Genomic DNA, 230,686 nt, shown 5'->3' with positions numbered 1-230,686 from the left:
AACCGGGGAGCAGTGAAGTGCCGATGAATTCCATCAATGAAGACCGCGGTTCACGCCGGGCTGCGGAATTGAAGCGGCGATTTCGAAGGGTTTCCGTCGGCGTATTCAATTCGTCTAAACTGTCCCGTAAAATGCCAGGCCCGTCGGGTCGAGTAGGGCAGTCTGCCACTATGCGCCATGCAGCGACATGGATCACCTTTGGCGTAGTTGCGTTCCTGCTCAGCCAACTATTCCTGTAGCGGGAGGCTTACAGGAGAAACGGGTAGCCTCCCTCAAGCCTGAGAAGCGCAATTTTTGTCTCGGGACCACCCCTGCCCGAATATCCTCCCAAGCCATTGGCTGAGAGCACCCTGTGACACGGAATAATAATGGGTACTGGATTTGCCCCGCAAGCTTGTCCAACAGGCTGACCAAATGTGTTCAAGCGCTCGGCCAATTGTCCATAGGTTCTGGTTTCTCCATATGGAATCTTAATCATCTGTGAAAATACTGACTGAAGGAAGTTGGAGCCTGAAGGGTTTAGCGGCAAATCAAAATTCGTCAGCGTTCCGTCAAAATAGCACTTCAGTTGGCGGCCCGCTTCGTTGAGCAACGGAGTAGGCTGGGAGGCAACTCCCGCACCACCCCATACGAGCTGGGTGATCGCATCATTTGTCTCAACAACAGTAATATCTCCAACCGGCGTTTGAATTGTCACCTGCGCCAATTTTTGCTTCTCCAGTTAATAACCAGCAGGGTCAGCTAGACGTACCAAAAGCTAAAGCGTTGGGCTATTGCGAACTCCTCTGCTGCACTAGTGTGCAGGCAACTTACTAGAGGTAGTCTTCCACGTGCCCGAACCAACCATCCAAGCAAACAGTGTTTCGTCGACCGCTGCCAACACCGCGCCAATGGCCGGTATTGGGCTGATCATCCTCGCTTGCTTGTGTTTTGCGATCCTTGATGCAACCGCGAAATATTTGGGAAGCGAAATCCCGCCTTTGCAGATTGTTTGGGTTCGGTTTGTGACTCACGTCTTGATCGCCGCGGTTCTATTCCAGGTATGGCGACGACCTGGTATTTTAAGAACGCGGAGGCCCATCCTCCAACTGGTGCGGGCTCTCTGCCTTCTCGGGACCACCATATTCAATTTTCTTGCGGTCCAGTATCTGCAGCTGGCAGAGACTGTTGCGATCATGTTTGCCGCACCATTTGTTGTTACAGCCCTTGCTGGTCCAATGCTGGGCGAGTGGGCCGGACCACGGCGCTGGGCAGCCATTATTGTTGGCTTTGCCGGGGTGTTGGTGGTCACGCAACCGGGTCTGGGAAATATCCATTGGGCTGCGATCTATTCTGTGTTGGCCATGTTGTTCTATGCCGTCTACGCACTGATGACACGGCAGCTCACAGCAACAGAGTCGCCAACAGGTATGCTCATCTTGTCTGGGTGTGTGGGTGCACTCGCAATGGCGCCAGCCGGCATAGCTGTTTGGCAGGCGCCGCCCACTGCGTTCTTTTGGGTGTTGTTGCTTTCGACGGGCTTTTGGGGCGCGCTTGGGCACTACCTCTTCATTCGAGCGCATGGGATTGCATCTGCGCCGGTACTCGCACCCTTTATTTACGTTCAAATCATCTGGATGGTGACGCTTGGATACTTGGTGTTCGCAGACATTCCGACACTCGCAACACTACTTGGAGCCGGTATTGTTGTCTCGTCTGGGCTTTACTTGCTCTACCGGGAACAGCGCCGCAAAGCCTGATAAGTCTGAGCATCAAGTTGACGTTACGCAATTTCTAAAGCCTTATATTCCCGAAGACATCGTCGCATGATGTGCGGTGTTTGAGGGAGGGCTGGATATGTTTTTGTCACGGCGGAGGTTTCTGATCGGTATGGGTAGTGCCGGCACGGCGCTCGCCATGCCTTCTATCTCACGCGCAAACGCGGCTGCAAACGCCTACTTCGACGGCTTTACGGAAGACAATGGTTTCCGCTACCGGCGAACCAATTTCGATAAAATCGACTCCGCCTGGCAGCGTCAAATGGTCAAATATTTCAGCGACGAACCGCCCGGCTCCGTTGTGGTCGACACCCGCAATCACTTTTTGTATGTCACATGGGAAAATAATACCGCACTTCGGTATGGCGTCGGGGTCGGACGCGAAGGCTTTAAATGGTATGGTCGTGCACGAATTGACCGGAAAGCGCTCTGGCCACGTTGGGTCCCGCCGCCCGAGATGCTTAAAAGGCAGCCAGACCTTCCACGGCGTGTAGAAGGCGGAGCCGCTAATAACCCGCTCGGCCCACGGGCGCTCTACTTGTATCGTGATGGTGCTGACACCGGCTACAGGCTTCACGGCACACTTGAGCCTTGGAGTATTGGTCGGGATGTATCCAGTGGTTGCATCCGCATGTTCCCTGAGGACATCATTGATCTTTACCAAAGGTGCCCGAAAGGAACGCGAGTACTGGTGCTTGAACATTTGGGGTCGAGTGCCGGCTAGTCGGCTGCAGGCACAAATACAACATGGCGAACTCATGGAAATCGGGGGATGGTGTGAGCGATTTTGACGCATTTTGGGGAGCCGTGCGTTGGGCTGCACTTGCAGGGCTTTTAATCTTGCAGGGGTGTAATTCTGCAGGAAATCTAGCCACCCCAAATGTGACCAATGCGGCAGCTGCAGGCTTTGTCGATATGAAACCTGGGTCCGAAGAAGAGTTCATGTTGAACGTTGGGCGGCGAATCTATTTTGACAAAGGCTCAGCAGAAGTCAGCGAAGAAGCTAAAATGACGATCGCGCGCCAAGCCACTTGGCTAAAGGACAACACCCGCTGGCTGGTCAAGGTGCAGGGTCATGCGGATGAGCCGGGTGGCGAAAACGCGAACAAAACTCTGTCGACGCAGCGGGCTAACGCAGTCCTGAATGCGCTGGTTGCGCAGGGCGTTGACCGCAAACGCATGTGGGCAAAGGGATATGGTATCGAGCGGCCGGTTACGGATTGCGATGACATTACGTGCCAATCTCAAAACCGGCGGGTTGTCGTAAATCTTCGTGAAGAGTTCGACGAATCGGCGCCGCAACGCTAAGACGAAAAGTCCATCTTGTATGTGAGTGTTAATAGGCGCATGTCCCCACAAGACAGTGCTGCTAGGCGGCCGAGTTCAAATGCATGAGTGATGAAGAAAGCGGTTCCAAAACAGAACCCCATAGACAATCAAACCAAGAAAGCCACGGATTAATTGATAGATCGGCTCCAGAACCGTATCTTTTAAAACCAGGCAAGCGGCTGACGCTTGGGCACATCGCCGACCAACTTGGTATATCGACCGCGACCGTTTCTCTGGCCTTGCGCGAAAGCCCTTTGGTGGCAGAAGAAACGCGGCTCAAGGTCAAGCAAACAGCCGAGGAGATCGGCTATATTTACAACAGATCCGCGGCTTCTTTGCGCACAGCGCGGAGTCAGATTGTCGGTGTTGCTGTTCACGATATTCAAAACCCTTTTTTTGCCGAGGTTTTTTCAGCGCTCGAAGATGTTCTGGAAGCACAGGGGCAAATGATTTTCATTTGTAATCACAGAGATGACGTCAAACGACAACGCGCCTTTGTAAACACGCTTTTGCAACACCGTGCCGATGGTCTCATTCTTTGCCCGTCAATTGGAACCACTGCGGAAGAAATTAATCGCTTGGTTGGGCAAGGAATACCGGTGACACTTATGGCTCGTGAAGTATCTGGTGTTTGGGCGCCGTGTGTACACGGTGACGATATTAAAGGCGGCTATTTGGTCACCAAACATCTTATCGAAAAAGGGCACACGAGAATTGGCATGGTTGGCGGCCGCCGGGAGAGTTCGACAGGTCGAGACCGCCATGTCGGATGGAAACGGGCATTGACCGAGGCTGGCCTCAATCCCTCACACCAGTTGGACTTGCCAGAGCTGATGACACAGGCCGACGGCCGATTGGCGGTAACGACAATATTGGAAGCGGATGAGCGTCCGACGGCGATCATGGGCTTCAATGATCTTGTCGCGTTTGGGATGATGACCAGCTTGAGGCGCGCGGGAATTGAGCCTGGGCCGGAAATGGCAATCACCGGATATGATGATATTGATGGGGCGGATAGCCGAACACCTGCCTTAACGTCTGTTTGCAATCACGCAGACAAGATCGGTCGGCTGGCGGCACTAACTCTTTTGCGCCAGGTTACAGGTGAGCGCGTTCCGAACAATCCTATACTCATTGAACCCGAGCTGCGGGTTCGGGAGAGTGCGCCACCTCCTGGGGTGCGCCTCGCGCCGATAGTGCTATAAAAAAGGCGGCCACCAGGCCGCCTTTTTGTTTGGTGTTGATAGCTCAGCGCGGTTCGCTGGCAAGGCCTTTCAAGATCGCATAGCACGCGAGAAGCAATACAATCGTGAATGGCAAGCCTGTTGAAACTGCCATGGCTTGCAAGGCACCGAGCCCACCGCCGAGAAGCAACGCAATCGCAACCAATCCCTCAAAGGTGCACCAAAAGACACGCTGTGAAACTGGTGCGTCAACCTTGCCACCTGCAGTGATCGCATCAATCACAAGCGAGCCAGAGTCGGAGGATGTCACGAAGAATACGATCACCAGAACAATGGCCACAATTGAAGTCAGCGAAGCGAACGGAAGATCCGCGAGCATGCCGAACAACGACAGTTCCGGGCTGTAGCTTGCAATGACGTATTCGCGTACCTGGCTGCCGCTGTCAGTAAGAACTTGCTCAATCGCGGTACCGCCGAAAGCTGTCATCCAAAGAACCGAAACGATCGTTGGGATGATCAGAACACAAGTCACGAATTCGCGGACTGTCCGACCACGGCTAACGCGCGCTATAAACATACCGACAAATGGGGACCAGGAAATCCACCAGGCCCAGTAGAAAGATGTCCACCCCTGACGGAACCCGTCGTCTTCACGTCCAAACGGATTTGATAGCGGGATAACCTCCTGTGCGTAGGAAGCGATATTTCCGAAGAATCCAGAAATGATCTGCCCGGTTGGCCCTGCAACAATCACAAACATAAGCAACAGTGCAGCAATCAGCATGTTGATTTCTGACAAAACCTTCACGCCGCCGTCCAAGCCGCGCATGACGGACACCAGCGCGACGACGGTTATGCCAAGGATCAGAATGACTTGTGTCGTATTGCTGACCGGAATGCCGAATACAAAGTCCAGACCAGCATTTGCCTGCTGAGCTCCGAACCCCAACGAGGTTGCGAGGCCAAACAACGTCGCAAAAACTGCCAATATATCGATGATGTGGCCCGGCCATCCCCAAGTCCGTTCGCCGAAAACCGGATAGAAAACGGAACGCATCGTGAGCGGCAGGCCTTTGTTAAACGAAAAAAGGGCCAGTGCCAGCGCAACTACGGCATAGATGGCCCAAGGATGCAGACCCCAGTGATAGATGGTCGCGGCCATACCCATTGCGCGCGCGGCGTCTACGTTTTCAGGAATGAGATTGCCATCAGCATCGAAAGGCGACGGGACGCCCAATGGCGAGGAGAAGGCCATGTGATAGACCGGTTCAAGCACCCCGAAGAACATGAGGCCAATACCCATTCCGGCAGCGAACAACATCGCAAACCAACCGAAATAGGAGTAATCAGGCGTCGCCTCCTTACCCCCGATGCGGACACTGCCATAGGGGGAGACGATCAAAAACAGGCATAGAAGAACGAAAATGTTCCCCGAAAGGATAAAGAACCAGTCGAGATTGCCGGTGAGCGCCTTACGCATCGCATCGAACACCGGACCAACATCGGCCTGGAAAGCCAATGTGAGAAACACAAAGGCAACGATGGTCAGTCCGGAGACAAGAAAGACGGGATTGTGGACGTCGAGGCCGAACGGCCCCAGCTGTGCTTCAAAGTTATCCTGGCCAATTTCGTAGTCAGTTTCGATCAAATTCGCGGCGCCTTCCGGTTCTGGAATGCCCGCGTTCGACGTTTCTTCGGTCATGAGACCTATCCCCTTTTTTCGAATTCAGCTGTTGGTTGGGCCCGCCTTTAGTGTCCTCTGATTAGAAACACGGAGGCATCCGTATGGGTGGCAACCGTTCCGCCGTTTGATGGCCAAAAGTGATCGGCAACGTTTGGAATGTGCGTGGCCATCACCACCACATCGGCGCCTGTCTCTTTCACCGCTCTTATTAGCGTCGCATCGAGATCTATCGTTGGGTCGTGAGACACATAACTGCGCGCATCGGTCTTTATGCCGAACTTGCTGCCTTGTTGCTGCGCGAAGCCGTCAAGCTTTGCGGCAAACTCCTCTGGATTGTGAGCAAGTTTGCCCGGAAGAGAGGTGGTCACAGCGACATAAGTGACCGGTGTGTCATTGGCCTTGGCCAGGCCGGCTGCGGCCGTCAGCGCCTTTTCGAGTTTATCTGCGTGGGCCAAATCAACTGGCACCATGATTTTTTCAAACACCGAAGGTCCCCCGTAATTGCTTAGGTTCAATTTTTCCATCCAGGCTTTCGCGGATGGCGTGTGATTGGGTCGGGGCAAGCACAGGAATTTTTCACCAAGGTGCACCCTTTTAAGGCGTGTCGAGCGTCCTATCTGCGCTGCCCGGTGGCTTGTTTGCGACCAATTGTCTCAAACACGATGCCTGGATCACAACGAGTAACAACTGAACATCTGGCAGGCGTGCTGTCAAATTAGACCACTTCCATGCAGGAGCGTGCCGTGAATACACTGAAACTATTGGGAATTTCCGGTTCACTCCGGAAAGCGTCTTATAACACCCTGCTGGTGAAAGAGGGGGCGCGCCTATTTGGCAGTTGCATCTTTGAGTTGGCTGATATTCGATTGCCGCTGTACGACGGCGATCTTGAGGCGGAGCACGGATTGCCTCCGGAAGTCATCTGCCTTCACGATCAGATTGTGCGGTCCGATGCCGTCGTCATCTCGACGCCCGAATATAACAAGAACCTTCCAGGGGTTTTGAAAAACGCGCTGGACTGGGTTAGCCGCAAGGGTCCGATGCCCTTCAAAGATAAACCTGTGGCCATTGTGTCGGCTGCGGGCTGGACCGGGGGTGCTCGGGCACAGTATTCTCTGAGGCATTGTCTCACGCCTTTTCACCCGCATGTGATTCAAGGGCCTGAGGTCCTGATCGCGGGACCGAGCGCCGCCTTCACCGAGAGCGGACAGTTGGCGAATGAACAAAGCCTCGATTTCTTGGCCGAGCTTATGCTAGCGCTGCGCAAGGCAGCAGAAGACCAAGTTGGAGCATGAAGTTCAGGGTCCGTCGCGGCGCCTTGCGAAGGTTGATTTACTCAATAGGGGCAAGTTCGTCCGCGACAGAAGAATAGGCAACACACCGATTGCGACCCTGTTCTTTTGCTTTGTAGAGGGCGCCATCCGCTCGCTGTAGAATTGTCGAGAATTCGACATCTCCATCGCGTACCGCGGACAGGCCGACGCTGCAGGTAATCGGTCTAGATAGCGGTTCCACAATACACTCGTCGGCGATACGCTTGCGGATCCGTTCGGTCACTTGGAAAGCTGCCTCTCGTCCGGAACTGTCTAGCAGTATGCAGAACTCTTCTCCGCCAACTCGTCCGAAGACATCAACCGAGCGCAGGCTGTCTTTGACGATGTCGGCAAATTTTTGCAGAACTGCATCGCCGATCGCATGCCCGTAAGTATCATTGATCGATTTGAAGTGATCGATGTCCATCATCACGGTTGTAAAGGCGCGTTTCGTCCGCCGAAAACGCGCAAGCTCGGTGCCCGCGCGGTCGAGGAAAGCCCGCCGGTTCAAGACACCGGTAAGATCGTCGGTGCTTGAAATTCGTTCGAGGCGAATATAGGCCTCCATCAGGGCTTCCTGGTCCTGTTGGCGGGCGATTTCGTGCCCAACCCAGTCGGCGAACTGCCGGATAATCTCGCGGTCAGTTTGTGAAAAACCAGTTATTCTTGCATCCGGACTGGTAAAGTTGATAGTGCCGTAGGGCTCACCATCAACAACGATTGGTGTCCCGATGTACGTTTCAAGTTTGAACATCGCATAGCACGGATGTCCCGCGTAGGGGGAAGATTTCATCGCATCGATTGCGACGGGGCCGTCCGCTGCTACAGTAAGTGCGCAATAAGTGTCACCTATATCGAAGGCGTCTCCGACATTGATTTCGTTGTTCGGGCTTTCCGCCCGAACGACTGTATATCGATTGTCGATGATATGGCTGATAATGCCAAAAGGAAGGTTGAAATGCTCACATCCAAGCTTGAGGATGAGGTTGATTTTTTCCTCATGGCTCAGCTCGCGAGTAGAGGTGATAGAGTAGAGTTCGGCTAAGGTTTCCTCCGTCCGCTTTCGGCGGGTGATGTCCGTCGACAACGTGATTAGTCCCGTGATGTCTCCATGGTCGTCGTATTTCGGAGTGTACTCTATTTCCACAATGCGGGTTTCGCCGTCGGGGAAAGTTGTTTCCATTTCCGTTTGAACGGTGTTGCCGGCCAGACACTCATCAACCAGTTTCCGGTTTTTTTCTTGGGCTTCTTCAGGCAGACTCTCCCGGAATTTGGTCCCGACCAGCTCGTCTGGAGTGCCGCCATACCAGCTGGCGCCAATTTCGTTGATGAAGATGCAGGTGCCGTCCCGGTCGATCTCGCTGATCGCGCAGGACAGGCTGTTGGCTAGGATCGTCATGTTCCTGTATGCCTCCTTCAAGTCGGCCTCTGCCTTTTTGATGTCAGAAATGTCCGTCGCGCAGGCAACCAAGCTCTGGACCCGTTGGCGTTCATCAATTTTCGGCAAGTATTCCAAGCGGACATGCCGCTTGTTGCCATCAGGGTAGTTGATCGGCAATTCGAACTGGGCCGGAGTGCCAGCAAAAGCGAGATCCAAATAGTTTTTGCTCGAGTTCTGCACCGCTTCCGGAAGCAATTCGCGGACTTTTGTCCCAAGCAACTCTTCGCGTGTTTTCGCAAACCATGAACAGGCGATATCATTTGCGAGAATGCATATTCCGTCACGATCGATCTCAATGATGGTACTCGGTAAGGTGTTGGCCAACCGCACAAGGTTTTCGTTGGATGCTGCCAGCTTGGCGTGGGCATCTTTCAACGGGGTAATGTCTGTGCGAATACCCGCGATCCCGCCCGAGCGGGTTCTGCGTTCGGCGATATTTAACCACCGGCCGTCTGCGAGTTTTTGTTCAATCGCTTTACCATCTGCAGTTTTGTGTTTTCTAAGCCGCTCGGACAGCCATTCGTCTTCGGTTTTTCCGCCGAGGTCATATTGGCCTTTTTGGAGGCCTGACCTCAGAATATCCTCGAAATGGGTGCCGGGCGTCATGCTGGCAGCAGATTCGGGATAGATTTGCCGGTACATCTCGTTGCAAACAACCAGGCGGTCTTCTTTGTCGTAGAGGGCGAATCCCTCAGAAATAGCATTGATCGCATCTTCGAGGGTTTTTGCAGCCTCTGTAACCAAAGCTTCAAGGACCAGCTGATCGGAGATGTCCCGTGCAATAAAAAGATAGCCGACGTGGCTTGATGTGGCGTCAAAAATCGCGGAATTCACCACCTCAGCAGTAAACACCTTACCGTTGCGGCGCTTCAGCTTGAGAGTGAAGCGGTTGTTTTTCGAGGTGTTGGATTTCTCTTGGTTCAGGTCTCCGGTTGCCTCGAAGTCGGCTTTGTCGAAAAATAGAATCTCGCAGGTCTGACCGACAAGTTCGTGCCGGTCGTAGCCAAATGTCTTTTCAGCCGCGTCATTCGTATAAAGAATGCGGCGGTCTGGGCGGGTCAGCACAACGCATTCCGTCAACGCCCCAAAAGAGCGATGCAGATCGAGATGTATGCCTTTCGGTAAACTCTCTTGAGACATTCAGTCGACTTCCTCCAATTTGAAGCCTAGCCTGAATATTTAAACAAATTGATACCTGATTTTTCCGTTTTCTTGACGGTGCCGGAAGTCTGTGTGCGGGTTTACTGGTAAAAATTACAGTATTTCTGCACGTCTTTTTTTTGAGGAAAATGCGTTGTACGCAATGCGTAGCGTAAAAGATGGGCCCGATGACTGGGTGACTGTGATGCCTTTGGCCGGAGATGGATGATTGACCATACCCGTGTTCCGACGAGTAGGGGCTCAAGTCGATAAGAAATCAGCAAACCTGCCAAGCGCCCGCTCGATGTTTTCGGCCGAATTGGCATAACTAAGCCGAATGTAGCCTTCTCCAAGGATACCAAAATCCGGTCCCCCAATTACTGCGATACCTGCGTCTTCCAAGAGCGCAGAGGCGAGCGACTTTGCTTTCCATCCAGTCTCGGTGATGTTTGGAAACGCGTAAAAAGCGCCGTGGGGAGTACGGCAGCTGATGCCCGGCAGTTTGTTTAATCCGTCGACTACGATCTTTCGGCGAAGGTCAAATTCCGTGAGCATTTCCTGAACTGCGTTTTGCGGTCCGGTTAGGGCTGCCAATCCCGCATACTGCGCTGGTGCATTCACACAAGACCAAGCGTTGACAGCAAGTTTGCGCGCCTTGTTCACCAGCGATGCTGGCCAAACAGAATAGCCCATACGCCATCCAGTCATAGCGTAAGTCTTCGACCATCCGTTCAGCAAGATCAGGCGGTCTCTCAGACTTTCGAATTCCATGAGCGACACGTGTTCGATGCCGTCATATGTCATGTGAGCATAGATTTCGTCAGACATAACTGCGGTATGAGGGTGTTGACTAAGGCCGTCGACAAGTTTTTCGATTTCCGTCCGCGGGGTTACGCCACCGGTCGGATTGGCGGGCGAATTCAGTATAAGAAGCCGTGTTTTCTCAGCAATAAGCGACAAGGTTTCATCGGCCGAAAACGCGAAATCATTTTCTTCTCTGATCGGGACGGGCACAGGGCGTGCACCTGTAAACTCAATCATTGACCGGTAAATAGGGAAACCCGGGTCGGGATAGAGGATATCAGTTCCAGGTTCGCCGAACATAAGGATGGCCATGAACATAGTCACTTTGCCACCGGGAACAATTAAGACAGTGTCCGGATCAGGGGCATATCCTGACCCCTTTTCAATGTCTGCAGAAACAGCTTCGCGAAGTGGCAGAATGCCCGTAGCTGGTGTGTACCCATGATGACCATCACGCAGTGCCTTGATAGCTGCCTCAACAATGTGATCTGGTGTCTTAAAGTCTGGCTGTCCAATTCCAAGATTAATGATATCTCGGCCTTGTTCGGACAACTCGGTGGCACGGGCCAGAACTGCAAAAGCGTTTTCCTCACCGATGCGATCAAATCCGGCAATTGTTGTTGGCATGCCTACCTCCTTCGTGCCTGCCTCTTGACTGGTAGCTCATGTGAGCGTCATCGGAAAAGCCGACCTTTGGTGAAGGGGGCGCGCTCAGCACTGTTGGTGATGAGCAAAAGAAACCGACAGAAAACAGCGATTGGGCCTCGTGTCATGCAAAGCCTCCCATTATATTCACTTCAAAAATTACAGGCTGGATAGTTTGAACACCGCAGCCGTACCAAACAATGCACAGGCGTTTTATGAGTGAAGCAAACCAAAAAGTCGAACGGTCCCAGATCCCGGTAACCGTTCTGACTGGATACCTAGGTGCCGGGAAAACAACTCTCCTCAATCGGATACTGACTGAAAATCACGGCAAGCGTTATGCGGTGATCGTGAACGAGTTCGGCGAGATTGGAATCGATAACGATCTCCTCGTCGAATCCGACGAAGAGATTTTTGAAATGAACAATGGCTGCATTTGTTGCACCGTTCGCGGAGACCTTATCAGGACCGTTCAAAACCTCATGAAACGGCGAAATGCATTTGATGCGATTATCGTGGAGACGACAGGTGTTGCCGATCCCGCGCCGGTTGCACAAACGTTTTTCATGGACGATGACGTTCGGGCGGCCGCGAAACTTGATGCTGTTGTGGCTGTTGTTGACGCGCGGCATGTATTGCAACGCTTGGCTGACACGACCGAAGCGGAAGATCAGATTGCATTTGCCGACGTCATCTTGCTCAACAAAACCGATCTCGTGTCAGCTGAGGAATTGGCCAGGGTCGCGGCGCGGATCGCGGGCGTTAATCCGTACGCAGCGATCGAAAAGACTGAGCGTTGTGCTGTTGAACTGCAAACTGTTCTTGATCGAGGCGCCTTTGATCTGGACCGGATTTTGTCTATTGATCCGCATTTTTTGAGGCATGGACATCACGAACACGAGTGTAGCGCTGCGTGTGACCATAACCATGACCATGACCATCAGAATCACCATCACCAGGATGATCTTGGCCACGACCATGATCATCCGCATTCGGTCAAAAGCATATCGCTCACTGCAGGTGATCTGGATCCCGACATGTTTTTTCCCTGGATCAATCAGGTCACACAAATTCAAGGTCCGAACATTTTGCGGATGAAAGGCATTCTTGCATTCAATAACGACCCTCAGCGCTACGTTATTCAGGGTGTTCATATGATTGTCGAAGGAGATCACCAGCGAGATTGGGAGGCAACAGAAGATCGCCAAAGCAGGCTGGTTTTCATTGGCCGAGATCTCAATTGGGACACTTTAAAGCAGAGTTTTACAGCCTGTGTGGCTGAATAGGGAATTTTCGCGTGCCGATACTAGCACCAGTTGAAGCCGGCAGCTTTGTCGTGAGTTGCGGTTTTTTGAATGAGGATGGTTTTTTTGCGCTCGGCGATGGGACAGTCAAACGCGTTGGCCAGCGGTTGCTTGACCTTAAGGTGCACACAGGCGGGCTTTTGGCAGCGGAGCTTAGCCGCGATACGACGAGCCTGGTGACTTCAGGCGATGATGGGTGCATCAAAAAACTCGAGGCAGATGGTACGGTCATCATTTTGGCCGAACGGCCGCGCAAATGGATTGATATTCTTGCTTGCGGGCCCGGCGGTTCTGTTGCGTTCGCCTCAGGGCGCACTGCGTGGGTGCGTCTTCAAACCGGTACAGAGAGAGAATTTACCCATGAGCGGGCCGTAGGTGGCTTGGCATTTGCGCCCAAAGGACAACGCCTGGCTGTCGCTCGTTATGGCGGCGCCACGCTTTGGTGGGCGAGTGCTGGCGGCAATCCTGTTGAATTTTCATGGAAGGGTGCTCATCTGGGTGCTTCGTATTCGCCGGACGGAAAATACCTCGTAACAACCATGCAGGAGAATGCGCTGCACGGCTGGAGGCTGTCCGACCAGCAAGATATGCGCATGACCGGGTATCCTGCGAAAGTCAAAAGCTGGAGCTGGTCGGTTAAAGGGCGCTACCTTGCCACTTCTGGTGCCAACGCTGCGATCCTTTGGCCGTTTTTCGGTAAAACGGGTCCGATGGGTCAGTCGCCCTTGCAACTCGGCACGCGTAGTGATGCGCTGGTGTCATGTGTATCCTGCCACCCTAAAAAAGCTGTCGTGGCGATCGGGTACAGTGATGGCATGATTGTCATGTGCCGGTTTGAAGACAACGCCGAAGTTCTTCTCCGCCAGTCGGCAAAAGGTCCGGTATCTGCGCTCGGTTGGGACCCTGCCGGACTGCGGCTCGCCTTTGGGTCTGAAGAAGGAGAAGCAGGGATCATTTCTCTGCAGTCTTAGGAAATCGGGGGCAGCTTTTATGCGAGTATTCGTTTTGCTGGTGATGCTCGCTTGTGGTTCGGTTACCTCCCGGCTGCCGGAATTCGCGCAACAATATCGTCAGCGGCTGGGAGGCGCGATCGATGCTCTTGAACAGGTCATGGGTGACTTTCAGCGGGATGCGGCTGGCTTTGGCCTTTCTGTCCAAGCGGCGATCTTGCGCCTGAAAGATAATGAAGACCCTTTCCTGCAAGCACGTGGAAACAGCATGTCTACAACGGCAGCCCGGCTGGTAAGGTTACTAAAAAGTCAGCAACAGGTTCTTCAAAGTTCTGGTTCCTTTGAGCGCTTGGTCATTATCATAACCGGATTGGACCAAGAGTTGGCGCAGGCAACGGTTTCCGACTTTGAACCGGCTGTTCCGGTGAAAATCGAAGGCGCAGTTAGCGCTGCCGCTGGAGCAGGCATTGGGTATTTTGTGCTCAGGGTGTTTTTTGGTTTAGTGCGGATCCGCCGGCGTTCAGCACCCAATTGAAATGGAAAACGGAATGGATACGGTAACGTCTTCTGGCGGAATGGTGGTGGCGCCGCATAAAGCGGCTGCTGATGCTGGCGCCGAAATTCTGCGCGATGGCGGATCTGCAATTGAAGCGATGATTGCTGCGGCAAGTACTATCGCTGTGGTCTATCCGCACATGAACGCCATCGGAGGAGATGGTTTTTGGCTCATCGCTGAGCATGGCAAAGATCCAAAAGCTCTTATGGCCTGTGGCGGGGCCGGCAGTGGTGCAAGCATTAAAGCCTATAATGATGCGGGTTATGAATACGTTCCGACACGCGGTCCTTTGGCAGCTCTCACTGTCGCTGGAACCGTCGCTGGTTGGGATCTTGCTTTGGAGGCGGCAAAGCGTCTTGGGAAGGGCAAAACCCCACGGCGCGACCTCTTGGCCGCCGCAGTGCGATACGCGAAAGAAGGCATCGTTGTCTCGAAAAGCCAGGCTGAGCTAACAACTCAAAAGCTGCCCGAGCTTGCGCCCCAGCCCGGATTTGCCAATGTTTTTCTTTTAGACGGCAAGCCGCCGCAAGAGGGCGACCTTCTCAAACAAGAACGTCTCGCCGACACACTTGAGCATCTTGGGTTGGAGGGGTTTGTTGAATTTTACAAAGGCGATGTCGGAGCGTCCATAGCTGCCGACTTGGAGCAAATCGGTTCGCCCGTAACACGCGCGGATTTGGGACGGTTTGAAGCCCGGTTCAAGGAAGCTTTAAAGGTGCAATTGAAAATGGGCACCATATTCAATGCGCCCCTTCCAACTCAAGGACTGGCGTCCCTCATTATTTTGGCGCTTTTTGATCGGTTGAGTATTCGTGACGCCAGCTGCCCCGAATATGTCCACGCGCTTGTCGAAGCGACAAAAAGAGCTTTTCTGGTCCGGGATCGATTGGTCACAGACCCAGCTTACGCACCTGAGTCGCCGAGACACTATCTGAAGGAGAAATGGCTTGATTCCGAGGCGGCCAAAATTTCTCTCCACAGAGCACTCGAGTGGCCGACCGCTCCATCTGCCGGCGACACTATCTGGATGGGAGCAGTCGACAAATCAGGGCTTAGTGTCTCGTTTATTCAGTCCATATACTGGGAGTTCGGGTCCGGCTGCGTTTTGCCGCAAACCGGGATCACCTGGCAAAATCGGGGTTCAAGTTTTTCACTGCGCCCAGATGCCCTAAACGCACTTGCGCCTGGACGGCTGCCCTTTCACACCCTCAATCCGGCAATGGCACGAATGGTAGATGGCCGAACTGTGACTTATGGAACGATGGGCGGGGAGGGGCAGCCACAAACACAAGCCGCCATCTACAGCCGTCATATCATGTTCTCTCAAAGTGTTGGTGCTGCAATCGACGCGCCACGCTGGCTGCTCGGCCGGACCTGGGGGGATGAAACAGCCGCTTTGCGGCTTGAGAACCGGTTTGACCCTGATACGCTCCGTTACTTGGAAAAAGCCGGGCACAACGTTGTCGTACTGGATGAAGACTATTCTGACACAATGGGGCATGCGGGCATGATTGTCCGCAACAGCCGTGGTGGTCTCGAAGGGGCGCATGATCCACGCGCTGATGGCGGCGCCGCTATCGCCTGACAATAGGGCCAAGGAGGGGCTATGGACGCGATAACCCGCATGCGGTGTTTCATCAAAGTTGCTGACCACAAAGGTTTTTCGGCAGCGGCACGCGAGATGGGGCGTTCGAAGGCCCTGGTCTCCAAATATATCGGGGAACTGGAAGATGAGCTTGGCGTGCGCTTGCTGAACCGGACAACTCGACAGGTATCTCTTACGGAGACCGGTGAGGCATACTACAAGGAAGCGATAGATATCCTGCAACGGATTGATGATCTCCAAGCATCCGTCCAATCAGCGCATGGCGAAGTCCGGGGACGATTGCGGGTATCGGCGCCCCGGTCCATGGGTGACCAGATGATGAACCGGGCCATGATGGAGTTTTTGAAAGAAAATCCTGAAATCGTTATGGACCTGCGTCTTGAGGACCGGTTTGTTGATCTGGTTGAAGAGGGCTTTGATCTTGCAATCCGTGTAACAGACTTGGCCGACTCTAGTCTGATTGCGCGGCGCATTGCCCCGTTCCGGACTGTTATCGTTGCAACAGACGAGGTAATCGAACAATTTGGTCTTCCAAGAACGCCGCAGGATCTTTCGCAAAAACCGTGCATTATCGATACAAACTATCGTTTCAAACAAAACTGGGCCTTCGAACAGGGTGGACAACGTGTTTCGGTCAGTGTGAGTGGGCCGATTGAGGTCAACAGCGCATCCGCTGCTCGCGAAGCTGCTCTTTTGAACCTCGGCTATTTGAGAACGCCGCTGTTCTTTGTGTCCGGGGACGTGCGTAATGGCCGGTTACAGGTCCTCTTGGATGACTACGAGCCTGCAGAGCGGGGCATCTACGCAGTTTATCCACATCGCCGACATTTGAGCGGTAAAGTCAGGGCGCTGGTCGACTTCCTTGTTGCCTGGTTCGGCAAACGGAGCGCAAACAATTTGGTGGCTACCGATTGAAGTTCCCGGGGATGGGTTTGCCTCTTTATTTGACATGGTAGAATGAGAATTCTACCATTGTCTCATGGACGCGAAGAAAAATGTCATAGCTGCCGGGTTGGAAACCGTCTTTCGCACACGCGGCTTTGCCGAGCCGAGTGTTCCGGATCTCAAAGATGGTGCCGGGGTAAGTCTGCGAACGCTCTACAAGTATTTTCCTTCGCGTGAAGAGATGATAGTGGGCGCGTTGGATTACAGGCAGCAGCGTTATTTGACACATCTCGCTGAAAGAATGCCGCCACCAGGCATTCAGGCCGCGTTTCATGTGATCAAGCGGCTCGGAATTTGGATGGACACAAACAGCTCCAACGGCTGCCTTTTCTTCCACGCCCTGTCTGCCCATCCGGACAGCAAATCGATTTCCAACACAGTTCTGCGGCACAAGGCCGAAATTGTTGATTTTCTGTCCCAAGCTTGCGGTTGTCCACGCTGCGGCCAGCAACTTTACGTGATTCATGAAGGCATTACTGCCGCTTGGTCCGCGCAAGGCGACAAAGCACTAACTTCGGCCTCTCCCTTGGTGCTCGGAATATTTAAAGAAACCGCGAACGATTAAGGTGTAACCGCGGTGCCGGTCTGGCTTTTTGTGTGCCCCTAAAATATATTTATCAATGACGCTGGACGGCTTTTCTGCACATGGTTACATTGCCGCTAAAATTCAATCTGGGGTTTTGCAAGATGTCTTTCCGCACAGGTGTTTTGGCTGCTTGTATTGCTATTGCCTTTGTTCCACCGGTACATGCCCAGATCCAAGAGGATCAAAAAACGGAACTGTCAACTCGGGAAGTCCGTGAGCAGGTTCGCGAAGCCATTGACGCAATCGGAACCTATTCCGCACAAGAGCGCGATAAGGCTGTAGAGGCTGCGAAACAGGCTCTTGCGGAGTTAGACGCGGATATTGCCGCACGGCAAAAAGAGCTGCGCGAAAATTGGTCTGAAATGAGTAATGACGCCAAAGCGAGCGCGGAGGAAAACATGAAAGCGCTACAAGATGCTCGAAACCGTCTGAGCGAACGATATGGCGCTATTCAGGTTGGAGCTCAAAATGCTTGGGAAGATTTAAAGGCTGGTTTCGCCGATGCGTATGATGAGCTAAGTCGCGCATGGGAAAAGACTGACCTGGACGAATCAGACTTTTAAGCCAATTAAGAAAGCGCAGGGGCTATGAGTTGCCCCTGCACAACCAGGCCAAATTCATAAATGCCGTTTTGCCGCTGCCGCCAAGCGTTCTTCCGCCATCTCATCGGCGACGGCTTCAGGCGTTTTGTTTTCTAGGACCGATCTTTGGAATATCTCCGTGAGTGTGTCCCCGATCAGCATGGTTTTGGCACGTACGCCTTCTTCGTGATCTTTGTGCGTTGCCAGTGCAACTGAAATAACGCCACCAGCATTGATCGCGTAGTCAGGAGCATACAAAATACCACGGTCCTTCAAGGCCCGACCGTCTTCGGGGGTTTCGAGCTGGTTGTTTGCGGCCCCCGCGACAATTTTCGCCTTGATGCTTTGTATTGTATTGCGATTAAGGCCAGCACCGAGGGCACATGGCACGAAGATCTCAGCATCCACAGCATGAGCATCCGGCGCCTCCACGGTTTTGGCTCCGAATGCGGTAACCGCTTTTTCAACAGCGGGCGCATGGATGTCTGAGACAATAAGGTTTGCACCTGCGTCGTGGAGTCGGCTTGCTACATCAAAGCCGACATGCCCGAGACCCTGTACAGACACTCTTACGCCTTTTAGGTCATCATTGCCAAAAACATGGCGGGCGGCCGCCTTAATACCTTCAAAAACACCAAGTGCGGTAAAAGGAGACGGGTCTCCCAAGCCCATTGCGCTGGTTCCGCGCACATGCTTGGTTTTGCGAGATACCGCATCCATGTCCGCAGGCGACACCCCAACATCTTCCGCTGTGATGTAGGTGCCGTGCAAACGGTCCACATGGGCGCCGAAAGCCTCCATCATAGCGGCGGTCTTTGTCTCGCGTGCATCTGCAATAATAACCGCTTTGCCGCCGCCTAGATTGAGGCCTGCAAGCGCGTTTTTGTAGGTCATTCCCTTCGACAATCGTAATGCATCATTCAGAGCATCATGAGGATTGGGATAGGGCCAAACACGGCAGCCACCCAATGCAGGGCCGAGAGTGGTATCGTGTACAGCAATAATTGCAGACAGGCCGGTTCGCTTGTTGCGAACAAACACAACATTCTCGTGGTCACAGAACTCGCCGTGGTCAAAGACGGCACCGGGTTCGATCGATTTGTTCAATGCGTTCATGGATTGGCTCGGAAGGTTGTTGTTATTGATATAAAAATAGCTGGATTTCACGAAAATTTACCGCTTTTGTTCCCCACGTATCGCTATGAGAAGCAATTTTTTTTCGAAAAACATTCTTCGAGCGTTGAAATAATCTATTCGCGGTTTTGCGTTGCAGTCGTCAGACTGCCTTGATCCTGCCGTGATCCGTATGCAAGAGGTTGTAATACTATAACGTGATGGCAGGGCATTGGGGCTTCGTGTGAAATTTAAAGCAATTTGTACATGTGCGGCATTAGCGATCGCAATGATCGCAGCCATCTGCTCGCCTGCTGCAGCGCACCCCCATGTGTTCGTTGAAGCTCGCTCAGAGCTCGTATTCGATGACGCTGGTATCGCAACTGCCGTCCGCCACAGTTTCCGATTTGATGATGCATACACTGCTTTTGCCATTCAGGGGTTCGACACGAATGGGGACGGTATCTATTCACGCGAAGAACTGTCCGAACTCGCAGATATTAATGTCGAAAGCATGGGTGAATTTGGATATTTCACTTTTGGGGACAATGGCCGCATAGAACTCGACTTCAACCCTCCTGAAGACTACTGGCTCCAAGTGGTCGACGTCCCGATGAAGGACTATTGGGTAATCAAACCCGAAGACGTCATTGCCATGCGGGAAGATGTAGAGATGAACGGCGGTGAGATGCCTGAGAGCGTTAAGCTCCTTGAGCTGCACTTCACTTTGCCGCTTAAAGAGGCTACTGACGCAAGCAAGCCGATCACCCTCGACATTTATGATCCAACTTATTATGTCGATTTTCGATTTGGTCAGGAAAAGGGCGCTGTTGGAATCGAAAATGCGCCGCGCGGATGCAATGTGGTTCGAAAAGAACCGCCCCCCCTCGATCAGGCGACTGCTTATGCGCTCGCACAGATCGGACCCGACCAAAGAGATCTGCCACCGGAACTCCAGGCCGCCGCCCAGACTCAGGTCAACCAGATGATTGTGACATGTTCTGGGGCTGCTGGTGCTTCGGTGGACGATTCGGGCACAACAGAAACGGATGGTTTTAGCGCAATCGACGCCTTAGCTCCGTTATCGCCCCTACCGAGGGCAACAAACCCGTCCGGTGCTGATTCGCAGACTGGCATGTTCAGCTCACTTTTCGGCAAAATTGCGCAGCTACAAAGTGAATTCTATCAAAAACTGGTTGGTGCACTTCGAGCATTTCGCTCCAATCCGAATGCTGGCTGGCTGCTGGTGGGGTTGTCTTTTGCATATGGCATTTTTCATGCAGCAGGTCCCGGACACGGAAAGGCGATCATCTCGTCTTACGTAGTTGCAAACAATGAGACCCTGAAGAAAGGCATCTTTTTGTCATTCGTTTCTGCCTTTGCGCAAGCGGTAACCGCGATTGCGCTTGTTGGTGGGGCAGCTGTTCTGTTGAACCTGACGTCGATAGCTATTCAGGATACAGCGCGTTGGTTTGAGATTGGCTCCTATGTTTTGGTGACGGGTCTGGGCGTCTGGCTACTGTGGAGCAAAGCAGTCCGGCCATCTCTCCTGTCGTTTCAAGCTCGTCCGGGCCTCGCTCTCGCGCATGGCCATCACCACCATCACCAAGACCACGAGGGGCATGACCATCATGGACACGAGGGTCATCATCATTTTGGTGCTGATGGGGTTTGTACTTCATGCGGTCACGCTCACGCGCCAACACCTGACATGCTGCAAGGCACCCTTACTCTGACCAAAGCAGTCTCTATTGTCCTTGCGATTGGTTTGCGCCCGTGTTCCGGGGCACTGGTTGTGTTGGTTTTTGCGTTGTCGCAAGGCATGATCGCGGCGGGGATTGCTTCCACGCTCGCGATGGCTGTGGGAACAGGGATCACAGTTGCGATTTTGGCAGGACTTGCCGTGGGTGTGAAGGATCTGGCCGTGCGTTTGTTCGGAGAAGGAAGCGCTATGGCAACGCGAGTACACCGAACGATTGAAATCGTCGGTGCGCTCATCGTCTTTTTGCTTGGTCTAACGTTGTTGATCGCGGCGCTCGGGTGGCGATAGTTCAGCGCTTCGCTGTAAGCTTGTTCTTTTTGTATGCGGTTGCTGCCTCGCCGAACGCTTCGAAGAGGCGTTTTGATGGGGTGTCGCTATGCACCCAGTACTCGGGATGCCACTGCGTTGCGATGATGTACCCAGGGGCATCTTTAACCGACACAGCTTCAATCGTTCCATCTTCTGCCGTCGCCTCAACGATTACAGAGGGGCCAAGCTGCCCAAGTGCCTGACGGTGCAGAGAGTTCACCTCGACCGTTGTTTCACCCAAAATCTCAGCGAGATGGCTGCCTTTTGTAATATCGATAGGGTGAGCGATGCGAAAACGCTCATCCTGACTGTCTGATGTCGGTGCCCGGTGATCTTTGCGCCCTTCGAGGGTCTGGATTTCCGTCAAAAGCGTGCCACCCATCGCCACATTGAGTTCCTGCATTCCCCGGCAAATCGCGAAAACCGGAATGCCCCGCTCAACCGCTCGGCGCAATAGAGGGAGGGTGGTTGCATCGCGATCCGGATCGTACGGGCCATTCTCCTCTGTGGGCATTTTGCCATAAAGCTCTGGATTGACGTTCGAGCGCGATCCGGTGGCCACCACACCATCGACTTCGTTCAGAACATCATCAAGTACGATTTCTGCGCCGAGGGACGGAAGAAGCACAGGTATACCGTTCGATCCCGAGACAACTGCCCGAAGGTAGGTCGATGGCGCAGCGTGCCATCGATAGCCATCTATTTGTTTCACGTCCGCGGTCACAAGAATCAATGGTCGGGTCATATTCTATTCAATCCAGATCAGCGTGATTAGGCTAATAGCCCTAGCTCCTGGGCAACTTTATAAAGTTGGGCCGCGTTTTTGTTGCCGACTTTTTCACGCAGGTTCAAGCGGTGTGTCTCCACAGTCCTTACGCTGATACCGAGGGTTTTGGCAATTTCCTTGTTCGGATGGCCCTGGGCAACGGCCTTGAGGACCTGTCTTTCTCGATCGGTAAGGCCATAAGGGTCGTCAACCGCGGTCGCTTGGTTGCCACCGACCAGGGTCGGGCCTACAGCAGCGGAAAAGTAGTACCCGCCGCTGGCGACGCTGGTGATCGCAGTGATCATTTCGCTGGCCGAGATATCCTTGAGTATATAGCCGCGGGCGCCAGACTGAACGACACCTCTGACGTATTCCGGGTTGTCATATATCGATAATACCAAAACGGCGGTGTTTGGATGGTGTTCGCGGATTTCTGCTGCTGCTTCAAGCCCGTTTTTAATTGGCATTGAAATGTCCATCAGAATTACATCGGGGCGAAGGCTGGAAACAAGCGCGAGCGCTTCGGCCCCGTTTGTGGCCTCGCCAATCACTTCCAGGTTGTCGAAGCGCTGTAATCTCGCACGGATCCCATCACGTACAAGCTCATGATCGTCTGCAAGCAGGATTCGGATAGTGCTATTTGGTTGCAGGGCGGCAGTGTTTTCATCGTTCATCGGTTCAAGCCGCTTTCAGCCCGCGTGTCGATAGCGGAATCGTAACGTTTATGCGCGTCCCGCCTTTGGTGCGTTTCATAATTCGCAAAGTCCCGCCAAGTGTTTCGATGCGTTCGCGCATGTTTCGGATGCCAAGGCCGCCGGCTTTTGGAAGCGGGGATTGTATACCAACGCCATCATCCTTGATTGTGAGAGACAAAGTTGAGGAGTTGTAGCTTAAATTGATATCGACCTCGGTGGCATTGGAATGCCGTGCCACATTTGTCATGCATTCTTGAACAACCCGGTAAAGTGCCGTTTTGGCATTTTCGGGCAATCGGTCGTTGCCACGCTCTGCGGATACAGTGACTTTGATGCCCGAATGCGTTTCAAACTCGTTTCCGAGGCTTACCAAGGCGGTGGCAAGTCCCATGTCGTCGAGAACGCTAGGGCGTAGGTCACGCGATATCCGGCGAACTTCAGAAATGGCGCGGTCTAATATGCCGAGGCATTTTGTTGCTTGTGTTTGAAGGTCAGGCACCTTGCCCGCCTCGCTGTGAATCAGCTCTATCCCATAACGAACAGAAACCAAAAGCTGAGATATACTATCGTGCAATTCGGTTGAGACGCGTTTTCGCTCTTGCTCTTGGATCTCGAAAATCCTGTTGGTGAGTTCTTTCAGTTTGCTATCTGCGAAGCGTTGTTCGGAGAACCGTACCCCAGCAATCAGTGTTCCTGTCACAACGATTGCGGCAAGCGCAATTATGAAAATTACAAACACTGTCTGCCGGATGCTTGCAGCAAAATCAGCCCGGATAATTTCCACTTCTCTGTCGATGTCGTCGGTGTAAAGGCCGGTGCCAAGCATCCAGCCCCACTTTTCGAGCATGATCGCAAAGCCGAGCTTATTTTCAACTAACCCAGTGGATGGTTTGTGCCAGACATATTCGTGGAAGTCTCCGCCTGCTTCAGCAGCCTCAATCAAGCTCTGGATCACGAAGTCGCCTTCGGGATCTTGGAGGTCCCACCATTTTTCGCCGACCAGATGACCGAGTTTCGGATGAACGAGATTGACACCTTCGCGGGTGTAGACAAAAAAATATCCGTCTTCCCCAAAAGTCATGTTGTGAAGGATCTCCTTCACCTGCTCCTGTGCCGCTTCTCGGCCGTTTGGCTCATTTTCGTAGATTCGGGAAATAGATGTCAGGGCCAGACTGATATAATTCTGGATTTCCTGTTTTTTGGTTGCTAAGATTCTATCCTCAACCGCACGTGTTTCCACTTCGATCAGATGCCGGGCCTGAAAGTAGGTAGCGGCGCCGATCAGAACAGAAACAGCTATGAGCGGCAGGATGGTGATAAGCACCAATTTGGTTTTAAACGTCACAAAACCCATCCTGAAATTGCGCCGGCTGGACGAAATTTTCGTGAGTCTTACATATCGCTGCGTAGTAGTACGTAACTACTGCGCAGAACCACGAATAGCCTGACCTTCGCGGGATCACCTAGACATAGTTTCCAATCGGTGCAAGTGTAAGCGCCGGTTGGATGTATATCCGATTTGGGAGGATAACTTAATGGATCGTCGTTCGTTTATCAAAAAGGCGGGTCTTGGTGCTGGTGGCGTTGTCGCTGCTTCTACACTTGCCGCGCCTGCAATCGCACAGTCGACCACAGACATGGTAATCGTTTCTACCTGGCCGCGGGACTTCCCGGGTTTGGGTGTGTCCGCGCAGCGCCTCGCCGCGCGGATTGGCGAATTGACCGATGGTCGGATTAACGTTCAGTACTTTGCCGCTGGAGAGCGTGTCGGCGCCTTCGATTCGTTTGACGAGGTCGCGTCTGGCAATGCTCAAGCCTACATTGGCGCCGACTACTATTGGAAAGGCAAACACCCGGCCTGGGCATACTTCACCGCAGTTCCATTCGGTCTGACTTACGCCGAGATAGATGCTTGGATTAAGTACGGCGGCGGACAGGCGCTTTGGGATGAAGTTGCCGACGGCTTTGGCCTCAAAAACTTTGCCTGCGGCAACACCGGCGTTCAGATGGGCGGTTGGTTTAACAAGGAAATCGAAACTGCTGATGACCTCAAGGGTCTGAAGATGCGTATTCCGGGCCTTGGCGGCGACGTCATGGCGAAACTCGGAGCGTCTCCGGTATCGCTTCCTGGTGGCCAGATCTACGAAAACCTTGTATCAGGCGCGGTTGACGCAACGGAGTGGGTGGGTCCGTACAACGACTACTTCATGAAGTTCTACGAAGCTGCCAAGTACTACTACTATCCGGGCATGCACGAGCCGGGCTCTCAGCTCGCTCTCGGCATGAACAAGTCTTGGTGGAGCTCGCTGTCGCCGACTGACCAGGCGATCATCGAAGCTGCGTGTAACGAAGAAAACGCGCGTCAGATGGCGGAAACCAACGCCGAGAACGGTGTTTACCTGAACCGCTTAATCAACGATCACGGCGTTGAACTGAAACAGTTTAACGACGAGGTTTATGATGCATTCGGTGAAGCCGCCGAAGAAGTGTTCGACGAAACAATCCAGCACTCCGACCTGGCTGCGCGCACGCATGAAAGCTTCGCCAACGCTCGGTCCGAGATCGGCCGCTGGATGCTGCTTGCCGATACAGGCTACACGCAACAGCGTAACCGAGTGTTGGGCATTACGGTTTAACGGCAAGGCCTAACCCTCGAACAACTAAGGGGACGGGATCATACCCGTCCCCACTTTCTCATAAAACTATAAGATAGGGACACCTTCGCCATGACGGCCATGGGCGGCGTTCAAGACGACGTGTCTGCGGGTGGGAACTCTTCCCAGGGAACACACAAGAGTGCGGTGCCATTCCGGATCTTCGGATGGTTGATCCTGACAATCATGGCGGCATTCATCCTCAATAATTACTTGACATACTGGCAGGACCTTCCGGGTATCTCGCCGATTTTTGGCGGCCGGGCGAATGGCTCCATGTCAATGGTTTGGTCTTGGCTGCAGCTCGCCCTGTATGGAGTAGCTATTGGCTGGACAGTCTATCACGTGCGGTCGACCAAGTCGGTCTCGCTGCGTGGCGACAGCAAGCGGATCAGCGATATCAACGCCTATCTCATACGAGCGATGTTCTGGGCGGTGTTGCTTGTCGGACTGGTGGATTCTGTCATTTCATTCCTGCGCGTAGAGGGTTTGCTCGCTGGCATTGTCGGTGAGGATCTGGCCTCAAGCCTCGGCCGGTCACAGTTTCGCGGAGGATATGTTCACATGCCGTTGATCGGCCTGTCCTTTGTCATTGCCGCATTCACCAGAACGCTCGGTTTCATCTGGCTTGCGCTGCTCGTAGTGGTCGCAGAGCTGTTGATCGTGATTGGTCGTTTCATATTGTCCTATGAACAGGCTTTCATGGCTGATCTGGTCCGCTTTTGGTATGCGGCCCTCTTCCTCTTTGCCAGTGCCTATACCTTGCTGGAAGAAGGGCACGTCCGCGTTGACGTCTTTTACGCTGGCATGAGTTCCAAGACCAAGGGATATGTGAATGCTGTTGGGTCTGTCGTACTTGGCATGTCGCTTTGCGCGGTGATTCTCTATATCGGCATGGGTGGGGCGCAGAACGCCATCAACGCCCCGATTTTGTCCTATGAGGTCACGCAGGCGGGGTTCGGGCTTTACGTAAAGTATTTGATGGCGGGTTTCCTGGGTGTCTTTGCGGTCACCATGATGATCCAGTTTGTCAGCTACTTCCTCGAAGCTATTGCCGATATTCGCGGTGAACCGGGCGGCCGGGATCACTCATCCACCGCTGCCCATTAGTCATTCCGAGATCGCCCACATGGAACTTCTTTTTCTCGCCATTCTCGTTGTCCTGATGGCCTGTGCGCTTGGCGCGGGCTTTCCGGTCGCCTTCGCTCTTCCCGGCTCCGCTATCCTGGCCATCGGCCTCGCAGCTGGAACCGGTTATCTCTTTTCCTCCGGCCCTGATGCATTTTTCGACAGCGGCTCGGCCATGCAGTGGCTTAGCGCTGGCGTAACGAACTTCCGCGGGATCTACTGGGAAGCAGAGCGAGATACGCTGATCGCGATTCCCCTTTTCGTGTTCATGGGGATCATGCTTCAGCGGTCCAAGATCGCTGAAGATCTTCTGGTCACAATGGCCCGTCTGTTCGGGCCCGTTCCCGGCGGCCTTGGCATCTCTGTTGTTTTTGTGGGCGCGCTGCTTGCGGCCACAACAGGTATCGTTGGCGCTACTGTTGTCGCCATGGGCCTGATTTCGCTGCCGGCCATGCTGCGCAACAACTACTCGGTCCCGCTTGCAACCGGCACGATCGCAGCCTCCGGGACGCTGGGGCAGATCATTCCGCCGTCCATCGTCTTGATTATTCTGGCGGACCAGCTCGCCAGCGCCGTCGACCAAGCCGGCACATTGCGGCAAACACTCTACCGGGATTCGACCGGCGAGATTTCAATGCCATCGGATTTCGCGGTCACCTCGACAAGTGCCGGTGAGATGTTCCTTGGCGCCTTCCTGCCAGGTCTTGTTCTTGTTGGCCTGTATATGCTGTTCATTCTGGGGTTCGCATTGCTGAACCCGAAGTCGGCCCCGGCTGTGCACGAAGAGGGCACGTTCACCCGGCAGTTCGCCGTCAAGGTTCTCGTGACCCTGGTTCCACCTTTGGCGCTAATCTTCCTTGTTCTCGGCTCGATCCTGGGCGGTATCGCGACCGTGAACCAGGCGGGAGCCATCGGCGCGGTTGGCGCCATGGTCATGGCCGGCTATCGTTTGAAGGAAGGCGAAAAGGGAGCCTACTCCCCGGCAATTATCGCCGTTCTCGCCCTGCTTGGTCTTGCGGTCGTGATCAGCTTCTTCGGCGAGGTCAACATCAAGCGGATCGAGACCAGCGATGACTTGCTCGGGTTGATCTTGGCTCTGATCGCCGTATCGCTGGTGGTTATTGCCATTGCTTGGAGCGGGTGGCGAACCTTCAAACTCGAAGACACGCTGCGCGGCGTCATGGTCGAGACGGCGAAAACGACATCGCTGGTCTTTGTCATCCTACTCGGCGCAGCAATGCTGACTTCGGCGTTCCGAGCTTTTGGCGGCGAGCACCTTGTGAAGGAATTCCTTCAAGGATTGCCGGGTGGTTTCTGGGCACAGTTCCTGATCGTCATGCTCGTGGTGTTCATTCTCGGCTTCTTCCTCGATTTCATCGAGATTGCTGTGGTGGTTGTGCCGATTGTCGCGCCAATTCTGCTTGCGGACCCGTCAGCTAACGTGACTGCTGTCTGGCTGGGCGTGATGATCGGACTGAACATTCAGACGTCATTCCTCACACCGCCGTTTGGCTTTGCCTTGTTTTACTTACGAGGGGTCGCGCCAGCGGTGGTCAAAACCATCGATATGTATAAGGGCGTGATTGCGTTTATCGGATTGCAGCTTTTCGCTCTGGGGATTGTCGGCTTCTATCCGCAGCTGGTGAACTATCTGCCGAACCGGCAGTCGCTGCTGTCTGAAACGGCGCCGCCTCCGGCCAACCCGCGTCTGCAATATTGCATGGAAAACCTCATCTACGAAGACTTCCAGCAAAATGGCGATACTGTGTTGGCAGCCATCAACACAGCAGAAAGCCTCGACTACAGCTATCTTCCTGAAGACTATCAGGAAGCCATGGCGGAAAGCTTCGAAACTGCGCGCCAAGCGATCCCGCAAATGGATGCGATCCGTGAGGCAGAGGAAGCGGTTGAGGACGCAGCCGTCGAATATCGTCCGCTGCATGTTCAGGTGCGCGCGCTTGAGCGCGATGCGCGCCGATATGAGGAGCGCATAAAGGAATTGCAGGTGATCGTGCAAAGGTCCGGCCCGAACGGGATCTACACGGAAGAGCAAGGTCAACGGGCACAGGCGCAAATTGACCGCTATACTGCCGAGAGAGACGCTCTGATTGCCCAAATTCCGGAAGACTGGGATCCGCGTCATGATGCGTTTGCGGAAATCCAGCGGGCCGAAACAAATGCCCGGCGCAACTACCGGCGGACGGTTGATAATGCCTATGAGCCTTTGATGGAACTCAAGCTTGTGCTTCAGCAAGTCGATCAACTTGCTGCCTTGGAGCCCCTGATTGCTGGCCTTAAGGACGATATTCGGCAGTTGGACAATGAGGCTGCCGTTGACCGGCTGGCGGAGGTCCGGTCGATGATTGGGGATATTGAAGGGGCGCGCGACGTTCGCGACGGCGTGAATGATGCACGGTCGATCATGCGCGGAGACAATCCGGATCTGGCCGCGGCCGATGCGGAAATCGACCGGTCTTTGACCGCCCTTTCCGCTAACCTCGAGTGGCGCCGTCGCGGAGAGGCTGAGCTATTGCCAGGGCTCATTGCCTATGACGAAGTGATTAAGCATAACATCGGCATGCGCCAACAAGACCGCTTGCCTGATGACATGGCTCTTGAGGTCGCCGGTTGTCTTTCGGATCACCGGGATGTCTCGCTCAACTTTTAACCGAGCCAAGGCTAATCGCTTTTTGCGGGGGGAGAGGGAACTCTACCCCCGTTAGTCTTTTGAGGAGTGGCTCTTCATGTTTGGCCTTATCCGTTGGACAAGCGGCATTTTGCAAATCACCGCGCGCGTTTGCTCCTTTGCCTTACTGTTGATGGTTTTTGTGCAGCTTTCAGTGGTGTTACTTAGGTATGTTTTTGATTCCGGCTTCTTGTGGCTTCAAGAAAGCGTTGTTTATCTTCATGTATGCTCAGCGCTATTCGGGATCGGCTACACGCTTTACAAAGACGCTCATGTCCGTGTCGACATATTTTATCGGCGCGCCTCTCGGCCTCTAAAGGTGATCGTGAATCTTGTTGGCCTAGCGGTATTCGTGCTGCCGTTCTGCATCGCACTTTGGATTACCAGCTGGCCATTTGTTGCTGCCTCTTGGAGTGCGCTCGAGGGGTCCAACCAGCCCTCTGGGATTCAGGCAGTATTTTTGCTGAAGTCCGGCCTGCTGGCAGCATCTTTTTTGACCATGGTCGGCGCGGTTGCTTTGGCACTCAAACAAAGGGCACGCATTGTTGAACCTACATGCGTGTCAAAATAGAAAGGCCATTCCTTGGCCCACTACCTCGATCTTATGCTGCTTTTGGCGGTGTGCGTTGGGCTGCTTGCCGGTTTCCCGGTTGCCTTTTCGTTGGCTGGAATTGCGCTGATTTTTGCGGCCGTTGCTACGCTTGGCGGCATACCCGTGTCTTGGGGTGCTATACCAATTCGGGTTTACGGGATTGTCACCAATCAGACCCTTCTCGCAGTTCCATTTTTTATCGTCATGGGACTGGTTTTAGAAAAGTCGAAGGTCGCCGAGGACCTACTGGCTTGTCTTGGAAGTTTGTTGAGTCGGTTTCCCGGTGGTCTAGGGGTTTCGGTCACACTCGTCGGGGCGCTGCTCGCGGCATCAACGGGTATCGTGGGCGCGACCGTGATGACTATGGGATTAATCGCTTTGCCGGCTTTGCTTAGTGCAGGCTATACCGCGCGCCAAGCCTCTGGCTCAATTGCAGCTGCAGGAACTCTTGGCCAGATCATCCCGCCGTCTATTGTGCTGGTCATCCTGTCAGATCAGATCTCAGCCGCCTATCAATCGGCCCAAACCGATATGGGCATCTTTGCCCCTGAGCCATTTTCCGTGGCAGACCTGTTTTCCGCGGCGATTATTCCCAGTCTTGTTCTGGTTGGGTTTTATCTGGTGTACCAGGTTCTGGTCTCTTACGCTCAGAACCGGCGAGGTGTTCGGGATGTCCGGCTGGACATGACCACGTCCAATAAAGTGGTACCGTTCCTCCGCAGCCTGTTGCCCCCAATATTGCTCATCGTCGGTGTCCTTGGATCGCTACTTGGTGGACTTGCAACCCCGACTGAAGCGGCTGCAATCGGCGCCGGCGGGAGCCTCGTTCTGGCCGGGTCAAAACACTCTCAACGGTATTGCTGGCCAGCCCTTGCCGTGCCGGTTTGCAGTTTTGCAGCACTTGCATTGCTTGTGTCATTCGAGGCCTTTTTTTCGAGGATGGCCGTCTACAATTTTCTTGCGATAGTGCTGAGCATTTGCTTGGCACTCGGGCTTTTTGTGAATCTGTGGCTGATGCTACGCGCGCGCATATTGTTTGAAACCCTTGAAGCCAGCGTCCAAATGACAGCAATGGTTTTCGCCATCGTTATTGGGGCTTCCATTTTTTCACTGGTTTTTCGAGATTTTGGCGGCGATGAAACCATCCGGGAGCTGTTGAATGCTATTCCCGGGGGAACGGTCGGCGCCATCGCGGCAGTTATGGTGGTCCTATTCGTCTTGGGCTTCTTTCTGGATTTTTTAGAAATCACCTACGTCGCGGTGCCATTGGTGGCGCCGGTCTTATTGCAGATGGAAATGCCGGGCGGAAGCTTGATGGCCCCTGCCTGGCTTGGCATCATGATTGCGCTTAACCTGCAAACATCATTCCTGACACCGCCATTCGGTTTTGCATTGTTTTATCTTAGGGGTGTTGCTCCAGATACAGTTAGAACAAGTGACATCTACCTTGGTGCTCTGCCTTTCGTTGGACTTCAGATTGCTGTCCTGGTGCTTCTCTGGTTCGCCCCTTCGTTAGCCACTTGGCTCCCCGAATTACTCAAATAGCGCTACCGCCATTCGACGTTGGTAGTGAGCATGTAACCCGAGCCGTAAATCGTCCGAATTACCTGGGCATTCGTCCCATCAGCCAGTTTCTTCCGAATACGTGAAATGCGCACGTCTATGGACCTGTCGAGACTTTCATCCCGTCCGCCATGTTCGAGAAGGTAATCACGTGTCAGCACGCGTTTGGGTGCTCTTAATAGGGCTTCGAGGAGATTCGCTTCACCAGTAGATAAAAAAGTCTCTTCGCCGTCGGCCGACTTGAGGCTGTGAGATCCGGGGTTAAACACCCATCCGCTGAAGTGAGCTTTGGAGGCCGAGGGTTGCCTCGGTGTTGATTTAACGTGACCTGATCGCCGTAACAATGACCGGATACGGGCGACTACCTCCCGAGGGTCGAACGGTTTGACCACGTAGTCGTCCGCCCCGAGCTCCAACCCCATCACTCTATCCGAAGCATGGCTCCGCGCGGACAACACAATAATTGGAACGGAGGACCGTTTTCGAATTTTGTTTATGAGGTCCAAACCTTCCATGTCGGGCAGGCCGAGATCGATCAGGCAAATGTCGGGGTTTTCGAGATCAAGTGCCGCTAAAGCTGCGTTTGCAGTTGGAAAGCCAGTGCCGGTAATGTTGAACTGGATCATAGTCTCTATGAGAAGATCACAAAGATCCCGCTCGTCATCTACTATAAAGGCACGAATGCAACTGCTCTGTTCCGTCGAGTGGGTCATTTATGACACGCTGCCGTTCAGAGTTTGATGGATGAGAATCGCAAGTTGCGAATTTTCGAAAGGCTTCATGAGAAGGGGAAAGCCGCAATCAGAACTCTGCGGGTCCAAAACGCCCCAATCGGCGTAGCCAGTCATTAGTATTATGCCAAGTTCCGGCCTCCGCTGGCGAATCGCACGGGCTAGCGATAAACCGTTCGTTTGTCCTGGCATGACTATATCGCTCAGCACCATTCGAAGCTCTGGAATGTCCTGTGCCAAGGCTCGTGCGTCTTCGACGTCGGAAGCTAGCAAAGTGGTATATCCAAGATCTTTCAATTGTTCGGCCAAGGTTAAAGCGACATCCTGATCGTCCTCAACCAGCATTATTAACTCGCCATTCCCGGTGGGTACTGGTGAAATGTCGGATTGTTTATTGCCCATTACGCAGATTTGTTGGGAGCTAGTCTCTTCAAACGGTAAGTACAGCGTAATTTCCGTACCCCTGCTCTTGAAAGTCGAGATTGCTACGGCGCCACCGGATTGCTTAGCAAATCCGTAGACCATTGAGAGGCCTAATCCGCTGCCAGTGCCGAAAGACTTGGTCGTAAAAAACGGCTCAAAGATTCGCAAGCGGGTTTGTTCATCCATACCGACACCATCATCGCTCACCTTGATAGCCGCATAGGTGCCCGCTCTGAGTCCGATGGCTTCGGCTTCTGACTTCGAGAGTGTATCCCGTTGAAGCAGAACGTCGATGTGCCCAGTCTCACCAATTGCATCTCGGGCGTTGAAAACCAAATTGACCAGGGCCGTTTCGAGCTGAGCCGGATCGATCCGCGCGCTTACTGAAGCTGCTTCTCTGATTTGAAAGTCGATTGATGAAGGGAGCGAGCCGGCGAGCAGGGTTTCGACATCTGATAGCAGTTTGTCCAGCCTGCAAAGTTGCGGGGCAACAGGGGCACCCCGGCTGAACGCTAGCAGCCGTTGTGTGAGATCCGCACCTCGCCTGGTCGCTTTCAACATTGGTGTCATGTGTTTGCTTAAAATGTCCGGATTGATCTCTTGTCCGTGCCGTTTAAGCGACAGGATATTGCCCATCAAAATTGAGAGAAGATTGTTGAAGTCATGGGCCAAACCACCGCTGAGTTTGCCGACAGCGTCCATCCTCTGAGATTGGAGAAGCCTTGCTTCTGTTCTTTTTTGATCGGTGGCGTCCAAAGACAGCACGAATACGCCTAACGTCCTACCATCATTTGTTATATCGGGAATCAGAGTTGAGCGCATGTAAACCGTGGATCCATCAGCCGTCCGGCGGTCGTATTCATACGAAACAGCCTGCCCCTTGAACGCTTGAGAGATGTGCGGTGCAAGCTCCAGATAGAGATCCTTTCCGGCGACTTCTTCAGCGCTTCGTCCTACGATCGACATGACCGATTGACCAAACCACTCTGCATATCGTCGGTTTGCAAATCGAAATACAGGTCCTGGGCCAAGATACGCGATTAGGGCTGGAATGTTGTCGGTCACAAGACGCAGCCAGTCTTCGCTCTGACGCAGCGCTCTCGTACGCTCTTCAACAGTTCTTTCCAGTTTTTCTTGCCGCCTGCGTTGCTCTGTGATGTCTGAGTAGGTCGTCACAAAACCGCCCATCGGTAGTGGACTGCCATTCACCGCAATGACCTGACCGTTTGGTCTTACCCTTTCGAAATAGTGAGGTTCGAATTCCTGGGCGCGCCGCAACCGTCGTTGTATTTTCCCCTCAATGTCGCCCGGACCATACTCACCGCGTTCTGCGTTAACGCGAAGAAATGCTTCTAGGTGAGTGCCACGCCTGGCCAACTCTTGAGGGAAGTCAAGCATTTCCCAAAGTCCCCGGTTCCAAGCGACAAGCCGAAGATTGGCGTCAAAAACCGAAAACCCTTGGTTTAGGTGATCAAGTGCAGCTTGCATCAAATCAAGCTGGTTTTTGTTATGATTCAACTCCTCCATGCGCGCGAGAGTAGGCATGGTTCGCGACTATGGCCAGTCGAATTTGAGCAATCTGACCGACTTTGAAACAATTCGTCACATTTGAAACATACTCACGTAATGTCGCGGCCCTAGCGTTTTGGAAAAGGACCTTGAAACCTGCCGGACAAAAAATAAAGGCTTGAAGCCTTGGCCGAGCAGTAGTTTCATAAATCCGATAATTCGACCCTGGAAAACGGGGCGAAACCTGAGGGAAGAAACACGCTATGGCAGGGTTGGCCGGTGCCGCGAGCAGCGGGGGCGACACCTTTCCGAAAATTCTGCTTCACAATGCAGATGTATTCGGAACTCGAACTGCGTTTCGGGAAAAGGATTTCGGGATCTGGCAAAGCTGGACCTGGTCCGAGGTGCTCAACGAGATACGCACTTTTTCACTTGGACTAGCCGACCTCGGTCTTCAAAAAGGCGATAAGGTTGCAATTGTCGGATCCAACCGGCCAAGACTGTATTGGTCGATGGTTGCCGTTCAGGCCTTGGGTGGGGTGCCGGTGCCGGTTTACGCCGACTCAGTCGCCGAAGAAATGGCCTATGTGCTCGGTCACGCAGAAGTCCGCTTTGCGGTCGTTGAAGATCAGGAGCAGGTCGACAAGCTACTTTCCATGAAAGAGCAGGTCACGAGTCTCGAGCAGGTAGTTTATGATGAAGCGCGCGGGCTCCGCAGTTATGATCATACGTGTCTGCATTCCTTTGAAACGGTGCAGCAGCTTGGCCGCAAAAATCTAGAAGCTAAACCAGATCTTGCCGAAGCATGGTCCGAAGGGTTTTCCGGTCAAACCGGAGCCGACGTCGCGGTTATGCTGTATACCTCTGGCACAACCGGACGGCCCAAAGGTGTGATGTTGTCATTCGACAATCTCGTCATCTCCGCACGCAACGGCAATGCTTTCGACAATTTGGATCAAACCGAAGAGGTCTTGGCCTATCTGCCGATGGCCTGGATCGGGGACCATGTCTTTTCCCTCGCGCAAGCTTTTACGGCCGGATATTGCGTCAACTGCCCGGAAAGCATGGACACAATTGACGTCGACCGGCTCGAAATCGCCCCGACCTACTTTTTTGCCCCGCCCCGTGTTTTCGAAAACATGCTCACCGCAATCATGGTGAAGATGGAAGACGCCGGCAAACTGAAACGCAAGATGTTTGACTTCTTTATGGGGGTCGCGCGGCGCGCCGGTGAGAAGATCTTAAACGGAGAGCAAGTGCCGTTGTCAGACAGGCTGCTGTATGGCCTGGGCGAATTTTTTGTCTACGGTCCTTTGAAAAACCGCATGGGTCTAACGCGCCTAAAGGTGGGATACACGGCTGGCGAAGCAATCGGACCCGAGATATTCCGGTTTTACAGGTCGCTTGGTCTGAACCTCAAGCAACTCTATGGTCAGACCGAAGCCAGCGTTTACATAACGTTGCAGCCCGACGGCGAGATATTTGGAGATACCGTTGGAAAACCGGCGCCAGATGTTGAATTGAAAATCGCAGATTCCGGCGAAGTCATGTATCGGTCTCCGGGTGTGTTTGTTGGATATTTCAAAAACGATGAGGCAACCCGGTCAACGAAGACAGAAGATGGTTGGGTTCACACCGGAGATGCCGGCATCATCGCGGAAAACGGACACCTGAAGATTATCGACCGGGCAAAAGACGTCGGCAAGCTTGCTGACGGGTCGCTGTTCGCGCCGAAATACATTGAAAACAAGTTGAAATTCTTCCCGAACATCAAAGAGGTCGTGGCCTTTGGGGATGGAAGAGACATGGTCGGCGTGTTCATCAATATCGATCTGACTTCAGTGGGGTCCTGGGCTGAACGGAACAACGTCAACTACGCAAGTTATCAGGAGTTAGCTGCGCACCCTGACGTCTATAAAATGATTGAGGGGCACGTGGATCAGGTTAATCGCGACCTGTCCGGCGAACCAATGATGGCCGGAGCACAGGTTCGTCGTTTTCTTGTACTTCACAAAGAACTGGACGCGGATGATGGCGAGCTGACGCGAACCCAAAAAGTTAGAAGATCCTTCATCGCAGAGCGATATGCCCCACTCATAGAGGCGCTCTATGATGGGTCGAAAGGCAAGCACATAAAAACAGAAGTCACGTTTGAAGACGGGCGTATCGGTTCAATCGAAGCGACCGTCGAAATTCGGGATATGCCTCTTTATGAGGCTGCTTCCGGGATGGAGGAGGCGGCAGAATGAATGCGTATGTGGGTGCAGAAAAGCTCCCGGTAGCCGGCGATCCCGAACGGGAAGAGCTTCTACGGGTCGATAATGTTTCTCTGTCATTCGGCGGCGTAAAAGCAATCACCGACATCTCTTTCGATATTTTAAAAGGCGAAATTCGTGCGATCATTGGCCCAAACGGGGCCGGCAAAACATCGATGCTCAACGTGATCAACGGCTTCTATCATCCTCAAGAGGGCACCATTACCTGGCAGGGTAAAGTCCGGCGGAAAATGAAGCCGTATGAGGCTGCGAGCCAGGGCATTGCCCGGACGTTCCAGAACGTTGCCTTGTTTAAGGGAATGACGACCCTCGACAACATCATGTCGGGCCGGTCATTGAAGATGCACAAGAACTTCTTTTGGCAGCTTTTGTGGCGTGGCCCCGCCGAACGTGAGGAAATCGAGCACCGGCGCAAGGTTGAGGACATTATCGATTTCTTGGAGATCCAGGCCATTCGCAAGACGCCAGTCGGTCGACTGCCGTATGGTCTTCAAAAACGGGTGGAACTTGGCCGGGCTCTCGCCATGGAGCCGGATTTGCTTTTGCTCGATGAGCCTATGGCAGGAATGAACCTCGAGGAAAAAGAGGATATGAGCCGGTTCATTATCGATGTGAACCAGGAGTTTGGGACGACCATCGCCCTCATTGAACACGATATGGGCGTTGTCATGGACCTATCGGATCGCGTGGTGGTCCTCGACTACGGCAAAAAGATTGCGGATGGACCTCCAGAAGAAGTCCAAGCCAGCCAAGCCGTTATTGACGCCTATCTCGGCGTCAGCCACTGAAGGGATGAAACATGCTATATGATATTTTTGTTGATCCCTTCGTGCAGATGTACCAGATGCCTGACTTCTTCTTGCAAGTCTTGTGGGAAGGCTTTGTCGCAGGGATCCTCTACGCACTGATTGCTTTGGGCTTTGTCCTGATTTTCAAAGCGTCCGGCGTTTTCAATTTCGCGCAAGGCATAATGGTTGTGTTCGCCGGTCTGACACTGGTCGGCCTCCACGAGAATGGTGTGCCTGCTTTTCTGGCGCTCATCCTAACAATTGGTGTGATGGGGGTGCTTGCCTATGGGATAGAGCGGGTCGTTATGCGGCCGCTGGTTAATCAGCCGGACATCATTTTGCTAATGGCAACGATTGGGCTTACTTATTTTCTGATCGGTTTCGGCGAGCTTATATTTGGCGGCGAGCCAAAGCGCATGATCACGGAGGAACTGGGTCTTCCAACGGGTTCGACTGCCTTCGAGTTCGGCGAACGTGGACTGGTCATTCTTCAACACATCGACATCGCTGCGGCAGTAATCGCGATCCTGATGGTCACTGCACTGGGTATCTTCTTTAACAAGACCCGTATCGGCCGTGCGCTTCGGGCGGTTGCGGATGACCACCAAGCTGCCTTGTCGGTTGGCATTTCGCTTAACCAGATCTGGGCAATCGTCTGGTTTGCAGCGGGGCTTGTGGCCCTGGCGACAGGCATCATGTGGGGCGCGCGCTCGGACGTGTCTTTTGCGCTCGAAATCATTGCCTTCAAGGCGCTCCCGGTCCTCATTTTGGGCGGGTTCACCTCGATCCCCGGAGCGATTATTGGCGGCTTGATTATTGGTTTCGGCGAGAAAATCGCTGAGCTTTATTGGGGCGGTCTGGTCGGTGGCGGGATCGAATCCTGGTTTGCCTACATCATCGCGCTTATTTTCCTGCTGTTCCGGCCGCAAGGTCTCTTCGGCGAAAAAATCATCGAACGGGTGTAAGTCGACATGTTTTACCGCGAAGCCGGACAATTCAAAACAAGCTACGAGAAGGATCAGGCGCTGTTCCCGATCCGTCAGGACAAGATTGGCCTGGGTGTCATTTTGCTGATCGCCTTTGTGGTGATCCCGCTGACAGCCAACGATTTTTTCCTTGCCTCGATCATGATCCCCTTCCTTGTTTTTTCGCTTGCGGCCATCGGTCTGAACGTTTTGACAGGGTTTTGCGGGCAGCTGTCGCTTGGGACCGGGGCGTTTATGGGGGTTGGTGCGTATGCCGCCTATAAACTGACCACAATTTTCCCGGATGTGAATGTCATCTTATTGGTACTTACATCCGGGATTTTCTCGGCCATCGTTGGTGCGATTTTTGGCCTGCCGAGCTTGCGCATCAAGGGGCTTTATCTGGCCGTAACAACTCTGGCTGCACAGTTCTTTCTTGAATGGTGCTTCATCCGTATAGGCTGGCTCTATAACTACAACGCGTCTGGTGCGATTGAGATTCCTACGCGCGAGATGCTCGGAGTTGTAATCTCCGGTGCCGAAGCCACGCCCTTGGCGCGATACTTCGTGGTTCTCTCGATCACTGTGGTGATCGCATTCCTGATCTCAAATGTGTTGCGTGGGCGGATTGGCCGGTCATGGATGATGATTAGGGACATGGACATCGCCGCAGAGCTTATGGGTATCCGTCCGCTTCAAACCAAACTCATGGCCTTCGCCGTATCGTCCTATATCTGCGGCGTAGCTGGTGCGATGATGGTGTTCTTTTGGCTTAATGCCGCGGAACCGTCGTCCTATTCTATCACGCTATCGTTCCAGATCCTGTTTATGGTCATCCTGGGAGGCTTAGGCAGTGTCGGAGGCGCCTTTATGGGTGCAGCCTTCATCTGGATCTTGCCAATTGTGCTGCGCGCGATCCCAAGCATGCTAGGCGTTGATATCGGGGCGGAAACGGTTGAGCACTTGGCCTTTATGGTCATCGGTGCGCTGATCATTTTCTTCTTGATTGTCGAACCGCACGGCTTTGCCAGACTCTGGCAAATCGCCAAGCAGAAATTGCGGGTGTGGCCGTTCCCGTACTGACGGCCTACCCAATCGCCATCCGGACGACGGACCGGTCCGGGGAGGATGGCGCAACTGGTCCGGTGGTTTCTGAAAACCTTCAGATCCGCAAGGGAGGAAGTAAATGAAACACTTGAAAACATGGTCGTTCGCCGCAGCTTTGGCTGTCGGAGTGACGGCAGTGGGCATCGCGCCGCAGCCGGTCCAAGCACAAGACTCCAACTACGTCCCGCTTCTGACATATCGTACCGGGCCATTCGCCGGCTCTGGTATTTTCATTGCCAATGGCATGAACGACTATCTCCAGATGCTCAACGAGCGTGACGGCGGCATTGGCGGCGTCCCGATCGAGATTGAAGAATGCGAGACCAGCTACAACGCCCAAAAGGGCGTCGAATGCTACGAGTCTACGAAAGGCAAGGGCGCACTTGTCTACAATCCGTATTCCACCGGTATTACGCTCCAGCTGATTCCAAAAGCTTCAGTTGATAAAATTCCGGTTCTGTCAGTAGGTTATGGTCTATCTGCTGCTGCAATCGGCAACGTCTTTCCGTGGGTCTTCAATGCACCAACCACCTATTGGGACGGTGCCTCTGTTGTCGTGAAATATATTGGTGAGCAAGAAGGGGGAATGGAAAACCTGCAAGGCAAGAAGATCGGCTACATCTTTCTGGATGCCGGTTTTGGGCGCGAGCCAATCCCACTGCTGGAGCAGCTAGCTGAAACCTATGGCTTTGAGCTTCTGCAATATCCGGTCCCTGTTGCGCAAATGCAAAGCCAGTCCTCGCAGTGGCTGAATGTCCGCCGTGACCGCCCGGACTACATGGTCATGTGGGGCTGGGGTGCGATGAACCCAACAGCGATCAAGGAAGCAGCCAAAATCCGTTTTCCGATGGAAAAGTTTATCGGTGTTTGGTGGTCCGCCGGTGAAGACGATGCGGGTGCTGCAGGGCAAGATGCTGCCGGATATAAGGCTATGAATTTCTCGGGTGTCGGAACCGATTTTCCAGCAATTCAGGACATCAAGACCTACCTTGTGGATACTGGTAAAACACAAACTGATGAGGAAATGCTCGGCACCACGCTTTATAACCGCGGCGTTTTGAACTCTGTGATCATCGCAGAAGGAATCCGCACAGCGCAGGAACTGACCGGCAAAAAGGTCATCAATGGCGAAGACATGCGGATGGGCTTGGAAGCCCTGAATCTGACCGAAGAGCGCCTTGCAGAGCTTGGACTATCCGGTTTCTCCTACCCGATCCAAATCACTTGTGAGGATCATGCCGGAAGCCACCCGGTGTTCATTCAGGAGTGGGACGGCGAGCGTTTCGTGAAGATTAGCGACTGGATCGAGCCGATGAGCGACGTAGTTCGTCCGCTGCTCGAGGCGGCCGCTGCTGATTATTCAGAAAAGAACGCGCCGTGGCCGGAGCGGTCTGAGGCCTGCGCTCAGTAGTTCAACGATTGCGCGCTTCGCGGTTCAGGCCGCGAAGCGCCCCAGAAGATGGTTTGGGAGCTACGGAAATCCATGTCGACACTGGAACTTGACCGGACCGACAACAAGAAAAGCGCCTCTGCAGCTCAGGATAGCATTCTGAGAGTGAACAATATTGAGGTAATTTACGATCATGTGATCCTTGTTCTTAAGGGCGTATCCTTGACTGTACCACGCGGCGGCATCGTCGCGTTGCTTGGAGCGAACGGGGCGGGCAAGACAACCACCTTGAAGGCTGTTTCCAATCTTTTAGGCGCAGAGCGCGGTGAGGTCACTAAGGGCAAGATCCTGTTTGAGGGCGAGGAAGTGCAAGCACTTTCGCCCAATGATCTCGTGCGCCGTGGCTGCATTCAGGTGATGGAAGGGCGCCACTGTTTCGGGCACTTGAGCATCGAAGAAAATCTTCTGACCGGCGCCTACACACGCAAGGACGGTGCAGCCGCCGTCAAAGCCGATCTGGAGATGGTGTACAACTATTTTCCGCGGCTCCGCGAAAGGCGTAATAGCCAGGCGGGCTATACCTCCGGCGGCGAACAGCAGATGTGTGCCATCGGGCGCGCGCTGATGAGCCGTCCCAAGATGATTTTGCTGGACGAGCCGTCCATGGGGCTGGCTCCGCAGCTTGTTGAAGAAATCTTCGAAATCGTGAAGCAGCTGAACGACAACGAGGGTGTCTCGTTCCTGTTGGCGGAGCAAAACACAAATGTTGCGCTGCGATACGCCACCTATGGCTACATTCTTGAAGCCGGCCGCATCGTACTGGACGGAGACGCAAAGGCGCTTCGCGAAAACGAGGACGTGAAAGAATTTTATCTTGGTGTGGGCGGAGAAGGGCGTAGGTCGTTCAAGAACGTCAAACACTACAAGCGAAGGAAACGCTGGCTGGCTTAGATATTTTTCTGAGCCTCCTGATTGGGCGGAGAGGATCATGAAAGTTGAGATGTATGACGCGCTTGAACGGCAACCGCCGGATCAGCGCGAAACGGCTCTTTTTGCCAAATTGCCGGAATTCGTAGCGCGTGCGATGGATCAGGCGCCCGGGTGGGCCCAACATCTTTCAGGTGTTGAACCATATACACTCGATTCGCGCCGATCTTTGGCGCAGATCCCTGTGCTCCGAAAATCAGAACTCATAGCTCGCCAAAAAGAAGCTCCTCCATTCGGAGGGTTTTTAGCGGGCAGCCTATCTGGAGTAGAGCGAGTATTCATGTCTCCCGGTCCAATTTGGGAGCCTCAGGCCCCCGGTTCTGACCCTTGGAATGGAGCTCGCGCTTTGTTTGCCGCAGGTTTCCGTAAGGAAGATTTGGTTCTCAATGCGTTTTCCTATCACTTGACTCCAGGTGGGTTCATCTTGGACCATGGAGCACGCGCTCTTGGCTGTACGGTGTTTCCGGCAGGCGTTGGCAACACCGACATGCAGGTGGATGCAATTCGAACCCTGCGGCTGAGCGGATTTATTGGAACACCCGATTATTTGAAAGTGTTGTTGGAGAAGGCCAAGGAACAAGGTCTTGATGCATCCTCCATCAAAAAAGCCCTTGTCTCAGGCGGTGCTTTGTTCCCGTCCTTGCGCGCAGAGTATGAAGGCCAAGGTATTTCAGTGGCTCAGTGCTATGCTACGGCAGACCTTGGCGTCATCGCTTACGAGAGCGAAACGAAAGACGGAATGATTGTCAATGAGGATTACATTGTCGAGATTGTCCGGCCGGGGACTAATGACCCGGTTCCCCCGGGCGAAGTTGGTGAGCTGGTCGTTACCAGTTTTAACCCCGTTTATCCTTTGATCCGTTTCGGGACCGGTGATTTGTCCAAACTCTTGGACACGCCGTCGCCATGTGGACGGACCAATGCACGGATTGCAGGTTGGTTGGGCCGTGCGGACCAACGCACGAAAGTCAAAGGAATGTTCGTCGATCCGGCGCAAATAGCTGAAATTGTAGCGAAGTATACAGACGTGGTTAAAGCTCGCCTTGTCGTGGAGCGGTCCGGCGAAAGTGATGTGATGACCCTATCGATGGAAGTGCATGACCTAGACAACTCCGATACTAGACAGGTTGAGGAAACCCTCAAAGAGGTCACACGGCTCCGCGGCCAGGTTAAGTTGGTTCCGGTCGGAGCATTGCCTAATGATGGAAAGGTCATTTCTGACGAGAGGGTGTACGGCTAATTTAGCGCTTACGTGCTGGTTGAGGACTGTTCTAAATCCCATTTCCATATCGTTTCGGCTTGCGTGATCTGTCTGCGCAGATCTGCGTATTAGTATTAGAGCTTGGCGCCTATGACTAAAAACGCTATTCAGGCTCCTGATAAAATCGCTAATATGTGGGATGATCATGAACGTCCAGCCGTCTGCGCCAATTTCCGCCGATCCAGAGCTTGAGATGCGCCAAATGCGTTTGCCCGGGGACCATCCGAAGGTAAAGACGGGTAAGATCGGGGTTTTGCTAGTGAATCTCGGTACCCCAGACGCGACCACCTATTGGCCCATGCGTCGCTATCTGAGGCAGTTCTTGTCCGACAAACGTGTCATCGAGTGGCCAAAGGCAATTTGGTACCCAATTCTTTACGGGATCGTTTTGATGACAAGACCCGGTAAGTCCGGCAAGGCTTATGAAGAAATCTGGAACAATGAACTAGATGAGTCGCCTTTGCGGACAATTACCAGAAGTCAAGCAGACAAACTTACCGAATTGATGGGTGACAGCGACAGCAAACTCCATGTCGATTGGGCTATGCGGTATGGTCAACCCTCTATTCGGTCTCGCTTGGAAGCGCTGAAGGAAAAGGGGTGTGATCGCATCCTGGTTTTCCCGCTTTATCCGCAGTATTCGGCTACAACAACCGCAACTGTGAACGATGAAGTGTGTCGGGCACTCCTTGAAATGCGTTGGCAACCGGCAATTCGGACCGTGCCACCATATCATGATGATCCGGTCTATGTGACGGCTCTTGCAGATTCAGTAAAACGGCATCTTGATACGCTCGATTTCGAGCCAGACGTCGTGCTCACGTCCTATCATGGTATTCCGCAATCGTATTTCCGCCGAGGCGATCCCTATCACTGCCATTGTCAGAAAACCACCCGGCTGATGCGCGAAGTTCTCGGGTGGAATAAGGAAAAGTTACAGACAACATTCCAGTCCCGGTTTGGTCCCGAAGAATGGCTACAGCCTTATACCGATAAGACGGTTGAAAAGCTGGCGCAGGATGGCGTTAAAAATGTTGCGGTTATGAACCCTGGGTTCGTATCCGACTGCTTAGAAACGCTTGAGGAAATCGCAGGCGAAGCGGGTGAGATTTTTGAAGAGGCTGGTGGCGAGCGATTCAGCCACATACCGTGCCTGAATGATAGCGATTTGGGCATGAAGGTTATCGATCATATAGTCCGCCGCGAACTTTCGGGCTGGGTAGAATAATCGACGGTGCCGGTTGCACATAACAACCCCGGCAGAGGCCGGGGTTGTTAATCGATTGAATTGTCAAATTCCACCGAGACCGTCGCTTCCGACGAACGCAATACGGAGCATATTCGTAGAGCCGGGAGTGCCAAATGGAACACCGGCGGTGACAATTACACGCTGTCCCGGACGCGCAAAACCTTCACTATGAGAAATCCGGCAGGCCCGGTCGACCATATCGTCCTCGTTCGCGGCATCTTCACTGACTACGCAGTGGAGGCCCCAAGCAAGACCCAAACGCCTCGCAGTTGACATGACTGGGGACAACACGATTACCGGCGAAGATGGGCGCTCCCGCGCGGCGCGAAGCCCTGTTGCACCGGACGTCGTGTAGCACACCACGGCAGCAAGATTGAGCGTATCCGCGATCTGCCTTGCTGCAGCCGAAATGGCGTCAGCGCCAGTTGCCTCCGGCTCTGTGCGTTGAGCGTGGATAATGTTCTGATAGTTAGGGTCCCGCTCTACCTGTTGCGCGATCTTATCCATTGTTTCGACCGCTTCAACCGGATACTCCCCCGCAGCTGACTCCGCTGACAGCATGACCGCATCAGCGCCTTCAAAGACCGCAGTTGCGACGTCGGACACTTCAGCCCGCGTTGGAACCGGTGCCGAAATCATAGATTCCAGCATCTGCGTTGCGATAACCACAGGTTTGCCGGCTCTTCTGGCCGCGCGGGTAATTTGTTTTTGAAGGCCAGGTACTTGTTCAAGCGGCATCTCGACACCGAGATCGCCCCGTGCAACCATTATTGCGTCCGACAATTCAATGATTTCATCAAGTCGGCCGATCGCTTGCGGTTTTTCGATTTTTGCCAGGACACCGGCCCGGCCTCGTGTGATCTTACGGACTTCCGCTAGGTCGTCTGGGCGCTGCACGAACGAGAGTGCTATCCAGTCAACATTCTCATCGAGTGCCGCTAAGAGGTCTTTATGGTCTTTATCGGTCATGGCGCCGGTAGCGATCTCGGAGTCTGGAACGCTAACTCCCTTCCGATCCGATAGTTTTCCGCCTACAACAACCTCGGTCACTGCTTTCGTTTGGTCAGCTTCCAGTACTTTAAGTTGTATCTTGCCGTCATCGAGAAGAAGCCGGTGACCGGGTTCGAGCGCACGCAGAATCTCAGGATGTGGCAGATGGACCCGGTTAATGTCACCATCCGCTTTGTCCGCGTCTAGCTTGAATTTCGCCCCGTTTTCGAGCAATACAGGACCAGTACCAAAAGCGCCCACACGAAGCTTGGGGCCTTGTAGATCTGCAAGAATGCTTATTGGCCGTCCAACCGTTTCCTCGACAGAACGAATGCGTTTTACCAGCATCTTTAAGCGATCATGATCGGTATGGCTCATGTTGATGCGGAAAACGTCCGCACCAGCTTTGTAAAGCTTTTCGATGATCTCTTGTTCTGAGGAGGACGGTCCGAGAGTTGCTAAGATCTTAACTCGCCGGTTTCGTCTCATCGCCCACCTGTCCCCTGTTGCACGGGTTCGGTCAGCTGAACTGTCCAGCTGCTTTGCTCGCCCGTGTCAATTTCAAAAAAACCTGTTCGCTCGTAACCTCGGGCGACACAGTCTTCAATTCCGCGAATTGTAAACTCACGTTCGCGGGTGCACATGAATGCGCGCCCGCCCCACTCGCCAAATTGGTCGTAATCAACTGCGTATATGTAATAATAACGTGACACGAGTGACCCTGGCACCAGCGTTTCACAGCTGTTTGCCGATAAGTTCCACCAGCCTTCGGTTACCCAGTCGCTCTTGTCTTTATAACCAATTGCAATTCCAACCTGACTTTCGGTTTTATTGCAAAGGCGTAGATCTGCCTTGGCGAGGCTGCCGCTTCCCGCGAGTATCACAGTTGCTGCAAACCCAACAGCGAACGCGTAACTTGCAGCACGTAGCGCCGAACGGGCATAGCCTTGGTGTCGTTCCCCATCCTCAAACATCAGCTGTCGTTCGTCTCGCGGCTTTTTTACAAATGCTTTTTTGCTGCCATGATTAATCAATGTCAACGATTACGGCACGAAAGTCGTTGACAGACTGTACCTTATTGAACGGACGCAATGAGCGTTTCGCTGCATATTAAAGGCTGCGATCATTGCAATCAAAAATGCGGCGGCAAAATGACGATTGTTAGCACCTCGTCGACAAACCAAATTATCCAGAGCGGATAAAGGTTTAAAGCGGTGTTATGGTTTCAAAAGTGTTTGCACACATTCGCAACGACGTCAAAATCGGATTGCATGTCGTTCGATTAGCGCTAACACGTGATTTCAGGTGAATGCGCTGCTCAGGCAGGTGTTTTTGAGGTGCATATTTAGGATTCGGTTTGGACGGTGGCCTGCGTTGTTGTAGAGGTGTCGCCGACCAAACTTGCCAAACAGCATTAACGAGATGAACCAGAATATTGTGAGCGAAGAGTTGGATTTTGTTCCGACGGAAATGTTCCATGGCCAAATGGACGGTGGTGTCCTTCTGCTGTGCGATCACGCTCGTAACGACATGCCGTTCTGGCTCAAAAATCTTGGACTCCCGAAATCTCAGCTTGACCGACATATTGGGTATGACATCGGGGCTCGGGAACTAACGCTGGAGCTTTCGAAGCGTCTACAAGCGCCCGCTGTTCTGACCACCTATTCAAGGTTGCTCATTGATCCAAATCGGGGGGAAGACGATCCCACTCTTGTCATGCGGTTGTCTGACGGCGCAGTAATTCCCGGAAACGCTGCAATCGACGCGGAAGAACGGCGTCAGCGTATTGAAACTTACCACCGACCCTACCACGACCTTGTCGACGGTACTCTGGATGAGATGATGGCACTTGCCCCGCCGCCTGTCATAATCTCAATCCACAGTTTTACGCCAGTTTGGCGAGGCGAAAAACGTCCCTGGCACGCGACAGTGTTATGGGATTTGGACGAGCGGGCCGTCCGGCCGGTTCTCGACGGACTAGGAAATCATCCGGACTTGTGTGTTGCTGACAATGAGCCATATGACGGGGCTCTAAAAAATGACACGATATATCGGCATGCGACCCGGCGTGGCCTCGCCAATGCGCTTTTGGAAGTCCGTCAGGATCTAATCTCTGATGACGCTGGGGTGAATAATTGGGCGAATATCCTAACGCCGATCCTTAATCAGGTTCGCGAGGAACCTCGATGCCGGACACAGGCACGCTACGCATCGCGTTGCGACATGTGACGTCAGGAACATTTACTCTTTTAGGAGCAGAGCATGGACGACAGCACGAAGACCGAATTAGAAGCCGCGGCATTCCGGCGCCTCATGTCTCATTTGCGTGACCGAACGGATGTGCAGAACATCGACATGATGAATCTTGCCGGCTTTTGTCGGAATTGTCTTTCCAATTGGTACAAAGACGCCGCTGAGGAGCGTGGCATTGAGCTAAGTAAGGACGACGCAAGAGAGATTGTTTATGGCATGCCTTACGCTGAATGGAAAACGAAGTACCAGACCGAGGCCTCTGAAAGCCAAAAAGTGGCCTTTGAGGCCAATAAACCTCAGCACTGATTGGCTTCGAACTTGACCAGGAGGGGTGGTTCTGGCACCCCATGCAGCCTGACGAGCAGATGACGGCACTTTGCAGTTTTCTCTATCATCTTGACCATATAACAACCAATTAGGAGCAGTAATCCTATGTCAGATCCTGGTGGCGTGGCCGCTGATCAGCTGCGGGCTTTTGTTGAACGGATTGAGCGGCTTGAAGAGGAAAAAAAAGTAATCTCCGACGACATCAAGGATGTTTATGCCGAAGCCAAAGGAAACGGCTATGATGTGAAGATTCTTCGGAAAGTCGTGTCGCTGCGGAAAAAACAGCCGCATGAGCGTGAAGAAGAAGAAGCCGTCCTAGACCTCTACTTGCATGCGCTAGGTATGGCAGGTGCGCCAACGATCGACGGCTGACTACATTTTAATTCAGGCTGAAATGCAAAAGAGCGGCTCCTGCCGCTCTTTTTTTTGAATTCATCGTGCAAAAGTCACTGGCAAAACTACAATGGCGGGGCCTTCGAATCTGTCAGTCCTGAGGCTTCCGTATGGCTGCCTTTCAAATCCGCCCGTCAGAAACCGATTAGATGGTTGCATGAAACCATCTAGAGATCTTTGGTCTGGATGCTGAAGAGAGGCAAACAACCGATTGCGTGTGGTTTCGGACGCAGAGAGCAATCGCGGTTCCGACTTGTCGGGAAAGCCGACAAACCCGGCCAACGGATCCTGGATCTGAGAGGCTGGAATGCGTCCGGACACTGATGGCTTGGCAACCGCCTGTGTATCACTCTGAGTTTTTTTAGCCGATCTGGACTGTACTTGAGGCTTTGGTGCGGCACGCAAGTCAGCGGGCAATGCAGTCGGCGAAGCATAGGCGAGTGTGGTACTTGTTGGCAGTTCTTTTTGCCGCGGCTGGGCGTTCGTGGCAGCTGCAATAGCAGCAACCGCATCTGTTGCCGGCGCGGGTCGTGGGACAGGCGCTTTTCCTTCAAGCGTCTCAGCCGCTGCGGCTTTCAGAGAGGCCGTCAGCAACTGCCGCGATGGTTTTTGGCCCGGAACGGAAACCGCTTGTTCCAAACGCCCGTCTGGCGCCGGAGCGGTCCCGCTTGATGTGGTTTCTCCACGCGCAATGGCAACCAGTTGTGCATCCAGTGTATTGGGTGCGGGAGCAGGTGCTGTCGGCTGCTGGGCCGGCTTGTCACCCGGCGCTGCCGCGGCCACCACGGTAGGCTGCTCTGCAAGTGCAGGTTCCGGAGAAGCTTCAGGTTCTTTTGGCAAAACACTCGATTTAAATGTCGGCACCGGTGGGTTCTCGATCGCTGCAGCAACGCGCGATGATCCAATTGCGCCTGGTGGAACAGGTGCGCCGTTCGGACGAACTGCTGCAACTCGGCTACGCTCTTCGGAGGAGTTGTTCGACCGAAACAAGCTTGCCAATATGTTGCCGCCGCCTCCCGAAGAGTCGTTATTCTGTTGTGCCGTTGGACGGATTGGATCGCCTGCATCCCTGAGCGACTGACCGGTTGTTCGATTTCCACTGCCCGACGACGCAACAATTGTCGGGCTCGAAGACCGGCTTTTACCCGACTTCGCTTCTGCCAAAGCCTGTTTATAGCCTTTAAGCGGTTTGCCATCGGAAGGGATGTGCAGTGTTTTCCCATCCGGGAAGACACGCGCCAACTGAGACCTGGACATTTTCGGCCAGTGACGCACGCGGCCGGTGTCCATGTGAACAAACGGGGAGCCAGAACGGGGATAATATCCCACTCCGCCGACCTGTTTGCGCAAGCCCGCAGCCCGAAGTTTGGAAAGGTTTACACCTGGGATATAAAAATCCATTGCCCGGCCAAAAGTATGCTGGCTCTTTCGCGCTACACCGCTTGAGCGCTTGCGAAGCATGTTGTTTGTGGCCGGGGAGCGATAGCTTGAAACGACATATATATAATCACGAGCACCGACCTCCTGATAGACCTCCCAGACGAGATCAAGCAATTCAGGATCGATTTTCGTAATCTCGTTTCGGCGCCAGTCACGGAGAAATCGGTTGGCCTCTCGCAGTCCCGAAGGGATATAGCGGCCGTTCTTTTTGAAGGTGACCGAAACACGCTCTTTAGTGTGCGTGTTGTAAAGTTTGAGCGTTCGCGTCTGCGCATGCGCGGCAAGGCTTATCGCCACCGACAAAATGCCGCAAAGCAGTGTCAGGACCACAAGCCGATGTAGTCCATTGACGGCGCTGTATCCAACTGACCGTTTACGCAATTATCTTTCTCGCCGTTTCCTGATGGCCCTACGCCAACCCATGCTCCCCAGCAGGACCTTCACAATAGCCGGTCGCAGGTTAAGAACCCTTTACCTTGTTTCTGTTTGCTTCCAAAACGTGGCAGAAATGCAACGAGGCTGCCGCTGAGTCAAATTCTCTGACGGAAAATGCCTAACAAATGCCATCAAAGCAAACATTGACCGAAATCAGGCGGCGGCATCGCTATCCCCAGTATCGTCCAGGCCGTATTCCTTAAGCTTGCGATATAGTGTTGACCGGCCAATTCCCAGGCGTTTTGCGACTTCGGTCATTCTTCCCGAGTAGTGGTTGATCGCCGTCCGGATGAGCTCTTCCTCCATATCCGTGAGTTTTCGGACGTGGCCTTCATTGTCGAGACTGCGCATAAAGCCGAATGGAGCTGCGTGTTCGAACGCTTTTGGTATCGCAACATCTTCCCGCGAATTGTTTTCGCCTGCATCTGCCCCGGACGGCCTGTCAGTTTTAGGAGAGGGCGAATCAAAGCTATCTGAGCCCACGTTGGTCTCGCGCGCTCCGGGCATGCTCACCGGTGCCACATGGTCCATGGCCGCAGCGATCTGTGGAAAGTCGTCGACCACCAATTCAGCGCCGTCACATAGCACAACCGCTCGGAATACGGTGTTTTCCAGCTGACGGATGTTTCCGGGCCAGTGATACGTCTGCAGCATGGCCATGGCCTCCTGCGAGATCCCGGCAACGTGCGATTTACCCTCTTCTGCCGCAAAGCGTGCCAAAAAATGCCTTGCGAGGGTCGGGACATCTTCTCGTCTGTCCCTGAGAGGTGGTATCCAGATGGGGAAAACGTTCAAGCGGTAGTAGAGGTCCTCACGGAACTTCCCCTCCTTGACCTGATCAAGCAGCCGCCTGTTTGTTGCTGAGATCAGACGGAAGTCCACTTTTATTGGTCGTTTTGAGCCGATCGGGTCAATTTCATTTTCCTGGATGGCTCGCAGTAGTTTAACCTGCACCTCTTGTGGAAGTTCGCCGACCTCATCGAGGAACAGCGTGCCTCCATGGGCTTCTTGAAACTTCCCAACGTGCTTTTCGGACGCCCCGGTGAACGCCCCTTTCTCGTGACCAAAGAGAATAGACTCAACTAGATTCTCAGGAATTGCGCCACAGTTCACGGTGACAAGCGGTTTCGACTTGCGTTCACCGGATCCTTGGATCGCGCTTGCGATCATTTCTTTACCTACCCCGCTTTCCCCTTCAATGAGGATTGGAATATTAGAGGATGCTGCGCGCCTCCCGAGATTGATCACGCGTTCCATAGCAGGTGAATGCGTAATAATGTCGGAGAACGTGAGTGTTCCCGATGCCTGTTTGCGGAACCGGGTAATTTCCTCCTCTAGCGCGGATGTTTTCAAAAGATTGCGGATCGATACATTTAGCCGTTCCGGAGCGACCGGTTTAACCACAAAATCCTGGGCGCCGGCATTCATAGCGCTTACGACCGTGTCGATTCCGCCATGCGCGGTCTGAATGATCGCTGGCGTTGAAATCTTTTCCTTCCGAAGCTGCGTTAACACGCCGATCCCGTCGAGTTCCGGCATCACCATATCAAGGATGATAAGGTCGATTTCGGATGCCTCCGGTCCCTTCATAATTCTCACTGCTTCGGCGCCGTTTTCTGCCGTACGAGACTTGTGCCCAAATTTGTGAACGGCTTCTTGCAGCAAGCGTCTTTGAATGGGGTCATCGTCGACGATCAAAATCTTGCTATTCGCAAATTGCATTGGGCACTCACCTAGAACTCTCATTGTACCAATTCGGGCCATTGTGGTCGCAAACTGGTAAACAAATCGACTAGGGACGAGCCGTGTTTCGAAAACTTATTGGTTGCGGTTAGCTGCAGGCGAAGCCTAGACATAATTTATGCGTGAGCTAACTCTGGCCGAAGCCAGATCTCAGAACACGGCCGACACGGAGTGACACATGCCAAAAACCGATCCCGCTTCACACGCGAAAGAGGACGCCTCCGTCTCTCTCGGTCAATTGCCGGAATGGGATCTGACTGATTTGTATCCCTCTGTCGAAGCAGAGGAAGTATCCAGTGACTTGGCATCAGCGCTCGAACGTTCAAAGACATTTGAGAGTTCCTACAAGGAGCGCCTTGCCGATCTTGCAAAAACAAATCCGTCTGGTTTGCTGACAGCAATTCTTGCGTATGAAGACCTCGAGGATCTGCTTGGACGGCTGGTTTCCTATGCCGGCCTTGTATATGCGGGTAACACGACAGACCCTGTCTCTCAAAAATTCTATGGCGATGTGCAAGAGCGCATAACGTCTGCGAGTTCGCATCTTCTATTTTTTCCTCTGGAAATGAACCGGATCGAAGACGACGTTATCGAACGAGCGCTCAAGCATGAAGGGCTTGCGCACTATCGGCCTTGGATTGAGGACTTGCGCAAAGACAAGCCCTATCAGTTGGAGGACCGTGTCGAGCAGCTATTTCACGAAAAATCGGTCACCGGGCGGGGTGCCTGGAACCGTCTGTTCGACGAGACGATTGCCACCTTGAAGTTCGAGGTAGGTAGACAAAAGCTCGGCATGGAGCCGACGCTAAACCTTTTGCAGGACCCGTCCGGTCAGAAACGTCAGGCTGCATTCGAGGCGCTGGGCAAAACGTTCTCCGACAATCTCCGAGTGTTCACGCTGGTTACAAATACTCTGGCAAAAGACAAAGAGATATCAGACCGTTGGCGTAAGTTCGACGATATTGCAGACAGCCGTCATCTGGCAAATCGGGTCGAGCGTGATGTTGTCGATGCCATGGTGGATGCTGTCCGATCTTCCTACCCGAAGCTGTCTCATCGCTACTATCAGCTGAAAGCACGATGGCTGGGCGCCAAACAACTCAACACCTGGGACAGGAACGCTCCTCTTCCGAATGCGGACACTCGTGTGATCCCCTGGGCAGAGGCGAAACAGACTGTTCTGTCAGCTTACTCGCGGTTTTCTCCTGATATGGCCGAGATCGCGGGACGGTTTTTCGATCGCAACTGGATTGATGCACCAGCCCGGCCTGGAAAGGCACCAGGCGCTTTCGCGCATCCAACTGTTCCGAGTGCGCATCCATACGTTTTGGTCAACTATCAGGGCAAAACGCGTGATGTAATGACACTTGCACACGAGCTTGGTCATGGCGTCCATCAGGTGCTTGCAGCGCCCAACGGCCCTTTGATGGCGCCAACGCCTTTAACACTCGCCGAAACAGCAAGCGTTTTCGGCGAAATGCTCACCTTCCGCTCGCTATTGGATCAAGTTCAAACCCCAGAACTTCGCAAGACGATGCTGGCTTCAAAAGCTGAGGACATGATCAACACCGTCGTCCGACAGGTGGCTTTCTATACATTCGAACGGAAAATTCATGAAGAGCGGCGCAGTGGAGAGCTGACATCAGAACAGATTGGGGAATTGTGGCTTTCGGTGCAGGCTGAAAGCTTAGGTCCAGCTATTAAGCTGAATGATGGATACCAGACGTTCTGGACATACATCCCCCACTTCATTCATTCGCCATTCTATGTCTATGCGTATGCGTTCGGCGATTGCCTCGTGAATTCGCTTTATGCTGTCTACGAAGAAGCAGAGACCGGGTTTCAGGAAAAATACTTCGACCTCCTAAAGGCAGGGGGAACCAAGCACCATTCCGAGCTTCTGGCTCCGTTTGGGCTTGACGCGAGTGACCCTGCGTTTTGGGGCAAGGGATTGTCTGTGATCGAGCGGATCATTGATGAACTCGAAGATCTGGAGTAACGCAGGCCTTGCAATCTCCTGGACCGCCTCCACCGTTCGCTCATACACCCTATGACGGCTCCAGTTATCCGTTTACCGTCGGATTGCGACCGATCGAAGAGCTGACCTGGCTTGAACCAGATCCGCTAATAGCTGACCATCTCGCGCGCAAGCGTGAGCTCATATCCGGCGCCCTCGAAAGTGTGTTTCGGGCTGAGGCAGACATGATCCAAGCCCAACACGAGGTATTGGATCTTATTTGCGAAAACCTTGAACGGTTTCATTCCGCATCGCACAGGTTTGAGAAACGGAAAGTTTTTGTCGCCGGGGTCTCTGAACCTGTATGTATCGACCACGGCCCCCCGCTCCTTGCGGCCTCGCTCATTGTTCAGGAGGATCTTGTGATCATGCGGGCGAGTCCGGAAGGGTACCGGCTAGCCGCAGCCAGCCTGTGTTTTCCCTCCTCCTGGTCATTGGAGGAGAAATTCTCCAAACCCATGTCAAAGATCCATGAAAATGTGCCTGGCTTCAATGGAGCCCGTATGGGTCGGACCGTCGAGAGACTGTTTGAGAACCTGAAGCCAGGGCAGCTGGTTTGCCGCTACAACTGGGCGATATATGATGACGCGAACCTTTATCACCCTAAGCCGAAGCAAATTGAGCCTGCTGTAAGAGATGCTGATGGGAATTTCTTGGCGAATCTCTTCCTGAGGGTTGAGCGGCAAACATTGAAGCGGTTGCCAAAGAGTCGCGATATTCTTTTTACGATTAAAGTCCACCACGACCCGCTCAGCTTTTTAAGAGCTCAGGAAAACCGGCACGATATCGCAAGAGGGCTTCGCAACCAATTGCTCGCCCTAAAGGATGACCAATTGACTTACAAAGGGCTTGCCCGACACCGGGAGGCTCTCGCGGACGAACTTTCGAGACTGGTCAATTCTGAAGGCAGGTCTACATAACGGGTGCTGGTTCAACGACAACTTGATTGGGGTATTTGATCGCCGATGGCTCAGGAACGCGACCGCGAGGGTAATAGATTTTCAGCTCGTGTTGGCCGCTATGCACGCGTCGGCACAAATGTCGGTGGAATTGCAGCGAAACTCGCCGGTGCACGCGTTTTTGGTTTTGACATAGATAACGAAAAAAACGCCGCTGAGCTGGCTGCAGCGCTGGGTGGTCTTAAAGGGCCCCTCATGAAAGTTGCCCAGTTGCTTTCGACGATCCCGGATGCACTTCCGCCAGAGTATACGACCGAACTCGCAAAACTTCAGGCTGACGCTCCACCGATGGGATGGGCTTTTGTGAAACGGCGGATGCGCGCAGAACTTGGCGTAGATTGGCAAAAACAGTTCGGGGAATTTGGCAAAGAGCCGGCTGCAGCTGCATCTCTGGGACAAGTACACAAGGCGACGACGCTTCAGGGCATGCGGGTTGCTTGCAAACTCCAATACCCAGATATGGCATCTGCTGTAGAGGCGGATCTCAAACAGTTGCAATGGCTTTTTTCTATGCATCGCCGCATGCAGCCGGCCATAGACACGCGAGAGATCGCTAAGGAAATAAGCGCGCGCGTTCGTGAGGAACTCGACTACGGACGCGAGGCTAAAAACATCGCAGCCTATAGAAAGATGCTTCGAGCCGATGATCGGATCCGGGTGCCTGACGTGGTGGATAATTTGTCAACCAACAGGCTTCTTACGATGGGTTGGCTGGATGGTCGGCCTATGCTGGAATTCAAGGATCATGCCCTGGAGGACCGCAATCACCTTGCCGAAACAATGTTTCACGCATGGTGGCACCCATTCAGCCACTTTGGCATGATTCATGGGGATCCACATCTCGGGAATTACACGGTTCGCACCAGAGACGGCGACCCCGAAGGGATCAATCTTCTGGATTATGGATGTATTCGCGTTTTCCCGGCGAGTTTCGTTCAAGGCGTGGTCGACTTGTACATGGGCCTTTTGCACGAAGACATGAACAGGGTCGTGCATGCCTATGAACAATGGGGCTTTAAGGGCTTGTCAAGAGAAGTGATCGACATCCTCAACATATGGGCGCGTTTTATCTATGGCCCCCTGCTCACCGATCGTGTCCGCTCCGTTGCAGATGGTGTGAGCCCAGCTGAATACGGTCGAGGCGAGGCTTTCAAGGTACATAAAGCTCTCAAAGAGCGCGGTCCAGTCACGGTGCCTCAGGAATTTGTATTTATGGATCGCGCCGCGATTGGGCTCGGCGGCGTGTTTTTGCACTTGAGGGCGGAGCTGAATTTCTATCAGCTCTTCAACGAGCAAATTGAAGGCTTCTCAGCCGATACGGTTTCGGCTCGGCAAAGAGAGGTGCTGCAAGCGGCTGGGTTCCAGCCGTCGGAAAATGCTGCTTAATGCTGCGCATGTCGCAAGAGAATGCGGGTGACGTAACGAATTAGCCTTTGGAAACATTGCCGAGGGTGGCGGCTTTATTGTAAGGAAGTCAGCCGAACTTCAGATATTTAATCGGGGGACTCTATGTCTAACGAAAACACTGCGCCGTCGATGGACTACAATGAGCACGAGCGCACCTACGAAGGCTTCATCAACTTTTCAAAAGTTGGCACTGTTGCCGTCATTAATGTGGTCCTGTGCCTCATTCTTTTCGCGTTTGGTGGCGGGGCAGCGACTTTCTTCGGATGGATTTTGCTGATCGCAACTGTTGTTGCCGCTGGTATTGGGATGGCGCTGGGCGCATCCGGATGGATCCCATCCGCTGCTGTAATGGGGTTGACCATTCTGGCAGCAATTCTGACTGTCTAATTTACGAAACAGGTAAAGCGGCCTTTGTGTCATAAAGGCCGCGCCATGTTCCTCGGGGAGGCTGTTCATGAAAATTGCAGTGCCGCGCGAAAGCGACGCGGGTGAAACACGCGTATCTGCAACGCCCGATACGGTTAAAAAACTGGTGGGCCTGGGCGCCACCGTCATTGTCGAAAAAGGCGCTGGTACAAAGTCCCGTATCCTCGATGAGGATTTCGAAGCTGCAGGTGCCACCATTGCTGCTGATCCTGCCGCAGCTATGGCTGACGCCGACGTTGTCCTGAAGGTGCGCCGCCCCGTTGTGGATGAACTCAAGTCCATGAAGAAGGGTGCTCTGGTAATTGCATCCATGGATCCGTTCGGTCACGAAGAAGATGTTAAAGCAATGGCCGATGCGGGCGTCACTGCATTCGCTATGGAATTCATGCCGCGCATTACCCGTGCTCAGGTGATGGATGTCTTGTCGTCCCAAGCCAATTTGGCGGGTTACCAAGCTGTTATTGATGCATCTGCTGAATTCGACCGTGCTATGCCGATGATGATGACTGCAGCTGGTACCGTTCCTGCCGCGCGTGTTTTCGTCATGGGCGCGGGAGTTGCTGGTCTGCAAGCCATCGCGACTGCACGTCGATTGGGGGCAGTGGTGACCGCGACCGACGTTCGGCCAGCCGCTAAAGAGCAGGTGGAATCGCTCGGGGCGAAGTTCGTTGCTGTCGAGGATGATGAATTCAAGCAGGCAGAGACCGCAGGCGGCTATGCCAAGGAAATGTCTGACGACTACAAAAAGAAACAGGCTGAGCTAGTCGCCACGCACATTGCAAAACAGGACATTGTGATCACAACTGCGTTGATCCCGGGACGTCCGGCACCGCGTCTCATAAAAAAAGACATGCTGTCCAGCATGAAACCCGGTTCTGTTGTGGTTGATTTGGCAGTTGAACGCGGCGGCAATGTCGAAGGTTCAAAAGCCGGAAAAGTCGCAACGGTCTCCGGAGTAAAAGTTGTTGGCCACTTGAATGTGCCGGGTCGTATAGGGGCATCCGCGTCGGCTCTATATGCAAAGAACCTGTCGGCGTTTCTGGAAACCATGATCGACAAAGAAAATAAATCGCTCGCACCGAATTGGGACGACGAGTTGATCACGGCGACGGTTTTGACGCGTGACGGCAAGGTGGTTCATCCCGCCTTCGCTTCGGCAGAAAGCTAAAGGGGGGAGTGATGAGCGAACTGTCTCAAACAGAAGCGCTAGAGCGGGCCAATGCTGCGGCAGAAGCCGCGCGTGAGGCGGCTTCAACGGCGCAGGAAGCCGCGCAGGCGGCTCAAGGGTATGCTGACCAACTTGCGGCGGGCGCTGGCGATATCGCGCTCCAGGCAGCGTCAGGCAGCGGCATGATCGAACCTTTCGTATTCCTGTTTTCAATCTTCGTGATGGCGATTTTTGTTGGCTACTACGTGGTTTGGTCTGTGACCCCGGCCCTACATACACCGCTGATGGCTGTAACCAACGCGATTTCCTCGGTGATCGTGGTGGGTGCTCTGCTTGCCGTTGGTGTTGATTTGACCGCCGGGGATGGCGCGATGATGGCCCGGATTTTTGGCTTTCTTGCTTTGATACTGGCGAGCGTAAACATATTCGGCGGGTTTATGGTAACCAGCCGGATGCTTGCCATGTACAAGAAAAAGCAACGGTAAGGGGGCGATCTCATGTCAGCTAACCTAACAGCAGTCCTCTACCTTGTGTCCGCAGTGCTCTTCATTATGGCGCTGCGCGGACTATCAAGCCCCGAAACCTCGCGGCAGGGCAACATCTTTGGAATGGTCGGTATGGCCATTGCCGTCGTGACGACCTTGTTTGCATCAGGTGTCACCTTCGGTTCTTTTGTCCTGATTGTGATTGGCGTCGCGATTGGTGGCGGGGTCGGGGCGGTCATTGCGCGCCGGATCCCCATGACGGCAATGCCCCAGCTGGTCGCGGCTTTTCACTCACTGGTCGGACTTGCCGCTGTGTTTGTGGCAGCTAGTGCCCTTTATGCACCTGCTGCATTCGGCATCGGGGCCCCAGGGCACATCCACACCTCTGCTCTTATCGAAGGCGCGATTGGAGCGGCAATCGGTGCAGTTACGTTCACCGGCTCAGTTATTGCGTTCTTGAAGCTTGACGGCCGTATGTCTGGTAAACCCATCATGCTGCCGGCGCGCCATGCAATTAATATTGGTCTTGCGGCTGCCATGGTCGTCCTGACCATTGTATTGGTCAGCACGGAGAGCATGACCATTTTCTGGCTGCTGGTCATCATCGCATTCGTCTTTGGTATCTTGATCATCATCCCGATCGGTGGCGCAGACATGCCGGTGGTGGTGTCTATGCTGAACTCCTATTCGGGCTGGGCGGCCGCCGGCATTGGTTTCACGCTCTCCAATATGGCGCTGATCATAACTGGTGCGCTGGTTGGGTCGTCGGGTGCAATTCTGTCCTACATCATGTGCAAAGGCATGAACCGGTCGTTCATCTCCGTGATCCTCGGTGGCTTCGGCGGCGAAACCGCGGCAGTCGGCGGTGATGGCGGTGAAGAACGCCCGGTTAAGCAGGGGGCTGCGGACGATGCTGCCTTTATCATGAAGAACGCGTCCAAAGTTATCATTGTCCCAGGATACGGTATGGCGGTCGCACAAGCGCAACACGCCCTTCGTGAGTTGGCCGATACCCTCAAAGAAGAGGGCGTTGAGGTCAAATATGCCATTCACCCGGTTGCAGGGCGCATGCCTGGTCATATGAACGTGCTGCTCGCTGAAGCAAACGTGCCTTACGATGAAGTGTTTGAGCTGGAGGACATCAACTCCGAATTCGCGCAGGCTGACGTCGTTTATGTGATCGGTGCGAACGATGTCACCAACCCAGCTGCAAGAGACGATCCTCAGTCGCCAATCTATGGCATGCCGATCTTGGATGTAGACAAAGCAGGTACGGTTCTGTTTGTGAAGCGAGGCATGAGCTCCGGCTACGCTGGCATTCAGAACGAATTGTTCTTCAATGATCGAACGATGATGTTGTTCGGTGATGCAAAAAAGATGACCGAAGAGATCGTCAAGGCGATCTAGTGATTGCCGTATATTATGGTTGTCAAAAGGCGTGGGTATTCCGCGCCTTTTGTTTTCTGGGTAATCCGCTATAAGCGCTGCCATGGTTGGAGGAGCTTCGAAATCATTTATATATGACCCGCCCGTTGAGCCTTGGCTCGAGGTCATGCATGCAGACGCCGATCTTCTTGTCGTCAACAAACCGAGCGGCCTTCTAAGTGTTCCTGGTAAAGCTCCAGAACATGCCGACAGCGTCGATACGCGGGCAAAGGCCAAGTTTCCTGGCGCCCGTATTGTACATCGGTTGGACATGGACACGTCCGGGGTCATGGTTCTTGCGCGCAACGCCGCAGCCCATAGGCATTTGGGGCTTCAGTTTGAACGGCGCAAACTTGCAAAAACCTATGTGGCAGACGTCTGGGGACATCCTGTGGAGGATTGCGGGGAAATTGACTTGCCGCTCATATGCGATTGGCCCAACCGGCCAAAGCAAATGGTCAGTTTTGAACTAGGCAAAGCAGCATTTACACGATGGGAAACCATTGAGCGCCTGGAGCGCACAACGCGTCTGCGATTGTATCCAAGGACAGGTCGGTCCCATCAGTTGAGGGTGCACTTATTATCCATAGGACATCCCATCATTGGTGACCGTTTTTATGCGGAAGCAGACGCGCTGGCTGAGTCGAACCGGCTTGCGCTCCATGCAGAAAGTCTTGAAGTGCACCATCCGGCGAACGGGGAACGGGTAATGTTTGAAGCACAAGTGCCGTTTTGACCGTGGTCTAGATCCGCTGGCCGCGGTTCATTCGGCTGAGGCCTTCACGTGCCAGCTTGTTGGAATTGTCCAAATTGACCGCCTTGTTGTAGTTGCGTAGTGCATCGGTCGGCTGCCCGAGCAGCTCGAGCGCCAGGCCCCGGTTTGCCCAAGCAACCGCTGAACGTCTGTCCAGATTCACTGCGAGCGACAGATCAGAAAATGCTGCATTTGGATCGTTTATTTCGAGATAAGAGATTCCGCGGGCTATGTATGGCTCGCTGGCATTTGGATTAAGTCCGATCGCGGTAGCAAAATCCTCAATGGCTTGAGTGTGATTGTTCTGGGATTGATAAATAAGGCCGCGATTGTAGAAGGCTCTGGCGTTCGAGCTGTTAAGCGCGATGACTGCATTGAAGTCTTGAAGTGCGGGGCCAACCTGACCGAGTGTCCGGTAGGCATTCCCGCGCCCAACGAAGGCTGCATCATAGTCCGGCCGCAATTTGATCGCGCGGGTATAGTCAGCGATAGCTGCCTGCTCATCGCCCATCCTGCGGTATACAAGGGCGCGGTTTGCGTAGGCTTCCGGCGACCGCGGGTCTAGCTGAATTGCAGTGTTGAAATCATCTTGCGCTTGTCGCAATCGTCCCGCCTGCCCGTAGGCTATCCCGCGTGTGTTGTAGGCATCAGCATCGTTTGGATTTGCCTTAATAACGCTGGTGAGCGAATCTATATTCGCGGATGAACCCGCCGCCTTATCAACTGGCGATGACTGGAAAGACCCGTCGCTGGTCTGGCAGCCGGATACCATGGCAGCGGCCACAAAAATTTGAGCGATCCGGCGAAAATTGGGAAAAGAAAAAATGGTTTCAGTCCCGGCTAAACCGTTGAACATATTGATATGTTGTCCGTGGCAAACCATGTGCTCAAGCACAACGACCTGATCTTTTTCTAACAGACGTGCCGCGAAACTATATTCGGACAATGCGCTATTTCGTCTGAATTCTCAATGGCTTTAGCCGTGTTTCAAACATCTTCACCCAGAAATTGCCGACATCACGCACTCACTTTTCCGGTCTGTTGCGCAACATGACAAGCGTGCCAGAGGGCCAAATCTCGCGCACAACACTGGGCTACCCATGTTTGCCCATGCTGTTTGCAGAGTATTTTGAGATCTCCCTGAGACCCGGTTGCCCACCAACGCCCCATTTTAGCGAATGCTCTTATTCAGTATTTAGCATTTTATTCGGGTCACCTCCGACGTCCGTGATGGACAGTGTGTGAAATGACGACTAGACCGGCCTTAACGGTTTATCGCTGACTGCGCGCTGACCGTCTCAACGACATGGAGAATATGATGGCAGGCGTGGTGACGACCCCGCATGGCAACAAGCATCGCGGGCTTTGGAATAGTGACGTAAAACCGACACTGGCGCTCGGTCTACCTTTGGCAGGCGCACAGATTGCCCAAATCGCCATCAATACGACTGATGTGATTATGATTGGAAGGCTTGGAGCAGAGCCGCTCGCTGCCGCTGTTCTCGCCTTCAATCTCTACATTCTGACCTGGTTCTTCGGCATGGGGATCCTGCAGGCAGTTATACCTTTGGCTGCGCACGCCAGGGGGCAAAAAAATGTGCGTGAGGTTCGCCGCTGTGTGCGAATGGGTTTCTGGATTGTGGTTGTGTACTGCCTGCCGTTCTGGATCTTGTTGTCTTTCACAACTGAAATCCTGATCGCCTTAAAACAGGACCCGGAGATCTCGCGGTTGGCAGGACAATACATGGACGTTCTGATGTGGACGTTGATGCCTGCTCTTGGCATAATGGCAGTTCGCGGCTTTCTGACCGTAATGGAGCGTGCCCAGATCGTCCTCTACGCCACAATTGCCGGTGCTATAGCGAACGCCATTCTGGACTACCTGCTGATATTCGGAAACCTTGGTTTTCCGCGGCTCGAACTGATCGGTGCGGGTATTGCCTCAGTGGTCAGCTCAACAGTAACAATGCTTCTACTCTTCGCCTACGCAAGCATGCATCCGAAACTGCGCCGCTATTACATTTTTGGCCGGATTTGGCGCATGGACTGGCCGGTCTTTTTTCAAATAATACGGCTTGGCTGGCCCATCGGCGTCACGATCGTGGCTGAAGCAGGATTGTTTGCAGCCTCTTCTATTTTAATGGGTTGGTTAGGCACGATACCTCTGGCCGCGCATGGGATCGCGGTGCAAATCGCATCCGTCACCTTTATGGTGCCTGTTGGTATGAGTCAGGCGGCCATGACGCGCGTTGGGCTGGCTGCCGGGCGTAGAGATCGGTCAGCAATTGGGCGTGCAGGATGGACCGCTCTTGCAATCACTCTTGGATTCATGGGGTGCTTTGCCATCTTGTTTTGGACGGTCCCTGAATTTCTTGTTGCGCTTTATCTGGATTTCGGCAACCCGCAGTCTCAAGCCGTTCTAACTCTGGCATCCACTTATTTGTTCGTCGCGGCCATATTCCAGTTGGCGGACGGTGCGCAAATCATCGGTGTCAACAATTTGAGAGGGCTGGGAGACACCACAGTGCCGCTCTACTACGCGCTGTTCGGCTACTGGGTGGTTGGTATCAGTTTGTCACTGGGCCTCGGGTTTGCTGCAGGCCTTGAGGGAATTGGGATTTGGTGTGGTCTGGCCGGTGGGCTTGCGACCGTTGCCGTACTGGCCAATCGCCGCTTTTACCAGCGCGAGAAGCTCAAGCTGATACGGTTTTAGGGAGCATAAAGGGAGTCGGGTCAGGCCCGCGGCGACAGTCGATTGACGTGGCCCATCTTCCGGCCCGGGCGCGCCTCCGCTTTCCCGTAAAGATGTAGCCGCGCGTTCGGCTCTTGAAGAACGTTGCCGTAACCAGTGACGTCATCACCGATCAGGTTATGCATGATCACATTGGAATGTCGTTTGGTGGAGCCCAGTGGCCAGCCTGCGACCGCACGGATGTGTTGCTCAAATTGAGATGTCAAACATGCGTCCTGGGTCCAATGCCCCGAGTTGTGAACGCGCGGCGCTATTTCATTGACCAGCAGGCGGTCACCACCGACTGTTTTGACCAAGAACATTTCGACACCCATTACCCCGATGTAGTCGAGGGCATCCGCGATTTTTACCGCGATGGCCTGAGCAGCCACATCCACTTTTTGGTCTACATTTGCCGGAACCGTCGACGTTTTAAGAACGTGGTTTTCGTGAACGTTTTCGGTAAGTTCGTAAGTGGCAGAGCTTCCAGTCACATCGCGTGCAACAATTACCGAAACTTCCCGGTCGAACGACACCAGCTCTTCGAGAACTGCAGGCGCATGCCCCAGTTGCTCAAGAGCTGTCTTTGCATCTGTCATTGAGCGGATCATGACCTGGCCTTTACCATCATACCCAAAGCGCCTGGTCTTTAATACGCCGCGGCCACCGTTTTTGATGAGTGCGTTCTCCAGATCATTTTGATTGTCGATCCTTTGATAGGACGCAAGTGCGATACCCGATCCTGATAGGAAATCCTTTTCCGACAAGCGGTCCTGAGCAATCTCCAGCGCCTTTGCGGACGGACGCACAACTGAAGTGGCAGCAAGGCGTTCGGCGGTCTCTCCGGGTACGTTCTCAAACTCGTAGGTTATAGCGAAGCAATCGGCCGCAAATGAATCGAGCGCGTGCAGATCAGTATAATCTGCGATCGTCGCCTTGTCCGCAACTTCAAAGGCTGGACTGTTTTCGTCCGGGCAAAAAATATGGCATTTCAGACCGAGCTCAGCTGCCGATATCGCCAGCATTCGCCCGAGTTGGCCACCGCCCAATATGCCGATTGTGTCACCGGGGCGAAGTTGTTTCGCTGAGGTCATGGGCTGTTGTGCTCCGAATGCAACGCGGCATGCGCTTAGGCGTCTAAAGGGCGCTCTCCGACGGATGCTGTCTTAGCGCTGCGGAAGTCCTCAAGCTTTTGCTCAATGAGTTTGTCCGACAAGGCCAATACAGCAGCCGCCAAAAGAGCGGCATTTGTCGCTCCTGCTTTTCCAATGGCAAGGGTTCCAACAGGAATTCCACCTGGCATTTGCACGATTGACAAAAGGCTGTCCTCGCCTGACAAGCACTTGCTTTCGACCGGGACACCGAACACCGGAAGGGGGGTCAGGGAAGCTGTCATACCAGGCAGATGTGCGGCGCCGCCGGCGCCGGCTATAATGATTTTGAAACCCGCAGCTTTCGCGCCTTTCGCGAATTCGTACATGCGATCTGGCGTACGGTGCGCGGACACAATGCGTGCGTCGTAGGAGATGCCGAGTGCGTCCAAAACTTCGGCCGCATGTTTCATTGTTGGCCAATCGGATTGACTGCCCATGATAATTGCGACATCCGCCTTGGCCATATGCGCGTGATCCCTGTCATTGCCCGGAAAGGCGCGGAGTATATGCAGGTCTAAGCTACATGCAAGGCTTAGCAGTGCCCAAGCCTACGTTTACGCAATTATGTCAGGAAACAGCTTGTCTTCGAGCTGAGCAATCCGATCCTTAATCATGAGTTTTCGTTTTTTAAGCCTCTGTAGTTGAAGCGCGTCGGAGTTGGCTGTCGCGCCCAGTGCCTCCACCGCAACGTCGAGGTCCCGATGCTCTTGGCGAAGCTGTGCGAGCTCCCTGCGCAGAGCATTTTCATCCTCGTCCGACATCTTGTTCCCCTGACTTTCGCATACCGGTCCTTTCCTATGACAAGCTCAAACGTGAAGAGCAAGTCTTGCCGGTTCATTCAAGTTGTGCGCGTACGCAATTTCCTTTCCAAAAAACGCAATTAATTCACGGCGTATGGGCTTCGAACTTAAGAGCTTCCTAAGCTTGTCCTCCGGTTTGCACATTTTGACGGCGAAACTAGCTGGCTATGCATAATCTGCAATCGACAAGCCTTATTTTCCTATGGCACGATAGACCGGTTGAGCCAACAGACAGGAGGTTATTCCATGTCCATGCAGTCGCATCTCGAAGAACTTCAGCGCCGTCACGCCGAAATGGAACGGAAGATTGAGGACGCTCTTCTTCACCCGAGTACCGACTCTTTGGAACTGACAGACCTCAAACGAAAGAAATTAAAACTCAAAGAGCAGATTGAGCGAATACGAAAAACCGACACTCTGCATTGAGCGCATTGTCACATTACAAACAAAGCGCCGCGGATTGTCCGCGGCGTTTTTACATTTAGAAAATTCACAGGTTCTTGGCCTGCTCCCGCAAGGCAAATTTCTGAATCTTGCCGGTCGATGTCTTTGGAAGCTCGGTGAATATGACTGTTTTCGGAGCCTTAAAATTTGCCATATGGTTCCGGCAGAAGTTAGTGATGTCTTGCTCTGACGGCTCGGCCCCCTGGCGCAATTCGATGAACGCGCACGGCGTTTCACCCCATTTCTCGTCCGGCCGCGCGACCACGGCGGCTGACATAACATCCGGGTGTTTGTACAAGACGTCTTCAATTTCAATCGATGAAATGTTTTCACCGCCGGAGATAATGATGTCTTTGGAACGGTCTTTCAGCTGAACGTATCCGTCTGGATGCAGTACCCCCAGATCTCCTGAGTGGAACCAGCCGCCGGCGAACGCCTCCGAAGTTGCTTCGGGGTTCCTAAGATATCCCTTCATTACGACGTTGCCCCGGAACATAACTTCTCCCAGTGTCTGACCGTCAGAAGGCACTTCTTCGAGTGTTTGGGGATCAAGAACACTCAGGGCTTCAAGTGCAATATATCGCACGCCTTGGCGCGCTTTTTTTGCCGCTTGTTCGGCGGCCGGCAACTCATCCCATTCGGTTTTCCAATCATTGACGACCGCGGGCCCATAGACCTCTGTCAGTCCGTACAAATGGGTCACATTGAAACCAGCCGCACTCATGGCGGCAAGCACGCTTTCTGGAGGCGGGGCAGCCGCTGTGAAAAATTCAACTTTGTTCAACAGCTCGCGCTTGTCGTCCGGTGCAGCATTCAGGAGTGTTGACATGATGATTGGAGCCCCGCACAGATGGCTGACGCCTTCATCGGCAAGCGCGTCCCACAGGGCTTTTGGCCTCACCCAGCGCAGGCAGACATGGGTGCCGGCCACTACGGACATTGACCATGGGAAGCACCAACCATTGCAATGAAACATTGGCAGTGTCCAAAGATAGACCGGATGCTTTGCCATGGACGCAGTGATGATGTTCGCTTGGGCCAGCAAATACGCTCCGCGATGGTGATAGACCACGCCTTTCGGATTGCCTGTTGTACCGGAAGTGTAGTTGAGCGTGATTGCGTCCCATTCATCGTCCGGAAGGGACCACTCAAATTCCGGGTCTCCACTACTCACAAACTCATCATAGTCCAAGGTGCCCAAGCGCTCGCCAGCTTGGGGGAACTCCGTGTCAGAGTAGTCGATGACGACAGGTTTGACTTTTGCCAGCTTGAGGGCCTCTTTCATGACGGGCGCGTATTCCCGGTCTGTGATTAACACCTTCGTGTTGGCGTGATCGAGCTGGAAAGCTATAACTTGCGCGTCCAAACGGGTGTTCAGCGAGTGAAGGACGGCTTTCGTCATTGGTACGCCATAATGCGCTTCAAGCATTGGCGGCACATTCGGCAGCATGACGGTGACAGTGTCCGCTTTGCGTACACCGATTTTTCGTAGTGATGAAGCCAGCTGTTTCGAACGATTGTAGAAGGTCCTGTAGGTGGACTTTTGACTGCCGTGAACTACTGCAGGATGGTCAGGAAACACATCTGCCGCTCTTGCCAAGAAGCTCAAAGGACTCAATTGCGCAAAGTTCGCCTGGTTCTTTTCAAGTCCAACTTCATAGGGGCTAGAGGCCGCGTCCATCGTTATTTCCTCCCATGTGGTTGGAGAGCATGAAAGCGGGAATTATCTGATTCCGCAATGCGCCGATGGGCGGGTGCTTCGTCGAGCTACAGCGAGTTACTGAGTGGACGTGGAAATAAATGGATCCGGGCGGTCATAGGCAGGGCGGAAAAGCTCTTGGATCTCTTTTTCGACACGTGCGGACCGGAAGCGCCCATACTCCTTCCTGAGAATTTTGACACACAACTCTGAAATGCCGATGTCTTGTAAGCAGTTGTATGCAATAGTGTTTTTACGCACTACATCGCCTGTTAGCAGAATAACTTGAAGACGGTCCGTTACGTATTGAATGTAATTTGCAAGAAGATGTCTTATCTTCGGGTCTTTTAAAATTTTGTCTGGAATATGCTTGATCAGTATAAGGTCCCCTTCTGTAACACTAACAAGTGCCATTTGTTGTTTGAGGATGTGGAACTGTTCCTGCGTGCCTTTTTTTGCGATTACATCCAATAAAATAGCATAGCAGGATGTGTACAGGTACTCGATTTCCCGGCGATCGATTTCTTTAAATGTTCTGATCGCGTTCTTTGTTTCGCTCCAGTTCCAGTCAGGTCCGTTCACTCTACTCACGAACGATATGAAATGGCCGCAATCGAAGTAGCTGTCTAGCGCCCGCTGGCGGCCTTGAGCTTCCGATCCAACTACTAACAAGAGCAGTGAGTAGACGGCGACTGCCATCCACCTATGCATATTGTAGAGTTTTCGCCCCCTATTTTGAACGCCGGAAGGCCATGCTGTTTTCGTTGCGGTTTCTTGGTTCATGGCCATGTTTCTGGTTGCAGCATTGAAATGGCATCAATGCAGCCGGATTGGCGATATGCGGCGGCAATCAAACAGCCATTTCTTAAATTTGCCACAATCGTAAAGGGGCAAATTCTAATGAAATTTCAGTGGATTTTTATGGGCATGGAACTCTGACGTTAAAAACACAACGTCTCTCATCAGGTTAGGGATGCGATGCCGTCAAATATAAGTTTGCAACCGATCAAAAGCATCAGTGCATAAATCAGCCGATAGAAGGTTTCAGTGTCAATCTTCTTGACCAGCCATACGCCACAAAGTGTTGCGATTGGAGCAATGGGAAGCAGCACCAACGATGTTGCTATGTTTGTCGCGTCAAACTGGTCGAGGTAGTAGTACGGCACAAGCTTCATTGCATTGACGGCGGCGAAAAAAATAACCGCTGTTCCGGCGAAAAGGGCGGGCTCCAGCCGCAAAGGAACCACATAAAGCTGAAATGGTGGACCGCCCGTATGGCTTACGAAACTCGTAAATCCTGCAATTGTGCCCCATAGGCCGCCTTTGAGCGGGTTATGTTTGGACGCTGTTTGGCGGCTATTTCTCTCGAAAACGTAATCAGCAACGAACAACAGAGACAATATCCCTACCAGAAGAACAACCATGCCATCGTTCACGTACGTGGCAGTGAGCCAGCCGATGCAAATGCCCGCAATAGCTGCGGGCAACAGAATTCGCAGGGATAACCAGTCTGCCCGCCCGCGATAGGCTAGCAACGCGATCCCATCCATCACGACAAGAATAGGAAGCATGATGCCTGCAGCCTGAATTGGTGAAATCACCAGCGCCATAGCCGGGACACCAAGCATGGCCAGAGTGCCGCCGAAACCACCCTTCGACAGTCCAACGACAAAAACGGCAGGTATCGCAGCAGCGTAAAACCAAGGATCAAGGATTGGTGTCATTTTTTGCTGAAACGGCTTCGTTGAAGGGAAACGGACCCAAGCACACCGCGCAGCTCTACGTAAAGTCCCGATCCCTGCGAATGTCTTATCCGTTCTGCCTTGCAAGTTGTCCTATAGATACCGCACTGTGAATTTAAACGGGCGCGAGTTGCGACGCAGCCTTGCATCATGGGAGGATCATGAAAATGGCAAGCCGGTACCAAGAAACCTACCAGTCTTGGAAGAGTGACCCGATGGGTTTCTGGCAAAGAGCAGCTCATGAAATCGACTGGACTTCAACTACCAATCAAGTCTTCGATCCCGATGCTGGCCAATATGGACGCTGGTTTCCTGACTGGGAGTGCAATACTTGCTACAACTGCCTTGATCGGCATGTCGAACGAGGGCGTCCTGGCCAGCCCGCTTTGATATACGACAGCCCCATTACCGGGTCCCAGAAAACCTACACCTATTCAGAACTCCTTAGCCACGTTCAGGCGATGGCTGCCGTTTTGTCTGACAGTGGTATTTCCAAGGGTGATCGGGTCATCATTTACATGCCGATGATACCTGAGGCGGTCATGGCGATGCTTGCCTGCGCAAGACTCGGGGCAATTCATTCGGTCGTCTTCGGCGGTTTTGCAGCCAATGAACTAGCGACCCGGATCGATGATGCCGCGCCAAAAGCAATCATTGCCGCCTCCTGCGGCATCGAGCCCGGACGGATTATTGCCTATAAACCTTTGGTGGATGAAGCCATCTTCCAAGCGTCACATAAGCCGGACACTTGCTTTGTCATTCAGCGCGATCAAGCCGCAGCAAACATCGTTGCCGGGAAAGATATTGACCTTGGTGCGGCGATGGCCGATGCGTTGTCGTCGGGCAGGACAATAGACTGCGTCCCGGTGAAGGCGACCGATCCGCTGTACGTGCTTTATACCAGTGGCACCACTGGACAGCCCAAAGGCGTTGTCCGTGACAACGGTGGCCACATGGTTGCTCTAAAATGGTCCATGACCAACCTCTATGATATCCAGCCAGGTGAAGTGTTTTGGGCTGCTTCTGATGTCGGTTGGGTGGTCGGTCATTCCTACATTGTTTATGCGCCGCTGCTGCACGGGTGCACCACGGTTGTTTTCGAGGGCAAGCCAGTTGGAACGCCTGATGCCGGTGTTTTCTGGCGCGTTATTTCTGAACATAATGTGGTTTCTCTTTTCACTGCGCCGACAGCGTTTCGAGCTATTCGGAAAGAGGATCCAGAAGGGACGTTCTTAGAACAATATGACTTGTCGCAGTACCGATCGCTGTTTTTGGCTGGTGAACGGGCTGATCCAGAAACAGTTAATTGGGCAGCCGAAAAACTGGGTGTTCCGATTGTCGATCATTGGTGGCAGACCGAAACCGGCTGGTGCATTGTTGGCAACCCGCTTGGTCTGGGGCGATTGCCGGTAAAGCCTGGGTCGCCCACGGTGCCGATGCCAGGATATGACGTTCAGATCCTAGACGATGCCGGTCATCCGCTGGCTACTGATACGCTGGGCAACATTGTCGTGAAGTTGCCATTGCCTCCGGGATGCTTTCCGACATTGTGGAATGCAGACAAACGTTTCTTCGATGCCTACCTGGCCGAATTTCCAGGCTATTACAAGACGTCGGACGCAGGGACAATCGACGCGGATGGCTATCTGTCGATCATGGCCCGTACGGACGACATCATCAATGTGGCTGGCCACCGTCTTTCCACTGGTGCGATGGAAGAAGTCCTGGCCGCACACAAGGACGTAGCGGAGTGTGCGGTTATCGGAATTGCAGATGAATTGAAAGGCCAGTTGCCTTGTGGTTTTGTGGTGTTGAAGGCAGGGGTTAGCCGGCCGCATTCGGAAATCGAGGCGGAGTTGATCAAGCTGGTGCGGGAGCGGATCGGTCCTGTGGCCGCGTTCAAGATCGCAATCACGGTTGACCGGCTCCCTAAAACCCGGTCCGGCAAAATCCTGCGCGGAACGATGCGTCAGATTGCAGACGGCGAAGCTTACAAGATGCCAGCGACCATTGATGACCCGGCGATTCTGGATGAAATTACCTCGGCGCTTGCGGAACATGGTTTGTCAAAAGCGTCCTGAGCAGGCCGGTTTATTGTCCGGTAAAACGGCCATCGACATAATGCCTGTACACACTTATGGTCTGCGCTCTGGCGAGCGGAGCCGACTGCTATTCGCTCTTAATCAATTTTTTGAAAACTGAGGTCATCCGTGTCTCTTGAAAATAAGGTTGCCATAATCACCGGCGCCTCCCGCGGCATCGGCTTTGCTGTTGCAAAACGTTTCGTGATGGATGGTGCCAAAGTTGTTTTGGCGGACGTTGACGATGAAGCCGGGCAGGCAGCTGCTGACGATCTTAAGAGCCTTGGCGACATTATGTATATTCACTGCAATGTCGCCGAGCGTCTTGATGTTCGCAACATGGTAGCCGAAACACTGAACGCATATGGTGACATCGATATTCTGGTGAACAATGCCGGGATTGTCGTCGGTGCAGATTTCTTGGAGCTTGAGGAAGACGATTTCGACCGCGTGCTTTCGATCAATCTGAAGGGCGCATTCTTGTGTTCGCAAGCTGTTGCGCGCCACATGGTTGAAAAGGTGGAAGGCGGCGGCGAGCCGGGTACCATCATAAACATGTCCTCTGTGAACTCTGTGATCGCGATCCCGAACCAGATCCCATATTGCGTTTCTAAAGGGGGAATGTCTCAGCTAACGAAAACCACTGCTTTGGCTCTGGCGAAATACGGGATTCGTGTTAATGCCATCGGTCCTGGTTCGATCATGACTGAAATGCTAGCATCGGTGAACAGCGATCCAGCTGCGAGAAATCGCATTTTGTCACGTACACCAATGCTTCGCATTGGTGAGCCATCAGAAATAGCCGGGGTTGCGGCATTTTTGGCTTCATCTGATGCCAGTTACGTAACCGGTCAAACTATCATGGCTGATGGGGGGCGGATGCCGCTCAACTACACCGTTGAGGTTCCGGCAGACCAATAAGCGCTGAGCCTTGCCGCGCAATGCAGAAAAGCGAACAAAGCCTGGCCGCTATGCGGTCAGGCTTTGTTCGCTTGCGGCCCCGATTCTGGCGGTATCGAATTGCAACTTTGATAGGCGCGAATAGACACCTGCCTGGGTCACGAGCTCGTCATGTGTGCCCGTTTCAACCACTCGCCCGTTCTCCATCACAACGATCCGGTCAGCCTTCAAAACAGTCGCCAGCCTGTGGGCAATCACCAAGGTCGTGCGTCCTTGCATGAGGCGATCCAAGGCTTTTTGAACCAAGTATTCACTTTCGGCGTCCAGCGCACTTGTCGCTTCGTCCAGAAGCAAAATCGGCGCGTTTTTCAAGATAGCCCGAGCAATAGCAATTCTTTGCCTTTGCCCACCAGATAGCGTAACCCCACGTTCTCCAACCAAAGTATCAAACCCGTCTGGCATCCTGGATACAAATTCGTAGGCCAGCGCAGCCTCGGCTGCAGCTTCAATCTCAGATTTCGAGGCTGAACGCTGTCCGTAGGCAATATTCTCTGCCACTGATGCTCCAAAAATGACGGTATCTTGCGGTACCAAGGCGATTGCTTTGCGGAATTCAGCTGGGTCCATTCGCCTGAGGTCAGCACCATTGATCCGGATGTTGCCCTGATCGGGATCGTAAAACCGCATCAACAGATGGAATAGAGTGGACTTTCCGGCACCTGATGGACCAACAATCGCGACGGTTTCTCCTGGCTCGATCACGAGGTCAAGGCCCTCAATGACAGCGTTGTATTCTGCCGATTTATAGGCGAACGAGACAGCGTCGAAAACGACTTGTCCAGCTGGATCTTTAGGCAGCGGCACAGGATTAGCTGGAGCTGCAATATCGGGCCGGATGTCCAATAGTTCGCTCAAACGCTCTGCCGCGCCCGCTGCCTGAGAGAGCTCACCCCATACCTCCGAAAGGCTTGCGAGCGAGCCCGCGGCCAATATCGAATACAAGAGAAATTGACTCAGCTGACCACCTGTCATGCGTCCGGCGAAGACGTCGCTGGCGCCGATCCAGAGGACAGCAACGATGCTTGATCCGATTACCAAAATGGCAAATCCGGTAAGAATTGCGCGGGCCGCGGTCGCTTGTCTGGCTGTTCGAAAGGCCTTTTCAACCGCGCCTCGGAAACGGTTCGTGGCAAACTCCTCGTTAGTAAAGGCTTGCAGAGTGCGAACACCGCCCAGCATTTCGCTGGCATAGGCGGTGGCTTCGGCGAGGGTGTCTTGAGCAGACCGGGATCTTTTGCGAACGGATCGCCCAAAACCGATCAGAGGGATGATAATCACCGGTATCGCAGCGAGTACAATGAGCGATAGCCTTTGGCTGGTGACAACCATCATGATGCTGGCGCCGGCAAACATCATGAAATTTCGCAGCGCTACCGAAGCGCTTGCCCCGAATGCCGATTTGATCTGGGTGGTGTCGGCGGTGAGGCGTGAGAGGATCTCCCCGGATTTTGCGCTGTCATAGAATGCCGGACTAAGCTGTGTCATGTGTGCGAACACGTCTGCGCGAACTTCGGCTACAATCCGCTCACCAATCCACATAACCAGAAAATAGCGAATTGAACTCGCAGCGGCCAATCCGGCTACAACGCCGATTAAGACGAAAAAATAAGCGTTTATGAGTGCCGGGTCGTCCGCACCAAATCCGAAATCAATCATGCGCCTAATTGCGGTGGGCAAGATGAGTGTAATGGCTGCGGCGGCAACGAGAGCCATGAGCGCTGCTGCCGCCATTTTTTTGTGGCGCGATAGATAGGGAACCAATCGGATCAGCGGTCGTAGGCTGCGATTATTGGTTTGGGCGTCATTGCTTTTTCTGTTTTTCATCAAGCCTTCGCATGTGATCAGTGTACCGCGCCGGTCAAACGGAACTGAAGCCTTTCTATCAGCGAAAAGGTCATTTGTTGACCTGATAAGATCTTCGCGATTGGAAAGTAGTTTAGTGACTGTCCGGTTTTTAAGCGATTTGACCCAAGAATGTTGCATCTTGGCCAGTTCGTTTTGGGTTCGCAGGCTCTGCCAGTTCAAATCACACGGTCTGGTCAAGGAGCTGTCAAACCGCGAGCTCTGCGGGTGGCTCAACAGTCCGAAAGGCGCCGGAGCACCGGTAAGGGTAATAAATGGTTCTCCCCGGATTCCTGTGCAACACGCGTTTTGCGCTTTTACGAGGCGCTGCAGCGGCAATGACCTGATTGGTGTGCATAACTTGTTACCAACACTTCTACACAGGTGCCGCGCGTGTACGGCGATCAGGTTTTCGGCGGCAAAGTAATTGAGTGGAATTGGGCCGAAGTCGGTACTTGTGCCTTTCGCTGCATTAGGGTATACCCCCGCCTCATGTTTCTGGAGGCATCGTCCTGCCCGGACCGAATGTCGTATCAAAAATTCTGCCCTTGCTAGGCCTGCGAAAGCATGCTTCCGGGCGAGTAAAAGGACTGGCCATGAAAGCGGATATCCATCCCGATTACCACACCATCAAGGTCGTAATGACCGATGGCACCGAATACATCACCCGCTCCACATACGGATCGGAAGGCGACACGCTGCAGCTTGATATTGACCCGAGCTCTCACCCGGCTTGGACTGGTGGTGACCGGCAGCTCATGGATCGTGGCGGCCGCGTTTCCCGCTTCAAAAACAAGTTCGCGGGTTTCCTCGGCTCCTAAGCTGACAATGAACCGAGATGAAAAAAAGCCCGGCTTGATGCCGGGCTTTTTGCTTTTGTATCTGTTTGAACCAGCAGCGTTGCACAATGCGGTGCGTATGGACACGAACTATTCGGGCGACAATGGCGAAACAATCACCGTAAATCATCCTGTCGTATCTGGTGTGTAAGCGATGGGCGGGGCATACTGCTGCCGCAGTTGAGGCCGTATTTTCGGAGATTCGTGATGCCAGCTGATTTTTTGGGCTTTGATATAGCTCTGATTGTCCTACTGTTCCTGGTCATCCTCGTCATTTTCTCGGGAGTAAAGACCGTTCCGCAAGGCTTTAACTTCACCATCGAGAGATTCGGCAGGTATCGGAAAACACTGTCGCCGGGTTTGAATTTTATTATTCCGTTTATCGACCGGGTCGGCCACAAGCTCAACATGATGGAGCAGGTTCTGGACGTCCCGTCTCAAGAGGTAATTACGCGTGACAACGCAACTGTAACAGCTGATGGCGTTACGTTTTATCAAGTATTGGATGCAGCGCGCGCGGCCTATGAAGTGCTTGGTCTGCAAAATGCAATCTTGAATCTAACAATGACCAACATTCGTTCTGTTATGGGGTCTATGGATCTCGATTCGCTTTTGTCGAACCGCGATGAAATCAATGCACAAATTCTTCACGTGGTCGATGCGGCGGCTGAACCATGGGGTGTGAAAATCACCCGTATCGAAATAAAGGACATCAATCCTCCGCGTGATCTGGTTGATGCGATGGCCCGGCAAATGAAGGCTGAGCGTGACAAACGCGCTTCCATATTGGAAGCTGAGGGCAAACGCCAGTCGGAAATTCTGAAGGCGGAGGGTGAAAAACAGTCCTTGATCCTTGAAGCCGAAGGGCGTCGTGAATCCGCCTTTCGCGATGCTGAGGCACGCGAACGCGAAGCAGAAGCGGAAGCAAAAGCAACTGAAATGGTCAGTGAAGCGATTGCAAAGGGGGACGTTCAAGCCATCAACTATTTCGTTGCGAACAAATATGTTGAGGCTTTTAAAGAGCTGGCAACTTCTCGAAACCAGAAAACGCTTATTTTGCCGATGGAATCAACGTCGTTGCTTGGTGCATTGACCGGAATTGGCGAGATTGCCAAGGAAGCCTTCGGGGACCAGCGTTCGCCGCCAGCACGCCCCCGTGCTGGTGTCCCGGTCACGGGTGTCCGTCGTGAGGACGGACCAGAGTGAGTGCGCTTGAACAGATATTTGCAGACTTAGGTGCCTGGAACTGGCTTGTTCTTGGCCTTGTCCTCTTGGGTCTGGAGATTTTAGCGCCCGGAACCATTTTTCTCTGGTTTGGAATTGCAGCCCTTGTCGTTGGGGCAGTTAGCTTGTTTGTCGACTTGCCTTGGCAAGTCGATGTTGTTGTGTTCTTGCTGTTGGCATTTTCCAGTCTGCTTATCGGCCGGAAACTTATGGCAAAAATTTCACGAGAATCGGGAGATCCGGGTCTTAATCAAAGAGGCAGCCGCTATGTTGGCCGCGAATTTGTGCTTGCAACGCCGATTTCACAAGGGGATGGGCGCTTGTCGATAGACGATACGGTTTGGCGTATCTCCGGACCTGACCTTCCTGCAGGAACACGGGTCACAGTTGACCGCGTCGAGGGCGTGAAGTTGGTGGTTAAACCTCTCCAGCCGAGAGGCTAACCGGCCTTATGGTCGATGTCCCGGTGGTATCGGCGGCTCTTCCGCCTTTAGCAAAATGCCGATCCTTCGGTTCGACGCCAAGTACGGGTCGTTTGGAAACAGTGGCTCAGTGTCGGCTTTGCCGACGACTGCGTAGAATTGGTTGTCCTGTACGCCGTACTCGGACAGGATTTGCCGTGCGATATTTGCTCGCTCAGTGGACAGCTCCCAAGCAGTATAGGTTGGGTCTATGCCCTGCCTACCTGCTGTTGTGTGGCCGGTAATTTCAATCCTATTCGGCATCTGGGACAGGATTGGGGCCATTTTGGCGATTAACCGGCGTGTTGTCTCATATGGGTATTTGGAGCCCTCGCGAAACATTGACCTGCCGTCTTGGTCGACGAGCATTATGTTGAGGCCCTCTTCAGTTTCTTCCAAAATGATATTGGTGGAGACTTCGGTTATTTCAGGCATTTCCTGCCATGCCTGCCTAAGAGAAGCGGCTGCTGTCGCGAATTGGCGCGGCTTTTCTATATCGGCTTCAAGCGTATCATGCGTATTCGCTTCAGGGCCTTGCTTGCGCCGTTTTTCATGGCGTTCTTGTGAAAAGTCCGAATCGAGTTCTTGAGGGACCTGGCTGATGTCCTTCATGTAGTCCCGGATTGGAATACCCTCGACCTCGATGATGCCTGTCTTGCGGGAAGTGTCCTTAACGCCAAACGCTTCGCGCATAGACCCCGCGACCACTTGGAGCTTCTCTTTGTCCTGAATTGAAAAAGAAATGATAAGCACGAAAAAACAGACAAGGAGGGACATCAAATCGGCAAAGGTAACGAGCCAATCCGGAGCTCCACCGCCTGATTTTGCCTTTTTGCGGGCCATATTTACCTACTTTCTGCCTCAGGCAGCCTCTTCCAACTCTGCGCGGTGTTTCTCCGGCAGATAGGCCACCAGCATCTCTTTGATGAGTGCCGGGCTTTTCGACTCTCGAATTTGCATGACGCCGTCAATGATCAGGGTCTGATTCAATTCATCGACTTCAAATTTCGCGTCGAGCTTGTCGACCAAAGGCAAGCAAATGATGTTCGAGATAAGAGCGCCGTAAAGTGTCGTTAGAAGTGCAACGGCCATTGACGGTCCAATAGCTGCCGGATCGTCCATATTTGCGAGCATTTGGACAAGGCCGACAAGTGTCCCGATCATTCCAAAGGCGGGCGCCGAATCCCCGAGCGCTTTGAAGACGCGCCGGCCTTCGGATAGTCGGGAGAGTTGCAAATCCCGTTCGCGCTCCATGGACTCTTTTATGAATTCGAGTTCGTAGCCGTCAGCAACGTATTGCACGCCCTTTGCCAAGACCGGATCGGAGACGTCAACGTTCTCCAGGCCAAGAGGCCCGGATTTGCGCACAACTTCGCCAAGGTTCGTGATTTCAGTAATCAGGTCGCGTGGCGAGACATTCTTGCTGGCAAGGGCAACTTTGAAGCCTGTGCTGAAAGCCGCAACGATATCCGAAAGTTGGAAACGGATCAGGGTTGCGGCAAGTCCACCACCGATCACGATGAGAATAGATGGCAGGTCGACAAATTGACCGAAACTTCCCCCCAAAAAAATCGCTGTTACGACGATTAGGAAGGCGCCGATCATGCCAATGAGTGTTGCTAAATCCATTCCGTGCACCAGAACTGAAAGGCCGGGAAGACCGGCCAAGGTTGCGGCAGTGTACGGGGATCAAGGCTAATCAATTCCTAACTCAAGCCGTCAAAATGCAGCTGTTAAAGCTAGAAATTAAGTGTTTAACCAAATTGTGAGCGGAGCGGTGCGTTTAAGCTGCGCCAATTCTGAGGAGGTCGTGCAGATGGACAATTCCCACGGGTCGGCTGTCCTCAACTACAAACACCGATGTGATTTGTGCGGCGTTAACAAGTTCAAGAATCGCAGCGGACAACATATCGGAGCTGACTGTTTTTGGGGCTCGCGTCATAACCTCGCCAGCGGTCATATCTAGGAAATTGGAGCTTATGTGTCGGCGCAAGTCCCCGTCGGTAATGACGCCGATCAGGCGATTCAAATCATCGACAATTCCAAGTACGCCAAGGCTTTTCTGTGTCATGACGAGAATGCCGTCACGCATGGGCATGCTCTCATGTGCCAGAGGAAGTGCTTCGCCACGGTGCATGATGTCTTTTGCGGTCTTGAGACTTGCACCCAAGCGCCCACCCGGATGAAAAACTCGGAAGTCTTGAGCGGTGAACCCACGGGTTTCCAATAGTGCAATCGCGAGGGCATCGCCTGTTGCCAGTTGAACAAGGGCGGAGGTCGTGGGGGCAAGGCCATGGGGGCAGGCCTCTGTTACGCCGGGCATTTTGAGGACTATGTCGGCAGCATTTCCAAGGGTACTGTCTTCGCGGGAGGTGATCGCCACTAAAGGAACTTTAAAGCGGCGCGTATAGGCTACAATGCCGGCCAATTCTTGTGTCTCGCCTGACCAAGAAAGAGCAATAACCACATCGTCTTGTGTGATCATGCCAAGGTCACCGTGGCTAGCCTCACTTGCGTGAACAAAAAACGCCGGGGTGCCGGTCGAGGCAAGAGTTGCCGCGAGCTTCGTGCCTATGTGACCGCTTTTGCCGATCCCGGAGACAATCACGCGACCGGATATTTTGGAAATAAGATCCACCGTTCTAGCGAACGGTACGGAAAGGCCGTTTTTAAGGGCAGCGCGAAGAGCGCTCAATCCCGCGATTTCGGTTTCCAATGTGCGTTCGGCAGAGACCAGGCTTTTGAAGTCGGTATCCGTGGATTTTCCCTCCAGCTGCGCAGTCAAAGCATCCGGCATTTGGTACCCCGTTACAATTTCTTTTGCTGCCTCTGTCTACGCCAGCTGCGCTCCGGCTTCAAGTTTCCCGGATCTTAAAAAAGGTCGCAAATTGCAAGCGGAATCGCCTCATGTACCGAATGTGGAAAGGTTCGGTTAACTATGTTCTGTGAGTTTGGGTACCAGCGCTGTCGACTACTGCTCCTTTTTGCGGAACCTGAATGCATCGGGCCCTTCACACTTTAGCAATTATCGGATTGTTCTGCGGGTCTGCCGTCGGACAGGAAGCGAGTGTGTTTGCTCCCGACGGATCCGTTGCTGCCGAAGAGCTTACTGGCGCAAGCAGTGAGCTGGCAGCGAACCAACGAAACGCATCTGTTTTCAACGATGTCATCGGTCTGAGAACCAGTTTCAACGCGGCTACGGCAGAAGAGGGCTCTACCGGGCTCGGTGCCGCCGGACGGATTGAGCCCGTACGTCCCTTTTCCGACCGCCTTGCAGCAGTAGCTCGGACCGAGGGGGGAGGTGCGGCTCTCGATACCAGTATTTTTGCAGGTGACACGGTGTTCGATCAAGCGTCAGGATTCCGTATCGGGCGCTTTACGGTATTACCGGAAGTGACAATAAACGGTGGATATACAGACAATGTAGAAGGCGCGGCGGGGGGGCAAAGCGGCGGACTTTTTAGAATATCTCCGAACATCACAGCAACATCTGACTGGTCGAGGCATCAGCTCGATTTTGCCCTTCGTGGATCCTATGTTGCCTATCCAGATTCTTCCGATGATGATGACCCCAGTTTGACCGCATCTTCAGCCTTGCGGCTGGATGTTGCTAACGAAACCACTGTCAATGCCGACCTCGCCTATACGTATTCCAGAGAGGATGCATCGAGTGCCGAAAGCGCGACTGGTCAGGATGATGTCCATCAGATCAACGCCAGCCTAGGTTTAACAAGGGGCGCAGGGGTGGTTTCCGCTACAATCTCCGGCGGCATCGACCGAAACATTTACTCCGCAGATGATGGTATTGGCTCCGCTGGTGGCCGTGACAATACGCTTTACTCAGCAGGCCTTCGGCTCAATGCAGAAACCGGTGCTGCCTTTACGCCGTTTGTGGAAGGCGCGTTGCTGTTACGCAGATTCGATCAAGAGTGCAGCGACAGCCTGTGTGAAAGGCGTGATGCAAACGGCTATGAATTCCGGGGCGGTTTCGGCATTGACAATGGCCCTAAGCTTGCTGGTGAGATTGGGGCTGGATGGCGTGTAGAAGATTTACAGGACGACCGCCTTGGGGACTTGTCGGGTTTGGTGGTTGATGCCTCCCTGGTATGGTCGCCTTCCCGTTTGACCACTGTGACTGCAGGTTTGGGAACGTCCTTTGAAACCACCGACATAGATGGAGCTTCCGGATCGATCATCTATTCTGGAGACCTACGTCTTGCATACGGCTTTAGCGATCGACTGGTGGGGGAAATTGGCACCGGCTACAGTTACCGCACCTACCAGGGCGCGGACATTGATGAGGGCACATTTACGGGCTTTGGCGGCTTGACATATGCCTTAACGAAAAACGTTGCGCTTGATGCGCAGTATACATACCAAAACTTCGATACGACTTCGCCGGGTGGCGACTATTCCTCAAATACTATCGAGGCCGGAGTGCGGATCCGGCACTAATTATCTTAGTTATTGGTCATGATTTCGCCGCTGGAAAATGGCAAATGGGCTCAAAGAACTTGTAAGTCTGATTCCGGCAATCTCCAGGAGGCCTTAGATGGAGTGTAGGAAAGTGCAAGGTCGGTTGGTTGGATGTTTATTTAATGCACGTGCTGTCTGGCGGGCCGCATGTGCTTCACTGGTTCTGGCGGGGGGCGTTGCGGCCTTGCCTGCTGGCGCGGTAGCTGATCCGGGTTTTGATCGGTTTGTGACTGATTTCTGGCCTAAGGCGCAGGCTGCAGGGATCTCTCCACAGACTTACAAGAACGTGTTTACGGGCATGGAGCCTGATACGGACACGCTTCGTCTGATGAACAAGCAGTCAGAATTTGTGAAACCGATATGGGAATATCTTGATTCTGCCGTGTCGGACACGCGTGTTGAGAAAGGCCGTGAGCTTCTGGTGCAGTACGATCAGGTGCTTCGGAACATCGAAGCGAGATACGGCGTTGATCGGGAAGCTGTGCTGGCGATTTGGGGCATGGAAACAAATTATGGCGGCTATATGGGGCGCCACAATGTCATACAGGCTCTTGCAACACTGGCCTATGGAGCGCCGCGGCGTAAAGAGTTCTGGCATAGGGAATTGCTGACAGCCCTGAAAATTGTTCAGGGCGGCCATGTGCGGTTTGAAGACATGGAAGGCTCTTGGGCTGGCGCCATGGGACACACGCAATTCATGCCGTCCAGTTGGAAAGCGTATTCTGCAGACTATAACGGCGATGGGCGCCGCGATATTTGGACATCGGTGGAAGACGCACTGGCATCCACAGCCTTCTATCTCAAAAAGCATGGCTGGCAGACTGGCAAAACATGGGGCTACGAAGTCAAACTGCCTGCGAAATTCGATTTTCGCCTTGCAGACGACGATACAACGCTTACGCTCGGCGAGTGGCAAAAGCGCGGTGTCGATCGTGTGAACGGCCGGAATTTTCCGCGTCCGGGTGACCGTGCGATCCTCGTTATGCCAGCTGGTGTAAATGGACCAGCCTTTTTGATGCTGCGGAATTTTTTCGTCATTAAGCGCTACAACAATGCGACGGCTTATGCGCTTGCGGTCGGTCATCTTGCGGATAGGATTATCGGTGGTGGTCCGTTGGCATCTGACTGGTCGCGCGAGCACATGCCGCTCACCCGGACCGAAACAGCAGAACTTCAGCAGCTCCTCAATAGGCGCGGGTTTAATGTTGGTGCTGCAGACGGGAAGGTCGGACCTGCAACAAGGCGCGGCATTCGCGCTTATCAGCGGGCGCGCGGCCTTGTCCCGGACGGATATCCATCCATTGTTCTTCTGGCCAAGATCAAGATGGATGGCTAGTCTGGGGAAACGTAACTACGTCAGAGGTTAAGTGTGAGATCCGGATCCCGTTCTTGGAAATTGGTTCTTGTGGCTTGGCTTCTGACTGTGTGCCTGTTCGGTTTCGCAGACGGTGCAGTCCACCACGCCCATGCCGAAGGCGGCGCGTTTCAAGTCGCACAAGGTGTAGGTGAACGACTTCAACGTATTAATCCGTTTCGGCCGTTGATGCGCATGTTATCCCGAGAGCCGAGAAATGAGCGGCGCCGATCTCCTGTCCGAAGCCGACCGCAAGAGGGCAATTCAGTACAGCGTGTCCGAACGGCTCCGCCGGTGTTCGTTGAAGAGCCAAAGAACGATGACGCCGGGGTCATTTTGGTTGCTGGTGACCAAATGGCAAAAGGGGTTGCCTCCGGGCTGCGGTATATCCTGGCTGATCAGCCAAACGTTCGTGTCGATCTTGCCTTCGAAGATGGCAAGGGGCTTGCCGGCGGCGATGCACTGGACTGGCCCTCGCTGATCTTGTCACAGATCCGTTCGGCCGACGTTAAAGCTGTCGTATTCATCGCCGGGCGTTCTGATCTAGACGAGATATTTCGCACTGAAGAGGGCGAAATTGCCTATGCGACTGAGGAGTGGTTTGCCACGTTCGAAGACAAAGTTGAGAGCATCGTACAAACCATTCGGCGTGAGCGGCTTCCGGTACTTTTAATAGGCCTGCCACCGACAGGTGCTGAGCGGGTCAATGAAACATTTGAGAGCATAAACACGCTTCTTGAGTTGCAAACATCAGATTCTCGTGTGCGTTTCATTGAGCTTTGGGACGTTTTTTTGAACGATGAAGGGGTCTACAGTTCTTTTGGTCCTGATGTAGATGGCAAGCGGGCCCGGCTTCGCACCAAAACGCAGATTGATTTTACCTGGGCGGGATTTCGCAAGGTTGCCTTTTTCGTCGAGCGCGAGCTGTCACGGTTGCTGGGCGGCTATGGAGGCCTCGCGTTTGAAGGTATTGAAGACGATCCGAATTTCATCGTGCTTACCGGACGGACCACGTCTCCGGAAGCAGAGCTTTTGGGAGCTCAAACGGTGACTGTTGCGCCGGACACCGAGTCATCGGCTTACAGATTTTTCGTTGAGGGCGAGCCCTTGACAAGAGTGCCGGGCCGTATCGACGGTCTCACCACTCAGACTTCAGATTCAAATTAGGCGTAAAAAAGACGGCAGCTTGCCGTCTTTTTAGCGAGTGATGTGGCAGTGGCTTATTGCGGGAGGTTGGTTGTCCCCATAAGGTACTCGTCAACGGCGCGCGCGGCTTGTCGGCCTTCACGGATCGCCCAAACCACGAGTGACTGACCCCGGCGGACATCACCGGCAGCGAAAACCTTATCGATGCTGGTTTTGTAGTCTTCGGTGTTCGCCTTCACATTTGTACGGCCGTCGAGTTCAAGCTTGCCGTCTGCTTGTGCGACGAACGTGTCTAGCAAAGGACCGGAAAACCCGATTGCTGCCAGAACGAGATCTGCACGGATGATGAATTCAGTGCCCTCGATTGGGTGCCGCTTCTCATCTACGCGGGCACATTTCACGCCGGTGACTTTGCCCTCGTCGGCGACGAGAGCTAGCGTTGCGGCAGAAAACTCCCGCTCAGCGCCCTCAGCCTGTGACGAGGATGTGCGGAATTTCGTCGGCCAGTATGGCCAAACCGTGAGCTTGTCTTCCTTGTGCGGCGGGATCGGGCGAATATCCAGTTGGGTCACCGAAAGCGCACCTTGACGAAATGCGGTGCCGACACAGTCAGATGCCGTATCTCCGCCGCCGATCACGATTACGTGCTTTCCGCCTGCCCAGATTGGAGCTTCCGTTCCCTCAGGTTCACCGCCGACACGGCGATTCTGTTGCACCAGATACTCCATGGCCCAGTGGCAGCCATCATATTCCATTCCGGTGACGCCTGGGTCGCGTGGACGCTCTGCGCCAGCACAGAGGATCACTGCGTCATGCCGTTCGGCCAGCTCATCGAGAGAGACGGTTTTCCCAACGTCGACACCATAATGAAAGGTGACCCCTTCAGCTTCCATCTGCTCGACACGGCGGTCGATATAGTGTTTTTCCATCTTGAAGTCAGGAATGCCATAGCGCATCAAGCCGCCCGCTTTTGGCTCACGTTCATAAAGATGCACCGTGTGTCCAGCGCGTGCTAGCTGCTGTGCGGCCGCCATCCCTGCCGGTCCGGAACCAACAACCGCAACTGCCTTTCCGGTTTTCGTCGATGCAGGTTCTGGAACAATCCAGCCTTCTTTGTAGCCTTTGTCTGCTATTGCCTGCTCGATACTCTTGATGTTTACAGGCACATCTTCAAGGTTGAGCGTACAAGCTTCCTCACAAGGCGCAGGACAAATACGGCCGGTGAATTCCGGGAAATTGTTGGTTGAATGCAGGTTTTGCAAAGCCAGATCCCAATCATCCTGGAACACGAGATCGTTCCAGTCGGGAATCTGATTGTTGACAGGGCAACCGGTTGGTCCATGGCAAAAGGGAATGCCGCAGTCCATGCAACGGGCGGCCTGGTTGGCGACCTCCTGATCATTCAGCGGGATCGTGAATTCGCGGAAATGTCTGATACGGTCTGAGGCAGGCTGATATTTCTGTTCCTGCCGATCGATTTCCAAAAAACCGGTAACCTTGCCCAAGGCGACCTCCTTGATTTGATTGCTCAGGGCCAGCTGCAATCGGGCATAGAGTGCCCGAGAGCCGACGGATTCTTCTGACGTTTATTCTGCAGCCACCATACCTAGGCGTTGCTCTTCCATTTCACGCAAGGCGCGCCGGTATTCGACCGGCATGACCTTCACAAACTTGGGGCGATAGGTATCCCAATTGTCTAAAATGGATAGTGCCCGTGTCGAACCGGTATATTCTATGTGCTTTGTAAGCAGCTGGCGGAGCCGTTCATCGTCATGTCTCGTCATGTCGCCGGATACGTCAACACGCCCTTTGTGTTCAATATCACCGCCGTGATGGTGGAGCTTTTCCAGGAGATCATCTTCTTCGGTTACCGGCTCCAAGTCGACCATAGCCAAGTTGCAACGAGAACCAAAGGTGCCGTCTTCATCCAAAACGTAGGCGATACCGCCTGACATTCCAGCTGCGAAATTCCGGCCAGTTTGGCCGATTACAACGACTACACCACCGGTCATGTACTCACAGCCATGGTCACCAACGCCCTCTACGACCGCAACGGCGCCAGAATTGCGAACAGCAAAACGTTCACCTGCAACACCGCGGAAGTAGCATTCGCCCTCCGTTGCTCCGTAAAGGACCGTGTTGCCGACAATGATTGAGTCTTCAGGAACAATGCGTGTGTTTTGCGGCGGACGCACAATGATGCGGCCACCGGAAAGTCCCTTTCCAACATAGTCGTTCGCATCGCCTTCAAGGTCGAACGTTACGCCTTTCGCCACAAATGCGCCAAATGCTTGCCCTGCTGTCCCGGCAAGTTTGATCTGAAGCGTGTTGTCTGGAAGTCCTTTATGCCCGTAACGCTTGGCAACTTCTCCTGACAACATTGCACCGACCGACCGGTCAACCGAACAGATGGTTTCTTCGACGATCGTCGGTTTTCTCTCCTCCAATGCAGGTTTTGACGCGGCGATGAGGCGGCGGTCCAAAATGTCGTTGATCGGATGGTCCTGGCGCTCTGTCCAGCGGATCTCGTGCGGATCGGCATCCGGTTTGTAGAAGATCCGCGAGAAGTCCAGCCCCTTGGCTTTCCAATGCTCAATGGCAGCGTTTTTGTCCAAGAATTCCGACCTGCCGATGATGTCGTCAAGTTTGGCAATGCCGAGGGCAGCCATAAGCTCGCGGAGCTCTTCCGCAACATAAAAGAAGTAGTTTATGACATGTTCGGGGGTGCCTTTGAACCGCTTCCGAAGGACTGGGTCTTGTGTCGCGATGCCAACCGGACAGGTATTCAGGTGGCATTTGCGCATCATCAAACAGCCGGCGGCGATCAAAGGAGCCGTTGAGAAGCCGAACTCGTCAGCGCCGAGGAAAGCGCCGATTAGCACGTCTCTGCCAGTTCTAAGGCCACCATCTACTTGCAGTGCCACACGGGAACGCAAACCGTTGAGCACCAGTGTTTGTTGCGTTTCCGCCAGGCCGATTTCCCAAGGGCTGCCTGCGTGCTTTATGGATGTCAGTGGAGATGCTCCGGTTCCGCCGTCATAGCCCGAAATAGTGATATGATCTGCACGTGCCTTTGCGACGCCGGCTGCAACCGTACCAACACCGATTTCGGACACAAGTTTGACTGAAATATCAGCGCCCGGATTTACGTTCTTGAGATCGTAAATTAGCTGTGCCAGATCTTCGATCGAATAAATATCATGATGCGGCGGTGGTGAGATAAGCCCAACCCCCGGTGTTGAGTGCCGCACCTTGGCGATAACAGCATCAACCTTGTGGCCCGGCAGCTGTCCGCCCTCGCCGGGTTTCGCGCCTTGCGCAACCTTGATCTGAATCATATCGGAGTTGACCAGATACTCGGTCGTGACACCAAATCGGCCGGAAGCAACCTGTTTGATAGCAGATCGCTTCGGATTGGAGGCGCCGTTTGGCAGAGGGTTGAAGCGCTCGGCCTCTTCTCCGCCTTCACCAGTGTTGGACTTGCCGCCGATCTTGTTCATGGCGATCGCCAGGGTCTGATGGGCTTCTTTAGAAATTGAGCCGAAGGACATGGCGCCTGTGACAAATCGCCTCACAATTGCTTCGGCGGATTCTACCTCAGAAAGGTCGATAGGTGTGCGGCCAAGCTCCTCAGCGCTTTTTACGCGAAACAGGCCGCGGATTGAGTACCGGCCACTGTCTTCGTTTACAAGCTTTGCGAACTCACGGTACTTGTCTGGCAGTTTTGAGCGCACTGCATGCTGCAAGATTGCAATCGAATCCGGTGTCCACATGTGGCTTTCGCCGCGCGTTCGGTAAGCATACTCTCCACCAACGTCCAGAGCACGGCGCAAAATGGCAACGTCGCCGAATGCTTGTTGGTGGCGCAGGACAGTTTCCTTTGCAACTTCTGCCAGGCCGATCCCTTCGATCTGAGTACCGGTCCCGAAAAAGTATTTGTCTACGAATGCGCTGGATAGACCGACTGCGTCGAAAATTTGTGCACCACAATAAGACTGGTAGGTCGAAATGCCCATCTTAGACATGACCTTCAGTATGCCTTTGTCGATCGACTTGATGTAACGATGCACAACCTCGTTAGCGTCAACCTCTTCAGGGAAGTCCATTTCGGCGTGCAAGGACAACAGCGTTTCGAAAGCAAGATATGGGTTGATCGCTTCCGCACCATATCCGGCCAAAACGCAGAAATGATGGACTTCGCGGGCCTCGCCCGTCTCAACCACCAAGCCAACTGACGTGCGCAGCCCCTTGCGGATGAGATGATGATGCACTGCAGCCGTTGCCAGAAGCGCCGGAATTGCAACCCGGGTCCGGTTGATCAAGCGGTCAGACAAAATTATAATGTTATTGCCGTCACGCACAGCCTTTTCCGCGCGATCACACAACTCGGAAATTGCCGCTTCCATGCCATCAGCGCCACGTTCGGCAGAATACGTTATATCTAGCGTTTTGGCGGAAAACTGATTGTCTGCAATATCGCCAATAGCCCGGATTTTTTCCAAGTCATCATTGGTCAGAATTGGTTGACGGACCTCGAGCCGCTTTGAAGTTGATAAACCTTTCAGATCGAAGATATTTGGACGTGGGCCGATGAATGAGACAAGGCTCATCACCAATTCTTCACGAATTGGGTCGATCGGCGGGTTTGTAACCTGAGCGAAGTTCTGCTTGAAATAAGTATAAAGCGGTTTCGACTTGTCTGAGAGCGCGGAAATCGGCGTGTCTGTTCCCATTGAACCAATGGCTTCCTGACCAATGGTCGCCATCGGTTGCATCAACAGTTTAATATCTTCTTGAGTGTAGCCAAACGCCTGCTGGCGATCCAGCAGGGTTTCACCAGCAACGGGCGCGCGCCCTCGCACGGCCGGCATGTCTTCAAGCACAATCTGTGAGCGATGCAGCCAATCTTTGTAGGGGTTTGCTGTCGAAAGTTGCCGTTTGATTTCATCGTCGGAAACAATACGACCTTCTTCCATGTCGATAAGTAGCATTCGCCCAGGTTGCAAACGCCACTTTTGGACAATGTGCTCCTCTTTGACCGGGAGCACGCCAACCTCGGAAGACATGATCACAAAGTCTTCGTCGGTCACAATATAGCGGGCGGGCCGCAAGCCATTCCGGTCGAGCGTCGCGCCGATTTGGCGGCCGTCTGTAAAGGCAACTGCAGCCGGGCCGTCCCATGGCTCCATGAGGGCGGCGTGGTACTCGTAAAATGCCCGGCGATTGTCATCCATAAGCGGATTGCCCGCCCAAGCCTCCGGAATGAGCATCATCGCGGCATGAGCAAGTGAGTAGCCGCCCATGACAAGAAACTCGAGCGCATTGTCGAAACACGCTGTGTCCGATTGACCTTCATAGGAAATCGGCCAAAGTTTGGTGATATCATCACCCAGCAAAGCAGAAGAGACTGAGGCTTGACGGGCCGCCATCCAATTGACGTTGCCACGCAGGGTGTTGATTTCCCCATTGTGGGCCACCATCCGGTACGGGTGCGATAAATCCCAAGACGGAAAAGTGTTTGTAGAGAAACGTTGGTGAACCAGCGCCAATGCAGACGAGAAGCGTTTGTCAGTCAGGTCTTTATAATAAGCTCCGAGCTGATAGGCGAGGAACATGCCTTTATAGACCACTGTCCGGCTCGACAGAGACACAATATAAAAGCCGTGTTTGACAGCGTCGGTTTCGCTGCGGATCGTATTGGATATCACTTTGCGAAGGACGTAAAGCCGGCGCTCGAATGCGTCTTGGTCTTCACATGCCAAGCGCTTGATAAACACCTGCCGTGAAAAAGGTTCGGTCGCGGCGATCTCGGGTGATTTGGATAAGCTGGAATTGTCTACCGGAACGTCTCTCCAACCGATCAGTTCTTGGCCTTCGTCAGTAATAACGCGTTCAACAATGTCGACGCACTTGGCGCGGAGGTCAGCGTTCTGCGGCAGAAAAATGAACCCGACGCCGTACTCGCCGGCTGGCGGTAAAGACACGCCGGTTTTTAGAAGTTCTTCCTCGAAAAAGGCCTGCGGGATCTGCACGAGCATCCCGGCGCCATCGCCCATCAGCGGATCTGCACCCACAGCACCACGATGCGTTAGGTTTTCAAGTATCTGAAGGCCATCTGCGACCACCCGGTGTGATTTCTGGCCTTTCATGTGAGCTATAAAGCCAACACCACAGGCATCATGTTCGTTGGCTGGGTCGTAAAGCCCGTGTTGTGCGGCTTGTTTGAGGCGGGTCGCAAGAGCTGTAGGCATGGCAGCGCGCTTGTTTGCCATAGATGCCTTGGCCTCCAGTGAGGTGCTGGTCGTCAGCTCTGTCTTAATCATGTGCGCCCTCGTATTTCCCAATTTTCCTCTAGCTAGACCGGCGGGGACTATTCGGGTCGCATTCTGTCAAAATGCGGCTCGTGTGTCATTCCCGGCTATCTAGCCTTAGCCCAGACGATGTATGTAGCGGATCTACCTGCCAAGGCGATCCGTCTCATTGCCGCAGCGATCGTTCCGCTGCCGGAAGCGCAGCTTCCACGAGGCGCCATGCACCTCACCTCCGTTGCCCGCCCCCTCAAAGACATTCGTCTGTATTCAGAGGGGGTGACGAAAGGACAGTGCTCCTGTCCTATTCTGGGCGACGCGACCTTGCCAGATTTAAATTCGCTGGGCAAGACCGATTATCGATGCCTCCATTATAAATGTTTCGCGTGGATGGCGGCAATCAGAGTTATGCAACTTTCAGGCTGCTGGCGCGGCAATATTCTTTCGTCTGCGACGATGTGTTAACCTCAGCCTCGCGAAGGGGTCACATGCGTTTGATTTCCCATTTATCTGCGAACTGACCATTTTCGGATTTGTCGGGATCGACGAGTTGAAAGAAGCGCATTCTGGATTGATGCTGAGGAGTTGTACGATGAAAAACAAGGCTATGTCTGCCGCAATCGTTGCCGGTGCTGTTGCAACGGCCGTTGCCGGGCTCACTGCGCCAACGACCGCGAACGCACAGGCAAAGGAGAAGTGTTACGGTATTTCGCTGAAAGGCCAAAACGACTGCAAAGCAGGCCCAGGAACGACCTGTGCCGGTACTTCCACCGTCGATTATCAAGGCAATGCTTGGACCTTGGTTCCCAAGGGGACCTGCGTCTCAATGGAACTGCCAGGAGACCGAAAAGGCTCATTGACAGAGCTCGACCGCGATCTGCCCGAGGCGTAAGCTGAAAATTTGATTTTGACTAACTGAAGGGCCAGGCTGGCCGATATTGGACTCGGCCAGCTGGAACATCGTATTTGGATTAGCACACATGCAAGCGCAGCATTCAGGCACGCCTTTGCTGAGGACCGCGCCGCCTTGGCGTGCGGGTGTTGGCCTCAAGCCCGAGCACATACCTGAAATCCTAGAAACACATCCAGATGTTGGATTTTTCGAGATCCATGCCGAAAACTATATGGGTGCTGGGGGAGCTCCTCATCGAAACCTTGCTATGATCCGCGAGCGCTACCCTTTGTCATTGCACGGTGTCGGTCTGTCTATCGGGTCCGAAGGGCCGTTAGATCGCGAACACCTCGGGCGTCTTCGCACTTTGAATACCAAGTATGACCCCGAGCTTTTTTCAGAGCATCTTGCGTGGTCGACTCATGACCAGATTTATGTGAACGACCTTCTTCCTGTCGCCTACAACGTTGATACGTTGGTGCGTGTCTGCGACCATATTGATGAAGTGCAAGAGACTGTTGGCCGAAAGATGCTTTTGGAGAACCCGTCAACTTATGTTGCTTTTGAACAGAGTTCGATGACCGAAACAGCGTTTTTGAAAGAAGTTGTGAGGCGGACGGGATGCGGGCTACTTTTGGATGTCAACAATGTATATGTTTCCTGCATCAATCATGACCGGCAGCCCGAACACTACCTGCAGGACTTTCCGATTGAAGCCGTTGGCGAGGTGCACCTCGGGGGGCACGCGCCAGATATGGACCAGGCCGAACGCCCGCTCCTTATTGATGCGCACGACCGCGAGGTCGATGCCGAAGTGTGGCGTCTTTATGAGCAAATCCTGCGTAAAATCGGTCCCATACCAACACTCGTCGAGTGGGACAACGATGTGCCTGCTTGGGGCGTTTTGCTTGCTGAGGCCGAGCGTGCAACGGGGCTCCTGAAACTGGCCGCGCAACCGGATATGACATATGCGGTCTGAGCCGAAGCTGTCTCCCAACGGAGCCTTTTCAGCGGCGCTGCTCGACGCAGAACAATCGATTCCAACCGGGATTGTTGGTCCGGATGGAGCGCCGGACTCCAAACGGTTCAACGTTTACCGAAACAACGTGATCGTCAGTTTGGTTGAGGCGCTTGCCCACACGTTCCCGGCGGTGCAACAATTGGTGGGTGAAGAGTACTTTGCTGCACTTGCAAGGTCCTTCGTCATCGAGAACCCTCCAAAAAGCCCGGTTCTGATCTGGTATGGACGGGAGTTTGGAGCCTACCTCGACGCTTTCCCGCCGCTGAGTGCCTACCCTTATTTGGGCGATGTCGCCCGACTAGAATGGGGTTGGCTGCAATCCTTCCACTCAGCTGATGCATGTCCTCTCGATCCCGCGCGTCTCGCATCTGTCTCTCCAAATCTTGTTGGCGAAGTGCGTTTCGAAATCCATCCGGCATGCAGAATGATCGCATCGATTTGGCCTGTTTTGTCTCTAGTTCAAGCCAACCGGTTTGGTGGCGTCTGCAGCAAGCCGATCAATTTGGATAATCCCGAAGCCGTCCTGGTGACACGCCCTGACATCAAGGTACAGCTCAGCTGTTTGCCGAACGGGGCCGTTACGTTTTTCAATGCACTTACAAACGGGAAGACATTTTCGGACGCTGCGGCACTTGCGTCTTTTGATGATTCGAGATTTGAACTTGAGGCCACACTGGGTTTGTTTCTCGGCCAAGGTGTTTTTACGGACTTAAGGGTCGTAGCCGGATCAAATGAGCACGGCAAAGCGATCGCGAATACGGGGGAAGTCGGATGTCTGCCTTGATCGGGTTGTTGATGCGTTTGTACGTAGGGGTTTTTGGCGCCATCGAGCGGCTCACCAATGGTTGGTTCCTAGGTTTGGCGGCGCGTTTGGTGTTCGCGTCCGTGCTCTTGGTGTTTTTTTGGAACTCCGCACTGACGAAACTCGGCGATGGATTTTTTGGGTTCTTGTCTCCCAGCACCGGCGCCTATGCCCAGATGCTGCCGAAAATGATGGAGCAAGTAAGCTATGATACCAGCCAGATCGCCTTTTTCCCCTATGGTTTGATTGTTTTGCTTGGAACTTGGGGTGAGTTTGTCCTGCCGCTTTTGGTTGTTATCGGATTGTTCACGAGGGCCGCCAGCCTCGGCATGATCGTCTTTATTGGCGTAATGACATATGTCGATATTGTTGGGCACGGAGTCGATACAAAAACGATTGGCGCATTTTTTGATGGCGATCCCTACGCAATAATCGCAGATGACCGTTTGTTATGGGTGTTTTTGCTTCTCGTGCCGATGTTGAAAGGGCCGGGCTTAATATCCTTGGACGCACTGCTGGGATCTTACTACCGGAAGCGCGAACGTTACTATTGATGTGAATTCTGCTTGCTGGAGCATTGGTAAACTGCCAAAAGCGATCCATGAATTTTGCAAGTGATAACTGGTTCGGGGCCTCGCAGCCCGTCATGGAGACGTTAGCGAGGCATAATCTCAAGGCGGCACCGGCATACGGCGCCGACGCTGTCACCGAGTCGGTCACACAGCGCTTTAGCGACATTTTTGAACGGGAAGTGTCGGTCTTTTTTGTCGGTACTGGATCGGTAGCAAATGCTCTAGCGCTCGCCGCCTACGCCAGGCCCGGTGGTGCAGTTTTTTGTCATCGCGAGTCCCATATAAATGTCGACGAATGCAATTGCCCTGAATTCATGTCCAGTGGAAGCAAACTCATACCAGTGCCCGGACATGGCGGCAAAATAACACCGGCTGGTTTGCGTGAGGCGCTGGAAAGCGTTCCTCCGAATATCGTCCATCATGGTCAGGCAGTTGCTGTATCGATCACTCAGGCAACCGAATCGGGGACCATATACAGTGTTGATGAGATTGCGAAAATCAAAGCTGCCGCGTCTGCGCGGAGTATTGCGCTCCACATGGACGGTGCGCGATTTGCAAATGCCCTTGTGTCTCTCAACACGTCTCCCGCAGACATGACATGGAAGTCGGGCGTAGATGTTTTGTCATTCGGCGCGACAAAAAATGGCTGCTGGTGTGCAGAGGCCGTAGTCTTTTTCGATCTGGAGGCCGCGCGTGGATTTGAATATCACCGAAAACGAGCAGGCCATTTGTTCTCCAAGAGCCGGTTCATAGCAGCGCAATTTGAAGGTTATCTCGAAAATGACCATTGGCTAAAAAATGCGCGCCATGCCAACGAAATGGCACTCTTGCTCGCCGAAGGCTTGAGAGCAAAAGGCGTCCGCACCGTGTGGCCGGTAGAAGCAAATGAGGTGTTTCCGATCATGGATCGTCAGCGCTTCACCAAGCTGCAGGCGGCTGGTGCAATGATCTACGAGTGGCCACTGCGGGAGGATGCGATTCAAAGTGAGTTGTCGGCTGATGAACTGTGCATTCGCATGGTCACAAGCTTTGCTACAACGGTTGAGGACGTTGCTCGATTTCTTGACGCATACGGGGAATGATACCCCGTCCTAAACGCGGAAAGGCGCCCTGGTACTAAGGGCGCCTTCGGATTGATCATATTAGCGTGTGCTGGTTTCAATCTGCTTGGGTGAAGCGTTGCCGATTTCAATCTTGCGCGGCTTCATGGCTTCCGGGATTTCCCGCACCAGATCGATATGGAGCAAGCCGTTTTCCAGATTTGCCCCATCGACACGAACATGGTCTGCAAGTTGGAAGCGGCGCTCAAAAGCTCGGGAGGCAATGCCGCGGTAAAGGACTTCGCGGTCATCATCCCCGGTCGGCTTTTCGCCCTTTACAGTCAAAACATGTTCTTTCGCTTCTACCGTGAGGTCGCTTTCGGCAAACCCGGCTACGGCCATTGTGATGCGGTATGCGTTTTCTCCGGTACGCTCGATGTTGTATGGCGGATAGCTCTGCGTTTCCGATGCAGCTGAATCAAGTATTGAGAAAAGCCGATCAAATCCGACTGTAGACCGGTAAAGCGGTGTTAAATCAAAGTGACGCATGTTTTTGTCCTCTTTCGTGAGCAACAAGGGTTTCAAGCGATTGTTTCCAAGTGTCCCCCGGCTAAACGGCGGGAACCTGCGAAATACGGACCCAAAGTTGGCATCCGCTTCCCTGAGGTAGGAGCGGAGAAATTCGTTTTCAAGACCGTTAGATGGCGACGGTCCGACAAAGCTGAACCTGAAATGAATGAGGCCTTCTGTCTCTATTCAAGCACGTGATGCAATTGTCTCTTCAGCACCGGTGGGCTGGCTGGTGAATTAAAGGAGACGATGCAATGAATGTTCTAAAAACACAGATCACTGGGTCGGTTGCCGCCGGGATCTTGGGTCTTGCGCTGTTGTCTGCCGCGCCGGTGGAAGCGTCGGCACGCACCCTCGGTAATGGAATTCAAAACGCTCCCGCAGCAGCAACTCAGATCGACTATCGTTGGGGCGGAGGTTGGCACCGAGGGCCAGCTTGGCGATACGATCGGCTTGGACCACGTCAAATCCGCAGAAGCCTCAGGCATCAGGGATTTCGAAAGATCCAAATTGTTAGAGAGCGGGGTAGAGTTTACGTCGTTAAGGCGCGTGGCTGGCGCGGACGTCCGGTGCGCCTAGTCGTCGATGCCTACAATGCGCAAATTTTACGCCGTCACCCAATAGGCTGGGGACAGCGCTGGCAATGAAAAATGTGGCGCCGCCGAATGGCGGCGCCGATTGGTATTGCAGTCTTGGGCTATCGACCCTATCAAGTATTAGCTTTCTGGTGCAGATTTGAAATTGCATGGCGCTGTTCGATCACCCTGACAATCCGATCCCGATTGGTGGAAAAACCGGCTCTGTTAAAACGGCGGATTCAGTACGTATTCGCTACGCGCATTGGCCAGCTCTTGGGAGGCAACGACAGGGAACAATTACTATACTTCAGGGCCGTGCAGAGTTCATTGAGAAGTACTTTGAATTGATATCGGACCTGCGCGAACGCGGTTTTGCTGTGATAGCGTTTGACTGGAGGGGGCAGGGCGGATCGCAAAGGCTCCTGAAAAACCCGCTTCGCGGACATGTCTCTGATTTTTCGAGGTTCCGAGAAGATCTTCGGACCATATTGAAAAAGGTGTCCCTTGCCGAATACCCGGGACCTCATTTCGCAGTTGCGCATTCCATGGGCGGCACCGTGTTATTGTCTGACGCTTCCAGGCTACGGACGATGCTAGATCGTGCCGTGATCAGTGCCCCGTTGATCGGACTGCCTGAATCAGGACTTGTCACTTCGACAAAGCACCGGTTGAAGACGGTATTCAGGTGGGCAACTCTTGGAGTGTTGCCACGGAAACGGCCTCCACCCGTATTGGCGCCAAAACTGAACGTAATGGAAAAATTTGCTTTTTCGGTAGCACGCGTTCTGACCTTGTCCGGTGCTGGACGACTATTCGTTCCTGGGGGCAATGCCGATGTTCGCGTGGCAGTCGAGCATAACCGGCAGACGTCCGACCGAGGGCGTTTTCAGCGATTTAACGCTTTGCTTGAGGTCTATCCTGAGCTTGGTCTCGGGTCGCCAACGATTGCGTGGCTGAACGCAGCTGCCCGAACACTCCTGACGTTTCGCAAACGTGAGTTTGGTCCGCGGATGGCGCTGCCTTGTCTGATTGTTGCCGCCGGCAGAGACCGTATCGTTTCGACAAGCGCAATCGAGGAATTTTGCTCGCGTACAAAAAATGCACGCTATATTGAGATCGCCGGTGCGGAGCATGAACTTTTTATGGAGCGAGATATTTTTCGCGGTCAGATATTGGCTGCTCTTGACGCGTTTCTACCGGGTAGGGAGCAGGAGGCTGACCTAGAGCGCCGGGCGTCAATCGGCAGCTGATGTAAGCTGTTTGAGCACCAGATCATGGAGATGCCGATCTCCACTTGCAACAATCTGTCCGCCTTTCTCTGGGCTTCCACCGCTCCACGTAGTCACGGCTCCGCCGGCTCCTTCAATAATCGGGACCAGCGCAACGATATCGTAGGCTTGGAGGCCAGATTCTATCACCAAGTCTGCAAGGCCTGCTGCAAGCATGCAATAGGCGTAGCAGTCGGTCCCGTATCGGCTCAACTTTACTTGTTTTTCTATGGCGTCGAAGACTGGTCGTTCATATTGGGAAAAAAGCGCTGGTGTTGTTGTGCAAAGGACGGCGTCGGAGAGTTTGCCGCAGGCCCTTGTTTTAAGAGTGCGACGGCCGATTGGGCCATCGTACCATGCCGAATCACAGGTTCCGACATATCGTTCGCCGACATATGGTTGGGCCATCATGCCCATGTACGGCCTTCCGTTGCGATTCAGGCCAACTAGGGTGCCCCAAGTCGGCAGGCCGGTGATAAACGCGCGGGTTCCGTCAATCGGATCCAGCACCCAGACGTACTCGGCATCTAGGTTTTCGGCTCCATGCTCCTCTCCCAAAATGCCATGGCTGGGATAGGCTTCATTGATCAGCGCACGGATTGCGGTTTCACCGTTTCGGTCTGCAATGGTGACCGGATCGAAGCCGCTTTCCAGTTTGTTTTCTATGTCAAATGCTGTGCGGAAATGCGGCATGATTGCTTCAGATGAAGCATCCGCAAGTTTTGAAAAAAATTCGGAAAAGTTATGTTTGGAATGCATGGCAGCTATACCGTTACGGAATATCGACAGTGAATCGGCGATTGCTCCGATTGTTTTGCATAAATTAACGATATCTGACAGCATAATTCTCGGGCAGTGAGTAGCATTTGTATAACAATCGAGCAGGTCTGCTAATTATTCATGCAGGTTAAGTAAATGCTGGCGCTTGACGTTTGTGCACTGCAATGCGAACTTATTGCAGCGCGAAAGGATTTATCCTTGAGTGCCGCCCTCCTTGGGCGTTTCCTCCCTAGACTCGGGCCGCCTCGCAAGAGTGCGGCCTTTTTTTTGGATATGAAACAATAGTGCCATGGTCCGTGCCAGATTTACGTGATCGACGGGCTACTCTGCGGCGATCGGTTCTGCGGCAAATCCCGCATCTGGCATTGCCGTGATTTCAATGATGAAATCCCGCAAATCCGAAGCTAGCTTCGAGAAGCCCTCATGCGGCTGGTGACGCGCTTCATCCATATACAGACCCCGGTTTATTTCCAGCTGCAGCGCATGCAACCCGCTAGAGGGGCGGCCGTAATGCTCGGTTATGAACCCGCCAGCATATGGTTTGTTCCGGCTCACGTTGTAGCCGAGAGAGTTCAGAATCGCCGCTGCACGGTTTGTCAGCTCCTCCGAGCAGCTCGTCCCGTAGCGATCACCCAAAATGAAATCCGGCCGGACATCATTGTTCTGGCATTTCACACTCGACGGCATGGAATGGCAGTCTATGAGAATGGCGTGACCAAATGTGACGTGGGTTTGGGCGAGCAGGCGTCGAAGAGCCGTATGGTAAGGCTTGTAAATGTACTCGACGCGGGACAGCGCTTCAGACACCGGAAGCCGGTGCTTATAAATTTCCTGGTTCTCGCCGACAACCCGCGCAACAGTTCCAAGGCCGCCAGCAACGCGGATGGACCGTACATTTGCGTAGGAGGGTAAACGGCCTTCAAACATTTTTGGGTCAAGTTCGTATGGCTCGCGGTTCACATCCAGATAGGCCCGAGGAAAATGAGCACGCAAAAGTGGAGAGCCGACCTCGACCGCAGCTTTAAACAGGTCGTCGACATACGCATCTTCAGATCGTCGGATCGAGACTTCGTTAAGGCGGGATGCCTCCAAAAACTCCCGGGGATACTGACGACCCGAATGCGGTGAGTTGAAAACAAAGGGGAGGCGTTGGTCTGCCGGGGCGAGGATATCAAATGGGGGTAAACCGTTAAAATCGGCCTGCGCGAGTGCGATGTGCCGGGTGGTCTGATTCGGTTCGGTTTCGTCTGCTGCCAAAACACACCCTCTTTTGATGTGAACAACATCGTGCCAAGGTTTTAACATCCCGTCCACAAAAACCGTGGTCAAGGCTGTGGAACATCATTTCACCCTATCTTTACGTAGGATTCTGACTATAACCGGCAAATGTCCGGTGGGTCTCCCCGCCTTGTGGAAATCTCACAGATTGAATGGTTGCGTGACATGCCGCGAATCCTCCTAGCGGAAGACGATAATGATATGCGCAAGTTTCTGGCTAAAGCGCTGGAAAACGCAGGCTATGATGTCGTTTCTTATGACAATGGGCGAAGCGCATACGAGCGTTTGCAGGAGGAGCCTTTTTCACTCCTTCTGACTGATATCGTGATGCCTGAAATGGACGGGATTGAACTCGCCCGTCGGGCAACGCAGTTGGATCCAGATCTGAAAGTCATGTTCATCACAGGGTTTGCTGCTGTCGCGCTAAACCCTGAATCCGATGCACCGAAAGATGCCAAGGTATTGTCTAAGCCGTTTCATTTGAAGGATTTGGTTCAGGAAGTGGAGCGAATGCTCGCCGCTTGAGAGTGGCTTAAGCATGCCGGCTGTCGGTTGTGAATTTTATGCGACGGTTTCGCATTTGGGGACTTGCACCGGGAAAGGATCCCCGTTATATCGCTCCCCACCACGGCGCCAAGGCACCGTGCCACCGAGGAATTCGGGCGTGTAGCTCAGCGGGAGAGCACTTCGTTGACATCGAAGGGGTCACAGGTTCAATCCCTGTCACGCCCACCATATTCGCGCTTCCAGTTTTGGTCCGCGTGTGGAGAACGGAAATTTAGCGCAGATTTGATCGAGCTGCTATTCCGGGAAACCAAAAAAAGACCGGCGGGCGCTTTGGCGCTCGTTTCATGTTTAGAGAAAACAACCCTTCTGGGGGATAGTGTTATGAAGATCAAAAACTCACTAAAAGCGTTGATGACTCGTCACCGCGATAACCGCATGGTTCGTCGCAAAGGTCGCGTATACATCATCAATAAAAAGAATCCGCGCTTCAAAGCCCGCCAGGGCTGAGCGGCGCCGCCTTACCGGCGTTCTGGGATTTTTTACAAATTCACGATTGACCGCTGCGTCCGACAGATCATATTTGTTGGCATGCGGTCATTTGTGTTCATAGCTCTTTTTTCTCTCTCACCGGTTGTTGCCTTGGCCCAGCCGGTCCCTGATCTCGGGCCTGAGGTTGAGGCGCCTTCCTTGGAAGATCTCGGCAGTTTGCCGGAAGTCGAGTTCGACGAGGGGGGTAAAACAGTTGCAGACGGCAACACTGAAATCACTAAATTGGACACTCTGTTTGCGCAGCTTGCGTCATCTGAGGAGCCTTCGGTCGCCGAGGCCTTGGCCAATGAGATACAGAAAATCTGGCTACGAAGCGGAAGCGACACTGTAGATGTACTGATGTCCCGCGCGGGAAAGGCTCTTCAGGCCGACGAGCACGGTTTGGCACTGGATCTTCTGGACACAATCGTCACGTTAAAACCAAATTATGCTGAAGGCTGGAATCGCCGGGCGACGGTCTACTACATGCAGCAAGATTTCGGGCGGTCCCTCGCCGACATTGAGCGGACCTTGGCCATTGAGCCGCGACATTGGGGAGCCCTGTCGGGTTTAGCAATCATTCAGCGGCGCCTTGGACAGGAAGCTAGGGCCCTTGAGACGTTCAAACGAAGTCTAGCAATTCATCCGGGTCTCGAAAACGCAAAATCAGCCATTGAAGACCTCGAAGCCAACGCGAGCGGTGAGCCCATCTGAAGGCGATCGCGTTAAGGTGAGACAGCGATTTCAATCAGGCATCTATGTTTGTAGGTATGGCAGTTCTATTGACCGTTGCGATAATCCTATTGGGATTTGCCGCCTACACAGCATTCAATGTGCGACGTATATCTAGAAAATATACACCGAGAGGGACGGTCTCCCCGCACAGTGGACTGCATTTCTTTTATACTAAAAGGCGAAAGTCGGCCGATCAAAGACCGGTTTTGGTGTTCCTCCATGGTGCGAGCGGCAATGCACTCGACTTGAAATTGGCCTTTGGGAAAGGTTTTGAGCAGGACTACGACCTGCTCTTTGTTGACCGCCCAGGTCTTGGGCACTCCCGGCGCGCTCTTTTTGCTGACGCCTCACCGAGGCGTCAAGCCGAACGAATTAGTGCGCTGCTGGACGAGCTTTCGATAAACAAAGCTATAGTTGTCGGGCATTCTCTGGGCGCGTCCACAGCGGCGGCGCTGGGCCTCTTGAGGCCGGATGTCGTCACGGGATTGGTTTTTCTCGCACCAGCAACCCATCCGTGGCCCGGTGGGGTGAATTGGTACTATTCGGTAGCCGCTCTGCCGATCCTTGGCGCTGTGTTTTGTTGGACCTTGACGTTGCCCATCGGTCAGTTGTTGGTTCCAAAGGCTATATCAAATGTGTTTAAGCCAGATCGTGCTCCGGATCGATATTTTGATGAAATCGATTTGCCGCTTCTGTTCCGCCCAGCTTCCTTCAGGGCGAACTCGGTCGATATAGCATATTTGAAGCCGCAACTTGCGCACCAGTCGCAGTACTATCGTCTCTTAGAGCAACCTGCGCTGATTGTAACTGGGGACGAGGATTCGGTGGTTTGGCCGAGCATTCACAGCGAAGGGCTGCAACGGGATCTTCCGAACGCAAATCTGCTTGTTTTAAAAGGTGCAGGCCATATGCCCCACCATACACACCAGACCGAGATAACAGCCGCGATAAAAGACTTCGAAATTTCAACCTCTGGCCGATCATTTGCCCATGCAGATTGAAAGACTTTATGTCATAAAAAACCGCCCGTTCGGGCGGTTTTGTTCGTGATCAAAGCTATTGTCAAAGTTTACCAAAGGCAGCATGCAGGCGATTGAGGTGCTCGGCGACGGGATTTCCGTCATTTGCGGCTTCCAGTTCGGGCTTTTCTTCCCGGTAGAGCATCTTGTCCAAGTGGACGATACGTTCCTGCAGCCGGATAGAGCGCTCGATCAACGCTTTCAAGTTTGAAGGCAGATCGCCAAATGCCGGGCTGCTGGTGGCGCTGCTTAGCTTCTCCAGGCGGACCTTGTTTTTGTCACTGCCAGCCTGTTCGCGCGTCATCTCACCTTCGTTGACGGCACGTTGCAACAAAAGCCAAGATGCAAGTTGCATCAGGCGTGTTGTGAGGCGCATGGATTCGGTCGCGTAAGCTAGCGATGCCGGGCGCGCCAGGAATTTGGCTTCTTCGCGTCCATCCCCATCCAAATAGACAGCTGTCTCTTCAACGAGAGACATGCCTTCTTGGAAAAGCGTCATGAAATTGTCCGAGGATGCGAGACGATGTGCGATGTGTACCGCGTCCGGCGATTGGCCAACTGTTCTTGTGTCATCCGTCATGGGATCAATACGCCTTTATTCTGGTTCCCTCTTCCCGCAACGGTCCAAACGGAAACAATCACCATTGCAGCCGGGGCGGCACAGTCTGTTTCTTTTCGGGACGGCGCGAGCGTTCATTATTGAACTGAGCAATGACCGTGCCAGTCACGCCGTTGTGGTTCATGAGTGGGACTGGCGAATGATAATCCCTTGAACGATCAAAAAAAAGAGCCGCAAAGGCGCGGCTCTGAGTCATTAACAGGGAGGCGTCAAACAGAGTGGACAGGAGCCACTCAAATCCAGATGACTGGATGACTATGTTTATGAATTAGAAAGATTAATAAGAGGTAAACAGATAAAATTTTACCTAGACAGGTGACCCAAAGTTGGACAGGTGATCTTGAGTATTCTGAATAAGTGTCAGTTGTGACAAGAACAATCGGACTATTTGGAGCGCAGGGTTATAAGTATTAGCAATGATGCGACAGCGCGAGTTTCTGGAGCGTCGCATTTTGGGAATGCCTAACTTTTCCGGTCAACCCCATTAAATAGTGTGATGGCGACAGAGACTTGTTCCTGATTCTCTAAAGGAGCCCGTACATGGCACATTCCGAAGACTGGCTGGCGCAAATCCCTTTTGAAAATTCCTATGCTCAGCTGCCTGAGCGTTTTTTTGAAAGGCGGCGCCCCGATCCTGTGAGGAACCCTTCATTGATAAAGGTCAATTCGGCGTTGGCTTGCTTTCTTGGACTTCGTCCTGAAGACCTCGCAAGCCCGTCCGGAGTAAGCGTTTTGGCGGGAAGCCGTCTTCCAGAAACCGCTGATCCGATCGCGATGGCCTATGCGGGACACCAATTTGGAGGTTTCGTTCCGCAGCTTGGCGATGGACGGGCGGTGCTCCTTGGTGAGGTGCGCGGGCAGGATGACCGCCTTTATGACGTCCAACTGAAAGGATCCGGTCGGACCGCTTTTTCAAGAATGGGCGATGGGCGTGCCGGAATTGGCCCGGTCCTGCGGGAGTATATTGTGAGTGAAGCGATGTTCGCGCTTGGTGTGCCAACCACCCGCTCCCTTGCAGCGGTCCGCACGGGGCAGACGGTGCTGCGTGAGCGCCCAATTCCAGGTGCAATCTTGACCCGTGTATCACGCGGTCATATCCGGGTTGGTACTTTTCAGTATTTTGCAGCGCAAGGAGACATAGAGGCTCTGCAAACACTTAGGGAATATGTAGTTGGCCGACTTTATCCAGATGCCATAGACGCGGAGAACGCGGCGGTGGCGTTGCTGGAAAAAGTTGTTGAACGCCAAGCCCAGCTTATTTCGCATTGGATGTTAATCGGTTTCATCCATGGCGTCATGAATACCGACAACATGTCGGTAGCTGGCGAGACAATCGACTACGGCCCTTGCGCATTCATGGAAGCATACGAGCCTGGCAAGGTCTATAGCTCGATTGATCAAATGGGGCGTTATGCCTACGGGAACCAGCCTGCCATTGGACATTGGAACCTGGTCCAGCTTGCGCAATCTCTTTTGCCGCTTTTCGATCCTGATATGGAGCGTGCCGTTTCGATCGCCCAAGATGTGATTGATAGGTATCCAGACCAATTCGAGGACTATCTCACCCGGGGCCTTCGTAAAAAACTCGGGCTGTTGGAAGAGGAGCCCGGCGATCGTAGTCTAGCCCAGGCGCTTTTGGATGAGATGGCGAAGCATGGAGCTGATTTCACCAACACATTTCGGGATCTCAGTCTAGTCGGAAATGCAGCTGACATGGCACGTGCAAGTACAGGGTCTTTGTTCGCTGACCCGTTGGCAGCGACGGAGTGGCTAGATCGATATCGCGCCCGTTTGAGCCAGGAAGGCACTTCTCATGCGGAACGGGCGAATATGCTCGCGCAGGTCAACCCAGTCTATATTCCGCGCAATCATCTGATCGAGGAAGCCATTAGCGCTGCGGAGGCAGGGCCAGATTTGAGGCCGTTTGAAAAACTGGTTGAGGTATTGGCAATGCCTTTTGAACACCGTTCGGGCCTTGAACGTTATGCGTTGCCTGCAAAACCTGAAGAGCAGGTCTTGCAGACCTATTGCGGTACCTGAGTGAAATGCCGCACCCGGTTAGAGTTTTGAGAACAGCGCGTCAGCTGAGGTCCGGACCGACCTTTTGTGGTCAAGAGTTTTTTTTGTACGCAAAATTTCAGCCTCAAGAGCTTTTATGCGCTCACCAAGTTCCTCTTCGGATTGCTTGCTGAGATCTTCCCCAACAAGGATCTGAGGTCGTTTCGGAAGGCTGGGCTTGTCATCCTCTGATATTGTCACGGACACCCCTCCTGCTTGCGCCTGGTTGATCGGTAGCCGCAAATCTTATCAATATCGCAACAAATTGTCAGTGCCTGCTTTGCGGGCTAAACCATATCTGTCTCATGCTACGGAGTTTTTCATGAACATGCTGCCGGAAACCATGACTGCAGTAGCAATCTCTCAGCCCGGTGGTCCCGAGGTGTTGACTACCGAACAAAGACCTTTGCCGGTCTTGGGTGAAAATGACCTCTTGATCAAAGTCACGGCCGCTGGCGTCAACCGTCCAGATGTTCTTCAACGAAAAGGAGCGTACCCCCCTCCTAAAGGCGCCTCGGATTTGCCGGGCCTCGAAGTTGCTGGGGCTGTAGTCGCGCGGGGTGAAAAGGCAACGGCCTTTGAAATAGGCACGGAGGTAACCGCTCTCACTTCGGGGGGCGGATACGCTGAATATTGTAAGGTTCATGAAGGTCACGCACTGCGCATTCCGACGAACATGTCTGTACTCGATGCCGCGGCCTTGCCGGAGACATTTTTCACCGTTTGGAGCAATGTCTTTGATCGCTCCGGGCTTAAAGCTGGAGAGCGGTTTCTGGTGCATGGTGGCACCTCGGGTATCGGCACGACGGCGATCCAGCTCGCAAACGCGTTTGGAGCTGAGGTCTTCACCACTGTGGGGAGCGATGAAAAGGCCGCGGCGGCGAAGGCACTAGGTGCCGATCATGCTATCAACTACCGGACAGATGACTTTGTCGAAGTCATCCAACGATTGACCGGAAATGAAGGCGTGCATGTCATTCTCGATATGGTCGGCGGAGACTACGTTGAGAAAAACTGGAAAGCGGCCGCCGTTGGTGGACGTATTTGTCAAATCGCAACGTTGAACGGTGTGTCCGACAAGGTTAATTTTTCCCGGCTCATGATCAAACGATTGGTCCACACGGGCTCAACCCTGAGGCCCCGTGACGATGCTTTCAAGGCCGAAATTGCCAAGGCACTAGATCAACATGTTTGGCCGCTGATTGGAGCGGGGAAAATCAAGCCGGTTGTTGATTCGACATTTCCGCTCGCTGAAGCCGCAAAGGCACATGCTCGTATGGAAACATCTGCGCACATTGGGAAGATTCTCTTGACTGTTTCGTGATTTTGGAAGCCGCTAAATCCGAAATAATTCCGCCCTCTCGTCGCCTGGGTATTTGCCTTTGCGCGAGGATCGAAGTATATTGCAGGGATCTCCTGAGAAATTTGGATACAAACCATGCTTCGGCGCCTTGGTGGGCGAAGGAGCAGACAAGAGGATTTTGACCAATGGCGAATACGCCGCTGATGCCGAAGGCAACCGCAGTATGGCTGGTTGACAACACAGCTCTCAGCTTTACGCAAATTGCAAGCTTCTGCAAATTGCACCCGCTAGAGGTCAAGGCCATTGCAGACGGTGAAGCAGCCCAAGGTATCAAGGGCCTTGATCCGGTTCTAACCGGCCAGCTGTCTCGGGAAGAGCTTGAAAAAGCTCAAAATGATCCGAACTATCATTTGAAGCTGCAAGGATCGAAAGTAGTCGTTCCGGAAAGCAAGCGGAAAGGCCCGCGCTACACACCCGTTTCACGCCGTCAAGACCGTCCAAATGCGATTCTATGGCTTGTCCGTAACCATCCCGAACTTAAGGACACACAGATTATCCGTTTGGTCGGTACGACCAAGCCAACGATTGCGGCTATCAGAGACCGTACACATTGGAATTCAGCGAATCTGACCCCGTCCGATCCTGTAACGCTTGGACTATGCAGTCAGCTGGAACTGGACATGGAAGTCGAAAAGGCCGCTAAGAACGCGCCGCTTCCGTCGGCGTCCGAGGCGAACGAGACCTTGATGTCAGTGGACGAGACGACCAGTGACGAGGCCCTTTCGGCAGCATTCTCTTTTGACACCAGCGCACCGAAGTCTGCGCCTGAGGAAGAAGAAATCGATGCAGACGCCGTTTTTGCGAAACTGAACTCGCTGAAGTCTGCAGAAACCACGGACGAGGACGAAGACAAGAAGTAAGCCAACTCGACCAGTTGATCAGCGAAAAGCCGCCTCTCGAGGCGGTTTTTTTTGTTTGTGGAGCGAGGCCGGTGGGGGGGGGGATTCAGCCGTGAAGTGCAACAAGGTAACCGGACGGCTTGGTTCGCCACAAGGGATTGAGAATCAAGGGTTGGAGAACCGCTTGGCGGCGCTTAAGCGCCCTTGACACTCAATCCCTTATGCCTTGATCAGGCTTCCCTGAGAAAGAGCGCATCAGATTGAGCGGCTTACATTGCGTTGCACTTCGAGTTTGAATTCGCCGGGGCAGCTGCGTGGACGCAATAGCGTCAGTGGCGGGCACAGCCTCCCGGGTTGAAAACCGGATGGGCAGAGGCAGGGAAACGCTCGAGAAGGGCTTCAGGACGTCTCGGGCGTACAGAAAAGGCGCCACCGCAATTGGGGCAGGTCCCTTTCAGCTTGCTGTCGACGCAGTCGCGGCAGAAAGTGCATTCAAAGGTACAGATAAAGGCATCTGCCGAACCGGGCGGCAGGTCCTTGTCGGCAGCATTCGCAATTGGGGCGCATCTCGAGCATGGCTGGCTTCCTTGGACATGACGTTGTGACGTTCAGTCTAAATGGAAAACGGCAAGTCACAATCCGGCGATCTTCTCAGCGCTCTGTCAGCTTGAGTTCAATTCGACGGTTTTTCGCATAAGCCTCCGGTGTTTCACCGTCTTCAAGTGGACGGAACTCACCAAAACCTGCCGCGACAAGACGCTGTGGATCGACCCCCTGGTCAATAAGATATCGCACCACTGAGATTGCTCGGGCCGCTGATAGTTCCCAGTTGTTGCGGAGCCGTCCTGTACCAGACAAAGGACGCGCATCGGTGTGCCCGTCGACCCGAAGGACCCAATTGATTTCTTCGGGAATTTGCACGCTGAGTTCTTGAATGGCCTCGGCAAGCTTGTCGAGTTCCTGGCGGCCAGCCTCGTTGATTTCCTCGGACCCGGAATCAAACAGAACTTCGGACTGGAAGACAAACCGGTCTCCGACGACCTGAATGTCAGAGCGTTGTGATAGAATTTCGCGCAGTCTTCCGAAAAAATCAGACCGGTACCGCGACAACTCTTGCACACGTTGAACAAGCGCCGCATTCAAACGCCGTCCAAGGCTGGCGATTTTCGCCTGGCTTTCGGTTTCCTTGGCTTCTGCAGCCTCAAGTGCTGCATTTGCCGCAGCAATCTGCCGCCGAAGCGCGGATATCTGTTGGTTCAATAATTCGACTTGTGCAAGGGCCCGCTGACTGACCTGTTGTTCCTCATCCAACAGGTTTTCCAGCCGCGCGGCCCGACCACCCGCTGCGTCCGCTTCGCCGGACTGGCTTTCTAAAAGGCTTAACAAGCGGTCCCGTTCGCTCGTGGCGTCACCGAGGCTTGCCTGCAATCCGGAAATAGTGTCTTCCAGTTCATTCGATGCCGCCCTTTCCAGAGCCAGCAATTCTGTCAATTCGCTGATCTGAGCGTTCAGCCGGTTTAGAACTGCATCACGGCCGGAAATCTGCTGGCTCAAAAAGAACTGAGCAAGCATGAAAATCGAAAGCAGGAAAATGATGACCAGCAAAAGTGTGGCCATAGCGTCAACGAAGCCTGGCCAGTAGTCGGTTCCGACATTTCGCCGACGGGCTCGTAAACCTGCCATAGGTTACTCCTTGGCTCGGTCGAAGGCGGCGGAGATCGAGGACAGGAGCGCTTCGATGCGCTTTTGTTGTTCGCCTTGGTTTTCAGCCCAATCCCGCATCATCTGTTGTTCTGAGCGGACATGCTTGACCAGACCTTGTATGCCTTCGGCGAGGTTGGCCATAGCCTGAGCTGAAGTCTTGCTGCCGCCCTCTTCGATCGTTTTCTGGAGTGACGCGATCGAATCCTGGATTTGTTCAGCACTGGTCGACGTGTCGGCGAAAAGCGCTCCATCCTCAGGTTCAATGTCTGTAACAGTCGAAAGCCAATCTTCCAGTTCGGTGTAAAAACGGTTTTGTGCCTGACCAGCTTGCAAGTCAAGGAAGCCGAGGATCAGCGACCCGGTGAGGCCGAACAGCGAAGAAGAAAACGCTGTGCCCATTCCAGACAAGGGAGCCTCAAGCCCGGCCTTCAGGTCCTCGAAAATGACGTTCGCATCACCTGAGCCAACGTCAAGAGACTGAATGGTGCTTCCAACGGCGCTGACAGTTTGCAAAAGGCCCCAAAAAGTCCCCAGTAGCCCGAGAAACACCAAGAGGCCCGTTAGGTAACGCGATATTTCCCGCGATTCCTCCAGGCGCATGCCGATGGAATCGAGAATCGATCGCGCAGTGGCCGGTGTTAGCGCCATTTCGCCGACTTTATTGCCTAGCAAAGTTGCCATCGGTGCTAGCAAGACCGGCGAGCGGGTGTCCAAATTGGGGTCGCCCATTCGGAAGTTGTTGACCCATGCAATTTCAGGAAAAAGTCTGATAACCCGACCGAAAAGTAGCAGGATGCCGAATACGGCAACCATTACAATGAGGCCATTCAGCCCCGGATTGCTCATGAATGCGGTCTGTATTTGCCGGTACAAAATGAAAGCAATGAAGGCCACAATCACCAAGAAGATGATCATGAAGGAGAGGTAGGCCTTCGGGCTGGACAGACTATAAGGATCAAAGTCACGTGCCATGAGCAGCTAAACAATCGCCTGTTTCTAGGTCCATGATTGATAGCGTGAATTTCAAGGCGATGAAAACAGTTAATCTGGAAAATGGCTTTGGTTAACCACGGGAAACCGGCCAGCTGCCTGCGCACAGCTTTGGCCGGTTTTTAAACGCGGGAACGGGATTTGATCGGATTTAGGCGGAAGCCCTCTTAAGCAGCTCCAAAACCTGCTTGTGTGCGGTTTCATTCCCCGCAATCACATCGCCGGTTTCCAGCATCCTGTCTTTGCCTGCCATGTCGCTGACATACCCCCCGGCTTCCTTGACCATGAGAAGTCCGGCCGCGATGTCCCAGGAGTTCAGTCCATGTTCCCAATAAGCATCGAAGCGGCCAGCTGCTACCCATGCCAGATCAAGCGCGGCAGCACCACACCGGCGTACCCCTGCGACTTCCGGCATCACAAAGCGAAGCTCCTTCAAAGCGCGTCCGTGATCGCCTTTGCCGATGAAAGGCAGACCAGTACCAATCAACATGTCAGGCAATTCCGTTCGGCCGGCCACACGCAGCCGCCGGTCATTGAGATAGGCCCCTCGGCCGCGCTCTGCAGTGTAAAGCTCGTCCATGACCGGATTGTATATCACTGCCGCAACAATCTGCCCCTGGCGCTCCAGGGCAATGGAAGTCGCAAATATTGGCACGCTGTGTAGAAAATTGGTTGTCCCGTCCAATGGGTCAACGTGCCAGCGGTGTTGGCCGTCTGTGCCCTCAATGACGCCACCTTCTTCCATTACGAGCCCGTAAGTTGGCCGAGCCTTGGTAAGTTCTGACCGCACAATTTCCTCTGCCTTGCGATCAGCGGCTGAAACAAAGTCGCCCGGGCCCTTACGAGATACCTGAAGGTTTTCAACTTCGCCAAAATCGCGAACAAGACTACGGCCAGCCTTTGTTGCGGCTTGGACCATCACGTTAAGAATTGCAGTGCGTGCCATAAAGAGAAGCCAATTGAGTTCAGCGTGCAATTTTTCATTGTCAGCACGCCGGGAGGAGAGTGTTAGTCGGCGCGTCGGACGTATTCCATTGTACCGGTGTCGACGATGATTTTTTCACCTGCGGTAATGAAAGGCGGCACCATCACGCGGACACCATTTTCCATCAATGCCGGTTTGTAGGAGGAGGATTGAGTTTGTCCTTTGACGACAGCATCCGCTTCGCGAATTTCTAGCGTTACGTGTTGGGGCAGCGTAATACCAATCGGGCGCTCTTCATGCAGTTCTACGGTCACCATCATACCGTCCTGAAGGAAGGCTGCGCGATCGCCGACAAAATCAGCCTGCAGTTCAAGTTGTTCGTAAGTTTCGGTATCCATGAAGATCAACATGTCTTCTTGGGTGTAGAGATACTGAAAGTCTTTTTGCTCGAGCCGGACGCGCTCAACTTTGTCTTCTGACCGGAAGCGCTCGTTTAATTTGCGTCCGTCGATCAGGTTTTTCATCTCGACCTGAGCGAAAGCCCCGCCTTTGCCCGGCTTTACGTGTTGAACTTTTACCACCGCCCAAAGCGTATCTTGATGCTGGAGCACGTTGCCAGGCTTGATTTCGTTACCGTTGATTTTCATGGAACGACCAATTGAGTAGAATTTTTACGATGCGAATGGCTGCAGGGGCGCGAGATCCGGGCGCGCTACCATCCAATGTGTGGCCTGTCCTACACAATTCATCGCTGGATTCAAGGAAAAAAGCCGGTTTACAGACCGGACGGTGGAGCCTTTTTACGGCGAAGCTCCTGCCGGGTCATCAGAAGGTGGCAATAGGGTAGGCGTGAATTTTTCGGCTTCGATACGGGCCGCTTCCTGAAAACTCTCCGGAAGTTCTTCGACAAACTCGTCGAGTTGCAGGTCCGGAACGCCAAGCGCCCGGGCCATGAAATGCCACGTGGCTGCCCTGATGACGTCTTGTTTCCGGCCGCGACCATCGGCGTAAATTCGCGCAAGCCGGTTCATAGCCACTGGATTCCCTGATGTTGCAGCGCGTTCAAACCAAGCGGCTGCCTCCTCCTGGTTCACATCAACACCCCGCCCCTGAAACCGCAAAATACCGTAATAAACTTGAGCGGAGGTATGGCCGCGTCGTGCTGCTCTGCCAAGCCAAAACGCGCCGAGACCTGGGTCGTCCAGACCGTTCATGCCCTCAAGATAACCGAGACCGAGTGCATACTGCGCTTTGGGATCGTTTGCTTGCGCTGCTCCGCGCAAGAACTCCATCGCTTTGTCGGGGTCATAGGGACGCCCGTCGCCTTCTTGGTAGAGGATAGCGAGATTATACAGCGCATTGGGATTGCCGGCCTCAGCTGCAATTTCGAAAAGGTCTGCCGCACGGCTTTTGTCCACTTCAACGCCATCGCCGGACAAATAAAGCTGTGCAAGCCTCAAAGCCGCCTGAGCGTCATTTTTTGCCGCTGCAAGTCCATACCAGTCAGCCGCCTTGCTTGTATCTTGTTCGATACCGTATCCGGTTTCGTGTATGACACCCATAAGGGTTTGCGCAGCAGTATCGCCAGCCTCCGCAAGTGGAGTGGCTATCGCGAGCGCTGTCAGATACCAGCCTCTTTGAAAAATACCATAAGCTAGAGCAGGAGTTGCTTGCTCGCCTTCGTCCGGTTGCGGCAGCGGAACATCGAGAGGGCTCTTTAGCGTTGGTTCGGCAAATGCTGGCAGCGTGATTTGCGTTTGTGTCGGGGCGTCGTCCTCTGTGGGGTTTTGTGTCGGCGTCGCTGGCAACTCTTGTGCAGTATCCGCAATGTCCGAAGGTTGTTCCTGGGTTTGAGCAGAAAGTTGAGCAGCGCCGACTGCGGCGCCAATCAAAAGTGCCAAGAAAAACCGCTTCATGCGCGCCAACACAGCCTCATTGTCAGTTTTCGTCCTCGAAAGGATAGTCTTCTAGGATCGTATTTATTGCAGCCACAGCAGATGCCGGACCGTCCGCATGCTGCCAGACTGCGTCTTTCATTGCTATGAAATCCGCGCCAGTTTCTGCGGCAATTTCAGCTGAACGGACAGTATTCCCGGCAAGGGCAACGCAGGGTGTTTCAAACAGATCTGCCCACCATTGAGCGCGGGCGATTGTTTTTGCATGTGGATCTTCCTTTTCCGGCAAATCGAGCCTGCCGTAAAAAAGGTAATCAATCCCGGTTTCTGCCCACTCCATGTCTTCGTGCTTCAGTTTTGTTCCGCCAGCGCCGACGATGCGTGAAGGCTGGAGACTTTCAACTGCGAGTTTTACGTCCTCCAAGGACGTTTCGATCTGCGCTCCGTCGGCTCCTGCGCGGCCCGCCACTTGGGTGTCGCCATATATGAGTGCAGCAGCGCCACCCTCTTGAATAATCGGCACCAGCTGCTCAGCCGCAGCTTGGAGCTCTTTGGAACTCGCGCTCGGCATGTATATGAGAACACTTGCGACATCTCCGCCCTGAAAAGCCGCTTTCAATTCTATTGCCAGCTTGCCCGGCTCAAAACGGGTAGGAGTGACAAGAAACAAACGTGGTCGGTTCACAAAAGACATCCACTTCGGCAAGAAAGCTGGCTGGCGCCAATTGGTTTGTGTTTGTTGTCCCTAAAGACAGCAAAAGAGGGACGCAAGGCCCCTCAGTCGCAAACATTCCAGAAAGTGTAATTGTCAGCCGATTTTAGGGTCCAAGCTGCCATCTTTGTATTTCGCAGCCATTTCGCCAACTGTGGCAACCCGTTTGATCTTTGAAGCCTGGCCCGCTGTGTTAAAAGCTTCAAGCCGCTCTTTGCAGAGTTTTTGCATCGCTTCGCGCGCCGGCTTCAAATACTTCCGTGGGTCAAATTCGCCAGGGTTTTCAGCGAGGATCTTTCTGATCTGGCCGGTCATGGCCATCCTGTTGTCGGTATCGATGTTGATCTTACGAACGCCGTTTTTGATGCCGCGTTGAATTTCGTTGACCGGAACACCCCAGGTTTGGGGCATCTCGCCACCATACTGGTTTATGATGTCCTGAAGATCTTGCGGAACGGAAGAGGAGCCGTGCATTACCAGATGTGTGTCCGGCAGCCGGCGATGGATCTCTTCGATCACGTGCATGGCAAGAATGTCGCCGTCGGGCTTGCGGGTAAACTTGTAGGCTCCGTGGCTTGTTCCCATAGCAATGGCCAGTGCGTCGACTTTTGTTTCTTGCACGAATTTTACGGCCTCTTCAGGGTCGGTCAAAAGCTGGTCGTGGCTCAACTTGCCTTCCGCGCCGTGGCCGTCTTCCTTGTCGCCCATGCCCGTCTCCAAAGAGCCAAGCACACCCAGTTCGCCCTCGACCGAGATGCCGCCAAGATGGGCTATGTCGGTAACGGTTTTTGTTACCCCTACATTGTAGGTCCAATCGGCAGGCGTTTTACCGTCTGCTTCGAGCGAGCCATCCATCATAACCGAAGTAAAACCCGCCTGGATGGCCGTCATGCAGGTGGAAGGTGCGTTGCCATGGTCGAGATGCACACATACAGGAATGTGAGGGTAGATTTCGGTGACCGCGTCCATCATGTGTTTTAGCATCACGTCGTGCGCGTACGCACGTGCGCCCCGGGAGGCCTGAATGATGACAGGAGAGTCCGTTTCATCCGCCGCCGCCATGATTGCAAGCGCTTGTTCCATGTTGTTGATGTTAAACGCGGGAACCCCGTAGTCATATTCGGCGGCATGTTCGAGCAGTTGCCGGAGGGTGATACGAGCCATAAACGTCTCCCATGGTCCAGGCTGTCAGCACTCCGGCGTACCGGTTTGGCATAACATCCATATTGCATTGCATCTTTTCGAAAGCGTTCTAGCAAAATGCAGCCGAGATGGAAGACAGCTGAACGGTGCCTAAATCAATTAAATTCCAAAAACTTGCATGTTTTTTTGCGCCTCGGAGATCACGCAGGGGTAGGTAAAGACTACAGGCCAAATAAAAAAGCCTGGCGTAAACCAGGCGTTTTTGAAGATATTAGTTTTTAAGGGCTTCCACGCCGGGCAATTTCTTGCCTTCCAGCCATTCAAGAAAAGCCCCCCCGGCCGTTGAAACGTAGGAAAATGCTTCAGCCGCACCCGCATGGTTCAACGCCGCTACGGTGTCACCGCCGCCGGCGACGGAATTTAAGTTGCCTGAAATAGTTCGGTCCGCCGCATGTTTGGCCGCTGCAACAGTTGCCTGATCGAACGGAGCGATTTCAAAAGCGCCGAGTGGACCGTTCCAGACCAGCGTTTGCGCAGTGTCTATCTTGCCTTGTACAGATTTAATGGTGGCCGCCCCCACATCAAGGATCATTGCGTCGGCTGGGATCGCATCCAGAGCGACGGTTTCGTTGGCAGCGCCCGCCTTGAATTCCCTAGCCACAACAGCGTCGACTGGCAGGATAATGTCACAACCGGCCTTGTCTGCTGCGGCCATGATTTTCTTGGCTGTGCCAGCAAGATCGTGTTCGCACAAGGATTTGCCGACATCCACGCCTTTCGCAGCCAGGAAGGTGTTTGCCATTCCCCCGCCAATAACTAGCATTTCGACTTTCGAAACAAGATTCTCGAGAAGGTCGATCTTCGACGACACTTTTGCTCCACCTACTACAGCGAGAACCGGACGTTTTGGATCTCCGAGTGCCGACTGAAGAGCCTCTAGCTCGGCTTGCATGGTTCTGCCCGCAAAGGCAGGTAGGAGCCGTGCTATACCTTCCGTGGAACCGTGGGCGCGGTGTGCCGCGGAAAATGCATCATTGACATAGATGTCGGCGTTCTCGGCCAATGCCTTGGCAAACTCCAGGTCGTTCTTTTCTTCGCCAACGTGGAAACGTGTGTTTTCCAGAAGAAGGACCGACCCGTTTTCCATGGCAGCAATCGCAGCACATGCAACATCGCCTATGCAATCATCGGCGAAGGCAACAGGCTTGCCGAGCAGGTCAGCAACGGCCGGCGCGACGGGCGCTAGGGACATCTCTGCAACACGTTGGCCTTTCGGACGACCGAAGTGGGCGAGAAGGATAACTTTTGCACTTCTGCTCGCTAATTCGGCGATCGTCGGCAGAACACGCTCAATGCGCGTTGCATCCGTGACCTTGCCGCTTTCCATCGGTACATTCAGATCCACGCGGACAAGAACGCGCTTTCCAGCCAGATCCGTTAGGTTGTCGAGTGTTTTGAAAGTCATGGTCTGGTCCTAAAATGCATCATTATGGGCGGGAAGAGTTGGTTGTGGCGGCAAGGCCGATGCCAAACAGCGTCAGCAATACCCCGAAAGACCGTTCCATCCAGATTTTGATCCTCAGGAACGCATTGCGAACCGGCGGAAGTGTGAAGAACAGCGTGACGAACACAAACCACAAAAAGACACCTCCGGCCATAATCGTCCCGTAGCCGACTTTGGTCCACACGCTTGTGTTGGGCGATGTCACTTGCAGGAAAACGCTGAGTGCGAACATCGTGGCTTTGGGGTTCGTAACGTTTGTCAAAAAGCCCCATCGAAGTGCTTTCAGAGGCACCATGCCGGTGTCGGACGGGTCCGATGAAACGTCCGATGAGGCAGTACGGAACATCGTAGCGCCGAGAAAAACCAAATAGGCGGCGCCTATCAGTTTGAGCGCATTGAACAGGAATATGGACTGAGAGACGATCAGCCCGATCCCGGCGATGGCATAAGTCACGTGAACGCCAAGTGCCAATGCGATCCCCAGGGCGGTCATCACTCCAGCCAAGCGCCCGCCAACAAGGGCGTTCCTGAGGACCACGGCAAAATCCGGACCCGGGACAACGGCAACAACAATCGTGAGTGAAATGACAGCAAAAAGCTCAATCATGAAAATCTCTGAATGTGTTTTCGGGCGGGGCCACTGTGGGGCGGGTATTCGTATTTCCATAGTGGTTTTTGTATGCTGAGGACAAGTGCTCCAAAGCGCGGGTCGCTTGAAAAGCTTTTCCCACATGTCATTCCGCGTGACTGAACCTTGCCAATTTCGGATGCGTTGCGGTCTTAGGGTCAAAACTCATTGATAGCATTGATTTGAATTAGCAAATCAGATTCAAGTTTCCAAATCGGTAGTTTGGAGGCTTGTATGGGACACCTGTTTTGGCTGTCGGATGAGCAATGGGCGGCGATCGAGCCGCTTCTGCCGAGGAACAAGGGTGGCGCTCGCAGGGTTGATGATCGCCGGGTTATCTCCGGCATCATTCATGGGCTCAAGGTTGGGTGCCGTTGGTGCGACTGTCCCGAAGAGTATGGTCCTTCGACCACAATCTACAATCGCTTCAACCGCTGGTCCCGCAAACGCTTCTGGATCGATCTTGTCGAGGGACTGGCCATCTGCGGCGCGGTGACGAAAAGCACGTCCATCGACAGCACTTACGTCAAGGCGCATCGCTCGGCGCACGGCGGTAAAGGGGGGCGAAAAATTAGGCTATCGGGCCGTCACGGGGCGGGTAAACGACGAAGATCCACGCCCTTACCGACGTGATTGGCCGTCCTTTCGCGTTCATGCTGACTGGCGGCAATGCCGCAGACAGTCCGGTTGCGCCGCATCTGCTGGCCGGCTTGAAGGGGGCAAGGTACCTGCTCGCTGACAAAGGATACGATGCCAACAGCTTGCGCAGACATCTGCGCCAGCGCGCAATCATCCCGGTCATTCCCGGCCGCTCAAATCGAAAGCGCGTCATTCGCTACGACGCCAAGCGCTACAAGAGCCGCCATCTCATCGAAAACGCCTTCTGCCGCCTCAAGGACTTCCGGCGCGTCGCAACCCGATACGACAAACTCGCCAGGAACTTCCTGTCCGCTGTCGCACTCGCAACACTCGTCGCATTCTGGATAGGATTGAGCCTGAACCCAAATAGTGCATTCAAATCTTCCGATAAATATGGTCGACAGTTGTCGAATAAAGACTATCAAATGCTTCTGAATACAACTGGGTCAGTGACTAGATTAAAGCATAGGGAAACGGCGTCAGAATTGCGTAAATACTCAATGCAATTTGCGGAACTCATAAAAAGATGTGAAGATCCTAGCATATCCAAGGCCAGCAAACTTAAATTTGCGGAAGTCATTCATATCTTGCAGCATGTGCCAGCGGACAGTGCGTTGCAACACCTTCTGCAGACTGAGGCGGGAGGCGCTCCCGGGGCGAGCACTACAGAACTGAACCAACGACAGCGCGCCCTAAAAACTGCACAATTCGGGATTCAGCACGCTGTTACTCCGCCGGACATTCACACTCTCATGATGCCGGTCTACGCCAAGGTCATCGCTGCACGGATCAACGATCCGACAAGCAAATTGCATAATCCAAACGAGGTGGAGGTCCTGAACGGGCTACAACAGTTCCCGCAGTTTTCCGAGTTCATGTTGCAGGCGGGCGGACGGTTCAATCCAGACTATGGCCTGACCGAGCGCGGGACGCACGAGAACTTTTCGAGTTTTGCAGGCCAATTTGTCGAAAATTTCTGCAATCATCATGGCATCGGCGACGGCGCACAAATTGGACTTGCATTGACGGACTTCTTAAAATCGGCTGCTCAGATGATGGCGGCGGATGCCGGAGTTCCTCAAAATAGTGACCAAAAAATCGCGCTCGAACAGGCGTACAGCACCGCAGTTGATGTCCTGAAGATGTTGATCCGAAAAGGAATGAGCAGTACTGCCCGCTCAGGACCAGTCACGGGCCCGGCCGACGCGAAAATGCCTCTGGGGAATGATATCCAACACTCAATTCAATCAATTGTCAGCTATGCTGAGCCAGAAGAAATTCAATCCGCCGATGTTATCGATCCTTCGGAATCGAGCAGGCGCCCTGATTCTCCTGAGGCCTTGTTAAAGAAGTGTCTGTTGAGCATGATCGGTACGGTGACAGGCGAGGTCGCTCCGATGACAAAAACAGACATACAAAGAATGGCTCTGAAGGCCGATGACGCGGCCCTGGGTTCACTTCAGCGTTAGTGAGAGCGATCTGAATGAACAGGCAGTGGCTGGTCAGGAGGCCAAACCGGATTGGGACGGGGTTGAACCTGAAGCCCATGAGCCCGACGGAAACCTGTTGGATCGGGTCCGACTGGATGTCTTGCAGGATCTCTCCGCAGGGATACGCATCCCGAGTGCAGGTGCAGGCGTCGCTCCTGCGGAGGAAAAGTTGGATCTAAACCCCGACGACAATTGATTTTGAATATGTATGGAGCCTGCGACCAGTCTAGAGCCTGCTGATCTGACTGGCGCGCACTCTGTTGTGATTAGCCACAGCTTATGCATTCCTGCGGTGTCACGAAAGCGGGGCTTCTCTAAAAACAACCGGCAGGGCGAACATGCACCCCGCCGGTTGGAATTTCTTCTGCTTGATTTCAGATCAACGTCGCCATGGCGACGGCCGTATCGGCCATGCGGTTGGAAAATCCCCACTCGTTGTCGTACCAGGTCAAAATGCGCACAAATGTGCCATCCATGACTTTGGTCTGGTCCATGTGGAAGACAGAAGAATGCGGATCATGGTTGAAGTCCACGGAAACCAGTGGATCTTCGGTGTAGCCGAGAATGCCTTTCAGCTTGCCGTCAGCGGCCTGCTTGATCGCAGCATTTATCTCTTCAACAGTAGTGGCACGTTTCGCAATAAAGTTGAGGTCTACGACGGACACGTTCGGTGTCGGAACGCGGATTGCAACGCCATCCAGTTTGCCGTTCAGCTCTGGCAGGACCAAGCCAACAGCCTTGGCTGCACCGGTTGAAGTCGGGATCATGGACATGGCCGCAGCGCGGGCTCGATAGAGATCCTTGTGCATGGTGTCCAAGGTCGGCTGATCACCCGTGTAGGAGTGTATCGTGGTCATGAAGCCTTTTTCGATGCCGATGGCGTCATTCAGGACATAAGCAACTGGGGACAGACAGTTGGTTGTGCAAGACGCGTTTGAGACGACAAGGTCGTCTTGTGTTAGCGAGCTGTCGTTCACGCCAAACACGATTGTCTTGTCAGCGCCGGATGCCGGGGCTGAAACAAGCACGCGCTTTGCGCCTGCTTCCAGATGGGCAGAGGCCTTTTCTTTCGCGGTGAAGATACCAGTGCACTCCAGCGCGACGTCGACGCCAAGCTCCCCCCACGGTAAGTCTTTCGGGTCGCGGATGGCGGTCACCTTGATTGGCTTTCCGCTGCCAACCGTGATGGTTTCGCCGTCCACGGTCACTTCAGCCGGAAACCGGCCATGTACCGAATCGTAGCGCAGCAGATGTGCGTTGGTTTCAACTGGCCCAAGATCGTTGATGCCAACCACCTCGATGTCGGTGCGGCCGGATTCAATGATCCCGCGCAGGACATTCCGGCCAATTCGGCCAAATCCATTGATTGCTACCTTGGTAACCATATACTGCTCCCGCGATTTTTAGCGCCAAAGGCTATTTTAGGTGACCGCCAACCGCGGTCCAAAAGGCGGCACGATTGTGCCAAAAGGGGAGCCACCCGCGCCGCGAGCGGCTCTAAATCACGCTGCGTTGTCAGCGAGCTTCGACTTTGCAGCGGCGACAACCGCGTCTGCCGTGATGCCGAAATGCTCGTAGAGAGCCTTGTAGGGGCCACTTGCACCAAATCCGGACATGCCGATAAAGGTGCCGTCGGTGCCAATGAACCGGTCCCAGCCCATACGGATCCCGGCTTCAACTGCGATCCGGATCGGGCTGTTTCCGACTACAGCGGCTTTGTAATCGTCCGACTGTGCTTCAAACAGCTCAAAACAAGGGACCGAAACGACTCGTGCTGAAATGCCTGCTTCAGCGAGCTGGGCGTGAGCGGACGTCGCGATTTCGACTTCGGACCCCGATGCAAACAAAGTCACTTGCGGATCGTCTTCGCTGTCGATCAGAACGTATGCCCCCTTCGCGCAAAGATTGTCCTGCTCAAAAGTCTTGCGTTGTGACGCAAGATTTTGGCGGGTTAATGCCAAAATAGAGGGTGTTTGCTTGGCATTTAACGCCAGCTGCCAGCATTCCAGCGTTTCGGTCACATCTGCGGGACGGAACAACTGCAAGTCTGGGATTGCCCGAAGCGCTGCAAAGTGTTCGACCGGCTGGTGTGTTGGACCGTCTTCGCCGAGGCCGATGGAATCATGGGTCATGACATGAATGACGCGTTGCTTCATTAGCGCCGCAAGCCGGAGGGAAGGGCGGCAATAGTCCGAGAAAATCAGAAAGCCGCCAGAGTAAGGAATAAGCCCACCATGAAGGGCCATCCCGTTCAAGCCGGCTGCCATAGCATGCTCGCGAATCCCCCAGTGTATGTAGCGACCAGAAAAATCTGTCGGCGTGATAGGCGCGGTTTGGCTTGTTTTGGTATTGTTGGACCCTGTTAGATCAGCAGATCCACCAATTGTTTCCGGGACGACGCCGTTTATGACCCCGAGTACAGCTTCTGACGCCTTTCGGGTGGCCATAGTCGGCTGCTCTTCAGCAAGCTTTTTCTTGTAGTCGAGTGTTGCGTTTTCAAATTCCGCCGGCAGATCACCGCGTAAGCGGCGTTCAAACTCGGCTTTGAGTTCGCTATCGGTTTCTGAAAAGCGCTTCTCCCAATCTTTATGCGCACTGGCAGATCTCAGGCCTGCGATGCGCCAGGCATCAAGAACATCGGACGGTATTTCGAACGGTTCATGAGGCCAATTGAGTGCTTCGCGGGTCGCTGCAATTTCATCCGCGCCGAGAGGGGCGCCGTGAACCTTTGCGGTTCCTGACTTCGTCGGAGCCCCAAATCCAATGGTGGTCTTGGCCGCAATGAGCGTCGGCCGATCACTTGACTGCGCCTGGCGGATCGCTGTCGAAATCGCGGACGGGTCATGGCCGTCGACTGCGATCGTATTCCAGCCGGAGGCGGCAAATCGGGCAACCTGGTCAGTCGAATCCGTTATGTCGACACTGCCGTCAATCGAAATACCGTTATCGTCCCAGATCACGATGAGTTTGTTCAGTTTCAAGTGGCCAGCCAGAGACAGCGCCTCTTGGCTGACGCCTTCCATGAGGCAGCCATCACCTGCCAGAACATACGTGAAGTGATCCACGATTTGCTTGCCGAAGCGTTGTTCCTGCAAGCGTTCGGCGATTGCCATTCCGACGGCGTTTCCCAATCCCTGACCAAGCGGGCCGGTTGTGGTTTCAATCCCTGCACCATGTCCGAATTCGGGGTGCCCAGCCGTGCGCGCGCCGAGTTGGCGGAAATTTTTCAGCTCATCCAGTGTAAAGTCTTCGTAGCCCAGAAGATAAAGCAGGCTGTAAAGCAACATTGAGCCGTGACCTGCGGATAGAACGAAGCGGTCTCTGTCCGGCCAATTTGGCGCAGTGGGGTCAAACTTTAAAAACTCTGTGAAAAGGACTGTTGCGATATCAGCCGCACCCATCGGAAGGCCCGGGTGACCAGACTTCGCTTTTTCCACGGCATCGATGGCAAGAAAGCGGACCGCATTTGCCATGCGCTGGTGTTTTTCAAGGTCGGTCATCATGTTCCCGTTTGGTAATTCGGCGCATTTGCCAGTTCAAAAGAGAGCTCCCGGTGCATCGAACATCAAAACTTCAAGCCCGTGTTCTGAGGGTCCGATCCTTGCAATGGAGCGAAAAGCGCTCGACACATAACAGGAACCTTGCCCGAGTCAATAAAGGTCGTTGGCAACGGTTAGCCTTTGTGTTTTGCACGTGGGATTGCGGAAACTCACAGGGGTGCCATTGACGGAGCCTTTTTGAGAGGCCTACTGTTTACCGGTATGTCGAGCATCCAATCAGATATGTGAAGAGGGATCGCGAAGTGCGACTCGCGGCCTTAGTTTGCATATTCCCGTCGAAAATTATGTTCGGCGCGACAATGATAGAAGTGAAGCCAGTAACTTCAAGCTGGATATAGGTTTTTGGTCACCGATGAGTAGCGCGGCACCTTTGTCGGACAACAGTGTGGTAAGTGCTCTGAAACGGCTCAAAGAAGCTGTAGGAACACTAGAGAATTCGGTGCAGCGAAGAATTGAGGCCGATCGATCTGTTAACTCCATGCAGGATGATTTGCAGCGGCTTGGCGAGGATCGCTCCCAGTTGGCTGCAACGCTCGACAAGACGGAGGCGCGAGCTACCAGGTTGGAAGAGGCCAACCGCGATGTTTCACGCCGTTTGGTCTCAGCTATGGAGAGCATACGCGGTGTTTTGGACGCGCATGGAGGGTAAGCCGTGGCTCAGATAAGCGTGACAATCAATGGCCGGTCTTTTAGAATGGCTTGCGACGATGGGGAGGAAGAGCGTCTTGAGGGGCTAGCCGAACGCTTTGATGGCTGGATCAGCGAGCTGCGAGGCGCCTTTGGCGAAATTGGCGATCAACGCCTAACAGTGATGGCCGGCATTATGGCCACCGACCAGCTTTCAGAGCTTGAGAAAAAAGTCGAACGTTTGGAGGCTGAACTTGAAACGGCGCAGTCTCAGCGCCTTGAGGCATTGGAGTATTCCGCTGTTCAAGAAGCCGAAGTCGCTGGCGCAATAAATGATATTGCATCCCAGATTGAAGGCCTTGCGAACGGATTGAGTGCAAGTATCAAACCCACCTAAACATAGTTATGCCACCTGGATTTTAAGCGTTGGTCTGGTCAAACCGGCGTTTGCAAATTATATGGGTTGCTGGCTGCGCGACACGTTAGGAAACATTATCCCCGGGGCCTTAAGCATTCCCTTGGGAGCTGTCCCTGCTTCGGACCGTGGTCTGTTGCACACGGCGCCCACCTACGTCGTAGGTATCCCGGGATTGCAATTCCGACGGTCGGGCGGCTGCTGTTTTTTCACGCTATTTCTGCATTCGAGGCCACATGACATCCAATAGCAGCAGCTTGGCCGTGGCGAAACAATTCCTGAGAAAACAAGCGCTTGAGCGACGGTCTGCTTTGACGGACGCCTTTCGTATTGAGGCCTCTCTGAAGCTCGCAGAGTTTGTAGAGACTCTTGATCTTGCTCCAGATGCGGTAGTGGCTGGTTTTTGGCCAATTCAGAGTGAAATTGACCCCAGGCCTCTCTTGGACGAATTGCGCAAGCGTGGTCACAAATTGTGCCTTCCGGTCGTCGCAGAACCGCATCTGATTTTCAGAGTCTTCCATCGCGACTCTAGCTTTGTTCCGGCCGGTTTCGGCACCTTGGCACCGGGCCCGGAAGCCGAAGAGGTTCGCCCGGATGTGCTCTTAATGCCGCTCGCAGCCTTCGACCGGTCAGGAAACCGGATTGGGTATGGAAAAGGCCACTATGATACGGCAATTGCGGCGCTGGAGAAAAGTGGCCCACTGACTTGTATTGGACTTGCATTTGCAGCTCAGGAAGTCGAGTGCGTTCCAGCTGAAGACCATGACAAGAAATTGACCGGCATATTGAGCGAACAAGGGCTTTTGGCGGCTGATCAGCAAGTTTCGATCATTCGCGAGGACGCCACATGAAAATCCTTTTTCTCGGCGATCTTGTTGGACGGTCCGGTCGGACGGCTGTCATTGAGCGCCTTCCCGATTTGATAGACCACCACCAGCTCGATTTTGTCATTGTGAACGGCGAAAATTCTGCCTCTGGTTTCGGGATTACAGAGAACATACTGCAAGACGTTCTTGATGCCGGTGCAGACGTTGTCACAACCGGTAACCACGTATGGGACCAGCGCGACACGTTGGTTTATATTGAGCGACAGGACCGGCTGTTAAGACCTGCGAATTACCCCATCGGAACACCAGGGCGGGGCGCTCATCTCTTTACTGCGCGAAATGGCGCACGGGTGATGGTCGCCAATGTCATGGGCAGGGTTTATATGGATGCTCTTGATGATCCGTTTGCTGCAATTGATAAGGCCGTTAATGACTGCCCATTAGGCGATGTGGCTGACGCAGTTATCGTGGATGTTCATGCTGAAGCGACTAGTGAGAAGCAGGCAATGGGGCATTTCCTCGATGGACGTGTGAGCCTGGTGGTTGGAACGCATACACATGTCCCAACGGCTGACTACCAAATTCTCGAGGGTGGAACGGCCTATATGTCGGATGCCGGAATGTGCGGCGACTACGACAGCGTGCTGGGGATGGACAAGGAAGAGCCGGTCAGCCGCTTCCAAAGGAAAATTCCGAGCGGGCGCTTTACGCCTGCGCTGGGCGAGGCAACAGTCTGTGGTGTGGCCGTTGAGACTGATGATCGCACCGGTTTGGCAAATGCGGTCGCACCGCTGCGTATTGGGGGTCGGCTTGATCCAGTCCTCCCGCCATTTTGGAATACCGGCACCTGATACACGTTGCCCGTCGGCAGGGCCAATTGACCATAGTGGTGGATTTCGGCGGGCGCTTTGCCTATAAGCGTTCGAAATTTGTGACAACGACATCTGCGATAAGCTGAGAAGACCCATGGCAGGCCATTCAAAATTCAAAAACATCATGCACCGCAAGGGGCGCCAGGACGCCGCCCGGTCTAAGATGTTCTCTAAATTGTCCAAAGAGATCACAGTCGCAGCGAAAATGGGTGATCCGGATCCGGATGCCAACCCGCGGCTTCGTCTTGCCGTTCAGAACGCAAAAGCGCAGTCCATGCCAAAGGACAATATTCAGCGTGCGATCAACAAGTCACAAAGCGGGGATGGCGACAATTACGAAGAGATCCGTTACGAGGGGTACGGCCCGGCCGGAGTTGCTGTTGTCGTGGAAGCGCTGACAGACAACCGGAACCGTTCCGCTTCAAACGTGCGTTCTTATTTCACAAAGTGCGGCGGTTCTTTAGGGGAAACCGGTTCGGTGTCCTTTATATTCGATCGTGTCGGCGAGATCATCTACAAACCCGAAGCGGGCGAAGCAGACGCGGTCCTTGAAGCCGCAGTGGAAGCAGGTGCCGAAGATGTGCAGTCCGATGAAAGTGGGCACACTATCTACACGACCTTCGAAGATTTGAACGAAGTCGGCAAGGCTCTGGAGGCGGCGCTTGGCGAAGCTGAATCCACGAAAATTATTTGGAAGCCACAAAATCTGACACCTGTTGATGCCGAAAAGGCGCAAACGCTCTTCAAGCTGATTGACATGCTGGAAGATGACGATGACGTTCAAAACGTCTATGCGAATTATGATGTTGATGAGGAAACGATGGCTGCGCTGGAAAGCTGAGGCTTTTGTATTTTCGCGAAATCCCCGGCCAATGCCGGGGTTTTTCTTTTTCGGTCCCTTTTGTGCCTGTCTTACGCATAAAGTAGGCGATCGAGTTAGCGGAGAAGGGGGTCAAGTGCCGGCATACTAACCAGGGCGGCTAGTGCAATGAGCGCATAGGCCAGCCAGCGATAGTACTTCGGATCGGCCCTAGAAAAACCGCGGGACCCAATAAATAAGCCAAGTGCATAAGCGGGAATTGCTGCCACCAATAGGTGCCAGACGTTGATTGTGAAGAAACCGTTCAGGATATAGGCGACGAAGGTCCCTACACTCGCCAATGCGAAGTACACAATCAAATTGGCTCTAACGACTGAAGGGACTTCTTTGCCGGTCAGCCAAAACGCGACGACGGGCGGTGCCGACACCTGACTGACGCCGGCCAATACTCCTGCAACGCTGCCGACTCCAAAAGACATGGATCGGGTCGGCTGGCCCTGATAACGCCATCCTGAGACCAGAAGTGCCAGCATTGTCGTAACAACGGCAAATAGGATCCATCTTAACGTTAGGACGTCGCTGTTCGCCAACAACCAAGCGCCTAAATGGACGAACAAGACGGAACCGATCACCACCGGGAGGACGGTTGTCCAGTCACAGATCCTCATCGCCCTGACGACCAGAGGTAGGGCAATTATACCGTCTATAAACAAGAAGGTCGCTGCAGCTGTCGCTGGGTTGATTTGGCTGCTGGCAACCGGCATGAAGATCATTCCTGCGCCAAATCCTGCGAACCCGCGAACGATGCCGCCGATTAAAACCAGCGTCGCCAAAAAGGCCAACAAGGCCGGAGAATAGGAACCGAATACGTCAAACATGCGGGAAGCCCGTGAAAGGACGTTGAAAAGCAGGCGCTCTGGGTCGGTAACGTGCGCTTGTAGTAGCGTCAATGACCAAGTTTTGTTACCGCTTTGTTCCATGACACATCCGATTCGAGTGCTCGGTATCGATCCGGGACTGAGGCGCACAGGCTGGGGCGTAATTGAAGCGGTCGGCAATCGGCTAAGCTTTATTGCATCAGGCACGGTGACATCGAACAATAAGCTGGAGCTCGCGGGACGGCTCGTGCAGCTCCACGATGGTTTAGCGCGTATCGTCCAGCAACAGCTGCCGCAAGAAGCCGCAGTCGAGCACACGTTTGTGAACAAGGACGCGGGTGCGACCCTGAAGCTTGGTCAGGCTCGTGGAATAGCGCTGCTTGTTCCTGCTCTTGCCGGATTGGAAGTCGCCGAATATGCGCCGAACCTTGTTAAGAAGACCGTGGTGGGGACGGGGCACGCAGAAAAGGAACAAATTCGCGCTATGGTGAAGGTATTGATGCCGCGCGCAGTATTTGACAGCGACGATGCGGCCGATGCACTGGCCATTGCGATTTGCCACGCGCACCACCGCGGATCGATGACCAGCCGCCTTTCTAAATTGGGGGCAGCATGATTGGTAAGCTGAAAGGCACAATAGACAGTTTTGGAGAGGACCACCTGATCCTAGATGTGCACGGTGTCGGCTACCAGGTTTTTTGCCCTGCCCGCGTCTTGCAGGCCCTGCCGCGAGTAGGGGAGGCGGCAGTTCTGTTTATCGAAACAATCGTCCGGGAAGATATGATCCGGCTTTACGGGTTTAGCGCCGAAACCGAACGTGAATGGTTTCGCTTGCTGATGACCGTTCAAGGTGTCGGTGCCAAAGTCGCCTTGGCCATTCTTGGGATCTTGAAAGCGAGTGAAGTCGCAAATGCAATCGCACTCGGAGACAAGACAACCATTTCACGAGCGCCCGGCGTGGGAAAAAGGGTTGCAGAGCGGATTATGTCCGAGCTCAAGGAAAAGGTGCCGGCTTTGGCAACCGTTGATCAGGATAGCCTAGCAGTTTCACAGTCAGTAGCTCAAAATGTCGCCTCGCGTCCGGTTGCTGAGGCTGTTTCGGCGTTGACCAATTTGGGGTACGGACAGCCACAGGCTGCCGCAGCCGTTGCAAAAGCGGCGAAAACGGCAGGTGACGCTGCGACCACGGAAACATTGATCCGTCTCGGACTCAAGGAGCTTGCGGGATGATAGTTGCGACCTATGCAGTGATTGCGGTGGTATTTATCGTCGTTGGTATGGGCGGGATCATGTATCTTGACCACATGTTTTCCCAGTCCGTGGGGGACAGGCCTTTCTCTATGAAAGGACGTCGAGTCGTGACGGACGATCCGTATGTAAAGAAGCAGTTTCGTAAGTTTTACGCGCTCCGCGTAGCTTTCTCAATTGGGCTAATCGTTCTGCTTCTCGTGGTTGTGTCAAATGTCGGATGATTCCCGCATTGTGACGCCCGAAATTCGCGGTGATGAAATTGACAGCACGATGCGTCCGCAAGTGCTGGATGATTTTGTAGGACAAGCCCAGGCCCGCGCAAATCTCAAGATCTTCATCGGAGCCGCCAAGGCGCGTCAGGAGGCGCTTGATCATGTACTTTTTGTGGGTCCCCCCGGGCTTGGCAAAACGACCTTGGCACAGATTATGGCCCGCGAACTTGGAGTGAACTTCCGGGCGACATCCGGGCCAGTAATTGCAAAAGCTGGCGATCTTGCCGCTCTCTTGACTAACCTAGAGGAACGTGACGTTCTATTCATCGATGAAATCCATCGTTTGAACCCGGCGGTCGAAGAAGTTCTTTATCCAGCTATGGAAGACTATCAGCTCGATCTCATAATTGGGGAGGGGCCGGCTGCACGATCTGTGAAAATTGATCTCGCAAAATTCACACTTGTAGCGGCTACTACGCGATTGGGGTTGCTGACGACACCACTCAGGGACCGGTTTGGCATTCCTGTACGGCTTCAATTCTATACTGTTGAAGAACTCGAGCATATCGTCAAACGAGGTGCGCAGATCCTTGGAATTGGGATGGCGCCCGATGGAGCTCGTGAAATCGCAAAGCGTTCACGAGGAACGCCCCGAATTGCTGGTCGGCTTTTGCGCCGGGTTCGGGATTTCGCGGTCTTTGATGGTGTGGGCACTGTGGATCGCATTCTTGCGGACAAGGCCTTGTCGCAGCTTGAGGTAGATGGAGGCGGATTGGATGGTCTAGACCGCCGGTATCTGAGCCAAATTGCGTTGAACTTCGGCGGAGGACCTGTCGGCATCGAGACAATTGCGGCAGCTTTGTCGGAACCACGCGATGCAATCGAGGAGATCGTCGAACCTTACCTCATCCAAAACGGGTTCTTACAAAGAACGCCCCGCGGACGTGTTCTGACAAAAAACGCCTTTGAACATCTGGGATTGGCAGCACCATCGGAGAGCGCTACGCCGCAGTTGGGTTTGTTTTTGGATGCGGATGACGATCTATAAATTTCAGTAAGTAATTTTCCGCTCAGTAATTACTGTCGTGATCTTTAAGCCTTTCTTTCCACTCATGGTTCAAAATCATGTCAAATTGTGGGGGAAACAAATGGTCCGCAAACGGCTATCTACAAAACTGGCATTCATGTTTCTGGCGGGCGCGCTGACGATGTGCGTCGGAATTGTTGCTGTTACATCCATCTTGGCGAGCCGTGTGGCGAATGAACAGGCCGATACCGCACTCACCACGGCGACACTCGGAAAAAGCAAGACACTTGGCCTTGCAATTGACCAGGTAACAGACAGCGCAAGGTTCTTTGTTTCGCTTGCCGAAGCAAAAGACAGCCTTATGAAAATGATGGTGGGCTGGAAGAACCTTAAAGAAGATCAGACCGAGCTTCTTCGCGACATATATGTCACCAACAATCCCCATTCAGCCGAAGACCGGCATAAGTTGGTGGAACCGGACGTACAGAACTATTACGTCAACAATCACAAAGTCATTCACGTTGGGTTCCAAGACCTTGTATCTCAAGGACAATTTTCCGATGTGGCATTGGTCGACCCGGATGGCAACATCACGTACTCCTTTAATAAAGGGCAAGAATTTGCCAGACCGGTGTCAGATCCGGAGATAGCGGGTAACCCTTTTCAAACGGCGCTTGCTCAAATGATTGACGCAAACGCCAACGAAGCACTCGAGGACAGCCGGATTTACACTTCTGGTTTTGTGACCAGGGAAGACGGGAGAGTATCTTTGGTTCTAGCGGCACCGGTGTTCTATCTCGACCGGTTTTTTGGTGGGGTAGCACTTGCCGTCAATATGGAGCGCTTCGCCGGTCTCATCAATGACAAAGCGGGACTGGGCGACGGTGAAAAGGTCTTCCTGATCGACAGTGCTGGACAGCTGATTAGCCTCGATCCAGCCGGAATGGCCGAGCAAACCTATGATTTCGCTGATGTCTCAGTCGGCAAGGGGCAAATCGTAATCGATGGTCAAGACTATCGAATATCGCAGGCTGATGGGGCTGTTCAGGACAAGCCCTTTGGTATCGTCGAAGCTGTTCCTCAGGCCGAGCTGCAAGCAGCCGCCAACCAGATCGTCATGGGTGTTGTCGTTGCTGGTGTTGTCTGCTTGATCCCGATAGTAGGGTTGATCTGGTGGTTGACCGTGCGGATGTTTGCGCCGCTCAATACCTTGTCCGGTGCAGCCCGGCGTATCGCCGACGGGGATCTTGAAGTCGAATTAACAGCCACCGATCGGAGCGACGAAATCGGCGAAATGGCGCGCTGTATCGAAGTTTTTAAGGATAACTCTACCGAGCGCGAACGTCTGGCCTCAGAGCGGAAAGTTGGTCACATTGCACGCGAAAAACGCGAAAAACTGATCGACAGCCTGATTTCATCTTTCCGCGCGGAGGCTCAGTCCGTGCTTGAAACCGTCGAACAAAATATTTCTCGTGTCGAGGAGATGTCGGAGCAGCTCAGCCTACGTTCGAACTCTGCGGCTGAACGCGGTGCGCAGGCGGTGGCTGATTCTCAGAACGCATCTTCGAACGTCCAGGCGGTGGCGTCTGCCACTGAGGAATTGAATGCTTCAATCTCCGAGATCTCTCGGCAAGTGGCAACCACGGCGGAGATTGTCGGTCAGACCACGACGAGCGCGCAGTCTTCCAACCAGAAGATTGCGGGCCTTGCCGAAGCGGCCGATCGGATTGGCGATGTTGTGTCGTTGATTTCAGAGATCGCCGAGCAGACGAACCTACTTGCGCTGAATGCGACCATCGAAGCGGCCCGCGCCGGGGATGCGGGCAAAGGATTCGCTGTTGTTGCTTCAGAAGTGAAGTCTCTTGCCGGGCAAACCGCAAAAGCAACTGAAGAAATATCTGCTCAGATCGCTGCAATCCAGGCGTCGACGACCGAGGCGGTTGAGGAAATCGGCAAGGTTTCCGGCTCGATCGAGGAGGTTAACTCTTACACCACGACGATTACGGACGCAGTTCAGCAGCAGGGAGCCGCAACCGGTGAAATTTCCCGCAATGTTGCGGAAGCGGCCGATGGCACGCGGAGCGTTTCGGGTGCTGTGGAACTATTGAATGAAGACGTAGTTGAGAACTCCAGTTCAGTGAACGAAATGCGGCAGGCGACTGTTGAGATGAAACAGCAAGCGATGCAGCTGCGGGAATCCGTCGAGAAATTCCTGTCGGAAGTCGCTGCAGCATAAGCCAAAGGTTGCAAACACCCTAAGCCCTCGCCGGTATCCCGAGCGAGGGTTTTTTATTGTACGAACAGCTGATATCGATTGGCCGGGTCGAAAAGGAGAGGCAAGGTGGATACCTGGTCTGACATTTCAGGCCGGCTTGTTGGGGCCGGTCACGTGCTGCCAGTACGTGTATATTATGAAGATACAGATTTCACAGGTATCGTTTATCATGGGTCATATGTTCGCTTCTTTGAACGCGGGCGGTCTGACTTTCTGAGGCTTCTTGGAATACATCACCACCAATTGAACGACAGTAAAAATCATCAACAATTGGCGTTCGCAGTAAGGTCTATGAACCTGGAGTTTTTGAAACCTGCCTCAATCGACGATATCCTTGAGGTTAAAACCGCTTTAGAAGGCGCGAAAGGCGCTCGCATTTTCCTTAAGCAACGCATTGTCCGGCAAAAAGAAATCCTATGTGAGGCAGACGTAGTGGTTGCTGTGATCTCGTCCGATGGGCGGCCGACTCGTATGCCGCGTTCATTGTCTGAAAAGCTGGCGGGTCGATAAGTTCTTTTCTTTTTCAAAGCCTACGCGTGAGGGTACTTTTCGGTTTTTCGGAGTATAGTTAAGGACTCAGTAACCTTAATTCCCTCCTTTGTAGTACGAGCCTTATTCGCGCTAACAGTCGAAGTTTCGCCAAAATCGGCGGTCAGAGAGGCAGCAACTGTCGAGCCTTTTCGAAAGTGACATGTTTGCCGACGGGTTAAAGGGCAAAGACACGGGTTCGACCAAGGGGTCTAAATCTATATGAATGAGCTAGTTCAAACGACGTTGGCTGCGCCGGAAGGCGATATTTCGTTTATTGGCCTTTTCTGGCAGGCACATCTGGTCGTCAAAATAGTCATGCTTGGCCTGATCGCGGCCTCTGTCTGGTGTTGGGCAATCGTCATCGACAAAGCGCTACTGTACGCGCGAACGAAGCGGCAGATGAACCGGTTTGAAAACGTTTTCTGGTCCGGCCAGTCGCTCGAAGATCTGTATGGTACGCTGCAAAATCGATCCAATCACGGTTTGGCGGCTTTGTTTGTTGCCGCAATGCGGGAATGGAAGAGAAGTCACGAGGGCGCGCGACCTGCTCTGGGAAGCTTGCAACAGCGCATCGACCGGGTCATGGATCTCACTATACAGCGCGAGGCAGAGCGCCTCGAGAGCCGACTGCTTGTTTTGGCAAGTGTGGGATCAGCAGCGCCATTTATAGGCCTTTTCGGTACGGTATGGGGTATCATGACCTCGTTTCAGGCGATTGCTGCGTCTGAAAGTACGAATTTGGCTGTAGTCGCTCCGGGCATCGCTGAAGCGCTATTCGCAACAGCTCTGGGTCTTTTAGCCGCGATTCCCGCTGTGATTGCTTACAACAAGTTTTCTTCTGATGTCGGCAAGTCTGTTGGCCGGATGGAAGGCTTTGCCGATGAATTCTCCGCCATTTTGTCGCGCCAGATCGACGAGAGGACTTGATCCATGGGGATGCAAGCCGGGACGGGCGGTGGGGACAGCGGCGGGCGTCGGCGAAGGCGCCGCCGCCGTCAGCCTATCAGCGAGATCAACGTCACGCCCTTTGTAGACGTCATGCTTGTGCTGCTCATTATTTTTATGGTGGCAGCTCCGTTGCTGACTGTCGGTGTGCCGATTGATTTGCCCGAAACACGGGCCAAGGCATTGGAGGGAGATACAGAGCCGATAACGATATCGGTAACAGCGGATGGTCTGATCTTCATCCAGGATACGGAAATTCAGATCGATGAGGTCGTGTCGAAACTGGAGGCTATCGCCCAAAACGGTTACGACGAGCGCATTTATGTGCGCGGCGATCAGGAATCCGACTACGGAACCATGATGCGTTTGATGGGGCGCATCAATGCGGCGGGCTTTAAACGGCTTGGCCTTGTAACTCTCGAGGAACGGGACTCTTAAGTCAGAATGCGTGTCGGCCTGATTGCGTCTTTGACCGGGCATTCGGTTGTTCTTCTCTGGGGGCTTGTGGCCTTGCCCGGACCTAATTCGTTTTCTGTTCCGCAAGTGGAATCGTTGCCGGTGGATCTGGTTCCGATTGAGGAGCTTACAAGGTTACGGCTCGGAGAGCGCGACGCAGAGGTGCGCGATGTGGCTGCACTGCAGCCAAGCGAACAGCCAGAGCCAACACAAGAAGAACCAGACGAAACACCCGGCGAAGCGCAAAATACCCAGGCAACGCCGCCAGCCCCAACACCAGCACCCGAACCGGCTCCTACGCCCGAACCGGCCCCTGTTCAAGATCAGGAAGCAGCTCCAGAACCCGCTCCGGCCCCAGATCCAGTTCCAGTTCCAGAACCTGAACCGGCACCCGAACCGGCTGCTGAAGCGCCGCCCGCTCCAGAGCCCGAGCCCATCGTGGCGAACGTTGTGCCACGCACGAAACCGACACCTCCTGCAAGGACATCGCGGCAGCAGGATGAGAATTTTCAGCCAAATCAGATCGCAGCGCTTCTCAACAAAGTCGAACCTGCAGGCGGTGCAACGTCACAGAGCAACACTCCAGCTTCACTTGGCAGCCGGAGAGGTGAGGCAAACGTCCGCATGACCCAGTCAGAATTGGACGCTCTCCGCGGGCAGATCTCGCAGTGCTGGAATCCGCCCGTCGGAGCAGTTGGGGCTGAAGACTTGAATGTTCGCGTTCGGATCAATCTTGATCAAAGCGGGCAAGTGTCGGGAAGTCCTGAGGTCATGAATTCAAGCGGTAATCCGGCCTTTCGCGCTGCAGCCAGCAGCGCTGTACGTGCGGTGATGAGGTGTGCGCCGTACTCGTTGCCGGTTGCTAAATATGATGCATGGCAGGAAGTTATAATCAATTTTGATCCTCGCGAGATGCTTGGTGGATGAGATGAAAATGAGCAATCTAGGAGTAAGAGCGTCCATGTGCAGAACGCCGAGAGGTGCCCGTATCCTGACCGCCATCAAATTGAGGGCAGCGGCTCTGTGTCTCGTGATTGCGGCAATTGCAATATCCGGTCCGGCGTATGCCTTGATCGAGATTGATATAACCCAAGGCAATATTGAGCCTCTGCCGATTGCTCTGCCGAGTTTTGCTGCCGAGGGCGGAGATCCTAAGCTTGCGCAGGACATGACGTCTGTAATTGCAGCAGACCTCAGGCGGTCTGGATTATTCCGTCCTTTGGATCCGGCAAGCTTTATTCAAAAGAACATGAATGTGAATACCACGCCTCGCTTTGGCGACTGGAGGACAATCGGCACGCAGGCATTGGTGAGTGGTACGGTAATCCAACAATCTGACGGCAGGTTGCGCGCTGAATTCCGGCTCTGGGATGTATTCGCTTCGGAGCAAATCCTGGGGCAGCAATTTTATACAACGCCTGAGAATTGGCGTAGACTGGCCCACATCATAGCAGATGCGATCTATGAGAGGCTGACGGGAGAAAAGGGCTACTTTGATACCCGCATTGTGTTCGTCGACGAAAGCGGACCAAAAGATGCCCGCGTCAAGCGCCTCGCGATAATGGATCAGGACGGAGCGAATGTCCGGTATTTAACCCGGGGCGACGATCTTGTTTTGACGCCGCGCTTTTCGCCGACCAGCCAGGAAGTCACCTACATGTCCTACGACGGGGCGGATCCAAGTGTGTATCTGTTGAACATCGAGACAGGACAGCGGGAAATTGTTGGCAACTTTCCAGGCATGACGTTTGCGCCGCGTTTTTCTCCAGATGGCCAAAGCGTCGTCATGAGTCTGCAGCAAGGTGCCAACTCAAACATTTACAAAATGGACTTGCGTTCACGCCGTACAACGCGTCTCACGAACTCCGCTGCAATTGACACAAGTCCATCTTTCTCGCCCGATGGCAGCCGAATTGTGTTTGAATCTGACCGTGGCGGCTCACAGCAGCTCTATGTTATGGGCGCAAATGGTGGAAACGCTCAACGCATTTCCTTTGGTCCTGGCCGCTATTCGACGCCTGTTTGGTCGCCGCGCGGAGATCTGATCGCGTTCACGAAACAACACCAGGGCCGCTTCATGATCGGGGTTATGAAACCGGACGGTAAAGGCGAACGCATTCTAACTGAAGGATATCACAACGAAGGTCCCGCTTGGTCACCAAATGGCCGCGTTCTGGTGTTTTTCCGCGATACGCCGGGGGCGAATGGTGGTCCGCAGGTCTGGACCGTGGATTTAACGGGCTACAATGAGCAGCGGGTGAACACCCCGGCCTTTGCTTCTGACCCGTCATGGTCGCCCCTTATCGATTGAGCATGTCGGACAAGTATCAGCAGATACGTTAATGTCTGATTTACCAAGATTTCAAACGCCGCCTTAACCAAGACTGGATAGGGTTTGTTCACCCTGCCGGGGCGCGCTGGGGATTAGGAGAACGAGGATGTTAAGATTGGGGACGTTCGCTCGTGGAGCGCGGATCTCAGCAGTGATTGGCGCTATGCTGTTTTTGGCAGCCTGCGCGCAAACAAAACCAGATGGACTGGATGGCGCAAACGCAAAGCCTGGCACAAGTCAGGATTTTGTCGTGAATGTCGGGGACCGGGTATTTTTCTTGGAGGACCAGTCCACATTGACTGGCCAGGCCCGAGCAACATTGGACAAACAGGCGCAGTGGCTCACTCAATATCGCAGTTATACGGTTACCATTGAAGGCCACGCCGATGAGCGGGGAACACGGCAGTACAATATTGCCCTCGGCGCGCGGCGTGCGACCGCTGCCAGAGACTATCTTGTCTCCAGAGGAGTTCCAGCTTCACGTGTTCGAACAATTTCTTACGGGAAAGAGCGCCCGGTCGCGGTCTGTAACAATGACAGCTGCTGGTCGCAAAACCGTCGCGCAGTAACAGTGTTGAATAACGCAACCAATTGATCGGACGGATCTTGTAAGAAATGCGGGCCGTGCGCGGCCCGCATTTTTTGTGCGCCTATGGCAATTTCACGTCGTGATGGCCGTATCCGATGCATGGCGTGTCAAAATTTAGCCGAACTCGGCGTGCCCTGTGGTATTGACCCAAGGCGTTGCGGGCGTACCCTTATGTTCTTTGCTGACCGGAGGATGGAATGATCAAATTCAAAGTGCTGGCCACTGTGCTGAGCGCTATCGTGCTGGTTTCGGCGGTTACCCCGTCGCAAGCCCAATTGTTTGGGAGACGAAACGACGAAGCTAGCGTTCGTCTAAATGAAATGGAAGAGCGCCTACGCTTGCTGACCGGCCAAATCGAGCAACTGTCTTTCCAGCTTCGCGAGATGCAGGAGCAGATGCGCCGTATGCAGGAAGACAATGAATACCGGTTTCAGCAGCTTGAAGGCGGAGCTGCGGTGCCACGGGACAGATCGGATGCAGGTGGTGCTTCATCCAGCACAGGGGGTGATCAGCAACTCGCTGCGTCCAGCGAGACGCTTGGCACCTTGTCTGCCTCTGGTTCTGGAGATGGTGATTGGTCTGCGTCGGGAGGCTATGAACAGTCCGGCGGTAATGGTGGAGCAGGCGGAGAGCCGATAGATCTGTCTGCGCTCGCCGGTGGGCTTGATGCAGCTTCTGGTGGCCAGTCTGGCCCTGACAGCTCGTCAGAGGACCAAATTGGTGGCCTGATTGCGACTGGCGACCCGACCAGTGATTATGACCGGGCTTATAGTCTGGCAGTCAATGGGCAATATGCGGAAGCCGAAACCGCCTTCAGAAATTTCGTCGATACCTACCCGGACCATAGACTGTCTGCGAATGCGCAATACTGGCTCGGCGAAAGCCTGCTCGCCCAGCGCGACTACCGCGAAGCGGCGGACGCTTTTTTGAAAACTTACACTGAACACCCTGGCAATGACAAAAGCCCGGACAGTCTCTTGAAACTGGGTGTTTCATTAACCAATCTCGGTGAGCGGGGCGCTGCTTGTGCGACATTTGCTGAGCTGCTTACCAAGTTTCCTGGAGCAGCTCCTGCCGTTTTGAGTCAGGCTCAAGATGAGCGCCAGCGTGCACAGTGTGCCTGAGACTGCGAAGCAAGCTGATCCACTATCGCATGAAGAGATCGACGCGGTATTTCGCAGCATAACCGTCAACAGGCTTGCCTTCGCTGTTTCAGGTGGACCCGATTCACTTGCCTTGTTGGTGTTGTTTAATGAGTGGGCTAAGAAATCCAATTGGAATGGCTATTTTGAAGCTTTCACCGTCGATCATCAGCTTCGGGCGGGGAGTGCAGAAGAAGCTGAGTTTGTGAAAAGCGTTTGCCGGGATCTGGATGTTTCTCACGAAACGCTTTTATGGCGGGATAAGGTTTCAAGTGGCAGTGTCCAAGCGTCGGCGAGAGATGCTCGCTACAGGTTGCTTGCAAACGCCATGCGCGCTCGTGATCTGACGGCCTTGGTTCTGGGCCATCATCTAGATGATCAGGTGGAGACCTTTTTGGACCGCTTGACCCGTGGGAGCGGGATTTACGGCCTTGGGGGAATGTCGCGCGATAATACACACGGCCTAGAGGGCCTCCATTTGCTGCGACCTTTTTTAGGTTTTCAGAAATTGCGGTTAATGGCGAGCCTTGAGGAGAGGGCGGTGTCTTGGTGCACTGATCCCTCGAACGAGGACCTTGGCTACAAACGTGTCCGATTGAGAGCGCTTGCAGCTAGGCTCGCCGAAGAAGGTTGTCCTGCGGAAAGACTAGCCGATACCGCTGAGCGAATGCGCCGGGCTAGTGAGGCCTTGATGTTCTGGCTCTCGGATATCTGGCAGGATGATGTTGAAGATCATCCCGCGGGTCCTGTGCGCATGCCTTACAGACGTTTCGCCCGTTTGCCGACTGAAATGCGCTTAAAGCTGTTGGCTCAGATGATTTTGCGTGTCACAGGCCGGGAAGCGCCATCTCGATTAAAGAAGCTAGAAGCCTTGGAGGCCGAGCTTCATTCAGGTGGCTCGGCAAAGGCTCAGCTCGCAGGAGCGTTCGTTGAGCTTCACGATGACCACATTTTTGTCTGGAAGGAAGCAGGCCGCAATCCGCCCGATCGCATCGCATTGACTGATATTCAAAATGGCATTTGGGATCAGCGTTTTAGTGTAAAAATCAGTGGCGATGTTTCGGCACTCGACATGGAGACGCTTTCAATTGGTCCGTTGCTCTCCGCCAGGGGGCTGAAAGTTGAGTCGCCTGATGGTTGGCCCGAAGGGTCGTTTTCTTGTGCGCCAGCCATTTGGAGTAAAGGTGATTTGATTGGCTCGTCACTACCAAGCTCGACACTAGGTTGTCCGTGGCCGCAGGGCGTTATAATTGAGCGCGTACCGATCGAATTCGGCTGAAAAACCCCTTTGATCGGCTAATTGTGATGCATCCGATTTTCTGCGTCGTCACATCTTCGTGTTATCCATTCGGAAAAGAGCTGAAAAAACAGCATTTTTAACGAAAACAACAGTGAACTTGCGCAACAGTGGCGCACCCGCTTGGCATATCAGTCTGTGCGACCTATCTTGGGTCTGACACCAAAACCCCGCACCACGCGTGTATCGCGGTCAAGGGATCGAAATGAACGCACATTTTCGAAATTTCGCACTTTGGGTAATCATCGCTCTGCTTTTGATTGCCCTCTTTCAACTGTTCCAAAATCCGGCACAGCGTAACGCTGCAAACGAAGTACCGTTTTCGCAGTTTTTGAGCCAAGTTGAGCGCGGAGAGGTTGCAGACGTTACCATTCAGGAGCAAAAGATCTCCGGGCACTATAATAGTGGTGGCCCCTTCCAGACATATGCGCCTGACAACGCTCAATATATCGAGCAGCTGCAGGCACAAGGTGTCCTGATCAATGCCCGTCCGCCGGCTGAGAGCTCCCCGCTTCTCGGTGCGTTGTTCTCCTGGCTGCCGATGCTTATCATTCTCGGCATCTGGATATTCGTGATGCGGCAAATGCAAGGGTCGGGCGGAAAAGCGATGGGTTTTGGAAAATCCAAAGCGAAGTTGCTGACCGAAGCACACGGCCGTGTGACATTTGAAGATGTTGCAGGCATCGATGAAGCGAAGGAAGATCTGCAAGAAATTGTCGAGTTTCTTCGCGACCCGCAAAAGTTTCAGCGCCTTGGTGGCCGCATCCCGCGCGGTGTACTGCTCGTCGGGCCCCCGGGCACCGGTAAGACGTTGACTGCTCGAGCGGTAGCAGGAGAGGCGAACGTCCCGTTTTTCACGATCTCAGGATCCGACTTCGTTGAAATGTTTGTCGGTGTTGGGGCGAGCCGCGTTCGCGACATGTTCGAACAGGCGAAGAAAAATGCCCCCTGCATCATTTTCATTGACGAAATCGACGCGGTTGGACGCCATCGTGGAGCCGGACTTGGCGGTGGCAATGATGAGCGTGAACAGACCTTGAACCAGTTGCTTGTGGAAATGGATGGTTTTGAGCCGAATGAAGGCATCATCATCATCGCTGCAACCAACCGTCCAGACGTTCTTGATCCCGCGCTCCTTCGCCCCGGCCGCTTCGACCGTCAAATCGTCGTTCCGAATCCAGATGTCACCGGTCGCGAAAAGATTCTCAAGGTCCATATGCGTAAGGTTCCTCTTGCACCAGACGTCGATGTTCGGACCCTGGCCAGAGGGACTCCGGGCTTTTCCGGGGCCGACCTGATGAACCTCGTTAACGAAGCTGCTCTCCTCGCCGCTCGTCGGTCCAAGCGCCTTGTGACGATGGCCGAATTTGAGGACGCCAAAGACAAGGTTATGATGGGCGCGGAGCGCCGTACGTTGGTCATGACTGAAGAAGAGAAAAAGCTGACGGCGTATCATGAGGCCGGTCACGCACTCGTTGCTCTTCATCAGGAGGCTTCTGATCCAATTCACAAGGCGACTATCATCCCGCGCGGTCGTGCGCTTGGTATGGTAATGCGCTTGCCAGAGAAGGATCAGGTGTCCCTGACACGCGCAAAATGCAAGGCAGATCTTGCTGTAGCGATGGGCGGCAGGGTTGCCGAGGAAATGATATTTGGCTATGAAAAAGTCACGTCAGGTGCCTCCGGAGACATCCAGATGGCCACTAAGCTGGCGCGTGCTATGGCCACACAGTTCGGCATGTCCGACAAACTCGGACCACTCCTGTACGGCGAAAACCAAGAGGAAGTGTTCCTCGGTCACTCGGTTGCAAAAAACCAGCATGTCTCCGATGAAACTCAGAAAATCGTGGATGCTGAAATCAAGTCTTTCGTAAATCAGGGCTACGAAACTGCTAACCGTATCTTGAGCGAACACGAAGACGAACTTCACACGATTGCAAAGGGCCTTCTGGAATATGAGACCCTTTCAGGTGATGAAATCAAGGATTTGTTGAACGGCAAGCCGCCTGTTCGCGATACGGATGACGATCAGCCTGTCGGTCGTGCGTCAGCTGTACCGAAAGCAGGCGTAAAGCGCGGCGGCGACGAGCCGAGTGGTGGCGGGCTTGAGCCTCAGCCGCAAGCCTGATTGAAAGTTACAAATCTTGCGCGAGCGCCCGGTGGTTTTCCACCGGGCGTTTGTTGTTTGTGGGTGGTAACACTTGATCACACTTTTTGACCCAAAAGCTGCCGGTTTCCGGTTAGAAGACTCAAGGACAGATTTTAAGGGCATTTGAGACTGATGCGAAAACTCTTCGGAACCGATGGTATCCGCGGCCGTGCAAACGTGCATCCTATGACCGCAGAAACGGCTCTTAAGGTCGGAATGGCGGCAGGACTGGCCTTCAAGAATGGTGGCCATAGGCACAGAGTTGTCATCGGAAAAGACACGCGGCTCTCGGGCTATATGATTGAAAACGCCCTGGTCGCTGGCTTTACGTCGGTTGGGATGGACGTGTTTTTGCTTGGACCGATGCCGACACCTTCAGTCGCCATGTTGACGAGATCGCTTCGAGCCGACTTGGGGGTCATGATTTCTGCATCTCACAACCCATTCGAAGACAACGGCATCAAATTCTTTGGTCCGGATGGTTTCAAGCTTAGCGATGAAATCGAAAACGCAATCGCAGAGCTGGTCGACCAAGACATGAGCGGGCATTTGTCCAGCAGCCGGGATCTGGGGCGGGCCAAGCGCATTGATGGTGCCCAGCAAAGGTACATTGAATTTGCCAAGCGCACATTGCCGCGTGAGATGAGTCTTGAGGGTCTGCGGGTGGTGATCGATTGCGCGAACGGTGCGGCCTATCGTGTCGCTCCCGAGGCTCTTTGGGAGCTTGGTGCAGATGTCTTTTCGATCAGTGTCACACCGGACGGGTTTAACATCAATAAGGAGTGTGGTTCGACTTCTACGCAAGCTCTTTCCAGGAAAGTGCATGAAGTCCGCGCTGATATCGGCATCGCTTTGGACGGCGACGCAGACCGGGTTATTATCGTTGACGAGAACGGTTCAGTGATCGATGGCGATCAGCTAATGGCCGTTGTTGCCCAGTCATGGCAGGCAAGCAACAGGTTGTCTGCACCGGGCATAGTTGCAACTGTCATGTCAAATTTGGGCTTAGAGCGCTATTTGGACGGCCTGGGCCTCAACCTTGTGCGAACTAAGGTCGGGGATCGCTACGTGGTCGAGCAGATGCGCGCTGGCGGTTTCAATGTAGGCGGCGAACAGTCGGGGCACATAGTTATGTCGGACTTCACGACAACCGGTGACGGCTTGATCGCTGCCTTGCAAGTCATGGCCTGTATCAAGGATCTGGACCGACCGGTGTCTGAAGTATGCCGCCGTTTCGACCCAGTTCCGCAGATCTTGAAGAACGTACGATATGCTGGCGGCGAGCCTCTTGCACAGGATGAGGTTAAATCCGCGATCCATGACGGTGAGATGAGACTCGGGAATGCGGGTCGGTTGGTCATCCGGGCGTCCGGGACAGAACCATTGATCCGCGTTATGGCAGAAGGTGACGATGCCGATCTTGTCAATCAAGTTGTAAATGATATTGCCGAGGTTGTTGCAAGGTCCGCCGCCTAGTGAACGATAAACAGCGCAGTAGAACATAAAAAGCACCTCTCACTGAGGTGTTTTTTTAATGAATGCTTAATTCGTGCGCGTGTTGTTAGTCTTTCCTTAAGGTAAAAAAATGCGGTTAAGAATTAGGGTTAAGTCGTCCTTAAGATATTGGGCTCAGTATTGATCCTCGAAAGCAATGCGAACCGCTACCCGAGTGTGCGGACGTTTCCAAAAGAGGACGAGGACATGGGCATGTTTTTAAAGCGATTGTCTTTGGCCGGCGTCGCCGTTGTCATCTCGACTGCGGTTCAAGCCGCCGACCTACCAACCCCAGTGATCGAATATACACCCGAGGTTCCAGCCGCAGGCGGTTGGTACCTACGCGGCGACATCGGTTACAAGCTTTATCAAGATCCTTCGGGCAGCTTCAACGACCCGTTGATCGGTGACCTCCGATACGAGCGTGAAAGCCTCGATGACGCATGGATGTTTGGAGTCGGCGTCGGCTACCAAGTGAATGATTATTTCCGTACCGACTTGACGCTTGACTACGAAACAAAAGCAACCGCAACCGGATACGCCCCATGCGTTGGCTGCGCCACCGCAGGGCAGTTTTCCAGAGAGACAGCAGATATAGACGTCTGGACAGTTATGCTGAACGGCTATGTTGACATTGGCACATGGCATAGAATTACGCCCTATGTCGGCGCCGGTATCGGTGCTGCGTATGTTAATGCCAGCAGCAAAAACTCCGTCAACCCGGATGGCTCGACGGCAAGTTACGAAGGCGACAATGGCCAATGGAATTTCGCTTGGGCTCTTATGGCGGGAGCTGAATATGCATTTACGCCGAATTGGAGCCTGGATGCGGGATACCGCTATAAGGATCTTGGCGAAGCGAAAACCGTTCGACTTGACAACGTGGGTACCGGCGGAACTCGCGAGAAGTGGGAAGACCTTGTAGCCCATGAATTCCGTCTTGGTATGCGGTACACCTTCAACGGTGGAACCGCGGCGCCTGCCTATTATCCTGCTCAACCGATCACCAGCAATTTTTGATAGCTAATCGGTGATTTGCGACAGGCCGGCATCTCGCCGGCCTTTATTCTTTGTGGAAAGGATTTGACCAATCCGGGCTTCGGATCTATCCAGATAGACGGGACACCCCTCCCCAACGAGGGGCACCTATCTGTGAGGATAGATCAAGATGGTAGAATTCGCTCCGAAGCCGGACCTGCGTCCGGCTAATCCGCATTTTTCATCGGGGCCGTGCTCAAAACGGCCTGGCTGGTCACTGGACCAACTGTCCGACGCACCTGTTGGACGTTCCCATCGCGCAAAAGTTGGCAAGTCTAAGCTGGCAGAGGCGATCAATCTTACCCGTGATGTTCTCGGCGTGCCGGCAGATTACCGCATTGGGATTGTGCCGGCATCAGACACAGGCGCCGTTGAAATGGCGATGTGGTCAATGCTTGGTGCTCGCGCTGTGGACATGCTCGCGTGGGAGAGTTTCGGCGCTGGCTGGGTGACCGACGTTGTCAAACAACTCAATCTGGATGACGCTCGGGTTATCGAAGCCCCTTATGGCGCGTTGCCTGACCTGGCGAGCGTCGATTTTTCGCGTGATGTTGTCTTTACTTGGAATGGGACGACGTCCGGCGTGCGTGTGCCGGATGCGGATTGGATCCCGGCCAATCGGGAAGGCCTAACAATTTGCGACGCAACTTCAGCAGCGTTTGCTCTGGACCTGGATTTTAAGAAACTCGATGTCGTGACCTTCTCCTGGCAGAAGGTATTGGGTGGCGAAGCAGCCCATGGTGTTTTGATTTTGAGTCCGCGGGCGGTCGAGCGCTTGGAGACGTATACGCCGCCTTGGCCGCTGCCGAAAATTTTCCGGCTCACCAAAGGCGGATCTCTCATTGAAGGTATCTTCAAAGGGGAAACGATCAACACACCTTCGATGTTATGTGTAGAAGACTATTTGGATGCCCTTAAATGGGCCGGCCAGATTGGTGGTCTCAAGGGGCTGATGGCGCGCGCGAATGCAAATCTCAATGCGATTGAATCTTGGGTATCGCAACGGGATTGGGTAGGGTTTCTTGCAAAGGATCCTACGATCCGGTCAAACACGTCGGTTTGCTTGACGATCACTGACCCCCGCGTCACCGTTTTGGCGGAATCTGCTCAAGCTGCGTTTGCAAAATCGATCGTCTCTCGACTTGATTCTGAGGGCGTTGCCTTTGATATCGGCTCCTACCGGGACGCCCCTGCGGGTCTGCGCATTTGGTGTGGAGCAACGGTTGAGACGACAGACGTTAAAGCCTTGTTGCCTTGGCTGGACTGGGCATTTGAACAAGAAATCGCTGCTTTGAGCGCCGCAGCCTAGCACGTTGTTGCAGCGATAGCGGTTCATAGTCAATTTGCCAGGAGATTTTCATGGCTCCAAAAGTCTTAATCTCGGATAAGCTGTCAGAAGCCGCGGTCAATACGTTCAAGGACCGCGGTATAGATGTCGATTTTCAGTCAAACCTCGGAAAAGACAAAGAGGCACTACTGGCTGCTATTGGTCACTACGATGGGCTTGCGATCAGATCGACGACAAAGGTCACTGAAAAGGTCATTGCCGCTGCGGATCGGCTGCGCGTGATAGGACGTGCCGGGATAGGTGTCGACAATGTCGACATAGCCAATGCGACCGAACGCGGTATAATCGTAATGAATACCCCCTTCGGGAATGCCATTACCACTGCTGAACATGCGCTCGCGATGATGTTTTCTGTTGCCCGGCAAATACCCGCCGCAGATGCCTCTACCCAGGCGGGAAAGTGGGAGAAGTCCCGGTTTATGGGTACGGAAGTCACCGGAAAAACATTGGGTTTGGTAGGCTGTGGGAACATCGGCTCCATCGTCGCCGACCGAGCGCTCGGCCTTCGCATGAAAGTGATTGCTTTTGATCCATTTTTGACACCTGAACGTGCAAAGGCGCTTGGGGTCGAAAAGGTGGAACTCGAGCAGCTTTTGCCGAGGGCCGACTTTATCACACTCCACACCCCGCTGACCGATAAGACTCGAAACATCATTGATGCCGATGCCTTGTCAAAGATGAAACGCGGCGCCTTTTTGATCAATTGTGCTCGCGGTGGGCTGGCCGATGAAACAGCCGTTCGCGCAGCTCTTGACAGCGGTACTCTTGGTGGGGCTGCGTTCGATGTCTTCGTAGATGAACCGACGAAAGACAATGTGTTGTTTGGTGGCCTCAATTTCGTGTCGACTCCCCATCTTGGGGCATCAACCAAAGAAGCGCAGGAAAACGTTGCGCTTCAGGTTGCTGAGCAGATGTGCGACTACCTTTTGAACGGAGCTGTTACAAATGCCTTGAATATGCCGTCCATTTCTGCGGACGAAGCCCCCAAGCTTACACCTTACGTCAAATTGGCTGAACAGCTCGGGTCTTTTGCCGGTCAACTCACTGAGACTGCTATCGAAGGCATACGCCTGGAATATGCAGGAGTGGTTGCAGAAATGAATACGAACGCATTGACAGCCGCGGCTTTGACAGGACTGCTCACACCGCTTCTGCAAACAGTTAACATGGTCTCGGCCCCCAGCCTTGCAAAAAACCGCGGTATCGAAGTGGAAGAAATCAAACGCGCCCAAAAAGGAGCGTATGAAACTTACATTCGATTGACTGTGCTTACCGAACGTCAAGAACGGTCGGTGGCCGGTACGGTGTTTGCCGACGGCAAACCACGTATTATTCAGGTCAAGGGCATCAACATGGAAGCCGAACTTGGCCCGCATATGCTCTACATCACAAACGAAGACAAGCCTGGCTTCATTGGGCATTTGGGCACGGAGCTGGGTAACCACGAGGTCAATATCGCAACGTTTAACCTCGGACGCATGACGGCGGGTGGCGACGCCATATGTCTCGTTGAAATTGATGAACCTGTGTCTCGGGAGGTGATGGATCGGTTGGCTGCGGTTTCGCATGTCAAGCAGGTTAAATCGCTGGCGTTCTAAATACCTCATACGTCGATGACGCATTCGGTGTCGTTATCTGGACCGGATGCGCTTTAGTACCCGCCCGTCGAGCACAAGAAGTCCTGCCAGGAGCAACCCCAAGCCACCTGCTTCATGTGCCGATATGGTTTGCCCGAGCAACAGGAAACCGAACAGGATCGCAGTTGCCGGAACGAACAATGTGACCAGAGATGCATTCGTTGCGCCCGCGTCGGAGAGAAGCCGAAAATAGAGCAAATAGGCAAACGCTGTTGCGCCGACTCCAAGCGCCGTCGCACTGAGCCATGCTTCCGCTGAGACTTCGGCGGGTGACCAGCCATCGAGCGAAATGACTGCAAGTGGCAGTATTAGTATCGTTGATCCGCTCAATTGCCCAGTTGCCGACACCAACGGCGGAATACATTTAAAACGCTTGGCAAAGGTCGCAGCGAGCGCATAGGACACGGCTGCCCCAAGGCACGCAAACTGTGCCCACAAGGGCGCCTGATCAAAGCCTCCAAGACTTGCTGAAAGCATCAGGATAACACCGGAAAACCCCAGTAGAACCCCGGCAATGCGATTTAGCCGCACCTCTTCTTGATGAAATGCCACCGAGGCAAAAAGAAATGTGAAAATCGGGGTAGTTGCGTTGAGAATGGCTGCCAATCCAGCAGACAAAGCTGTTTGCCCCCAAAACAACAGAGAAAACGGGATGGCATTGTTCAGCAGTCCCATAAATAAAAATGAGGCCGCAAGCGAAATGTTCCTGGGAAAGATGTGCCCCGTCGCGCGCATCACAACATTAAGGACAAGACAGGCTAAAGACACGCGTAGAAACACAAGAACAAGAGGAGGGATTTCGGCCACCGCAATTTTTGCAAACAGAACCGATCCGCCCCAAACGGCGCCCAACAGGGCTAGTTGCATCCAATTGCGAGCATTCATTATCAAAACAATCCATATCTAGTTTGTAGATGCGGAGATTAGATACTTGGCAACAACTGGAAACCCGGTTTGCGAGCGTTGAGGTTTTCTCTCATGACTTTCTGCTATGGACGGCGCATAAAAACCCTCTGCCAGGGCTCGCAAGTTGGGAGGCGAGTCGTTATATTCCGCGCGTTTGCCCCGGGTGGAAGGCCCGGGGCTTGATGTGTTTGCGCTCCGGTACTGTCCGGGGCTGCTTCTAAAGGGTGTTCTTTATGGCAAATGTTGTGGTCGTCGGGTCCCAATGGGGAGACGAGGGAAAAGGCAAGATCGTCGATTGGCTCTCCGAACAAGCTGACGTGATTGTCCGGTTCCAAGGCGGACACAATGCAGGCCACACCCTCGTCATTGACGGCGTTTCGTACAAGCTGTCTCTGCTTCCATCGGGTGTCGCTCGACCGGGTAAACTGTCAGTCATTGGGAACGGGGTTGTTCTCGATCCGCATGCGCTCGTTGAGGAAGTAACACGTCTTGCAGAGCAGAACGTTGTGGTAACGCCTGATAGCTTGCGCGTTGCAGAAAACGCCACTCTGATTTTGTCGCTGCACCGCGAGCTTGACGCTCTTCGCGAAAGCTCGAACACGGGTACAAGGATCGGGACGACAAAGCGTGGTATCGGACCCGCATACGAAGACAAGGTTGGGCGCCGGGCGATTCGTCTGATGGACCTGAAGAATCTGACTACACTTCCCGGCAAGATCGACCGTATGCTGGTGCATCACAACGCGTTGCGTCGGGGTCTGGGCCAAGACGAGATTTCAGCCCAGGCGATCTACGACGAACTTGCAAGCGTCGCAGACAAGGTTCTGCCCTTCGTCGATACGGTCTGGAAGCTGCTCGATGATCAGCGCCGCGAAGGCAAACGAATCTTGTTTGAAGGCGCCCAAGGCGCACTGCTTGATATCGATCATGGGACTTATCCCTTCGTAACGTCGTCCAACACGGTTGCCGGTCAGGCCGCAACCGGTTGCGGTCTTGGACCAGGATCGATTGACTATGTGTTGGGCATTACTAAAGCTTATACGACCCGGGTTGGCGAGGGACCGTTCCCAACTGAGCAAAATAACGATGTTGGCGAATTTCTTGGCACCCGTGGCCACGAGTTCGGTACCGTGACTGGCCGCCGTCGGCGATGCGGCTGGTTTGATGCTGTCCTAGTGCGTCAAACAGTCTCGACCTCGGGAATCAACGGTATTGCACTCACAAAACTCGATGTTTTGGATGGATTGGAAGAAATCAAGATCTGTGTTGGCTACGAACTCGATGGCACCCGCATCGACTACTTGCCCGCATCCCAAGGGGCTCAAGAGCGTGTAGTTCCGGTCTATGAAACCCTGCCTGGCTGGAAAGAATCCACAGAAGGTGCGAGATCTTGGGCAGAACTACCCGCACAGGCCGTAAAATATGTTCGTCACGTGGAGGAGCTGATTGGTGCGCCAGTTGCTTTGTTGTCAACCAGCCCCGAGCGGGACGATACGATCCTTGTACAAAACCCCTTCCAGGATTGAGTCTGCCGCGCATTGGTCCAAAATAAACAGAACGATAAGATTTTCTTCGTGATTCGGATCGCCGGCTCCTGTAACGGATAGGCGTGTAACCTATCTGGTAACAAGGGCCGTTGATGCGAAGCCAATGAGAGATGCGTAGGTTTCGCCAATTGGATCAAAACGCGTGCCTATATCAGCGCATACCGATTTCGGTGGGAACTTTCAGGTGGCAACACTTTCGGCAAACAGCCGACGGACAGGACGATGGCTGATTACTATTCGATTTTGAAGAAGACAATTACAGCGCTTCCGGAAAACAACGGAGCGGCGCGCCGAGGTGTTTACAGCCGTGCGCGGACTGCAATTGTAAATCAGCTGAAAGCATATGAACCACCGCTCTCTCCGAGTGAGATAACTGCTGAGCAGCTCCGTCTTGAAGAAGCAATCCGTAAGGTTGAGGCTGAGGCCGCGCGCGCCGCTTTGGGGCTAGACCCCGTAGCTAAAGCAACTGCCCCTGCTACTGCGAACGGTCAACAAGCTTCGCAAACCACTGAAATAGCATCTTCCAATCCGGCCGTGACACCGGAAACGGCAGACACAACTGCTAAAAAGTCAGATGAAAAGCCGGCTGAGGGGGGGGAGCCTACTGTTGCACCGCCTGCAGTCAACCCACTGCCAACCAGTGAAACAAGCACGCCATCGCCCCTTAAGGAGACGGTAGAGAAGGCCGAAAAGCTCGGACAAGCCTCGCATCAAGCGGTTGTTTCCAGCAAACAGGATTTCGAAGAACAGCCTGTAGATATTGGGCCTAGCGAAAGACAGGAGCCGGTCGTCGGCTCCGTATATTCCGAATTTGACGAAACAGACCAAGCTTTCGAAAAGCACGATCAGTCCTACGACGAACCGACCTTGGCTGCTCCGGCAGCAGGGAACGGCGCAACTTCAAAACGAAAACGTTATTCGTCCAGAGGAGCTAAATCTGCTTCGGACGCTCTGACCGGTGGTGGCGGCCGGTCAGCAACGTCCATGTTGCTGATGGCCGTTCTTGTGCTGATTGGATTTAGCATCATCGGTGTTGTTTATTCCCAACGCGACATGATTGCGGGATTGTTCGCCGGGAGCGAGAATGAAGTCGCTTCGGTCACACCCGGGGAAAGTGCGCCTGCTGAACCAGAGCAGGTGGACGTATCGCAACCAGAGACAGTAAACGGTTCGGCGAAGAACAACGACCGCTTGCTCGACGCAGATGGTGAGCCGGCTGCAGCCCCTGATGCCCGCAGCGTCACGACGACCCTTATCACTCCACAAGACATTGAAACCTTAACCGGGCAATCAAGTCCTGGTGCGGAGCAAATCGAGGCTCCTTCAGAAACGCCGGCAGTTTCCGCCGAAGAAGATCGGGTGCCGCAACAACCCGAAACAGATGTCGCCGCGCTTCCGGGCAACCCCGATGACTTGTCTGGGGCGACAGACACGCCTGCCATCATTGGTACGCAGAGAGCCATTCTCTATGAGGAGGGCGAGGAAGCCAACGGTTCTGGAACAGCGTCCAACGGCAACGTGGTGTGGTCACTCGAAAAGGAAACCGACGTTCAAGGACGGGAACAGCAGGTGCTGAGCGCTGCCGTAAGCATCCCAGAGAGAAGTCTTTCTGCAAACATCCGGATAAAGCCGAACGACGACAGTTCTTTGCCTGCAAGCCATCTTGTTGAAATTAAATACGAGTTTCCGGAGGAATTCTCCTCTGGCGATGTCGTGAACGTTCCGGGTCTGGTCATGAAGCCAACGGAAGAGGCTCGGGGAGATGCTCTCCTAGGGGCGTCCGTTAAAGTCTCGCCAGGCTACTTTTGGATTGCTTTGTCTAGCCTCTCCAGCGAACGGGAACGCAATATGGGGTTGCTGAGTGATCGGGGCTGGATCGATATCCCCATGCTGTTCGATACCGGAAAGCGCGGAATCCTCACGATCGAAAAAGGGGACAGCGGAAAACAGGTGGTCGATCAGGCTGTTGCTGCCTGGCAAGCCGGATAGGCGTTCTGAAGACCCGCAAGTTTCGTGCCCTAATGTTTTCCTTGCTTAATCTGCTTCGCCGGGGCATTGTCTGCGGCGGTCCGAGGGGTGTTCCGTTTTGGAACTGAGATGGCCTAGCCGAACCCTTAGAACCTGATCCGGGTCATGCCGGCGAAGGGACGGAATCCTTAGCCTTTCCCGGATCTCCATGTGCGAATGCGGCCATCGGTAGGTGGCCTGCCGGGGAGATCCATTGTGTCTGATACGAGCGAAACATCGCATAGCAGTGCTGCTACAGCATCGCCGCTATGGATTTCGGCTTTGTTAGAGATTGTCAAACGAGCTGGCAAACTGACAGCTGGCATAGCCATTGCCTTGGTCTCGTGGGAAGCGCTCGTCCGATTCTTTAACCTTCCGCCTTTTATGCTTCCCGGACCAATACGGGTAGCCGAAGCCTTTCAGAAACAGGCCGGTTTTCTGCTTTATCACGCGTCGATTACGGCCTCGGAGACGCTGCTCGGCTTTGTTCTTGGAGTGCTCGCAGGCTCGCTTTTGGCGGTTACCATGTGGCTTTATCCAATGGTGCGGCAGGGTTTGATGCCTGTGATTTTGGTAACCCAGTCACTCCCGGTCTTTGCAATTGCCCCCATTCTTGTTCTCTGGCTGGGTTTTGGGCTCGCTTCCAAAGTCGTCATGGCTGTTCTGGTTATTTTCTTTGCTGTCACGTCTACCTTTTTTGATGGTTTGCGGCGTGCAGATGAAGGTTTGGCCGACCTTGCCCGCCTGTACCGCCTGTCGCGCTGGAAAGAACTTTATTACTTCCGCATTCCAGCCGGTCTTCCTGCACTTGCATCAGGCATTCGCATCGCAGCGGTTTTTGCGCCGATTGGCGCAATCGTCGGAGAATGGGTGGGGGCAAAGGGTGGCTTGGCATTCATCATGCTGCAAAGCAACGCCCGGATGCAGACTGATGTGATGTTCGCTGCGCTGATCCTGTTGGCGATCATGGTGCTGCTTCTGCGCTTTGTCGTCGATCACCTCACTCGTTTTCTTGTTCCATGGCAGGTTGAAGACTGAGCCTGCTCAATTCCCCAAGGAGGATTTGATGAAAAAACGCTTTTTGAGCGTCGTGGCCGCGGGCCTTTTGGCTGTTGGAGTTTCAACATCGGTCCAAGCCGCTGAGAAGCTGACAGTTCTGTTGGATTGGTTCACCAACCCAGATCATGCACCCCTAGTTATCGCCAAAAGCAATGGTTTTTTTGAAGCGGAAGGTCTCGAGGTCGAGTTGATCGAGCCGGCCGATCCGGCGATGCCGCCCAAGCTCGTTGCCGCTGGACAAGGTGATATTGCCGTATCGTATCAACCGACCTTGCATGCGCAGATCAACGAAGGCTTACCGGTCGCATGGATCGGAACTTTGGTGGAAACTCCGTTAAATTCGTTGATTGTTCTAGAGGACGGCCCGATCCAAAAATTGGAGGATCTGAAAGGCAAGAAGATTGGCTATTCGGTCTCGGGTTTCGAAGATGCCATGCTTGGGCAAATGCTGAAGTCAGTCGGCCTGACCGTCAACGATGTTGAATTGATCAATGTCAACTTTGCACTTTCACCTTCACTTATGTCAGGGCAAGTCGACGCTGTTATTGGGGCTTACCGGAATTTCGAGCTCACCCAAATCGAGATCGAAGGGAAGACGGGTAAAGCTTTCTTCCCCGAAGAAAACGGCGTACCGATCTTTGATGAACTCATCTACGTGGTGCATCAGGACAAGACTGCTGATCCGCGCTTTTCTAAGTTCCTGGCGGCAATCGAAGCGGCGACAGTTTATCTAACAAATCATCCTGAAAAGGCCTGGAACGCCTTTGTCGAGGCTTACCCAAATTTGAACGATGAGCTCAACAGCCGCGCTTGGGTCGATACGCTGCCGCGTTTTGCAAAGCGCCCTGCAGCGCTTGATGAGGGCCGGTACCAGCGCTTTGCCGAATTTATGCACGCGAACGATCTTATCGACGAAGTGGTTCCGGTCGAAACATACGCTGCCGAAATACGTTAAGGCTGTCATTGAAGAGACAATGCCGCTTCGAGCGGCATTGTTACGCGCGAGTTACCGCGTTTTGCGCTTCACTTCTGAGCGCGTTCAAACGTTCTTCAAAACGACTGTAGAACGCGGCAAGCTTTTTTGGCGCGCTGCTGCGGCAAGAAGCCAAGTGGGTGGCTGCTTCAATCAGATCAGCGTCTTCAATTGCGGCCACCAACTTGCTATGATGATTTTGCAGCTCTACAAATACGGGCGAATTCGCGTGGGTCTCGTCACCGGCCAGGACAAACAATTTAACCGGTCTGGATTTGCCTTTGAGCGCAATTTCGCCGGCTTCCAAGTAAGCAAAATCAGGTGCGGCAATCCGGGTGTCCTCTGACACCAGAAGGTCTGCTCCCACAGCCTTACAGCTGGATTCAATTCGTGAGGCAACATTGACCGCATCGCCAATAACTGAATAGTTGAACCTCTTGTCGGAGCCCATATTGCCGACACAGGCCCCCCCGGAATTGAGCCCGATGCCGATTTGGACTTTCTGTGTTTTCATTTTACGCCTTTGAAAGCCAAAAGCGTCATGTTTATTCAATGCATCAACAACCTCCAGCATGCGAAGCCCCGCTCGGCAGGCGTGCTCGGCATGGCGCTCGATTGTCAGCGGAGCGTTCCAGAATGCCATGATGCTATCGCCAATATATTTGTCGATTGTGCCATCCTCCTCCTGAATAGCGTCTGAAAGAGGTGACAGGAGGGTGTTCAAAAAGCTGACCAACTCTGTTGGAGTCAACTGTTCGGAAATTGGTGTGAAGCCTCTGATATCCATGAATAAAATGGTCATGTCGCGCATCTCCCCTCCGAGGCTCAACTGTTCGGGAGACCGTTCAAGCTGTGCCACCAGATGCGGCGACAAGTATTGCCCAAATGCCTGGCGCACGAACCGCTTTTCGCGTTCAGTGAAAAAATAGACCAAAGCTGTGGAGGCTGCGAATACGAAAAACGATGCCAGGCTCGGATAGATTGGGTCGATCAGCAACCCATAGCGATAGAAGGCGAAAACCGAACCGCCAACAAGAATTGCGGCGACAGCGGCGCCCAGCAGGGCTGTTCCGATTCCGCCGAAAACCGGCAAGGCAAGGATCATCAAAATGCCTGCAGTAAGGGTTGCCAAGACCTCAGCGCCATCGGCCCAGTCCGGGCGTGTGATGAAGTTTCCGGACAGGATTTGCTCGATAGCCTGGGCATGGATTGATACCCCGGGCACGGCTTCGCCCAGTGGTGTGGCCCGGATGTCTTGTAGTCCGGTTGCAGATGACCCCACAAATACGATGTGCCCATCCACAAGTGGAGCGATGTTTGTGTGAAGAGCCGGGTCTAGAACATCAGCGGCGGAAATGTAGCGGTCCGGCCGGTCATGACTGAAGTGAACCCACAGTTCACCCCGGCGTGTCGTTGGAACTGGAAAGGCTCCGATTTTGATGTCGGTAACAGCATGAGTGTGGCCAGAGACCTCGCCACTGGCCTCGGTCGATCTCACCAACAATCCGCTGGCTCCTTGAGCTACACGCAAAGCCTCCGAGGCAAGGCTTGGATAGAGCTGGGTTCCGTCGGAGAACACCAGTGGTACCCGCCTGACAATGCCGCCAGTATCGCTTCTGGCCAAAGATAAGCCCCCAATACCGCTGGCCGCCCTATCAAGGTCGGGAAGGTTCGTAAGGGCAGATTGAAACGCGGCCAGGAACTCTGCTGGATCCTGACCTCCGAATGCAAACCCGGCTTTGAGGGGAGGGCGTACTTCGCTTTTCTCTGGCAGCAGAGCAAAACCGAGGACAACAGGTGCATTTTTTAGCGTGTCAGCAAAAGCTACGTCGTGATCTGGCAGCTCTGCCAGAGCATCTGCCAATTGATCGCCCATCGTTCCACGAAGAGAGTCCGATATGTTCGCGGGAGATGTTCGGTCCGGTTCGCTAAAGACGATATCGTATGCGATGACTGCGGCGCCGAAATCCGCCAAGGTATTGGTAAGATCCGCCAGCTTGGTTCGGGGCCATGGCCACTGGCCTAGTGCTTGAATTGAAACTTCGTCGATGTCGACAATCCGCACAGGCTGCGGAACATACTCTCTCGGTTCAAGGCGCTGGTATGCGTCGAAGGTGAATTCGCGCACAGCTGTCAGGACATCCGGGTTTGTAGCTCGAATTAATGTCGCCAATGCCAGAATGGCAATGCCAGTGAGGCCAACGAGAACGCGTTTGTTCAAGAAGCGTCTAACGACAGAACGCATTCTTCCGACCCTCTTTCACACTTTTGCATCCTAGGCTTCGCCTGCTTGAACGGCAAGATGGAACAGGGTGGCGGTCGGCATTAAAAAGGCGGCCAGAAGGCCGCCTCGTAATTTGAACCGCTACATTTCTTATGCGTGTGCAGGCGCTTCAAGTGCTCTTGCGCTGTTGCGGACGGCTTTTTGTACCTTTTCGAACGCGCGCACTTCTATTTGCCGAACACGCTCCCGGCTGACGCCAAATTCGCCAGAAAGATCCTCCAGCGTCATCGGATCCTCTGATAAGCGGCGGGCCTCAAAGATGCGTCGCTCGCGCTCATTAAGAACATCCATTGCGTCGCTTAGCAACTTCCGGCGATGGTCAAGTTCTTCCTGGTTGGCGAGCATGGTTTCCTGGCTGTCGCCTTCATCAACGAGCCAGTCCTGCCATTCTCCGGCATCCGCTTCTGCGCGAACCGGTGCATTGAGGCTGGCATCGCCACCCAAGCGCCGATTCATGGACACAACCTCGTCTTCGCTGACGCCAAGGCGGGTCGCGATCTCTGCAACTTGGTCCGGCCTGAGATCGCCTTCGTCAAGAGCCTGGATTTTGCCCTTAAGGCGTCGCAGATTGAAGAACAGACGCTTTTGGTTTGCGGTGGTGCCCATTTTTACTAGCGACCACGACCGCAAAATGTACTCTTGTATTGCGGCTTTGATCCACCACATGGCGTAGGTCGCTAGGCGGAAGCCTTTATCCGGCTCGAATCTCTTGACTGCTTGCATCAGCCCAACATTGCCCTCTGAAACAACTTCAGAAATCGGCAATCCGTAGCCTCGATAGCCCATGGCAATTTTCGCCACGAGGCGCAGGTGTGAGTTGACAAGCCTTTCGGCAGCTTCCGGATCCTCGTGCTCCTTGTACCGCTTCGCGAGCATATACTCTTCCTGCGGCTGCAGCATCGGAAACTTCCGAATTTCGTCGAGGTAGCGGCTTAATCCGCCTTCCCCGGCTGTGAGCATAGGTATGTTCTGGGCCATGATATGCGCCCCCTTTCTCCCGAAACAGCGTTCCTTCTCGTTTCAAATGTGACCTGCTTCGATGTCGACAGACAGGCTTCAGATTCAGAAGCAAACGCTTGATGTCCGGCGTCCTGAGCGGCACGCCAACTTGAATAATATAAGATGGATTTAGGCAATTGCATGATCGAAAGTTGGAATGACATTCTAAAATTTTTGTAATGCGTGTAAAAGTTCTGAAAAATCAGCAGGATATGGACTTGTAAATCGCATGGTCTCGCCGCTCAACGGGTGTTCGAAGGCTAGCAGGCCAGCGTGCAGTGCTTGCCTGTTAAACCGGCTGACAATGCTTTTAAGTGGCTGCTCCAGCCGATTGATTTTAGTTTTGAAGCCTGACCCGTAGTCTTTGTCGCCAATCAGGGGGTAACCCGCATACGCCATATGCACACGGATTTGATGCGTACGCCCGGTTTCCAGACGGCACTCAATCAGGCTGGCAAGCGGTTCGTCTTCTGGGTTTCCAAACCGATCCTTAATTTTCCAATGAGTGACTGCATGACGGCCCGCAGCTTTAACAACGGTAATTTTTTGTCTGTTGGCGTGTGAGCGCGCTAGATTTGCATCGATTGTCCCTTTCAAACTTGAAGGCGCGCCCCAGACGAGTGCCGAATACGCCCGTTCCAGTGGTCCTGAACGCCCGTGATCTGCAAACTGTGCGGACAGCCCTTGGTGAGCACGGTCTGTCTTGGCGACAACCAGCAAACCACTTGTATCTTTGTCGATGCGGTGGACGATCCCCGGACGCTTTACGCCCCCAATTCCGGACAAGCTGCTACCGCAATGATGAATCAGCGCGTTCACAAGCGTACCAGTCCAATTACCGGCACCTGGATGTACAACCAAACCGGCTGGTTTATCAATAACAATCAATTCGTCGTCTTCAAAGACGACCGCCAGCGGAATGTTTTCTCCCTGTGGCTCGGGATCCTCGGCTTCTGGCAGCTGAAGTTCGATACAGTCGCCTTCGTTGACCCTATGCTTGGGCTCAATTATCTTCCGGCTTCCGACGGTCACCTCGCCAGCCTTGATTAGCGTTTGAACGCGATTTCTGCTCATGGTGTCCAGCTGGCCAGCCAAAACGGCATCTAGCCGTTTTCCGTTGTCCTCATCAGAAACTGTGTAAGCAAAGTCCGCCCCTAATTCATGCGGATCATAAGGAGTTATTTTTGTCATGTCGCAGCCGGATTATAATGATGAAGGACGCGAAGACCCGCCGCTTGATCCTGCTACACAACGCATACAGATGAAATTGCGCCGGCTGTTGCTTGGGTCGTCTCTAATCATGTTTATCGGATTCATCGCCGTATTCGCAGCAATCTTTTACAAGATCAATAGCTCGAACGATGATCGCGTTGTTGAATTTCCGACCGAGATCGATCTGGGCCGCGGTGGCCAGGTGATACAGTTTGGTGCGGATAGCGGCGTGCTATTCTTCGTTGTGACAGGCCCGCTTGGTGGGGAAGTGTTGGCTCGTGTAGATGCGGAAACTGGAGTAATACTGTCCCGGACAAGCTTAGGCCAGTAATTTGAGTTGTCCTAAAGCCGCAGGTTATCAACAGGCTAAGAGGCAATGCGCGCTCGGTAGGGCTTGAACTCCTCAGGGCACCGCCGTATATGCAGCGCCCTTAGCTGAACAAAAGAGTTCAGCGCCGCGCGCCCATCGTCTAGCGGTCTAGGACGCCGCCCTTTCACGGCGGAAACACGGGTTCGAGTCCCGTTGGGCGTGCCACTTATTCAGCCAAATTAAACTGCTTGGTCCACCGCTGTGCGGTCGACGCCGGTTTCAATCAGCGTAACGTCTTCATTCGCTGCAATCTGCCTAATGGTGTCAGATGGGCAGTTGTCTGTGACGAAGGTGGTCACCTGAGAGAGGTGGCCAACGCGCACCGGTGCTGTTCTTTCAAACTTGGTACTGTCCGCGGCAAGAATGACATGACGGGCATTTTCCATGATTGTTTGAGTGACACGGACTTCCCGGTAGTCATAATCCAGCAAAGAGCCATCCGGGTCGATTGCGGAAGCGCCGACAATCGCAAAATCGACCTTGAATTGGCGCATAAAGTCGACTGCAGCTTCACCGACAATCCCGCCGTCGGCATGCCGTAAAACACCGCCGGCAACCACAACCTCAATTTGGCTGTACCCACGAACCAGACTGGCGACATTAAGGTTGTTGGTGATCACCATCAATCCACGGTGCTGTAGCAATGACTGAGCGACCGCTTCAGTCGTTGTGCCGATGTTGATGAACATTGACGCATTGTCCGGAATCAATGTTGCAACGCTTGTACCAATATCTGCTTTTTCTTTGCTAGATATGATCCTGCGCGCTTCGTAGCCTACGTTTTCAATGCCTGATGAAAGCAATGCGCCACCGTGTGTTCGGGCTAGAAGGCGACGTTCACATAGTTCGTTCAAGTCTTTCCGGATCGTTTGGGGACTCACATCAAACCGCCTTGAAAGGTCGTCTACGCTTACCCGGCCGTTTTGGCGCGCGATTTCAAGGATAGCATTGTGTCGAGCAATCAGCATTGGGCACTCATTTCACTACGCGGCCTGCTGATACCGAATCCGCAACGGGATCTCAGGCAACATCTCTTTTTTTGTCTTTTGAGCGGGCGGACTTCGATTTTGTGGTGGTGGGCGACGTTTCGATTTTCTTCAGGCCGTTGCTGCTGTCGTCATCTCGGACTGACGTCGCTGGCGTCTTTTGTGAGGCAACAATTTTCTTCATGAGAGCACGGGCCGGCGACAGTTTTTCTTTCGGCATTCCAGTGTGTGATGTATCTGCCTGCGGCTTTTCCCCTTTCGAACGCCGGTGCGTCTTTGTGGGAGACTGTGTTGGCTTTTTCTTCTTGGTCGGGTTCGATTTGTCCGATGTTGTAGCGGTTGGCGCCACATCGTTTTCAACAGGTGATTTGATTGTTGCTCCCGTTTCCCCTTGAGGTTTGCTGGTGTCGCGCTTTTTACTAAATTGTTTGGTGAGTGAGCGAAGGTCCGACCGCAGGCTTGAGAGTTCCGGTGCCATTTCTAGGTCTTTTCGCAAACGGGCAATTTGTGCGCGGGCGCGCCCTAGCATTCGGTCTTTGTTGGACAGCTGAGCCTTCAAATTGGACGCTTCTGCATCGGCAGCCTTCAGATTGGTCCGTAGTTGGGCGGCGGCGGCGGTCCGGTCGAGCCCTGTCGTATCCAGCTGCACCAAAAGCCGGGCAACCTCAGCCTGGGCCGCGATATATTTTGTCTCAGCTTCAATGAGCTCGCTTTCCAAGGTCACGACCACATCTTTCAATGCGGCGGCATCTGCCTCCAGAGGTACGACAGAAGTCTCTGCACTGCCCGCCTCATAGGCAGCCAGCTTGGTCTTGAGTTGGGCCACCTCAGATTCAAGTGCCGCTACAGCAGCAAGCTCCATTGTTGCGGCAGTCGGTGCAAGGCTGTCATCTCCTTCTGAGCCGTGAAAAAGAACCGGCTGACCGGCCTGTTTTCGCTCTTCCAACTTAAGGTGGGCTTTTTCCAGAAGCTCCTCTGTTTTTTCGAGTTTTGATTTGGTTCTCTTGAGATCGCGTCGGTAGGTCTGTGCTGCCGAGCCGGCTTTTTCCGCGAGGTCCGCTTCAAGTTCTTGGCGCAGAGAACTCAGTTCCATTGCATGCCCGGCTCTCATCCGCACGATTTCAGATTTCAGGCGGGCCGTTTCCAGTCTGTGGCTGGCGGTCTCCTCGCGTTGCGCCTGTAGGGCTTGCTCAACCTTGTTCAGGCTGATCGCATTTCGAGCTCTTTCGGCATCCTGAGCGGCCTGGACTTCAGCATATGTGCTGGGATTGACCGCGTTCATGGCCTCTTTCGTCAGCCTTACTGCACGTTTGTAAAGTGCGGGCGCCACTGCGAAACCAAGAAGGCTCGCAGCTAGAAAACCCAGCGCAACGTACATCGCAGCTTCGATCAAAAGCGTCTCCCATTCCGGTCCGCGCCAGTACCTTCTACAAATAAAGGAGGGTTTAAATGAGTCCAACCCCGCCGATGCGCTAATTGTGATGCGATTTTGACTGACGTTCTTGCCCTACGTCAAAACGGGTTCCAGGTTGGGCGGTCGGTGAATTTCAGGTATCCGAGATTAACACCGAGCCGGGCGCCAACGCCTGCGCGAACCGGGACGACATAAACGTCATAATATTTGAGGACGGTCATGCCGACACCACCGACAAGATAGGCGGATCCATTGACGCCAAGGTAGCGCTCATAAATGTCATCAACACGCGGCAGGTTGTAGACCAGCATCATTACGCGCGCGCCATCTGCGCCAAAATCCCACCCAACGGACGGCCCTTGCCAGAACACTTTATGAGTCCCCGCGTTTCGGGTAAAAAGCTCACCTTCTCCATAGCGTGCACCGGCAACAAAAGCTCCGGACCCTTCTTCACCGAGAATATAGCCATTCGGCTTGCCATACTGGCTGAACGCCCGCTCCACCACGGATGCCAATCCGCCGCTAACAGAGCCGAAAAACTGGTGTCCGGTCTGCAGGATCTCATCTTGTTCGTAAGTCTGCGGAGGCGGAACGCGCTCGCTGTCCGCCTGTGCCTTGGCTGCATGTGGAAGAAACAGCGCTGCGGCAAGCGAGAGAATTACGCCTTTTAGCAGGAATAGCCAACTGGTCCGTTTGAAGACATGTGACGGGTTCATGAAGTATTCCATCCTTGGAATGGGGCATCAATTCGCGGACAGTGCCGCTGTTGTCTGCGCAACTGGTGTTATGGTTCCTAGACCGAGCCCGAATCGCTCTTAACTCTAATCGAATCACGAAGCGCGCCATGATGCAAAGCTGTTTCAAGAAATGGACAAGGTTATGGCCATTGGTGTTCACGACAGCTCTTCTGGGTGTCATCAGCACCGCAGGCGCACGGCCAACGATTTTCGTGCCCGACCCGATCGCGGGTTATGCGATCGGGGGGCACGACCCGGTTGCCTATTTTGTCGATCACAAGCCTCGTAAAGGTATGAGCCAGTTCGAGTTTAGTTGGGGAGGCGCAGATTGGGTGTTTGTCAATCAGGGGAATTTGGCGGCCTTTAAACAAGCGCCCGAAGTTTATGCACCCCTTTATGCGGGCTGCGGCGGATATGCATTGAGCGAAGGCTACGCAACTGCTGGAAACCCATTCATTTTCGCGCTTGTGGAAGATCGCCTCGTCTTCTTCCACTCGGTGGTAAACCGGTTTCTGTTTCTCGCGAATTACGAGCAGCATCTGGAACGCGCTGACGAAAATGCGCCCAAAACCGGTTGTATCCCGTCTAAATGAGGTAGCCTCATCTTGGCAGCTCGATTTGTGGTGTGTATCCCTTGATTGATCGATTTCGAATCAATCTCGATTGAATGTGAACACAATTCGCGGGTCGTCATGTCCGAACTCAAAGAGATTACATCCCTAGATCTGGCCGCACTTGTTGCTAGCCGTGTCTGCCATGACATCATCAGCCCTGTGGGAGCCATTACCAACGGGCTTGAAGTGCTTGACGAAGAAGGTTCGGAGGACATGCGCGAATTTGCCATGGACCTAATTCGGAAAAGCGCGCGCCAGGCGTCGGCCAAACTCCAATTCGCGAGGCTTGCATTTGGTGCGGCTGGCTCGGCAGGCGCCGAAATTGATCTGGGCGATGCTCAAGTCGTTGCGACAGGCTTCATGGAAAATGAGAAATCCGATCTGGATTGGAAACTTGCTCGGCACTTAATGCCAAAAAATTTCGTCAAGCTATTGCTCAATCTGATCCTGATCGCAAACCAATGTGTCCCGCGGGGCGGGACGATCCTTGTCGAGATGGAAGGTGATCCAAAGTTGCCGTCCTTCACGGTCAAAGCGTCTGGCGTCAATCCGCGTATTCCCCTTGGCATGAAAGAAACGCTATCAGGTGAAGAGCCAGAGCGTGTCGACGCTCATTCTGTCCAGCCGATATACACGCTTTTGCTCGCCCGGGAATCCGATATGAAGCTGGCTATCGACAAGGACGAAGAGACTGTTTTAATTACTGCTTCTCCTGTTTGACGCAATACCGGACAAAACAATTCGGTTGTTTCAGCGTATCTTAACTGTTTAGGCTCAACCTAAATCCCATGGACATCCCGGTCCAGCCGTCCGTTTCGGACGCGGAACCAGTAATCAGTCGGGTGAGAGCAGGCCATGGACGACCTCCTCAGGGAATTTATTACCGAGACTAATGAAAGTCTCGACGTTGTTGATGTCGAGCTTGTCAAGTTCGAACAGGAACCAAACAACGCCACCATCCTGGACAACATCTTCCGTCTTGTGCACACGATTAAAGGGACCTGCGGGTTCCTCGGTCTGCCCCGGCTAGAGGGTATTGCGCACGCGGCGGAAACCCTGATGGGCAAATTCCGTGAGGGTGCTCCGGTCACCCAGGAAGCGGTATCGATCATTTTGTCTTCGATCGACAAAATCAAAGACATTTTGGCCGAACTCGAAGCCGCGGAAGGCGAAGAGCCACAAGGCGACGACAGCGAGCTCATCGGCAAGCTGGAGGAAATGTCAGCGAAGGCTGATGTTGCCATGGCGAACGGCGGTGTGGCTGAAGAAGAGCCTGCGCTAGCTGAGGACCCGGCTCAACCTGCGGAAACCGACTCCGGACCTCCAGACCAATCTCTTGAGCGTCCGTTACGCCCGGGCGAGGTCTCGCTCGACGAACTCGAGCGTGCCTTCCGTGAAACAGAGATCGAAGTCGAGATCGCAGAGACTTCGGTCGACGAAGATGCGGCCGACGAGGCCATCGCAGAGGCTGCTGCTGAGGAGCAACGGGCTACAGAGAAGCCTAAGCCTGAAGTTACAGTGGAGAGAAAGCCGGCCGCAGCGGCATCTGCAGAGTCGCAAAAAGCCGAGGCGGGAGACAAGAAGTCATCCGGTAATTCGGTCTCCAATCAGAGTATCCGGGTTGCAGTCGATACATTGGAACACCTTATGACAATGGTGTCCGAATTGGTTCTGACCCGGAACCAGCTTCTGGAAATTGTTCGTCGCCACGAAGACAGCGAATTTAAGGTTCCGCTGCAACGTCTGTCTAACGTCACGGCCGAGCTGCAGGAAGGTGTCATGGCGACCCGGATGCAGCCGATCGGAAACGCTTGGCAAAAACTGCCACGGATCGTTCGCGACCTCAGTCAGGATCTCGACAAGCCGATTGATCTTGAGATGATCGGCGCAGATACGGAGCTCGATCGTCAAGTCCTTGAAATGATCAAGGACCCCCTGACGCACATGGTTCGAAACTCCGCAGATCATGGATTAGAGCTACCAGAAGCCCGCCGCGCTGCTGGTAAGCCGGAAAAAGGCAAAATTACGCTTGCTGCCTATCATGAAGGCGGCCACATCATTATCGAAGTCCGCGATGACGGTAAGGGGCTTGATGTTGAAAAGATCAAGGCAAAGGTCCTCGAGCGTGGTTTAGCAACCGAAGCCGAATTCGACAAAATGTCGGATGCCCAAATTCATAAATTCATCTTTGCCGCAGGCTTCTCAACCGCAGCTGAAGTAACCAGTGTCTCTGGCCGCGGTGTTGGCATGGACGTGGTTCGGAACAATATCGAACTGATCGGTGGAACGGTTGACCTTCGCTCGACACAGGGCAAAGGTACCAGCTTCATCATCAAGATCCCGCTAACCTTGGCAATTGTTTCAACGCTCATCGTTGAGGCTGGTGGTGACCGCTTCGCAATCCCGCAGCTGTCGGTTGTCGAGTTGGTGCGGGTCCAGCACAATTCCGAACATCGCATTGAGCGCATCAAGGACACTCCGGTTCTGCGCTTGCGCAACAAACTTCTGCCGCTGGTTCATATGTCTCATTTGCTAGGTATTGTTGACGAAGCCAAGGCGGAAGAAGCGTTTGATGCGGATAATGGCTTTATCGTTGTCATGCAGGTTGGAAGTCAGACTTTCGGTGTTGTGGTCGACGGTGTCTTCCATACTGAGGAAATCGTCGTCAAACCCATGTCCACGATGCTCCGGAACCTCACAATGTTCTCGGGGAACACCATCCTTGGTGATGGCTCGGTGATCATGATCATTGACCCCAATGGTGTTGCGAGTGCGATGGCAAGCCACGCATCAAGTGCTGTGACCGAACAAGCGGAAGAGGAAGCCGAAGACTTAAGCCGCAGAGCGGATACCGGTCAAAATGCGATTTCGTTGCTACTGTTCCGCGCGGGAGCACCGGAACCAAAAGCCGTCCCTCTGTCGCTGGTCACGCGCCTTGAGGAATTCGAGGTCAACAAAATTGAGCGTTCCAACGGGCGCGATCTTGTTCAGTACCGCGGCGCCCTTATGCCATTGGTCTATGTTAACGAGGGCGATCGCCACAAGACGGACGGCACCCAGCCGATGTTGGTATTCTCCGATAGTGGCCGCTCGATGGGTTTGGTCGTCGACGAGATTGTCGATATTGTCGAAGACCGCATGAACATCGAAGTCGGGTCGGAACGCCCCGGTATACTCGGGTCCGCAATTGTCAAGGAACGCGCGACAGAAATCATCGACCTCGGTTATTACTTGCCGCAGGCATTTGAGGACTGGTTCATGCGGAAGGAAATGGATATCCAAGCGCTTACCAAAAAAGTGTTGTTTGTGGATGACAGTGCCTTCTTCCGGAACATGCTGACACCGGTGTTGAAAGCAGCTGGCTATGACGTCACTACGTGTGGCAGCGCATCTCAGGCATTTGAAATGCTTGAAAACGGTGCCAAGTTCCACGCAGTGGTGAGCGACATTGAAATGCCGGAAATCAACGGCTTCGAATTCTGCGAATCGCTGCGGAGAGATCCAAGGTTCCGTAACATGCCAATACTTGCCCTGTCCGCCATGGTGACGCCGGCTTCAATTGAACGGGGACGCCAGGCCGGGTTCGATGACTATGTTGCCAAGTTCGACCGTCCAGGCCTCATTGCCGCACTAAAAGACGTGTTCTCCGGTGAAATGGGAGTTGCAGCATGACGATGCTGGAAAACAAAGTCACCGCTGGTAGTGACATGATCCAATACGTAACTGTGGTGATTGGCGGCCAGTTGTTCGGATTGCCGATTTCTCAGGTTCACGACGTGTTTGTTCCCGAGAGCGTGACACGTGTTCCGCTATCCGCGCCCGAAGTTGCCGGTGTTCTTAACCTGCGCGGACGTATTGTCACGGCAATCAATATGCGGCGTCGCCTGCATCTTCCTCCGCTTGAGGAAGGCCAAATGATGGCTGTCGGTATCGAATATAAGCACGAAAGCTATGGCCTCGTAATCGACACGGTCGGGGAAGTTCTGACGCTGCCGGCAAGTTCGGCAGAGCCAAACCCGTCCAACCTCGACAAACGATGGGCAGAGATTTCGGGCGGTGTTCACCGTTTGGATGGCCGCTTAATGGTTATCCTCGATGTGTCCCGGCTCTTGGGCGCTATGTTTACAGAGCCGATGGTTGCAGCCTAAGTCTGCAACACTAAACGCGATAGACCAGTGAGGGTTGGTCGAAACTGGAGTGAAATCCTATGAAACAGTGCCTTGTAGTCGATGACTCTAGCGTCATCCGTAAGGTAGCCCGCCGCATTCTCGAGGATATGAATTTCGGGATCACAGAGGCTGAGGACGGTCAGCAGGCGCTGGATGAATGCCGCAAAACAATGCCGGATGCGATCCTTTTGGATTGGAACATGCCGGTCATGGATGGCCTTGAGTTTTTGACAAGTCTCCGTGGGGAAGAGGGCGGGGAAAAGCCGGTCGTCGTGTTCTGCACCACTGAAAACGATGTCGCCCATATCGCCCGTGCCATTCGCGCGGGCGCGAACGAATACATTATGAAGCCCTTCGACCGCGAGATCGTTGAAGCAAAGTTTCAGGAAGTCGGCCTCATCTAACTTCGGCGGTGGAAGCTGTATGGCATTTGCGCAAAAAAATGTTGCCGCTGGCATCAACCCTGGGGACGATCCACTCAAAGTAATGGTCGTTGATGACGCGGTTGTTATTCGCGGGTTGCTGACACGTTGGCTGGGTGAGGACAAGGCGATTGATGTCGTTGGGTCACACCGCAACGGCAAGCTTGCTGTCGATGATATTGAGAAAAGCAACCCGGATGTTGTTGTTCTCGATATTGAAATGCCCGAAATGGACGGGATGACGGCTCTACCGCTCATGCTGGCAAAAAAGCGCGACCTCGTTGTCATCATGGCATCGACGTTGACGCGACGGAATGCTGAAATAAGCCTTAAAGCGATGTCTCTTGGGGCTGCCGACTATGTTCCTAAGCCGGAATCTACCTCGGAAGTCACAACTTCGATCGATTTCCGGCGTGAGCTTATCGACAAAGTGAAGGCTCTTGGAGCTCGCGCACGGCGGATGAAAGGTCCAGCCCGGACCATGCGGGCTGAAACCCGCGCCGGGCGTATATCGGCGCCCGCAGCGCGGGCACCTGATCCTAAGCAGATCAATACGCGCGATGCATTTCGTGGAGCACCGGCGCCGGTCGCTCCAAGTGCTGGCCGGTTTACTACGAAACCCTATTCGTCTGCTCGCCCCCGTGTTTTGGCAATCGGGTCGTCTACAGGCGGGCCGCAAGCGCTTCAGGAAGTCATGAAGCAGGTTGGTACGGCGATGAACGATGTGCCCGTACTGATCACACAACATATGCCGCCAACTTTCACCTCCATTCTGGCTGAACACGTCGGTAAGGCCGCGCTGCGCCCGTCAAAAGAAGGCGAAGACGGCGAAGTCTTGCGCCCAGGGCACATTTATGTGGCACCGGGCGGGAAACACATGGTGATCGAAAAAGACGCGGGCGCAGTCAAGATCCGGCTAAACGACGGTCCGCCTGTGAATTTCTGCAAACCGGCCGTTGACCCGCTGTTCGACAGCGTCGCAAAGGTCTTCGGCTCTGCTTCGCTGGCTGTGATCCTAACCGGCATGGGGCATGACGGTGCCAACGGTATTGGGACTATCGCGAGTGGTGGCGGCAGTATCATTACCCAGGATGAAGCAACGAGCGTAGTTTGGGGTATGCCGGGTGCGGCCGCCGCCACAGGGCTCTGCAGCGATATCCTTCCGCTTGCCGACATCGGCCCGAAATTGGCGCGCGTGTTGAAAGGGAATACCCGATGACCCCGGCCGAATTTGAATTTTTGAAAAAATTCCTGAAAGAACGCTCCGGCTTGGTGCTGTCGAACGATAAGCAATATTTGGTGGAAAGCCGGCTGCTGCCGATCGCCCGTACATCTAAGCTTGAAACTTTGAGCAATCTGATCGGTACTTTGCAAAAAGGCATGAACAAAAAGCTTGAAACGGACGTTGTCGAAGCAATGACGACGAATGAGTCGTTTTTCTTCCGTGACAAGACACCTTTCGAGCATTTCAACGACACCATGCTTCCTGCATTGTTGGAATCGCGGGCCCGCACAAAGACTATAAAAATCTGGTGCGCAGCTGCGTCCACCGGACAGGAGCCCTATTCGTTGGGGATCTGTATTAAGGAAGCTCAAGCCAAACTGGGTGGTTGGCGTACCCGGATGCTTGGCACTGATTTGTCCAATGAGGTTCTCGACAAGGCACGCGCGGGGCTCTACAGCCAATTTGAAGTTCAACGTGGTCTGCCTATACAGGTGCTGCTCAAATACTTCGAGCAGAAAGGCGACCTTTGGCAGATCAATGCAAGCCTGCGCGCCATGGTGGAGTGGAAAAAACTCAATCTCTTGGAAAACTTTTCGCATCTTGGCGAATTTGACGTAATCTTCTGTCGGAACGTCTTGATTTATTTCGATCAGCCAACAAAATCAGAGATCCTTGGCCGACTCGCAAAGTTACTTCCCGAAGACGGGTTTCTTGTTCTTGGAGCCGCCGAGACAGTGGTCGGCCTGACCGACGCCTTTAAACCGGTGCCTGGAAAACGCGGGTTGTTTCAGCGCAAAGTCGCCGACAAGGCCAAACCTGCGGCACCCGCATCACGCCTTGCGGTCGCCGGCGGCTTGGCGCGCTGAGATTTCAAATAAGTGCGATATGAAAGAGCGGCGAAAGCCGCTTTTTTGCCTGCACAGGACTAATCTAAAGCTTATCCGCAAGAGCCTCTGCAGCCTTGGCAGCGAAACGCCTGCTGATCGGAACGGTCGTCCCATCGCTCATTTCAACCTTCAAGCTGGTTCTGTTTTTGATCAAGCGAATAACTTCGGCATTTGCGATCCAATGGCTGCGGTGTACCTGCATGCCAGCTTCTCTCGGCAACTCAAGAAGAAGGTCGGAAAACCGGGAAAGAACCATCCTGGATTCTTATGCCGTAACCAATTTTACGTAGTGTTCTTGAGCTTCTGCGCGAATTAGCGGAACTGTGATTGGAGGGGTTAAACGGGCAAGATATCCATTGATGGGTTTTGAAATGTTGTCGAGTGGCTCCGCGGAACTGCGCAAACTTTGCGGTGAGTCGGGTTCCAATTGCGTACGGCGATTTAGGTCCCAGCTCCAAAGCAGGGGCAGACCCATAAGCGCGCACAAAACCAGATGGTTGTCGACGAGATAACCAAGTTCCAAAAGGAACGCAGATAAGCGGGAACCATGTGCCGCGGGCCCGGTCCCGCCGAAGGTATTCATCCCAAGCTCGGGAATCCCAATTACAATGTCCAATGCTGTTATGGCGAGGGCAAAGGGAACGAAACTTGCGAAAGCTGCCGCAACAACAGCCGCCCACCTGTTTCTGGCTAGCCAATGATTCAAAATACACAACTCAAGCATCCCCGCGAACATGATGCCTTCGATGCAGAGGCGGACTATCCAGTACAGATAAAGCTGGGCCACGCTCCAATCCGGTAATCGCGAAACCTCAGAGGCAGACAACAAAAGTGCTGCCAGAAACGCGATTATTGCAATTCTCCAACGCGTTGACGGCAGCATAAGAATGCCCATTGTTCTGACTGCGTTGAGCCTAACATTCGCGTTGCATGAATGGAATGAGAATAACTCATTGAAAAACCGATCATAAAACAGCCCACTAAAGAAATGGCGAAAATTTGATCAGGATTTGCGTTGGGCTCGCTGGTCCTTTGCCCGGGGACTTCCAAGTAGCAGGGATGAACGCGGGTACTGTCGATCGCATGAAAGAAGAATGTCTCGACGTCTGCGTCTAGCGGAGTGAATTGTTGAAACGGGAGTGACTAATTCATGGGTGAACTGAAGATTGAATTGACGCGCCGCTCGGCCTTGTTCGGTGCCGCTGGAGCTGCTGCGGCAGCTGGTCTTGCGGCGACAGGCGTGGCTCATGCTGCCGCTGAAAAGCAAGGGGCTCTGTTTCAGCCTGTTTCAAGATACGGTGTAGGAGACATGGAGCTCACGACGCTGCTCGATGGCGCAGTTCCCGTTGGTGATCCACAAAAGACATTCGGCATGAACGTTGATGCCGACACTTTCGGTGAAGCCTCGGAAAACAACTTTATTCCGGCCGATAATTTCAAAGCTTTCTTTACACCGACTGTCATCAATACCGGGAATGAACTGGTCCTTTTCGATACAGGAGTTGGGGAAGGCGGACGCCCCGCACGCGGCAACATGCGGGCAGCCCTCGAAAGCGCTGGATACACTCCGGACCAAGTCGATATTGTAGTGCTGACCCATATGCATCCTGACCACATTGGTGGGCTTATGGAGGGCGGGGCGCCTGCCTTTCCGAACGCGCGTTATGTAACTGGCCAGGCTGAATTTGATTTTTGGTCGGGCATGGACCCGGAAGCTAATGGCGTCACACAGTTGATGGCCAAAAATGTCACTCCGCTCGCTGACAACATGACCTTCTTGGGGGACGGGGACAGCGTAGTACCGGGTATAACCGCGATGCAGGCCTTCGGACACACGCCGGGGCACATGACTTATATGATCGAGAGTGGTGGGCAGCAGCTGTTATTGGCTGCCGATCTTGCGAATCACTATGTCTGGTCACTTGGTTATCCAGACTGGGAAGTACGCTTCGACATGGATAAAGAAGCAGCAGCTCTAACACGGCGCCGCGTTCTGAATATGCTTGCGAGCGAAAAAATCCCATTTGTTGGCTATCATATGCCGTTTCCGGCCGTCGGATTTGTCGAAACTGACGGCGATGGATTTAAGTACGTGGCTGAATCCTATCAGCTCAGCCTCTGAGTGCACGGCCCTATACGAAAACAGAGGCGGGGAGATGGTCGGTCAGTAGTGTCCGGCCATCTTTCGCAAACAACTGATAAAACGAAAAAAGCCCCTGCATCAGCAAGGGCTTTTAGGAATGCTGCAGATGCCGCGTTTCCCTTAGGCTGCCGCTTCCATTTCCGGCTCTCGAAGCACATATCCGCGGCCCCACACCGTTTCGATGTAGTTCTTGCCAGATGTTGCAGCCGCCAGTTTTTTACGCAGTTTGCATATGAAAACGTCGATGATTTTGAGCTCTGGCTCGTCCATGCCACCGTAAAGGTGGTTGAGGAACATTTCTTTCGTTAGGGTCGTTCCCTTCCGAAGTGAGAGCAGCTCTAACATCTGGTATTCTTTCCCGGTCAGGTGAACGCGCTGTCCCCCGACTTCCACGGTCTTGGTATCCAGATTGACCTTGAGATCGCCCGTCACAATGACGGACTGCGCGTGGCCTTTCGACCGGCGGACGATCGCATGAATGCGTGCGACGAGTTCATCCTTATGAAAGGGCTTCGTCATGTAGTCGTCAGCGCCAAAGCCCAAGCCGCGCACTTTGTCTTCGATGCCCGCATTGCCTGAGAGTATCAGAATAGGCGTCTTAACCTTGGAAACCCGAAGTGTCCGAAGAACCTCGTATCCGGACATGTCCGGAAGGTTCAAATCCAACATAATTATGTCGTAATCGTACAGCTTGCCGAGGTCGATACCTTCCTCGCCAAGATCTGTCGTGTAGACGTTGAAGTTTTCGGACTTCAGCATCAGCTCGATGCTCTGCGCCGTGGCGCTATCATCCTCAATCAACAATACACGCATGCCAATCCCCTTTAGTTGCCTTTCCTGGGCAAGTCGCAACGGCTGTGTCGGCGCCTGCTACAAAGGACTGATTAACCCCGACCCAAAGTTAGAGCCTTATGGTTAACAAAATATGATTCCTTGCAGCAAGCCTCGTAAAAACGAATCTGTGAACAAAGCCCAAGTTCCTGAATTGGCGAAAAAAATACGCGTTATCAGAACTTAAGATGTCACTTTAGGAAATCGCTCTACAGGATTCCTAACAGACTCTTTTCATGTTGGCCGCTGGACCCCTGAAAAGCTCTCGCTTGCCAGCATTCCAATTGTTAACATTAAGCAGAGACGTAAACGATCGGTTACCAAAACTGTTAACTCCTGAAAGGAATCGACCGTGAAGGCGCTTTTTGCCGAAATTGATTCGATTTTACCGGAGGAGATTTACGGCCGGGTGGCAGCTGTCCAGGGCTTGTTGGTCGAGGTCGCAGGTCCCGTTCATGAAATGAGCGTGGGCTCACTTCTAGAGATCGAAAGTGGCGAAAACAGCCCGAAAATACCCGCGGAAGTAGTGGGTTTCCGCGAAGATCGTGCGCTATGCATGCCATTTTCAGGGCTTGAGGGCGTGCGAATGGGCTGTAAAGCCATCATAAAATCGCGCGACAGCATTATTCATCCGGCACAGTCCTGGCTCGGCAGGGTTGTAAATGCGATGGGGCAGCCGATTGATGGTAAAGGCGATCTCGAAAATGGCGGAGTGCCTCGCAAATTGCGAAACGCTCCGCCTCCTGCCTCCGAGCGGGCACGTGTCGGGCCGCCGCTGGATCTTGGTGTGAGGGCACTTAACACTTTCGTGACCTGCTGCGAGGGGCAGCGTATGGGGATCTTTGCAGGCTCAGGCGTCGGTAAGTCAGTATTGATGTCGATGCTTGCCCGAAATACGCAATGTGATGTGGCGGTAATCGGTTTGATTGGAGAGCGCGGGCGCGAAGTTCAGGAATTTATCGAGGATGACCTGGGAGAGAGCGGATTGGAGCGGTCGGTCATTGTCGTGGCAACCTCTGACGAAAGCGTCCTTATGCGGCGCCAGGCGGCCTATTTAACAATGTCTGTCGCTGAGCACTTTCGTGACCTGGGCAAAAACGTCTTGTGCATGATGGATTCAATCACTCGGTTCGCTATGGCGCAGCGTGAAATTGGACTGTCTATCGGTGAGCCTCCGACATCCAAAGGTTATACGCCAACGGTTTTTACCGAATTGCCGAGACTGTTAGAGCGTGCCGGACCAGGAAAGGCAGGTACTGGCTCAATTACCGGGCTGTTCACTGTTCTTGTCGAAGGTGACAACCACAATGAACCGGTCGCTGACGCAGTGCGCGGAATCCTGGATGGTCACATCGTTATGGAACGCGCTATTGCCGAGCGGGGCCGATATCCGGCGATCAATGTGTTGAAGTCAGTTTCTAGAACGATGCCCCGTTGCGTTCCCGAAGAGCACCTGCCAGTGTTGAGGCAAGCAAGGCGATTGTTGTCGACATATACGGATATGGAAGAGCTTATCCGTCTTGGGGCATACAGGAAAGGATCGGACCCCATCGTCGATGAGGCGATATCCAAGTTTGATCCCATAGAGGCCTTTCTCGATCAGAGAAAAGACGAGGCCACATCACTAGAAGACGGATATTCCGCACTTGCCAACCTTTTGGAAATGACTCCGGGCTAGTCTAGTGCTGCAAGGGGAGTATTGAGTAATGAAGACCCGAGACAGTCTTATCCGCCTGAAGCGGTTTCAAGTCGACGACAAGCGCCGTCAGCTAGCGCAAATCGAGGCAATGATCGCCGAGTTTAACCGCATGGCAGATGAGTTGGATGACCAAATCCGCAGCGAGCAAGAACGCGTCGGTATCACAGACGTTACCCATTTCGCTTATCCGACTTTCGCCAAGGCTGCAGCCACGCGTCGCGACAATCTGAAAAACTCTGCTCTGGAGCTTGATGAACAGCTGCAGCGTGCTCGAGATGAATTGAATGAAGCGATCGAAGAGCTCAAGAAATTTGAGCTTTTAGAAGAGCGGGATCAGCAACGCGAGCGCAGTGCGCAGGAAGAGGCCGAGCAACAACAATTAGATGAAATCGCGGGACGTGCGCGGGCGCGGTAAAGCTATGCTGTGCGTAGCGTAGAACGTCAATTTCCGTAAATTCTCAAAACCCTTGCGTACGCTCTGGTAAAAACGACGTGGGCGCGGTATGCGACTTTCATGCGCATTCTGATCGCCTTTTTCCTGCCGCTCGCAACATTTTCCTTTGCGCTCGGCATAACGTTGCCACTCATGCGTTTTGAGCGGCTATACTTTTTGGAAGATCGGCCATCGCTTCTGCAGATCGTAGGGGATCTCTGGTCCGGCAATGAACCCCTGCTTGCGGTGGTCGTTTCCGTGTTTTCCCTCGCGCTCCCTGCCGCAAAAATATTTCTGACGCACATTGCCGCGCTCAGTGGTGGCCATGTTAGGCATCTGGCTCTGCTTTCGACTGTCAGTAAATGGTCGATGCTGGATGTGATGCTCGTTGCGCTTGTGCTATTTGCGGCAAAAACCAGTGGATTGGCAGAGGCCGCGGCGCTGCCCGGACTGTGGTTTTATGCTGCCGCGTCTCTTATGACGGCATTGTCGGCGTTTTTGGCTGGTAAGCTCAGGTGACAGCCGTGCGCTTTGCGCGTTGATTGCGTATACCGCGACCTTTTGAATGCTTCCCGCGGCGTTTTGCTGCAAACTCGGGGGTACGGTTGGCATTGGCACGCAGAGCCTCTAGACGCTCCGCATATCCTTTGGTCCAAGAACTTGTCTGTGACGTCTGTACTTTTAGGTGTTTGCATCGCGCTTGGCCAAGCAAGGCTACGGTTTGTGATTCAAGCCCTGCACTTAATGCGATTTCAATCACCTGTTCCGCATTTCCATCAAAGATAGCTTTACGGGTTTCGCTCACCGCTCTGCGCGTTGCGATTGCAATGAGTTCACACACATCGGACAACCTATTGTCCTGGAGCATAAGTATCACGAGATCATCAATCAGTATGTCGGCTTGTTGTGCATCATTCCAAAGCTTGCGGATGTCGGTATTGTCGAGCGCAGGCCCAAAGTCGCGCCGTAATGCGCGCAGACGGGTAATCTGGTCTAACTGCTCCTGAGACAATGCACCTTCTATAATGCCTTTTAGGCGGCCCTTGGCTTCACCTTCCACAAGCGGTAGCAGCCGCTGACAAACCGCAGGGGGTAGATCCTTGCGCTGGACCAAGTCTTCCAGCAAAACATCATCTGTTTCAGCCGCTCCCGCCAGTAACATGAGACCTTGCCGGGACAAGGCGATCTTTTTATTGGCGGCCAGCAGCCTCAAAACGGCCATATCCCCGCGTTTTACAAGCATGTCTGACGCATCGGTTTGAAGGTCAGGGCGTCTGGCCAGTGCTTGTAGATGAGATTGGCTGCATGTGCCCGCGAGCTCGGCAAGCATGACAGGTGTCAGAGCCTGGCTCTCCGCTAGCATCGGCAATGCGACTTTGATTTCATCTCGAGCGAGGTGCATGGCCAGCTTCTTAGGCACTTGGGCATGCTTGGACAAATCGTTAGAGAGCCGCTGGCGATATTCTGTATCTGCACTGGGGTAAAGAAGCAGGGTGACGTCGCCGAACAAATTTTGTTCGAGAGATGTTCGTCCTTCAATGTTACGCACAAACAATTCGGCAATGCCGACCATCAGCGCGCCTTTCGCCTCCGGCGATTCTTCTCTTGCTAAATCCAACAATGAGGAAAACATCACTACCCCCGACTTGTGGAGGGTGGATCATCCATTGTTAGAACTGCGTTACCAAACAAGGTTAACACGGCGTTGTCCTTAGTTTTGTTTGTAAGTTTAGCACAAATTTCCCGCCTTGAGTGGTCTTTGCTTTTGGCGGTATTCTCAAAATTGTAAGCACTTGCCGTTTTAGGGTTTGGATAGAAACATTCAGTAAATCAAAAACTTACTTAGCGGCACTTTGTGTTTGCGGACATGTGCCCCGATATCATTTGTCTGAGCCTCTTGTTTCGAGCTGGTGGCGCGTTAACCTCCCGATCGGTATCAGACCAAAGCATATGTGGTTTCTCCTAATTTTGAAGACGTGTTCAATGTTTGCCAAATTCCGCCCTGTTCTGGCTGTTTGTTTTTTCGCCTTTGCAACTCTGGGGCTAAGCGCCGTTTCGGTGGCTCAAGTCCAGTCCTCCAACTCGCAAAATTCAGGTTCGGAAGCTCCGTCTGCAGAATCGGCTCGGCAGGCTCTAATCGATCTTCTGGAGGATCCGAGAGGCCGCCAGGTTCTGATCGAGCAGCTCGAAGCTCTAGATCTGCCTGAAGGGGGCGGTACAGGTCCCCAAACAGCCGCGGAAGCGCGTTCACAAAGGTCAGATGCGGCTGACACCGGTAGCGCAGCCGACCTTTCGCAAGAGAGTGAAACCCAGACCGCTGCGCCATTTGCGGTTCGTCTTGGTGAGTACACTCAGGTCATAATGGATGACTTTGTCGCTGTTTGGGACCGGGTAGGACGCTCTTTGAGTGGCATAAGTTTATTGGCAGATGGGACAATCACAATTGATCGGGATCGGATTACGACGGCCATGCTGCAAGTCGGTCTGGTTTTGATCGCCGCGATGGTTCTCTTCAAGCTGGGTCAGTGGATCCTGGTCACGGTCTATCGAAAGTTCGATATGACGGCCAGATATGGAGGATGGCTCACAAGAGCTTTGATGCTGGTTGTTACCACCGCGGCTGATGCTGCCACAGTCGCGATCGGGTGGGGTGGGGGGTACGCAGTAGCCCTTTTGTCATTTGGCGGGCTAGAAAGCGGTGTGACGCTTCTGGAGAGCCTCGCTCTAAACGCTTTCTTGATCACCGGTCTTTTAAAAGTTGGTTTGCGGTTCGTGTTTGCACCGGAGCGGCCGGAACTTCGCCTACTTCCATTCGACGATCCTTCTGCCGTCTACTGGTGCGCGCGCTTGGGATTTGTGGTGTCCTGGCTCGGATATGGGATCATGCTTGCCGTTCCGGTCGCCAATCTCTCGATTTCTTTCGTTATCGGAAACACCGTCCGGTTTCTCGTTACAGTGTTCGCTGCTCTTTATGTATTAACGCTCGTTTTTCGCAACCAGCAAAAGGTCAAAGCCGGTATCCGAGCCTATTCGGAGGGCTTATCCAGTGAGATCACTAAACGAACCGTGTACCGTCTTGCGGGATTTTGGAGCCTTGTCACATACGTCTATATCCTCACGGTTCTAATCGTCTGGTTGTTCCGGCCATTTGACGCGGTTGCAATCATTATGCGGTCGACCGGATTATCTATTTTGACGATCATGGGTGGAATGCTGCTGTCGCTCACAATGACGCGGGCAATTACCGGCGGCATTCGCTTGCCGGAAAACATTCGCGAGAGTTTGCCTGCGCTGCAGGGGCGGCTGAACGCTTTTGTTCCCCGAATTCTCAAAATCTTCCGGTTCGCCGTTTTTGTTATAACGTTGCTTATACTGCTCGACATATGGGGGGTCGTCAGCTTTTTGTCCTGGGTTCAGAGCGAGGGCGGAGCGGATCTGATTGGCCGCTACAGCTCGGCTTTTCTCGTGCTGCTTGTCGCGTTCGCCATCTGGCTTGCCGTGATGGCCTGGGTAGATTTGCGTCTGCGATCGCGGTCCGGATACGTTGTAACCGCCCGCGAACGAACGCTGTTCCAGTTGTTTCGAAATGCTTTCACCGTCGTTGTGATGGTAATGGCTGCATTGTTGTCCCTTTCAGAACTCGGAATCGACATCGGGCCATTGATTGCCGGTGCCGGTGTAGTTGGTTTGGCAATTTCATTCGGTGCGCAGACGTTGGTGAAAGATATTATCACCGGTGCGTTCATCCAGATTGAAAACGCAATCAATGAAGGGGATGTTGTCACGGTTGGTGGTACCACCGGAACGGTTGAGAGGCTGACTGTTCGCTCCGTGCGTTTGCGGGATCTGGATGGCACAACGCATATCGTTCCATTCTCGTCTGTCGACATGGTCTCCAATTTTATGCGCGATTTTTCTTATCATGTCGCTGTGATCGGAGTTGCCTACGATACGGACATTCGCAAGGCAAAAGCAGCACTGGAGGAAGCCTTCCGGCGCCTCAAAAACAGCGATTTTGCAAGATCCATCATTGGTGACCTTGAAATGCACGGGGTCACGAATTTTGGCGCGAGCGCTATCGATATAAGAGCGCGGATCAAAACTCTCCCTGGCGACCAATGGGGCGTCGGCCGTGCCTATAATGAGTTTGTCAAAGACGTTTTCGACGAACAAGACATTGAGATTCCATTCCCGCAGGTGACTTATCATGCCGCAACACCGCCTGCAGCAGCCGACTTGATTGCGCAGAAGAAAAAGCGATCAAAAGCAGATCCAAGTTCGGTGAAGCCAGAAGACGATGCGCCGCCCGATCCAGATCACTGAGGGAATTGAAACATACAGGCGCGCATCCTTTGAGAAGGGGATGCGCCGATTTGTTTGATTGAATTTCGGAAAGTTTCGTTTTATTTTCGTTTTCGACTTCAATTCGCATGTGCGGCTACGTCGGAGGCAGATATGGCACCAGACTACGATCTCGTGGTCATTGGCGGTGGGATCAACGGTACAGGTATCGCCAGAGATGCTGTCGGCCGAGGTGCCAGCGTGCTTCTGGCTGAAATGGGCGACCTCGCCGGTGCCACCTCTTCCGCGTCAACGAAACTCATTCATGGCGGGCTGCGCTATCTTGAATACTACGAGTTCGACCTGGTCCGAAAAGCACTGAAAGAGCGGGAAGTCCTGTGGCGCGCTGCGCCGCATATTGTATGGCCACTCCGTTTCATACTTCCGCATCACAAAGATCTCCGGCCGGCTTGGCTCCTTCGACTTGGATTGTTCCTTTATGACCACCTTGGTGGACGGAAGCTGTTGCCCGCAACCAAAACAGTGAAACTGGACCGTGCGCCGTTTTCTGAAGGTCTGAAGTCGCTATTCAGTAAAGGATTTGAATACTCCGATTGCTGGGTCGAAGACGCTCGGCTTGTTGTGCTGAATGCGCGCGATGCGGCTGACCGTGGTGCCGAGATTCTTACGAGAACGAAGTGCTACAGCGCTCGGCGGGAAGGAAAGCTTTGGCGAATTGATTTGCGGAATTTAGAGACCGGTGAGGAGAGCACGGTCACTGCTTCTGTTCTTGTGAATGCGGCCGGGCCTTGGGTCGCAGACATGCTTTCTGGGGTTGTTGGCGCAAACCGCACATCGAACGTGCGGTTGGTAAAGGGGAGTCACATCGTCGTTCCTAGGCTCTATACACACGACCGGTGTTTCATTTTCCAAAATGGAGACGGTCGGATCATCTTTGCGATCCCATATGAAACAGATTTTACGCTAATTGGCACGACCGATGTGGACTACCAGTCGGACCCAGGTGAGGTCACTATTTCTAATGACGAGGTATCGTATCTTTGCAAGGCTGTGAGTGAGTATTTCGAGAGGGCGGTTACCAAAGACGATGTGGTTCACACCTATTCCGGTGTCCGGCCGCTTTACGATGACGGCGCAGAGGACGCAAAGGCTGCTACCCGCGACTATGTTCTTGAACTTGAGGGTGGTAAGGAAAGCCCAGCTTTACTTTCGGTTTTCGGGGGAAAGATCACCACCTATCGAAAGTTGGCGGAGCACGCGTTGGAGAAAGTCACGCCATTTCTGCCCTTCAACAAAGGGATCTGGACTGCAAACGCACCTTTGCCAGGGGGAGACTTCGATGTTTTGTCCTTCGCAGACCAGGTAAGCGGACTGAGGGACAGCTATCCGTTCTTAGGGGAGCGTTTCGCCAAAAGGCTAATGCATGCATACGGCACAGATAGCCAGCACATTCTTGGGGGCGCAAAATCAATTGCCGATCTTGGGCATCATTTTGGCGCCGACCTCTATGAAGCAGAAGTCAAATGGCTTGTTGATCGGGAATGGGCTCGGACATCTGACGATATCGCCTGGCGAAGGTCCAAACTCGGTCTGCGGCTGACAGGATCAGATCTGGTCAAACTTGATCGTTACCTGTCCGACTATCTTGCCCAGAAGGCCGGAGCCGCCGCATAAAAACCAACGCGTCAAATAGCGCGAACGAAAAAAGCAATATTGGGGAGTTTGCCATGGCTGGTTCCATATTGGCAATCGATCAAGGAACAACATCCAGCCGCGCGATTTTGTTCGGCGAAGACTTTCAACCTATCAGCGTTGGGCAGCGCGAGTTCGCTCAGCATTTTCCGAAATCCGGTTGGGTTGAGCACGATCCGGAAGATCTTTGGTCAACGACGGCCTCCGTCTGCCGGGAAGCCATTGAACGGGCGCATGTTTCGATTAGCGATGTCGCTGCAATAGGCATCACCAACCAGCGTGAAACAACGGTTGTTTGGGACCGGAAAACCGGTAAGGCGGTGTACAACGCGATTGTTTGGCAAGACCGGCGCACGTCCGAGTTTTGCGCCAAAATGAGGGAAGAGGGGCACGAAAATGTCTTTACGGCCAAAACAGGGTTGCTGCTTGATCCTTATTTTTCTGGAACGAAGATTGCCTGGATTCTCGACAATGTTGAAGGCGTTCGAGAACGAGCCGAACGCGGCGAACTTGCATTTGGAACCGTAGATAGCTGGCTCATCTGGAATCTGACTGGTGGCGAAAGCCACGTTACCGACGCCACAAATGCTTCCCGAACGCTTATTTACAACATCCATGAAAACGCATGGGACGACGAACTCTGCAAGCTTCTGCGGATCCCCATGAGCATGCTGCCTGAAGTGCGCGACTGCGCGGACGACTTCGGCATGGCCCGGTCCGATTTGTTCGGCAAACCCCTGGCGATTCTCGGCGTTGCTGGCGACCAGCAGGCTGCAACACTTGGTCAGGCCTGTTTCGAGCCGGGAATGGTCAAGTCGACCTACGGTACCGGCTGTTTTACCCTGATCAATACCGGCACAAATCCAGTGGCATCTCGAAACCGTCTTTTGACGACGGTTGCGTACCGCCTCGGCGGAGAAACGACATATGCACTTGAGGGGTCGATTTTTGTCGCTGGAGCTGCAGTTCAGTGGCTCCGCGATGGTCTTGGGCTCATAAAATCCGCGACAGAAACTCAGGAACTGGCCGAGCAGGCGGATCGCAAAAACTCAATTTACCTAGTGCCTGCTTTTGTAGGGTTAGGAGCCCCGTACTGGGATGCAGATGCACGTGGGGCGATCTACGGGTTGACCCGCGCCACCGGGCCTGCCGATTTTGCTCGAGCCGCTCTTGAAAGCGTGGGGTACCAAACCCGTGATCTCTTGGACGCCATGCAGGACGATTGGACCGCATCTGGGCAGACTGTCCTGCGCGTTGACGGCGGTATGACCGCGTCGGATTGGACGATGCAATTCCTCGCCGACATACTGGGGGCACCGGTTGACCGCCCAAAAGTTGCTGAAACGACAGCGCTGGGAGCAGCGTGGCTTGCCGGCTCAAGGTCCGGTGCTTGGCCTGGTCAGGCAGAGTTTTCCAATAAATGGCATTTGGATCGGCGGTTTGAGCCGTCGATGGCTGCTTCCGTCAGAGATGAATTAATGGCTGGCTGGCGCGATGCAGTCCGACGAACGCGATCCGAAGCCTGACAAAAAGCGTAATGCGTAACTTTTGACAAGGTAAGTAATATCAGGCAGTTAAAGCTGATTTTCGAAACTTGCGGTGGATTTTTTCTCTCGCAGGCGAGCAAAATTGACCATAATTTTGCTATACGTTTTGGTACTTAGTGCATAATTTTTCTTAAAATGATCAATATTAGAAAATTTTTTGCTATTGATTTTGCATCTAAAAAAAGCCTTAGTTTGCGCTAGCGCGGGCCAAACCTTATTCGCACAAACCCAATGATGCGATGCCCCGCTGCTTCATCAAGGGGAGAACAAATTGATGAAAATGCGTAACACCTTGAAGGCTACCCTTCTTGGCGCCAGCCTTGCCGTGCTCGTTGCAACTGGTGCATCAGCGAAGACATTGGTCTACTGCTCTGAAGGATCGCCGGAGGGCTTTGACACCGCACTTTACACTGCGGGCACGACGTTCGATGCGTCTTCCAAGCCGCTTTACAACCGCTTGGTTGAGTTCAAGCGCGGAACAACAGAAGTTCTGCCAGGTCTCGCTGAAAGTTGGGAAGTGTCCGAAGATGGTCTCGAGTACACATTCAATCTTCGAAAAGGTGTGAAATTCCACACTACAAGTTACTTTACCCCGACACGGGAATTTAACGCCGACGATGTTATTTTTTCGTTTGGTCGGCAGTTGGACAAGGACAGCGCCTGGCATGAATACACCGCAGGTGCATCCTGGGAATATTTCAACGCAATGTCCATGCCGGACCTGATCAAGGATATCGTCAAAGTCGACGACTACACCGTCAAGTTTGTATTGACTCGCCCAGAAGCGCCGATGCTTGCCAATCTTGCGATGGACTTTGCATCAGTTTTGTCTGCAGAATATGCAGCCCAGCTTGCCGAGGCTGGAACCAAAGAGCAGCTCAATCAGCAGCCCGTGGGAACTGGACCGTTCTCGTTTGTGGGTTACCAGAAGGATGCCGTAATCCGGTACGCTACTTTTGGTGACTATTGGAACGGCAAGCAGCCAATCGACAACCTTATCTTCGCGATCACGCCAGACGCTTCGGTACGTTTGCAGAAGCTGAAAGCCGGTGAATGTCATGTCATGCCGTATCCGGCTCCGGCGGATATCGAGGACATTCGTGCAGACTCCAATCTGACGCTTATGGAGCAGCAAGGCCTGAATGTTGGTTACCTCGCCTACAACACTAAAGTTGCGCCTTTCGACAAAAAGGAAGTCCGCAAGGCTTTGAACCACGCGATCAACAAACAAGCCATTTTGGACGCCGTTTTCCAAGGGTCAGGCCAAAGCGCTAAGAATCCGATCCCGCCCACAATGTGGTCGTATAACGATGCGATCGAGGATGACGACTACAATCCGGAGTTGGCGAAAGAAATGCTCGCCGCTGCCGGTGTGGAAGATCTGTCCATGAAAGTTTGGGCAATGCCGGTTCAGCGTCCATACAATCCGAATGCTCGCCGCATGGCCGAAGTCATACAGGCCGACTTTGCGAATGTCGGCGTCAATGTCGAGATCGTGTCTTACGAGTGGGGTGAATATTTGTCGCGATCCAAGGACGAGGAACGCGACGGTGCGGTGTTGCTGGGTTGGACAGGTGACAACGGGGACCCGGACAACTTCCTGGCGGTGCTTTTGGGCTGTGATGCGGTGGGCGGTTCGAACCGCGCGCAGTGGTGCAACGAGGAGTTCGATGCGCTAACCCAAAAAGCTAAAACGATCACAGACAAAGCTGAACGGACCAAGCTGTATGAAGAAGCTCAGGTCATCTTCAAAGAAGAAGCACCATGGGCCACGATCGCGCACTCGGTCGTTTTCATGCCAATGTCTTCCAAAGTGTCAGGTTATGTGATGGATCCGCTTGGTGGTCACTGGTTTGACGGTGTCGACATTAGCGAGTAAGTCCGCTCGCAAATAGCGCGCCGGCCCAGTGCGCCGGCGTCAAAGCCTAATTGGCCGGCGGAACCAGTCAGTTTCCTGACTGGTTCCGCTGGCCTTCCACATCTGGACCCTTAAATCATGCTTCGCTTTCTTCTAGGCCGGGTCGGCCTGTTGATCCCGACGTTCCTTGGCGTCACGTTGGTCGCCTTTTCGTTTATCCGCCTTTTGCCGGGAGACCCGGCTGAATTGTTAGCAGGTGAACGTGGTATTTCGCCCGAACGCAAGGCGGAAGTTATGGAGCAGTTGGGGTTCAACAAGCCGTACTGGCAACAATATATCGACTACGTTGCCGGGATTTTTCAAGGTGACTTGGGTGTTTCGTTCGCTTCCAAAAAACCGGTCCTCGACGAGTTTCTAACTCTGTTTCCCGCGACCGCAGAACTGGCGCTATGCGCTATCATTATTGCGATCTGTCTTGGGATTCCGGCCGGCATTTTTGCGGCGGTCAAACGTGGCTCGGTTGCCGATCAGGCAATCATGGGCACAGCCCTTGTTGGCTACTCCATGCCGATTTTCTGGTGGGGGCTGCTCCTGATCATTTTGTTTTCCGGAATTTTGCAATGGACGCCGGTATCCGGCCGAATTTCGTTGCTGTACTTCTTTCCTCAAGTAACGGGTTTCATGCTGATCGACAGCCTTCTGTCAGGACAAAAAGGTGCATTTTTGTCTGCCGTTCAGCATCTCATCCTGCCGTCGATCGTCTTGGCGACAATTCCGCTGGCTGTTATTGCGCGTCAGACCCGGTCCGCCATGCTTGAAGTGCTTGGCGAAGATTATGTTCGCACGGCGCGCGCCAAGGGTTTGCCACCGCATCAAGTTGTAGGCCTTCATGCGCTTCGAAATGCGCTAATACCGGTGATTACGACCATTGGCCTTCAGGTGGGTGTCTTGCTTGCCGGGGCAATCTTGACCGAAACGATTTTCTCATGGCCCGGCATCGGTAAATGGCTGGTGGATAGCATCTCGCGCCGTGACTACTTCGTCGTCCAGGGAGGGCTGCTGTTAATCGCCGGCATAATCATGGTGGTGAACCTGATCGTCGATGTGCTCTACGGTCTCGTTAATCCCCGTATTCGTCACACATGAGCCGAGGGATAGTAAGAATGAAGAACCAACCCCCGGCCGTTTCGGCCGATCTCACTCAGCTGGAAAAGGAAAGCCGGAGCGCGACAAAAGCGCAGCTGGCCGAATTCTGGTATTATTTTTCGCAAAATAAGGGCGCTGTTGTCGGGCTAGTGATCTTCTCCGCACTTGTCGTGGTTGCTGCGCTGGCGCCTTGGGTCGCCCCGCATGATCCCGGCTTTCAGTTTCGGGAGAACTTTCTAACGCCTCCGTTCTGGGAAGACGGTGGCACCACTTCCTTTCTTCTTGGAACCGATGCCGTTGGTCGTGACATTCTCTCCCGCTTGATCTATGGCGCGCGGTTTTCGCTGTTTATCGGGATCATTGTTGTAGCGGTTTCCCTGACCGGCGGAATTGTGATTGGTCTGATCGCTGGCTATATGCGCGGCATCGTTGACACATTGATCATGCGATTGATGGATATCATCCTATCTTTCCCGTCCTTGTTGCTCGCGCTCGTGCTGGTGGCGATCCTCGGTCCGGGCCTTGTTAACGCGATGATCGCCATCGCCATCGTCCTTCAGCCGCATTTTGTACGATTGACCCGCGCGGCTGTCCTTGCCGAGCGTAATCGCGACTACGTGGTCGCAGCGCGTGTCGCCGGTGCAGGACATATCCGGCTCATGTTCAAAACGATTCTTCCCAATTGCCTGGCCCCGCTCATTGTCCAGGCAACGCTGGCTTTCTCGAATGCAATTCTGGACGCGGCCGCGCTCGGCTTTCTTGGGATGGGTGCGCAACCGCCGACCCCAGAATGGGGCACGATGCTGTCCGAGGCACGCGAGTTCATCCTAAGTGCTTGGTGGGTCGTTACTTTCCCGGGCATTGCCATCCTTGTAACCGTGCTCGCCATTAACCTGGTCGGCGATGGGTTGCGGGATGCGCTCGATCCAAAATTGAAGAGGAGCTGATCCATGTCTCTTCTTGAAATCAGAAATCTCAAGGTGGAATTTGACACAGCTAAGGGTCCGTTTAAGGCACTCGATGGTGTGGACTACACCGTAGACGCCGGGGAAGTACTGGCCATCGTTGGAGAATCCGGCTCAGGGAAATCTGTTGCGATGCTGGCGACAATGGGTCTTCTGCCTGACAGCGCAACAATTGCTGCCGACAAGATGGAGTTTGAGGGCCTCGACCTTCAAACGCTCTCAGCCAGAGACCGCAGAAGGGTAATCGGTAAAGACATCTCGATGATCTTTCAGGAACCAATCGCAAGTCTCAATCCATGTTTCACTGTGGGTTTCCAGCTTGGCGAGACCCTGAAGGCGCACACCGACCTTCGGGGGAAAAAGGTCAAGACCCGCGTGTTGGAGCTCATGCATGCGGTCGGCCTGCCGGATCCTGAGGGCCGTTTCAATGCGTTCCCGCACCAAATGTCAGGTGGTCAGTGCCAGCGTGTCATGATCGCGATGGCAATTGCTTGCTCGCCCAAACTTTTGATCGCGGATGAGCCAACAACTGCGCTTGATGTTACAATTCAAAAACAGATCTTGGACTTGCTCGTACAATTGCAAAGAGACAGCGGCATGGGCTTGATTATGATTACCCATGACATGGGTGTAGTTGCGGAAACTGCTGACCGCGTGATCGTGCAGTACAAGGGCCGCAAGATGGAAGAAGCTGACGTTCTGTCCCTGTTTGAGCGCCCACAAAATCCTTACACGAAAGCGCTGCTGTCGGCCTTGCCTGAAAATGCAACAGGTGACCGACTACCGACGGTTAGCGATTTTGCGGAAGCGGGAGGCTTCTGATGAGCGGCGACACCATTCTAAAAGTGCGGGACCTTTACAGGGTCTATGAGACCAAAGCGACGATGTTTCGCAAGGCAAAAAGTCTGACTGCCGTCAAAGGTGTCAGTTTTGACGTCGAGCGTGGTACAACATTGGCTGTTGTTGGTGAGAGCGGGTGCGGAAAATCCACACTCGCCAGAATGCTGACAATGATTGATGCACAAAGTTCAGGTTCTATCGAAGTGGATGGACTGCCGATCAACATCGCCAAAACCGGAATTTCGAAGGAAATGCGCCAGAGGGTGCAAATTGTCTTCCAAAACCCATATGGTTCGCTGAACCCGCGGCAGAAAATTGGTGATGTCCTGGAAGAGCCGTTGCTTCTAAATACGGACATGCCAGCCGTCGAAAGGCGCGATCTCGCCCTCCAAATGCTGCAAAAAGTTGGTCTCCAGCCGGAACACTATGGTCGGTATCCGCATATGTTCTCCGGCGGGCAACGCCAGCGTATCGCGATTGCACGCGCGATCATGCTCAAGCCAAAGCTCCTGGTGCTCGATGAACCCGTGTCGGCACTTGATCTTTCTGTGCAGGCGCAGATCCTCAACTTGCTGAAAGACCTGCAAGACGAAATGGGTTTGACATATGTGTTTATTAGCCACGATTTATCGGTCGTTCGTTATCTCTCCGACAAGGTGATGGTGATGTATTTTGGCGAAGTCGTCGAATATGGAACACGTGATGAGGTCTTTAATGCTCCTCAGCACGACTATACCAAGAAGCTGTTTGCTGCGACGCCACAAGCAGATGTCGCCAGCATACGCAAGCGTCTGGCCTTGAAAGCGGACGCGGCTTAAGTCGGATACAGCGGCGAAACCGGTGGTAGGTTAGTCTAGAATTAGGATAGGCTCCCGGGGGGTACTCCCTGGGAGCTTTTTTATGCCGATCATTACCGAAAACAATAGACGTTGGTGGCTTCTGGCCGCAGTGAGTTGCGTGTTGGGTTTGGTGCTTTTGGACGAGACAGCCGTCGGGGTTGCGCTACCCACGATCCAGAAGGACCTGTCACTGTCGGCAACCGTGGGGCACTGGGTCGTAAATGCCTACCTCTTGTCGTTTGCCTGTTTTGTGGCGGTCAGCGGACGGTTGGCCGATCAATTCGGCATTCTTCGCATGTTCCGCATCGGACTTGCGATATTTGCGACATTTTCGGTGCTAGGAGGATTGGCGCCGACAGGTTCGGCCTTAATTGCTGCCAGAGCACTGCAAGGTGTTGGTGCTGCTGTCATTTTTCCGTTGTTTGTCGCTATGACCACCATGACTTTTCCCAGAGAACAAAGAGGAACAGCCTTGGGACTTGGCGGGGCGGTGGGTACCGTGTTCCTGGCCTCGGGCCCATTTGTCGGCGGAATGTTAACGGATCTCGTTTCGTGGCGCTTAATATTCTGGGTTAATCCGCCAATCGTTCTGGCAATTGCTATTGTTTCGGCACTATCGTGGCGCGATGTGTCTCGTCCGCCCCGAACGCCCATCGACTGGACGGGTCTGGTGCTCATCGCAAGCGGCATGTTTTGTCTTGTATTCTCCTTGATGGAGGCCGAAGACTGGGGCTGGGACAACCCCTTTATCATTTGTTCTCTACTGCTTGGTGCAGCCTTGCTTGCGGGATTTGTATGGGTCGAGCTTCATCAGAAAACGCCTTTGATTGAAGTCGACCTGTTTCAGAACCGCATGTTTGCGACAAGCAACCTCGTCATGTTCTACGCCCAGTATGCCAAAATGCCGATTTTTGTGTTCGCGGCGTTATATGCTCAACAGGTTCTTGGGTTCAGCCCGTTGGGTGCGGGGATGCTGATCATGCTATCTGCTGTGCTCCAACCCTTCATCGCACCCCTGTGCGGGTCGCTAACCGACCGGATGCACCCCTCCAAGCTGGTGTATTTTGGCCTTCTAGGCATGCTCGTTTGCATGATATTGCTGTCGGCTGGGGTCATCTGGTCGAGCCTTGTTTTGTTCGGTGCCGCATTGCTAATTGCGGGAATCGCTTTCCCGTTTTTATTCATCCCTACACAGACTGTGATCATGGCATCCTTGCCAGATCACAAACACGGGCAAGGTGGTGGGATCACGATGACGGCGCAGATGATTGGTGGAACGATCAGTATCGCAGTCTCGAGCGCATTGTTTGCTTTGGGCAACGATTTTAGTCTCGTGTTTATTGCCACAGGAGCGTTGACAGGCGTCGTTCTTATTGTGTGCCTATTCGGGCTCTCAAAAAAGCAGAAGGCTTGAAGCGAAACTTTTCGTTTGAACTTTTCCACAATTCGAGTATTTTCGAAATATGAAAAAAGAAGATGCATTGAATGCATTGGCTGCACTAGGGCAGGAAACGCGCCTTGATGTATTCAGGGTGCTTGTGAGGGCAGGTGCTGAAGGTATGACGGCCGGGGCAATAGCCGAAGCGCTGGATGTGCGGGCAAATACGATGTCGACACATCTGGCCGTTCTAGCGCGTACCGGCCTCATCCGATCGCAGAGAAAAGGGCGCTCAATTGTGTACTTCACGGACCTCGGCATTATGCAGGGGCTCGTAACGTACCTTCTGGAAGACTGCTGTGGCGGGAATCCGGAACTTTGTGCGCCACTCATCGAATTGGTGGATGGGTCTCGGCGCAAGGCGGGGTGTTAATCCGCCAACTACAAAATTGGCTAAGGGGTTCAATTGCGAAACGTCCTGTTCGTTTGCACGGCAAATTCGGCGCGCTCCATTCTAGGCGAAGCTTTGCTAAAACACGTCGCGGGAGAGCGGTTTCAGTCCTTTTCCGCAGGGTCCACACCGAGAGGTATGGTAAACCCAGATGCGCTCGCATGCCTTGGCCGGCATGGTCTGGAAACGGTCGGATATCGTTCCAAAAGCTGGGAAGAGTTTGCTGGTCATGATGCCGCGCAAATGGACCTCATCGTTACGGTTTGCGATAGCGCAGCCGGCGAAGCTTGTCCGATTTGGCCGGGGCATCCGCTTGTGGTTCACTGGGGCATCCCGGATCCAGCTGCGGTTGAAGGCGACGACAATGAACGCGCGGCAGCTTTCGATCTTGCTTATGAGCGGATGGCGCGCCGTATATCGGCTTTTGTGGAGCTGGGGGACGAAGTCTTCGACGACCCAGAAGGTAAGCAAGTGCTTGCCGACATCGGCCGCATTACGGATCGGGCAGCATGAGCGACGCAACCTTTAATCTTTCGCGGCGCCTCGCAGCCGAAGCCCTAGGCACGGCGATTCTGGTCGGTACGGTTGTTGGATCAGGGATCATGGCCGACAATCTTTCTGACGATACGGCCGTTTCATTGCTCGGCAACACTATTCCAACCGGCGCTATCCTTGTTGTTCTTATCACAATTCTCGGACCCATTTCCGGGGCACATTTCAATCCGGCTGTAACCTTCGCTTTCCTATTGAAACGACAAATCGGTCTGCAAGTTGCTCTCGCCTATATTGTTGTTCAGGTTCTCGGCGGTATCTTTGGGTCGATCATGGCGCATGTCATGTTCGAGTTGCCAACCCTTCAAACGTCTACAACGATCCGAACCGGTTTCGGACAATGGTTTGCTGAAATAGTAGCGACCTTTGGACTTGTTGGGACCATTCTCGCGGGGATCCGCTTCCGCGAAAGTGCGGTGCCATGGTTGGTGGGATTGTACATCACAGCCGCATACTGGTTTACAGCGTCCACGTCCTTCGCAAATCCTGCTGTTGCCATTGGACGCAGTTTTACAGACACGTTTTCGGGGATCCGTCCGGTCGACTTGCCGGGCTTTATTGTGTGTCAACTTGTAGGGGCTGCACTTGCTCTTGCCCTTTTCAGCTGGCTCTTGAACCCCTCCAAGCCTGCCGGAGAATAGCTAACGCGTTATGCAGAGGGTGCAGCAGTTGCGACCAGTGCGGCTGCCTGCCGGCGCAGGTAGTGCATGAGATCGTCCGCCTTTTCCACTGCGCTTTTCTCATCACCCGCCTCGATGGCTTGCATGAGCTCCAAATGGCTCCATGCTGCCGGATTAAGATCGGTTTCGCCGAAGTAACGGAACCAGAATCTCCGGCTGAGTGTTTGCAGGGGTGCCACCGCCTTGGATGCAAATGGATTGCACGCTGCTTTCGCGACGAGTTCATCAAACTGTTTGTCCAGTTGCAAAAATCGTTGAACGTCCGGCTCCGAGGCTGCCGTTCGCATGTCTTTTGCGCAGTCGTGTAGAGCTTGCCTTTCTGATTTGCTGGCAAGCCGCGCGGCTGATCTTGCCAGTAGCTCTTCAAGAGCGTGGCGTGCCTCAAGAACGCGCGAAAAGTCTGAAGGGTTGATGTCCGCAATGATGATGCCCAATCGCGGCCGTATGACTACAAGCCCCTCCCAACTCAGACGTTGAATAGCTTCCCGTATTGGTGTGCGTCCCATGTCGAAATCGCGCGTGAGCTGGTTTTCCGTGACCGCTTCGCCCGGTTTAAGCTTCAAAGTGACAATATCCTCCTCCAGCTTTTTATAGGCAGCGTCGGCGCGGCTTTCCTCCTCGGGCATGCAGACATCCTTCAAATAGACTTCCAATATCCAGCTGATATATCAATTGTTGACAATATGAAAGGTCGGATGCAGTCTGCGCTTCACATTCTGATAAAAATCTGGGAGCTAAAATATGTGGAACGGCGTTTTTCCGGCGGCAACAACGAAATTTACCGAGGCAGATGAATTGGATACTGCCGAAAATGAACGCTGCTTCGCGCTCCAAGTCGAAGCTGGATGCGACGGTATCATCGTCTGCGGATCGCTTGGCGAAGCGATGGCGCTGGAGCCGGCTGAAAAAATCAATTTGCTCAGAATCGCAAAAAGCGTTTCGGGCTCCCGCCCAGTCTTGATGACTGTGTGTGAAAGCTCCACAAAACGTGCCGTCGAGTCGGCAAAAGCCGCCGCTGCCGCCGGAGCTGATGGCTTGATGGTCCTTCCGGGTGTGCCCTACAAGTCGGCCCCACATGAAACGCTGACGCATCTGAACGCGGTCGTCAGCGCCGCTGGACTTCCCGCCATGATCTACAACAATCCTGTCGCCTATGGTGTCGATGTGACCCTCGATATCTTTGAAGAGCTGGCGGAGCACGAACTTGTTGTCGCTATGAAGGAATCAACCGACGATATCCGCCGTGTAACAGAGGTGATCAATAAGTTTGGCGATCGGTTCGATATATTTACAGGCGTCGACAATCTGGCGCTTGAAAGTCTGATGGTTGGTGCCGTCGGCTGGGTGGCAGGTCTTGTCGTTGCTTTCCCAAAAGAAACTGTCGCAATCTATAAATTGGCGCGTGAAGGCCGCTACCAAGAAGCGCTTGAGATTTACAGATGGTTCCGGCCGCTTCTGGACCTCGATGTCTCCACAAATCTGGTTCAAAACATCAAACTCGCGGAGGTACATGCGTGCGGTTCCAATGATCGCTGCCGCGCTCCTCGCCTCCCACTCTCCGGTACTGAGCGGGCGCGTGTTGAAAATGTCATCTCGAAGGCACTTGAAGTCAGGCCTTCTTTTCCATCGGTGTAGGGGGGACGTATGGCAGTCGGTGAAGTTCACATCATCGGAGCCGGCGTCGTGGGGTTGGCGACAGCAGCAGCATGCGTGGAACGCGGTTTCAAGGTAACGATTGTTGATCGCGAAGGCGTCGCAGCGGGTGCAAGCCAGGGCAATGCAGGCGCAATTGCCTGGACGGACGTTGCCCCGCTCGCTTCGCCTGGTGTATGGAAGAAGGCGGCTAGCTGGTTGCTTGATCCCCTTGGTCCGCTTGCGGTCCGTCCGGCCTATGCCTTCCAGGTTGTTCCATGGATGGTTCGTTTTCTAGCCGCTTCGTCTCCCGACCGCGTTGCAAGCAGCACAAAGGCCATCGCTGCTTTGAACGCACAGGCAATGCCCGCATGGGAGCGTCTCTGGCGCGCCAGCGGAACGCACAACCAGGTTCGCCGCGATGGCTGTCTGGAAGTGTTTGACAGGCAGGCAGATCTTGAACAGGCCCGCAATGGATGGGCAAAGCAACGAGAACACGGGATCCGGGTTGAAAAGCTCACGGTTAGTGAGTTGCGCGATTTGGAGCCGGGTTTTTCTGGAGCGGTCATAGGCGGCGCGCTCGTGCCGGATTGGGTACAGTTGGATGATCCCAAAACGCTGTGCACTTCGATCGCAAATTGGTTGGCAGCACGGGATGTCAAGTTTGAAGCCGCAAGCGTTGCTCAGATTCGGGAGGAGTCCGGTACTGTTGTGCTCACGAGCGACGACGGGCGCACCTATCAATCTGATAAAGCCGTTATCGCCTGCGGCGCATGGTCAAAACACCTTGCTGCACAGCTCGGTGACAGCGTACCGCTCGACACAGAGCGGGGTTACAATATCACCCTTCCAGAGCCGGGCGTTGAGATCAGGCGCTTTATCATGTTGCCAGGCCACGGGTTTGTCCTGTCTCACCTGTCCGGGGGACTTAGGATAGGTGGTGCGGTTGAATTCGGTGGTTTGAAACTCCCTCCAAACTGGAAGCGCGTCGATGCTATGGTGACCAAGGCGAAGCGGATCCTGCCCGAGCTCAACACGGGCACCGGGCAAAGGTGGATGGGGTTCCGTCCATCCATGCCTGATAGTTTGCCGGTTATAGGCCTGTCGTCTGCAGCATCCAATGTAGCCTATGCGTTCGGGCATGCACATCACGGGTTGACGCAGTCGGCGGCCACTGGCGAACTCGTTGCGCAACTCCTTTCTGGGCAGTCCCCGGAGCTGGACCTTCATCCGTTCCGCGCAACCCGGTTCTAAAGTGGGTAAATGAAACGAAAGGCCCAAGATGGCTCGGCATACGTTCTTCTGCATTGATGGCCATACATGCGGCAATCCCGTGAGACTTGTTGCAGGAGGTGGGCCACGGATTGAGGCGGCTTCCATGTTTGACCGGCGCCAAATATTTCTGGCCGAGTATGATTGGATTCGCACCGGCCTTATGTTTGAGCCTCGGGGTCATGACATGATGTCGGGCTCCATTTTGTATCCGCCCTCAACTGATGAATATGACGTTGGCGTGCTGTTCATTGAAACGTCTGGCTGTCTGCCGATGTGTGGGCATGGCACGATCGGGACCGTTACAATGGCGCTCGAGGAAGGGCTTTTGACCCCCAAAACACCAGGACTTGCCCGACTTGAAACACCTGCGGGTCGTGTTTTGGCCGAATATCAAATGGATGGCGACATTGTTGCATCTGTGCTGCTTACAAATGTGCCGAGTTACTTAGCAGCGGAGGCGCTCGAGATCACATGCCCGGATCTTGGGCCTCTGACATTCGATGTTGCCTTCGGCGGAAATTTTTATGCAATTGTCGAACCGCAGGAAAATTTCCCGGGTGTGGGCCAAGTCCAAATCGACCGCTTGGTGGCAATAAGTCCTCGGCTTCGCGAGATCATGAATGATACCTATGAGATCAAGCATCCGGAAAACCCAGGTATTTGCGGCATAACCCATATCCAGTGGACGGGGCCAGCAACCGAGCCCGCCGCCGATGCCCGAAATGCGGTTTTTTATGGCGACAAGGCGATTGATCGCAGCCCCTGCGGAACTGGCACATCGGCTCGTATGGCGCAATTGCATGCGAAAGGCCGCCTAAAGCCTGGTCAGTCCTTCCGGCATGAGAGTGTTATCGGCTCAATTTTTACTGGTGGGATCAAAGATGAGATCCAAGTCGGAAACAGGACGGGCATTGTTCCGACGATTGAAGGATGGGCGATCAAGACCGGCACGAGCACAATCACGCTTGACGAACGTGACCCCTACATGGCGGGTTTTTCTGTGACTGGTACCGGCGTTAAAAAGTACCCGCGCCCCTGATTCAAGAATCGGTGGGTATCGTATTGAGAATTGTCTGAGGGTTAGGTGTGGAATCGGGCGCCGTCGCTGAAACATCATGCGCCTGCTGGCCGCTTTGCCCGATAAGGTTCTCTTGACGATTCAATCATATTGCAACAATGGCTGCTCGCGAGTTGAGGTGTGGATATTCGCAATATGTAGACTACTGTCTATTTTGTTGACCAAAAACAACAGCACGCCCTTTAAAGTCACGTTCGCATAATTTGATAACAAGTCTCTCGTTGAGCGTTAAGCGAGTCTACGGGCATATTCTGCAAAGTATCTCAAACCCTTATGAACAACTGGAGAAATTCGTGCCGCGAATGCCCGTTTGCGAGTGGCCAACACTTGCTCTTTTGATTTTTGTTTTTGGAGGCTGGGCAGGTCTTCTGTATTTTGCAAATGCCCTTGGTTATTGGCTTTGTTTTCCGTTTCTCGCACTTTTAATCACGCTCTCTAGCTCGCTCCAGCATGAGGTGCTTCACGGGCATCCAACGCGCTCTAAGATGTTCAATGAAGCTTTGGTTTATCTCCCGCTTGGGCTTTTTATTCCATACCGTCGCTTCAAGCAGCTGCACCTACGCCACCACAACAATGATCGTTTGACGGATCCCTATGATGATCCGGAAAGTTTTTATTGGGCTTGGTCTGACTGGACAAAGCTTCCAGGCGTTTTGAAGGCCATACTCACTCTAAACAATACACTGCTGGGGCGTCTGATTATTGGGCCAGCGGTCTCGCTTGTCGGGTTTTATGGATCCGAAATGAGGGCCATGGTACTGGGCGACAAGGAGGTCAGAAATGCATGGCTGCATCATCTCATCGGCGCCGTCCCTGTTGTGTTGTTCGTTTCGTTGATCGGTAATGTGCCGTTTTGGTTGTATGTCCTTACTGTTTGCTATCCGGCGATGAGCTTGCTCATGCTTCGTACCTTTGCAGAACATCGAGCCCATAAAAACCCTGATGCGCGATCCATCATCGTGGAGTTCTGCCCATTGTTTTCAGTGTTGTTCTTGAACAATAACCTGCATGTGGTGCACCACGCTTATCCGCGCATTGCTTGGTACCGTTTGCCAGATCTCTACCAAAGCAGGAAGGCTGAGTGGCAGTCCCGAAACGACGGATATGTCTACAAAAGCTACTTCTCGCTGGCCCGTCAGTATCTTTTATCGCAAAAAGAACCGGTTGCTCATCCGCTTATGAAACAGGCGAAAGGGGAGGGGGCGAGATGACGATGCACCAAGCTGCTGATTTTGTCGTGCCGCGGAAGCTTATAAGACTGCCGATGTATGATTGGCCGCAATTCGCGCAGCACACACGCAGCCTTGAAGCGGCGATCGCTGAGTCTGTTTTTACTGAACTTGGCCTTGTCGATGGAACTTATGAGGACGCCACGGATCATACAGATCTTACTGATTTGTGGATGAGTCCTGATTTGTTGGTTGCTCAAACCTGCGGATATCCGCTTGTAACCCAATTGGTTGATCAGGTCGTTCCGCTTGGGATCCCGCACTATGACGCGCCAGGATGCGAGGCCGAGCGGTATGTCAGTCATATTATCGTCCGGTGCGATGATGAGCTGGTCGGCCTTCAAGATCTTTGCGGCAAGGTCGCGGTCGTAAACGGCCCTGATTCACAGTCGGGTTACAACGCATTCCGTCATGCGATTGCTCCGCTAGCCGGAGGTCAGCCTTATTTCGCCGGAGTCTTGCAAAGCGGCAGCCACCTGAAGTCACTGAAAGCAGTTGCAGCCAGCCGCGCTGACGTGTGTTGTGTCGATGCGATTTGTTGGGAATATACCATGCGCACCCTGCCTGAATTGGCGCAACAACTGCGACCAATAGCGCGGACCCAATCGGTACCAGGCCTTCCACTAGTCACTTCAAAGCACCGCAGTGAAAAAGAAATCTCTGCACTTGGTGCGGTACTCGCTGAGGTATTTTCCTGCTCAAAAACAGAAGAAAGCCGCAGAAACCTAGGAATCTGCGGCTTCACTCATTGTAGCTTCACCGATTACGCACCCATCCTTCAAATGAAGCACGAAGCGGAAATGTTGGGATACCCAGCTGTTAATTAGGGAAGCGTTGTTGCTTAGCCTAGCAAGCTTCCGAACTTGAAGGTCTTACGGTAAGCGCTTTGGCGCAGGGCCTTGTCCATGCGCGCAATTTCGTTCACTGAACGGCCGTTTACGGCACCCATAAGGTTCGTGCCAAGCATTTGTGCAAGATAGGTCATAGCGATCCCAATCCTAGTGCTTAAATTTGGTTGAAACCGCGGTCTCGTCGGCGCTTTGCGTTTTTCGTGATCCGCTTGAAGTTGCATATGAGCTTTAATTGTGTTTCAGGCAATCGAATTGTACTTACTATTACGTTCAGAATTATTGAACTGAAAAACAGAAGGCTAAATCGATGGCGAGCAATGCCATGCAGAGTGCTAGGCTCATCGATATGGAGCTATATCGCACGTTTCTGATTATCGCGGAAACTTCGAGTTTCACAAAGGCTTCCGAACTGGTTGGTCGTACACCTTCTGCGGTATCGATGCAGATTAAGAAGCTGGAAACACTGCTCGGAGTCCCGGTTTTCGCAAGGGAGGGGCGCACCGTACGCATGACTTCTGAGGGGGAGGCATTGCTTGGATATGCCCGGCGGATCCTGATGCTGAATGAAGAAGCGGTTTCATTGTTTCAATCCCCTTCGGTAGAAGGCGAGGTGCGCTTTGGGGCGCCTTCTGATTTCGGAACGCGTTTCGTTCCAAATATTCTGTCACGATTTGCGCGATCCCATCCCGGGGTAAACGTGGAAGTAAGTCTGGACGGAAGTCCTCTGATGCTCGACAGGCTGAAAAAGGGCGAGCTCGATCTTGTGCTATATACCGCCCGGCCCGACAGCGAACTCGCACGTGGTGGAGAGATCGTTTTCACCGAACCACTGGTTTGGGCGGGACTGGAGGGTGGTATTGCCTACGATCGGGACCCGCTGCCGCTGGCGGTATCAAGTTCTGGGTGTCCTTGGCGGAGGGCGGCGCGTAGTGCACTCGATAAGGTTCAAAAACCTTATCGGATTTCTTATACCAGCTTTCACAGCGCTGGGCAGGAGGCGGCACTGTTGGCCGATCTTGCTATTGCACCATTCCCTGCCAGCGTCGTGTCTCCGCCTCTTCAGATTTTGGATGCCCGCCACGGACTACCGGAAATAGGCAACTACCACATTATTCTGCAAAAATCGGGCAAGGCAGGAAAGGCAACACATGCTTTTGCAGACCATGTTACAGAGTGCTTCCGCGAGCTGGCGCAAGGTGTCTTGCCGATAACCGCCGTCTAAAACGTGCAAAGCCTAATTTTTTCGAGCCTGAACCTGCTTCGCGTGAGGTTTGCCAACAAATCAATGACGGGGTTAACCCGATACGGTCCCCACGCCCACTTCGAGATAGGCAGCTTATTCAGACTGTGGGCGTGGATACTGGCTTGCGCCTTTTCAGTAGTTTGACTTACTTCTCCGACTTGTTAAGTCCACATAGGACTATTTTGGAGATTTTGTGTCCAGATAATTCCGGGTCACGTGCATGTGGCCTTTTCGCTTTGAGATCAGCACACCGCTGAATTGGCAATGCAAATCACCCTGTGATCTTACAATCCGCGGGCGTCGTGCCTTTGGGTAAGAACGGCATTATCAAATCAATGATCAGACCCACTACCGATGCGGACACAGACCGCGTCTTCTTAGTTTGGCGCGAAGCAAGCGAACAGGCACATCCGTTTTTAAGCTAAGCCTTTCAGGATGAGGCCCAAACGGTCATCCGTGATGTGTTTCTTCCTCAAGCCGAGACATACGTGGCCGAATTCCTTGGCGCTCCGGTCGGCTTCATATCGCTAATCGAACACGAGGTTGTCCACGGGCCAGAGCCGCCCCAAACGAGCGTCCGGCCGGTGGTCAGGTATGTGATGAGTGCAGCCCGTGAGGAGCACAAACAAGCGTGAGCGAAGCGAACTCCTTTTCAGGAGTTCAAGCGGTGTCGCCTATCCGGTGCGAACACCTTTAAGTGTTGAAACTGAACAAATGCAAACACCAGTGAACACGGCGGAAACAGCTCTGAAAATCAAAGAACTGGAGCTGCGGCTTGAAGTGGCCAAGCAACGGTTGAGTGACCGTGACGAACAGCTGGCCGAGGTCAAGGAAGACCGGGACAGGTGGCGGCAGCAAGCAACGGCCCTTTTGCCGGATCCTAAGAGGTCGACGGAGAATACAGGATTGTTACGTCGGTTGTTCGGTCGGGAAAAGCCGAACAGCGGGTGACATTCGTGTCACCCGCTGAAACGGTCAATGCAGATCGTTTGGAGCGCGTTTCGTAGCTTTACGCTGTTTTGCCTGCTGCGCCCGCCTTTGTTTGCGGCTCATCGTCGTTTGATTTGTATCACCGCTCGCGGAAAGCGGAACATTGGGCTGCATTTCTACCAGCCTCTCCTGTGTAAGAGGTTGTACAGGCGCCCCAGAGAGGTCTGCAGGGGGAGGCATATGTGGAAGATGCTGCTCCCACTCGGAAGCCTTGTAAATGCTTTCCAGCGTCGTTCCGGAGCGCTTGAGGATGTAGTCCTCTGGCTTGGGTAGGGTATCGTCAAACATCCAATAGAACGGCACCGGAGCAGTCGCACCATTGAACTGGATGAGCCCCTCGTCTGTGAGAGTGCCATTTGCTGACTTGATCAAGTCAGCAATGCTGAGGTCTTTTCCATCATCGGTAATGAATCGAGTTCCCAGACGCAGCTTGCCTTTGTCTGAAACAACAACTTTCCCGTCCGGTTGCAGTTCTCCCACAACGGCCCAAACGAAGCTGTCTTCGCGGGCCCCACAAGGCACCCCGGTTGCTGCTCTGATGATCGTGCCGTCTTTGTGCTGGATCGCTCCATCCGAACGCAAGATGTCGATAAGGGGGGCGTGCTGTCCTTTGTAGGAGCCTTCGGCACAGTAAAAGGCGTGCCCAGGAGTAACCATCAAGCCAAACAGATCTAAAATGATCTTCGACCGGTTGGTCATGGTGCGTGTCACATCACCGGGAACCAGTTTCCTTTCTTGTCATAAGAAACGACCTGGTCGCCTATGCAGATGTCTTCAATCGGCTTTTGAGAACCATCCCACATGTCAATCGGAGTGCCTGGAAGAAAACAATAACCTCTAAACAATGCGTGCGTAATGTCAGAGTGCTTCGAATATAACTCATCACCCCAAAGTGGAGGTGGTAGTTTACTATAAAAGTCTGGGTTATATTCATCATCTGATACACTTCCAGGAGACATTAATTCTCCATCAAGTTTTGGAGCCTCACCTCCAGACCATTGAACTATCCTATCAACTAATGTATTACTATTATTTGTTGCGGCATTATACGTAGTATTTTCTTCAGCAATACCCTGAGCCATTCCGACCATTTTATAAAAAACAACCTTTAAGTCTTCACCTTCAAATACAGTCTCACGTTGAACATCACTACTAATTTGAGTTCTACTAGTTGTTTCAAAAACCCTCATTCCGAGAGAGCCAAATCCCTCGAAAGTAGGTATGCCACTGCTAACGAGTTCATCTAAAGGGCTAATTCCATATCCCTGAGTACCCCCACCATGAATTTGAAAAGTTGTTCCGTCGGCCTGGGTATACAAAATGAATTTATGGTGTGTGTAGTTAGCGCTGACTCCAATTGGATGGTATCCAATTTCGATTTTTTCCATGAATGCCTCACGCTTTTTATAACGTTACTCTACTTATTAAAGCTGCTTTTAGTACGATAGAAACGTCATTAAACTCAAATACGAATCTGGCAGTTTCGCTTGCATAATAAAAACATAGTAATGAAAAGTAATTTATATTTACATCAGATATTATTAACCAGCACATGCATTTTTTGTCGTAGTGTGTAATTATATTATTTGATTCTTTCATGGAGTCATTGAATAATTTTTTGATATTATTGTTGTAAATATTTTTCATTTCATTAGTTATATCCATTTCATCTAATGATGAAATTGTTTCGTATTCTATGTTATTTTTAATTTTGCTTCTAATAATTGATTTGTGATCAATTTTATTGATGCTAATAATCATTATTATTAGTGAAATAACAAATAATATAATTGAAATTATGTAGTAAATTTTATTTAACTTCATTTGTATCGTGTCTCGCTGAAGGTAAGTCTGTTTCCATGCCGGGTAGTGAAGGTTCTGACGGCGGCGGTAGGCCCGGCCCTGATGGCGTTTGTAGCTCTCCAACTCGTGGTAAACTGCGTAGAGGCTTTTGGTTTCCCAACTGCTCTATATCAGCCTGTTCGTCAGCACTGATAATAATCTGAGCGCTAAAGAGTGAGTATCTTAGACCGTCACGAGCTCCGATCCAGACGACACGATCATTCAAAAGGTACGCGTTGACAGTACCTCTATCGCCAATTTGTCGAACTTCGATCCAGTTATCATCTGAAAGCAATCTCACGGCTTTCTTGACCGTGTTCACGTGGGCATCCATCAAACGCGCCAAGTTCTTCTGAGAGATAACAACAGCGTTATGCTCGCCTACGCGGGAAGTGAGGATATGCATCAACTCTGCTGCTTTGGGCGACTTCCGTATCAACTTCGCCCATGCTTCGTGGGCTTCTCGTTCAGTTTGAACCCAATTCCCCTTAGCTGGTTTCGGCAACTCATCTTAAGCCATATCGCAGCCCTTTAAGGTGTTTGTTTTTTACTTTTTAGTGTTAAGAATTGACACTCACAAGTCAAAAACCGCCTCGAAAATGTCTAGGGGTAGACATTCCTAGAGTGTCTACTTCCCCTTTTAAGTAATTGATTATTGATCTTTTTTTGACTCTTCTCATGATCTATACAGCCCCGAAACGGTGCACTCAGTGCATAGATGACGGATTATTCATGTCCCCTTCTTTTCAAGGGCTAGGCATAGGGCGGGTTCTTATGGACCGTCCGGTGCAATTGCGGCAGCCTCTCGCCTTGGGTGTGTTCAAGGAAAACACCAAAGGTCGCAATTTCTATTAGGCTTATGGGTTTGAAGTTGTGCGAGAACAGCTCGACGAGCGAAGCGGGCATGTGCTTCTCAGGATGAGCTTCAAATCCAAAGTCATTTAAACGATACGGCCGGGCATCTGCCCCGGCCGTTTTTACTTAACAACCGTAATCCGTTCGGCAGCCCGGGTAACAGCGGTATAAAGCCATCTGGATTTGTGCTCGCGGAAAGCCCAGCTCTCGTCAAATAAAACTACATCGTCCCATTGCGACCCCTGTGCCTTGTGGACGGTCAACGCATATCCGTAGTCGAACTCGTCCGCTTTGCGCCGGATGGCATAGGGAATTTGCTCGGCCCCTTCTTCGAACATCGCCGGCAGCACCTTCACCTTTACAGTTTGATTGCCGGCTGCTTCGTCCTCCGGTGTTACATCGAAGCGCAGTGTATTCCCTCTTGGCTGGCGCAGACGTTTCACATTCCAAAGCCCACCGTTCAAAAGGCCCTTTGTTTTGTCGTTGCGCAGGCAAACCAGTTTGTCTCCAACGGCCGGCATGGGCGTTGTAAAGTCTTTGAGTTCGCGTATCCGTCCATTGTAGAGGCGCCGTGTCTTGTTTGTGCCAACAAGCACCTGGTCGGCCGTGAGAATTTGCTCTTTGTCGATCTCACGCCGTCCGATTACCCGGCTCTCGCCAAACGTCCCATACTCAAGCCGCCCACCATCGCGGATGGTCATAGACATGCGGACGATCGGGTTGTCCTGAGCCTGACGATGGACTTCGGTCAGCATGACGTCCGGCCCGGCTTCAGTGAAGAAACCGCCACCCTTAACTGGAGGCAATTGAGCCGGATCGCCAAGAACAAGGACAGGGGTTCCAAAGGACAGCAAGTCGCGGCCGAGCTCCTCATCAACCATAGAGCATTCGTCAATGACGATCAGTTTTGCAGTGGCGGCGGCGCTGTCTCGCTTGATGGCAAACTGCGGACCTGTGTCATCGTCCTCATCGTCCGTGTCGTCTTCTTCTTTCGCGGATTTCGGACGGTAAATGAGCGAGTGGATCGTGCCTGCATCGTCGCAACCTTTTTGTCGCAGGACATGGGCTGCTTTGCCGGTAAATGCGCCGAAAACCACGTCGCCATCTATGCCCTCAGCCAAATGCCGCGCCAGCGTGGTCTTGCCGGTGCCTGCATAGCCAAAAAGCCGGAATACTTGGCGGTCGCCCCGCCTAAGCCAGCTGGCTGTTTCCTGCAGGGCCGCATCCTGTTCAGGGGACCACGTCATGAATTGATTCCCGGTTCGTTCCACATTAGCAGGTTGCATATCCTGATTTGCTGAGAAACGCCAAGGCAAGCTTAGACTCCCCCTCCAGAAAGGGTTCCAGCAAAACGGCGCCTTGCCGTTTTGTGCCTAGTCCAGGCGAGCCTCATGCTCACGTCGTTCGAATGGAAAACTCCTGCCGTCAGCTGTTATCTGCTGAATGCGCGTCGGCGCCCCGTCATCGTCGAGTTCCACCAACCCGATGCCGGAGGCATTTAAGAGACGGTGGCCGTGCGGGGTGCCAACAGGTTTGCGTGGGACAATTCGCATACCACGACGTTTGGTTAGCCAGTTCAGTGGTGAGCGCGGTGAAAACGCCCAGCGGTTTCCCAGATCCAGCATCGAAATCAGCTTGTCAGGCCACTTGTTCTTAATGCCGCTGGAGCAAACCTGCCAGATTTCCGGGTTCTCTCCGGTTTCACCATTGCGCGCGGTCCGGCCGTTGCGCAGTTCGACATCATAAACAAATGAGTAGTGCACATCGCCCGATATAATAACAAAATGGCGGGGCGTGTTGCGGTGCTGAAATATGTTTAAAATCGCGCTGGCGGTGCCCGGATGCGCCATCCAATACTCAGCGTCGACCATGAGCGGTTTCCCGATGATCGTGAAAAACTTTTGTACCGACTCGATCAGCTTCACCCCGAAGATTGGTGCGGCGGAGACCAAAAGAACGGCATCTTTACCGCGTAGTTTAGCTTGCAGATCGGTCGCGGCTTCCCAGTCAAGAAGACCTGAGGGATAGTGGCTATTCCGTTCTGAGCGCCACCTTCTGGTCCGGGTGTCTAAGGCAATCAACGGCGGATCGGTTGGCCATTCAAAATCCCATCCCTCGTAATCCAGAATTTTGTCGATTGCATCCTCATGGCTCCGTGATCCAGGGGCTGACAGCGCTGACTGAAATATGTCCTGCAGATCCGCACGGATCTTTTCAGGACGGTTGCCCCAACCTTGGTTTATCCCATAAGCAATGAGCGCATTTCCGATAACCCTGCGCGATAGCGGATGGCCATAGGCAGCATCCTCCCAGGCCAGCGATAAGTTCCAGTCGTCGGTGACATCGTGATCGTCGAACATCATTGCGGTCGGCACGTGTGCCATCAGCCGACGGATCTTTGGAAGGTTTTCAACGAAGCCATTCAGGATCCCGCTCTCCTTGGCATACATGGCCCGGTCTTTTTCGTTCAGTGCATCTGGCGCACTCAGTTCAGGGATGAACTCCCAGGCTGCCGGTGACCATACCAACAAATACATCGCCAGCATTTCACCCAAAGTGATGAGGTGGTTGCGCGCATGTGCAGACGTAAAGATGGGTTTGCTGGTACCGCCGAAAAGCACATCAAACACGGAGGCATTCTGATCGATTTTCGGCAGCAAGTCGTCTCTGTGGTACAGGCAACCGCCCATTTCATAAAGCGCCGTGCCTGAGCGCGGAAGGCCTTCTTCTGATCCTTCAAAAGGCTCGTCAGGTAATTTAAGCGTCTGAACAACGTGCATGATAGCTTGCAGCATGGGCCCCGCTACGTCATCGACATAAACCTGATCTCCGCTCAGAACCATGAGTTCTGGCAGGATTGCTGTCGTGCATGCCCCGGCACGGTCCGTCTGCAGAGCGCTTGCGACAATCCGGTCCGCGGCGACCATCCCGTCCGGGCAGCTGCTGTGTGGTTTCCGGCAGGAACCATGCATGACCGAAGACACTTTATGGGGCACCCGGAGGAACGGTGTTGTCTTGCCGGGATAGCAAATGTCGGGCGCCCACACGGTGTGGTCCTGCCATCCCTTCTCGAGATCATCCTCCATTAGGAGGCTGATGCGATATCCGATCAGCGTTTCCACAGGCAGTTCTTCATCGAGCGCCAGATCGATCAGAAGATAGTGCAGGTGGCTGCCTCCTAGCAGGCACGTCAGTCCCGGTTCGCCCCGGATCAGGTCATAGGATTGTACGAAGCCATCCGGGAGCAAGAGCTCTATCCGGACGTTTGCCGGCGATCGGCATGCCAGCCAAAACGTCAACCGACTGGGGAGGATCTTGCGCAGCAGGGGACCTGCAAGCACGGGCGGAATGTTGTGTGGCATAGATGCTTCAATCGGCATCCGTGGGGATCCTTTTCAGCCTTCCAAGTGCGGGGCGATTTTCATTTGCCGAATGTAGGCCGTCCGCACGCTGATCAAACCCCTCAAAGGAAATACCGAAGATATAACCGCTGACCGGATGTCACCGGGGTCGTAAGCACGGGAGTCAAATGCCGCCGCTGCCGCCCCTTTTCATTTTCGCTGTTTATTCATCGCGGCAGCAAGCGCCGCGGCCATCGCATTGTTGCCCGTATCGGATCCGGTAGAGGCTCCTTTGCCTTTGCCGCTGCCATCGTGTCTTTGACCGCCGTTTTTGGGTGGCCCCATGCCCCGCTCGGTGCGCTTCAGGGGTTCTTTTCGGCCATACTGTTTTTCGCGCTGCCCCTCGTAGTCCGCATTAGACTTCATAGTCATGGATATACGTTTGCGAGGCACATCCACGTCTAGGATCGTTACTCTGACGATGTCACCGGCCTTTACCACCTTGTGCGGATCATCTACGAACCGATCGGCCAGCTGCGAGACATGTACAAGTCCGTCCTGGTGTACGCCAACATCGACGAAAGCGCCAAAATTCGTAACGTTTGTAACGGTGCCTTCCAGTTTCATGCCCGGTTTGAGGTCCTTGATCTCCTCAATGCCATCTTGGAGAGCCGCAGTCTTGAACTCCGGACGTGGGTCGCGGCCTGGCTTTTCAAGTTCCGCCAGAATGTCCTTGACAGTTGGAAGGCCAAAAGTTTCGTCGGTGAACTCCGCTGGATCCAGCCCGGACAAAAGTCCCGAATTCCCCATGACTTTGCTGAAGTCACGGCCGCAGGCTTTCACGATCCGCTTCGCAAGCGGGTAGGCTTCGGGATGCACCGAGGATGCATCGAGCGGCTCTTTGCCCTCGTTGATGCGTAAGAACCCAGCGCATAGCTCAAATGCCTTCGCCCCGAGCCGGGGTACCTCTTTTAGTTGTTTGCGACTTTCAAAACGGCCAATTTGATCGCGGTGTTCAACGACTGCTTTTGCCAGACTCTCACTCAAGCCCGAAATGCGGGTCAAAAGAGCAGTGGAGGCTGTGTTCAGGTCCACGCCCACCGCATTCACCGCGTCTTCGACAACCGCGTCCAGAGCCCGCGCAAGTTTGGTCTGATTGACGTCATGCTGATACTGCCCGACACCGATTGATTTCGGTTCGATTTTTACCAGCTCCGCGAGTGGATCTTGAAGGCGCCGGGCAATACTCGCAGCGCCCCGCAGCGATACATCGATGTTGGGCATTTCTTTTGCGGCCAGCTCCGAAGCTGAGTAAACCGACGCGCCCGCTTCATTGACGATAATTTTGACCGGACGGTGGGATGCAGGAATATCGGCCAACGCATCAGCTGCAAGACGGTCCGTTTCGCGACTGGCCGTACCGTTCCCTATAGCAATCAGTCCAATCTTGTGTTTTGCGATCAAGGCGAGAAGGGTAGCCCGCGATCCACTGACGTCGTTGCGCGGCTGAAACGGATAGATCGTGGCTGTGTCCACGAGTTTTCCTGTTTCATCGACGACAGCCACCTTCACACCTGTTCGGATGCCTGGATCAAGACCAAGCGTCGCCTTGGCGCCAGCGGGAGCAGCTAAAAGCAGGTCTTTCAGGTTCTTCGCGAAGACTTCGATAGCTGCTTCTTCTGCGCGTTCCCGCAGTGCACCCATAAGGTCCAACTCCAGATGTAGCGCGAGTTTTACTTTCCAAGCGAATTTGGCGACATCCATAAGCCATTTGTCTGCTGGTCGCCCGCGGTCAGCGATAGAATAGGCATCCGCGACCATCTGCACGGCAGGCGGCACAAGGGCCGGGTCATCTGCATCAACAGTAAGGTCGACCGACAAAATGCCCTCGTTCCGGCCTCTAAACAACGCGAGCGCGCGATGGCTTGGAACCTTGCTTAACGGTTCCTGGTAGTCAAAATAGTCAGAGAATTTGGCACCTTTTTCGGCCTGGCCATCAATCAGTTTCGACTGCACGACACCGCGCTCCTGCAGATGACGGCGCAAGCGGCCTACAAGATCTGCATTTTCGGCAAATCGTTCCATGAGGATTTGCCGTGCGCCATCCAAAACTGCTTTCGTATCGGCAAATCCTTGGTCTGGATTCAGGAAATTAGCAGCTTCCGTCTCCGGTGTTTTCGCCGGGTCCTCCAGCAATAGATCCGCAAGTGGTTCCAGACTGGCTTCGCGCGCAATTTGAGCCTTGGTGCGGCGTTTTTTCTTGTATGGAAGATAAATGTCTTCCAGGGCTGACTTCGTTTCGGCTGCCTGAATTTTTTTTACCAGCTCGTCGGTCAGTTTGCCTTGTTCATAAATCGAGTTGGTTATGGTCACTCGGCGGTCTTCCAGCTCGCGTAAGTAGGCCAAGCGCTCTTCAAGCTTTCGAAGCTGACTGTCATCCAAGCCCCCGGTTGCTTCCTTCCGGTATCGGGCAATGAAGGGAACGGTGGCGCCTTCATCCAGCAACTGCACGGCCGCGTTTACTTGCGTGGGCAGGCAGCCGATTTCCTCTGAAATTCTCCTTGCGATCCTTAGCGCGGCATCCGGAGCAAGAAGTGCCGCTTTGGTTGTGGGAGAGGATGCGGAGGTGTGCGTTTCAGACATGGATGGTTTGGACTTTCGTATATCGCCGGAAGGAATGCGAAGATAGATCTCGGATGTACGGCAGGAAAGTGACCGTTAGCGCGGATCCACGGAAATCCGCCAGCATTGATTTGGCTGGATACGGGAGAAAGACTTCTTCCGGCTGGGAAACCAGTATCGTGTTTCTCGCGTACACTGGTGGTCTCAACTCAGGAGGGCGCATTCATGAAGATCAAGGAACGCATCGAATATCTCTCCAAACCTAAGCCTTATACAGCCTCGCCCGACCAAACCGTACTTGAGGCGACGAAAGAGATGACGGCTCGCAATATCGGGTCGGTGGTGATCACCGATGAAGACAACAAAGTGGTCGGCCTCGTGACCGAGCGGGACTTGATGCGCCGCATCGTAGCGGAAAACAAGAGCCCTGCAGAAACCAAATTGTCAGAGATCATGACGACAAGCCTTAGGCTTGCGCGTGATGACGACAACGTTGTCGATTGGTTGAGAGTGATGTCGAATGAGCGCTTCCGCCGTCTGCCGGTTGTCGATGAAAACGGCCGCATCGTCTCCATCATGACGCAAGGCGACTTCGTCTCCTACACTTGGCCAGAACTATTGAAAATGTTCTCCGACAAGGTCGAAAAGAAACTCGGGGTCAACAACCAGCACATGTGGATCATCGGAGGGGTGCTCGTTTATGGGATCGCGATGGCAGTGATCATGTCCGCGATCTAAGGCATCATTCATTTTGAGTGTGGCTATGCGCCCATGAGCCGCCGGTCGAACGGATATCTGCTCAGTTTCTCGTGGCCTGTCTCCGTTATTAGAATTTGGTCCTCGAGCTTGACACCTTCAGTCCCACCGTGACGCCCGACAAAACTCTCTACGCAGACCACCATTCCGGGCTGCAAGGTGCCATCGTAACCTCCGGAAGCCCAGTCTTCGGGGTAAGGGACAGCCGGATATTCATCGCAGAGCCCAACACCGTGAAACAGAACCGAGTACCGATTGGCTATAAATTCTGCCGGCAAAGTGGCTGCCTGGTGACTTAGCTCTTTGAAAGTTCTGCCTGGTGCGAGCATTGAGCAGTTTGCCTCGATTTGCTCTACCGCCATCTGGTACAGTGTGCGTTGCTCATTGGTCGGCTTTCCGTTGCCTGCGAGCCACGCACGCGAGATGTCGCAACACATGCCATAGGGGCCGACGAGGTCCGTGTCGAAGGCGACCATGTCACCAGCTTGAATCTTACGGGAGGATGCTTCTTGGAACCACGGGTTCGTACGTGGTCCGGATGAGAGCAGATGCGTTTCGATCCACTCCCCACCTCGCTTGATGTTTTCAGAGTGCAAGATTGACCATAGGTCCCATTCGGTCATTCCGGGTTCTAGTAAATGTTCCATGATCGACATGGCTGCCTCGCAGGCAGCGATCGACCGACGCATGGCCTTGATTTCGTCAGGAGACTTCACCGAGCGGGCGTGCTCCATAACCGCTTCACCGTCGAAGATCTCCAAACCATGGGCATGCAGGGCCGCAATACCCTCCTGCCTGGTCTTGTCCACCGCGATACGCTTGTTGCCGCCCCCGTGCTTGCTCACAAGGTCAGCGAGTTCGTTGGCCCATCTGATGACCAGCTCGGCAGATCTCGGGCCAGCTTCGAAATAAAACCAGGCGACCCCGTGCCTTACTTCATCGACAAGATCGGCGTGCGCTGCAAGATGTTCGCAGTTGTGAAAATCAAAGAGGACGACGGGGCCACTGGTGGGTACGAATGCATACCTTACCGCATTGTGCGTGCACCAGACCTGCATATTCGTGCAATCCGTTGCGTAGCGTACGTTGAGCGGATCGCAAACAATGATTGCCGCCAGATCCTGTTTTATGAGTTCGGAGCGGATCCGGTCCAGACGATAGGCGCGTATCGCATCAAGATCCGGTGCCTGCAGGTCGCGCTGATGCCACTCTCTTTCCGCTAGTTCGCCATAGCCGAGAACATGCCGGTTTAGCGCAGCCGCTTTGTCGGTCGCATAGGCTGAAAGTGCGCAAAAGTCTGCGGACTCTCCCGGGTGGGCCGGTAAAACATTGGGCATGATCTTCCGCCGGTGCCGACCAAACGTTTGATCAATCTTCATGCCGGCCCCTCCTTGGTTTCCTAAATTCAGCAGTCACATGCGCATTCGTTCAGCCTTGGGGTCGAAGGGTGGCTCAGGCAGTATTGTGGCCTTGCGCCGGTCGCCGAGAATCTCGATTTCAAATGAATCTTCGTCGGTCAATGTCGCTAGCTCAGCCGGAACATAGCCCTGTGCCAGTGACTTTTGGACATGGTGCGCATAGCCGCCAGAAGTGACCCAGCCGACGACTTTTTCTTCGTACCAAATCGGTTCATCACCCAGCACGTCAGCGCCATTTGCCTTAACGTCAAAGGCGACTCGAAGACGCTTTGGGCCTTCGGTGAGTTCTGACATGGCAGCCTCCTTGCCGATAAAGCTTGGCTTATTCATTTTCACAAAGCGGCCAAGGTCGGCTTCATAGGGACCATAAATGGGCCGGAATTCGCGGAACCAAGTGCCAAAGTTCTTTTCTAGGCGAAGGGATAGCAGGGCACGCATGCCAAAGTTCCTGATCTGGTACTCATGCCCGGAAGCCATCAATGCTGCATAGACTTGCCGCTCATATTCCGGGCTCATCCAAATCTCGTAGCCGAGGTCGCCGGTGTAGGATATCCTGTTGACCTTGCAAGGTGCGTGGGCGATGTCCATCTCGCGGAAATCCATGAATCTGAACGCTTCGTTTGAGACATTCTCATCGGTTACCATTTCCAGGACTTTCCGCGCATTGGGCCCGGCAATCGACAAGCCTACCCAACCGAGGTTGATCGGCCTTATTACCACCGATCCATCCGTAGGCAGGTGCTGTTCGAACCAGCGCATGTGATAGACCTCGGCCTGAGAGGACCCAAACATATAAAAATGATTTTCCGAGACGCGAGCGATTGTGAAGTCGCCAATCAGTTTGCCGCGCTCGTTCAGCATAGGCGTCAGGACAATGCGCCCAACCTTTGGCATCGTGTTAGTCATCACCCTGTCAAGGAAGGCTTCTGCGCCGGAGCCGGTAATTTCATATTTGGCGAAATTGGCGATTTCCGTAATCCCGACACTGTTACGAACGGCTTGGCATTCACCGGAAATAGCGTCGAAGTCATTCGATCTGTGAAACGAGACGACATCCTTCGCCTCTTGCCCTTCGGGTGCGAACCACAGCGGCGTCTCAAGTCCCCAGCTGTCACCCATCACGGCTCCTTGGGTAAGCATTTGGTCGTAGAGCGGGGTGGTCTGGTGTGGTCGGGCTGCGGGGAGTTCTTCGTTTGGGAACCTGATGCGGAACCGGCGCCGGTAGTTCTCTTGTACCTTGGCATTCGTGTAGGACAGCGTTGCCCAATCGCCATAGCGCGCGACGTCCATGCCCCAGATGTCGTAGCCCGGATCGCCGTCGATCATCCAGTTGGCAAGTGTCAGACCAACACCGCCGCCCTGGCTGAAGCCGGCCATCACACCACATGCCACCCAGTAGTTTCGCAAGCCCCTTACGGGACCAACCAGCGGATTGCCATCAGGGGCAAATGTGAAAGGTCCATTGATGATCTGCTTGATTCCTGCATTTTGAAGCGCTGGAAAGTGCTCAAAGCCGACTTCAAGTTCAGGTGCAATCCGGTCAATATCGGGTGCGAGCAGCTCGTGGCCGAAATCCCAAGGCGTTTGCTTCGGGCTCCAGGGCTTGCAGGCTTGCTCATAGGTCCCGAGCAGAATGCCTCTTCCCTCTTGGCGGGTGTAAATCTCGCCGCCAAAATCCAAGATGCCGATCAACTCCTTTCCAGTTTCTTGATTGTGCTGAATGACCTCTGGCATCTCCTCGGTCAGCAGATACATGTGCTCCATAGCGAGAACAGGCAATTCCAGCCCAACCATGCGACCGCATTCGCGTGCCCAAAGGCCACCTGCATTGACGACATGCTCAGCATGAATCGCGCCCTTTGATGTAATGACATTCCAAGTTCCGTCCGGCGTTTGGACCAGATCTTCTACCTTGGTGTGGCGGTATATTTCGGCTCCGTTGATACGGGCAGCCTTGGCATAAGCGTGTGTCGTACCGGAAGGGTCGAGGTGTCCTTCGATCGGATCCCAAAGTGCTCCTAGAAAATACTTTTCATCCAGTATTGGAAACATTTTCTTGGCTTCGGACACGGAAATCAGTTCTAGATCCATGCCCAAATACCGGCCTTTGGCCTGAGCGAGGCGCAGAAAGTCCATGCGTTCGGGAGTATCCGCTAACATGACACCGCCGGTCAGGTGCAGGGAGCAGGACTGTCCTGATATCTCTTCCAATTCCTTGTAAAGATCGACCGTGTAACTCTGCAGCTGTGACACGTTCGGGTCGCCGTTCAGCGTGTGAAAACCGCCGGCGGCATGCCATGAAGACCCTGAAGTCAACTCGTCGCGCTCTACCAGTACAACGTCTTTCCAGCCCAGTTTAGTAAGGTGGTAAAGGACGCTGCAGCCAACGACACCGCCGCCTATGACAACAACTTGTGTGTGGGTCTTCATGTTCTACTCCGGTTTGCCCTGATCGGGCGCGTACATCGTTCTGTTTCTGAAACGGCTGGCAGCCTAAAAGTCGGTGGGTGCGCCGCCTTCTTCTTTGCGCTTGGCAACAAACGCATCCAGCTCCTCTCCGATTGCCGGATCGAGCGATGGAGACTGGTAGGCCTCAAGGGCTTTCTTGTAGAGGATGTTCGCCTTGTCGTAGGCAGTGGGGCTGCCGGCCTCTGCCCAGGTTTCGTAGTTGCGCCAGTCAGACAGGATCGGTGCATAAAAGGCGTCTTTGTATCGGTCCTGCGTGTGCTGGGTGCCAAAGAAATGGCCTCCCGGTCCGACATCTCGGATGGCGTCAATTGCCAGTGCTTCAGGTGAAACATCTAGTGGAGTGAGGTACTCGGCAAGCATCTGCAGCAGGTCGACATCAGCGATAAACTTCTCAAATCCTGCCGACAAACCGCCTTCCAGCCACCCGGCGGCGTGCTTGATCAGGTTGCCTCCGCCGTTGATTGCGCCCCATTCGGATAACGTTGTTTCCAAAGCAGCCTGGTAGTCGACGGTGTTGGCGGCACAAACTCCGGAGGATCGATAAGGGAGCTCGTACCTGCGAGCCAACTGACCACCGACAAGTGCTGCCTTGACATATTCTGGCGTACCAAAGGCTGGTGATCCTGATTTCATATCGACGTTTGAAGTAAAACCGCCATAAATGACTGGCGCGCCTGGCTTTACCAGCTGAGTAAAGGCCAGCCCGGCCAGGGCTTCTGCATTTTGCAAGACCAACGCCCCGGCAACGGTGACCGGTGCCATGGCCCCCGACAAGGTAAATGGTGTAATGACGCTAACTTGTCCGGCGTTTGCCATTTCGATCAGCCCTTGGAGCATCGGTGTGTCGAGCCGCAACGGGGATGACGTATTTATGATGGAGACGACACTGGGCGTGCGCCGGAATTCCTCATTCGAGAGCCCCATGCCAATACGGGTGATTTCCAATCCGTCGAGATTGCGCTCTTTGCCCAGCGAATAGATATGGAACACCTTGTCCGTCATGCGCACCATATCGGAAACGCAATCCAAATGACGAACAGAAGCATGGATATCGACCGGTTCGACCGGATATCCCATCACGCAGTGGATGATGTTGAAGAACTGGGCGAGTTTCAAAAAGTTCCGGTAGTCCTGTTGGTTTCCCGGGCGCCGGCCGCTGTCCCGATCTTGTGCGTTGGGCGCGCTGGCAACACATGAAAACGCTATGTAATCCCCACCGATTTTCAAGTTGTGAGCCGAATTGCGCGCATGCACGGTGAATTCTGCCGGTGCTTTGGAAACAAGCTCTTCAACGAGCACCGGATCAAAACGGACACGCTCCGAGTTTGGGGCTACGTCCGCACCAGCAGTCTTCAGCATTGCCCGCGCTTCATCGTGTAGAAAGTCGATGCCGATTTCCTTCAAGACGGTCAGCGACGACTGGTGGATGCTTTCCAGCTCGTCTGCTGAGACGGCTTCAAGTGGTTTGTAAATGTTGCGAGGTTGACGGAAGGCTTTTTGAGGAAACAGCTCCGGCCCGGTAGCTCCAGAACCATTTGCGTGTCTTCTTCTGCCGCGCCGGGCCGGGTTTGCAGCAGCTTTGGTTTCCAATGCGGCATCGACCATGTCTTGTCTCCAGGCACTTGCGGGCCGTGCCGGATGCAGCCGGCCCGTTGTGCCAACTCTGGGGGCCGGGGAAAGGTATGACCATCTCTCCAGAGCGACGGTCTATGCTCTGTCTGCGACATTGTGTGTTTGGCTGGCCGCAAAGTGCCCGTCCGGCCGGGTTCCGGCTTGACGTTCCTGGACAACCGGTTGATCAGATGTGGAGACAATGCGCTGGAGGAGGCAAGATTGATATCAGGTTTGAGTGATGGCGCATTGCTCTCTTTTTTGCGTGAGCATCGGGTTTTGGCGGGGCTAGCCGATGCTGTTTTGCGACCGATGCCTGTCAGTTACACTAGCCGGTTCTGGGAATTGAGAGCCGATGGCAGGATATTCATCGTTAAGGAATTTTATCCGGGGTTGGAAGACAACCCGCTGTTTCCGACACTGCCAAAGCAGGAAGCCTCGGCATTGTACTATCTTGAGAGTATTGGACTTGCGCCATCGCTTGAAGCGGCCTTTGAAAGCCCTGACGGCAACCCGATGGTCATCTACGGATATGAACCTGCGGGGTCAGACGAAATCGATGTCCGGGAAGCGGGGAAATTGTTGGTCAACCTGGCCAGCCAGGTGATCGCAACCAAGGAGTTTCAGAAGGTTCCTGCCGGTGCCTTAGATGTACTTGCCCAGGCCGACAACATCTTGACGCGGATACCGGAGAGCCGCCGGGCAGCCAATCTGATCAAGCTCAGACCTTCTGAATCAGACTTTGGAAATGATAGGATCGATTTTGAACCTACTCTTGTGCACAGGAGCCTGTGTCTCGGCACTGTTCTGGCGACCCGCGAGGGGCCGAGACTGATTGATTGGCAGTATGCCGGGATTGGCGACCCGGTAGAGGATCTCGTGTGTTTCCTGTCACCAGGACTTCTGACGCTTTACGGGATACGGCCACTCGCCCTGCATGCTGAAGATGTCCTGCTGCAAACCTATCCGGACCGCGATGTCATGCGCCGTTTCGAGCGGGATAGGATAGCCTATCATTGGCGGCTTGCCGCCTATTGCTTGTACCGTCAGGAAAGCCTCGCCTGTACCAATCCGCCTGCCGCGCGTGCCTATGGCCGCGCTCTGGAAGAAGAAGTCGATCTGATCCTGCGTTTGCGAGCCAAAGCTTAAAACCCTATGCGACGCAAGTATCCGTAATTTTACTGTCATGCACCATGCGTAAACGGGCGCCATGACCATATCTGTCTCGTCAGTCTCCAAGTATTTTTATAGCCATGCGGCCCTTGATGGTGTTTCGATTAATATTGAAAAAGGCGAGTTTTTCGTCGTCCTTGGTCCGTCTGGATGCGGTAAATCCACCTTGCTTCGATCGATAGCGGGTCTGGAGACAATTGACGGCGGTGAAATTCACTTGGCTGGGCACCATGTTGCCGGCAAAGGCACGCATGTACCTCCCGAAAAACGCAACGTCGGGGTGGTTTTTCAGTCCTACGCTTTGTGGCCGCATATGAGTGTATCGGGCAATGTGGCCTTTCCGTTGGAAACTGCCCGGTTGGCGAAAAACGACATCGCGGCTCAAACCCGCAACTGCCTGGAACGGGTGGAGCTTTTACCCTATGCAGACCGCAAGCCCGCAGATCTGTCCGGCGGCCAAAGGCAGCGCGTTGCCCTTGCCAGGTGTTTGGCGCAAGGTGCCCAAACGGTTCTTATGGATGAGCCGCTCGCCAATCTCGACCCGCACCTGCGGCATGCTATGGAAGAAGAGCTGTCGGACTTCCACCGCGCTACAGGTGCGACAACGTTGTTCATCACGCATGATCAACGCGAAGCAATGGCACTGGCGGATCGTGTTGCCCTGATGTGGGACGGTAAGGTTCTTCAGGTTGACCATCCCCATCGGCTTTACAGCAAGCCAAAAAATGAGCGGGTCGCAAGCTTCATTGGCCGTGGGAGCCTCGTTGATGTTGTCGTCAAAAAAGCTGACAGAGGATTGGCCTTGATTGCGTTTTCAGGCGTGCATGTGCCTGTGCGCTGCGCGGAAAATGCAAGTGAAGGCGATGGCCAATTGCTGATCCGTCCAGAGCAAATTGTTGTAAGCCCGGATGGTGATGGGATTTCAGGTCGTGTTGCCCGGGTGACCTATCGTGGCGGTTTTTGGGAAGTACATGTGCAGCTGAATGCCAGCCAGCCAGCTGTTCTCGTGAATACCAGTCGGCGGGTTACCGAAGGGGACAAGGTTTCTCTTAGAATTGAAGATGCTTGGCTTTTGCCAGAGTAAAACTGCTCTTTGGTCTCAATTCACCCAAGGAATCGTACCGGTTGGCACGCGCCTTCGGAGTGCATTCATGGCGATCATGATGAAAACGGTTGCGACCACTACCACTGTCGACATGGCTGCTGCAAGTGTGGTGTAACCACCGTCTTCGTAATTGAAAATGGTCGTGCCGATGGTTTCGTTTCCGGTAGACCAGAGCAGTGCCGAAACTGTGACTTCATTGTATGCTGTCAGGAAAACGAGGACGGCTCCGGACGCGGCGGCAGGCGCGACGAGCGGGGCAAACACAATCCGTAGTCTGCGCTCGAAGCCCGCGCCTGCCACCCGTGCTGCATCTTCTAGGCTCCGATCAAGTTGCAGGAACACTGCCCCTACGGGCTTCAGTCCTATTGCGAGAAAGCAGGACATGTAAGCGATCAAGATGATCCAAATGGTTCCGTAAAGTGAGATGTTCAAAAACGGCAGCGGCGCTATGAATGCAAGTATGAAAGCGATCGACATAACAAGCCCAGGAACCGCAAACGCCACTTCAGCCTGCCCTAAAGCCAAACCAGCCGCACGCCGATGGCTTTTTGTGCGGTGTGACAGAAAGTATCCCAGCAAGATGCTGATCACAGCGATCCCGATCGACGCGGCTGCCGCGATGAATGTTGAGTTTACGAATGCTCGCAAGGTTACGGATTGGCGCCAGAGGATTTCTGCAAAATTTTCAAATGTGATTGTATTGATGGCGAGTGGCACACCGTAGGTCTTCACCAACGCAGTGGCTACGAGTGACGCAGCCGGCAGTAAAAGCACGGCGCCGACAAATGCCCACAGACCAAGCTCAATGTAGGTGCGGTTCCGGCCAAGCGGTATTGCTAGGGTTGTTTGCGGCGGCCCGATAAGAGTTGTGCGCATACGGTGTTGGAAATAGCTTTGCAGGCTGATTGCAGCCAATGCGACAGCAGCCAATATTACCGATATTACAGCCACGTTTGGCAAGACATCCGGACCGAAGCTTGCAAGCCGCCGCCAGACCAGAACCGGGAGCGTTGTGTAGCGTGCCGGGATCCCGATCAGCGCATTAATGCCGAAGTTTCCAAGTGCGGCTACAAAGGCCAGTGCAAACCCGGCCAGCAAGGAGGGAGCAAGAAGGGGCAAGGTAACGCGGACAAGCATTCGCAGAGCGCCGGCCCCTGAAACACGCGCGGCATCCGAAAGCTCCCGAGGAAAAGAGCGCAGTGCAGCTCGAACCAGCAAGAAAACCAAAGGGCTGTGCTGAAGCGTCAGAAGCAATACCAGGCCTTCCCGAGAATAGAGCGGATGTGTTGATCCGATTTCCGGTGCGATGCCAAGCCATCGCAGGACCGGACTGGCGGGGCCAAGTGCTTGGATCCAGGCGATCGCGGTAACGTGCGGAGGGATCATCATGGGCAGTAGGATCAAGAAGACCAACAGGCCTTTTGCGCGTACATCGGTCAGGCTGATCAAGAGGGCAACCGATGCACCGAGCAGCGTTGCTGCGCATGCAGACAAAAAACTGCTTTCCAAAGAATGCCAAAGAGCCCGTTGGACGGACCGGCTGTTGAGCGCCTCCAGCAATGGACCAAGGGAAAGGGCGCCGTCGCTGGTGAAACCGAGCTTGAACAGCAGAAAAAGCGGAAGTCCGCAGACAATCGTGGCTGCGAGAAGCAGAATGGCAAGGGTTAGGCCCTCGCCATTCAAGTGCCGGGAAAGCGCCATTTTGCTTGAGTGCTAGCCGCCGAAAATTTCGGAAAACTTAAGCTTGTTGGCCTGATCTTGCTCGAGTGCCTGCGCAGGATCAAAGTCCATCAACTTGATTTGGTCGCGCGCCGGAAAGCCTCTTGGTGGCGCTACAGCAGGATGTGCGGCAAGGTATCCTTGAGAAGCAGCCAATTTTTGCCCCTCTTCGGAGATCAAGAAATCCACAAATGCTTTTGCCGCGTCCGGGTTTTGCGCCGTCGACAGAATCGCCACCGGTTCGGTCACAGCGGAAACCCCTTCTTCGGGGAATACAAATTCCACCGGGGCGCCTTCAAGCTTGTTGCGGATCGGCAGAAAGTCGACCACGAAACCGTAAAGCTTTTCACCGCCTGCAATGGCCTTGTAGGTGCCGCCGTTTCCGCCCTGTGGATTTGCGCCCTGGTCCGACAAACCCTCGTAGTAGGCCCAGCCAAGGTCAGGATTGGTTGTTAAGGCCGCCATATGGATCGTTGCGGCCCCGGATGTGAGCGGCGACGGCATTGCTATTTTGCCTTTTGCTTCGTCCTTCAAAAGGTCCTGGTAAGACGTTGGCTTCATGGGCGCGTTGGTATTGTAGACAATCCCGGTGGTGATCAGTTTTGTCGAGAAATAGGTCTTGTCCTCGTCCATAATCGCAGGGTCATAAGCGGAAACATCTGCGGATTCATGGGCCATCAAGCGACCTGCGGTTTTTAGACCTTCCATGGTCACCATGTCGGCGATCAGGAGAACGTCCGGTTTCGGAGTTCCGGCTTCAAACTCGGCGCGCAATTTAGCCATCACTTTTGTGGTGCCATCACGCACCCACTCCACGTCGACGCCTGGATGTTTTGCCGTAAAGGCATCCACGGTCGCTTGCGCATCTGCATTGGGCTGGGACGTGTACAGGATGAGTTTACCGGAAACGTCATCGGCAAGCACAGAGCCGGAAGCAACAGCCCAAAGGCCCGCTGCGATCAGTAGCGTTTTCATATCTCAGATCCTTTTGCAGCGACCCGCTGGAAAACAGGAGGCTGCGGGTCACAATTCGCGTATCAGGCTTCTGTGACAGATTTTTCCGGATTTATGTCGTTTCGCTTAGTAATAATTACTGACGGGTGACTTTGCCCGGGCATGGAACACGCAGATATCAGTGGTTTGCGGATTGCGCCGCCTTGGTCTAATGAGCACGCCAAGTCTTTTTGACAGTTTTTGCGACACGAAAGGAATGTCGATGACCGCAAGTAGCTCGGGCGCGGGGGCGGACATTGGCCTTGTTGGCCTAGGGACCATGGGGGCAAACCTGGCCCTTAACATTGCGGAGAACGGGTTCAAAATTGCGGTTTACAATCGCACGACCGCAAAAACTGTGGCGTTCCATGAAAATGCGGGTGATTTGGCCGGGAACGTTGTCCCGGCATTGGATCTCGAAAACTTTGTACAATCGCTCAAACGCCCTCGAGCTGTCATCCTCATGGTACCGGCAGGAGAGGCAGTCGACGCGCAGATCCAGGCCCTCGCACCGCTTTTGGATTGGGAAGACCTTATTATCGACGCCGGGAATGCGGATTACCATGATACCAACCTCCGTGCTCAGGCCACGATGAACTCGGGCCCAAGGTTCATGGGTATTGGCGTTTCTGGAGGAGAAGAGGGAGCTCGCCACGGGCCATCAATTATGGCTGGGGGGGCGAAAGACGGATGGGACGAGGTCGCCCCTATCCTAAAGGCAATTTCAGCAAAATATGAAGATTCTCCCTGTGCGGCTCATCTTGGCGAAGCAGGGGCAGGTCATCTCGTCAAAACCGTTCACAACGGCATTGAATATGCCGATATGCAAATGATCGCCGAGGTCTACGGTATTATGCGGGACGGCTATGGCTACACTGCGGTTCAAACCGCGGAAGTTTTTGAAGCGTGGGACCGGGGCGCTCTCCAGTCCTATCTCATAAAAATTTCCGGAAAGGTCAGTCGGGCAGTGGATCCAGAAACGGCAGCCCCGATGCTTGATGTAATTCTCGATAGGGCAGGACAAAAAGGCACCGGACGCTGGACAGCAATCGAAGCTCTGATGCTTAGCACGCCTATGGGCACTATCGAAGCTGCTGTCGGCGCCCGCAACATGTCCGCGCTCATTGGAAAGCGCCGGCAGGGTCAGGCGTTGTTTGGACCGTCCGTTCAAAAAATGTCATCGGACCAGATCGCCCCAAGTCTGTTGGAAGCTGCTCTGATCGCCGGCAAAATTATCTGCTATGCTCAGGGTTTTGAACTCATTTCAGCCGCCGCCAAACAATATGATTGGTCCATGCCCCTAGCGGATATAGCCCGTATCTGGCGAGCCGGCTGCATCATCCGGTCTTCGATGCTCAACGACATGGCTTCAGCACTTTCGGACGATCCTGATCGCAATTTGATGTTTGCGCCGTATTTCGCGGAACGTCTTAAGGAAACACATGAAGCTTTACGCGCTGTTGTCGCCCAAGGGGCCATGCATGGCTTGCCGGTACCTGCGCTGTCCGCGGCGCTGTCCTACTTCGATACCATGCGCACCGAGCGATCAACCGCGAATTTGTTGCAGGCACAACGGGACTTTTTCGGGGCTCACGGCTTCGAACGGGTGGACCGTGAAGGGAAGGGGTTTCACGGTCCATGGGCTATGGGTTGAAACGAATAACTGACTGAGCCACGTTATTCGGCTTAAAACCTTAGGTTTTCGGCGGGTTTTTAGGTTACTGCGCAAGGCCGAGTGCGGCCATTTTCGCGATTGATTCCGGAACACCGTTGTGATCCCGAAGCTCGATAATCAAGCGCGGCTTGCTCCCGATTTTGCTCAGTGCTTCAAAAACTGAGGGCCAGTTGATTGTGCCCTCTCCAAGGGCCCAATGACGATCCGCGTAGCCATCGGCATCCTGCAAGTGGACATGCGCAAGCATGTCGCCTGCGGCTTTCACGTAGTAATCGACCGGCGGAGCGCCTGTCGACCCGTGGGCATAGTGCGCGTGTCCTGTATCTATTGACACCTTCACCGCTGTGGACCCGAAACTCTGCGCAAGCCGAAGCCGGTCGTTCGGATCTTTATCTTCTATGTTTTCGATGACGAGCTCGCATCCAATGTCTTCAGCACGCTTAACCGCCGGCCCCATTGTTTCCTGGCACAGCTCAATTTTCCGTTCTCGACCGCGATCGTAGTTGTCTAAATTGTTGTAATCCCAGGTCGAAAACGGACTGTGGACGACCATGTGTGTTCCGCCTAGGCGTTCGCAGACATCTAGCCCCTGGAGAAGACGCTTTTTGACAATGCTCCGAACCTCCGGATCCATGGCATCCAGCGTAAAGCCCCAGAACGGGCCGTGGATCCCGCGCCGGCCTTCATGACCATCAAGGAGCTTAAGCGCGGTGTCGACACTCTCTTGCCAGTTTCCGTTCAGGAGGTCAGCGCTGATGAAGTCCTGAAGCTCAAGGTCCCTCGGCCTGGCGAGCATCAGCTCCCGGTGAACTTTAAAGCCATTAATGGACAGTGCGGCGCCGAGAACGGGGAGGTCGGTCATGGAGCGGTCTTTCTAAAGTGGTCGACTGGTCCATGACCGCTTAAGCGGCCTCGCTGACAGATTTGCGACAGGCGTTTAAGTTTGACCTAATATCCCCGGCCACGGTCAACGGTTTCGGGTAGCTCGCCGGTTTGCAGATAGCGCGAAATGTTCTGCGCGACGATCCTAACAGCTGTTCTTGTGACCGTTGGTGCCGATATATGCGGTAAAACCGTAATTTTCTCGTGTAGCCAAAACGGGTGTTTTTGAGGCAACGGCTCTTGGTCGAACACATCCAGAACAGCGTGGCTCAAGTGTCCACTGTCTAGCGCTTTCAAGAGATCGCCGTCGTTTAGAACAGGCCCCCTGGAGAAATTGATTAAAGCGGCACCTCTCGGCAGTTTGCTGAAGGCCCTTGAATCGACAAGACCTGCGGTTTCAGCGGTCAATGGTACAAGAACCACCAGAATGTCAGATTGGCCAAGCACTGTGTCCAAGCCGTCAGAACCGGCATGCGTCTCAAGTCCCTCGATGTGCTTTTCCGACCTGCTCCATCCAGAAACCGGGAAACCATTGGCCCTGAGACGCAACGCCGAGCGCTGGCCTAGGTTTCCAAGACCAAGGATCCCAATTCGGCGCTCCTCAGGGAGCTTCAATTCATGTTCAATCCATTCTGATCGCCTTTGCTGGGCGCCGTAGCAAGGCATGTCCCGGTGGAGAAATAGGGACCAAGCCAAAACAGCCTCGGACATTGTTTCAGCCATTTGCGGATCGACCAGCCGCACGATCATCGGTCCATCTTCGGGAAGTTCTTTGGCTAGACGCTCTACGCCGGCCCAAAGACTGTGCACCCATTTCAAGTTGGGCAGTGCAGCGACTTCTTTCGAATCTGGGTTGGCAACGATCGCGATTGTTGCTGCTTGCCGCTCGGGTGCCGACAGATCAGAAAATGGCTTGACGATCCCGATACCATCCAAGGCCTCGGGTAGGGCGGTTTTCCAGGCCTGCCGTTCCTGGCCGCCAGCGCTGGAGATAAACGGAATAACTAATGTCATTGTGCGAAAACACCGTCAAAATTTGCAAAGCCCTTTAACTCGATGGGGTTTCCAGATGGATCGGTGAAAAACATTGTGCTTTGCTCGCCTGGTTCACCGGCGAAACGGACTGATGGCTTAACTATAAAGTCCATATTGAGAGCTATAAGCCGATCAGCGAGGGCCTGCCATTTGTCCATGTCCAGCACAACACCAAGATGGGGCATAGGTACCATATGATCACCGACCATTCCGGTATTTTCCGTTTGAAATGGTGTTCCCAAATGCAGGGAAATCTGGTGGCCGAAAAAGTCAAAATCTACCCAATTGTCCGTGCTACGTCCTTCTGTGCAGCCTAAGACATTTCCATAAAACTCACGGGATTTTTTGAGGTCGGTTACATTGTAAGCCAGATGAAAAACAGATCGCATGGAGTGCCTTCAAGTTCGCGGGGTGTCGTGTTCTGTATAACAATCCGCGTTTTACGCTACACTTCCTGATTGCGGAAGTGGCGCTCAGCGAATTGTTTATGTGACACTTGGACCGCCATGCATGTCCGGCAAAACATCTTTCAAACGAAAATTGTGTTGATACACCTTTTCCAAATATGAAAAGCAACAAGGCGCAGGTCTGGTAATCTTCTGATCTGGAATGACGGTTCTGCGAATGAATGTGTCGCAATAATGGCTGTCCTTGTTCAATTACTTGCCGACCTTTAGAGAAATGCAAGGCGGCTGTTGTATATGCTGTCGTATAGTGTAATGATATGTGATGTTAGATGCGGTTGAGCGTATGGAAATACATCCATGCGAAACTTTCTTTCGTCTCTAGTCGAAAAGAGAATGGCTGAGCAAGAAACAAGTTGATGTCTGTGATTGGTCTTCAATATAACTTTCTACCTCAGTGTGATTTTGTCGCATCGACGTTCCAAATTCCGAAAAAACCAACTGTCTCGCTTGTTCGGGCATGCGAATACTCATTCATTCGCGCTCTGAACGTTGAGCCAGGTCAAATAAGCAAAAATCAGCAAGGAGTACCTTCATGAGGAAGTTATTTGTATCAGCCGCGGCCTCCGCGATGTGTGTAGCAGCTTCGTCGGCAATGGCCGAGGACTGTGGTACCGTTACGATGGCCGAAATGAACTGGGCCTCAGCCGGTGCGATCGCACATATCGACAAGATCATTCTTGAAAACGGTTACGGCTGCACGGTCGAACTGGTGACCGGCGATACGATGCCGACGTTCACGTCGATGAATGAAAAGGCCGAGCCAGACATCGCTCCGGAACTCTGGATTAATGCAGTGCGCGAGCCACTCGATGCGGCTGTTGCTGAAGGCGAATTGATCATCGGCGGCGAAGTTCTCAATGAAGGTGGTGTGGAAGGGTTCTGGATCCCGACCTACCTCGCCGAGGAGCACAACATTTATACTGTTGAAGATGCATTGGCTCGTCCCGACCTCTTCCCGGGTGCAGAGGACGAAAGCAAAGGCGCTTTCTTCACCTGCCCAACTGGTTGGAACTGCCGCATCACCACAGGCAACCTGTTCCGTGCGTTTGACGCAGAGAACAAAGGTTTCGAGCTCGTTGACTCTGGATCTGCGGCAGGTTTGGACGGATCCATCGCACGTGCGTTTGAGCGCGATCAGGGGTGGCTTGGCTACTACTGGGCACCGACTGCGATCCTTGGCAAGTACGACATGACGCTGCTCGACTTCGAAGTGCCGCACAATAAGGAAGAGTGGGATACCTGTACCGTAATTGAAGACTGCCCGAACCCACAGAAAAATTCGTGGGTGAAGTCCGAAGTGTTCACTGTCGTGACCGATGAGTTTGCCGACAAGGCGGGCGTAGCTATGGATTACGTCAAGGGCCGTACTTGGGACAACCGGACTGCCGGTAAAGTTCTCGCATGGATGCAGGAAAACCAGGCGACCAACGAAGATGGCGCTTACTACTTTCTCGAAAACCATGAAGACGTGTGGAGTAACTGGGTGCCGGCTGACGTTGCTGAGAAAGTGAAAGCTGCTCTGTAAAAGAAAAACAGGCGACAAATCAAAAAGAAATGGAAGCCGCGCTTACACCCGCGCGGCTTCTGAACTGGGGCACAAACAGACCATCGGGGTAACAAGATGGATTGGATAGAGTTTCCGTCGCTGAGTCGCGGCACTCTCCGGGATTTGCGGATTTCCATTGATGGGAGTTTTCGCGAATTCACCCGGGCATATGGCGAAACGCTTGAACGTATGTTCGAGCCGCTCGAAGATTTTTTGGTCTTCCTCGAAGGTCTCCTGATCGGGTCGCCTTGGCCCATCGTTCTCGCAGTCTTGGTGGGTATCGTCTTTTTGATGAGCCGCGATCTCAAGGTTACCATTGGCTCTTTAATCGCGCTCGCGCTCATAGGCGTCTTCGGTATGTGGGAAGACACGATGCGCACCATTGCGATGGTAGCGACATGTACCCTTATGGCGGTTATTCTGGGCATTCCGATCGGAATTCTCATGGCACGATCGGATCGCGTGCAGGGCGTTGTGAATCCGATTCTCGACCTCATGCAAACCATGCCGAGTTTTGTCTATCTCATTCCTGTGGTGATGATCTTCGGCCTTGGTAAGGTTCCCGGCGTGATCGCTGTGGTCGTATACGCTATCCCGCCAATGATCCGCTTAACCAATCTTGGAATTAGACTGGTTGATTCAGACGTGTTGGAAGCAGCCGACGCTTTTGGTTCGAATGCACGCCAGAAGTTGACAAATGTCCAACTGCCGCTTGCGTTGCCAACAATCATGGCCGGTATCAACCAATGCATCATGATGTCACTGGCAATGGTTGTAATCGCATCAATGATTGGCGTGAAAGGACTTGGCCAGCCGGTTCTGAACGCAATTAACAACCAGTATTTCACCATGGGTGTAATGAACGGACTCGCCATTGTTGCAATCGCCATCATCTTTGACCGTGCAACCCAAGCCTATGGCAAACGCCTCCAGAAGCACTCGGAGGTGATCCATGGCTGAGGCAAAACACGGAATTGAAATCCGAAATCTGTACAAGATCTTTGGCCCGAATGGCAAAGAGATGGTGCAAAAGGTCAAAGACGGTATGTCGAAGGCCGAGCTCAATGAGAAGTTCAACCACGTCCTTGGTCTGAATGACATCAACATCTCCATGCCTGCCGGCCGGATACAGGTGGTCATGGGGTTGTCGGGCTCAGGCAAGTCGACCTTGATCCGCCACATCAACCGGTTGATCGACCCGACCGCAGGCGAGGTCATGTATGGCACCGACGACGTCTGCAAGATGTCCAAGAACGAGCTTCGGGAATTCCGCCGGCACAAGACGGCCATGGTGTTTCAGAAGTTCGCTTTGCTGCCGCATCGCACGGTAATGAAAAACGCGGTTTATGGCCTGGAAATCCAGGGCGTTCCGGAAAAGGAAGCAAAGGAACGGGCGTCTAGGTGGATTACTCGGGTAGGACTCGACGGTTTTGAAGACCATTATCCGAACCAGCTCTCGGGAGGCATGCAGCAGCGTGTCGGACTTGCGCGCGCACTGACCAACGATGCGGACATTCTTTTAATGGATGAGGCGTTTTCTGCACTTGATCCGCTCATCCGGATGGACATGCAGTCGGTGCTTCTTGACCTTCAGGAAGAACTTCACAAGACAATCGTGTTCATTACCCATGATCTGGATGAAGCGCTCCGCCTGGGAGATCGTATTGCGATTTTGCGGGATGGCGCGGTTATACAGCAAGGTACTGGCCAGGAAATCGTCCTTCGGCCTGCTGATGAATACATTTCCGATTTCGTTCGTGAGGTGAACCGTGGTCGGGTCATCAAAGTCGATACCGTGATGGACAAGTCGAAGAGTCTTGAAGGAGGTTTGACGATCCCGTCAGGCATCATGCTTGAAGAAGCGGCCAAAAAGTTTGCCGACACCGGGCAAAGTGAAGCCAGTGTTGTCAATGGAACCGGCGCGCCGCTCGGTGTCCTGACGGTCCAGGACACGATTACTGCCATGGTGACACCGTCCACCCACTAGAGGCATGAGACTTAAAACAACGAAAAAACCCGGCTCCTCGAGGAGCCGGGTTTTTTCGTTATGAGGTCTCTGGTTATCGTTCCGTGAAGATCGTACGCATGCCCCGGGTAATGGGATTGAGGAGGTAAGCGAGGATCGATTTAGAACCCGTAACCACCTGCGCGTTGACCTGCATTCCTGGCCGCACCGGCCGCTCTGTGCTCCCGCTGCCAATTGTATTTCCGGGAAAGGCGATGACGGCTTTAAAGTAGTACTCGCCATACTCGTCTTCGAAACTGGAGGCTGAGATCGTTTCAACTTCACCGGTGATCGTGCCGTGGACATTTGTATCGTAACTTGTCACTGAGATATCAGCCCTATCACCCACGCTGATGTGCCCAATGTCTTTCGGGTTCACTTTGACGTCTGCAACAAGACGTTCTGAAACAGGGACGATTTCGACAATCATATCTCCGGGATTGACAACCGCTCCCCGGCCACTCTGACCGAGCGTCTTAATGTAGCCTTCCACTGGCGCCTTGACGAAAAGTCGGTCTTGGCGATCCCTCAGTTTTTTGAGTTCTTGCTCAAGTTCATCTCGTTCCTGCGCGATCCGGGAGCGTTCATCTGCGACGTCCCGATTCACTTCCGCTCCGGCCTGTGACAGACTTGCCTGTGCTTCAGCGAGCATTTCACGGGCCTGGGCCAGGCTACCACCAAGCTGCTCCAACGTCACTTGCGCGCGCTGATATTCGCCCTTGGCTTCAAGGAACCTACGCCGTGATGTGTAGCCATCTTTAAGAAGGCCTTCCTGAATTTCAAATTTCTCTTTTTCTATTTCAACCTGCGTCAGCTGTATTGCGTATTGCGCTTCCAGGCTGGCAATCTCCGCTTGTTTTTGCGCCACACGAGCGGCAAGCGCGGCTTGCTCGTCCGACAGCGCTTGTTTGTTGGCGTTTAGTGCCGCCAACTGCTGAGCGCTTAGTCCCTCAACATTAACCTCCGGGACCTCAACACTCGATTGCAGGCGGAGTCCGACTGTTTCCGGGTTGTTGTATTCTTGTGCGAGCAGCCGTTGTTCTTCGAGCTCCAGGTACCTTAGTCTGCTTTGGATGCGCGCAAGCTCTGTTGTGGTGTCCTGTTTTTCAAGTCGAGCAAGCGGATCTCCTGCTTTAACCAGTTGGCCTTCCTCAACGAGCAACTCGTTGACAATGCCACCTTCCAAGTGTTCGACGGTCAGGATCTGGCCGGCTGGCATGATTTCGCCTGTTGTGTCAGCGACTTCGCGGATCTGGCCAAACGCAGCCCAGACAAGCAAAACCACGGCAGCGATCGTCAGCCCCGTCAGCAGCCTAGAATAAAAGGCTGGAGGGACGCCGTCCTCAAGCTCCAAAGGTAAACCAAGCCGTCCGTATACGGCCTTTTTAACCGGGTCTTTTTGATCACTCATACTCATCGTGCCAATCCTTTGGCCTTCAGTTCAAACAGGATAACGCGTCCTTGGCCCTTCTGGGGTCAGTGACGGCTTTGCAGTTTAAGAACATCATCAAGCACTTCATCGGGTTTACCTGCGACGGCCACTTGCCCGTGGCGCAGGTAAACCAACTGGTCGGCCAGCCTCATGTGGCTCGGGCGATATGTTGACAGGAGGATCGTCGATTCCCCCCGTACTTTGTTGATCTTTTTCATCAGCAGCTTGTCGCCCTCAAAGTCCAGGTTGCCTGCTGGGTTGTCGAGCAGATAAATCGGAGCCGGCCGGATGAAGGCCCGGGCGAGCAAGATACGCTGCTTCACGTAGTCCGGCAGCCGTTCGAGCAATTGCCCTGTCAGCCGCGTGTTGGGGCCCTCTGGCAATAGGTCGCTGAACTGGTCGAGGCCAAAATCATCGAAAGCGTCTTGAACCATGCGGTTGTCGGCTTGCGGGTTGGCCATTCTCAGGTTCTGGGCGACGGTTCCATAGAAAAAGTCGAAGTGTTCCGGGGCATATCCGATGGCGTACCGCCACTCGCCAGGGTCAAGCTGCCGGATATCGAGGTCGTCTACCAGGACCGCGCCCATTTGCGGGCGGTAAAGGCCAAGTGCCGTTTTGATGATTGAGGATTTGCCAGCGCCACTGGGACCGGTAATCGCTGTGACAGTGCCTTTGTCGACCTGTAGCGAAAAATTTCGCAAAGCAGGGTCGTTGCGTCCTGGGTAACGCAGTACAACGGATGAAAATCGCACAGTGCCGCCAAACTTGCGGTGAAGGCTTGGGAGCTTCCCAGGCTGGCGCTCTAGATCGATTTTCAAAAGACCGTCAATGCGTTCAATGGTTTGTTGGGCCTGGCCGAGCTGCGTGAGGCTCAGGAAGGCCTGATGCATCGGATTGAGCGAGCGCCAGGACAGAGCCATAACCGCGATCAGTGCGCCCGGCGTCAAACTGCCACTCATGACCATGACGGCTCCGAAGCCGAGCACACCAATGCCGCAAATCGTCATGAGTGTCTGCGACACGACTTGCATGGATTGCGACAAGTGCCGGGTCTTAAGATTCTTCATCGAAAAGTCCGCCGACAGATTCCTGTAGCGGTCGATCCAAACCTCGTCGGCTGACAGATCCCGGATTGCTTTATGTTTCGTCAGGGTTTCGACTGTTGCATTTTGCATCCGCGATTTCGCTTCACCGGCGACATTGATCGCGCGGCGCATGCGGGGCACCAAGAAGAAAGCGCCAATGACATAAAGAATTAGAAGACCTGCCGGCAAGATTGCTAAGGGCCCGGCGATAAGGGCCAAAGCGACAACAAAAATGGCTGAGAAGGGAAGATCTACAATAGCATTCGCCAGGTTGCCGTGGAACACGTCCCGCACACTGTCGAACTGGCGCAATCGGATAATCTGCGATCCGATCGGCGCCGAGTTGATCATGGGAAGCGGCAAATGCAGGAAGTGCCGGAACGTGGTGTTCGCTACCACAGCATCAAGCCGCGATCCGAAATAAGCTTGCAGACGGGCCTTCGTTGATTTTACCAGCCCATCCATCACCAGAATGACGCAGATGCCTGCGAGCAACGTTACGAGAACGGTTGGTGATTTTGCCGCAATCGCCTTGTCATACACATTCATGACGAACAAAGGCAGACCGAGGGCGAGCAGATTGGTCAGAAAACCGACCAAGAAGATTGACAGAATCGTGCCCCGGAAACGGTGGAACAGACGTGACGACCAGTGTTTGAATTCGGCCGTCTTCGCCATGGACGCATCGTCGGGATTAATCAGAAAGAGATCGCCGGTCTTGTCCAGTTTGGTATCAATCGTGACTTCATGCTGGTTTCTGCCGCTAAACGCATGGACCTTTCCATCACTAGAACGTCTGTAGCAGACAAAGACATCGTCACCTGTGTCCAAAAGGCATGGAAAATGTTCGTTGGTGAGGTCCTTTAACCGACGTTGCGTTTGCAGCGTGCGATAATTCAGGCGTGTGAGAACTGCACGTAAATCGAATGTATTCGAGATACCCTCCAGATGAGGCAACGCTTCGAACAAATGGCGTTCCATACCATCCCAGTTGAGCGCTTTCAGAAGTGGAAGAAGGCAGTTCTCAGCGACTGAAGACGCCCTGTCCCCTTGCCCGATTTGCTGATGCAGCCGTGTTGCAAGATCAGGTTGCGCACCTTTCGCTATTGTTTCGCCGCTTGCGGGTTCCTCGGTGGAGAAGGCTGCCAGTGACATGGTACTCGTATCCTTAGCTGGCTTTTCTGGTCACACGTGGCTGGATCGCTGGGCGTGCAGTCGCTTTGGGACCGCTTGGCCTGTGTCCAGTGCCGGTAAGCGTGCCGTCACGCATAGTGTATTCGATATCTGCAAGGGCCCGGAAAGAGGGGCGATGGCTTACGACGATCAGTGTTAATTGGCCCTTAATTCGCTTCAGGCCTTCGACCAATTGCGCCTCGCTGGCGTGATCAAGCGGCACATTCGCATCATCCAGGATAAGAAACTTTGGTTCGCCTGCCAAAGCGCGGGCGATCGCAATTCGCTGGATCATGGAAGCTGTCAGATTTTCCTCTATGCCCGTGCTCAACATAGTGTCGTAGCCGAGCGGTAGAAGGTGGATATCCTTTTCCAGCCCAATCAGACTTGCGGCCATTCGAGCCTTGCGCACGTCTGTCTGCGATCCGAAAAGCGTCAGATTTTGCAAGATCGTGCCCGCAAACATCTGTGCATCGTTCCCGACATAAGCGATTTGGCTGCGCAGTGGCTCATGGGCGGGTCCGAACAGGTCTTCGCCATCGAGCAAAATTCGGCCAGATGTCGGTCTTAAATCACCTGCCATGAGCCTTGAGATTGTTGACCGTCCGCTGCCGTCCGACCCTGCGATAGCGACTGATTGTCCTGCCTTGATCCGCAGTGAGACGTCGTGAATGGAGACCATAGAACCGCGGTGGTGCGTAAAGCTGACACCCGTGAGCTCAATATTCCCGGTGAGCGATGTGTGCCGAGCCTGCAAGGGCTGTGCTTGTGGAAGGTTGAAGAGACTGCGCGCGTCAGCAAAGTCATGACCGATCCGCTGCATATCGGTCCAGTGATTGATACCGCGAAGAAGGGGCTGAACCACTTGGCCTGCCAGCAAGGTGCACGCTGCAACCGTTCCGACACTGATGATACCACCCATCGCTAAAAGCGCTCCGACGGAAACGACGCCTACTGTTGTAAGGATCGTAAATAAGGAGGTCAGGTTGCGTGCCTTGTTAGAAAGCTCAATGTAGTCGTAGCCCTGTTGGGCGACCTGTTTTTGAAGCCTTTCGTATCTGCGCAGAATAATGGGTTCGAGGCCGAGCGACTTGATCGTGCTGAGGCCCGTCAGGACCTCAATGATAAAGTCATATTTTCGCTGATCCTGTTGAGAGCGTTTTTCGACCAGTGATGTCAGTCTGGTGTTCAGCCGTGCGGTCAGCAGCGCAAAGACGCCGAGGAGCACGATTGGAACAAGCGCAATCGGCCCGCCGATTAAAAACAGGACAACAAGAAATATCATGCTTGCGGGTATGTCGATCGGCAGCAGCCTGGCCTGCCCACCATAATGGTCACCAAGTGACTGAAGTGCGCGCAGGCTGTCGATTTGTTTGGAAACTGTGGCATCGTCGTCAATGTCCGAACGGCGATATAGAATCCTGCGAACAGCTTCGAGTTGCGCAAGGTGAGTGAATGAAGAAGCGAGCCAACTCACAATTGACAGTCGAAGTATTTTCAGGATGGCATCAAATAGCAGAACAACAGCAAGTCCAATCACAAGGACGATCAAGGTGTCAGTAGCATTGTTCGGGAGTATTCGATCGTAGACTTGAAGTATGGTCAGCGGCATCGCAAGTGCGAGCACGTTGATGAGCACTGAAGCTGCAATGACAGTTCCAGGAAGACGGGGTGGTTTAATAGTCTTGCCGCTAGTTGAACTCTTGAAAGAAAGTTCTGGGAGCGAAAGACTGCTTAAAGTATCCCTGATAAAACTAACCATACGTAATGCCTCCTGCAGCAATTAAAGTCCTGCAAACATTTCAAAAGCGTTTACCAAAGACATATTTTCCGCTGAGGAATTGAATAGAATAAGGTCCTCTATTTGATCTGATTCCCGCTTTGTTAACGCAACGTCGTTTGTATGGCCGCATGTAAAGTTGGAGTTTCTACGGTCATGAGCAACACGGACGTCAAAGACACACCGGAAAACGCAGCCGCAAACACACCCCCATCTGGGCAAGGTGCGCCTGTTGATACCGTGCGTGCGAGCGCGCAGGCGGGAGATCCATACCGGCCGGGTGAATCCAACGACTACACGCTAAACGTCGATCCGGGTGACAGCGGCGAAGCAACTATCGCCAATCTGTATCAGGCGGTACCTCTGGAACACGAAGGCTTTGGAGACCCGCTCCTTGACGAAGGGTCTGGAGACTCAGAAGGTTCCGGGTCTGGAGATGGATCCGGTCTTGGCGGCGGTTCCGGCCTTGGCCTGCCGCCTGTTCAACCATCTGGCAATTTAAGTGTGGTTCCAACATCCGATGCTGCGCCGGCGGGCGCGCCGGATGGCGGTGGTGGCGGAGATGCACCGGCCGCGCGCGGTCTTGACGCGACCCTTCCCCAGTTTGCTCTCGGCGGAGATGGTGTCGATGCTGGTGGTCAGAATGTTGGACCCGGCATCGGAAGCGGCAGCGGTGATCCTGAGGCATTTGCCACACCCACAGACGGCACGCCGGATGATTTCGGAAACGACGGCACGCCCGATGATGACGGCGATGATGAAGACCCGGATGATGGTCCTGACGACGACGATCCAGAAATTGACAATTCTCCAATCGGACCGGTGACGGATACGGATCTTGCCGCGAATGAATTCGATGAGGATGTTGGTCCTGGCACCGTTGTCGGACTTACGGGTTTTGCGGAGGATCCGGATGCAGGCGATACGGTGACATACGCAATCGACGATCCGCGGTTTGTCATTGATCCCGATACTGGTGTTGTAACCGTTGCCCCGAATGCCGAATTTGATGCGGAAACAGAGCCTTCCATTACGGTTGTTGTAACGGCGACGTCTTCGGACGGGTCTTCCTCTTCAGAAACCTTCACCTTCAATGTCTTGGATGTGAATGAAAATCCGATTGGTCCTGTGACCGACGAGAACGTTTCGGACAA

General features: G+C 53.5%; 202 protein-coding genes, 2 tRNA genes, 1 other RNA gene, 3 pseudogenes and 1 riboswitch. Of the genes and pseudogenes, 131 read left to right on the top strand and 77 right to left on the bottom strand.

Translation table 11 applies throughout. The features are described 5' to 3' along the window. Window positions 1-247: 247 nt before the first annotated feature. Entirely contained in the window at window positions 248-697 is a 450-nt protein-coding gene (locus tag JM93_RS17945; RefSeq protein WP_244300914.1) for a methylated-DNA--[protein]-cysteine S-methyltransferase, read from the bottom strand. A 133-nt stretch (window positions 698-830) separates the two neighbouring features. Here JM93_RS17945 and JM93_RS17940 point away from each other — a divergent pair, with 133 nt between their 5' ends. The 4 genes from JM93_RS17940 to JM93_RS17925 all read left to right on the top strand — a co-directional run bounded on the left by JM93_RS17940 (window position 831) and on the right by JM93_RS17925 (window position 4,291). Beyond that, window positions 831-1,739: a DMT family transporter gene (locus JM93_RS17940; protein WP_244300895.1), complete on the top strand. Its 909-nt coding sequence runs from the start codon at window positions 831-833 to the stop codon at window positions 1,737-1,739. Window positions 1,740-1,836: 97 nt separating this feature from the next. Continuing rightward, window positions 1,837-2,481: a L,D-transpeptidase gene (locus tag JM93_RS17935; protein ID WP_145346225.1), complete on the top strand. Its 645-nt coding sequence runs from the start codon at window positions 1,837-1,839 to the stop codon at window positions 2,479-2,481. A gap of 53 nt (window positions 2,482-2,534) precedes the next feature. Further along, window positions 2,535-3,065 carry an OmpA family protein gene (locus JM93_RS17930; protein WP_244300893.1) on the top strand — a complete coding sequence of 177 codons (531 nt, stop codon included), beginning with the start codon at window positions 2,535-2,537 and terminating at the stop codon, window positions 3,063-3,065. Between the two features lie 83 nt (window positions 3,066-3,148). Then, the gene (locus tag JM93_RS17925) at window positions 3,149-4,291 is read left to right on the top strand and encodes a LacI family DNA-binding transcriptional regulator (protein ID WP_145346221.1); all 1,143 of its coding nucleotides are present in this window, start codon (window positions 3,149-3,151) and stop codon (window positions 4,289-4,291) included. 43 nt (window positions 4,292-4,334) lie between these two features. Here the strand turns inward: JM93_RS17925 and JM93_RS17920 are convergent, their stop codons facing one another. Then, entirely contained in the window at window positions 4,335-5,972 is a 1,638-nt protein-coding gene (locus tag JM93_RS17920) for a BCCT family transporter (RefSeq protein ID WP_145346218.1), read from the bottom strand. Window positions 5,973-6,019: 47 nt separating this feature from the next. Continuing rightward, window positions 6,020-6,439: a universal stress protein gene (locus JM93_RS17915; RefSeq protein ID WP_145346216.1), complete on the bottom strand. Its 420-nt coding sequence runs from the start codon at window positions 6,437-6,439 to the stop codon at window positions 6,020-6,022. Between the two features lie 258 nt (window positions 6,440-6,697). On the opposite strand from JM93_RS17915, the gene JM93_RS17910 reads away from it, so the two are divergent. Continuing rightward, a complete protein-coding gene (locus tag JM93_RS17910) occupies window positions 6,698-7,249 on the top strand; it encodes an NADPH-dependent FMN reductase (RefSeq protein WP_208995282.1) in 552 nt (183 codons plus the stop codon). 37 nt (window positions 7,250-7,286) lie between these two features. Here JM93_RS17910 and JM93_RS17905 read toward each other — a convergent pair whose 3' ends face one another. Together JM93_RS17905 and JM93_RS17900 are read right to left on the bottom strand one after the other, a co-directional pair. After that, window positions 7,287-9,848 (bottom strand): PAS domain S-box protein, encoded by a 2,562-nt coding sequence (locus tag JM93_RS17905; RefSeq protein ID WP_145346212.1) that lies wholly within the window; start codon window positions 9,846-9,848, stop codon window positions 7,287-7,289. Between the two features lie 261 nt (window positions 9,849-10,109). After that, a complete protein-coding gene (locus JM93_RS17900) occupies window positions 10,110-11,279 on the bottom strand; it encodes a pyridoxal phosphate-dependent aminotransferase (RefSeq protein WP_145346210.1) in 1,170 nt (389 codons plus the stop codon). 233 nt (window positions 11,280-11,512) lie between these two features. Here JM93_RS17900 and JM93_RS17895 point away from each other — a divergent pair, with 233 nt between their 5' ends. From JM93_RS17895 to JM93_RS17865, 7 genes are all read left to right on the top strand, one after another. Beyond that, window positions 11,513-12,583 carry a CobW family GTP-binding protein gene (locus JM93_RS17895; RefSeq protein WP_145346208.1) on the top strand — a complete coding sequence of 357 codons (1,071 nt, stop codon included), beginning with the start codon at window positions 11,513-11,515 and terminating at the stop codon, window positions 12,581-12,583. A gap of 11 nt (window positions 12,584-12,594) precedes the next feature. Further along, the gene (locus JM93_RS17890) at window positions 12,595-13,572 is read left to right on the top strand and encodes a WD40 repeat domain-containing protein (RefSeq protein ID WP_145346206.1); all 978 of its coding nucleotides are present in this window, start codon (window positions 12,595-12,597) and stop codon (window positions 13,570-13,572) included. Next, the gene (locus JM93_RS17885; protein ID WP_208995280.1) at window positions 13,526-14,086 is read left to right on the top strand and encodes a DUF2937 family protein; all 561 of its coding nucleotides are present in this window, start codon (window positions 13,526-13,528) and stop codon (window positions 14,084-14,086) included. The genes JM93_RS17890 and JM93_RS17885 overlap by 47 nt, the downstream gene beginning before the upstream one ends. A 13-nt stretch (window positions 14,087-14,099) precedes the next feature. Then, window positions 14,100-15,692 (top strand): gamma-glutamyltransferase family protein, encoded by a 1,593-nt coding sequence (locus tag JM93_RS17880; RefSeq protein WP_145346204.1) that lies wholly within the window; start codon window positions 14,100-14,102, stop codon window positions 15,690-15,692. A 21-nt stretch (window positions 15,693-15,713) separates the two neighbouring features. Next, window positions 15,714-16,628 (top strand): LysR family transcriptional regulator, encoded by a 915-nt coding sequence (locus tag JM93_RS17875; protein ID WP_145346202.1) that lies wholly within the window; start codon window positions 15,714-15,716, stop codon window positions 16,626-16,628. 64 nt (window positions 16,629-16,692) lie between these two features. After that, the gene (locus tag JM93_RS17870) at window positions 16,693-17,223 is read left to right on the top strand and encodes a TetR/AcrR family transcriptional regulator (protein WP_145346200.1); all 531 of its coding nucleotides are present in this window, start codon (window positions 16,693-16,695) and stop codon (window positions 17,221-17,223) included. Window positions 17,224-17,303: 80 nt separating this feature from the next. Then, on the top strand, window positions 17,304-17,807 hold the full coding sequence (locus JM93_RS17865) for a sll1863 family stress response protein (protein ID WP_145346198.1): 504 nt from the start codon (window positions 17,304-17,306) through the stop codon (window positions 17,805-17,807). Between the two features lie 54 nt (window positions 17,808-17,861). On the opposite strand, the gene JM93_RS17860 is transcribed toward JM93_RS17865, so the two are convergent. Further along, window positions 17,862-18,941, bottom strand: a complete 1,080-nt coding sequence (locus tag JM93_RS17860; RefSeq protein WP_145346196.1) for a Glu/Leu/Phe/Val dehydrogenase dimerization domain-containing protein — start codon at window positions 18,939-18,941, stop codon at window positions 17,862-17,864. 286 nt (window positions 18,942-19,227) lie between these two features. Here JM93_RS17860 and JM93_RS17855 point away from each other — a divergent pair, with 286 nt between their 5' ends. Further along, entirely contained in the window at window positions 19,228-20,988 is a 1,761-nt protein-coding gene (locus JM93_RS17855; protein ID WP_145346194.1) for a HoxN/HupN/NixA family nickel/cobalt transporter, read from the top strand. Between the two features lies 1 nt (window position 20,989). Here the strand turns inward: JM93_RS17855 and JM93_RS17850 are convergent, their stop codons facing one another. From JM93_RS17850 to JM93_RS17840, 3 genes are read right to left on the bottom strand one after another with little or no spacing between them, the layout of a single operon-like run. After that, window positions 20,990-21,754, bottom strand: coding sequence for a gamma-glutamyl-gamma-aminobutyrate hydrolase family protein (locus tag JM93_RS17850; protein WP_145346192.1), 765 nt, complete (start codon window positions 21,752-21,754; stop codon window positions 20,990-20,992). 26 nt (window positions 21,755-21,780) lie between these two features. Continuing rightward, window positions 21,781-22,449: a response regulator transcription factor gene (locus JM93_RS17845; RefSeq protein WP_145346190.1), complete on the bottom strand. Its 669-nt coding sequence runs from the start codon at window positions 22,447-22,449 to the stop codon at window positions 21,781-21,783. A gap of 4 nt (window positions 22,450-22,453) precedes the next feature. Then, on the bottom strand, window positions 22,454-23,824 hold the full coding sequence (locus JM93_RS17840; RefSeq protein WP_155197655.1) for a cache domain-containing protein: 1,371 nt from the start codon (window positions 23,822-23,824) through the stop codon (window positions 22,454-22,456). Window positions 23,825-24,005: 181 nt separating this feature from the next. Between JM93_RS17840 and JM93_RS17835 the strand changes: the two genes are divergently transcribed. The 5 genes from JM93_RS17835 to JM93_RS17815 all read left to right on the top strand — a co-directional run bounded on the left by JM93_RS17835 (window position 24,006) and on the right by JM93_RS17815 (window position 31,075). Then, window positions 24,006-25,106, top strand: a complete 1,101-nt coding sequence (locus tag JM93_RS17835) for a TRAP transporter substrate-binding protein (protein ID WP_145346186.1) — start codon at window positions 24,006-24,008, stop codon at window positions 25,104-25,106. A 90-nt stretch (window positions 25,107-25,196) separates the two neighbouring features. Beyond that, entirely contained in the window at window positions 25,197-26,234 is a 1,038-nt protein-coding gene (locus JM93_RS17830; protein ID WP_145346184.1) for a TRAP transporter small permease subunit, read from the top strand. A gap of 19 nt (window positions 26,235-26,253) precedes the next feature. Next, complete coding sequence (locus JM93_RS17825) at window positions 26,254-28,920, top strand: TRAP transporter large permease (RefSeq protein ID WP_145346182.1); 2,667 nt, start codon at window positions 26,254-26,256, stop codon at window positions 28,918-28,920. A gap of 76 nt (window positions 28,921-28,996) precedes the next feature. Continuing rightward, window positions 28,997-29,509, top strand: coding sequence for a TRAP transporter small permease subunit (locus tag JM93_RS17820; RefSeq protein ID WP_145346180.1), 513 nt, complete (start codon window positions 28,997-28,999; stop codon window positions 29,507-29,509). A gap of 12 nt (window positions 29,510-29,521) precedes the next feature. Further along, window positions 29,522-31,075: a TRAP transporter large permease gene (locus JM93_RS17815; protein ID WP_341873638.1), complete on the top strand. Its 1,554-nt coding sequence runs from the start codon at window positions 29,522-29,524 to the stop codon at window positions 31,073-31,075. A 2-nt stretch (window positions 31,076-31,077) separates the two neighbouring features. On the opposite strand, the gene JM93_RS17810 is transcribed toward JM93_RS17815, so the two are convergent. Next, window positions 31,078-31,806 (bottom strand): response regulator transcription factor, encoded by a 729-nt coding sequence (locus JM93_RS17810; protein WP_145346178.1) that lies wholly within the window; start codon window positions 31,804-31,806, stop codon window positions 31,078-31,080. Continuing rightward, window positions 31,807-33,774 (bottom strand): PAS-domain containing protein, encoded by a 1,968-nt coding sequence (locus tag JM93_RS17805; protein WP_145346292.1) that lies wholly within the window; start codon window positions 33,772-33,774, stop codon window positions 31,807-31,809. A gap of 245 nt (window positions 33,775-34,019) precedes the next feature. Between JM93_RS17805 and JM93_RS17800 the strand changes: the two genes are divergently transcribed. The 8 genes from JM93_RS17800 (at window position 34,020) to hemH (ending at window position 43,758) form a co-directional block, all read left to right on the top strand. Then, window positions 34,020-36,005, top strand: coding sequence for an AMP-dependent synthetase/ligase (locus JM93_RS17800; RefSeq protein WP_196220745.1), 1,986 nt, complete (start codon window positions 34,020-34,022; stop codon window positions 36,003-36,005). Beyond that, complete coding sequence (locus JM93_RS17795) at window positions 36,002-36,820, top strand: ABC transporter ATP-binding protein (RefSeq protein WP_145346176.1); 819 nt, start codon at window positions 36,002-36,004, stop codon at window positions 36,818-36,820. The genes JM93_RS17800 and JM93_RS17795 overlap by 4 nt, the downstream gene beginning before the upstream one ends. A gap of 11 nt (window positions 36,821-36,831) precedes the next feature. Then, window positions 36,832-37,785 carry a branched-chain amino acid ABC transporter permease gene (locus JM93_RS17790; protein WP_145346174.1) on the top strand — a complete coding sequence of 318 codons (954 nt, stop codon included), beginning with the start codon at window positions 36,832-36,834 and terminating at the stop codon, window positions 37,783-37,785. Window positions 37,786-37,791: 6 nt separating this feature from the next. Then, entirely contained in the window at window positions 37,792-38,868 is a 1,077-nt protein-coding gene (locus JM93_RS17785; protein ID WP_145346172.1) for a branched-chain amino acid ABC transporter permease, read from the top strand. 103 nt (window positions 38,869-38,971) lie between these two features. Beyond that, on the top strand, window positions 38,972-40,303 hold the full coding sequence (locus tag JM93_RS17780; RefSeq protein WP_145346170.1) for an ABC transporter substrate-binding protein: 1,332 nt from the start codon (window positions 38,972-38,974) through the stop codon (window positions 40,301-40,303). A 72-nt stretch (window positions 40,304-40,375) separates the two neighbouring features. Beyond that, window positions 40,376-41,233, top strand: coding sequence for an ABC transporter ATP-binding protein (locus JM93_RS17775; RefSeq protein WP_145346167.1), 858 nt, complete (start codon window positions 40,376-40,378; stop codon window positions 41,231-41,233). Between the two features lie 37 nt (window positions 41,234-41,270). Next, the gene (locus tag JM93_RS17770; protein WP_145346165.1) at window positions 41,271-42,509 is read left to right on the top strand and encodes a phenylacetate--CoA ligase family protein; all 1,239 of its coding nucleotides are present in this window, start codon (window positions 41,271-41,273) and stop codon (window positions 42,507-42,509) included. A gap of 166 nt (window positions 42,510-42,675) precedes the next feature. Beyond that, complete coding sequence (gene hemH / locus JM93_RS17765) at window positions 42,676-43,758, top strand: ferrochelatase (protein WP_145346163.1); 1,083 nt, start codon at window positions 42,676-42,678, stop codon at window positions 43,756-43,758. A 63-nt stretch (window positions 43,759-43,821) separates the two neighbouring features. On the opposite strand, the gene pyk is transcribed toward hemH, so the two are convergent. Both pyk and JM93_RS17755 read right to left on the bottom strand, forming a co-directional pair. Continuing rightward, window positions 43,822-45,258, bottom strand: coding sequence for a pyruvate kinase (gene pyk / locus JM93_RS17760; protein ID WP_145346161.1), 1,437 nt, complete (start codon window positions 45,256-45,258; stop codon window positions 43,822-43,824). Further along, window positions 45,255-45,809 (bottom strand): DUF1036 domain-containing protein, encoded by a 555-nt coding sequence (locus tag JM93_RS17755; protein ID WP_244300891.1) that lies wholly within the window; start codon window positions 45,807-45,809, stop codon window positions 45,255-45,257. The genes pyk and JM93_RS17755 overlap by 4 nt, the downstream gene beginning before the upstream one ends. A gap of 382 nt (window positions 45,810-46,191) precedes the next feature. On the opposite strand from JM93_RS17755, the gene JM93_RS17750 reads away from it, so the two are divergent. From JM93_RS17750 to JM93_RS17740, 3 genes are all read left to right on the top strand, one after another. Then, a complete protein-coding gene (locus JM93_RS17750) occupies window positions 46,192-46,998 on the top strand; it encodes an N-formylglutamate amidohydrolase (RefSeq protein WP_145346159.1) in 807 nt (268 codons plus the stop codon). A 33-nt stretch (window positions 46,999-47,031) separates the two neighbouring features. After that, window positions 47,032-47,328, top strand: a complete 297-nt coding sequence (locus tag JM93_RS17745; RefSeq protein ID WP_145346157.1) for a DUF1244 domain-containing protein — start codon at window positions 47,032-47,034, stop codon at window positions 47,326-47,328. A gap of 126 nt (window positions 47,329-47,454) precedes the next feature. Further along, window positions 47,455-47,721 carry a DUF2312 domain-containing protein gene (locus tag JM93_RS17740; protein WP_145346155.1) on the top strand — a complete coding sequence of 89 codons (267 nt, stop codon included), beginning with the start codon at window positions 47,455-47,457 and terminating at the stop codon, window positions 47,719-47,721. 60 nt (window positions 47,722-47,781) lie between these two features. Here the strand turns inward: JM93_RS17740 and mepK are convergent, their stop codons facing one another. Further along, entirely contained in the window at window positions 47,782-49,512 is a 1,731-nt protein-coding gene (gene mepK, locus JM93_RS17735) for a peptidoglycan L,D-endopeptidase MepK (RefSeq protein WP_170230731.1), read from the bottom strand. A gap of 258 nt (window positions 49,513-49,770) precedes the next feature. Beyond that, window positions 49,771-51,339 (bottom strand): sigma-54-dependent transcriptional regulator, encoded by a 1,569-nt coding sequence (locus JM93_RS17730; RefSeq protein WP_145346151.1) that lies wholly within the window; start codon window positions 51,337-51,339, stop codon window positions 49,771-49,773. A gap of 199 nt (window positions 51,340-51,538) precedes the next feature. On the opposite strand from JM93_RS17730, the gene JM93_RS17725 reads away from it, so the two are divergent. The 8 genes from JM93_RS17725 (at window position 51,539) to JM93_RS17690 (ending at window position 59,983) form a co-directional block, all read left to right on the top strand. Beyond that, entirely contained in the window at window positions 51,539-53,359 is a 1,821-nt protein-coding gene (locus JM93_RS17725; RefSeq protein WP_145346149.1) for a M3 family oligoendopeptidase, read from the top strand. A gap of 8 nt (window positions 53,360-53,367) precedes the next feature. Continuing rightward, complete coding sequence (locus JM93_RS17720; protein ID WP_145346147.1) at window positions 53,368-54,297, top strand: heme-dependent oxidative N-demethylase family protein; 930 nt, start codon at window positions 53,368-53,370, stop codon at window positions 54,295-54,297. Window positions 54,298-54,342: 45 nt separating this feature from the next. Beyond that, window positions 54,343-55,722, top strand: a complete 1,380-nt coding sequence (locus JM93_RS17715; protein WP_145346145.1) for an ABC1 kinase family protein — start codon at window positions 54,343-54,345, stop codon at window positions 55,720-55,722. A gap of 123 nt (window positions 55,723-55,845) precedes the next feature. Beyond that, on the top strand, window positions 55,846-56,130 hold the full coding sequence (locus JM93_RS17710; RefSeq protein WP_145346143.1) for an aa3-type cytochrome c oxidase subunit IV: 285 nt from the start codon (window positions 55,846-55,848) through the stop codon (window positions 56,128-56,130). A gap of 67 nt (window positions 56,131-56,197) precedes the next feature. Next, on the top strand, window positions 56,198-57,337 hold the full coding sequence (locus JM93_RS17705) for a Re/Si-specific NAD(P)(+) transhydrogenase subunit alpha (protein WP_145346141.1): 1,140 nt from the start codon (window positions 56,198-56,200) through the stop codon (window positions 57,335-57,337). An 11-nt stretch (window positions 57,338-57,348) separates the two neighbouring features. Continuing rightward, complete coding sequence (locus JM93_RS17700) at window positions 57,349-57,822, top strand: proton-translocating transhydrogenase family protein (RefSeq protein WP_145346139.1); 474 nt, start codon at window positions 57,349-57,351, stop codon at window positions 57,820-57,822. A 12-nt stretch (window positions 57,823-57,834) separates the two neighbouring features. After that, window positions 57,835-59,229, top strand: a complete 1,395-nt coding sequence (locus JM93_RS17695) for an NAD(P)(+) transhydrogenase (Re/Si-specific) subunit beta (protein ID WP_145346137.1) — start codon at window positions 57,835-57,837, stop codon at window positions 59,227-59,229. A gap of 145 nt (window positions 59,230-59,374) precedes the next feature. After that, window positions 59,375-59,983, top strand: a complete 609-nt coding sequence (locus JM93_RS17690; protein ID WP_341873637.1) for a pseudouridine synthase — start codon at window positions 59,375-59,377, stop codon at window positions 59,981-59,983. Window positions 59,984-59,990: 7 nt separating this feature from the next. Here the strand turns inward: JM93_RS17690 and JM93_RS17685 are convergent, their stop codons facing one another. Further along, window positions 59,991-60,857, bottom strand: a complete 867-nt coding sequence (locus tag JM93_RS17685) for a tetratricopeptide repeat protein (RefSeq protein WP_145346133.1) — start codon at window positions 60,855-60,857, stop codon at window positions 59,991-59,993. Between the two features lie 462 nt (window positions 60,858-61,319). Here JM93_RS17685 and JM93_RS17680 point away from each other — a divergent pair, with 462 nt between their 5' ends. After that, a complete protein-coding gene (locus tag JM93_RS17680; protein ID WP_145346131.1) occupies window positions 61,320-62,714 on the top strand; it encodes an MATE family efflux transporter in 1,395 nt (464 codons plus the stop codon). Between the two features lie 20 nt (window positions 62,715-62,734). Here JM93_RS17680 and JM93_RS17675 read toward each other — a convergent pair whose 3' ends face one another. The 3 genes from JM93_RS17675 to JM93_RS17665 all read right to left on the bottom strand — a co-directional run bounded on the left by JM93_RS17675 (window position 62,735) and on the right by JM93_RS17665 (window position 64,647). Then, window positions 62,735-63,826 (bottom strand): 5-(carboxyamino)imidazole ribonucleotide synthase, encoded by a 1,092-nt coding sequence (locus JM93_RS17675; RefSeq protein WP_145346129.1) that lies wholly within the window; start codon window positions 63,824-63,826, stop codon window positions 62,735-62,737. Between the two features lie 35 nt (window positions 63,827-63,861). Beyond that, window positions 63,862-64,350, bottom strand: a complete 489-nt coding sequence (gene purE, locus JM93_RS17670; RefSeq protein WP_145346127.1) for a 5-(carboxyamino)imidazole ribonucleotide mutase — start codon at window positions 64,348-64,350, stop codon at window positions 63,862-63,864. 90 nt (window positions 64,351-64,440) lie between these two features. Then, on the bottom strand, window positions 64,441-64,647 hold the full coding sequence (locus tag JM93_RS17665; protein ID WP_145346125.1) for a YdcH family protein: 207 nt from the start codon (window positions 64,645-64,647) through the stop codon (window positions 64,441-64,443). Window positions 64,648-64,932: 285 nt separating this feature from the next. Between JM93_RS17665 and JM93_RS17660 the strand changes: the two genes are divergently transcribed. Further along, window positions 64,933-65,112: a YdcH family protein gene (locus JM93_RS17660; protein WP_145346123.1), complete on the top strand. Its 180-nt coding sequence runs from the start codon at window positions 64,933-64,935 to the stop codon at window positions 65,110-65,112. Between the two features lie 64 nt (window positions 65,113-65,176). Here JM93_RS17660 and JM93_RS17655 read toward each other — a convergent pair whose 3' ends face one another. The 3 genes from JM93_RS17655 to JM93_RS17645 form a co-directional block, all read right to left on the bottom strand. Continuing rightward, a complete protein-coding gene (locus JM93_RS17655) occupies window positions 65,177-66,811 on the bottom strand; it encodes an acyl-CoA synthetase (protein WP_145346121.1) in 1,635 nt (544 codons plus the stop codon). A 96-nt stretch (window positions 66,812-66,907) separates the two neighbouring features. Further along, a complete protein-coding gene (locus JM93_RS17650) occupies window positions 66,908-67,612 on the bottom strand; it encodes a hypothetical protein (RefSeq protein ID WP_145346119.1) in 705 nt (234 codons plus the stop codon). A 179-nt stretch (window positions 67,613-67,791) separates the two neighbouring features. Then, complete coding sequence (locus JM93_RS17645; protein WP_145346117.1) at window positions 67,792-68,553, bottom strand: sulfite exporter TauE/SafE family protein; 762 nt, start codon at window positions 68,551-68,553, stop codon at window positions 67,792-67,794. A gap of 185 nt (window positions 68,554-68,738) precedes the next feature. On the opposite strand from JM93_RS17645, the gene JM93_RS17640 reads away from it, so the two are divergent. Together JM93_RS17640 and JM93_RS17635 are read left to right on the top strand one after the other, a co-directional pair. Next, window positions 68,739-70,652 carry a propionyl-CoA synthetase gene (locus tag JM93_RS17640; RefSeq protein WP_145346115.1) on the top strand — a complete coding sequence of 638 codons (1,914 nt, stop codon included), beginning with the start codon at window positions 68,739-68,741 and terminating at the stop codon, window positions 70,650-70,652. Window positions 70,653-70,781: 129 nt separating this feature from the next. Continuing rightward, window positions 70,782-71,573: an SDR family NAD(P)-dependent oxidoreductase gene (locus tag JM93_RS17635; RefSeq protein ID WP_145346113.1), complete on the top strand. Its 792-nt coding sequence runs from the start codon at window positions 70,782-70,784 to the stop codon at window positions 71,571-71,573. Window positions 71,574-71,621: 48 nt separating this feature from the next. On the opposite strand, the gene JM93_RS17630 is transcribed toward JM93_RS17635, so the two are convergent. Next, window positions 71,622-73,436 carry an ABC transporter transmembrane domain-containing protein gene (locus JM93_RS17630; RefSeq protein WP_145346111.1) on the bottom strand — a complete coding sequence of 605 codons (1,815 nt, stop codon included), beginning with the start codon at window positions 73,434-73,436 and terminating at the stop codon, window positions 71,622-71,624. 614 nt (window positions 73,437-74,050) lie between these two features. On the opposite strand from JM93_RS17630, the gene rpmE reads away from it, so the two are divergent. Genes rpmE through JM93_RS17615 form a run of 4 tightly spaced genes read left to right on the top strand, consistent with a single transcriptional unit; the run spans window position 74,051 to window position 75,960 of the window. Next, window positions 74,051-74,275 carry a 50S ribosomal protein L31 gene (gene rpmE, locus JM93_RS17625; RefSeq protein WP_145346109.1) on the top strand — a complete coding sequence of 75 codons (225 nt, stop codon included), beginning with the start codon at window positions 74,051-74,053 and terminating at the stop codon, window positions 74,273-74,275. A gap of 7 nt (window positions 74,276-74,282) precedes the next feature. Next, complete coding sequence (locus JM93_RS21800; protein ID WP_155197653.1) at window positions 74,283-74,444, top strand: hypothetical protein; 162 nt, start codon at window positions 74,283-74,285, stop codon at window positions 74,442-74,444. 56 nt (window positions 74,445-74,500) lie between these two features. Next, a complete protein-coding gene (locus JM93_RS17620; protein ID WP_145346107.1) occupies window positions 74,501-75,499 on the top strand; it encodes an SPFH domain-containing protein in 999 nt (332 codons plus the stop codon). Next, on the top strand, window positions 75,496-75,960 hold the full coding sequence (locus JM93_RS17615) for an NfeD family protein (RefSeq protein ID WP_145346105.1): 465 nt from the start codon (window positions 75,496-75,498) through the stop codon (window positions 75,958-75,960). Before JM93_RS17620 ends, JM93_RS17615 begins: the two co-directional genes overlap by 4 nt. Before the next feature lie 6 nt (window positions 75,961-75,966). Here JM93_RS17615 and JM93_RS17610 read toward each other — a convergent pair whose 3' ends face one another. From JM93_RS17610 to JM93_RS17600, 3 genes are all read right to left on the bottom strand, one after another. Next, window positions 75,967-76,821: an OmpA/MotB family protein gene (locus JM93_RS17610; protein WP_145346103.1), complete on the bottom strand. Its 855-nt coding sequence runs from the start codon at window positions 76,819-76,821 to the stop codon at window positions 75,967-75,969. Window positions 76,822-76,839: 18 nt separating this feature from the next. Then, window positions 76,840-77,607: a motility protein A gene (locus tag JM93_RS17605; RefSeq protein ID WP_145346101.1), complete on the bottom strand. Its 768-nt coding sequence runs from the start codon at window positions 77,605-77,607 to the stop codon at window positions 76,840-76,842. 154 nt (window positions 77,608-77,761) lie between these two features. Next, complete coding sequence (locus tag JM93_RS17600; protein ID WP_145346099.1) at window positions 77,762-78,775, bottom strand: KpsF/GutQ family sugar-phosphate isomerase; 1,014 nt, start codon at window positions 78,773-78,775, stop codon at window positions 77,762-77,764. A gap of 200 nt (window positions 78,776-78,975) precedes the next feature. Between JM93_RS17600 and JM93_RS17595 the strand changes: the two genes are divergently transcribed. The 3 genes from JM93_RS17595 to JM93_RS17585 all read left to right on the top strand — a co-directional run bounded on the left by JM93_RS17595 (window position 78,976) and on the right by JM93_RS17585 (window position 82,975). Next, window positions 78,976-80,433, top strand: coding sequence for an outer membrane beta-barrel protein (locus tag JM93_RS17595; RefSeq protein ID WP_145346097.1), 1,458 nt, complete (start codon window positions 78,976-78,978; stop codon window positions 80,431-80,433). Between the two features lie 205 nt (window positions 80,434-80,638). Next, window positions 80,639-81,790, top strand: coding sequence for a lytic murein transglycosylase (locus JM93_RS17590; protein WP_244300889.1), 1,152 nt, complete (start codon window positions 80,639-80,641; stop codon window positions 81,788-81,790). 69 nt (window positions 81,791-81,859) lie between these two features. After that, window positions 81,860-82,975, top strand: a complete 1,116-nt coding sequence (locus tag JM93_RS17585) for an SGNH/GDSL hydrolase family protein (RefSeq protein WP_145346092.1) — start codon at window positions 81,860-81,862, stop codon at window positions 82,973-82,975. Window positions 82,976-83,028: 53 nt separating this feature from the next. Here the strand turns inward: JM93_RS17585 and JM93_RS17580 are convergent, their stop codons facing one another. Continuing rightward, on the bottom strand, window positions 83,029-84,459 hold the full coding sequence (locus tag JM93_RS17580) for a glutamate synthase subunit beta (protein WP_145346091.1): 1,431 nt from the start codon (window positions 84,457-84,459) through the stop codon (window positions 83,029-83,031). 81 nt (window positions 84,460-84,540) lie between these two features. Next, window positions 84,541-89,163 (bottom strand): annotated as a pseudogene (gene gltB, locus JM93_RS17575) (glutamate synthase large subunit); the annotation flags it as partial. 691 nt (window positions 89,164-89,854) lie between these two features. Between gltB and JM93_RS17570 the strand changes: the two are divergent. From JM93_RS17570 to JM93_RS17550, 5 genes are all read left to right on the top strand, one after another. Continuing rightward, on the top strand, window positions 89,855-90,154 hold the full coding sequence (locus tag JM93_RS17570) for a BufA1 family periplasmic bufferin-type metallophore (RefSeq protein WP_145346087.1): 300 nt from the start codon (window positions 89,855-89,857) through the stop codon (window positions 90,152-90,154). An 88-nt stretch (window positions 90,155-90,242) separates the two neighbouring features. Beyond that, window positions 90,243-91,133 (top strand): MNIO family bufferin maturase, encoded by an 891-nt coding sequence (bufB, locus tag JM93_RS17565; RefSeq protein WP_145346085.1) that lies wholly within the window; start codon window positions 90,243-90,245, stop codon window positions 91,131-91,133. Beyond that, on the top strand, window positions 91,123-91,959 hold the full coding sequence (locus tag JM93_RS17560) for an HvfC/BufC N-terminal domain-containing protein (RefSeq protein WP_145346083.1): 837 nt from the start codon (window positions 91,123-91,125) through the stop codon (window positions 91,957-91,959). Before bufB ends, JM93_RS17560 begins: the two co-directional genes overlap by 11 nt. After that, a complete protein-coding gene (locus JM93_RS17555; RefSeq protein WP_196220744.1) occupies window positions 91,947-92,531 on the top strand; it encodes a DoxX family protein in 585 nt (194 codons plus the stop codon). Before JM93_RS17560 ends, JM93_RS17555 begins: the two co-directional genes overlap by 13 nt. 47 nt (window positions 92,532-92,578) lie before the next feature. Then, window positions 92,579-93,631, top strand: coding sequence for a threonine aldolase family protein (locus JM93_RS17550; protein WP_145346081.1), 1,053 nt, complete (start codon window positions 92,579-92,581; stop codon window positions 93,629-93,631). 60 nt (window positions 93,632-93,691) lie between these two features. Here JM93_RS17550 and JM93_RS17545 read toward each other — a convergent pair whose 3' ends face one another. Next, window positions 93,692-94,138, bottom strand: coding sequence for an Hsp20 family protein (locus JM93_RS17545; RefSeq protein ID WP_145346079.1), 447 nt, complete (start codon window positions 94,136-94,138; stop codon window positions 93,692-93,694). A 766-nt stretch (window positions 94,139-94,904) separates the two neighbouring features. On the opposite strand from JM93_RS17545, the gene JM93_RS17540 reads away from it, so the two are divergent. Continuing rightward, window positions 94,905-95,987, top strand: coding sequence for an alpha/beta hydrolase (locus JM93_RS17540; protein WP_145346077.1), 1,083 nt, complete (start codon window positions 94,905-94,907; stop codon window positions 95,985-95,987). Here the strand turns inward: JM93_RS17540 and hisN are convergent. Then, window positions 95,973-96,764, bottom strand: a complete 792-nt coding sequence (gene hisN / locus JM93_RS17535; protein WP_145346075.1) for a histidinol-phosphatase — start codon at window positions 96,762-96,764, stop codon at window positions 95,973-95,975. The two genes, JM93_RS17540 and hisN, sit on opposite strands and share 15 nt — an antisense overlap. A gap of 342 nt (window positions 96,765-97,106) precedes the next feature. After that, on the bottom strand, window positions 97,107-98,090 hold the full coding sequence (locus JM93_RS17530; RefSeq protein ID WP_145346284.1) for an N-formylglutamate amidohydrolase: 984 nt from the start codon (window positions 98,088-98,090) through the stop codon (window positions 97,107-97,109). A gap of 138 nt (window positions 98,091-98,228) precedes the next feature. Here JM93_RS17530 and cpdR point away from each other — a divergent pair, with 138 nt between their 5' ends. The 5 genes from cpdR (at window position 98,229) to JM93_RS17505 (ending at window position 100,834) form a co-directional block, all read left to right on the top strand. After that, window positions 98,229-98,588 carry a cell cycle two-component system response regulator CpdR gene (gene cpdR, locus JM93_RS17525; RefSeq protein ID WP_145346073.1) on the top strand — a complete coding sequence of 120 codons (360 nt, stop codon included), beginning with the start codon at window positions 98,229-98,231 and terminating at the stop codon, window positions 98,586-98,588. Window positions 98,589-98,723: 135 nt separating this feature from the next. Then, window positions 98,724-98,798, top strand: a tRNA-Val gene (locus JM93_RS17520). A 153-nt stretch (window positions 98,799-98,951) separates the two neighbouring features. Further along, a complete protein-coding gene (gene ykgO, locus JM93_RS17515) occupies window positions 98,952-99,077 on the top strand; it encodes a type B 50S ribosomal protein L36 (RefSeq protein ID WP_006932207.1) in 126 nt (41 codons plus the stop codon). A gap of 93 nt (window positions 99,078-99,170) precedes the next feature. Further along, entirely contained in the window at window positions 99,171-99,812 is a 642-nt protein-coding gene (locus JM93_RS17510; RefSeq protein WP_208995276.1) for a tetratricopeptide repeat protein, read from the top strand. Between the two features lie 227 nt (window positions 99,813-100,039). Continuing rightward, window positions 100,040-100,834: an alpha/beta fold hydrolase gene (locus JM93_RS17505; protein ID WP_208995274.1), complete on the top strand. Its 795-nt coding sequence runs from the start codon at window positions 100,040-100,042 to the stop codon at window positions 100,832-100,834. Between the two features lie 61 nt (window positions 100,835-100,895). Here the strand turns inward: JM93_RS17505 and rcdA are convergent, their stop codons facing one another. Continuing rightward, window positions 100,896-101,432 (bottom strand): protease adaptor protein RcdA, encoded by a 537-nt coding sequence (gene rcdA / locus JM93_RS17500; protein WP_145346067.1) that lies wholly within the window; start codon window positions 101,430-101,432, stop codon window positions 100,896-100,898. Window positions 101,433-102,011: 579 nt separating this feature from the next. On the opposite strand from rcdA, the gene JM93_RS17495 reads away from it, so the two are divergent. Beyond that, the gene (locus JM93_RS17495) at window positions 102,012-103,511 is read left to right on the top strand and encodes a protein adenylyltransferase SelO (protein WP_145346065.1); all 1,500 of its coding nucleotides are present in this window, start codon (window positions 102,012-102,014) and stop codon (window positions 103,509-103,511) included. A gap of 18 nt (window positions 103,512-103,529) precedes the next feature. Here the strand turns inward: JM93_RS17495 and JM93_RS17490 are convergent, their stop codons facing one another. Next, complete coding sequence (locus JM93_RS17490; RefSeq protein ID WP_145346063.1) at window positions 103,530-103,730, bottom strand: DUF1192 domain-containing protein; 201 nt, start codon at window positions 103,728-103,730, stop codon at window positions 103,530-103,532. Between the two features lie 121 nt (window positions 103,731-103,851). Here JM93_RS17490 and JM93_RS17485 point away from each other — a divergent pair, with 121 nt between their 5' ends. Together JM93_RS17485 and JM93_RS17480 are read left to right on the top strand one after the other, a co-directional pair. Then, a complete protein-coding gene (locus JM93_RS17485) occupies window positions 103,852-104,853 on the top strand; it encodes an NAD(P)H-quinone oxidoreductase (RefSeq protein ID WP_145346061.1) in 1,002 nt (333 codons plus the stop codon). 164 nt (window positions 104,854-105,017) lie between these two features. Next, window positions 105,018-105,752 carry a DUF1013 domain-containing protein gene (locus JM93_RS17480; protein ID WP_145346059.1) on the top strand — a complete coding sequence of 245 codons (735 nt, stop codon included), beginning with the start codon at window positions 105,018-105,020 and terminating at the stop codon, window positions 105,750-105,752. 308 nt (window positions 105,753-106,060) lie between these two features. On the opposite strand, the pseudogene JM93_RS17475 reads toward JM93_RS17480, so the two are convergent. The 10 genes and pseudogenes from JM93_RS17475 to JM93_RS17430 all read right to left on the bottom strand — a co-directional run bounded on the left by JM93_RS17475 (window position 106,061) and on the right by JM93_RS17430 (window position 115,211). Continuing rightward, window positions 106,061-106,307, bottom strand: a pseudogene (locus tag JM93_RS17475) (DUF1272 domain-containing protein). Window positions 106,308-106,382: 75 nt separating this feature from the next. Continuing rightward, window positions 106,383-107,414 (bottom strand): peptidoglycan -binding protein, encoded by a 1,032-nt coding sequence (locus JM93_RS17470; RefSeq protein ID WP_145346057.1) that lies wholly within the window; start codon window positions 107,412-107,414, stop codon window positions 106,383-106,385. A 3-nt stretch (window positions 107,415-107,417) separates the two neighbouring features. Further along, window positions 107,418-108,407, bottom strand: a complete 990-nt coding sequence (locus JM93_RS17465; RefSeq protein ID WP_145346055.1) for a flagellar motor protein MotA — start codon at window positions 108,405-108,407, stop codon at window positions 107,418-107,420. Between the two features lie 169 nt (window positions 108,408-108,576). After that, window positions 108,577-109,371 (bottom strand): inositol monophosphatase family protein, encoded by a 795-nt coding sequence (locus tag JM93_RS17460; RefSeq protein WP_145346053.1) that lies wholly within the window; start codon window positions 109,369-109,371, stop codon window positions 108,577-108,579. A gap of 62 nt (window positions 109,372-109,433) precedes the next feature. Continuing rightward, window positions 109,434-109,997: an elongation factor P gene (gene efp / locus JM93_RS17455; protein ID WP_145346051.1), complete on the bottom strand. Its 564-nt coding sequence runs from the start codon at window positions 109,995-109,997 to the stop codon at window positions 109,434-109,436. 153 nt (window positions 109,998-110,150) lie between these two features. Beyond that, window positions 110,151-111,266 carry a tetratricopeptide repeat protein gene (locus JM93_RS17450; protein WP_145346049.1) on the bottom strand — a complete coding sequence of 372 codons (1,116 nt, stop codon included), beginning with the start codon at window positions 111,264-111,266 and terminating at the stop codon, window positions 110,151-110,153. A gap of 22 nt (window positions 111,267-111,288) precedes the next feature. Then, window positions 111,289-111,939, bottom strand: a complete 651-nt coding sequence (locus tag JM93_RS17445) for a thiamine phosphate synthase (RefSeq protein WP_145346047.1) — start codon at window positions 111,937-111,939, stop codon at window positions 111,289-111,291. Between the two features lie 114 nt (window positions 111,940-112,053). Beyond that, a complete protein-coding gene (fba, locus tag JM93_RS17440; RefSeq protein ID WP_145346045.1) occupies window positions 112,054-113,121 on the bottom strand; it encodes a class II fructose-bisphosphate aldolase in 1,068 nt (355 codons plus the stop codon). Between the two features lie 250 nt (window positions 113,122-113,371). Further along, entirely contained in the window at window positions 113,372-114,565 is a 1,194-nt protein-coding gene (locus JM93_RS17435) for a phosphoglycerate kinase (protein ID WP_145346043.1), read from the bottom strand. Between the two features lie 22 nt (window positions 114,566-114,587). Next, entirely contained in the window at window positions 114,588-115,211 is a 624-nt protein-coding gene (locus tag JM93_RS17430) for a LysE family transporter (RefSeq protein WP_145346041.1), read from the bottom strand. Window positions 115,212-115,466: 255 nt separating this feature from the next. Between JM93_RS17430 and JM93_RS17425 the strand changes: the two are divergent. Beyond that, window positions 115,467-116,218: pseudogene (locus tag JM93_RS17425) on the top strand (IS5 family transposase); the annotation flags it as partial. 1,147 nt (window positions 116,219-117,365) lie between these two features. Beyond that, window positions 117,366-117,557 carry a hypothetical protein gene (locus JM93_RS17420; protein ID WP_170230725.1) on the top strand — a complete coding sequence of 64 codons (192 nt, stop codon included), beginning with the start codon at window positions 117,366-117,368 and terminating at the stop codon, window positions 117,555-117,557. 178 nt (window positions 117,558-117,735) lie between these two features. Here the strand turns inward: JM93_RS17420 and gap are convergent, their stop codons facing one another. Beyond that, a complete protein-coding gene (gap, locus tag JM93_RS17415; RefSeq protein WP_145346037.1) occupies window positions 117,736-118,746 on the bottom strand; it encodes a type I glyceraldehyde-3-phosphate dehydrogenase in 1,011 nt (336 codons plus the stop codon). A 117-nt stretch (window positions 118,747-118,863) separates the two neighbouring features. Continuing rightward, on the bottom strand, window positions 118,864-120,861 hold the full coding sequence (gene tkt / locus JM93_RS17410) for a transketolase (protein ID WP_145346035.1): 1,998 nt from the start codon (window positions 120,859-120,861) through the stop codon (window positions 118,864-118,866). Window positions 120,862-121,273: 412 nt separating this feature from the next. On the opposite strand from tkt, the gene JM93_RS17405 reads away from it, so the two are divergent. From JM93_RS17405 to JM93_RS17380, 6 genes are all read left to right on the top strand, one after another. Next, on the top strand, window positions 121,274-121,570 hold the full coding sequence (locus tag JM93_RS17405) for a DUF4164 domain-containing protein (RefSeq protein WP_145346033.1): 297 nt from the start codon (window positions 121,274-121,276) through the stop codon (window positions 121,568-121,570). A gap of 3 nt (window positions 121,571-121,573) precedes the next feature. After that, window positions 121,574-121,945, top strand: coding sequence for a cell division protein ZapA (locus JM93_RS17400; RefSeq protein WP_145346030.1), 372 nt, complete (start codon window positions 121,574-121,576; stop codon window positions 121,943-121,945). A 67-nt stretch (window positions 121,946-122,012) separates the two neighbouring features. Next, a non-coding RNA gene (gene ssrS / locus JM93_RS17395) (6S RNA) lies at window positions 122,013-122,168 on the top strand. 31 nt (window positions 122,169-122,199) lie between these two features. Next, on the top strand, window positions 122,200-122,814 hold the full coding sequence (locus tag JM93_RS17390; protein WP_145346028.1) for a 5-formyltetrahydrofolate cyclo-ligase: 615 nt from the start codon (window positions 122,200-122,202) through the stop codon (window positions 122,812-122,814). Then, window positions 122,811-123,641, top strand: a complete 831-nt coding sequence (locus tag JM93_RS17385; protein ID WP_145346026.1) for a TIGR00282 family metallophosphoesterase — start codon at window positions 122,811-122,813, stop codon at window positions 123,639-123,641. The genes JM93_RS17390 and JM93_RS17385 overlap by 4 nt, the downstream gene beginning before the upstream one ends. A gap of 115 nt (window positions 123,642-123,756) precedes the next feature. Next, entirely contained in the window at window positions 123,757-124,503 is a 747-nt protein-coding gene (locus JM93_RS17380) for a YebC/PmpR family DNA-binding transcriptional regulator (RefSeq protein ID WP_145346024.1), read from the top strand. 95 nt (window positions 124,504-124,598) lie between these two features. Here the strand turns inward: JM93_RS17380 and JM93_RS17375 are convergent, their stop codons facing one another. Continuing rightward, entirely contained in the window at window positions 124,599-125,462 is an 864-nt protein-coding gene (locus JM93_RS17375) for a sulfite exporter TauE/SafE family protein (protein WP_208995270.1), read from the bottom strand. Between JM93_RS17375 and ruvC the strand changes: the two genes are divergently transcribed. From ruvC to serA, 17 genes are all read left to right on the top strand, one after another. Beyond that, window positions 125,461-125,976, top strand: coding sequence for a crossover junction endodeoxyribonuclease RuvC (gene ruvC / locus JM93_RS17370; RefSeq protein WP_145346022.1), 516 nt, complete (start codon window positions 125,461-125,463; stop codon window positions 125,974-125,976). The two genes, JM93_RS17375 and ruvC, sit on opposite strands and share 2 nt — an antisense overlap. After that, on the top strand, window positions 125,973-126,590 hold the full coding sequence (ruvA, locus tag JM93_RS17365) for a Holliday junction branch migration protein RuvA (protein ID WP_145346020.1): 618 nt from the start codon (window positions 125,973-125,975) through the stop codon (window positions 126,588-126,590). Before ruvC ends, ruvA begins: the two co-directional genes overlap by 4 nt. Before the next feature lie 231 nt (window positions 126,591-126,821). Next, window positions 126,822-127,871 carry a Holliday junction branch migration DNA helicase RuvB gene (gene ruvB / locus JM93_RS17355; RefSeq protein ID WP_145346016.1) on the top strand — a complete coding sequence of 350 codons (1,050 nt, stop codon included), beginning with the start codon at window positions 126,822-126,824 and terminating at the stop codon, window positions 127,869-127,871. Window positions 127,872-127,971: 100 nt separating this feature from the next. Next, window positions 127,972-130,086 carry a methyl-accepting chemotaxis protein gene (locus JM93_RS17350; protein ID WP_208995269.1) on the top strand — a complete coding sequence of 705 codons (2,115 nt, stop codon included), beginning with the start codon at window positions 127,972-127,974 and terminating at the stop codon, window positions 130,084-130,086. Window positions 130,087-130,191: 105 nt separating this feature from the next. Beyond that, the gene (gene ybgC / locus JM93_RS17345; protein ID WP_145346014.1) at window positions 130,192-130,635 is read left to right on the top strand and encodes a tol-pal system-associated acyl-CoA thioesterase; all 444 of its coding nucleotides are present in this window, start codon (window positions 130,192-130,194) and stop codon (window positions 130,633-130,635) included. Window positions 130,636-130,875: 240 nt separating this feature from the next. Further along, entirely contained in the window at window positions 130,876-131,583 is a 708-nt protein-coding gene (gene tolQ / locus JM93_RS17340; protein ID WP_145346012.1) for a protein TolQ, read from the top strand. Window positions 131,584-131,586: 3 nt separating this feature from the next. Beyond that, entirely contained in the window at window positions 131,587-132,039 is a 453-nt protein-coding gene (tolR, locus tag JM93_RS17335) for a protein TolR (RefSeq protein WP_145346010.1), read from the top strand. Window positions 132,040-132,045: 6 nt separating this feature from the next. Further along, window positions 132,046-132,984 carry a cell envelope integrity TolA family protein gene (locus JM93_RS17330; protein WP_145346008.1) on the top strand — a complete coding sequence of 313 codons (939 nt, stop codon included), beginning with the start codon at window positions 132,046-132,048 and terminating at the stop codon, window positions 132,982-132,984. A gap of 7 nt (window positions 132,985-132,991) precedes the next feature. After that, on the top strand, window positions 132,992-134,368 hold the full coding sequence (gene tolB, locus JM93_RS17325) for a Tol-Pal system beta propeller repeat protein TolB (protein WP_425280832.1): 1,377 nt from the start codon (window positions 132,992-132,994) through the stop codon (window positions 134,366-134,368). 127 nt (window positions 134,369-134,495) lie between these two features. Beyond that, complete coding sequence (pal, locus tag JM93_RS17320; protein ID WP_145346006.1) at window positions 134,496-134,984, top strand: peptidoglycan-associated lipoprotein Pal; 489 nt, start codon at window positions 134,496-134,498, stop codon at window positions 134,982-134,984. Between the two features lie 191 nt (window positions 134,985-135,175). Further along, window positions 135,176-136,102: a tol-pal system protein YbgF gene (gene ybgF, locus JM93_RS17315; protein WP_145346004.1), complete on the top strand. Its 927-nt coding sequence runs from the start codon at window positions 135,176-135,178 to the stop codon at window positions 136,100-136,102. Further along, window positions 136,095-137,399 (top strand): tRNA lysidine(34) synthetase TilS, encoded by a 1,305-nt coding sequence (tilS, locus tag JM93_RS17310; protein ID WP_208995268.1) that lies wholly within the window; start codon window positions 136,095-136,097, stop codon window positions 137,397-137,399. Before ybgF ends, tilS begins: the two co-directional genes overlap by 8 nt. A gap of 223 nt (window positions 137,400-137,622) precedes the next feature. Continuing rightward, complete coding sequence (gene ftsH / locus JM93_RS17305; RefSeq protein ID WP_145346000.1) at window positions 137,623-139,545, top strand: ATP-dependent zinc metalloprotease FtsH; 1,923 nt, start codon at window positions 137,623-137,625, stop codon at window positions 139,543-139,545. Window positions 139,546-139,695: 150 nt separating this feature from the next. Next, on the top strand, window positions 139,696-141,042 hold the full coding sequence (gene glmM, locus JM93_RS17300; RefSeq protein ID WP_145346276.1) for a phosphoglucosamine mutase: 1,347 nt from the start codon (window positions 139,696-139,698) through the stop codon (window positions 141,040-141,042). Window positions 141,043-141,201: 159 nt separating this feature from the next. Next, window positions 141,202-142,080, top strand: coding sequence for an outer membrane protein (locus JM93_RS17295; protein ID WP_208995267.1), 879 nt, complete (start codon window positions 141,202-141,204; stop codon window positions 142,078-142,080). A gap of 148 nt (window positions 142,081-142,228) precedes the next feature. After that, complete coding sequence (locus JM93_RS17290) at window positions 142,229-143,407, top strand: phosphoserine transaminase (protein ID WP_145345998.1); 1,179 nt, start codon at window positions 142,229-142,231, stop codon at window positions 143,405-143,407. Between the two features lie 50 nt (window positions 143,408-143,457). Continuing rightward, window positions 143,458-145,044 (top strand): phosphoglycerate dehydrogenase, encoded by a 1,587-nt coding sequence (gene serA, locus JM93_RS17285; protein ID WP_145345996.1) that lies wholly within the window; start codon window positions 143,458-143,460, stop codon window positions 145,042-145,044. 33 nt (window positions 145,045-145,077) lie between these two features. Here the strand turns inward: serA and JM93_RS17280 are convergent, their stop codons facing one another. Continuing rightward, window positions 145,078-145,968 carry a DMT family transporter gene (locus tag JM93_RS17280; protein ID WP_145345994.1) on the bottom strand — a complete coding sequence of 297 codons (891 nt, stop codon included), beginning with the start codon at window positions 145,966-145,968 and terminating at the stop codon, window positions 145,078-145,080. Between the two features lie 254 nt (window positions 145,969-146,222). On the opposite strand from JM93_RS17280, the gene JM93_RS17275 reads away from it, so the two are divergent. From JM93_RS17275 to JM93_RS17260, 4 genes are all read left to right on the top strand, one after another. Continuing rightward, window positions 146,223-147,515, top strand: coding sequence for an adenylosuccinate synthase (locus JM93_RS17275; RefSeq protein ID WP_145345992.1), 1,293 nt, complete (start codon window positions 146,223-146,225; stop codon window positions 147,513-147,515). A 243-nt stretch (window positions 147,516-147,758) separates the two neighbouring features. Next, entirely contained in the window at window positions 147,759-149,525 is a 1,767-nt protein-coding gene (locus tag JM93_RS17270; protein WP_145345990.1) for a hypothetical protein, read from the top strand. A gap of 73 nt (window positions 149,526-149,598) precedes the next feature. Next, window positions 149,599-149,701, top strand: a riboswitch (TPP riboswitch). A gap of 226 nt (window positions 149,702-149,927) precedes the next feature. Beyond that, window positions 149,928-150,581 (top strand): ABC transporter permease, encoded by a 654-nt coding sequence (locus tag JM93_RS17265; protein ID WP_145346272.1) that lies wholly within the window; start codon window positions 149,928-149,930, stop codon window positions 150,579-150,581. Between the two features lie 28 nt (window positions 150,582-150,609). Next, complete coding sequence (locus tag JM93_RS17260) at window positions 150,610-151,557, top strand: ABC transporter substrate-binding protein (protein ID WP_145345988.1); 948 nt, start codon at window positions 150,610-150,612, stop codon at window positions 151,555-151,557. 40 nt (window positions 151,558-151,597) lie between these two features. Here the strand turns inward: JM93_RS17260 and JM93_RS17255 are convergent, their stop codons facing one another. The 3 genes from JM93_RS17255 to JM93_RS17245 all read right to left on the bottom strand — a co-directional run bounded on the left by JM93_RS17255 (window position 151,598) and on the right by JM93_RS17245 (window position 156,049). Continuing rightward, window positions 151,598-153,820: a CHASE2 domain-containing protein gene (locus JM93_RS17255; RefSeq protein WP_145345987.1), complete on the bottom strand. Its 2,223-nt coding sequence runs from the start codon at window positions 153,818-153,820 to the stop codon at window positions 151,598-151,600. 129 nt (window positions 153,821-153,949) lie between these two features. After that, entirely contained in the window at window positions 153,950-154,837 is an 888-nt protein-coding gene (rpoH, locus tag JM93_RS17250; protein WP_145345985.1) for an RNA polymerase sigma factor RpoH, read from the bottom strand. A gap of 186 nt (window positions 154,838-155,023) precedes the next feature. Then, window positions 155,024-156,049, bottom strand: coding sequence for an RluA family pseudouridine synthase (locus JM93_RS17245; protein ID WP_145345982.1), 1,026 nt, complete (start codon window positions 156,047-156,049; stop codon window positions 155,024-155,026). On the opposite strand from JM93_RS17245, the gene JM93_RS17240 reads away from it, so the two are divergent. Then, window positions 156,048-156,401, top strand: a complete 354-nt coding sequence (locus JM93_RS17240; RefSeq protein ID WP_145345980.1) for a hypothetical protein — start codon at window positions 156,048-156,050, stop codon at window positions 156,399-156,401. The genes JM93_RS17245 and JM93_RS17240 overlap by 2 nt on opposite strands. 128 nt (window positions 156,402-156,529) lie before the next feature. After that, window positions 156,530-156,605 (top strand) — tRNA-Glu (locus JM93_RS17235). Between the two features lie 14 nt (window positions 156,606-156,619). On the opposite strand, the gene JM93_RS17230 is transcribed toward JM93_RS17235, so the two are convergent. The 3 genes from JM93_RS17230 to JM93_RS17220 all read right to left on the bottom strand — a co-directional run bounded on the left by JM93_RS17230 (window position 156,620) and on the right by JM93_RS17220 (window position 159,556). Next, the gene (locus tag JM93_RS17230; protein WP_145345978.1) at window positions 156,620-157,408 is read right to left on the bottom strand and encodes a DeoR/GlpR family DNA-binding transcription regulator; all 789 of its coding nucleotides are present in this window, start codon (window positions 157,406-157,408) and stop codon (window positions 156,620-156,622) included. A 52-nt stretch (window positions 157,409-157,460) separates the two neighbouring features. Beyond that, window positions 157,461-158,819: a hypothetical protein gene (locus JM93_RS17225; protein ID WP_145345976.1), complete on the bottom strand. Its 1,359-nt coding sequence runs from the start codon at window positions 158,817-158,819 to the stop codon at window positions 157,461-157,463. 119 nt (window positions 158,820-158,938) lie between these two features. Next, the gene (locus JM93_RS17220) at window positions 158,939-159,556 is read right to left on the bottom strand and encodes a DUF1134 domain-containing protein (protein ID WP_145345974.1); all 618 of its coding nucleotides are present in this window, start codon (window positions 159,554-159,556) and stop codon (window positions 158,939-158,941) included. Between the two features lie 128 nt (window positions 159,557-159,684). Here JM93_RS17220 and JM93_RS17215 point away from each other — a divergent pair, with 128 nt between their 5' ends. From JM93_RS17215 to JM93_RS17185, 7 genes are all read left to right on the top strand, one after another. Continuing rightward, window positions 159,685-160,170, top strand: a complete 486-nt coding sequence (locus JM93_RS17215; protein WP_208995266.1) for a YHS domain-containing (seleno)protein — start codon at window positions 159,685-159,687, stop codon at window positions 160,168-160,170. A 99-nt stretch (window positions 160,171-160,269) separates the two neighbouring features. Then, window positions 160,270-160,911 carry a histidine phosphotransferase ChpT gene (chpT, locus tag JM93_RS17210; protein WP_145345972.1) on the top strand — a complete coding sequence of 214 codons (642 nt, stop codon included), beginning with the start codon at window positions 160,270-160,272 and terminating at the stop codon, window positions 160,909-160,911. Between the two features lie 135 nt (window positions 160,912-161,046). Next, a complete protein-coding gene (locus tag JM93_RS17205; protein WP_145345970.1) occupies window positions 161,047-163,863 on the top strand; it encodes a hybrid sensor histidine kinase/response regulator in 2,817 nt (938 codons plus the stop codon). Between the two features lie 2 nt (window positions 163,864-163,865). Beyond that, window positions 163,866-164,339, top strand: a complete 474-nt coding sequence (locus JM93_RS17200; RefSeq protein ID WP_208995286.1) for a chemotaxis protein CheW — start codon at window positions 163,866-163,868, stop codon at window positions 164,337-164,339. A gap of 59 nt (window positions 164,340-164,398) precedes the next feature. Continuing rightward, window positions 164,399-164,764, top strand: coding sequence for a response regulator (locus tag JM93_RS17195; protein ID WP_145345966.1), 366 nt, complete (start codon window positions 164,399-164,401; stop codon window positions 164,762-164,764). 19 nt (window positions 164,765-164,783) lie between these two features. Continuing rightward, window positions 164,784-166,001 carry a protein-glutamate methylesterase/protein-glutamine glutaminase gene (locus JM93_RS17190; RefSeq protein ID WP_145345964.1) on the top strand — a complete coding sequence of 406 codons (1,218 nt, stop codon included), beginning with the start codon at window positions 164,784-164,786 and terminating at the stop codon, window positions 165,999-166,001. Then, window positions 165,998-166,873 carry a CheR family methyltransferase gene (locus JM93_RS17185; protein ID WP_145345962.1) on the top strand — a complete coding sequence of 292 codons (876 nt, stop codon included), beginning with the start codon at window positions 165,998-166,000 and terminating at the stop codon, window positions 166,871-166,873. Before JM93_RS17190 ends, JM93_RS17185 begins: the two co-directional genes overlap by 4 nt. 64 nt (window positions 166,874-166,937) lie before the next feature. On the opposite strand, the gene JM93_RS17180 is transcribed toward JM93_RS17185, so the two are convergent. Together JM93_RS17180 and JM93_RS17175 are read right to left on the bottom strand one after the other, a co-directional pair. Beyond that, complete coding sequence (locus tag JM93_RS17180; RefSeq protein ID WP_145345960.1) at window positions 166,938-167,150, bottom strand: LytTR family DNA-binding domain-containing protein; 213 nt, start codon at window positions 167,148-167,150, stop codon at window positions 166,938-166,940. A gap of 9 nt (window positions 167,151-167,159) precedes the next feature. Next, window positions 167,160-167,681 (bottom strand): hypothetical protein, encoded by a 522-nt coding sequence (locus tag JM93_RS17175; RefSeq protein WP_145345958.1) that lies wholly within the window; start codon window positions 167,679-167,681, stop codon window positions 167,160-167,162. Between the two features lie 363 nt (window positions 167,682-168,044). On the opposite strand from JM93_RS17175, the gene JM93_RS17170 reads away from it, so the two are divergent. Continuing rightward, complete coding sequence (locus JM93_RS17170; protein WP_145345956.1) at window positions 168,045-169,016, top strand: MBL fold metallo-hydrolase; 972 nt, start codon at window positions 168,045-168,047, stop codon at window positions 169,014-169,016. 141 nt (window positions 169,017-169,157) lie between these two features. Here the strand turns inward: JM93_RS17170 and ctrA are convergent, their stop codons facing one another. Beyond that, a complete protein-coding gene (gene ctrA / locus JM93_RS17165; protein ID WP_145345954.1) occupies window positions 169,158-169,850 on the bottom strand; it encodes a response regulator transcription factor CtrA in 693 nt (230 codons plus the stop codon). A gap of 370 nt (window positions 169,851-170,220) precedes the next feature. Between ctrA and fliI the strand changes: the two genes are divergently transcribed. The 3 genes from fliI (at window position 170,221) to JM93_RS17150 (ending at window position 172,519) form a co-directional block, all read left to right on the top strand. Continuing rightward, entirely contained in the window at window positions 170,221-171,546 is a 1,326-nt protein-coding gene (gene fliI / locus JM93_RS17160; protein WP_145345952.1) for a flagellar protein export ATPase FliI, read from the top strand. Between the two features lie 28 nt (window positions 171,547-171,574). Next, on the top strand, window positions 171,575-171,982 hold the full coding sequence (gene fliJ / locus JM93_RS17155) for a flagellar export protein FliJ (protein WP_145345950.1): 408 nt from the start codon (window positions 171,575-171,577) through the stop codon (window positions 171,980-171,982). A 99-nt stretch (window positions 171,983-172,081) separates the two neighbouring features. Next, on the top strand, window positions 172,082-172,519 hold the full coding sequence (locus JM93_RS17150) for a paraquat-inducible protein A (protein WP_145345947.1): 438 nt from the start codon (window positions 172,082-172,084) through the stop codon (window positions 172,517-172,519). Here the strand turns inward: JM93_RS17150 and JM93_RS17145 are convergent. Next, the gene (locus JM93_RS17145) at window positions 172,512-173,633 is read right to left on the bottom strand and encodes a DUF2336 domain-containing protein (protein WP_145345945.1); all 1,122 of its coding nucleotides are present in this window, start codon (window positions 173,631-173,633) and stop codon (window positions 172,512-172,514) included. The genes JM93_RS17150 and JM93_RS17145 overlap by 8 nt on opposite strands. A gap of 350 nt (window positions 173,634-173,983) precedes the next feature. On the opposite strand from JM93_RS17145, the gene JM93_RS17140 reads away from it, so the two are divergent. From JM93_RS17140 to JM93_RS17085, 12 genes are all read left to right on the top strand, one after another. Next, on the top strand, window positions 173,984-176,323 hold the full coding sequence (locus tag JM93_RS17140) for a mechanosensitive ion channel domain-containing protein (RefSeq protein WP_145345943.1): 2,340 nt from the start codon (window positions 173,984-173,986) through the stop codon (window positions 176,321-176,323). Between the two features lie 132 nt (window positions 176,324-176,455). Continuing rightward, on the top strand, window positions 176,456-177,976 hold the full coding sequence (gene glpD / locus JM93_RS17135) for a glycerol-3-phosphate dehydrogenase (protein WP_145345941.1): 1,521 nt from the start codon (window positions 176,456-176,458) through the stop codon (window positions 177,974-177,976). A gap of 53 nt (window positions 177,977-178,029) precedes the next feature. Beyond that, window positions 178,030-179,520, top strand: a complete 1,491-nt coding sequence (gene glpK, locus JM93_RS17130; RefSeq protein WP_145345939.1) for a glycerol kinase GlpK — start codon at window positions 178,030-178,032, stop codon at window positions 179,518-179,520. 301 nt (window positions 179,521-179,821) lie between these two features. Then, window positions 179,822-181,420: an ABC transporter substrate-binding protein gene (locus JM93_RS17125; protein WP_145346268.1), complete on the top strand. Its 1,599-nt coding sequence runs from the start codon at window positions 179,822-179,824 to the stop codon at window positions 181,418-181,420. A gap of 117 nt (window positions 181,421-181,537) precedes the next feature. Next, window positions 181,538-182,545 (top strand): ABC transporter permease subunit, encoded by a 1,008-nt coding sequence (locus JM93_RS17120; protein WP_145345937.1) that lies wholly within the window; start codon window positions 181,538-181,540, stop codon window positions 182,543-182,545. Window positions 182,546-182,562: 17 nt separating this feature from the next. Then, window positions 182,563-183,492, top strand: coding sequence for an ABC transporter permease subunit (locus tag JM93_RS17115; protein ID WP_145345935.1), 930 nt, complete (start codon window positions 182,563-182,565; stop codon window positions 183,490-183,492). Window positions 183,493-183,495: 3 nt separating this feature from the next. Then, window positions 183,496-184,332, top strand: coding sequence for an ABC transporter ATP-binding protein (locus JM93_RS17110; RefSeq protein ID WP_145345933.1), 837 nt, complete (start codon window positions 183,496-183,498; stop codon window positions 184,330-184,332). Beyond that, a complete protein-coding gene (locus tag JM93_RS17105) occupies window positions 184,332-185,168 on the top strand; it encodes an ABC transporter ATP-binding protein (protein ID WP_145345931.1) in 837 nt (278 codons plus the stop codon). The genes JM93_RS17110 and JM93_RS17105 overlap by 1 nt, the downstream gene beginning before the upstream one ends. A gap of 82 nt (window positions 185,169-185,250) precedes the next feature. Beyond that, a complete protein-coding gene (locus JM93_RS17100; protein ID WP_145345929.1) occupies window positions 185,251-186,603 on the top strand; it encodes a DHA2 family efflux MFS transporter permease subunit in 1,353 nt (450 codons plus the stop codon). A 49-nt stretch (window positions 186,604-186,652) separates the two neighbouring features. Then, complete coding sequence (locus JM93_RS17095; RefSeq protein WP_145345927.1) at window positions 186,653-187,000, top strand: ArsR/SmtB family transcription factor; 348 nt, start codon at window positions 186,653-186,655, stop codon at window positions 186,998-187,000. A gap of 33 nt (window positions 187,001-187,033) precedes the next feature. Continuing rightward, window positions 187,034-187,531 (top strand): arsenate reductase ArsC, encoded by a 498-nt coding sequence (locus JM93_RS17090; RefSeq protein WP_145345925.1) that lies wholly within the window; start codon window positions 187,034-187,036, stop codon window positions 187,529-187,531. After that, window positions 187,528-188,211, top strand: a complete 684-nt coding sequence (locus JM93_RS17085; protein ID WP_145345923.1) for an aquaporin — start codon at window positions 187,528-187,530, stop codon at window positions 188,209-188,211. Before JM93_RS17090 ends, JM93_RS17085 begins: the two co-directional genes overlap by 4 nt. A gap of 8 nt (window positions 188,212-188,219) precedes the next feature. Here the strand turns inward: JM93_RS17085 and JM93_RS17080 are convergent, their stop codons facing one another. Further along, window positions 188,220-188,876: a GntR family transcriptional regulator gene (locus tag JM93_RS17080; RefSeq protein ID WP_145345921.1), complete on the bottom strand. Its 657-nt coding sequence runs from the start codon at window positions 188,874-188,876 to the stop codon at window positions 188,220-188,222. A 115-nt stretch (window positions 188,877-188,991) separates the two neighbouring features. Between JM93_RS17080 and JM93_RS17075 the strand changes: the two genes are divergently transcribed. The 5 genes from JM93_RS17075 (at window position 188,992) to JM93_RS17055 (ending at window position 194,291) form a co-directional block, all read left to right on the top strand. After that, complete coding sequence (locus tag JM93_RS17075; RefSeq protein WP_145345919.1) at window positions 188,992-189,885, top strand: dihydrodipicolinate synthase family protein; 894 nt, start codon at window positions 188,992-188,994, stop codon at window positions 189,883-189,885. Between the two features lie 9 nt (window positions 189,886-189,894). Further along, window positions 189,895-191,136: an NAD(P)/FAD-dependent oxidoreductase gene (locus JM93_RS17070; protein ID WP_145345917.1), complete on the top strand. Its 1,242-nt coding sequence runs from the start codon at window positions 189,895-189,897 to the stop codon at window positions 191,134-191,136. A 28-nt stretch (window positions 191,137-191,164) separates the two neighbouring features. Beyond that, window positions 191,165-192,196: a 4-hydroxyproline epimerase gene (locus JM93_RS17065; protein ID WP_145345915.1), complete on the top strand. Its 1,032-nt coding sequence runs from the start codon at window positions 191,165-191,167 to the stop codon at window positions 192,194-192,196. A 341-nt stretch (window positions 192,197-192,537) separates the two neighbouring features. Beyond that, the gene (locus JM93_RS17060; protein WP_155197659.1) at window positions 192,538-193,446 is read left to right on the top strand and encodes a fatty acid desaturase; all 909 of its coding nucleotides are present in this window, start codon (window positions 192,538-192,540) and stop codon (window positions 193,444-193,446) included. Continuing rightward, window positions 193,443-194,291: a phosphate/phosphite/phosphonate ABC transporter substrate-binding protein gene (locus JM93_RS17055; protein WP_208995265.1), complete on the top strand. Its 849-nt coding sequence runs from the start codon at window positions 193,443-193,445 to the stop codon at window positions 194,289-194,291. Before JM93_RS17060 ends, JM93_RS17055 begins: the two co-directional genes overlap by 4 nt. 14 nt (window positions 194,292-194,305) lie before the next feature. On the opposite strand, the gene JM93_RS21795 is transcribed toward JM93_RS17055, so the two are convergent. Continuing rightward, a complete protein-coding gene (locus JM93_RS21795) occupies window positions 194,306-194,449 on the bottom strand; it encodes a hypothetical protein (RefSeq protein ID WP_170230723.1) in 144 nt (47 codons plus the stop codon). Window positions 194,450-194,622: 173 nt separating this feature from the next. Here JM93_RS21795 and JM93_RS17050 point away from each other — a divergent pair, with 173 nt between their 5' ends. Then, on the top strand, window positions 194,623-195,537 hold the full coding sequence (locus JM93_RS17050; RefSeq protein ID WP_145345911.1) for a LysR substrate-binding domain-containing protein: 915 nt from the start codon (window positions 194,623-194,625) through the stop codon (window positions 195,535-195,537). A gap of 735 nt (window positions 195,538-196,272) precedes the next feature. Further along, window positions 196,273-196,509, top strand: coding sequence for a hypothetical protein (locus JM93_RS17045; protein WP_145345909.1), 237 nt, complete (start codon window positions 196,273-196,275; stop codon window positions 196,507-196,509). A 24-nt stretch (window positions 196,510-196,533) separates the two neighbouring features. Here JM93_RS17045 and JM93_RS17040 read toward each other — a convergent pair whose 3' ends face one another. The 7 genes from JM93_RS17040 to JM93_RS17010 form a co-directional block, all read right to left on the bottom strand. Next, on the bottom strand, window positions 196,534-197,247 hold the full coding sequence (locus JM93_RS17040; RefSeq protein ID WP_145345907.1) for a hypothetical protein: 714 nt from the start codon (window positions 197,245-197,247) through the stop codon (window positions 196,534-196,536). An 8-nt stretch (window positions 197,248-197,255) separates the two neighbouring features. Beyond that, complete coding sequence (locus tag JM93_RS17035; RefSeq protein WP_145345905.1) at window positions 197,256-197,936, bottom strand: hypothetical protein; 681 nt, start codon at window positions 197,934-197,936, stop codon at window positions 197,256-197,258. A gap of 422 nt (window positions 197,937-198,358) precedes the next feature. Beyond that, entirely contained in the window at window positions 198,359-198,796 is a 438-nt protein-coding gene (locus tag JM93_RS17030) for a hypothetical protein (RefSeq protein WP_244300883.1), read from the bottom strand. A gap of 347 nt (window positions 198,797-199,143) precedes the next feature. After that, window positions 199,144-199,296, bottom strand: a complete 153-nt coding sequence (locus JM93_RS22205; protein ID WP_244300882.1) for a hypothetical protein — start codon at window positions 199,294-199,296, stop codon at window positions 199,144-199,146. Window positions 199,297-199,367: 71 nt separating this feature from the next. Beyond that, window positions 199,368-200,492 carry an ATP-dependent DNA helicase gene (locus tag JM93_RS17020; protein WP_145345899.1) on the bottom strand — a complete coding sequence of 375 codons (1,125 nt, stop codon included), beginning with the start codon at window positions 200,490-200,492 and terminating at the stop codon, window positions 199,368-199,370. 126 nt (window positions 200,493-200,618) lie between these two features. Continuing rightward, window positions 200,619-202,625, bottom strand: a complete 2,007-nt coding sequence (locus JM93_RS17015) for a metallophosphoesterase family protein (protein WP_208995263.1) — start codon at window positions 202,623-202,625, stop codon at window positions 200,619-200,621. Between the two features lie 171 nt (window positions 202,626-202,796). Then, window positions 202,797-205,229 (bottom strand): Tex family protein, encoded by a 2,433-nt coding sequence (locus JM93_RS17010; RefSeq protein WP_145345897.1) that lies wholly within the window; start codon window positions 205,227-205,229, stop codon window positions 202,797-202,799. 204 nt (window positions 205,230-205,433) lie between these two features. On the opposite strand from JM93_RS17010, the gene JM93_RS17005 reads away from it, so the two are divergent. After that, the gene (locus JM93_RS17005) at window positions 205,434-205,946 is read left to right on the top strand and encodes a CBS domain-containing protein (protein WP_145345895.1); all 513 of its coding nucleotides are present in this window, start codon (window positions 205,434-205,436) and stop codon (window positions 205,944-205,946) included. A gap of 23 nt (window positions 205,947-205,969) precedes the next feature. On the opposite strand, the gene JM93_RS17000 is transcribed toward JM93_RS17005, so the two are convergent. From JM93_RS17000 to JM93_RS16990, 3 genes are all read right to left on the bottom strand, one after another. Further along, window positions 205,970-207,343, bottom strand: a complete 1,374-nt coding sequence (locus JM93_RS17000; protein WP_155197360.1) for a M24 family metallopeptidase — start codon at window positions 207,341-207,343, stop codon at window positions 205,970-205,972. A gap of 33 nt (window positions 207,344-207,376) precedes the next feature. After that, window positions 207,377-209,812 (bottom strand): GcvT family protein, encoded by a 2,436-nt coding sequence (locus JM93_RS16995; protein ID WP_145345893.1) that lies wholly within the window; start codon window positions 209,810-209,812, stop codon window positions 207,377-207,379. Window positions 209,813-209,875: 63 nt separating this feature from the next. Continuing rightward, the gene (locus JM93_RS16990) at window positions 209,876-211,456 is read right to left on the bottom strand and encodes a trimethylamine methyltransferase family protein (protein ID WP_145345891.1); all 1,581 of its coding nucleotides are present in this window, start codon (window positions 211,454-211,456) and stop codon (window positions 209,876-209,878) included. A 228-nt stretch (window positions 211,457-211,684) separates the two neighbouring features. On the opposite strand from JM93_RS16990, the gene JM93_RS16985 reads away from it, so the two are divergent. Together JM93_RS16985 and JM93_RS16980 are read left to right on the top strand one after the other, a co-directional pair. Further along, window positions 211,685-212,611: a phosphotransferase gene (locus JM93_RS16985; protein WP_208995261.1), complete on the top strand. Its 927-nt coding sequence runs from the start codon at window positions 211,685-211,687 to the stop codon at window positions 212,609-212,611. Window positions 212,612-212,672: 61 nt separating this feature from the next. Then, a complete protein-coding gene (locus JM93_RS16980) occupies window positions 212,673-213,719 on the top strand; it encodes an ABC transporter ATP-binding protein (protein WP_145345889.1) in 1,047 nt (348 codons plus the stop codon). Between the two features lie 15 nt (window positions 213,720-213,734). Here the strand turns inward: JM93_RS16980 and JM93_RS16975 are convergent, their stop codons facing one another. Together JM93_RS16975 and JM93_RS16970 are read right to left on the bottom strand one after the other, a co-directional pair. Beyond that, window positions 213,735-215,441, bottom strand: coding sequence for an ABC transporter permease (locus tag JM93_RS16975; protein WP_145345887.1), 1,707 nt, complete (start codon window positions 215,439-215,441; stop codon window positions 213,735-213,737). A 12-nt stretch (window positions 215,442-215,453) separates the two neighbouring features. Then, window positions 215,454-216,434 (bottom strand): ABC transporter substrate-binding protein, encoded by a 981-nt coding sequence (locus tag JM93_RS16970; protein ID WP_145345885.1) that lies wholly within the window; start codon window positions 216,432-216,434, stop codon window positions 215,454-215,456. Between the two features lie 241 nt (window positions 216,435-216,675). Here JM93_RS16970 and gndA point away from each other — a divergent pair, with 241 nt between their 5' ends. After that, complete coding sequence (gndA, locus tag JM93_RS16965; protein ID WP_208995259.1) at window positions 216,676-218,106, top strand: NADP-dependent phosphogluconate dehydrogenase; 1,431 nt, start codon at window positions 216,676-216,678, stop codon at window positions 218,104-218,106. A gap of 64 nt (window positions 218,107-218,170) precedes the next feature. Here the strand turns inward: gndA and JM93_RS16960 are convergent, their stop codons facing one another. The 3 genes from JM93_RS16960 to JM93_RS16950 form a co-directional block, all read right to left on the bottom strand. Next, window positions 218,171-218,989 (bottom strand): sugar phosphate isomerase/epimerase family protein, encoded by an 819-nt coding sequence (locus JM93_RS16960; protein WP_145345881.1) that lies wholly within the window; start codon window positions 218,987-218,989, stop codon window positions 218,171-218,173. An 86-nt stretch (window positions 218,990-219,075) separates the two neighbouring features. After that, window positions 219,076-220,023 (bottom strand): 2-hydroxyacid dehydrogenase, encoded by a 948-nt coding sequence (locus tag JM93_RS16955; protein WP_145345879.1) that lies wholly within the window; start codon window positions 220,021-220,023, stop codon window positions 219,076-219,078. Further along, entirely contained in the window at window positions 220,020-220,433 is a 414-nt protein-coding gene (locus JM93_RS16950; protein WP_145345877.1) for a VOC family protein, read from the bottom strand. Before JM93_RS16950 ends, JM93_RS16955 begins: the two co-directional genes overlap by 4 nt. A gap of 610 nt (window positions 220,434-221,043) precedes the next feature. On the opposite strand from JM93_RS16950, the gene JM93_RS16945 reads away from it, so the two are divergent. The 3 genes from JM93_RS16945 (at window position 221,044) to JM93_RS16935 (ending at window position 224,044) form a co-directional block, all read left to right on the top strand. Further along, window positions 221,044-222,036: an ABC transporter substrate-binding protein gene (locus JM93_RS16945; RefSeq protein WP_145345875.1), complete on the top strand. Its 993-nt coding sequence runs from the start codon at window positions 221,044-221,046 to the stop codon at window positions 222,034-222,036. Between the two features lie 96 nt (window positions 222,037-222,132). Further along, window positions 222,133-223,017 carry an ABC transporter permease gene (locus tag JM93_RS16940; RefSeq protein ID WP_145345873.1) on the top strand — a complete coding sequence of 295 codons (885 nt, stop codon included), beginning with the start codon at window positions 222,133-222,135 and terminating at the stop codon, window positions 223,015-223,017. Continuing rightward, the gene (locus JM93_RS16935; protein ID WP_145345871.1) at window positions 223,010-224,044 is read left to right on the top strand and encodes a quaternary amine ABC transporter ATP-binding protein; all 1,035 of its coding nucleotides are present in this window, start codon (window positions 223,010-223,012) and stop codon (window positions 224,042-224,044) included. Before JM93_RS16940 ends, JM93_RS16935 begins: the two co-directional genes overlap by 8 nt. Window positions 224,045-224,117: 73 nt before the next feature. Here the strand turns inward: JM93_RS16935 and JM93_RS16930 are convergent, their stop codons facing one another. Genes JM93_RS16930 through JM93_RS16920 form a run of 3 tightly spaced genes read right to left on the bottom strand, consistent with a single transcriptional unit; the run spans window position 224,118 to window position 229,514 of the window. Beyond that, window positions 224,118-225,479 (bottom strand): HlyD family type I secretion periplasmic adaptor subunit, encoded by a 1,362-nt coding sequence (locus tag JM93_RS16930; protein ID WP_145345869.1) that lies wholly within the window; start codon window positions 225,477-225,479, stop codon window positions 224,118-224,120. Window positions 225,480-225,538: 59 nt separating this feature from the next. Beyond that, complete coding sequence (locus JM93_RS16925; RefSeq protein WP_145345867.1) at window positions 225,539-227,734, bottom strand: peptidase domain-containing ABC transporter; 2,196 nt, start codon at window positions 227,732-227,734, stop codon at window positions 225,539-225,541. Between the two features lie 13 nt (window positions 227,735-227,747). Then, a complete protein-coding gene (locus tag JM93_RS16920; protein ID WP_145345865.1) occupies window positions 227,748-229,514 on the bottom strand; it encodes a peptidase domain-containing ABC transporter in 1,767 nt (588 codons plus the stop codon). A 174-nt stretch (window positions 229,515-229,688) separates the two neighbouring features. Between JM93_RS16920 and JM93_RS21790 the strand changes: the two genes are divergently transcribed. Next, window positions 229,689-230,686 (top strand): cadherin repeat domain-containing protein (locus JM93_RS21790; protein ID WP_170230716.1); only part of this gene is annotated, 998 nt, incomplete at its 3' end.

Source organism: Roseibium hamelinense (genome assembly GCF_007830545.1).
GTDB lineage: Bacteria > Pseudomonadota > Alphaproteobacteria > Rhizobiales > Stappiaceae > Roseibium > Roseibium hamelinense.
The sequence above is the reverse complement of the archived record's forward strand: the minus strand, read 5'-3'. Positions and strand labels throughout refer to the sequence as shown.

Excerpts from the sequence above, each read along its gene's own strand:
- pyk (WP_145346161.1), bottom strand. The coding sequence starts at position 45,258 with ATGAGACGAAACCGGCGAGTTAAGATCTTAGCAACTCTCGGACCGTCC.
- JM93_RS17680 (WP_145346131.1), top strand. The coding sequence starts at position 61,320 with ATGGCAGGCGTGGTGACGACCCCGCATGGCAACAAGCATCGCGGGCTT.
- JM93_RS17840 (WP_155197655.1), bottom strand. The coding sequence starts at position 23,824 with ATGGGTTTTGTGACGTTTAAAACCAAATTGGTGCTTATCACCATCCTG.
- JM93_RS17685 (WP_145346133.1), bottom strand. The coding sequence starts at position 60,857 with ATGTTCAACGGTTTAGCCGGGACTGAAACCATTTTTTCTTTTCCCAAT.
- JM93_RS17640 (WP_145346115.1), top strand. The coding sequence starts at position 68,739 with ATGGCAAGCCGGTACCAAGAAACCTACCAGTCTTGGAAGAGTGACCCG.
- JM93_RS17120 (WP_145345937.1), top strand. The coding sequence starts at position 181,538 with ATGCTTCGCTTTCTTCTAGGCCGGGTCGGCCTGTTGATCCCGACGTTC.
- JM93_RS17215 (WP_208995266.1), top strand. The coding sequence starts at position 159,685 with ATGATGCAAAGCTGTTTCAAGAAATGGACAAGGTTATGGCCATTGGTG.
- JM93_RS17465 (WP_145346055.1), bottom strand. The coding sequence starts at position 108,407 with ATGGCACGTGACTTTGATCCTTATAGTCTGTCCAGCCCGAAGGCCTAC.
- JM93_RS17560 (WP_145346083.1), top strand. The coding sequence starts at position 91,123 with ATGCGGTCTGAGCCGAAGCTGTCTCCCAACGGAGCCTTTTCAGCGGCG.
- JM93_RS17495 (WP_145346065.1), top strand. The coding sequence starts at position 102,012 with ATGGCACATTCCGAAGACTGGCTGGCGCAAATCCCTTTTGAAAATTCC.
- JM93_RS17205 (WP_145345970.1), top strand. The coding sequence starts at position 161,047 with ATGGACGACCTCCTCAGGGAATTTATTACCGAGACTAATGAAAGTCTC.
- JM93_RS17785 (WP_145346172.1), top strand. The coding sequence starts at position 37,792 with ATGTTTTACCGCGAAGCCGGACAATTCAAAACAAGCTACGAGAAGGAT.
- JM93_RS17610 (WP_145346103.1), bottom strand. The coding sequence starts at position 76,821 with ATGGCCCGCAAAAAGGCAAAATCAGGCGGTGGAGCTCCGGATTGGCTC.
- JM93_RS22205 (WP_244300882.1), bottom strand. The coding sequence starts at position 199,296 with ATGCCCGCTTCGCTCGTCGAGCTGTTCTCGCACAACTTCAAACCCATA.
- JM93_RS17245 (WP_145345982.1), bottom strand. The coding sequence starts at position 156,049 with ATGACAAAAATAACTCCTTATGATCCGCATGAATTAGGGGCGGACTTT.
- ruvC (WP_145346022.1), top strand. The coding sequence starts at position 125,461 with ATGACACATCCGATTCGAGTGCTCGGTATCGATCCGGGACTGAGGCGC.
- JM93_RS17865 (WP_145346198.1), top strand. The coding sequence starts at position 17,304 with ATGGTTACATTGCCGCTAAAATTCAATCTGGGGTTTTGCAAGATGTCT.
- JM93_RS21800 (WP_155197653.1), top strand. The coding sequence starts at position 74,283 with ATGAACCGAGATGAAAAAAAGCCCGGCTTGATGCCGGGCTTTTTGCTT.
- JM93_RS17690 (WP_341873637.1), top strand. The coding sequence starts at position 59,375 with ATGCATGCAGACGCCGATCTTCTTGTCGTCAACAAACCGAGCGGCCTT.
- JM93_RS17030 (WP_244300883.1), bottom strand. The coding sequence starts at position 198,796 with ATGCATATCCTCACTTCCCGCGTAGGCGAGCATAACGCTGTTGTTATC.
- JM93_RS17035 (WP_145345905.1), bottom strand. The coding sequence starts at position 197,936 with ATGGAAAAAATCGAAATTGGATACCATCCAATTGGAGTCAGCGCTAAC.
- JM93_RS17605 (WP_145346101.1), bottom strand. The coding sequence starts at position 77,607 with ATGGATTTAGCAACACTCATTGGCATGATCGGCGCCTTCCTAATCGTC.
- JM93_RS17390 (WP_145346028.1), top strand. The coding sequence starts at position 122,200 with ATGACATCCAATAGCAGCAGCTTGGCCGTGGCGAAACAATTCCTGAGA.
- JM93_RS16995 (WP_145345893.1), bottom strand. The coding sequence starts at position 209,812 with ATGAAGACCCACACACAAGTTGTTGTCATAGGCGGCGGTGTCGTTGGC.
- JM93_RS17265 (WP_145346272.1), top strand. The coding sequence starts at position 149,928 with ATGCTTCCCGGACCAATACGGGTAGCCGAAGCCTTTCAGAAACAGGCC.
- tolQ (WP_145346012.1), top strand. The coding sequence starts at position 130,876 with ATGAATGAGCTAGTTCAAACGACGTTGGCTGCGCCGGAAGGCGATATT.
- JM93_RS17750 (WP_145346159.1), top strand. The coding sequence starts at position 46,192 with ATGAACCAGAATATTGTGAGCGAAGAGTTGGATTTTGTTCCGACGGAA.
- JM93_RS17470 (WP_145346057.1), bottom strand. The coding sequence starts at position 107,414 with ATGGCAGGTTTACGAGCCCGTCGGCGAAATGTCGGAACCGACTACTGG.
- JM93_RS17075 (WP_145345919.1), top strand. The coding sequence starts at position 188,992 with ATGTGGAACGGCGTTTTTCCGGCGGCAACAACGAAATTTACCGAGGCA.
- JM93_RS17110 (WP_145345933.1), top strand. The coding sequence starts at position 183,496 with ATGTCTCTTCTTGAAATCAGAAATCTCAAGGTGGAATTTGACACAGCT.
- JM93_RS17775 (WP_145346167.1), top strand. The coding sequence starts at position 40,376 with ATGTCGACACTGGAACTTGACCGGACCGACAACAAGAAAAGCGCCTCT.
- JM93_RS17540 (WP_145346077.1), top strand. The coding sequence starts at position 94,905 with ATGGCGCTGTTCGATCACCCTGACAATCCGATCCCGATTGGTGGAAAA.
- JM93_RS17435 (WP_145346043.1), bottom strand. The coding sequence starts at position 114,565 with ATGACTTTCAAAACACTCGACAACCTAACGGATCTGGCTGGAAAGCGC.
- JM93_RS17665 (WP_145346125.1), bottom strand. The coding sequence starts at position 64,647 with ATGTCGGACGAGGATGAAAATGCTCTGCGCAGGGAGCTCGCACAGCTT.
- JM93_RS17230 (WP_145345978.1), bottom strand. The coding sequence starts at position 157,408 with ATGCTGATTGCTCGACACAATGCTATCCTTGAAATCGCGCGCCAAAAC.
- JM93_RS17100 (WP_145345929.1), top strand. The coding sequence starts at position 185,251 with ATGCCGATCATTACCGAAAACAATAGACGTTGGTGGCTTCTGGCCGCA.
- JM93_RS17405 (WP_145346033.1), top strand. The coding sequence starts at position 121,274 with ATGAGTAGCGCGGCACCTTTGTCGGACAACAGTGTGGTAAGTGCTCTG.
- JM93_RS17790 (WP_145346174.1), top strand. The coding sequence starts at position 36,832 with ATGCTATATGATATTTTTGTTGATCCCTTCGTGCAGATGTACCAGATG.
- hisN (WP_145346075.1), bottom strand. The coding sequence starts at position 96,764 with ATGCATTCCAAACATAACTTTTCCGAATTTTTTTCAAAACTTGCGGAT.
- JM93_RS17240 (WP_145345980.1), top strand. The coding sequence starts at position 156,048 with ATGTCGCAGCCGGATTATAATGATGAAGGACGCGAAGACCCGCCGCTT.
- JM93_RS17545 (WP_145346079.1), bottom strand. The coding sequence starts at position 94,138 with ATGCGTCACTTTGATTTAACACCGCTTTACCGGTCTACAGTCGGATTT.
- JM93_RS17385 (WP_145346026.1), top strand. The coding sequence starts at position 122,811 with ATGAAAATCCTTTTTCTCGGCGATCTTGTTGGACGGTCCGGTCGGACG.
- JM93_RS17180 (WP_145345960.1), bottom strand. The coding sequence starts at position 167,150 with ATGGTTCTTTCCCGGTTTTCCGACCTTCTTCTTGAGTTGCCGAGAGAA.
- JM93_RS17725 (WP_145346149.1), top strand. The coding sequence starts at position 51,539 with ATGCCAAAAACCGATCCCGCTTCACACGCGAAAGAGGACGCCTCCGTC.
- JM93_RS17290 (WP_145345998.1), top strand. The coding sequence starts at position 142,229 with ATGGTAGAATTCGCTCCGAAGCCGGACCTGCGTCCGGCTAATCCGCAT.
- JM93_RS17015 (WP_208995263.1), bottom strand. The coding sequence starts at position 202,625 with ATGCCGATTGAAGCATCTATGCCACACAACATTCCGCCCGTGCTTGCA.
- JM93_RS16945 (WP_145345875.1), top strand. The coding sequence starts at position 221,044 with ATGAGGAAGTTATTTGTATCAGCCGCGGCCTCCGCGATGTGTGTAGCA.
- glpK (WP_145345939.1), top strand. The coding sequence starts at position 178,030 with ATGGCTGGTTCCATATTGGCAATCGATCAAGGAACAACATCCAGCCGC.
- JM93_RS17055 (WP_208995265.1), top strand. The coding sequence starts at position 193,443 with ATGACGATGCACCAAGCTGCTGATTTTGTCGTGCCGCGGAAGCTTATA.
- JM93_RS17350 (WP_208995269.1), top strand. The coding sequence starts at position 127,972 with ATGGTCCGCAAACGGCTATCTACAAAACTGGCATTCATGTTTCTGGCG.
- JM93_RS17460 (WP_145346053.1), bottom strand. The coding sequence starts at position 109,371 with ATGGCACGCACTGCAATTCTTAACGTGATGGTCCAAGCCGCAACAAAG.
- JM93_RS17115 (WP_145345935.1), top strand. The coding sequence starts at position 182,563 with ATGAAGAACCAACCCCCGGCCGTTTCGGCCGATCTCACTCAGCTGGAA.
- JM93_RS16960 (WP_145345881.1), bottom strand. The coding sequence starts at position 218,989 with ATGACCGACCTCCCCGTTCTCGGCGCCGCACTGTCCATTAATGGCTTT.
- JM93_RS17220 (WP_145345974.1), bottom strand. The coding sequence starts at position 159,556 with ATGAACCCGTCACATGTCTTCAAACGGACCAGTTGGCTATTCCTGCTA.
- JM93_RS16980 (WP_145345889.1), top strand. The coding sequence starts at position 212,673 with ATGACCATATCTGTCTCGTCAGTCTCCAAGTATTTTTATAGCCATGCG.
- fliJ (WP_145345950.1), top strand. The coding sequence starts at position 171,575 with ATGAAGACCCGAGACAGTCTTATCCGCCTGAAGCGGTTTCAAGTCGAC.
- JM93_RS17010 (WP_145345897.1), bottom strand. The coding sequence starts at position 205,229 with ATGTCTGAAACGCACACCTCCGCATCCTCTCCCACAACCAAAGCGGCA.
- JM93_RS17195 (WP_145345966.1), top strand. The coding sequence starts at position 164,399 with ATGAAACAGTGCCTTGTAGTCGATGACTCTAGCGTCATCCGTAAGGTA.
- JM93_RS17570 (WP_145346087.1), top strand. The coding sequence starts at position 89,855 with ATGAAAAACAAGGCTATGTCTGCCGCAATCGTTGCCGGTGCTGTTGCA.
- JM93_RS17275 (WP_145345992.1), top strand. The coding sequence starts at position 146,223 with ATGGCAAATGTTGTGGTCGTCGGGTCCCAATGGGGAGACGAGGGAAAA.
- JM93_RS17655 (WP_145346121.1), bottom strand. The coding sequence starts at position 66,811 with ATGGACGCGGCCTCTAGCCCCTATGAAGTTGGACTTGAAAAGAACCAG.
- JM93_RS16920 (WP_145345865.1), bottom strand. The coding sequence starts at position 229,514 with ATGGTTAGTTTTATCAGGGATACTTTAAGCAGTCTTTCGCTCCCAGAA.
- JM93_RS17480 (WP_145346059.1), top strand. The coding sequence starts at position 105,018 with ATGGCGAATACGCCGCTGATGCCGAAGGCAACCGCAGTATGGCTGGTT.
- JM93_RS17780 (WP_145346170.1), top strand. The coding sequence starts at position 38,972 with ATGAAACACTTGAAAACATGGTCGTTCGCCGCAGCTTTGGCTGTCGGA.
- JM93_RS17845 (WP_145346190.1), bottom strand. The coding sequence starts at position 22,449 with ATGAACGATGAAAACACTGCCGCCCTGCAACCAAATAGCACTATCCGA.
- JM93_RS17870 (WP_145346200.1), top strand. The coding sequence starts at position 16,693 with ATGGACGCGAAGAAAAATGTCATAGCTGCCGGGTTGGAAACCGTCTTT.
- JM93_RS17375 (WP_208995270.1), bottom strand. The coding sequence starts at position 125,462 with ATGGAACAAAGCGGTAACAAAACTTGGTCATTGACGCTACTACAAGCG.
- JM93_RS17550 (WP_145346081.1), top strand. The coding sequence starts at position 92,579 with ATGAATTTTGCAAGTGATAACTGGTTCGGGGCCTCGCAGCCCGTCATG.
- gap (WP_145346037.1), bottom strand. The coding sequence starts at position 118,746 with ATGGTTACCAAGGTAGCAATCAATGGATTTGGCCGAATTGGCCGGAAT.
- ybgF (WP_145346004.1), top strand. The coding sequence starts at position 135,176 with ATGATCAAATTCAAAGTGCTGGCCACTGTGCTGAGCGCTATCGTGCTG.
- JM93_RS17920 (WP_145346218.1), bottom strand. The coding sequence starts at position 5,972 with ATGACCGAAGAAACGTCGAACGCGGGCATTCCAGAACCGGAAGGCGCC.
- ftsH (WP_145346000.1), top strand. The coding sequence starts at position 137,623 with ATGAACGCACATTTTCGAAATTTCGCACTTTGGGTAATCATCGCTCTG.
- JM93_RS17855 (WP_145346194.1), top strand. The coding sequence starts at position 19,228 with ATGATCGCAGCCATCTGCTCGCCTGCTGCAGCGCACCCCCATGTGTTC.
- tkt (WP_145346035.1), bottom strand. The coding sequence starts at position 120,861 with ATGACCGACCTTGAAAAACACCAGCGCATGGCAAATGCGGTCCGCTTT.
- JM93_RS17255 (WP_145345987.1), bottom strand. The coding sequence starts at position 153,820 with ATGCGTTCTGTCGTTAGACGCTTCTTGAACAAACGCGTTCTCGTTGGC.
- ruvA (WP_145346020.1), top strand. The coding sequence starts at position 125,973 with ATGATTGGTAAGCTGAAAGGCACAATAGACAGTTTTGGAGAGGACCAC.
- JM93_RS16975 (WP_145345887.1), bottom strand. The coding sequence starts at position 215,441 with ATGGCGCTTTCCCGGCACTTGAATGGCGAGGGCCTAACCCTTGCCATT.
- JM93_RS17140 (WP_145345943.1), top strand. The coding sequence starts at position 173,984 with ATGTTTGCCAAATTCCGCCCTGTTCTGGCTGTTTGTTTTTTCGCCTTT.
- JM93_RS17040 (WP_145345907.1), bottom strand. The coding sequence starts at position 197,247 with ATGACCAACCGGTCGAAGATCATTTTAGATCTGTTTGGCTTGATGGTT.
- JM93_RS17530 (WP_145346284.1), bottom strand. The coding sequence starts at position 98,090 with ATGTTAAAACCTTGGCACGATGTTGTTCACATCAAAAGAGGGTGTGTT.
- ctrA (WP_145345954.1), bottom strand. The coding sequence starts at position 169,850 with ATGCGTGTATTGTTGATTGAGGATGATAGCGCCACGGCGCAGAGCATC.
- JM93_RS17600 (WP_145346099.1), bottom strand. The coding sequence starts at position 78,775 with ATGCCGGATGCTTTGACTGCGCAGCTGGAGGGAAAATCCACGGATACC.
- JM93_RS17200 (WP_208995286.1), top strand. The coding sequence starts at position 163,866 with ATGCTGGAAAACAAAGTCACCGCTGGTAGTGACATGATCCAATACGTA.
- JM93_RS17830 (WP_145346184.1), top strand. The coding sequence starts at position 25,197 with ATGACGGCCATGGGCGGCGTTCAAGACGACGTGTCTGCGGGTGGGAAC.
- JM93_RS17835 (WP_145346186.1), top strand. The coding sequence starts at position 24,006 with ATGGATCGTCGTTCGTTTATCAAAAAGGCGGGTCTTGGTGCTGGTGGC.
- JM93_RS17085 (WP_145345923.1), top strand. The coding sequence starts at position 187,528 with ATGAGCGACGCAACCTTTAATCTTTCGCGGCGCCTCGCAGCCGAAGCC.
- JM93_RS17800 (WP_196220745.1), top strand. The coding sequence starts at position 34,020 with ATGGCAGGGTTGGCCGGTGCCGCGAGCAGCGGGGGCGACACCTTTCCG.
- tolR (WP_145346010.1), top strand. The coding sequence starts at position 131,587 with ATGGGGATGCAAGCCGGGACGGGCGGTGGGGACAGCGGCGGGCGTCGG.
- JM93_RS16925 (WP_145345867.1), bottom strand. The coding sequence starts at position 227,734 with ATGTCACTGGCAGCCTTCTCCACCGAGGAACCCGCAAGCGGCGAAACA.
- JM93_RS17260 (WP_145345988.1), top strand. The coding sequence starts at position 150,610 with ATGAAAAAACGCTTTTTGAGCGTCGTGGCCGCGGGCCTTTTGGCTGTT.
- JM93_RS17745 (WP_145346157.1), top strand. The coding sequence starts at position 47,032 with ATGGACGACAGCACGAAGACCGAATTAGAAGCCGCGGCATTCCGGCGC.
- JM93_RS17430 (WP_145346041.1), bottom strand. The coding sequence starts at position 115,211 with ATGATTGAGCTTTTTGCTGTCATTTCACTCACGATTGTTGTTGCCGTT.
- JM93_RS17770 (WP_145346165.1), top strand. The coding sequence starts at position 41,271 with ATGAAAGTTGAGATGTATGACGCGCTTGAACGGCAACCGCCGGATCAG.
- JM93_RS17020 (WP_145345899.1), bottom strand. The coding sequence starts at position 200,492 with ATGACGTGGTCCCCTGAACAGGATGCGGCCCTGCAGGAAACAGCCAGC.
- JM93_RS17825 (WP_145346182.1), top strand. The coding sequence starts at position 26,254 with ATGGAACTTCTTTTTCTCGCCATTCTCGTTGTCCTGATGGCCTGTGCG.
- JM93_RS16950 (WP_145345877.1), bottom strand. The coding sequence starts at position 220,433 with ATGCGATCTGTTTTTCATCTGGCTTACAATGTAACCGACCTCAAAAAA.
- JM93_RS17125 (WP_145346268.1), top strand. The coding sequence starts at position 179,822 with ATGCGTAACACCTTGAAGGCTACCCTTCTTGGCGCCAGCCTTGCCGTG.
- rpmE (WP_145346109.1), top strand. The coding sequence starts at position 74,051 with ATGAAAGCGGATATCCATCCCGATTACCACACCATCAAGGTCGTAATG.
- JM93_RS17620 (WP_145346107.1), top strand. The coding sequence starts at position 74,501 with ATGCCAGCTGATTTTTTGGGCTTTGATATAGCTCTGATTGTCCTACTG.
- JM93_RS17185 (WP_145345962.1), top strand. The coding sequence starts at position 165,998 with ATGACCCCGGCCGAATTTGAATTTTTGAAAAAATTCCTGAAAGAACGC.
- JM93_RS17060 (WP_155197659.1), top strand. The coding sequence starts at position 192,538 with ATGCCCGTTTGCGAGTGGCCAACACTTGCTCTTTTGATTTTTGTTTTT.
- purE (WP_145346127.1), bottom strand. The coding sequence starts at position 64,350 with ATGGCCAAGGCGGATGTCGCAATTATCATGGGCAGTCAATCCGATTGG.
- JM93_RS17070 (WP_145345917.1), top strand. The coding sequence starts at position 189,895 with ATGGCAGTCGGTGAAGTTCACATCATCGGAGCCGGCGTCGTGGGGTTG.
- JM93_RS17555 (WP_196220744.1), top strand. The coding sequence starts at position 91,947 with ATGTCTGCCTTGATCGGGTTGTTGATGCGTTTGTACGTAGGGGTTTTT.
- JM93_RS17710 (WP_145346143.1), top strand. The coding sequence starts at position 55,846 with ATGTCTAACGAAAACACTGCGCCGTCGATGGACTACAATGAGCACGAG.
- JM93_RS17050 (WP_145345911.1), top strand. The coding sequence starts at position 194,623 with ATGGCGAGCAATGCCATGCAGAGTGCTAGGCTCATCGATATGGAGCTA.
- JM93_RS17105 (WP_145345931.1), top strand. The coding sequence starts at position 184,332 with ATGAGCGGCGACACCATTCTAAAAGTGCGGGACCTTTACAGGGTCTAT.
- hemH (WP_145346163.1), top strand. The coding sequence starts at position 42,676 with ATGAACGTCCAGCCGTCTGCGCCAATTTCCGCCGATCCAGAGCTTGAG.
- serA (WP_145345996.1), top strand. The coding sequence starts at position 143,458 with ATGGCTCCAAAAGTCTTAATCTCGGATAAGCTGTCAGAAGCCGCGGTC.
- JM93_RS17145 (WP_145345945.1), bottom strand. The coding sequence starts at position 173,633 with ATGTTTTCCTCATTGTTGGATTTAGCAAGAGAAGAATCGCCGGAGGCG.
- JM93_RS17675 (WP_145346129.1), bottom strand. The coding sequence starts at position 63,826 with ATGACCTCAGCGAAACAACTTCGCCCCGGTGACACAATCGGCATATTG.
- cpdR (WP_145346073.1), top strand. The coding sequence starts at position 98,229 with ATGCCGCGAATCCTCCTAGCGGAAGACGATAATGATATGCGCAAGTTT.
- JM93_RS17595 (WP_145346097.1), top strand. The coding sequence starts at position 78,976 with ATGCATCGGGCCCTTCACACTTTAGCAATTATCGGATTGTTCTGCGGG.
- JM93_RS17150 (WP_145345947.1), top strand. The coding sequence starts at position 172,082 with ATGCGCATTCTGATCGCCTTTTTCCTGCCGCTCGCAACATTTTCCTTT.
- JM93_RS16970 (WP_145345885.1), bottom strand. The coding sequence starts at position 216,434 with ATGAAAACGCTACTGATCGCAGCGGGCCTTTGGGCTGTTGCTTCCGGC.
- JM93_RS17740 (WP_145346155.1), top strand. The coding sequence starts at position 47,455 with ATGTCAGATCCTGGTGGCGTGGCCGCTGATCAGCTGCGGGCTTTTGTT.
- rpoH (WP_145345985.1), bottom strand. The coding sequence starts at position 154,837 with ATGGCCCAGAACATACCTATGCTCACAGCCGGGGAAGGCGGATTAAGC.
- ykgO (WP_006932207.1), top strand. The coding sequence starts at position 98,952 with ATGAAGATCAAAAACTCACTAAAAGCGTTGATGACTCGTCACCGCGAT.
- JM93_RS17170 (WP_145345956.1), top strand. The coding sequence starts at position 168,045 with ATGGGTGAACTGAAGATTGAATTGACGCGCCGCTCGGCCTTGTTCGGT.
- JM93_RS17705 (WP_145346141.1), top strand. The coding sequence starts at position 56,198 with ATGAAAATTGCAGTGCCGCGCGAAAGCGACGCGGGTGAAACACGCGTA.
- JM93_RS17880 (WP_145346204.1), top strand. The coding sequence starts at position 14,100 with ATGGATACGGTAACGTCTTCTGGCGGAATGGTGGTGGCGCCGCATAAA.
- glpD (WP_145345941.1), top strand. The coding sequence starts at position 176,456 with ATGGCACCAGACTACGATCTCGTGGTCATTGGCGGTGGGATCAACGGT.
- JM93_RS16955 (WP_145345879.1), bottom strand. The coding sequence starts at position 220,023 with ATGACATTAGTTATTCCGTTTATCTCCAGCGCTGGCGGCCAGGAACGG.
- JM93_RS17045 (WP_145345909.1), top strand. The coding sequence starts at position 196,273 with ATGCAAACACCAGTGAACACGGCGGAAACAGCTCTGAAAATCAAAGAA.
- JM93_RS16940 (WP_145345873.1), top strand. The coding sequence starts at position 222,133 with ATGGATTGGATAGAGTTTCCGTCGCTGAGTCGCGGCACTCTCCGGGAT.
- JM93_RS17485 (WP_145346061.1), top strand. The coding sequence starts at position 103,852 with ATGAACATGCTGCCGGAAACCATGACTGCAGTAGCAATCTCTCAGCCC.
- JM93_RS17895 (WP_145346208.1), top strand. The coding sequence starts at position 11,513 with ATGAGTGAAGCAAACCAAAAAGTCGAACGGTCCCAGATCCCGGTAACC.
- JM93_RS17645 (WP_145346117.1), bottom strand. The coding sequence starts at position 68,553 with ATGACACCAATCCTTGATCCTTGGTTTTACGCTGCTGCGATACCTGCC.
- JM93_RS17795 (WP_145346176.1), top strand. The coding sequence starts at position 36,002 with ATGAATGCGTATGTGGGTGCAGAAAAGCTCCCGGTAGCCGGCGATCCC.
- JM93_RS17850 (WP_145346192.1), bottom strand. The coding sequence starts at position 21,754 with ATGACCCGACCATTGATTCTTGTGACCGCGGACGTGAAACAAATAGAT.
- JM93_RS17660 (WP_145346123.1), top strand. The coding sequence starts at position 64,933 with ATGTCCATGCAGTCGCATCTCGAAGAACTTCAGCGCCGTCACGCCGAA.
- pal (WP_145346006.1), top strand. The coding sequence starts at position 134,496 with ATGTTAAGATTGGGGACGTTCGCTCGTGGAGCGCGGATCTCAGCAGTG.
- JM93_RS17270 (WP_145345990.1), top strand. The coding sequence starts at position 147,759 with ATGGCTGATTACTATTCGATTTTGAAGAAGACAATTACAGCGCTTCCG.
- JM93_RS17005 (WP_145345895.1), top strand. The coding sequence starts at position 205,434 with ATGAAGATCAAGGAACGCATCGAATATCTCTCCAAACCTAAGCCTTAT.
- JM93_RS17630 (WP_145346111.1), bottom strand. The coding sequence starts at position 73,436 with ATGAAAAACAGAAAAAGCAATGACGCCCAAACCAATAATCGCAGCCTA.
- JM93_RS17190 (WP_145345964.1), top strand. The coding sequence starts at position 164,784 with ATGGCATTTGCGCAAAAAAATGTTGCCGCTGGCATCAACCCTGGGGAC.
- tolB (WP_425280832.1), top strand. The coding sequence starts at position 132,992 with ATGAGCAATCTAGGAGTAAGAGCGTCCATGTGCAGAACGCCGAGAGGT.
- JM93_RS17695 (WP_145346137.1), top strand. The coding sequence starts at position 57,835 with ATGTCAGCTAACCTAACAGCAGTCCTCTACCTTGTGTCCGCAGTGCTC.
- chpT (WP_145345972.1), top strand. The coding sequence starts at position 160,270 with ATGTCCGAACTCAAAGAGATTACATCCCTAGATCTGGCCGCACTTGTT.
- JM93_RS17805 (WP_145346292.1), bottom strand. The coding sequence starts at position 33,774 with ATGGAGGAGTTGAATCATAACAAAAACCAGCTTGATTTGATGCAAGCT.
- JM93_RS17935 (WP_145346225.1), top strand. The coding sequence starts at position 1,837 with ATGTTTTTGTCACGGCGGAGGTTTCTGATCGGTATGGGTAGTGCCGGC.
- JM93_RS17875 (WP_145346202.1), top strand. The coding sequence starts at position 15,714 with ATGGACGCGATAACCCGCATGCGGTGTTTCATCAAAGTTGCTGACCAC.
- JM93_RS17095 (WP_145345927.1), top strand. The coding sequence starts at position 186,653 with ATGAAAAAAGAAGATGCATTGAATGCATTGGCTGCACTAGGGCAGGAA.
- JM93_RS17650 (WP_145346119.1), bottom strand. The coding sequence starts at position 67,612 with ATGAACCAAGAAACCGCAACGAAAACAGCATGGCCTTCCGGCGTTCAA.
- gndA (WP_208995259.1), top strand. The coding sequence starts at position 216,676 with ATGACCGCAAGTAGCTCGGGCGCGGGGGCGGACATTGGCCTTGTTGGC.
- JM93_RS17810 (WP_145346178.1), bottom strand. The coding sequence starts at position 31,806 with ATGACCCACTCGACGGAACAGAGCAGTTGCATTCGTGCCTTTATAGTA.
- JM93_RS17715 (WP_145346145.1), top strand. The coding sequence starts at position 54,343 with ATGGCTCAGGAACGCGACCGCGAGGGTAATAGATTTTCAGCTCGTGTT.
- JM93_RS17900 (WP_145346210.1), bottom strand. The coding sequence starts at position 11,279 with ATGCCAACAACAATTGCCGGATTTGATCGCATCGGTGAGGAAAACGCT.
- JM93_RS21795 (WP_170230723.1), bottom strand. The coding sequence starts at position 194,449 with ATGACCTATCTTGCACAAATGCTTGGCACGAACCTTATGGGTGCCGTA.
- JM93_RS17450 (WP_145346049.1), bottom strand. The coding sequence starts at position 111,266 with ATGAAGCGGTTTTTCTTGGCACTTTTGATTGGCGCCGCAGTCGGCGCT.
- JM93_RS16930 (WP_145345869.1), bottom strand. The coding sequence starts at position 225,479 with ATGAGTATGAGTGATCAAAAAGACCCGGTTAAAAAGGCCGTATACGGA.
- rcdA (WP_145346067.1), bottom strand. The coding sequence starts at position 101,432 with ATGACGGATGACACAAGAACAGTTGGCCAATCGCCGGACGCGGTACAC.
- JM93_RS17820 (WP_145346180.1), top strand. The coding sequence starts at position 28,997 with ATGTTTGGCCTTATCCGTTGGACAAGCGGCATTTTGCAAATCACCGCG.
- JM93_RS17860 (WP_145346196.1), bottom strand. The coding sequence starts at position 18,941 with ATGAACGCATTGAACAAATCGATCGAACCCGGTGCCGTCTTTGACCAC.
- JM93_RS17380 (WP_145346024.1), top strand. The coding sequence starts at position 123,757 with ATGGCAGGCCATTCAAAATTCAAAAACATCATGCACCGCAAGGGGCGC.
- JM93_RS16935 (WP_145345871.1), top strand. The coding sequence starts at position 223,010 with ATGGCTGAGGCAAAACACGGAATTGAAATCCGAAATCTGTACAAGATC.
- fba (WP_145346045.1), bottom strand. The coding sequence starts at position 113,121 with ATGGCTCGTATCACCCTCCGGCAACTGCTCGAACATGCCGCCGAATAT.
- JM93_RS17445 (WP_145346047.1), bottom strand. The coding sequence starts at position 111,939 with ATGTCTTTTGTGAACCGACCACGTTTGTTTCTTGTCACTCCTACCCGT.
- JM93_RS17905 (WP_145346212.1), bottom strand. The coding sequence starts at position 9,848 with ATGTCTCAAGAGAGTTTACCGAAAGGCATACATCTCGATCTGCATCGC.
- JM93_RS16990 (WP_145345891.1), bottom strand. The coding sequence starts at position 211,456 with ATGGTCGATGCCGCATTGGAAACCAAAGCTGCTGCAAACCCGGCCCGG.
- JM93_RS17080 (WP_145345921.1), bottom strand. The coding sequence starts at position 188,876 with ATGCCCGAGGAGGAAAGCCGCGCCGACGCTGCCTATAAAAAGCTGGAG.
- JM93_RS17700 (WP_145346139.1), top strand. The coding sequence starts at position 57,349 with ATGAGCGAACTGTCTCAAACAGAAGCGCTAGAGCGGGCCAATGCTGCG.
- ruvB (WP_145346016.1), top strand. The coding sequence starts at position 126,822 with ATGTCGGATGATTCCCGCATTGTGACGCCCGAAATTCGCGGTGATGAA.
- JM93_RS17000 (WP_155197360.1), bottom strand. The coding sequence starts at position 207,343 with ATGAAGATTGATCAAACGTTTGGTCGGCACCGGCGGAAGATCATGCCC.
- JM93_RS17065 (WP_145345915.1), top strand. The coding sequence starts at position 191,165 with ATGGCTCGGCATACGTTCTTCTGCATTGATGGCCATACATGCGGCAAT.
- JM93_RS17925 (WP_145346221.1), top strand. The coding sequence starts at position 3,149 with ATGAGTGATGAAGAAAGCGGTTCCAAAACAGAACCCCATAGACAATCA.
- JM93_RS17280 (WP_145345994.1), bottom strand. The coding sequence starts at position 145,968 with ATGAATGCTCGCAATTGGATGCAACTAGCCCTGTTGGGCGCCGTTTGG.
- JM93_RS17330 (WP_145346008.1), top strand. The coding sequence starts at position 132,046 with ATGCGTGTCGGCCTGATTGCGTCTTTGACCGGGCATTCGGTTGTTCTT.
- bufB (WP_145346085.1), top strand. The coding sequence starts at position 90,243 with ATGCAAGCGCAGCATTCAGGCACGCCTTTGCTGAGGACCGCGCCGCCT.
- efp (WP_145346051.1), bottom strand. The coding sequence starts at position 109,997 with ATGAAAATCAACGGTAACGAAATCAAGCCTGGCAACGTGCTCCAGCAT.
- JM93_RS17730 (WP_145346151.1), bottom strand. The coding sequence starts at position 51,339 with ATGCAATTTGCGAATAGCAAGATTTTGATCGTCGACGATGACCCCATT.